General features: G+C 62.5%; 170 protein-coding genes, 1 tRNA gene and 7 pseudogenes (2 of these 178 only partly in view). 88 read left to right on the plus strand and 90 right to left on the minus strand.

Annotation, left to right across the window (positions count from 1 at the left end; all coding sequences use genetic code 11):
- A protein-coding gene (gene zwf / locus J3A98_RS14880) for a glucose-6-phosphate dehydrogenase (protein WP_176682252.1) crosses the window boundary here: on the minus strand, positions 1–1,280 show its 5' portion. The gene continues 226 nt to the left of window position 1, outside the view; 1,280 of the gene's 1,506 nt are visible here — the first part of the coding sequence; it begins with the start codon at positions 1,278–1,280; the stop codon falls past the left edge of the window.
- A complete protein-coding gene (gene gnd / locus J3A98_RS14885; RefSeq protein ID WP_176682251.1) occupies positions 1,277–2,260 on the minus strand; it encodes a phosphogluconate dehydrogenase (NAD(+)-dependent, decarboxylating) in 984 nt (327 codons plus the stop codon). Before gnd ends, zwf begins: the two co-directional genes overlap by 4 nt.
- A 203-nt stretch (positions 2,261–2,463) precedes the next feature.
- On the opposite strand from gnd, the gene J3A98_RS14890 reads away from it, so the two are divergent.
- The 9 genes from J3A98_RS14890 (at position 2,464) to J3A98_RS14930 (ending at position 16,316) form a co-directional block, all read left to right on the plus strand.
- A complete protein-coding gene (locus J3A98_RS14890) occupies positions 2,464–2,631 on the plus strand; it encodes a DUF6026 family protein (RefSeq protein WP_176682250.1) in 168 nt (55 codons plus the stop codon).
- Between the two features lie 651 nt (positions 2,632–3,282).
- The gene (glgA, locus tag J3A98_RS14895) at positions 3,283–4,842 is read left to right on the plus strand and encodes a glycogen synthase GlgA (RefSeq protein WP_209967069.1); all 1,560 of its coding nucleotides are present in this window, start codon (positions 3,283–3,285) and stop codon (positions 4,840–4,842) included.
- Between the two features lie 14 nt (positions 4,843–4,856).
- Positions 4,857–6,599 (plus strand): malto-oligosyltrehalose trehalohydrolase, encoded by a 1,743-nt coding sequence (gene treZ / locus J3A98_RS14900; protein ID WP_209967071.1) that lies wholly within the window; start codon positions 4,857–4,859, stop codon positions 6,597–6,599.
- Positions 6,596–8,665, plus strand: a complete 2,070-nt coding sequence (gene malQ / locus J3A98_RS14905; protein WP_209967072.1) for a 4-alpha-glucanotransferase — start codon at positions 6,596–6,598, stop codon at positions 8,663–8,665. Before treZ ends, malQ begins: the two co-directional genes overlap by 4 nt.
- Complete coding sequence (locus J3A98_RS14910) at positions 8,662–11,436, plus strand: malto-oligosyltrehalose synthase (RefSeq protein WP_209967074.1); 2,775 nt, start codon at positions 8,662–8,664, stop codon at positions 11,434–11,436. The genes malQ and J3A98_RS14910 overlap by 4 nt, the downstream gene beginning before the upstream one ends.
- A 14-nt stretch (positions 11,437–11,450) precedes the next feature.
- On the plus strand, positions 11,451–11,717 hold the full coding sequence (locus J3A98_RS14915) for a DUF2934 domain-containing protein (protein WP_103462310.1): 267 nt from the start codon (positions 11,451–11,453) through the stop codon (positions 11,715–11,717).
- Positions 11,718–11,853: 136 nt separating this feature from the next.
- Positions 11,854–14,007: a glycogen debranching protein GlgX gene (gene glgX, locus J3A98_RS14920; protein ID WP_209967076.1), complete on the plus strand. Its 2,154-nt coding sequence runs from the start codon at positions 11,854–11,856 to the stop codon at positions 14,005–14,007.
- Positions 14,008–14,128: 121 nt separating this feature from the next.
- On the plus strand, positions 14,129–14,923 hold the full coding sequence (locus tag J3A98_RS14925; protein ID WP_176682243.1) for an endonuclease/exonuclease/phosphatase family protein: 795 nt from the start codon (positions 14,129–14,131) through the stop codon (positions 14,921–14,923).
- Between the two features lie 316 nt (positions 14,924–15,239).
- Complete coding sequence (locus J3A98_RS14930; protein WP_209967078.1) at positions 15,240–16,316, plus strand: autotransporter outer membrane beta-barrel domain-containing protein; 1,077 nt, start codon at positions 15,240–15,242, stop codon at positions 16,314–16,316.
- Between the two features lie 211 nt (positions 16,317–16,527).
- Here J3A98_RS14930 and glgB read toward each other — a convergent pair whose 3' ends face one another.
- The 3 genes from glgB to J3A98_RS14945 all read right to left on the minus strand — a co-directional run bounded on the left by glgB (position 16,528) and on the right by J3A98_RS14945 (position 24,171).
- Positions 16,528–18,738 (minus strand): 1,4-alpha-glucan branching protein GlgB, encoded by a 2,211-nt coding sequence (gene glgB / locus J3A98_RS14935; RefSeq protein ID WP_209967082.1) that lies wholly within the window; start codon positions 18,736–18,738, stop codon positions 16,528–16,530.
- Complete coding sequence (treS, locus tag J3A98_RS14940; protein ID WP_209967084.1) at positions 18,735–22,055, minus strand: maltose alpha-D-glucosyltransferase; 3,321 nt, start codon at positions 22,053–22,055, stop codon at positions 18,735–18,737. Before treS ends, glgB begins: the two co-directional genes overlap by 4 nt.
- A 97-nt stretch (positions 22,056–22,152) precedes the next feature.
- A complete protein-coding gene (locus tag J3A98_RS14945) occupies positions 22,153–24,171 on the minus strand; it encodes an alpha-1,4-glucan--maltose-1-phosphate maltosyltransferase (RefSeq protein WP_209967086.1) in 2,019 nt (672 codons plus the stop codon).
- 139 nt (positions 24,172–24,310) lie between these two features.
- Here J3A98_RS14945 and J3A98_RS14950 point away from each other — a divergent pair, with 139 nt between their 5' ends.
- Positions 24,311–24,472 (plus strand): hypothetical protein, encoded by a 162-nt coding sequence (locus J3A98_RS14950; protein WP_015271006.1) that lies wholly within the window; start codon positions 24,311–24,313, stop codon positions 24,470–24,472.
- 216 nt (positions 24,473–24,688) lie between these two features.
- Here J3A98_RS14950 and J3A98_RS14955 read toward each other — a convergent pair whose 3' ends face one another.
- The gene (locus J3A98_RS14955) at positions 24,689–26,371 is read right to left on the minus strand and encodes an AMP-binding protein (RefSeq protein ID WP_209967087.1); all 1,683 of its coding nucleotides are present in this window, start codon (positions 26,369–26,371) and stop codon (positions 24,689–24,691) included.
- 320 nt (positions 26,372–26,691) lie between these two features.
- Here J3A98_RS14955 and J3A98_RS14960 point away from each other — a divergent pair, with 320 nt between their 5' ends.
- Genes J3A98_RS14960 through J3A98_RS14975 form a run of 4 tightly spaced genes read left to right on the plus strand, consistent with a single transcriptional unit; the run spans position 26,692 to position 32,250 of the window.
- Positions 26,692–27,855 (plus strand): isovaleryl-CoA dehydrogenase, encoded by a 1,164-nt coding sequence (locus J3A98_RS14960; protein WP_003251317.1) that lies wholly within the window; start codon positions 26,692–26,694, stop codon positions 27,853–27,855.
- 19 nt (positions 27,856–27,874) lie between these two features.
- Positions 27,875–29,482 (plus strand): carboxyl transferase domain-containing protein, encoded by a 1,608-nt coding sequence (locus J3A98_RS14965; protein ID WP_209967089.1) that lies wholly within the window; start codon positions 27,875–27,877, stop codon positions 29,480–29,482.
- Between the two features lie 3 nt (positions 29,483–29,485).
- Positions 29,486–30,301, plus strand: coding sequence for a gamma-carboxygeranoyl-CoA hydratase (locus J3A98_RS14970; protein WP_209967092.1), 816 nt, complete (start codon positions 29,486–29,488; stop codon positions 30,299–30,301).
- Positions 30,298–32,250, plus strand: coding sequence for an acetyl/propionyl/methylcrotonyl-CoA carboxylase subunit alpha (locus tag J3A98_RS14975; RefSeq protein ID WP_209967094.1), 1,953 nt, complete (start codon positions 30,298–30,300; stop codon positions 32,248–32,250). The genes J3A98_RS14970 and J3A98_RS14975 overlap by 4 nt, the downstream gene beginning before the upstream one ends.
- A gap of 892 nt (positions 32,251–33,142) precedes the next feature.
- On the opposite strand, the gene J3A98_RS14980 is transcribed toward J3A98_RS14975, so the two are convergent.
- Together J3A98_RS14980 and J3A98_RS14985 are read right to left on the minus strand one after the other, a co-directional pair.
- Positions 33,143–33,808: a LexA family transcriptional regulator gene (locus J3A98_RS14980; RefSeq protein WP_014755936.1), complete on the minus strand. Its 666-nt coding sequence runs from the start codon at positions 33,806–33,808 to the stop codon at positions 33,143–33,145.
- Between the two features lie 65 nt (positions 33,809–33,873).
- Positions 33,874–34,527: a S24 family peptidase gene (locus J3A98_RS14985; RefSeq protein WP_003251326.1), complete on the minus strand. Its 654-nt coding sequence runs from the start codon at positions 34,525–34,527 to the stop codon at positions 33,874–33,876.
- A 130-nt stretch (positions 34,528–34,657) separates the two neighbouring features.
- Between J3A98_RS14985 and J3A98_RS14990 the strand changes: the two genes are divergently transcribed.
- Both J3A98_RS14990 and J3A98_RS14995 read left to right on the plus strand, forming a co-directional pair.
- Complete coding sequence (locus J3A98_RS14990; RefSeq protein WP_209967096.1) at positions 34,658–34,957, plus strand: hypothetical protein; 300 nt, start codon at positions 34,658–34,660, stop codon at positions 34,955–34,957.
- A gap of 447 nt (positions 34,958–35,404) precedes the next feature.
- The gene (locus J3A98_RS14995; RefSeq protein WP_209967098.1) at positions 35,405–35,920 is read left to right on the plus strand and encodes a DUF4880 domain-containing protein; all 516 of its coding nucleotides are present in this window, start codon (positions 35,405–35,407) and stop codon (positions 35,918–35,920) included.
- A 133-nt stretch (positions 35,921–36,053) separates the two neighbouring features.
- On the opposite strand, the gene tssM is transcribed toward J3A98_RS14995, so the two are convergent.
- Genes tssM through vasI form a run of 3 tightly spaced genes read right to left on the minus strand, consistent with a single transcriptional unit; the run spans position 36,054 to position 41,763 of the window.
- On the minus strand, positions 36,054–39,680 hold the full coding sequence (gene tssM / locus J3A98_RS15000; protein WP_209967100.1) for a type VI secretion system membrane subunit TssM: 3,627 nt from the start codon (positions 39,678–39,680) through the stop codon (positions 36,054–36,056).
- Positions 39,677–41,143 carry a type VI secretion system protein TssA gene (tssA, locus tag J3A98_RS15005; protein ID WP_209967102.1) on the minus strand — a complete coding sequence of 489 codons (1,467 nt, stop codon included), beginning with the start codon at positions 41,141–41,143 and terminating at the stop codon, positions 39,677–39,679. The genes tssM and tssA overlap by 4 nt, the downstream gene beginning before the upstream one ends.
- Positions 41,131–41,763 carry a type VI secretion system-associated protein VasI gene (vasI, locus tag J3A98_RS15010; protein WP_209967104.1) on the minus strand — a complete coding sequence of 211 codons (633 nt, stop codon included), beginning with the start codon at positions 41,761–41,763 and terminating at the stop codon, positions 41,131–41,133. Before vasI ends, tssA begins: the two co-directional genes overlap by 13 nt.
- 274 nt (positions 41,764–42,037) lie before the next feature.
- Here vasI and tssB point away from each other — a divergent pair, with 274 nt between their 5' ends.
- From tssB to J3A98_RS15100, 17 genes are all read left to right on the plus strand, one after another.
- A complete protein-coding gene (tssB, locus tag J3A98_RS15015) occupies positions 42,038–42,541 on the plus strand; it encodes a type VI secretion system contractile sheath small subunit (RefSeq protein WP_209967107.1) in 504 nt (167 codons plus the stop codon).
- 17 nt (positions 42,542–42,558) lie between these two features.
- Positions 42,559–44,046: a type VI secretion system contractile sheath large subunit gene (gene tssC / locus J3A98_RS15020; protein ID WP_209967110.1), complete on the plus strand. Its 1,488-nt coding sequence runs from the start codon at positions 42,559–42,561 to the stop codon at positions 44,044–44,046.
- Entirely contained in the window at positions 44,043–44,453 is a 411-nt protein-coding gene (gene tssE / locus J3A98_RS15025; RefSeq protein WP_209967112.1) for a type VI secretion system baseplate subunit TssE, read from the plus strand. The genes tssC and tssE overlap by 4 nt, the downstream gene beginning before the upstream one ends.
- A 3-nt stretch (positions 44,454–44,456) precedes the next feature.
- Complete coding sequence (tssF, locus tag J3A98_RS15030) at positions 44,457–46,223, plus strand: type VI secretion system baseplate subunit TssF (protein ID WP_209967115.1); 1,767 nt, start codon at positions 44,457–44,459, stop codon at positions 46,221–46,223.
- Positions 46,187–47,203, plus strand: coding sequence for a type VI secretion system baseplate subunit TssG (tssG, locus tag J3A98_RS15035; protein WP_209967117.1), 1,017 nt, complete (start codon positions 46,187–46,189; stop codon positions 47,201–47,203). The genes tssF and tssG overlap by 37 nt, the downstream gene beginning before the upstream one ends.
- A complete protein-coding gene (locus J3A98_RS15040; protein WP_209967119.1) occupies positions 47,200–47,412 on the plus strand; it encodes a hypothetical protein in 213 nt (70 codons plus the stop codon). Before tssG ends, J3A98_RS15040 begins: the two co-directional genes overlap by 4 nt.
- Positions 47,409–48,206, plus strand: coding sequence for a type VI secretion system lipoprotein TssJ (tssJ, locus tag J3A98_RS15045; RefSeq protein WP_209967121.1), 798 nt, complete (start codon positions 47,409–47,411; stop codon positions 48,204–48,206). Before J3A98_RS15040 ends, tssJ begins: the two co-directional genes overlap by 4 nt.
- Before the next feature lie 49 nt (positions 48,207–48,255).
- Positions 48,256–49,593, plus strand: coding sequence for a type VI secretion system baseplate subunit TssK (gene tssK, locus J3A98_RS15050; protein ID WP_190869567.1), 1,338 nt, complete (start codon positions 48,256–48,258; stop codon positions 49,591–49,593).
- A 1-nt stretch (position 49,594) separates the two neighbouring features.
- The gene (icmH, locus tag J3A98_RS15055) at positions 49,595–50,464 is read left to right on the plus strand and encodes a type IVB secretion system protein IcmH/DotU (RefSeq protein ID WP_108191699.1); all 870 of its coding nucleotides are present in this window, start codon (positions 49,595–49,597) and stop codon (positions 50,462–50,464) included.
- Between the two features lie 133 nt (positions 50,465–50,597).
- Entirely contained in the window at positions 50,598–51,113 is a 516-nt protein-coding gene (locus J3A98_RS15060) for an Hcp family type VI secretion system effector (protein WP_010954872.1), read from the plus strand.
- A gap of 74 nt (positions 51,114–51,187) precedes the next feature.
- Positions 51,188–53,173, plus strand: a complete 1,986-nt coding sequence (gene tssI, locus J3A98_RS15065) for a type VI secretion system tip protein TssI/VgrG (protein ID WP_209967124.1) — start codon at positions 51,188–51,190, stop codon at positions 53,171–53,173.
- A gap of 46 nt (positions 53,174–53,219) precedes the next feature.
- Positions 53,220–53,651, plus strand: a complete 432-nt coding sequence (locus tag J3A98_RS15070) for a DcrB-related protein (RefSeq protein ID WP_209967127.1) — start codon at positions 53,220–53,222, stop codon at positions 53,649–53,651.
- Positions 53,652–53,704: 53 nt separating this feature from the next.
- Positions 53,705–58,327 (plus strand): RHS repeat-associated core domain-containing protein, encoded by a 4,623-nt coding sequence (locus tag J3A98_RS15075; protein ID WP_209967129.1) that lies wholly within the window; start codon positions 53,705–53,707, stop codon positions 58,325–58,327.
- A complete protein-coding gene (locus tag J3A98_RS15080; protein WP_209967132.1) occupies positions 58,318–58,746 on the plus strand; it encodes an Imm30 family immunity protein in 429 nt (142 codons plus the stop codon). Before J3A98_RS15075 ends, J3A98_RS15080 begins: the two co-directional genes overlap by 10 nt.
- Positions 58,747–59,380: 634 nt before the next feature.
- A complete protein-coding gene (locus J3A98_RS15090; protein WP_209967134.1) occupies positions 59,381–59,899 on the plus strand; it encodes a hypothetical protein in 519 nt (172 codons plus the stop codon).
- Between the two features lie 330 nt (positions 59,900–60,229).
- On the plus strand, positions 60,230–60,655 hold the full coding sequence (locus J3A98_RS15095; RefSeq protein ID WP_209967136.1) for an SMI1/KNR4 family protein: 426 nt from the start codon (positions 60,230–60,232) through the stop codon (positions 60,653–60,655).
- A gap of 559 nt (positions 60,656–61,214) precedes the next feature.
- Positions 61,215–61,892, plus strand: a complete 678-nt coding sequence (locus J3A98_RS15100) for a DsbA family protein (RefSeq protein ID WP_209967137.1) — start codon at positions 61,215–61,217, stop codon at positions 61,890–61,892.
- A gap of 158 nt (positions 61,893–62,050) precedes the next feature.
- Here J3A98_RS15100 and J3A98_RS15105 read toward each other — a convergent pair.
- From J3A98_RS15105 to J3A98_RS15135, 7 genes are all read right to left on the minus strand, one after another.
- Positions 62,051–62,126 (minus strand) — tRNA-Gly (locus tag J3A98_RS15105).
- A 63-nt stretch (positions 62,127–62,189) separates the two neighbouring features.
- Positions 62,190–62,750, minus strand: coding sequence for a CDP-diacylglycerol--glycerol-3-phosphate 3-phosphatidyltransferase (pgsA, locus tag J3A98_RS15110; RefSeq protein WP_021783204.1), 561 nt, complete (start codon positions 62,748–62,750; stop codon positions 62,190–62,192).
- A 33-nt stretch (positions 62,751–62,783) separates the two neighbouring features.
- Complete coding sequence (uvrC, locus tag J3A98_RS15115) at positions 62,784–64,607, minus strand: excinuclease ABC subunit UvrC (RefSeq protein WP_064493178.1); 1,824 nt, start codon at positions 64,605–64,607, stop codon at positions 62,784–62,786.
- Positions 64,608–64,613: 6 nt separating this feature from the next.
- A complete protein-coding gene (uvrY, locus tag J3A98_RS15120) occupies positions 64,614–65,252 on the minus strand; it encodes a UvrY/SirA/GacA family response regulator transcription factor (protein ID WP_003251380.1) in 639 nt (212 codons plus the stop codon).
- Between the two features lie 63 nt (positions 65,253–65,315).
- A complete protein-coding gene (locus tag J3A98_RS15125; RefSeq protein WP_209967139.1) occupies positions 65,316–65,705 on the minus strand; it encodes a helix-turn-helix domain-containing protein in 390 nt (129 codons plus the stop codon).
- A gap of 107 nt (positions 65,706–65,812) precedes the next feature.
- Positions 65,813–66,256 carry a GNAT family N-acetyltransferase gene (locus J3A98_RS15130; RefSeq protein WP_176682230.1) on the minus strand — a complete coding sequence of 148 codons (444 nt, stop codon included), beginning with the start codon at positions 66,254–66,256 and terminating at the stop codon, positions 65,813–65,815.
- Between the two features lie 10 nt (positions 66,257–66,266).
- Positions 66,267–66,653 carry a DUF488 family protein gene (locus J3A98_RS15135; protein WP_209967141.1) on the minus strand — a complete coding sequence of 129 codons (387 nt, stop codon included), beginning with the start codon at positions 66,651–66,653 and terminating at the stop codon, positions 66,267–66,269.
- Between the two features lie 128 nt (positions 66,654–66,781).
- On the opposite strand from J3A98_RS15135, the gene J3A98_RS15140 reads away from it, so the two are divergent.
- A complete protein-coding gene (locus J3A98_RS15140) occupies positions 66,782–68,398 on the plus strand; it encodes an inorganic phosphate transporter (RefSeq protein WP_209967143.1) in 1,617 nt (538 codons plus the stop codon).
- Positions 68,399–69,775: 1,377 nt separating this feature from the next.
- On the opposite strand, the gene J3A98_RS15145 is transcribed toward J3A98_RS15140, so the two are convergent.
- From J3A98_RS15145 to J3A98_RS15155, 3 genes are all read right to left on the minus strand, one after another.
- Positions 69,776–70,471: a glutathione S-transferase N-terminal domain-containing protein gene (locus J3A98_RS15145; RefSeq protein WP_209967145.1), complete on the minus strand. Its 696-nt coding sequence runs from the start codon at positions 70,469–70,471 to the stop codon at positions 69,776–69,778.
- A gap of 87 nt (positions 70,472–70,558) precedes the next feature.
- Complete coding sequence (locus J3A98_RS15150) at positions 70,559–71,056, minus strand: PaaI family thioesterase (protein ID WP_003251394.1); 498 nt, start codon at positions 71,054–71,056, stop codon at positions 70,559–70,561.
- A 57-nt stretch (positions 71,057–71,113) separates the two neighbouring features.
- Complete coding sequence (locus J3A98_RS15155; RefSeq protein ID WP_176682226.1) at positions 71,114–72,496, minus strand: amino acid permease; 1,383 nt, start codon at positions 72,494–72,496, stop codon at positions 71,114–71,116.
- Between the two features lie 257 nt (positions 72,497–72,753).
- Between J3A98_RS15155 and gcvA the strand changes: the two genes are divergently transcribed.
- Together gcvA and J3A98_RS15165 are read left to right on the plus strand one after the other, a co-directional pair.
- Positions 72,754–73,650: a transcriptional regulator GcvA gene (gcvA, locus tag J3A98_RS15160; RefSeq protein ID WP_003251398.1), complete on the plus strand. Its 897-nt coding sequence runs from the start codon at positions 72,754–72,756 to the stop codon at positions 73,648–73,650.
- A 179-nt stretch (positions 73,651–73,829) separates the two neighbouring features.
- On the plus strand, positions 73,830–75,080 hold the full coding sequence (locus J3A98_RS15165; protein WP_209967148.1) for an aspartate aminotransferase family protein: 1,251 nt from the start codon (positions 73,830–73,832) through the stop codon (positions 75,078–75,080).
- 3 nt (positions 75,081–75,083) lie between these two features.
- Here J3A98_RS15165 and J3A98_RS15170 read toward each other — a convergent pair whose 3' ends face one another.
- On the minus strand, positions 75,084–75,386 hold the full coding sequence (locus J3A98_RS15170; RefSeq protein WP_209967149.1) for a hypothetical protein: 303 nt from the start codon (positions 75,384–75,386) through the stop codon (positions 75,084–75,086).
- 211 nt (positions 75,387–75,597) lie between these two features.
- Here J3A98_RS15170 and J3A98_RS15175 point away from each other — a divergent pair, with 211 nt between their 5' ends.
- Positions 75,598–76,023 (plus strand): hypothetical protein, encoded by a 426-nt coding sequence (locus J3A98_RS15175; RefSeq protein ID WP_176682223.1) that lies wholly within the window; start codon positions 75,598–75,600, stop codon positions 76,021–76,023.
- Positions 76,024–76,096: 73 nt separating this feature from the next.
- On the plus strand, positions 76,097–78,208 hold the full coding sequence (gene fusA / locus J3A98_RS15180) for an elongation factor G (protein ID WP_209967151.1): 2,112 nt from the start codon (positions 76,097–76,099) through the stop codon (positions 78,206–78,208).
- A gap of 129 nt (positions 78,209–78,337) precedes the next feature.
- Here fusA and J3A98_RS15185 read toward each other — a convergent pair whose 3' ends face one another.
- The 3 genes and pseudogenes from J3A98_RS15185 to J3A98_RS15195 form a co-directional block, all read right to left on the minus strand.
- On the minus strand, positions 78,338–79,780 hold the full coding sequence (locus J3A98_RS15185) for a SulP family inorganic anion transporter (protein WP_021783216.1): 1,443 nt from the start codon (positions 79,778–79,780) through the stop codon (positions 78,338–78,340).
- 82 nt (positions 79,781–79,862) lie between these two features.
- Positions 79,863–80,330 (minus strand): annotated as a pseudogene (locus J3A98_RS15190) (S8 family serine peptidase); the annotation flags it as partial.
- Between the two features lie 132 nt (positions 80,331–80,462).
- Positions 80,463–81,638, minus strand: coding sequence for a hypothetical protein (locus J3A98_RS15195; protein WP_209967153.1), 1,176 nt, complete (start codon positions 81,636–81,638; stop codon positions 80,463–80,465).
- A gap of 125 nt (positions 81,639–81,763) precedes the next feature.
- Here J3A98_RS15195 and J3A98_RS15200 point away from each other — a divergent pair, with 125 nt between their 5' ends.
- The 17 genes and pseudogenes from J3A98_RS15200 to nuoN all read left to right on the plus strand — a co-directional run bounded on the left by J3A98_RS15200 (position 81,764) and on the right by nuoN (position 101,881).
- Complete coding sequence (locus J3A98_RS15200) at positions 81,764–82,528, plus strand: secretin N-terminal domain-containing protein (RefSeq protein ID WP_209967155.1); 765 nt, start codon at positions 81,764–81,766, stop codon at positions 82,526–82,528.
- 490 nt (positions 82,529–83,018) lie between these two features.
- Complete coding sequence (gene aceA, locus J3A98_RS15205; RefSeq protein ID WP_176682218.1) at positions 83,019–84,344, plus strand: isocitrate lyase; 1,326 nt, start codon at positions 83,019–83,021, stop codon at positions 84,342–84,344.
- A 240-nt stretch (positions 84,345–84,584) separates the two neighbouring features.
- Positions 84,585–85,856, plus strand: a complete 1,272-nt coding sequence (locus tag J3A98_RS15210; protein ID WP_209967157.1) for a delta-60 repeat domain-containing protein — start codon at positions 84,585–84,587, stop codon at positions 85,854–85,856.
- A gap of 421 nt (positions 85,857–86,277) precedes the next feature.
- A pseudogene (locus J3A98_RS15215) lies at positions 86,278–86,544 on the plus strand (lysoplasmalogenase family protein); the annotation flags it as partial.
- Between the two features lie 383 nt (positions 86,545–86,927).
- The gene (locus J3A98_RS15220; protein ID WP_003251427.1) at positions 86,928–87,341 is read left to right on the plus strand and encodes an NADH-quinone oxidoreductase subunit A; all 414 of its coding nucleotides are present in this window, start codon (positions 86,928–86,930) and stop codon (positions 87,339–87,341) included.
- Positions 87,342–87,350: 9 nt separating this feature from the next.
- Positions 87,351–88,028, plus strand: a complete 678-nt coding sequence (locus J3A98_RS15225) for an NADH-quinone oxidoreductase subunit B (protein ID WP_176682215.1) — start codon at positions 87,351–87,353, stop codon at positions 88,026–88,028.
- 79 nt (positions 88,029–88,107) lie between these two features.
- Entirely contained in the window at positions 88,108–89,889 is a 1,782-nt protein-coding gene (gene nuoC, locus J3A98_RS15230; protein WP_021783221.1) for an NADH-quinone oxidoreductase subunit C/D, read from the plus strand.
- Between the two features lie 2 nt (positions 89,890–89,891).
- The gene (gene nuoE / locus J3A98_RS15235; protein WP_003251433.1) at positions 89,892–90,389 is read left to right on the plus strand and encodes an NADH-quinone oxidoreductase subunit NuoE; all 498 of its coding nucleotides are present in this window, start codon (positions 89,892–89,894) and stop codon (positions 90,387–90,389) included.
- Positions 90,386–91,747: an NADH-quinone oxidoreductase subunit NuoF gene (gene nuoF / locus J3A98_RS15240; RefSeq protein ID WP_020192000.1), complete on the plus strand. Its 1,362-nt coding sequence runs from the start codon at positions 90,386–90,388 to the stop codon at positions 91,745–91,747. The genes nuoE and nuoF overlap by 4 nt, the downstream gene beginning before the upstream one ends.
- Positions 91,748–91,879: 132 nt before the next feature.
- Positions 91,880–94,594, plus strand: a complete 2,715-nt coding sequence (gene nuoG / locus J3A98_RS15245; RefSeq protein WP_209967160.1) for an NADH-quinone oxidoreductase subunit NuoG — start codon at positions 91,880–91,882, stop codon at positions 94,592–94,594.
- A complete protein-coding gene (gene nuoH, locus J3A98_RS15250; RefSeq protein ID WP_051098956.1) occupies positions 94,591–95,598 on the plus strand; it encodes an NADH-quinone oxidoreductase subunit NuoH in 1,008 nt (335 codons plus the stop codon). Before nuoG ends, nuoH begins: the two co-directional genes overlap by 4 nt.
- 11 nt (positions 95,599–95,609) lie before the next feature.
- On the plus strand, positions 95,610–96,158 hold the full coding sequence (nuoI, locus tag J3A98_RS15255; protein WP_003251442.1) for an NADH-quinone oxidoreductase subunit NuoI: 549 nt from the start codon (positions 95,610–95,612) through the stop codon (positions 96,156–96,158).
- Between the two features lie 10 nt (positions 96,159–96,168).
- Positions 96,169–96,669, plus strand: coding sequence for an NADH-quinone oxidoreductase subunit J (gene nuoJ / locus J3A98_RS15260; RefSeq protein ID WP_176682213.1), 501 nt, complete (start codon positions 96,169–96,171; stop codon positions 96,667–96,669).
- Positions 96,670–96,672: 3 nt separating this feature from the next.
- Positions 96,673–96,981 (plus strand): NADH-quinone oxidoreductase subunit NuoK, encoded by a 309-nt coding sequence (gene nuoK / locus J3A98_RS15265; protein ID WP_003251446.1) that lies wholly within the window; start codon positions 96,673–96,675, stop codon positions 96,979–96,981.
- Positions 96,978–98,831 (plus strand): NADH-quinone oxidoreductase subunit L, encoded by a 1,854-nt coding sequence (gene nuoL / locus J3A98_RS15270; protein ID WP_176682212.1) that lies wholly within the window; start codon positions 96,978–96,980, stop codon positions 98,829–98,831. The genes nuoK and nuoL overlap by 4 nt, the downstream gene beginning before the upstream one ends.
- Before the next feature lie 40 nt (positions 98,832–98,871).
- Positions 98,872–100,404 carry an NADH-quinone oxidoreductase subunit M gene (gene nuoM, locus J3A98_RS15275; RefSeq protein ID WP_176682211.1) on the plus strand — a complete coding sequence of 511 codons (1,533 nt, stop codon included), beginning with the start codon at positions 98,872–98,874 and terminating at the stop codon, positions 100,402–100,404.
- A gap of 7 nt (positions 100,405–100,411) precedes the next feature.
- Positions 100,412–101,881, plus strand: a complete 1,470-nt coding sequence (nuoN, locus tag J3A98_RS15280) for an NADH-quinone oxidoreductase subunit NuoN (RefSeq protein WP_014861246.1) — start codon at positions 100,412–100,414, stop codon at positions 101,879–101,881.
- A gap of 90 nt (positions 101,882–101,971) precedes the next feature.
- On the opposite strand, the gene J3A98_RS15285 is transcribed toward nuoN, so the two are convergent.
- Positions 101,972–102,235, minus strand: a complete 264-nt coding sequence (locus J3A98_RS15285) for an ogr/Delta-like zinc finger family protein (protein WP_010954906.1) — start codon at positions 102,233–102,235, stop codon at positions 101,972–101,974.
- A 179-nt stretch (positions 102,236–102,414) separates the two neighbouring features.
- Between J3A98_RS15285 and J3A98_RS15290 the strand changes: the two genes are divergently transcribed.
- Positions 102,415–102,795 (plus strand): helix-turn-helix domain-containing protein, encoded by a 381-nt coding sequence (locus tag J3A98_RS15290; protein WP_176682209.1) that lies wholly within the window; start codon positions 102,415–102,417, stop codon positions 102,793–102,795.
- Here J3A98_RS15290 and J3A98_RS15295 read toward each other — a convergent pair.
- From J3A98_RS15295 to J3A98_RS15305, 3 genes are read right to left on the minus strand one after another with little or no spacing between them, the layout of a single operon-like run.
- Positions 102,792–103,154 carry a hypothetical protein gene (locus J3A98_RS15295; protein ID WP_010954908.1) on the minus strand — a complete coding sequence of 121 codons (363 nt, stop codon included), beginning with the start codon at positions 103,152–103,154 and terminating at the stop codon, positions 102,792–102,794. The two genes, J3A98_RS15290 and J3A98_RS15295, sit on opposite strands and share 4 nt — an antisense overlap.
- Positions 103,147–103,494 carry a head completion/stabilization protein gene (locus tag J3A98_RS15300; protein WP_060489089.1) on the minus strand — a complete coding sequence of 116 codons (348 nt, stop codon included), beginning with the start codon at positions 103,492–103,494 and terminating at the stop codon, positions 103,147–103,149. Before J3A98_RS15300 ends, J3A98_RS15295 begins: the two co-directional genes overlap by 8 nt.
- 11 nt (positions 103,495–103,505) lie before the next feature.
- On the minus strand, positions 103,506–103,754 hold the full coding sequence (locus J3A98_RS15305; RefSeq protein ID WP_003251454.1) for a helix-turn-helix domain-containing protein: 249 nt from the start codon (positions 103,752–103,754) through the stop codon (positions 103,506–103,508).
- Between the two features lie 220 nt (positions 103,755–103,974).
- On the opposite strand from J3A98_RS15305, the gene J3A98_RS15310 reads away from it, so the two are divergent.
- Complete coding sequence (locus J3A98_RS15310) at positions 103,975–106,047, plus strand: TonB-dependent receptor (protein ID WP_209967162.1); 2,073 nt, start codon at positions 103,975–103,977, stop codon at positions 106,045–106,047.
- Between the two features lie 102 nt (positions 106,048–106,149).
- On the opposite strand, the gene chrR is transcribed toward J3A98_RS15310, so the two are convergent.
- Positions 106,150–106,710 (minus strand): class I chromate reductase ChrR, encoded by a 561-nt coding sequence (gene chrR / locus J3A98_RS15315; protein WP_176682207.1) that lies wholly within the window; start codon positions 106,708–106,710, stop codon positions 106,150–106,152.
- A 156-nt stretch (positions 106,711–106,866) separates the two neighbouring features.
- On the opposite strand from chrR, the gene J3A98_RS15320 reads away from it, so the two are divergent.
- Positions 106,867–107,085: a hypothetical protein gene (locus J3A98_RS15320; protein ID WP_010954911.1), complete on the plus strand. Its 219-nt coding sequence runs from the start codon at positions 106,867–106,869 to the stop codon at positions 107,083–107,085.
- Here J3A98_RS15320 and J3A98_RS15325 read toward each other — a convergent pair.
- The 4 genes from J3A98_RS15325 to J3A98_RS15340 all read right to left on the minus strand — a co-directional run bounded on the left by J3A98_RS15325 (position 107,069) and on the right by J3A98_RS15340 (position 111,626).
- Positions 107,069–109,318 carry an Orn/Lys/Arg decarboxylase N-terminal domain-containing protein gene (locus J3A98_RS15325; RefSeq protein WP_209967164.1) on the minus strand — a complete coding sequence of 750 codons (2,250 nt, stop codon included), beginning with the start codon at positions 109,316–109,318 and terminating at the stop codon, positions 107,069–107,071. The genes J3A98_RS15320 and J3A98_RS15325 overlap by 17 nt on opposite strands.
- Before the next feature lie 265 nt (positions 109,319–109,583).
- The gene (dnaQ, locus tag J3A98_RS15330) at positions 109,584–110,342 is read right to left on the minus strand and encodes a DNA polymerase III subunit epsilon (RefSeq protein WP_209967167.1); all 759 of its coding nucleotides are present in this window, start codon (positions 110,340–110,342) and stop codon (positions 109,584–109,586) included.
- A gap of 50 nt (positions 110,343–110,392) precedes the next feature.
- Complete coding sequence (rnhA, locus tag J3A98_RS15335) at positions 110,393–110,839, minus strand: ribonuclease HI (protein ID WP_176682204.1); 447 nt, start codon at positions 110,837–110,839, stop codon at positions 110,393–110,395.
- 13 nt (positions 110,840–110,852) lie between these two features.
- A complete protein-coding gene (locus tag J3A98_RS15340) occupies positions 110,853–111,626 on the minus strand; it encodes a methyltransferase domain-containing protein (RefSeq protein WP_176682203.1) in 774 nt (257 codons plus the stop codon).
- 85 nt (positions 111,627–111,711) lie between these two features.
- Between J3A98_RS15340 and gloB the strand changes: the two genes are divergently transcribed.
- The 8 genes from gloB to J3A98_RS15380 all read left to right on the plus strand — a co-directional run bounded on the left by gloB (position 111,712) and on the right by J3A98_RS15380 (position 124,947).
- Complete coding sequence (gloB, locus tag J3A98_RS15345) at positions 111,712–112,491, plus strand: hydroxyacylglutathione hydrolase (RefSeq protein WP_176682202.1); 780 nt, start codon at positions 111,712–111,714, stop codon at positions 112,489–112,491.
- Positions 112,492–112,591: 100 nt separating this feature from the next.
- A complete protein-coding gene (locus J3A98_RS15350) occupies positions 112,592–114,022 on the plus strand; it encodes a lytic transglycosylase domain-containing protein (RefSeq protein ID WP_209967169.1) in 1,431 nt (476 codons plus the stop codon).
- Positions 114,023–114,242: 220 nt separating this feature from the next.
- Positions 114,243–116,072 (plus strand): extracellular solute-binding protein, encoded by a 1,830-nt coding sequence (locus J3A98_RS15355; protein ID WP_209967171.1) that lies wholly within the window; start codon positions 114,243–114,245, stop codon positions 116,070–116,072.
- On the plus strand, positions 116,069–117,904 hold the full coding sequence (locus tag J3A98_RS15360) for an extracellular solute-binding protein (RefSeq protein ID WP_209967173.1): 1,836 nt from the start codon (positions 116,069–116,071) through the stop codon (positions 117,902–117,904). Before J3A98_RS15355 ends, J3A98_RS15360 begins: the two co-directional genes overlap by 4 nt.
- 1 nt (position 117,905) lies before the next feature.
- On the plus strand, positions 117,906–118,979 hold the full coding sequence (locus J3A98_RS15365) for a microcin C ABC transporter permease YejB (RefSeq protein WP_021783280.1): 1,074 nt from the start codon (positions 117,906–117,908) through the stop codon (positions 118,977–118,979).
- 1 nt (position 118,980) lies between these two features.
- Entirely contained in the window at positions 118,981–120,000 is a 1,020-nt protein-coding gene (locus tag J3A98_RS15370) for an ABC transporter permease (RefSeq protein WP_021783281.1), read from the plus strand.
- A gap of 1 nt (position 120,001) precedes the next feature.
- Positions 120,002–121,606, plus strand: coding sequence for an ABC transporter ATP-binding protein (locus tag J3A98_RS15375; protein WP_209967175.1), 1,605 nt, complete (start codon positions 120,002–120,004; stop codon positions 121,604–121,606).
- Between the two features lie 410 nt (positions 121,607–122,016).
- Positions 122,017–124,947: an aminotransferase gene (locus tag J3A98_RS15380; RefSeq protein WP_209967177.1), complete on the plus strand. Its 2,931-nt coding sequence runs from the start codon at positions 122,017–122,019 to the stop codon at positions 124,945–124,947.
- A gap of 3 nt (positions 124,948–124,950) precedes the next feature.
- Here J3A98_RS15380 and J3A98_RS15385 read toward each other — a convergent pair whose 3' ends face one another.
- Entirely contained in the window at positions 124,951–126,186 is a 1,236-nt protein-coding gene (locus J3A98_RS15385; protein ID WP_209967179.1) for an NAD(P)/FAD-dependent oxidoreductase, read from the minus strand.
- 78 nt (positions 126,187–126,264) lie between these two features.
- Between J3A98_RS15385 and J3A98_RS15390 the strand changes: the two genes are divergently transcribed.
- Positions 126,265–127,170: a LysR family transcriptional regulator gene (locus tag J3A98_RS15390; protein WP_176682195.1), complete on the plus strand. Its 906-nt coding sequence runs from the start codon at positions 126,265–126,267 to the stop codon at positions 127,168–127,170.
- A gap of 63 nt (positions 127,171–127,233) precedes the next feature.
- Here the strand turns inward: J3A98_RS15390 and J3A98_RS15395 are convergent, their stop codons facing one another.
- From J3A98_RS15395 to J3A98_RS15460, 14 genes are all read right to left on the minus strand, one after another.
- A complete protein-coding gene (locus J3A98_RS15395) occupies positions 127,234–127,929 on the minus strand; it encodes a response regulator (protein ID WP_176682194.1) in 696 nt (231 codons plus the stop codon).
- Entirely contained in the window at positions 127,926–130,580 is a 2,655-nt protein-coding gene (locus J3A98_RS15400) for a sensor histidine kinase KdpD (RefSeq protein ID WP_209967181.1), read from the minus strand. Before J3A98_RS15400 ends, J3A98_RS15395 begins: the two co-directional genes overlap by 4 nt.
- A 147-nt stretch (positions 130,581–130,727) precedes the next feature.
- Complete coding sequence (gene kdpC / locus J3A98_RS15405) at positions 130,728–131,285, minus strand: potassium-transporting ATPase subunit KdpC (RefSeq protein WP_209967183.1); 558 nt, start codon at positions 131,283–131,285, stop codon at positions 130,728–130,730.
- A 10-nt stretch (positions 131,286–131,295) separates the two neighbouring features.
- Entirely contained in the window at positions 131,296–133,350 is a 2,055-nt protein-coding gene (kdpB, locus tag J3A98_RS15410; RefSeq protein WP_209967186.1) for a potassium-transporting ATPase subunit KdpB, read from the minus strand.
- 9 nt (positions 133,351–133,359) lie between these two features.
- Positions 133,360–135,054, minus strand: coding sequence for a potassium-transporting ATPase subunit KdpA (gene kdpA, locus J3A98_RS15415; RefSeq protein ID WP_209967188.1), 1,695 nt, complete (start codon positions 135,052–135,054; stop codon positions 133,360–133,362).
- Positions 135,055–135,063: 9 nt separating this feature from the next.
- A complete protein-coding gene (gene kdpF, locus J3A98_RS15420; protein ID WP_003251485.1) occupies positions 135,064–135,153 on the minus strand; it encodes a K(+)-transporting ATPase subunit F in 90 nt (29 codons plus the stop codon).
- Between the two features lie 238 nt (positions 135,154–135,391).
- Positions 135,392–136,444 (minus strand): AI-2E family transporter, encoded by a 1,053-nt coding sequence (locus J3A98_RS15425; protein WP_209967190.1) that lies wholly within the window; start codon positions 136,442–136,444, stop codon positions 135,392–135,394.
- A 12-nt stretch (positions 136,445–136,456) separates the two neighbouring features.
- Positions 136,457–137,251, minus strand: coding sequence for a DUF4892 domain-containing protein (locus J3A98_RS15430; protein WP_209967192.1), 795 nt, complete (start codon positions 137,249–137,251; stop codon positions 136,457–136,459).
- A gap of 109 nt (positions 137,252–137,360) precedes the next feature.
- The gene (locus J3A98_RS15435; RefSeq protein WP_176682187.1) at positions 137,361–138,215 is read right to left on the minus strand and encodes an alpha/beta hydrolase; all 855 of its coding nucleotides are present in this window, start codon (positions 138,213–138,215) and stop codon (positions 137,361–137,363) included.
- Positions 138,212–139,000, minus strand: coding sequence for an alpha/beta hydrolase (locus J3A98_RS15440; RefSeq protein ID WP_209969870.1), 789 nt, complete (start codon positions 138,998–139,000; stop codon positions 138,212–138,214). The genes J3A98_RS15435 and J3A98_RS15440 overlap by 4 nt, the downstream gene beginning before the upstream one ends.
- A 92-nt stretch (positions 139,001–139,092) precedes the next feature.
- The gene (locus J3A98_RS15445) at positions 139,093–139,467 is read right to left on the minus strand and encodes a hypothetical protein (RefSeq protein WP_176682186.1); all 375 of its coding nucleotides are present in this window, start codon (positions 139,465–139,467) and stop codon (positions 139,093–139,095) included.
- A 162-nt stretch (positions 139,468–139,629) separates the two neighbouring features.
- On the minus strand, positions 139,630–140,088 hold the full coding sequence (gene sixA / locus J3A98_RS15450) for a phosphohistidine phosphatase SixA (protein WP_176682185.1): 459 nt from the start codon (positions 140,086–140,088) through the stop codon (positions 139,630–139,632).
- Positions 140,085–140,432, minus strand: coding sequence for a DUF4389 domain-containing protein (locus J3A98_RS15455; protein WP_176682184.1), 348 nt, complete (start codon positions 140,430–140,432; stop codon positions 140,085–140,087). Before J3A98_RS15455 ends, sixA begins: the two co-directional genes overlap by 4 nt.
- A 36-nt stretch (positions 140,433–140,468) precedes the next feature.
- Positions 140,469–141,494: an NAD(P)H-dependent glycerol-3-phosphate dehydrogenase gene (locus J3A98_RS15460; RefSeq protein WP_176682183.1), complete on the minus strand. Its 1,026-nt coding sequence runs from the start codon at positions 141,492–141,494 to the stop codon at positions 140,469–140,471.
- Positions 141,495–141,770: 276 nt separating this feature from the next.
- Here J3A98_RS15460 and J3A98_RS15465 point away from each other — a divergent pair, with 276 nt between their 5' ends.
- The 5 genes from J3A98_RS15465 to fabB all read left to right on the plus strand — a co-directional run bounded on the left by J3A98_RS15465 (position 141,771) and on the right by fabB (position 148,658).
- The gene (locus tag J3A98_RS15465; protein ID WP_209967194.1) at positions 141,771–143,885 is read left to right on the plus strand and encodes a TonB-dependent receptor; all 2,115 of its coding nucleotides are present in this window, start codon (positions 141,771–141,773) and stop codon (positions 143,883–143,885) included.
- Complete coding sequence (locus J3A98_RS15470) at positions 143,885–144,775, plus strand: ABC transporter substrate-binding protein (RefSeq protein ID WP_209967197.1); 891 nt, start codon at positions 143,885–143,887, stop codon at positions 144,773–144,775. Before J3A98_RS15465 ends, J3A98_RS15470 begins: the two co-directional genes overlap by 1 nt.
- On the plus strand, positions 144,772–146,703 hold the full coding sequence (locus J3A98_RS15475) for an ATP-binding protein (RefSeq protein WP_209967199.1): 1,932 nt from the start codon (positions 144,772–144,774) through the stop codon (positions 146,701–146,703). The genes J3A98_RS15470 and J3A98_RS15475 overlap by 4 nt, the downstream gene beginning before the upstream one ends.
- Positions 146,704–146,910: 207 nt before the next feature.
- Complete coding sequence (fabA, locus tag J3A98_RS15480; RefSeq protein ID WP_003251509.1) at positions 146,911–147,426, plus strand: 3-hydroxyacyl-[acyl-carrier-protein] dehydratase FabA; 516 nt, start codon at positions 146,911–146,913, stop codon at positions 147,424–147,426.
- Between the two features lie 11 nt (positions 147,427–147,437).
- A complete protein-coding gene (gene fabB, locus J3A98_RS15485) occupies positions 147,438–148,658 on the plus strand; it encodes a beta-ketoacyl-ACP synthase I (protein WP_176682179.1) in 1,221 nt (406 codons plus the stop codon).
- A 130-nt stretch (positions 148,659–148,788) separates the two neighbouring features.
- On the opposite strand, the gene J3A98_RS15490 is transcribed toward fabB, so the two are convergent.
- Positions 148,789–149,796, minus strand: a complete 1,008-nt coding sequence (locus J3A98_RS15490; protein ID WP_209967202.1) for an amidohydrolase family protein — start codon at positions 149,794–149,796, stop codon at positions 148,789–148,791.
- Positions 149,797–149,912: 116 nt separating this feature from the next.
- Between J3A98_RS15490 and J3A98_RS15495 the strand changes: the two genes are divergently transcribed.
- The gene (locus J3A98_RS15495; protein WP_209967204.1) at positions 149,913–150,776 is read left to right on the plus strand and encodes a pirin family protein; all 864 of its coding nucleotides are present in this window, start codon (positions 149,913–149,915) and stop codon (positions 150,774–150,776) included.
- A 395-nt stretch (positions 150,777–151,171) separates the two neighbouring features.
- On the opposite strand, the gene J3A98_RS15500 is transcribed toward J3A98_RS15495, so the two are convergent.
- From J3A98_RS15500 to J3A98_RS15515, 4 genes are all read right to left on the minus strand, one after another.
- Positions 151,172–151,897: a dienelactone hydrolase family protein gene (locus tag J3A98_RS15500; RefSeq protein WP_209967206.1), complete on the minus strand. Its 726-nt coding sequence runs from the start codon at positions 151,895–151,897 to the stop codon at positions 151,172–151,174.
- Between the two features lie 77 nt (positions 151,898–151,974).
- Positions 151,975–153,879 carry a molecular chaperone HtpG gene (htpG, locus tag J3A98_RS15505; RefSeq protein WP_176682175.1) on the minus strand — a complete coding sequence of 635 codons (1,905 nt, stop codon included), beginning with the start codon at positions 153,877–153,879 and terminating at the stop codon, positions 151,975–151,977.
- Positions 153,880–153,948: 69 nt separating this feature from the next.
- On the minus strand, positions 153,949–154,431 hold the full coding sequence (locus tag J3A98_RS15510) for a PaaI family thioesterase (protein WP_176682174.1): 483 nt from the start codon (positions 154,429–154,431) through the stop codon (positions 153,949–153,951).
- The gene (locus J3A98_RS15515) at positions 154,428–154,904 is read right to left on the minus strand and encodes a PaaI family thioesterase (RefSeq protein WP_010954945.1); all 477 of its coding nucleotides are present in this window, start codon (positions 154,902–154,904) and stop codon (positions 154,428–154,430) included. Before J3A98_RS15515 ends, J3A98_RS15510 begins: the two co-directional genes overlap by 4 nt.
- A 154-nt stretch (positions 154,905–155,058) precedes the next feature.
- Between J3A98_RS15515 and J3A98_RS15520 the strand changes: the two genes are divergently transcribed.
- Positions 155,059–155,343 (plus strand): hypothetical protein, encoded by a 285-nt coding sequence (locus tag J3A98_RS15520; protein ID WP_176682489.1) that lies wholly within the window; start codon positions 155,059–155,061, stop codon positions 155,341–155,343.
- A gap of 67 nt (positions 155,344–155,410) precedes the next feature.
- Here J3A98_RS15520 and J3A98_RS15525 read toward each other — a convergent pair whose 3' ends face one another.
- The 11 genes from J3A98_RS15525 to sdhC form a co-directional block, all read right to left on the minus strand.
- Positions 155,411–156,160 carry a DUF599 family protein gene (locus J3A98_RS15525; protein WP_209967208.1) on the minus strand — a complete coding sequence of 250 codons (750 nt, stop codon included), beginning with the start codon at positions 156,158–156,160 and terminating at the stop codon, positions 155,411–155,413.
- Positions 156,161–156,395: 235 nt separating this feature from the next.
- Complete coding sequence (gene brnQ / locus J3A98_RS15530) at positions 156,396–157,709, minus strand: branched-chain amino acid transport system II carrier protein (RefSeq protein ID WP_176682172.1); 1,314 nt, start codon at positions 157,707–157,709, stop codon at positions 156,396–156,398.
- Positions 157,710–158,112: 403 nt separating this feature from the next.
- Positions 158,113–158,997, minus strand: coding sequence for a succinate--CoA ligase subunit alpha (gene sucD / locus J3A98_RS15535; RefSeq protein WP_003254203.1), 885 nt, complete (start codon positions 158,995–158,997; stop codon positions 158,113–158,115).
- Positions 158,997–160,163, minus strand: coding sequence for an ADP-forming succinate--CoA ligase subunit beta (gene sucC, locus J3A98_RS15540; protein WP_003254205.1), 1,167 nt, complete (start codon positions 160,161–160,163; stop codon positions 158,997–158,999). The genes sucD and sucC overlap by 1 nt, the downstream gene beginning before the upstream one ends.
- Positions 160,164–160,334: 171 nt before the next feature.
- A complete protein-coding gene (gene lpdA, locus J3A98_RS15545; protein WP_021784850.1) occupies positions 160,335–161,771 on the minus strand; it encodes a dihydrolipoyl dehydrogenase in 1,437 nt (478 codons plus the stop codon).
- A gap of 96 nt (positions 161,772–161,867) precedes the next feature.
- The gene (gene odhB / locus J3A98_RS15550; protein WP_021784849.1) at positions 161,868–163,091 is read right to left on the minus strand and encodes a 2-oxoglutarate dehydrogenase complex dihydrolipoyllysine-residue succinyltransferase; all 1,224 of its coding nucleotides are present in this window, start codon (positions 163,089–163,091) and stop codon (positions 161,868–161,870) included.
- A 42-nt stretch (positions 163,092–163,133) separates the two neighbouring features.
- A complete protein-coding gene (locus J3A98_RS15555; protein WP_021784848.1) occupies positions 163,134–165,965 on the minus strand; it encodes a 2-oxoglutarate dehydrogenase E1 component in 2,832 nt (943 codons plus the stop codon).
- A gap of 246 nt (positions 165,966–166,211) precedes the next feature.
- Entirely contained in the window at positions 166,212–166,916 is a 705-nt protein-coding gene (locus J3A98_RS15560) for a succinate dehydrogenase iron-sulfur subunit (RefSeq protein ID WP_003254212.1), read from the minus strand.
- Between the two features lie 11 nt (positions 166,917–166,927).
- Entirely contained in the window at positions 166,928–168,700 is a 1,773-nt protein-coding gene (sdhA, locus tag J3A98_RS15565) for a succinate dehydrogenase flavoprotein subunit (protein WP_003254213.1), read from the minus strand.
- A 3-nt stretch (positions 168,701–168,703) separates the two neighbouring features.
- On the minus strand, positions 168,704–169,072 hold the full coding sequence (gene sdhD, locus J3A98_RS15570; RefSeq protein ID WP_003254214.1) for a succinate dehydrogenase, hydrophobic membrane anchor protein: 369 nt from the start codon (positions 169,070–169,072) through the stop codon (positions 168,704–168,706).
- The gene (sdhC, locus tag J3A98_RS15575) at positions 169,066–169,452 is read right to left on the minus strand and encodes a succinate dehydrogenase, cytochrome b556 subunit (RefSeq protein WP_008091902.1); all 387 of its coding nucleotides are present in this window, start codon (positions 169,450–169,452) and stop codon (positions 169,066–169,068) included. The genes sdhD and sdhC overlap by 7 nt, the downstream gene beginning before the upstream one ends.
- 352 nt (positions 169,453–169,804) lie before the next feature.
- Between sdhC and gltA the strand changes: the two genes are divergently transcribed.
- A complete protein-coding gene (gene gltA, locus J3A98_RS15580) occupies positions 169,805–171,094 on the plus strand; it encodes a citrate synthase (protein ID WP_021784847.1) in 1,290 nt (429 codons plus the stop codon).
- A 175-nt stretch (positions 171,095–171,269) separates the two neighbouring features.
- Here gltA and J3A98_RS15585 read toward each other — a convergent pair whose 3' ends face one another.
- The 9 genes from J3A98_RS15585 to J3A98_RS15625 all read right to left on the minus strand — a co-directional run bounded on the left by J3A98_RS15585 (position 171,270) and on the right by J3A98_RS15625 (position 178,155).
- Positions 171,270–171,875, minus strand: coding sequence for an START domain-containing protein (locus J3A98_RS15585; RefSeq protein ID WP_043195569.1), 606 nt, complete (start codon positions 171,873–171,875; stop codon positions 171,270–171,272).
- Between the two features lie 33 nt (positions 171,876–171,908).
- Complete coding sequence (locus J3A98_RS15590; RefSeq protein WP_176682171.1) at positions 171,909–172,163, minus strand: YkgJ family cysteine cluster protein; 255 nt, start codon at positions 172,161–172,163, stop codon at positions 171,909–171,911.
- Positions 172,164–172,292: 129 nt separating this feature from the next.
- On the minus strand, positions 172,293–172,727 hold the full coding sequence (locus J3A98_RS15595; protein WP_209967210.1) for a hypothetical protein: 435 nt from the start codon (positions 172,725–172,727) through the stop codon (positions 172,293–172,295).
- A 64-nt stretch (positions 172,728–172,791) separates the two neighbouring features.
- On the minus strand, positions 172,792–174,234 hold the full coding sequence (locus tag J3A98_RS15600) for a PLP-dependent aminotransferase family protein (RefSeq protein ID WP_176682169.1): 1,443 nt from the start codon (positions 174,232–174,234) through the stop codon (positions 172,792–172,794).
- Positions 174,235–174,406: 172 nt separating this feature from the next.
- The gene (locus J3A98_RS15605) at positions 174,407–175,219 is read right to left on the minus strand and encodes an OmpA family protein (RefSeq protein ID WP_176682168.1); all 813 of its coding nucleotides are present in this window, start codon (positions 175,217–175,219) and stop codon (positions 174,407–174,409) included.
- Positions 175,216–175,569 carry a DUF4398 domain-containing protein gene (locus J3A98_RS15610; protein WP_176682167.1) on the minus strand — a complete coding sequence of 118 codons (354 nt, stop codon included), beginning with the start codon at positions 175,567–175,569 and terminating at the stop codon, positions 175,216–175,218. Before J3A98_RS15610 ends, J3A98_RS15605 begins: the two co-directional genes overlap by 4 nt.
- Before the next feature lie 9 nt (positions 175,570–175,578).
- Positions 175,579–176,400 (minus strand): transporter substrate-binding domain-containing protein, encoded by an 822-nt coding sequence (locus J3A98_RS15615; protein ID WP_209967212.1) that lies wholly within the window; start codon positions 176,398–176,400, stop codon positions 175,579–175,581.
- A 75-nt stretch (positions 176,401–176,475) separates the two neighbouring features.
- Positions 176,476–177,405 (minus strand): FAD-binding protein, encoded by a 930-nt coding sequence (locus tag J3A98_RS15620; RefSeq protein WP_021784840.1) that lies wholly within the window; start codon positions 177,403–177,405, stop codon positions 176,476–176,478.
- Positions 177,406–178,155 carry an electron transfer flavoprotein subunit beta/FixA family protein gene (locus tag J3A98_RS15625; protein WP_003254232.1) on the minus strand — a complete coding sequence of 250 codons (750 nt, stop codon included), beginning with the start codon at positions 178,153–178,155 and terminating at the stop codon, positions 177,406–177,408.
- 535 nt (positions 178,156–178,690) lie between these two features.
- Here J3A98_RS15625 and J3A98_RS15630 point away from each other — a divergent pair.
- Positions 178,691–180,373: an electron transfer flavoprotein-ubiquinone oxidoreductase gene (locus J3A98_RS15630; protein ID WP_209967214.1), complete on the plus strand. Its 1,683-nt coding sequence runs from the start codon at positions 178,691–178,693 to the stop codon at positions 180,371–180,373.
- Positions 180,374–180,448: 75 nt separating this feature from the next.
- Here J3A98_RS15630 and J3A98_RS15635 read toward each other — a convergent pair whose 3' ends face one another.
- The 4 genes from J3A98_RS15635 to J3A98_RS15650 all read right to left on the minus strand — a co-directional run bounded on the left by J3A98_RS15635 (position 180,449) and on the right by J3A98_RS15650 (position 183,121).
- A complete protein-coding gene (locus J3A98_RS15635; protein ID WP_003254235.1) occupies positions 180,449–180,850 on the minus strand; it encodes a type II TA system antitoxin MqsA family protein in 402 nt (133 codons plus the stop codon).
- A 2-nt stretch (positions 180,851–180,852) separates the two neighbouring features.
- Complete coding sequence (locus tag J3A98_RS15640; protein ID WP_209967216.1) at positions 180,853–181,149, minus strand: type II toxin-antitoxin system MqsR family toxin; 297 nt, start codon at positions 181,147–181,149, stop codon at positions 180,853–180,855.
- Between the two features lie 94 nt (positions 181,150–181,243).
- On the minus strand, positions 181,244–182,569 hold the full coding sequence (locus tag J3A98_RS15645) for an MFS transporter (protein WP_209967217.1): 1,326 nt from the start codon (positions 182,567–182,569) through the stop codon (positions 181,244–181,246).
- 72 nt (positions 182,570–182,641) lie between these two features.
- Positions 182,642–183,121 (minus strand): histidine kinase, encoded by a 480-nt coding sequence (locus J3A98_RS15650; RefSeq protein WP_209967219.1) that lies wholly within the window; start codon positions 183,119–183,121, stop codon positions 182,642–182,644.
- Positions 183,122–183,420: 299 nt separating this feature from the next.
- On the opposite strand from J3A98_RS15650, the gene azu reads away from it, so the two are divergent.
- Complete coding sequence (azu, locus tag J3A98_RS15655) at positions 183,421–183,882, plus strand: azurin (protein ID WP_209967221.1); 462 nt, start codon at positions 183,421–183,423, stop codon at positions 183,880–183,882.
- A 37-nt stretch (positions 183,883–183,919) separates the two neighbouring features.
- On the opposite strand, the gene J3A98_RS15660 is transcribed toward azu, so the two are convergent.
- A complete protein-coding gene (locus J3A98_RS15660; RefSeq protein ID WP_209967223.1) occupies positions 183,920–184,420 on the minus strand; it encodes a sigma-70 family RNA polymerase sigma factor in 501 nt (166 codons plus the stop codon).
- 230 nt (positions 184,421–184,650) lie between these two features.
- On the opposite strand from J3A98_RS15660, the gene J3A98_RS15665 reads away from it, so the two are divergent.
- Genes J3A98_RS15665 through J3A98_RS15675 form a run of 3 tightly spaced genes read left to right on the plus strand, consistent with a single transcriptional unit; the run spans position 184,651 to position 189,216 of the window.
- The gene (locus tag J3A98_RS15665; RefSeq protein WP_209967225.1) at positions 184,651–185,832 is read left to right on the plus strand and encodes an efflux RND transporter periplasmic adaptor subunit; all 1,182 of its coding nucleotides are present in this window, start codon (positions 184,651–184,653) and stop codon (positions 185,830–185,832) included.
- A gap of 1 nt (position 185,833) precedes the next feature.
- Positions 185,834–187,801 carry a MacB family efflux pump subunit gene (locus tag J3A98_RS15670; RefSeq protein WP_209967227.1) on the plus strand — a complete coding sequence of 656 codons (1,968 nt, stop codon included), beginning with the start codon at positions 185,834–185,836 and terminating at the stop codon, positions 187,799–187,801.
- A complete protein-coding gene (locus J3A98_RS15675) occupies positions 187,798–189,216 on the plus strand; it encodes an efflux transporter outer membrane subunit (RefSeq protein ID WP_209967229.1) in 1,419 nt (472 codons plus the stop codon). The genes J3A98_RS15670 and J3A98_RS15675 overlap by 4 nt, the downstream gene beginning before the upstream one ends.
- A gap of 56 nt (positions 189,217–189,272) precedes the next feature.
- Here the strand turns inward: J3A98_RS15675 and J3A98_RS15680 are convergent, their stop codons facing one another.
- Positions 189,273–190,883 (minus strand): PvdJ/PvdD/PvdP-like protein, encoded by a 1,611-nt coding sequence (locus tag J3A98_RS15680; RefSeq protein ID WP_209967230.1) that lies wholly within the window; start codon positions 190,881–190,883, stop codon positions 189,273–189,275.
- A gap of 146 nt (positions 190,884–191,029) precedes the next feature.
- On the opposite strand from J3A98_RS15680, the gene J3A98_RS15685 reads away from it, so the two are divergent.
- The 4 genes from J3A98_RS15685 (at position 191,030) to J3A98_RS15700 (ending at position 196,338) form a co-directional block, all read left to right on the plus strand.
- The gene (locus J3A98_RS15685; protein WP_209967233.1) at positions 191,030–192,406 is read left to right on the plus strand and encodes a dipeptidase; all 1,377 of its coding nucleotides are present in this window, start codon (positions 191,030–191,032) and stop codon (positions 192,404–192,406) included.
- Positions 192,403–193,278, plus strand: a complete 876-nt coding sequence (locus tag J3A98_RS15690) for a formylglycine-generating enzyme family protein (protein WP_209967235.1) — start codon at positions 192,403–192,405, stop codon at positions 193,276–193,278. Before J3A98_RS15685 ends, J3A98_RS15690 begins: the two co-directional genes overlap by 4 nt.
- Positions 193,279–193,341: 63 nt before the next feature.
- On the plus strand, positions 193,342–194,670 hold the full coding sequence (locus J3A98_RS15695; protein ID WP_209967237.1) for a SidA/IucD/PvdA family monooxygenase: 1,329 nt from the start codon (positions 193,342–193,344) through the stop codon (positions 194,668–194,670).
- A gap of 18 nt (positions 194,671–194,688) precedes the next feature.
- The gene (locus tag J3A98_RS15700) at positions 194,689–196,338 is read left to right on the plus strand and encodes a cyclic peptide export ABC transporter (RefSeq protein WP_209967240.1); all 1,650 of its coding nucleotides are present in this window, start codon (positions 194,689–194,691) and stop codon (positions 196,336–196,338) included.
- Positions 196,339–196,808: 470 nt separating this feature from the next.
- On the opposite strand, the pseudogene J3A98_RS15705 reads toward J3A98_RS15700, so the two are convergent.
- The 5 genes and pseudogenes from J3A98_RS15705 to J3A98_RS15725 form a co-directional block, all read right to left on the minus strand.
- Positions 196,809–197,663 (minus strand): annotated as a pseudogene (locus J3A98_RS15705) (IS110 family transposase).
- A 118-nt stretch (positions 197,664–197,781) separates the two neighbouring features.
- Positions 197,782–200,160 carry a TonB-dependent siderophore receptor gene (locus J3A98_RS15710; protein ID WP_245355033.1) on the minus strand — a complete coding sequence of 793 codons (2,379 nt, stop codon included), beginning with the start codon at positions 200,158–200,160 and terminating at the stop codon, positions 197,782–197,784.
- A 160-nt stretch (positions 200,161–200,320) separates the two neighbouring features.
- A complete protein-coding gene (locus tag J3A98_RS15715) occupies positions 200,321–201,274 on the minus strand; it encodes an alpha/beta hydrolase (RefSeq protein ID WP_209967243.1) in 954 nt (317 codons plus the stop codon).
- Positions 201,275–201,326: 52 nt separating this feature from the next.
- Positions 201,327–216,059 carry a non-ribosomal peptide synthase/polyketide synthase gene (locus J3A98_RS15720; protein ID WP_209967245.1) on the minus strand — a complete coding sequence of 4,911 codons (14,733 nt, stop codon included), beginning with the start codon at positions 216,057–216,059 and terminating at the stop codon, positions 201,327–201,329.
- Between the two features lie 165 nt (positions 216,060–216,224).
- Positions 216,225–222,635: a non-ribosomal peptide synthetase gene (locus J3A98_RS15725; RefSeq protein WP_209967246.1), complete on the minus strand. Its 6,411-nt coding sequence runs from the start codon at positions 222,633–222,635 to the stop codon at positions 216,225–216,227.
- A gap of 175 nt (positions 222,636–222,810) precedes the next feature.
- On the opposite strand from J3A98_RS15725, the gene J3A98_RS15730 reads away from it, so the two are divergent.
- Positions 222,811–223,764: a siderophore-interacting protein gene (locus tag J3A98_RS15730; RefSeq protein ID WP_209967248.1), complete on the plus strand. Its 954-nt coding sequence runs from the start codon at positions 222,811–222,813 to the stop codon at positions 223,762–223,764.
- Between the two features lie 41 nt (positions 223,765–223,805).
- Here the strand turns inward: J3A98_RS15730 and J3A98_RS15735 are convergent, their stop codons facing one another.
- From J3A98_RS15735 to J3A98_RS15745, 3 genes are all read right to left on the minus strand, one after another.
- Positions 223,806–225,197, minus strand: a complete 1,392-nt coding sequence (locus tag J3A98_RS15735; RefSeq protein ID WP_176685671.1) for an aspartate aminotransferase family protein — start codon at positions 225,195–225,197, stop codon at positions 223,806–223,808.
- A 327-nt stretch (positions 225,198–225,524) separates the two neighbouring features.
- Complete coding sequence (locus J3A98_RS15740; protein ID WP_176685672.1) at positions 225,525–226,847, minus strand: ATP-binding protein; 1,323 nt, start codon at positions 226,845–226,847, stop codon at positions 225,525–225,527.
- Positions 226,844–227,527: a response regulator transcription factor gene (locus tag J3A98_RS15745; protein ID WP_004576176.1), complete on the minus strand. Its 684-nt coding sequence runs from the start codon at positions 227,525–227,527 to the stop codon at positions 226,844–226,846. Before J3A98_RS15745 ends, J3A98_RS15740 begins: the two co-directional genes overlap by 4 nt.
- 258 nt (positions 227,528–227,785) lie before the next feature.
- On the opposite strand from J3A98_RS15745, the pseudogene J3A98_RS15750 reads away from it, so the two are divergent.
- Positions 227,786–229,131: pseudogene (locus tag J3A98_RS15750) on the plus strand (DUF6861 domain-containing protein).
- A gap of 19 nt (positions 229,132–229,150) precedes the next feature.
- A complete protein-coding gene (locus J3A98_RS15755; protein WP_209967250.1) occupies positions 229,151–229,768 on the plus strand; it encodes a GAD-like domain-containing protein in 618 nt (205 codons plus the stop codon).
- Positions 229,769–229,895: 127 nt separating this feature from the next.
- Here J3A98_RS15755 and J3A98_RS15760 read toward each other — a convergent pair.
- Positions 229,896–230,348 (minus strand): annotated as a pseudogene (locus tag J3A98_RS15760) (two-component sensor histidine kinase); the annotation flags it as partial.
- A pseudogene (locus J3A98_RS15765) lies at positions 230,347–230,501 on the minus strand (helix-turn-helix domain-containing protein); the annotation flags it as partial. The pseudogenes J3A98_RS15765 and J3A98_RS15760, both read right to left, overlap by 2 nt.
- 119 nt (positions 230,502–230,620) lie before the next feature.
- Between J3A98_RS15765 and J3A98_RS15770 the strand changes: the two are divergent.
- A pseudogene (locus J3A98_RS15770) lies at positions 230,621–230,686 on the plus strand (DUF6861 domain-containing protein); its annotated part runs 469 nt beyond the window's last position; the annotation flags it as partial.

Here is a 230,686-nt window from a genome sequence, read left to right on the forward strand (position 1 = left end):
GTCATCTTGAAGAAGTCCTTGTAGGCAAAGCCCAACTCGACATTCTCCATCACCAGTTCCGGCCCGGGCCGTTTGGCTTGCAGGTCGAACCACATGCCTTCATTGGGCTGGATCTGGATTTTCAGGTAGTTGGGCTTGGGCCGCTCCAGCTCCGACTCGCGAAACTGCGCATACGGCGCGGGCTTGAAGCAGATGGCAATCTCGGTGTCACGCACACTCATGCGCTTGCCGGTGCGCAGGTAGAACGGCACGCCGGCCCAGCGCCAGTTGTCGATCATCACCTTCAGCGCCACGTAGGTCTCGGTCTGGCTATCCGGCGCGACGTTGGCCTCCTGGCGGTAGCCTGGCAACGGCTTGCGCCCCTGCTTGCCGGCACTGTACTGGCCTCGCACGGAGTTTTTCAGGGCCATTTTTGCCGACCATGGGCGGATAGCGCCGACCACCTTGGCCTTTTCACCGCGCACCGCATCGGCGCCGAACGCGGCCGGCGGCTCCATGGCCACCATCGCCAGCAGCTGGAACAGGTGGTTGGGCACCATGTCGCGCAGGGCGCCGGTGCTGTCATAGAAGGCACCACGGGTCTCGACACCGACGGTTTCCGCTGCGGTGATCTGCACGTGATCGATGTAGTGATTGTTCCAGAACGATTCGAACAAGCCGTTGGAAAAGCGGCTGACCAGAATATTCTGCACCGTCTCTTTGCCCAGGTAATGGTCGATGCGGTAGATCTGCCGCTCGCCCATCACCTTCAGCAGGCAGGCGTTGAGCGCCTCGGCGCTGGCCAGGTCAGTGCCGAACGGTTTTTCAACCACCACCCGGCGAAAACCGCCGGCAGACTCGTCCAGCAGGCCGGCCTGCCCCAGGCGCTGCGCCACCTCGGGGAAGAAGCGCGGCGACGTGGCCAGATAGAAAATGGCATTGCCGTGGCTGGTCTTGTCGATGCGCCTGGCCAGGGCCTGGTAGGTGGCCGGATCGAGAAAGTCGCCCGTCTGATAATCCAGGCGCTTGGCCAGGCGGGCCCATAGCTTCTCGTCCAGGCACTTGGCGCTGCCCTCGCTTCCTTTGTCGCGCTCGACCATGAACGCGTGCAGGCGCGCGGCGAATTCTTCGGCGCTGGCCGGGTTATGGTCAACGCCGACGATGCGCAGGTTACGGTCCAGCAAACCGTCACGGCTGAGGTTGTACAGCGCGGGCATCAGCAGGCGCTTGACCAGGTCGCCATTGGCGCCGAACAGGAACAGCGTACAAGGGGGGGCGGACGCGGTGGTCTGTGTAGTCATTCGCCTTTCTTCTCGATGTGGCCACCGAAGCCCAGGCGCATGGCCGAGAGGATCTTGTCACCGTAGGTGCCCTGTTGCTGGCGCGAACGGAAGCGCGCGAACAGTGCGCTGGACAACACCGGCACCGGCACCGCCTGCTCGACGGCGGCGTCGATGGTCCAGCGGCCTTCGCCACTGTCGGACACCGATCCACTGAATTGCGACAGCTGCGGGTCGGCCACCAGCGCATCGGCAGTGAGGTCGAGCAGCCACGAGGTCACCACGCTGCCGCGACGCCACACTTCGGCAATTTCGGCCACGTTCAGGTCGAAGCGCTGGTCTTCCGGCAGCTCATTGCCGCCTTTGCTGCGCAGCAGGTCGAAGCCTTCGGCATAGGCCTGCATCAGGCCGTACTCGATGCCGTTATGCACCATTTTAACGTAGTGCCCGGCGCCGGGTGGGCCGGCGTGGATGTAGCCGTGTTCGGCACGCTGGTGCTCGCCGCTGCGGCCATGGGTACGCGGGATATCGCCCACGCCCGGCGCCAGCGCCTTGAACAGCGGTTCCAGGCGCTCGAACACGTCCTTTTCGCCGCCGATCATCATGCAGTAGCCGCGGTCGAGGCCCCATACACCGCCGGAAGTTCCGACGTCCAGATAATGCAGGCCGCGCTTGGCCAGCTCTGCAGCGCGGCGCATGTCGTCCTTGTAGAAGGTGTTGCCGCCGTCGATGATCGCATCGCCCGGCTCCAGCAATTCGGCCAGTTGGGCGATGGTCTGCTCGGTGGGGTCGCCAGCCGGCAGCATCACCCATACCGCGCGCGGTGCTTTCAGCTTTTGCACCAGTGCACCGAGGTCGTGCGCGCCCTGGGCGCCCTCGCCCTCCAGGCCGGTGATGGCTTCGCGGTTGCGGTCGTGCACCACGGTGCGATGGCCGGCGCGCATCAGGCGCCTTGCGATATTGCCGCCCATACGGCCCAGCCCGACGATTCCCAGTTGCATGAGCCAATACTCCCTTTCGAAATGGATGACGACGTAGTCCAGCTTTTCAGATTAGTCCAGCATGCCGCCCGAGGGTTCAGCGACGAACGGCAAGACCACGATATACAAAAAAGTTCCCAAGGCCTGCGAAAGAATTCAAAATGCGCCCCGCGTGAAGCGTCTACGCTTTGACTTGTCACCAGCCAAAACCGCGAGGTGTGCTCATGGGTACATTGATGCCAGCAACTCCACCCCAGACCCTCTATGTCTCCGTGCGCCGTGATGAGTTGCGTAAACTGAAGGACGAACGTGACCAACTCCGCGAGCAGGTCGCCCAGTTGAACCTGCTGCTGGCGCAACAGCGCGCTGGCGATAAAGCTGTCAGCCTCTGATCGATCCCCTTGCCGCCTGTGGGAGCTGCATGGCTCCCACCCGTCTGCTCCTCAATCCAGTCGCCCTCTTGGAACCCTGCCGGGCAACCGGAGCAGGCTAGTGCCCGAAAGCGCCTGTATTGAAAGCAGCATTTTCCGCCCATCCAACCGCTTCGCAGCATAAAGCTGCCCTCACCCTTACGCCCCAAAAAGGTGCATTGTACGTAGCGAGCCACAATTTGGCGCAGCTCGAAAACCCTTTGCCCCACGCTCGCCCACCCCTTTTCCCACCCCGTCACAAACGCCAACGTTTGCGTCTATTACGCACATAACAATAGTGACCAGTGGGTCACCTTTTTATCACTTTCTCTCCTACACTCGGTTTTCGGCCCGCCATTTGCTCAACGGAAGAGTGACCCCAAAAATGTCGAACTTTCAGGAAACCCGGCAGGTCATGAATATAAGTAGGCCAGGCGCATTGGGCTATTCCCGATCCCCGGCCCACACCCCCCAACCAGTCCAAGCGCCTTCGGCCGGAATGCTGATCGCGTAGTGCCTGCGCGCACGACCCTGGGGCATGGAACGCACTAAGCAGATTCAAACTAGAGAGAACCAGCACGAAACATCGCCACGGGTGCCAGCACCCGACCAAGCATAGGGACGGAGAGAAGTATGATCAGTGCCGCTGTCGAGCCTCACGTAGACGCTTTCAAACCGGATAACCGCGAGCCGCTCACCCCGGATTTCGCCACGACAGGCAAGGCACCGGGCGCCCAGCGCCAGCACAACCCGAACATGCGCAAGATTCTGTTCGTGACTTCGGAAATCGCCGACCTGGTGAAAACCGGCGGCCTGGGTGACGTGTCCGCTGCCCTGCCCCGTGCCCTGGCGCACCTGCACGATGTGCGGGTACTTATCCCCGGCTACCGCCAGGTAATGGAAAGCGACAACCCGATACATATCGTGGGTGAGCTGGGCGGCCATGCGGCCCTGCCGCCATGCAAGATCGGCCGCATGGACATGGCCGACGGCCTGGTCATCTATGTGTTGATCTGCCCCGAACTGTACCAGCGCGACGGCACACCCTATGGTGCCAACAATGGCCGCGACTGGCCCGACAACCACATCCGCTTTGCCCGCCTGGGCCTGGCTGCTGCCGAAATCGCTGCTGGCGAAGGCAAGATCCACTGGACGCCGGAAGTGGTGCACGCGCATGACTGGCCCGCCGGCCTGGCCCCGGCCTACATGCACTGGCGCGGCCTGAATACGCCCACGTTGTTCACCATCCACAACCTGGCGTACCAAGGTGTGTACAGCCGCGGCTGCAGCCCGGAGCTGGCGATACCCGAACATGCCATGCAGCAAGAAGGCATGGAGTTCTACGGCAAGCTGTCGTTCCTCAAGGCCGGGCTGGCCTACTCCAGCCACATCACCACAGTCAGCGCCACCTACGCCCGGGAAATCACCACCCCGGAATTCGGTTGCGGCCTGGACGGCTTCCTCGCCAGCAAGGCCCAGCAAGGCCTGCTCGGTGGCATCCCCAACGGCATCGACGAAAGCTGGGACTCGGCCACCGACAAGCACCTGCAGCACAACTTCAGCATCAACGACTGGGAGGGCAAAGCGCGCAACACCCAGGAGGTACGTGAGCTGTTCGGCCTGGAGGATTCCGAAGGCCCGTTATTCGCCGTGGTGTCGCGGCTGGTCTATCAAAAGGGCCTGGACCTGACCCTGGGCGTGGCCGACTACATCGTCGAGCAGGGCGGGCAGATTGCGATCATCGGCCGCGGCGAACCGGAAGAGGAACAGGCCATGCGCGAGCTGGCGCTGCGTCACCCGGGCCGCATCGGTGTGCGTATCGGCTTCAATGAAACCGATGCCCGGCGCATGTTCGCCGGCAGCGATTTCCTGCTGATGCCGTCGCGCTACGAGCCGTGCGGCCTCAGCCAGATGTACGCGCAACGCTTCGGCTCGCTGCCGGTGGCACGCAATACCGGCGGCCTGGCCGACACCATCGAGTGCGGCGTAACAGGCTTCCTGTTCAACGAGTCTACCGTCGAGAGCTACCGCCAGGCACTCAGCCGCGCCTTTTATGTATATGGCAAGAAGGACCTGCTGAACGCCATGCGCTGCCTGTCGATGACCCAGCCGTTCAACTGGTGCCAGGCGGTTGAACCCTACGCCCGCCTGTACGAGGACCTGGTCAAGCAGGCACAGCTGAGCCACTACTGAGCGGGGGTCAGAAGATGCACAGACATGGCGCACACTTGCTGGACGCCACGTCGGCGCGCTTCGCCCTCTGGGCGCCGGATGCGCGCAGCGTGAGCGTGGAACTGGAGCGGCAGCCGGCCATCGAATTGCTGCCGGATGATGAGGGCTGGTACAGCGGCGTGGCGCCATGCCAGGCCGGTGACCGTTACCACTACCGTATCGACGGTGAGCTGCAGGTGGCCGACCCGGCCTCGCGCTACCAACCCGACGGCGTACACGGGCCGAGCCAGGTCGTGGATGTGGCCGGTTATGCCTGGCAGCACCCGTGGCAAGGCCGGCCTTGGCATGAGGCCGTGATCCAGGAGGTGCATGTTGGCCTGCTCGGGGGTTACGCCGGGGTTGCCAGGCAATTGCCGCGCCTGGCCGAACTGGGCATCAGCGCGATCGAATTGATGCCGCTGGGGCAGTTCCCTGGCGAACGCAACTGGGGCTACGACGGCGTACTGCCTTACGCCCCACAGAACACCTACGGCAGCCCCGAGCAACTGTGCGCACTGGTCGACCAGGCCCACAGCCACGGGCTGATGGTGCTGGTCGATGTGGTGTACAACCACTTCGGCCCCGACGGCAATTACCTGCACCAGTACGCTAGCCCGTTCTTCCGTGAAGACCGGCAGACACCCTGGGGCGCGGCCATCGACTTTCGCCGCCCGCAGGTGCGCGAGTACTTTATCCAGAACGCCCTGATGTGGCTGTGCGACTACCGCTGCGACGGCCTGCGCCTGGATGCCGTGCATGCCATCGACCAGCCCGATTTTTTGATCGAGCTGGCCCAACGGGTGCGCGCCGCCATAGAACCGGGCCGGCACGTGTGGCTGGTGCTGGAGAACGAGCACAACCAGGCGGAGCTGCTGGAACAGGGTTACGACGCCCAGTGGAACGATGACGGCCACAATGCCCTGCACGTGCTGCTGACTGGTGAAACCGAAGGCTACTATGCCGACTACCGGCATCGCCCCATCGACCAACTGGCACGGTGCCTTGGCGAAGGTTTCGTGTTCCAGGGCCAGGCCAACCGGCATGGCAAACCACGCGGTAAACCCAGCGGGCATTTACCGCCCAGCGCCTTCGTGTTGTTCCTGCAGAACCACGACCAGATCGGCAACCGCGCGCTGGGTGAGCGCCTGACCCGCCTGTGCCCCGCGCCAGCCTTGCGTGCAGCCACCGGCCTGTTGCTGCTGGCACCGATGATCCCGCTGTTGTTCATGGGCGACGAAGCCGGCAGTTGCCAGCCGTTCCTGTTTTTTACCGACTTCCATGACGCGCTGGCCGACGCGGTACGCGAAGGCCGTCGTGGCGAATTCGCCCACTTCAGCGCGTTCGCCGACCCCAAGCAGCGTGAGCACATTCCCGACCCCAACGCCGAACAGACGTTCGCCTCTTCACGCCCGCATAACAAGGCGGTGATCGCCGGCTGGCATGGCCTTTACCAGCAACTGCTCGACCTGCGCCGCCGCCATGTCATCCCGCACTTGCCCGGCAGCCGTGCCCTCGGCGCCGAGGTGCACGCTGACAAAGCGCTGACCGCGCGCTGGCGGCTGGGCAATGGCAACACGCTGCGCATCGACCTGAACCTGGCCGGCACCCCGCAGGCGGTCGAACTGCCCGCGCCATCCACTCGGCTGTTCGACAGCAGCGACACCCGCCATCCGGATACCCACCTGGCTGCGTACAGCTGCGTGGTCAGCCTGCTTCCCCCTGCCCAGGAGCGCCCATGAGCGAAACTGCCCTGCATCGTCTGGCAACCAGCGTCGGGCTGAACCGCGACTGGATTGACGCCAATGCCAGGCCCCAGCGTGTCAGCGACGACGTGCTGCGCAACATCCTTGAAGGCCTTGGCCACCCGGCCGGCGACGACGCGGCCGTTGCCGACAGCCTGCGTGCGGTGGAAACCGCCGAAGACAGCGAACACCTGCCGCCCTTGCTGACCGCCGACCTAGGCCAGCCGCTAGCGCTGTCGCGCTACTTCAGTGCCGCCAGCGTGGCCCACTGCACCCTGGAAGATCACACCTCGGTCACCCTCAGCCTCGATGACCAGGCGCGCCTGCCCGGCGAGCTGCCCATCGGCTATCACCAGGTGGAAATCGACAGCCGCCGCTTCACCGTGGCGGTGGCGCCAACACGCTGCCACAGCCTGGAAGACAAGGTGCAACAGCCGCCACCACGCTGCTGGGGCCTGGCAGTGCAGCTGTACAGCCTGCGCCGCCCCGGCGACGGTGGCTTCGGCGACTGCCTGGCGCTGGAGCAGTTGGCCCGCTCGGCCGCCGAGCGCGGCGCCGATGCCTTGGCTATCAGCCCGATTCACGCCCTGTCGGCCATGGACCAGGAACACTACAGCCCCTACTCACCTTCCAGTCGCCTGCTGCTCAACATCCTGTACACCAGCCCCGCGGCCCTGCTGGGTGAACGGGAGGTGCGCATGGCGATCGAAGCGTGCGGGCTGGAGCAACAACTCGAAGAGCTGGAGCAACGCCCTCTGGTCGACTGGCCACGCGCCGCCAGCGCCCGGCTGCGTTTGCTTGAAGCGCTTTACCAGGGTTTCAGCCAAGGCGACCACCCGCTACGCACAGATTTTGACAGCTTCCGCGAAGCCGGCGGCCAGGCGCTGGAGCACCACTGCCGCTTCGAGGTGCTGCAGGCCCAGGCGGTGGAGCACGGCCTCGGTGCCGACTGGCGCAACTGGCCCAAAGCCTGGCACGACCCCTACCACCCGGAAGTGGAGGCTTTAGCCAACGCCTACCCGGCCAAGGTCGAGTTCCACGCCTTCTGCCAGTGGCTGACCGAACGTGGCCTGCAACGTGCCCAGGAAGCGGCCCGCAGCAACGGGATGGCCGTGGGCCTGATCGCCGACCTGGCGGTGGGTGCCGACGGTGCCGGCAGCCAGGCCTGGAGCCGCCAGGACGAACTGCTGGCCGGCCTGAGCGTGGGTGCGCCGCCCGACATCCTCAACCACATCGGGCAGGATTGGGGTATTTGCGCCTTCTCGCCCGAGGGCCTCAAGCGCAATGGCTATCGCGCCTTCATCGAAATGCTGCGGGCCAACCTCGCCCACGCTGGCGGCCTGCGCATCGACCATGTGATGGGCCTGCGCCGGCTATGGCTGATCCCGCAAGGGGCCAAACCCAGCGAAGGCGCCTACCTCGACTACCCGCTAGACGACCTGCTGCGCCTGCTGGCGCTGGAGTCGGTGCGTCACCAGGCGATCATCCTTGGCGAAGACCTGGGCACCGTGCCCGACAGCCTGCGCGAAAAGCTGGCCGAAAAGGCCGTGCTGGGCATGCGCGTGCTGCCGTTCGAGCAAACCCAGCCGGGCCAGTTCAAGCCGATTCTCGACTGGCCCGACAATGCCTTGGCCACAACCGGCACCCACGACCTGGCGCCACTGGCCGGCTGGCTGGCAAACCGCGACATCGACTGGAGACACCGTTTGCAACTGATCGACGCCGCTACCGAACTGCACTGGCGACACGAGCGTCAGAAAGAACGCGACGGCCTGCGCCGCATCCTGGAAGCCAACTACGGCGAACTGAAGGACAACGACGCCCTGATCGATGCGGCCATCCGCTTCGTTGGCCATACCCGTGCACCGCTGGTGCTGGTGCCGTTGGAAGACCTGCTGGGCTGCGACGAGCAACCCAACCTGCCGGGCACCACCAACGGCCATCCCAACTGGCGGCGGCGCTTTGCCCGCCCGGTCCGCGAACTGCTCGACGACGAGGACGCCGCACGGCGCCTGGAACTGCTGGCCCAGGCCCGCGAACAAGCGTGGGAGCGTGACCGATGAAGCCACTGACCGCGACCCTGCGCCTGCAATTTCACAGCGATTTCACCCTCGATCACGCCGTGCCGCTGGTGCCGTATTTCGCCCAGCTGGGCATCAGCCACCTGTATGCCTCGCCCATCCTCAAAGCCCGCGCTGGCTCGCGCCATGGCTACGACGTGGTCGACCCTACCTGCGTCAACCCGGAGCTGGGCGGCGAGGCCGCGCTGGAGCGCCTGGTCGCCGCCCTGCGCCAGCATGGCATGGGGCTGATCCTCGACACGGTGTCCAACCACATGGCCGTGGGCGGTGCCGACAACCCCTGGTGGCAAAGCCTGCTGGCGTGGGGACGGCGCAGCCCGTATGCAGCGTTCTTCGACATCCAGTGGCACTCCAGCGACCCACTGCTGGCCGGGCAGCTGCTGTTGCCGTTCCTCGGCAGCGACTACGGCGTGGCGCTCAGGAATGGCGAGATACCGCTGCAGTTCGACAAACAGCAGGGGCTGCTGCAAGTGGCCCATTACGCGCATCGTTTCCCGATCTGTCCGGTCGATTACGGCTGGATTCTCGCGCTCAGCCCGGAGCCTGCGCTAAAGGTTCTGGCCGAACGCTTCACGGCATTGGGCGACTCAGCCACCCCGCTGGCCGATAGCCTGCCGCTACAAGCCGAACTGGCACGTCTGGTGCGCGATGGCGCCGACCTCGAATCGGCCCTTGTGGCCTTCGACAGCCGCAGCGAGGCCGGCTTCAAGCGCCTGCACCTGTTGCTGGAGCGCCAGACCTACCGCCTGGCCAGCTGGCGCACCGCCGCCGACGACATCAACTGGCGGCGCTTCTTCGACATCAACGAGCTGGGCGGCCTGCGGGTGGAGCGCGCCGTGGTGTTCGAAGCCACCCATGCCAAGCTGTTCGAACTGATCGAACGCGGCCTGGTGGACGGCCTGCGCATCGACCATATCGACGGCCTTGCCGACCCGCGTGGCTACTGCCGCAAACTGCGCCGGCGGGTTGATAGCCTGCTGGCGCGGCGGCCGCTGAATGCAGGGCTGGAGCACTTCCCCCTGTACGTGGAAAAGATCCTGGGTGCCGACGAGCACCTGCACCGCGACTGGCTTACCGACGGCACCACCGGCTACGAGTTCATGAACCAGGTGTCGCTGCTGCAGCATGACCCGGCCGGCCAGGCGCCGCTGAGCGAGCTGTGGAGCAACGTCAGCGAGCGCCCGGACTTCCCCGAAGAAGTGCGCCAGGCCCGTCACCTGGTGCTCAACGCCAGCCTGGCCGGTGACTGCGAATCGGTGGCCCAGGCACTGTTACAGGTCGCGCGCAACGACCTGATGACCCGTGACCTGACCCTCGGCGCAATTCGCCGGGCCTTGCAGGCGTTGGTGGCGCATTACCCGGTGTACCGTACCTACTTCAATGCCTGCGGGCGCCCGGCGCAGGACGAAGGGTTCTTCCAGCAGGCGCTGACCAACGCTCGCCAAGACCTTGCCGAAGCTGACTGGCCGCTACTGGACCAACTTGAGCGGTGGCTGGGCGGGCAAGCCTGGCGGCACCTGCCACCGGGGCGTGCCCGCAAGCAACTGCGCCACGCCTGCGTGCGCTTCCAGCAGTTGACTGCGCCCAGCGCCGCCAAAGCCGTGGAAGACACCGCCTTCTACCGCAGCGCCAGGCTGCTGTCGCGTAACGACGTGGGCTTCGAGGCAGAGCGCTTCAGTGCCCCGCCCATGCATTTCCACAACGAGGCCCAGCGGCGCCTGCGCGATTTCCCCGACAACCTGCTGACCACCGCCACCCACGACCACAAGCGTGGCGAAGACACACGTGCACGCCTGGCCGTACTCAGCGAGCGCGGCACGTGGCTGGCCAGCCGGGTGGAGCATTGGCGGGAGCTGGCCGCCCCCCTGCGCGCGCAGTTGGACGACGGGCTGGCACCCAGCCCCGGCGACGAGTTGATGCTGCTACAAACCCTGCTCGGCAGTTGGCCCTTGGACCTCGACCTGCACGACGACAATGCCCTGCGTCACTACGCCGAGCGTGTTCGCCAGTGGCAGCAGAAGGCCCTGCGCGAGGCCAAGCTGCGCAGTAGCTGGAGCGCGCCGAACGAGGCCTACGAAGGCGCCTGCGCTCATTACCTCCACGGCCTGCTGCTGGACAGCGAGAACCAGCAACTGCGCAAGTCGCTGGCCGACGCGGCGCAGCTGCTGGCCTGCCCCGGCGCTCTCAATGGCTTGGTCCAGGCCCTGTTGCGCATGACCACACCCGGTGTGCCCGACCTGTACCAGGGTAACGAATACTGGGACTTCAGCCTGGTCGACCCGGACAACCGCCGCGCCGTGGACTACGCTTTGAGGCGTCGCACGCTGGACGACGCCACGCCGGCCGCCGAGCTGTTGGCCCACTGGCGCGACGGCCGCGTCAAACAGGCCTTGATCGCGCGGCTGCTGGACTGCCGCCAGGCCCACGCCGAGCTGTTCCGCCGCGGTGCCTACCTGCCACTGACCGTACAGGGCCGCCATGCTGACAAGGTCATTGCCTTTGCTCGCCAAGGGGAAGGCGAGCACGCCATCGTCGTCGCCCCGCGCCTGGCCAGCAGCCTGCTCGGAGGGGCCACTACACCGTTGATTCCGGCGCAGAACTGGGACGACACCCGGCTGGTACTGCCGTTTGCCTTGTCACCTGCCAACTCGACGGGACTTTTCTCCAGTGCGGCGGTCAGCTCTTCAAAGGAGTTGCTGTTGAGCGCCGTGCTGGCGGAGTTTCCGGTCAACGTGTTGATACAACAATCTTGAGCATCAGGAGCGTCATGATGAGTGTCGATGAAAAGCGTATTCGCGAATTTGCCTACCAGATCTGGGAATCCGAAGGTAAGCCTGTAGGGGAGGAAGAACGCCACTGGGAAATGGCCCGCAAGCTGGCCGAGGCCGAAGCGCTGGCGCCCAAGGCAGCCCCGCGCAAGAAAGCAGCAGCCAAGCCAAAGGCGCCTGCAGAACCCAAGGCGGCGGCCCTGCCGGGGGTCAAACCTGCTGCGGCGAAAAAGCCCCGGGCGGCGAAAAAGCCTACTGCCGGTTGAGCCTGTCCCGGCCTCTTCGCGGGTAAACCCGCTCCTACATGCACCTGTGATGGACCTGTAGGAGCGGGTTTACCCGCGAAGAGGCCAATGCAGAACAGCACAATTCCCCTTCCATCACGGCCACTCGAGGATCGTCATGAGCCCCCGCACCCCGAAGAAAACCCGCTCGGTCGCACCATCGCGCATCCGCGAAGGCCTGCCCTTCCCCCTCGGCGCCACCTGGGATGGCCTAGGGGTCAACTTCGCCCTGTTCTCGGCCAACGCCACCAAGGTCGAGCTGTGCCTGTTCGACTCCACAGGCGAGCAGGAAATCGAGCGTATAGAGCTGCCCGAATACACCGATGAGATCTACCACGGTTACCTCCCCGACGCTCACCCCGGCCTGGTCTATGGCTACCGGGTGTACGGCCCCTACGAGCCGGAAAACGGCCACCGCTTCAACCCCAACAAACTGCTGATCGACCCGTATGCCAAGCAACTGGTCGGCAGCCTGAAATGGTCCGAGGCCCTGTTCGGCTACACCATCGGCCACCCCGACGACGATCTGTCGTTCGACGAGCGCGACAGCGCGCCTTTCGTGCCCAAATGCAAGGTCATCGACCCGGCGTTCACCTGGGGCCGCGACCAGCGCGTGCAGATCCCATGGGAGCGCACGATCATCTATGAAGCGCATGCCCGCGGCATCAGCATGCGCCACCCGGCAGTGCCTGAAGAACTGCGTGGCACCTTCGCCGGCTTGGCCAACGACGAGCTGCTCAAGCACATCAAGGAACTTGGCGTGTCGAGTATCGAGCTGCTGCCGATTCACGCCTTCGTCAACGACCAGCACCTGCTGGACAAGGGCCTGAACAACTACTGGGGCTACAACAGCATCGCCTTTTTCGCCCCGCACCCGCGCTACCTGGCCAGCGGCAAGATCGCCGAGTTCAAGGAGATGGTCGCGCACCTGCACGACGCCGGGCTGGAGGTGATCCTGGACGTGGTCTACAACCACACCGCCGAAGGCAACGAGCGCGGCCCGACCCTGTCGATGCGCGGCATCGACAACGCCTCGTACTACCGCCTGATGCCGGACGACAAGCGCTACTACATCAACGACTCGGGCACCGGCAACACCCTGGACCTGAGCCACCCCTGCGTGCTGCAGTTGGTCACCGATTCGCTTCGCTACTGGGCCGGCGAAATGCACGTGGACGGCTTTCGCTTCGACCTGGCGACCATCCTTGGCCGTTACCACGATGGCTACAGCGAGCGTCATGGCTTCCTGGTCGCCTGCCGCCAGGACCCGATGCTGAGCCAGGTCAAGCTGATTGCCGAACCTTGGGATTGCGGCCCCGGCGGCTACCAGGTGGGCAACTTTGCCCCGGGCTGGGCGGAATGGAACGACCGCTTCCGCGATACCGCACGCGCTTTCTGGAAAGGCGACGAAGGCCAGCTGGCCGATTTTGCCGCGCGCTTGACCGCCTCGGGCGACATGTTCAACAACCGCGGGCGCCGCCCCTATTCCTCGGTCAACTTCATCACCGCCCACGATGGTTTCACCCTGCGCGATCTGGTGTCCTACAACCACAAGCACAATGAAGACAACGACGAAAACAACCAGGACGGCACCGACAACAACCTGTCCTGGAACTGCGGCGTCGAAGGGCCGACCGACGACCCGGGGATCAATGCCCTGCGCATGCGCCAGATGCGCAACTACTTTGCCACCCTGCTGTTGGCGCAGGGCACGCCAATGATCGTTGCCGGCGACGAGTTCAGCCGCACCCAGCACGGCAACAACAACGCCTACTGCCAGGACAGCGAGATCGGCTGGGTGAACTGGGACCTGGACCAGGAAGGCGAAGAGCTGCTGGCCTTCGTCAAGCGCCTGACGCGTCTGCGCCTGGCCTACCCGGTGCTGCGCCGCTCACGCTTTCTGGTGGGTGACTACAATGAGGCAATTGGGGTCAAGGACGTGACTTGGCTGGCACCCGATGGCAGCGAGATGAGCGTTGAGCAATGGGAAGACCCGCACGGGCGCTGTCTGGGCATGTTGATAGATGGCCGAGCGCAGGTCAGCGGTATCGCCCGGCCAGGTGCCGAGGCCACCGTGCTGCTGATCGTCAATGCCCACCATGACATCGTGCCATTCAAGCTGCCGGCCGTGCCTGAAGGCGATTACTGGAGCTGCCTGGTCGATACCGACCGGCCAGAGTTGCGCAAGGGGCAGCATTTGCAGTTCGACAGTACCTTCGAGGTGAAGGGTCGGTCGATGCTGCTGATGGTGTTGCAGTACGACGAGGAGTGAACAGTGATAGCCCTGGCAGGTCCTACGTTGTAATCGCCACGCCAAACCCGGTGGGAACGGTGTATTGGCCTCCACAGGGTCTGGCGGCGACAGTGAGGCAGGGTTAACTTCAGGAGGAATTGTGAACCTCGAAGCCGGCAGTAATGGTTTCGCCAGCGTCAGCCAGGCCCCGGCCGTGAAACGCCTGCGGGTACTGACGGTGAACACCCACAAGGGCTTCACCGCCTTCAACCGGCGCTTTATCTTGCCGGAGCTGCGCGAGGCCGTGCGCAGCACACAGGCCGACATTGTCTTCCTTCAGGAAGTGCTCGGCAGCCACGATCGCCACGCGGCGCGCTACCCCGGCTGGCCGCAGACCTCGCAGTACGAATTCCTCGCCGACAGCATGTGGAGCGACTTCGCCTATGGTCGCAACGCGGTCTACCCTGACGGCCACCACGGCAATGCGTTGCTGTCCAAATACCCGATCATCGAGCACCGCAACCTTGACGTGTCGATCACCGGCCCCGAACGCCGCGGCCTGCTGCACTGTGTGCTGGAGGTGCCGGGGCAAGGCCAGGTGCATGCGGTCTGCGTGCACCTGTCGTTGCTGGAAAGCCACCGGCAGAAGCAACTGCAGTTGCTGCGTAAACTGCTGGACTCCCTGCCCGGCAACGCCCCGGTGATCATCGCCGGCGACTTCAACGACTGGAAAAGCCACGGCAACCGCACCCTTGGCCTGCAACGTGACTTGCACGAAGCCTTCGAGCGCCACCATGGCCACCTCGCCCGCACCTACCCTGCCCGCCTGCCATTGCTGCGCCTGGACCGCATTTACCTGCGTAACGCCGAAAGCCATGGGCCACGGATTCTGGGGCACAAACCTTGGTCGCACCTGTCAGATCACCTGCCATTGGCGGTAGAAGTGCGGCTTTAGCAATCATTCTTCATAGCCACGGCACGGCAAATAGCGAACCCCGCTATACCCGGAAACTTTACTCAAAAAAACAATGAGTTAAGCGTCACAACGCAAACTGAACAGATGATTCACGCTTTCTTGACGCAAGCGGTGACCTCTCCTTAGCTGAACAATACCAAGCTGTAAAAATCTTGAGCCGGGCCTCTAGCTCGCGCCTTCGTGCGCGCTTGCGATTACCGGCGTGCTGGTTTGGGTCGCCCACTGTTTTTGCCGTACAGCTCGTGACAACAGGCCAGGTTCTCGGGCTGCACCACAAAAACAAAGGAGATCCGCCATGAAAAGCACCTCGAACCCCTTGCGCTTCGACAGCATTTTCTACGCGGTTTCCACGTCGCTGCTTCTGGCAACCCCGGTGGAAACGATCGCGTACGAACTGCAGGGTGACCCCACCTCCCCCGGCTTTCTGCAGCAACCCGTGGCGATGCAACTGTCGCTCGACCCGGTCAGTGCCAGTGGGTTGAGTCTCGGCACCCTCAATACATTTTCGCAGCAGATGAGCGAACGACACCGGCAGGCGGCACCCGACCTGATCGCCAGTCAGTGGGCGCAATTCTTCCCCACCAGTGCCCGCAGCCGCGCGCTGCCCCCGGCACAGTTGGAGGCGCCCAGCCAGCAACTGACGATCGGCCCGGACCTGTTCGTGCGTGAAACGGCCGCGGGCAATGTGCACCGGGCGGGGATATTCGTGGGGCACAACAACCTGCAAAGCAGCTTCAAGGGCACGCGCCCTCTGCTGGGCGACAAGCAGCGCAAAGCGGTGAACCTGAGCGGGGAAAGCCTGGGGGTGTACTGGAGCATGACCCATGAACAGGGCTGGCACCTGAATGCCGTGGCCATGGGGTCGCGGATCGACGTGATGGGCCGTGGCGAAAACGGCCAGCGCCTGGACGACAGTGGCCACGCAATGACCTTCTCGGTAGAGGGCGGGTACCCGATCCGCCTGAGTGGCAACTGGGTCATCGAGCCCCAGGCACAGTTGATCAACCAGCAGTTCTTCCCTGGCAACCAGGTACAGGAGGAGACCTTGCAAGCCTTCGACAGCCAGCCGAGCTGGAGCGGCCGGGTTGGCGCCAAGCTGTCCGGACGCTACGAAGTGCGCGGTATGCCGATCGAGCCCTATGTGCGGACCAACGTGTGGTATGACTTCAGCAATGCCGATGAGGTGAAGCTGGACCAGGTCGACAAGATTTCCAGCTCGCGCTATTCGACCACGGTGGAGTTGGGCTTGGGGCTGGTGGCGCGGGTGACGCCTTCGGTGGCTTTGTTCGTCAGCGCCGATTACAGCAATGATGTGGACGACAATGACCTGAACGGGCTGATCGGCAGCCTTGGGGTGCGGATGCGGTGGTAGGCAGGCAGGCCCCTTCGCGGGTAACCCGCTCCTACACACTGATCGGGGGTGCACACGCATCGGTGGCTCGGCACAGGCCGTTGTAGGAGCGGGTTCACCCGCGAAAGGGCCGGGCCTGCCGGCCAATTTCCAAAGCCCATTCACGGTTGCCGCCGCTACCGGATTCGCGGGCAAACCCGCTCCAGGCGAAAGGGCCAGTGCGGTCAACCGGTCAGGCGGGCTTCATGATCAACACCCCCAGCGGCGGCAGGTTCAAGGCCAACGACAATGGCTGCCCGTGGCTGGCCACTGCTTCACTGGCCACCGCCCCCAGATTACCCACGTTGGACCCGGCATACAGCTCGGCATCGCTGTTCAGCAGCTCCTGCCAACGCTCGCCGAACGGCACGCCAATGCGGTAACCCTCACGGGGCACCGGGGTGAAGTTGGCCACCACCAGCACCGGTTCGCCGCTGCTGCTCCAGCGCAGCCAGGCGTACACGCTGTTCTGCGCGTCGTCACCGATCAGCCACTGGAAGCCCTGCGGCTGGCAATCCTGCTCGTGCAGCGCCGGCTCTTCGCGGTACAGGCGGTTGAGGTCGCCCACCAGGCGCTGCACACCCTGGTGCTCGGGATACTGCAGCAGGTACCAGTCCAGTTCGCTGTCGTGGTTCCACTCACGCCACTGGCCGAACTCGCAGCCCATGAACAGCAGCTTCTTGCCCGGGTGTGCCCACATGAAGGTGAGGTAGGCACGCAGGTTGGCGAATTTCTGCCAGCGGTCGCCGGGCATCTTGTCGATCAGCGAGTGCTTGCCGTGTACCACTTCATCATGGGAGATGGGCAGGATGAAGTGCTCGGAATAGGCATAGATCAGCCCGAAGCTCATCTCGTTGTGGTGGTAGGTGCGGTGCACCGGGTCGTTCTGGATATAGTGCAGGGTGTCGTGCATCCAGCCCATGTTCCACTTGTAGGCAAAACCCAGGCCGCCCTGTTGGGTAGGCTGGCTGACCCCGGGCCAGGCGGTGGACTCTTCGGCGATGATCAGCGCGCCCGGGGCTTCGTGGGCAGCCACGCCGTTGAGGTGGCGGATGAAGTCGATGGCTTCCAGGTTCTCGCGCCCGCCGTGGCGGTTGGGGACCCATTCGCCGGCCTTGCGCGAGTAGTCGCGGTACAGCATCGAGGCCACCGCATCGACGCGCAGGCCGTCGATGTGGAAATGCTTCAACCAGTGCAGCGCCGAAGCCATCATGAAGCCGCGTACCTCGTTGCGGCCGAGGTTGTAGATCAGCGTGTTCCAGTCCTGGTGGTAGCCCTCCAGGGGGTTGTCGTATTCATACAGCGCTGTGCCGTCAAAGCGAGCCAGACCGTGTTCGTCGGTGGGGAAATGCGCCGGCACCCAGTCCAGCAGCACACCAATGCCTCCCTGGTGGCAGGCGTCGATGAACGCGGCGAAATCCTCAGCACTGCCGTAGCGCGAGGTGGGCGCGAACATCGACAGTGGTTGATAGCCCCAGGAGCCGCCGAACGGGTGTTCCATGATCGGCAGCAGCTCGATGTGGGTAAAGCCCAGTTCCTGCACATAGGGCACCAGCCGCTCGGCCAGTTCGCGCCAATTGTAGAAACGCCCGACTTCGCCCGCTTCGTCCAGCTCGCAGCGCCATGACCCTGGGTGCAGTTCGTAGATCGACAACGGCGCGTTGTAGGCATGGCGCTGGGCGCGTTGCGCCATCCAGTCATGGTCCTGCCAGGCGTGGCTGAGTTCACCGGCAACCTTGGACGCCGTGCTCGGCGGCAGCTCGGTGGCACGGGCCAGCGGGTCGGCCTTCAGCGGCAGTATGCCGTCCTTGCCGAGCACTTCGAACTTGTAGGTTTCGCCCACGCCCAGACGCGGAATGAACAGCTCCCACACCCCGGCGCTGTGGCGCAGGCGCATGGGGTGACGGCGGCCATCCCAGTTGTTGAAATCACCCACCACCGACACCCGCCGGGCATTCGGCGCCCAGACCGAGAAACACACGCCGTCGATGCCATCGACCTGAGTCGGCTGGGCACCGAAGCGCCCGGACAAATCGCGGTGATTGCCTTCAGCGAACAGGTGAAGGTCCATGTCACCCAGTTGCGGGCCGAAGCTGTAGGGGTCTTCGGTAACCTGTTCGCCACCGGCCCAGACGATATGAAGCTGGTAGGGCTGTGCCTCATCGAGGTGCGCGCTGAACAACCCGGGCAGGCTGCCCTGCTCCATTTCGGCAAGGACCCGCCCGTCATCCCGGGCCTGGACGCGCACTTTCAGGGCATTGGGCAAAAAGGCGCGGACCACCTGCCCACCTGCGCCATCGTCGTGGGGGCCGAGTACCGCAAAGGGATCGGCGTGCTCGGCGCGGGCCAGGGCGTCGAGGTCCCGTTGCCGAAGGCCACCGTTTTCACGCGTTGTAACGTTCATTCTGACTCTCCCCAGGTACTGATCAGTCCATGCAGACCATGCAAAGGCACGGCCAGCCAGCTCGGACGGTTTTCGGCTTCGTATGTGATCTCGTAGGCGGCTTTTTCCAGGCAGAACAGCTCCAGTGCCGCGCGCTCGCCCTCGGCGTGCTGCCAGGCGTGAGGCATGGCGGCGGTGGCCAGGCCATAGGCTTCGACAAAGGCATGCCGGGACTGGTGCAGGTACTGCCGGGCAACCCGCTGCCGGGCTTGCCGCGCCGGCTCGGAAAGGTCCACCGCAGACGCGCTGCGCAAGATCATCGCAGCAGCATAGTCGAAGGATCGCAGCACGCCGCTGACATCCTTGTAGGGGCTGTGTTTTGCCCGGCGCTCTTCAAGTGGCCGGGCAGGCTCGCCTTCAAAATCGATGAGGTAGGCATCACCCTGCACCACCAGCACCTGGCCCAGGTGCAGGTCGCCGTGCACACGCATCAGCAGGCCACCCTGGGCCTGCGCGGTCAGCTTGTCGATATGCTGGGCCAGGCCCTCGCGCTGTTGCTGCAGGTCGTCGACCAAGGCCTGGCTGTCGCTGTCCAGCGTGTCACGGTGCTGGGCCAGCAGGTCGAGGGCGTGGATCAGTTCGGTACTGATCTGTGCACGCCAGCGCTCGCTGTCCCGGGCATCGCTGGGGCGCGGCTGGAAGGCCGGGTCTTCGGTGGGTGCAGCCAGCAGCAGGTGCATCTCGCCCAGGCGCTGGCCAAGCAAGGCCGCAAAGCCGCTGAGCTCGGCCAATGCATCAGTGTGCGCTTCGCCGTCGTTGCGGGTAGGCTCCATCTGGTCGCGGATGGCCCGTTCAAGGGTGTTCTGGGTCCAGCCCCAGGCATCGCCCTGGTTACTCAGGTAACCCTGGGCAATCATCAGCAGGTGCGGCGCGTGTTGCTCGTCCACCCGGCTGACCCAGGCCAGCAGCGGCGAGATATTGGCAAAGCCGGCGGCGGTCAGGTAGGCGCTCATTTCCAGCTCTGGATGGATACCCGGGTTGACCCGGCGGATCAGTTTGAGCACCACGCGATCGCCGATGACCACCGAACTGTTGGACTGCTCGGCGCTGAGGTAGCGCACTTCGCTCTCCTCGTCGAGCGCCAGGCCGGCCAGCGGCTCTGTGCATTCGAAGCGCAATTCACCCTCACCGTCGCCACACGGCATACGCAGTCCATCCTGGCAGGCTTGCATCACGGCATGAATGAACGGCTCCAGGACGAAGGCGTCCGTGATCAAGCCAACCTGGTGGGTACGGCGCACCCGCGACAACGCCAGTTGCTGCGGCAGCGCGGTATGGATCTGTTCCTCACGCAGCAGGCCGAACGGCAGCTGGTAGCGGGTGGCGGTGCCGTCGCTGAGTACTTCGATTTCGCTGAGCAACACCGGCGTGGTGGCGGTGCCGAAACGCACGCCGTAACACAGGCGCACGGCGTCGATCGGCCCTTCCTTGCCAGCGAACCAGCGGCGTTTGGGCAGGTACTGCGGCAGGATGGTGCTTTGCAGCGTATCGCTTGCCGGGGCTTGCAGCAGCTCTTCCATGCGCTTGCGCAGTACCAATGTGGTCAATTCGGGTAACCCCTCGGTGGGCTGGATGTGCCAGCTGGGCATGCGATCGCGGCTGGCCAGCAGGAACCAGTAGAAGGCATAAGGTGGCAATGTCAGCAGAAACGGCAGTTGGCCGATTGGCGGGAACGCGCTGCCGCCAAGCATCTCCACCGGTACTTTGTCGGCGTATTGTGACAATTCGAGTTCGGCAGCCTGGGCGGCGCGGGACACGTTGGCCACGCAGAGGATGACCTCGGTATTGCCGTCGGCATCGGTGTACTCGCGGATATAGGCAAGGATGCGCCGGTTGCTGGGCGTGAGGGTGCGCAGGCTGCCGCGGCCAAAGGCCTTCTGCTGCTTGCGCACCGCCAGCATGCGCCGGGTCCAGTTCAGCAGCGAATGCGGATCGTGGCTTTGTGCCTCGACGTTGACGGTCTGGTAACCGTAGAGCGGGTCCATGATCGGCGGCAGCACCAGGCGCTGCGGGTCGGCGCGGGAAAAACCGCCGTTGCGGTCTGGCGACCACTGCATGGGTGTGCGAACGCCATCGCGGTCACCCAGATAGATATTGTCGCCCATACCCAGTTCGTCGCCGTAATACAGGGTTGGCGTGCCGGGCATCGACAATAGCAGGCTGGTCAGCAGCTCTATGCGCCGCCGGTCACGCTGCAGCAGGGGCGCCAGGCGCCGGCGAATGCCCAGGTTGATGCGCGCGCGGCGGTCTTCGGCATAGTAGTTCCACAGGTAGTCGCGCTCGCGGTCTGTGACCATTTCCAGGGTCAGTTCATCATGGTTGCGCAAAAAGATTGCCCACTGGCAGTTGGCCGGAATTTCCGGGGTCTGGCGCAGGATGTCGGTGATCGGAAAGCGGTCTTCCATGGCCAGGGCCATGTACATGCGCGGCATCAACGGAAAGTGGAAGGCCATATGGCATTCGTCGCCGTCGCCTTCGCCGAAGTACGGACGCGTGTCTTCAGGCCACTGGTTGGCTTCGGCCAGCAGCATGCGATCGGGGTAGTTGGCGTCGATCTCGGCGCGGATCGCCTTGAGCACGTCGTGGGTTTCGGCAAGGTTTTCGTTGTTGGTGCCGTCGCGTTCGATCAGGTAAGGGATCGCGTCCAGGCGCAGGCCATCTACACCCAGGTCGAGCCAGAAGCGCATGACGCCGATCACCGACTTGAGTACCTGCGGGTTATCGAAGTTGAGGTCCGGCTGGTGGGAGTAGAACCGGTGCCAGAAGTACTGGCCGGCGACCGGGTCCCAGGTCCAGTTGGACTTTTCGGTATCGAGGAAGATGATGCGCGTGCCGTCGTACTTCTGGTCGTCGTCCGACCACACGTAGAACTCGCGCGCTTTGCTGCCGCGCTTGGCGTGGCGGGCACGCTGGAACCACGGGTGCTGGTCGCTGGTGTGGTTGATGACCAGCTCGGTGATCACCCGCAGGCCGCGCTTGTGGGCCTCGGCGATGAAACGGCGGGCGTCGGCCATGCTGCCGTAGTCAGGGTGCACGGCCTTGTATTCGGCGATGTCGTAGCCGTCGTCACGGCGTGGTGATGGGTAGAACGGCAGCAGCCACAGGGTGTTGACGCCCAGCTCGGCGATGTAGTCGAGCTTGCTGATCAGGCCGGCGAAGTCGCCGATGCCGTCGTTGTTCGAGTCGAAGAACGACTTGATGTGCAGCTGGTAGATGACGGCGTCCTTGTACCACAGCGGGTCGTCGATGAAGGCTGCCGGGCGGGAACGCTTGGCCATGTGCGACTCCTTTCAATTGCATGTTTGCCCCTTCTTGCACCATCGCTGTGGGAGCGGGCGTGCCCGCTCCCACAGGGGAAAAGGCTACAGACCGGTTTTACCCGGCTTTTTCGATGCGCCAGATGCCGAACGGCAGGTGCCAGGGCTCTATGCGCATCCATTGGGTCTTGCCGTACCACGACCAGCGGTGGCCGTTCATCAGGTCTTCACCCTGAGTTTCGGCGTTGTCGTCCAGCCCCAACTCCCACAGTGGCAACTCGAAATGCGCCTCCTGGGCGTTGTGCGGGTCGAGGCTGATGGCCACCAGAATGTAGTTGTCACGCTCAGGCGTACGCTTGGCGAAATACAGAATGTTGTCGTTCCAGCAATTGAAGAAGGCCACGCCCAGGTGGGTTTGCAAGGCGAGGTTCTGCCGGCGGATGCGGTTGAGCTGGGCGATCTCGGCGATGATGTTGCCGGGCTGGGTAAAATCGCGTGGGCGGATTTCGTATTTCTCCGAATCCAGGTACTCCTCCTTGCCCGGCAACGGCGTGCCCTCGCACAGCTCGAAGCCGGAATACATGCCCCACAAGCCTGAGCCCATGGTCGCCAGCGCGGCACGGATAAGGAAACCTGCGCGGCCTGAGGTGTGCAGGAAAAACGGGTTGATATCCGGTGTATTGACGAAGAAGTTGGGCCGGTAGCACTGGCTCCACGGCGGCTGGTTGAGCTGCTCGAAATATTCGCGCAGCTCCTGCTTGTGGTTGCGCCAGGTGAAATAGGTATAGCTCTGTGCGTAACCGACCTTGCCCAGGCGCGCCATCATCGCCGGCTTGGTAAAGGCTTCGGCGAGGAAGATGACGTCGGGGTGCTGGCTGCGCACATTGCCGATCAGCCATTGCCAGAACGGCAGCGGCTTGGTGTGCGGGTTGTCGACGCGGAAGGTCTTCACGCCCTCCTCGACCCAGCCGACCACCACGTCGCGCAGGGCCAGCCACAGCGAGGGCACGGCCTCTGGCGCATAGAAATCGACGTTGACGATGTCCTGGTACTTTTTCGGCGGGTTTTCGGCGTAGCGGATGGTGCCGTCCGGGCGCCAGCTGAACCAGCCCGGGTGCTCCTTGAGCCAAGGGTGGTCCTGGGAGCACTGGATGGCGAAATCGAGGGCGATTTCCAGGCCGTGTTCCGCAGCCGCAGCCACCAGACGGCGGAAGTCATCGCGGCTGCCCAGTTGCGGGTGGATGGCCTCATGGCCGCCCTCCGGGCTGCCGATGGCATACGGGCTACCCGGGTCGCCCGGCTCGGCCTTGAGGGCGTTGTTGCGGCCCTTGCGATGTTGCATGCCGATGGGGTGGATGGGCGGGAAGTACAGTACGTCGAAGCCCATGTCGCGGATCATCGGCAGCCGTTCGTGCACGTCGTTGAAGGTGCCGTGACGCTGCGGGTCGTCGGTAACCGAGCGCGGGAACAGCTCGTACCAGCTGGCGAACAATGCGGCCGGGCGGTCGACATCAAGGGGGAAATCAGGGCTGCGGGTCAGGTAGCTGCGGTGTTCGGCCTCGCCCATCAGGCGGGCGGTGGTCGGGTCGAGAAACAAGGCCACCTGGTCATCGGTGCTGAGCGTGGGCAGGCGCTGCTGCAAGGCCTCTAGCGCCTCGCGCAGGGCACCGCTGCACAGCTCGATGCCTGTGCCGAGCATCAAACGGCCTTCTTCCAATTCCAGTTTTACCTCGACGCCGGCGTGGTACTTCTTCTCCAGGTCGTGGCAATAGGTGGCAAACGGGTCGATCCAGGCCTCGATACTGAACCGGTGCGGGCCCAGCTCGGTGGGGGTGAATTCGGCCTGCCACAGGTCGTTGCCCGCCGACTGCATCGGCACGCAATGCCAGCGCCTGCTGTGCGCCTGGCGCCAGTTGAGCATCACCGCCAGGCGGTCGTGGCCGTCGCTGTAGGCCTTGGTGCTGACAGCCACTGGCTGGCCGCTGACGGCCTTGGCGGCGAAGCTGCCGGCGTCGAGCACGGGTTGGGTGTCTTCGATCACGATACGCGGCGCCAGCAGCGCCTGGGACAGGCTGATGGCCTGGTCCGGGTGATCGTTCGCCATGGGCACGCTTTCAAAGGGCTCGTTTCGTGACATCGACCTTGCTCCCTCAGGCTGGTGGCGGTAAGGGTTCAGAGCCGGGCACAGGCGGGGGGTTCAAAATAATTGAGCGAACGGCAGCTGCCAGCGGTCAGAGCCTACAGCACCTCTTCACCCACCCACGCGAGGTCAGGCCATGAACATTCCCATTCCACCGGAGACACCCGATCCCAATATCGACGACCCGAGCTTGCCGCCACCCGTACCGGAAGAAGAGCCGGACGAGCTGCCGATCAAGCCGACCGTGCCGCCGACAGTGGGCGACCCGCCGAGCCAGGAGCCACCGGTGAAGGCTTAAGGGTAGACCACGGCACCGGCATGAACAGCTGATCTCCGCTGCTCCATTGAAAGGTTGAGGATGACCGGGTACTTGGCAAGGTGAAGATCTTGCATTGATCGGGCCGGCCTCTTCGCGGGTAAACCCGCTCCTACCAGGGACCGTGCCGGCCTTGAATGCGGCGCTGTCCCTGGTAGGAGCGGGTTTACCCGCGAAGAGGCCGGCCGCGCCCGCACATCAACCCGCAGATGCAGCCGCAATCTCCGCCACACTGATCTCACGCATGCGGAACTTTTGCACCTTCCCTGTCACCGTCATCGGGTACTCGTCGACAAAACGGATATACCGCGGCACTTTGAAGTGTGCGATGCGTGCCTTGCACCAGCCCTGCAGCTCCTCGACCGTGGCGCTGTGCCCCGGGTGCAGCTTGATCCAGGCGACGATCTCTTCGCCATAGCGGCTGCACGGAATGCCAATCACCTGCGCATCGGCCACCGCCGGGTGGGTGTAGAAAAACTCTTCCAGCTCACGCGGGTAAATGTTCTCGCCGCCGCGAATGATCATGTCCTTGTTGCGCCCGACGATGCGCACATAGCCCTGCTCGTCCATCACCGCCAGGTCACCCGAATGCATCCAGCCGGCCGGGTCGATGGCATCCGCCGTGGCCTGGGGGTTGTCCCAGTAGCCAAGCATCACGCTGTAACCGCGAGTGCACAGTTCGCCAATCTCTCCGCGCGGGACGATGCAGCCATCGGCGTCCAGCAGTTTGTTCTCCAGCTGCGGCTGGGTGCGGCCGACGGTGGTCACGCGCAGTTCCAGATCGTCGTCCGGGCCGGTCTGCAGCGACACCGGGCTGGTTTCGGTCATGCCGTAGGCGATCTGCACTTCTGCCATGTGCATCTGGTCGATCACCCGGCGCATCACCTCGATCGGGCAGGTGGCGCCGGCCATGATGCCGCTGCGCAGGGTCGACAGGTCCATGTGAGCACGCGACGGGTGGTCGAGCATGGCGATGAACATGGTCGGCACACCATAGAGGATGGTGGCGCGCTCTTCGGCCACGGCGCGCAAGGTCAGTTCGGCGTCAAAAGCGTCGCTGGGGTAGATCATGGTGCTGCCGTGGGTGATGCAGCCGAGGTTGGCCATGACCATGCCGAAGCAATGGTATAGCGGCACCGGGATCACCATACGGTCGCGGGCCGTCAGGCCAAGGCTTTCACCCACCATGAAACCGTTGTTGAGGATGTTGTAGTGACTGAGCGTGGCACCTTTGGGCGCACCGGTGGTGCCGGAGGTGTACTGGATGTTTACCGGCTGGTCGAATTGCAGGCTTTGCTGACGGGCTGTGCAAGCCTCGACAGACGTCTGCCCTGCCCGCTCGGCCAATGCGTGCCAGGGCAGGAAGCCGGCAGGCGGGTTGGCGGCCAGGCTGATGACGCCACGCAACTCGGGCAGGCATTCACTGGCCAGCTCACCAGGCCGGGTGCTGGCCAGTTCAGGCACCAGCTCCTGCAGCATGGCGTGGTAATCAGACGTCTTGAAGGCTTCAGCGCAGACCAGCCAGCGGCAGCCGGACTGGCGCAACACGTATTCCAGCTCACCCACACGGTAGGCCGGGTTGATGTTGACCAGGATGGCGCCGACCTTGGCACTGGCCAGCTGCAAGATGCACCACTGGGCGCAGTTGGGCGACCAGATGCCAACACGATCACCGGTGTTCACGCCCAGAGCAATCAGGGCGCGGGCGTGTATTTCGACCTGTTCGGCCAACTGCCGCCAGCTGTAACGCAGGCCCTGGTGGCGGGACACCAAGGCCTCGCTGTCGGAACAGCGGGCTACGGTGGCATCGAAGGCCTGGCCGATGGTCTGGGTCAGCAAGGGTCGGTCCTGGCGACCGCGGGTATAGCTTGGTTGACTCATGGGTGTCCCTTCTTGTGGTTGTTTTGGGCACGGCTGAAGCAAGCGGGAATACTCTGGCGCAGATTTACGTTTACGTAAAGGTGACGAGTGGATTGACAGTGCCTACTTGCAGGTTTACGTTAACGTAAAGGTGATGAACGACACCCACTTGAGGCGCCACGCCGCCCCCTGTGGGAGCGGGCTTGCCCGCGAATGCGACCGATCAGGTAATGACGGTGACCCTGCTGACGTATTCGCGGGCATGCCCGCTCCCACAGGGGGCGGGGCTGGATCCCAAGCTATGGTGTAACCCAATTTCAAGAACAAGAAGGTGCCCCAGCATGCATTACCCCTCCCTGAACTTCGCCCTGGGCGAAACCATCGACATGCTCCGCGACCAGGTGCGCACCTTCGTCGCCGCCGAACTGGCCCCGCGTGCCGCACAGATCGATCACGACAACCTGTTCCCCGCCGACATGTGGCGCAAGTTCGGTGACATGGGCCTGCTGGGCATCACCGTACCGGAAGAGTACGGCGGCGCTGGCCTGGGCTACCTGGCCCATGTGGTGTCGATGGAAGAAATCAGCCGTGGCTCAGCGTCGGTGGCGCTGTCCTACGGCGCCCACTCCAACCTGTGCGTCAACCAGATCAACCGCAACGGCACCCACGAGCAGAAGCTCAAGTACCTGCCCAAACTGATCAGCGGCGAACACATCGGCGCCTTGGCCATGAGCGAGCCCAATGCCGGCTCCGACGTGGTGTCGATGAAGCTGCGCGCAGAAAAACGCGGCGATCACTACGTGCTCAACGGCAGCAAGACCTGGATCACCAACGGTCCCGACGCCAACACCTACGTGATTTACGCCAAGACCGACCTGGACAAGGGTGCGCACGGCATCACCGCGTTCATCGTCGAGCGAGACTGGAAAGGCTTCAGCCGCAGCAACAAGTTCGACAAGCTGGGCATGCGCGGGTCCAACACCTGCGAGCTGTTCTTCGATGGCGTGGAAGTGCCGGCAGAGAACATTCTGGGCCAGCTCAACGGCGGCGTGCGCGTCCTTATGAGCGGCCTGGACTACGAACGTGTGGTGCTGTCCGGCGGCCCGACCGGCATCATGCAAAGCTGCATGGACCTGGTGGTGCCGTATATCCATGACCGCAAGCAATTCGGCCAGAGCATCGGCGAGTTCCAGCTGATCCAGGGCAAGATTGCCGACATGTACACCCAGCTCAATGCCAGCCGCGCCTACCTGTATGCCGTGGCCCAGGCGTGCGACCGCGGCGAGACCACCCGCAAGGACGCTGCCGGCGTGATCCTGTACACCGCCGAGCGTGCCACGCAAATGGCCCTGGAGGCGATCCAGATTCTTGGCGGCAACGGCTATATCAACGAATTCCCGGCTGGCCGCCTGTTGCGCGACGCCAAGCTGTACGAAATCGGTGCCGGCACCAGCGAAATCCGCCGGATGCTGATCGGCCGCGAACTGTTCAACGAAACCCGCTGAACATAAGGGACGGGCGCACATGGCTACCTTGCACACCCAGCTCAACCCGCGTTCGGCAGAATTTGCCATCAACAGCGCGGCCATGCTCGAACAGGTCCAGGCCCTGCGCGGCCTGCTCGCCCAGGTTGCCCAGGGCGGCGGGCCCAAGGCCCAGGAACGGCATACCTCACGTGGCAAACTGCTGCCACGCGAGCGTATCGACCGCCTGCTGGACCCAGGCTCGCCGTTCCTCGAGATCGGCCAGTTGGCCGCCCATGAGGTGTATGGCGAGGACGTGCCGGCTGCGGGCGTGATTGCCGGCATCGGCCGCGTGGAAGGCGTGGAATGCATGATCGTGGCCAACGACGCCACGGTAAAAGGCGGTTCGTACTACCCGCTGACGGTGAAGAAGCACCTGCGTGCACAAACCATCGCCCTGCAGAACCGCCTGCCGTGCATCTATCTGGTGGACTCCGGCGGTGCCAACTTGCCACGCCAGGACGAAGTGTTCCCCGACCGTGAGCACTTCGGGCGCATCTTCTTCAACCAGGCCAACATGAGTGCGCAAGGCATCCCGCAGATCGCCGTGGTGATGGGCTCGTGCACCGCTGGCGGCGCGTACGTGCCGGCCATGGCCGACGAAGCGATCATGGTGCGCCAGCAGGCGACCATCTTCCTCGCCGGCCCGCCGCTGGTAAAAGCCGCCACCGGTGAAGTGGTCAGCGCCGAAGACCTCGGCGGCGCCGATGTGCACTGCCGCACCAGTGGCGTCGCCGACCATTATGCCGACAACGACGAACACGCCCTGGCCATCGCGCGACGCAGTGTGGCCAACCTCAACTGGCACAAGCTCGGCAAGCTGCAGCGGTTGGCCCCAGTGGCGCCGCTGTATGCCGCCGACGAGCTGTACGGCGTGGTACCGGCGGATGCCAAGCAGCCGTTCGATGTGCGCGAAGTGATCGCCCGCCTGGTCGATGGCTCGGTGTTCGATGAATTCAAGGCGCTGTTCGGCACCACCCTGGTGTGCGGCTTCGCCCATCTGCACGGCTACCCGGTGGCCATCCTGGCCAACAACGGCATCCTGTTCGCCGAAGCCGCGCAAAAAGGTGCGCATTTCATCGAACTGGCCTGCCAGCGCGGCATCCCGCTGCTGTTCCTGCAGAACATCACCGGTTTCATGGTCGGCAAGAAGTACGAAGAAGGCGGCATCGCCAAGCACGGCGCCAAGCTGGTCACCGCCGTGGCCTGCGCCCAGGTGCCGAAGTTCACGGTGATCATCGGCGGCAGCTTTGGTGCCGGCAACTACGGCATGTGCGGCCGCGCCTACGACCCTCGCTTCTTGTGGATGTGGCCCAATGCACGGATCGGCGTGATGGGCGCCGAACAGGCCGCCGGGGTGCTGGCGCAGGTCAAGCGTGAGCAAAACGAGCGCAGCGGCCAGCCCTTCAGTGCCGAGGATGAGGCCAGGCTCAAACAACCGATCCTCGACCAATACGAGCATCAGGGCCACCCCTATTATTCCAGCGCCCGGCTGTGGGACGACGGTGTCATCGACCCGGCACAGACCCGCGACGTCCTCGGCCTGGCGCTGTCTGCCGCGCTGAACGCGCCGATCGAACAGAGCCGCTTCGGCATTTTCCGGATGTGACCCATGAGCGATTTCAGCACCCTCGAAGTGATCCGCGACCCACGCGGCTTCGCCACCCTGTGGCTAAGCCGCGAGGACAAGAACAACGCCTTCAACGCGCAGATGATCCGCGAGCTGATCGTGGCCATCGACCAGTTGGCCGAAGACACCAGCCTGCGTTTTGTGCTGCTGCGCGGCCGTGGCCGGCACTTCAGCGCCGGTGCCGACCTGGCCTGGATGCAGCAGTCGGCGCAACTGGACTTCAACACCAACCTGGATGACGCCCACGAACTGGGTGAGCTGATGTACGCCCTGCACCGCCTCAAGGCCCCGACCCTGGCCGTGGTGCAAGGCGCAGCCTTCGGCGGCGCGCTGGGCCTGATCAGCTGCTGCGACATGGCCATTGGCGCCGAAGACGCGCAGCTGTGTCTGTCGGAAGTGCGCATCGGCCTGGCCCCGGCGGTGATCAGCCCGTTCGTGGTCAAGGCCATTGGCGAGCGAGCCGCGCGCCGCTACGCCCTCACCGCCGAACGCTTCACTGGCGTGCGCGCCCGCGAACTGGGCCTGTTGGCGGAGGTGTACCCAGCCAGCGAACTGGACGACCAGGTCGAAGCCTGGGTAAGCAACCTGCTGCAAAACAGCCCGCAAGCGTTGCGCGCCAGCAAGGACCTGCTGCGCGAAGTGGATGACGGCGAACTCAGCCCGGCCCTGCGCCGTTACTGCGAAAACGCCATCGCCCGCATCCGCGTCAGCGCCGAAGGCCAGGAGGGCCTGCGCGCCTTCCTGGAAAAACGCCGCCCTGCCTGGCAAACCGTTGACAAGAAGGAGCCGCGCCCATGAGCCGCCCCGCTTTGACCACCCTGCTGGTCGCCAACCGCGGCGAAATCGCCTGCCGGGTGATACGCACCGCCAAGGCCATGGGCCTGACCACCGTTGCCGTGCACAGCGCCACCGACCGTGACGCCCGTCATAGCCGCGAAGCCGACATCCGCGTCGACCTGGGCGGCAGCAAGGCTGCCGAAAGCTACCTGCTGGTCGACAAGCTGCTGGCCGCAGCCAAGGCCAGCGGCGCCCAGGCCATCCATCCAGGTTATGGCTTTCTGTCCGAGAACGCAGGTTTCGCCCGCGCCATCGAGCAGGCCGGGCTGATATTCCTCGGCCCACCGGCCAGCGCCATCGACGCCATGGGCAGCAAGTCGGCAGCCAAGGCGCTGATGGAAGCGGCCGGCGTGCCGTTGGTGCCGGGCTACCACGGCGAGGCCCAGGACCTGGACACCTTCCGCGCCGCGGCCGAACGCATCGGCTACCCGGTGCTGCTCAAGGCCAGCGCGGGCGGTGGTGGCAAGGGCATGAAAGTGGTCGAGGAAGAAGGCCAACTGGCCGACGCCCTGGCCTCGGCCCAGCGTGAGGCACAGTCGTCGTTCGGCGATGCGCGCATGCTGGTGGAAAAGTACGTGCTCAAACCACGCCACGTGGAGATTCAGGTGTTCGCCGACCAGCACGGCAACTGCCTGTACCTCAACGAGCGCGACTGCTCGATCCAGCGCCGCCACCAGAAGGTGGTCGAAGAAGCCCCGGCCCCCGGCCTCTCGTCAGCACTGCGCCAGGCCATGGGCGAGGCCGCTGTGCGCGCGGCGAAAGCCATCGGCTATGTGGGTGCCGGCACAGTAGAGTTTCTGCTCGATGCCCGCGGCGAGTTCTTCTTCATGGAGATGAACACTCGTCTACAGGTGGAACACCCGGTCACCGAGGCCATTACCGGCCTGGACCTCGTTGCCTGGCAAATTCGCGTGGCCTGCGGCGAAGCCTTGCCGATCACACAGGAACAGGTTCCGCTGATCGGCCATGCCATCGAGGTACGCCTGTATGCCGAAGACCCGGCCAACGATTTCTTACCCGCGACCGGCAAATTGGCGCTGTACCGTGAATCGGCGCCCGGCGAAGGCCGCCGGGTGGACAGCGGGGTTAGCGAAGGCGATGTGGTGTCGCCGTTCTACGACCCGATGCTGGGCAAGCTGATCGCCTGGGGCGAAGACCGAGAGCAGGCGCGCTTGCGCTTGCTGGCCATGCTCGATGAGTTCGCCATTGGCGGGCTGAAGACCAACATTGCCTTCCTGCGGCGCATTCTCGCCCACCCGGCATTTGCTGCGGCGGAGCTGGATACCGGATTCATTCCGCGTCATCAGGCGGTTCTGCTGCCTGCGCCGCAAGCATTGCCGGAGGCCTTCTGGGAAGCGGCGGCAGAGGCGTGGCTTCAGGGCCAGGGGGCACATCAGCGCGATGACGACCGTCATTCGCCTTGGGGCGGGCGTAACGGCCTGCGCTTGGGCTTGCCGGCACGCAGCAGCTTGCATCTGGTGAGCGCTGGCCAAGACCAGGCAGTGGCCCTGGAACGCTGCGCTGCTTCCACCTGGCAGCTACAAGGTGAGCAGTTGGTGCATGACCAGAACGGCGTGCGTCGCCAGCATCAGGCAATCCGTCGGGGTGGCACGCTGTACCTGCACTGGGATGGCGAAATGCATGCCATCGAAGCCTTCGATCCGATTGCCGAGGCTGAAGCCAGCCACAGCCACCAGGGTGGGCTGGGTGCGCCGATGAACGGCAGTATCGTACGGGTGCTGGTCGAACCTGGCCAGGTGGTGGAAGCCGGTACTGCGCTGGTGGTACTGGAGGCCATGAAGATGGAGCACAGCATTCGTGCGCCGCATGCCGGCACGGTGAAGGCGCTGTTCTGCCTGGAGGGGGATATGGTCAGCGAAGGGACTGTGCTGGTCGAACTGGTGGAATAACGGTGCCCGAGGGCGGCCTTGCGGCTCTAAAGCGACACAAGGCCGCCCCTGGAACAGCCCGTAGGAGCGGGTTTACCCGCGAAAGGGCCGGCCCTGCTGGCCAATTTCCACCAGCCGTTCACGGTTGCCGCCGCTACCGTATTCGCGGGTAAACCCGCTCCTACACCCGATCGGGGGTGGACACACATCGGTGATTGGGCGCAGGCCGCGTGTAGGAGCGGGTTTACCCGCGAAGGGGCCGGCCCTGCTGGCCAATTTCCACCAATCGTTCACCGTTGCCGCCGCTACCGTATTCGCGGGTAAACCCGCTCCTACACCTATCGGGGGTGGACACACATCGGCGATTGGGCACAGGCCGCCTGTAGGAGCGGGTTCACCCGCGAAAGGGCCGGCCCTGCTGGCCAATCTCCACCCGCCGTTCACCGTTGCCGCCGCTACCGTATTCGCGGGTAAACCCGCTCCTATCGGGGGTGGACACACATCGGTGATTGGGCACAGGCCGCGTGTAGGAGCGGGTTCACCCGCGAAAGGGCCGGCCCTGCTGGCCAATTTCCACCCGCCGTTCACCGTTACCGCCGCTAACGTATTCGCGGGTAAACCCGCTCCTACACCTATCGGGGGTGGACACACATCGGCGATTGGGCACAGGCCGCGTGTAGGAGCGGGTTTACCCGCGAAGGGGCCGGCCCTGCTGGCCAATTTCCACCAACCGTTCACCGTTGCCGCCGCTACCGTATTCGCGGGTAAACCCGCTCCTACACCCGATCGGGGGTGGACACACATTGGTGATTGGGCACAGGCCGCGTGTAGGAGCGGGCTCACCCGCGAAAGGGCCGGCCCTGCTGGCCAACTTCCCCCGCCGTTCACCGTTGCCGCCGCTACTCAAACCCTTTCAAAAGGCCCCATGCACCCGCACGACCACCCCAAGAAATTCGCAACCCTCTTCGCACAACAGCGCCGGGTAGTTACTGTTCAATGCCTTCAGATAACGCTGCCCACCTTCCTCGGCCAGCTCGCGGAAAATCGCCGGTTTGCCCGGCTGACGAGCGATAACCAAACGCCCCGCCTCAGCCTCTACACCTGGGTCCACCAGCATCCGCATGCCCTGCGGCACACTGCGGCCACTGACAGCGCTCATGGCGTCGTTTTCCACGGTTAACCAGAACGCCTTGCCCTGTGCCAGGTAGTCAGTCTGCTCGAAAACAGCAGGCTCTACAGCCGTTGCAGCCTCTAACTCACTCCAACCCAGCACCGGGTAACGGAAGCAAACGATGTATCGCATGAGGTCGGGTTCGTCATCATCGTCATCCACCCCAGAAACACAACGTTCGCCATCAGCCTGCCCGTGAATACGCAATTGCAAGCGGACGCAGTAGTGGGGCATGCCAATCTCAACCAAAGTGCGGTTCATCGACTCGAGCTTCGGTTGGCGCCGCTTGTTCACCCAATGTCCTACACTGCCTTGCGACACGCCTACGCGCTCGGCAAGCTGCTCTTGGGTAAGCCCTAATTCCTCCATCCGGTCGCGAACGAGGGCAATCCACTTATCCATGTTCATGGCTGGCATGCCCCTCACGTATAGCGGCCTTGTGGCGTGACACAGCTTCGCAGCAACCCGGCAGCCTAGAAGGCCCCATGTACCCGCACCACCACTCCCAGAAACGCGCAGCCTTCTTCACACAAAACCGTCGGATAGCGCGTATTCAGTGGCCTGAGCATCTTGTCTCCACCCTCTTCGACCAACTGCCGCAATACCGCCGGGCGCCCCGGCTGCCGTGCAATGACCAACCTGCCGGGCTGTGCCTCCAACCCGGTATCCACCAGCACGCGCATGCCCTCGGGTACGCTCTTGCCACTGGCCGCGTTCATCGAGTCGTTTTCCACCACCAGCCAGAACGCATTCCCGGCGGGCATATAGTCCGTCTGCTCATGGGACGTGCTCGTTTCAGGCAATGGCCCCTGCAGGTCAGCCCAACTCAGCACCGGGAAGCGGAAGCTGGCATAGAGCAGCGCCTCGGCTGAAACCGGCTGCTCGGCCGTATAGAGCCCTTGCGCTTCACGCACGATGTCGCGCTCGACCACCATGACCTGGGCTTCCAGAAACACCAGCCCAAGCTTCTCCAGCTTTTCATTGATGGTTTCCAGCGTCGGCCGACGCGTGCCACGCAGCCAATGCCCCACGCCCCCCTGCGTCATGCCCAGGCGCTCGGCCAGTTGGAGCTGACTGAGGTTATGTTCGCGCTTGTAGCGCTTGAGAAATGCGTTCCAGTTTTCCATGAGCGGCAACAATACGGACTGTATTAACCGCTGCAATACACAATCTGAATTATTTATTTGGCACTACATAGTACAGCTTGACCTATTCTGTGATTCCAGTGTGCTTGAAGGGAAATCAGCAGGTATTGCCATGAAACCATCGAAAAACGACGAAACAGATCTCGACAGCGAAGCCGCACGCCGCGCGCTCGACTACTACCTCAACCCCAACCCGCCACGGCCTACCCTGGACAACAAAATCTGGACCCTGCACGAGGGCGTAACCGGCGACCAGGCCCAGGAACACGCCATCGCCCTGCTGCGCTGCGCTGCGGCCACCGCCCAGGAAACCGCTACACACCAGCACGGCAGCCAGCGCGAACTGACCTTCGCGTTGATGCACATGATGGACATGGCTCGCGCACTGCTGGAACACAAACGCACCGAGTGACCGGGTTTACAGACAACAAAGAAGGGAGAGAACGTGATAGCCAGGTAACGGCAAATGCCCCGATTGCCGGGACAAGGGAGCGCATCGGTAAAAATTTTTTACCGAATTAGCGAAAATTCATTTGACTGCCAAATGATAACGATTATTATTGCACTCAGCTGATCGCGAGATCTGCTGGATAACCTGAAAGCTTAGGTCGCTCTCAGATTATCTCCTCATCAGGCTAATCACGGTTTTTGACCCGGCTTTTTGCCGGGTCTTTTTTTTGGCTCTTCAGGCTAATGAAGATCGTGATGGCGCGCATGATAGCAAAGGTGTTTCAGGGCGTGAACGCTCGTTACAAAACTTTGCGGAATCAGCACTTGAGAATCAATCTCGTTTAATCTACGCTGATCACGCATCACGGAAGATGCCCCCTCCTCCCCTTTATAGAGCAAGGAGCTGTCCATGACCCGTCTGCTGTTGCCCCTTGAGCACCCCACTCCTGCTGCCGAGCATGATGCCGACGATGCCCTGCTGCATGCACTGAAGCGGCTACCACGGCGCGTACAGCAAGTATTCCTGCTTAACCGCCTCGATCAGCTGGACTTCGCCAGCATTGCTGTGCGCCTTGACCTGCCACTGGCGAGTATCGAGCGCAACATGGGCCAGGCGCTGAAGGCTGGCCGCTCGCGCCGGGATGTGCTGACGAGCGTGGCCGGGCAATGGTATGTGCGTTTGCAGAGCCCGGAGGTGACGGCGTGCGAGCGTATCGACTTCCGCCGCTGGCTGGATGCCGATACGGCGAACTTGCAGGCGTTTCACGATACGGAACTGCGGTGGCGCAGCCTGCTGGCGCCGGCACGGCAATTGGGCCATGACGGCTGGTATCGGCAAGGCCGGGCGGCGCTGTCGCTGGGCGGCTGCTCGGTTGCGGTCGGGCTGGGTGTGGCGGCGTTGGTACTGGTTGGGTTCTGGGCTTGATCAGCGCTTCAGCATGCCTGTACGTCCCTGCCCCTGAGCATGCACCCTGCCCATGCCTGACTTCAGTTGCTCGATAGCCTGGGTACAGCAATGCAGTGCCAGGGCTCGCTCTTCGTTTTGCACCGCCTCCTGCTTACATGACAGGCACATCCGCCTGTTCGGCCAACGCCACCCTGACTGGCTGTTGCAACAACCCTCGGGGCAACCGAAAACCTTTGAACGGTTGTTGAGTAATTGGGTTGAAGGCCTTTTCCGCGTTCAGCCGGTAGCGCATCACACCATCACCTGTTTTGAAGCTCAGGTCCACGCTGGTTGCCGTACGCCCATTGAGCGCACCGCGGCTCAGCAGGCGAAACATCGACCAAGGCCCCCGATACTCCAGGCTGCTGCTATTGCCATTCTGCCTGAGCAGGGTCAGGTTGCTGCGCACGTGTTGCCCCAAGGTATTGGGCCAGACAATACCGGTGATCTGGCTTGGGCCGTGGGTGTAGGAAATCAGCTGGCCATCCAGATCCAGCAGGCTGGTGCGTTGATTTGCACTAAGCCCCAACGGCTCGATACTGAACTGCACGCTGAGGTTACCGCGCTGATCAAAGAACGTTTCGCGGATGCGATCGGCCCGTTCCAACTGCTCGATCACATCGGTACGGATCAGGGATCGCCCCTGCAAACCATCCTGCAAGGCTTCCAGATTGTCCTTGAGGAAAAGCTTCAGGTATTGATCCTGGAACTGCTGCAGTCGCCCATTCGGCCCGAAGAACGCTTCAAAGTCTTCCAGCGAAGCGTCGGGTGCCCTGACTACGAAAGGGTAGCGTTCTGCCAGGCGCTGCTGGAAGAAGCTGTAGACTTCAGCATCCCACCGTCGCTCCAGCTCGCGCAGCGCTTCAACGTTCAGCACTTGCGCCGTTTGATCTGCCACCTTTCTAACGTGATGATTGATTGGCTCCGGCAAGCCAGTGGCGACGCGTTGCAAGGTACCGATGGGGTCGTGCCCGGTCATTGAAAAGCGCTGATGCACCGCGTGCAGCGCAGCCTTGCCTCGGTCTGGGCTACCCTGTACCGCCTTGGCATAGTCGTGGACGGCGGCTATGGCTGCGTGGGTTTCATCGTAGTAGCTCGGTTTTTCGCCTGCAGCGTGCAACATGGCGCTCAAGCCTGCAAACGCCCGCTGAATGACCAGCGCCTGTTGTTGCTCAGGCTTGCTGTTGACCGAAACAGGCGAAGGGGCCTCATCCGCCACGCCAACATTAACCGGTGATAACAGCGAACTGTTGTCGCGAACCGTCTCCAGCAACCGGTGCAACGGCGCCGCTGGCCCGGTCAACTGTTCAAGGATCGTGACGCCATGATCCAGGTCTCGAAAATCCGCCACGGAGAATGCGTTCAAGGCGCGGCGCCAACTGTCGATGTAGTCGGCGCTGTACAGGTTGCGCAGGCGCTCGTTCAGCGCAGCCTGGTCGGCATCGGAGTAGTCCAGTTGAGCACGTTCCCCCAGTGCCCACTGGTCGATCATGGCCATTTCCGTAAAGCGCTGACTACGCGGTTCAAAGTACTCCTTGAAGCCTTTGGCGGTGAGCATTGGCGCCAGCAAAACACCATTGTCGCCCTGGCTCGAGCCGGAAGACAGCTGGTAAACGACATCGAACGCAGGCCCCACCTGATGACGCAGGTCCAGACCGGTATGCAACTGCTCCTGGGCCTGCTGCTTCAGGCCCGCATACACGCGTTGTGGCAACGGCACCTTACGCAATGTCTGCTGCACGTGGCTGACACGCTGGCGATACTGCGGCAGGTCGGTATCCGCGTAGGCCAGCGCATACTTCAGGTGCCGCATGAGGTCTCGTTGCAGCTGCCCCTGGCCGGGGAAGGCCTGTTGCCATTGTTGCGCCATCCAGTCCTCGACCCATTCCGCTCGGCGGTTCCGGCGATCCTCAAGCATACGGTAAACCCGGAGCGCGGCCATTTGCTGCTCGCTTCCGGGGGGCGCCGCATCCATGGCCTCGATCACGCCGCTGGCCAACGCAGGCAAGAAGCGCCTGGACAACAAGCTGAGGTACGCCTCATCCACGGTCGGCCCGATGGTACGGCCCTGGTACAGCCCCAGATCAGCAACACCCGGCCACGCAGCGCGGTAGTCGCCAAACACTGCTACCGCATCGCGGATCTGGTCCAGCGGCTCCAGCAAGTTGCGCCCGGTCGGGTCCAGACGCTGATCCACTTCGTGATGGCTGTACTCCCGACTCTTGGCCAGCACGCTGGCGGCCTTGACGCCATTGATGTCGAAGTAACGATGCCAGCTGGCGATGGCGACGCAGAAGGCCAGAACGCCTACAGAAGAACCCACCCACAGCAATTGGCGCTTGCGCCGAGCCACCTTCACGTTATCGCCGGCAAGGCCGGCCTCTTTGTAGATGACCCATCCAAAGGCCTGTTGAATGAAGTAGGCCAACGCCTTGCCCTGCGCCTTGCCCTCAACCAAGGGGAGGCTGGTCTTGTAAGGCTGCGCCGCCTCACGGACAAAGGCGTTGCGCACGTCACCGTGCTGGACGACTGACGACCAATACACACCGCGCACCAGCGCAGGGGTGGTGAAACGGTCACTTGCCAAGGTCTCGCGCAGAAAGCCCAACAGGATTGGGCGCAACCCGAGCAACTGCCTATGCAGTGAGTAGAGACGTGAACGCAACGCAGGGCTACCCTGCACGTCCAGCTGATCGATCACCTGCTCGAACAGCTGCTCCAGCAACCGATCGTAATGTTCGCCATACTCGCCTAGCCAAGCGTCGAAGGTGTCGACCGCATCCAGCTTGAACGTGAATCCAAACAGGCTGTTGCGCTTGGCGGCCGAAAGCTTGCTGTAGAATTGGTCGAAGCCGTCCAGCAGATCGAATTTGCTCAACACGACATAAAGCGGCAAGCGCGAGCCCAACTGGCTGCTCACCTCGTAAAGACGTGTGCGCAGCAGGTGGGCAAGTGCCGTGCGTTGCTCGACAGTACCGTGCAGCAGCGCGGGCAGGTCGACAACCAGCACCAGGCCGTTGAGGGCTCTCTGGCTTCGATTGCGCTGCAGCCAATCCAGCAGATGCTGCCACAAGTTGGCTTGGGTTCCAGGCGGTACCGAGGACTCAGCGTCAGTGGAGCCACTGCTCAGCGAATCTACGGGACCGTTCTGGCTGATAAAGGCACCGGGCGGGTCGATGATCACCGCATCATTGCTGATCCACCATCCCACGGGGTAGGCGAGCGCTTTCGCAGGCCGGCCTCGTGCCTGGGCCTTGTCGATGCGGGTCAACGAGAAACTTTGGTCGGTGCAGTCAACAAAGCTGCTCTTGCCGGCCTGCCTGGCGCCCAGCACGAGGTACCACGGCAATCGGTACAGCGCGCGACGCCCACCGGCATTGTCCAGGTAGCGTGCGAGTGCTTGGCTCAACCCCTTCTCTTGTGCGTGAACGAACGGTAGCGCCGGGTCCGCCTCGGCGTCCATTGCCTGCTGACGTTCTGCTTGCAAGCGGCGAAAGCGCGTTCTCAACACGACCAGCCAGCACAACAGCGCCATCAACAAGAGCACCAGGCTGGCCACACTACGATGCACCACACTGGCCAACGGCTGCTGATCGCGCCACGTCCATTGCGGGCCGAGCCACCAGATGGCAACCAGCATCAGCACAGCGCCAAGCCCAAGTAGCAGCGGCATTGCCAGACCGATACGGGTCATCAGCGGCCAGCCCCAACGTTTGAGGTACTTCCAGAGTTGATTCATCGAGGCTCCTGCTCCTTGTTCCGATCGGCCAGCACGTGGGAGGACGCGTATTGTTGAAGCCGCCGGAATACCTCGGGCTCCCAGTCGCTGGCGGTGGTTTGCTGCATCGTTCGCGCGACCCCGGCGCACAGGTCCTGGGCTAACCAGGACACGCCTCGTGCGGCCAACAGATCAGCTGCGATGACGGTGGTATGACAGCGCTCGCGAGGAGCTCGAAAATCTGCCTGCATCCCCTGCAGCCTTAGCAACACCGGTTCTACGCCGCCGCTTTCCAGCTGGCTGACCAGTTCTTCGCGAAGGCTGGCGAACTCTTGGGAGGCTGCCGCTTGCTCGGACTGCCCGTCTGCCCCTTTGAGCCAGGCCAGGCATTGGTCGTCGACAAACACCTGACCGTCGCTGAAGCACAGCTGCTGCAGCGCTGGCATGCGCAGCACGAAACGAGCGGTCGCCGCACGGATGGCCTCAGCCACTTCGCCCATCGCCAGCCGCGACGCGGCGGTTGCGGCAAGAAAGCTGCCGCGAATCCAGAAGGGAGAAGCCGTCACACTTTTTTCAACTCGGTGGAGCAACGCCGCGTCGATTACGGTGCCGGCGATGGCATCCTCGTAGTCACTGGCAATATCCCGTGGTACTGCCATCAACTCTGTACGGCTGCCCTGCCGGGTTTGCGGTGCGGCCTGAATGTGGGCCCACAGGCCGAAGCGACGCAGTTGATAGCCGGTCGGGTCGTACGGGTCCTGCTGGTTGATCAGCTCGGCCATGCTCAACATGGCTCGGCGCGTCTCGCGCTCGTTACCGATCGACATGCGTGGTTTTGGCGTGGCGATGACATCAGCCAGCGGTGCAGGTTGCGGGCTCTCCACCGGGGCCTTGGGCGCATCGCACTCGCCAATACCGTTGGCAAGCGCCGTGTGTTTGCGCAACAGGCGCTCCAGCTCCCCCAGAACAGCCGGGTCAAGCTGGGCAGTTTCCTGCTGATACATCAAACGGGCCAATGCACGCTTCGCCGCTGCGGCGTGAGCCGCGGTGTACGTGAAACGATCAAGGCGCGGCAGCGCATCGATCAAGCGATTGAACACCAGGCCAACGATCTTGCGCTTGGTCAGGAAGCCTTTCGGGCCAGGCGTTGGATGAGCGGTTTCCCAATAGTTGTCGATCATTCCGCCCAGCAACGCCAAGGTAAACCCCCAGCGCTCCCAACAGCCACTGCGCAGCCACGCAACGCTCAAGTGCGCGACGATCCGCAGATGCTTGCACTGTCGCTCCAGGTACTGAGCAGATGCCTCCTCGATGTAGTCCCAGTCGATAGACGCTTCCTGCAGCCCACCCAGCTTGACCATCTCCTGGTCAATGGCCTGGTAGGTTTCGTCTTCCACATCGAACAGTCCCGCCGGCACCTGGGTATCGATGGGTGCGAGCAACCGTGTGACTTCTTGCGCCTCGACCTCAGCTACCAGCGACATGTCTTGCGAGCCTCGTCGATAAGCGGGTCCAGCCCCTGAGCGTCAAAAACGAGTCCATCAACGGCAGGGTTGTCGCTCTCTACGTGAATGCGATGGGCCCCGATCAATTGCCTGATCTGCTCGATACCCGGCAAGCCTCTGCCGGCGTCGAGCACTTGGCCGTTTTCCATCACTTGCCACGGGGTGGGTACAGTAGCGCCCCGCTCCCCTAGCAACCGTACCTGCACTCGGCTGGCATCGACGGGTTGGGCGGTGACCAGTTGCAACCTCGAGATGTTCTGCACGCAGCTGATGATCAGGTAGGGGTGCGGTGCAACTGAAGCAATCGCAGGTGCAGAGATCATGAGCCCGCCTTCTTCAGAGCGGAGGCGAAACCTCAAGTCCTCGGGCGCCCGCCCCGTCTCATGGATCAATACGCGACGCACCGTGGGCGCCTCCAGCTCCTGCGCTGACCACTGTCGGTGCGGCGTGAATCCCGGCGTACCCGCCGCCTGATCGAAACACGCCAGGCGCTCGATATTGGACACGATCCGTGAGCAGTCCTGTGATGCGCGGGTTAAGGCAGGCATGAACAAAAACAGTAATGAAAGTCCGACGCCACCTGCATAACGAATAATCATCTCACCTTAACTCTCCCGCTCAATAACACACATACACCAGCATTAACCCGGCCACCCCAACAGCAAAAAAAGGCTAGTACACAAACTCACAGTTATTCAAGAAATTATTTTGTTACATATTTGAACTCGACGCTCGGCAATTATCAAGCGCATGGTTTTTAAGCAACTCAGAACCCAAATTCCAGGCATCATGTTTATCCCATGTTTAACACGCAAGCCTTACTTGTAGGAAACGTCCTACATATAAAACCCACACTGGAAAATATATATAACCATGACTAAATCCTCAGGCTCCGTTGCACCCAAAGAACGCATCAACATCAAATATGTGCCCGCCACCGGTGACGAGCAGGCCGAGGTAGAGCTGCCGCACAAGATGATGGTGCTGGGCGACTTCGGCCTCGATGACAGCCGCTCCCTCGAAGACCGTCAGGTCATGCGCATCGATAAACACACCTTCAACAGCGTGTTGAATGACGCCGATGTGAGCCTGGCCATGTCGGTGCCCTCCGCGCTTGGCGCTACTCCGGATGCAGAGCTGGCAGTCAACCTGCAATTCAAGTCCATCCAGGACTTCGGCCCAGATCGCATCGCACGCCAGGTGCCCGAGCTGAACAAGCTGCTGCAGCTGCGTGAAGCGCTGGTTGCCCTGAAAGGCCCGCTGGGCAACGTGCCCACCTTCCGCAAACAGCTGCAGCAGCTTCTGAACGACGCGCATGCCCGCAAGCAACTCGCGCAAGAACTCGACCTGGTGCTTGAAGCGCCAAAAGCAGACTGAGACAACGGAGCGTCCCCATGCCAAAGCCAAGCACAACTGTCACTGTTGAAACACAGGCCGAAACACTGAGCAATGCCACCTTGCTCGACCAGATCATGGCAGAGACCAAGTTGGTTCCCACACAAGAGGGTTACCAAGTGGCCAGGCAGGGTGTATCCGCCTTCATTGCCGAAATTCTAAAAAACAATGACCCAGATCAATTGATCAACAAACACCGCGTCGACCAGATGATTGCCGAGCTGGATCGGGTCCTCAGCAAGCAGATGGATGCCATTCTGCATGAACCCGCGTTCCAGCAACTTGAATCCTCGTGGCGCAGCCTCAAACTTCTGGTCGACCGCACGGACTTTCGCGAGAATATCAAGCTCGAAGTCTTGCACGTCAGCAAGGAAGACTTGCTCGATGATTTCGAGAACGCCGCCGACATTACCTGCAGTGGTATTTACAAACACGTCTATACCGCCGGTTACGGCCAGTTCGGTGGCGAGCCGGTCGCGGCAATGGTTGGCAACTACAACTTCGGCCCCTCTTCGCCTGATATCAAGCTGTTGAGCTACATGGCGTCGGTCGGTGCCATGTCGCATGCGCCCTTCATTGCGGCACCCTCCCCAGAGTTCTTCAACCTGAGCAGCTTCGAAGCGCTACCCAATCTGAAGGAAATCAAAGACATCTTCGCCGGCCCAAGGCATGCCAAGTGGCGCGCGTTCCGCGAGAGCGAAGATGCCCGCCACATCGCGCTGACCGGGCCGCGCTTCATGCTGCGCTCCGCCTACCATCACCAGGACCAGCCGATCAGCAGCTTCAATTACGATGAGAACATCAACGGCCAGCACGACAATTACCTGTGGGGCAGCTCAGCCTTCCTGTTGGCCAGCTGCATCAACGACAGCTTTGCCCGATACCGCTGGTGCCCCAACATCATCGGCCCACAATCGGGTGGTGCCGTCGAAGACCTGCCGGTGCATCTTTACCAATCGCTGGGCCAGCTGCAGGCCAAGATCCCTACCGAGGTACTGATTTCCGATCGCAAGGAATTCGAGCTGGCCGAAGAGGGCTTTATCGCCCTGACCATGCGCAAGGACAGCGACAACGCCGCGTTCTTCTCAGCCAACTCGGTGCAGAAGCCGAAAAACTTCCCCAAGACACCCGAAGGCCTGCAGGCACAGACCAACTACAAGCTCGGCACCCAACTGCCCTACCTGTTCATCGTCAATCGCCTGGCCCACTACATCAAGGTGTTGCAGCGCGAGCAGATCGGCAGCTGGAAAGAGCGACGCGACCTTGAGTCCGAACTCAACAAATGGATCAAGCAATACGTCGCCGACCAGGAAAACCCTTCGGCCGATGTGCGCAGCCGTCGGCCGCTGCGTGCTGCCAGGGTCGAGGTCTCGGACGTGGCGGGTGATCCGGGCTGGTACCAGGTCTCGCTCGCTGTGCGCCCGCACTTCAAGTACATGGGCGCGAACTTCGAAATTTCCCTGGTAGGCCGGCTCGACACGCAATGAGTGGTTTCTTCGATCGCTTGATGGCGGACCCGTCCGCCATCCGGGAGCCGTCTCGCCAGGAAAACGCTTCGCACAAGTTCGCGGCCATCAAGCGCCACCTCGAAACGTTGCTGAACGCTCGCCAAGGCTGCTCCCAGAGCAGCCCCGAGCTGGGCCTGCGCGACTTCAATGGGCATGACGTCAGCAGCGGCGACCTGCTGCAGCAAGTGAGCGCCGATATCCGCCGTACCCTCCAGCGCTTTGAACCGCGCATCCACGTGCGCGCGCTCAAAGCGGTACCCGATTGTCACGCCCCGTTGCAACTGCATTTCAGGCTCGACTGCCAGGTGCAGGTCAACAACCAGGCAGAGCAGTTGCAGCTGGAGCTGCTGGTAAACGGACACAACCGCTACACCCGAGTGAGGTGACCCATGTCACTGAAGGACAGATTCAGCGAAGAACTGCGTTACCTGCACGAGTTGGGAAACGACTTCGCCAAGGACAACCCCCAGCTTGCCCGGCTGCTAGGCAAGGCGGGCAGCGACCCCGATGTCGAGCGGTTGATGGAAGCCTTTGCGTTTCTAACGGCCAAACTTCGGCTGAAGCTGGAAGATGACCTGCCAGAACTCACCCACCCCATGCTGCAGATACTGTGGCCCAACTACCTGCGCCCGTTGCCCAGCGCCACGATTATCCGATTCTCGCCACGCAAACAATCGCTCAGCCAATCACAGCACATTCCCAAAGGTGCAAGGTTGTTCTCGAAACCCGTCGACGGCGTGCCCTGCGAGTTTCGTACCTGCACGGGAGTGAGCCTTCATCCATTTGAAATCAGCGCCGTCAGCGCAACCCAGACACTCGACAGTTCTGTGGTTCGCATCGGCCTGCAAACCTTGGTCGAACGGCCACTGAATACGTTGGGCTGCACGCGTCTGGACTTCCACCTGAGCGGCGACAACCGCACCGCTCTGACGCTTTATCTATGGATCTCTCAATACCTCAAACACGTCAGCGTGATCATGAACGGCGAGGTGCGCCGGCTACCGGCCAACAGCATCGCGTTCCCGGGTTTCAGCCCTGAGGAGGCCTTGCTGCCCTACCCGCAAAACGTGTTCGATGGCTACCGGATTCTGCAGGAATACTTCGTGTTCCCGAAGCGCTTCCACTTCTTCAGCATTACCGGCCTGGAAAAGCTATGGCCGGCACAAGCCTGCCAGCAGGTGGGCATCGAGTTGCATTTCACGCGCCAACTGCCAGAACCCCTGCGCGTTGGCTCAGAAGATTTCAGCCTGTTCTGCACCCCGGCGGTCAACCTGTTCAAGCACAGTGCCGAGCCCATCGACCTGGCCAGCGAGGCTGCCCAGGTAGAGCTGAAGCCCAGAAGCGAGGCGCAGTCCGCTTACGAAATCTTCAGTGTCGACGAAGTCATCAGCACCCGAACGACCACTGACGGAAGCACCGGGGAGCACCTGCGGACTTTTCGCCCTTTCGAATCGTTCGCCCACGAAATCGAGCATGCCCAAGGCCGCACGGCGCTCTACTACCGCTACCAACTCGAAGAGTCCCTGCGCGGCGATGGCGTGACCCACCGCATCGCCTTCGTGCGCGCCGATGCCAACAACTATATAGGCGAGCTTGAAACTGCATCCATCGACCTGACCTGCACCAACAGGGACTTGCCGCTGGCGCTGGGCGTGGATGACATCAACGTCCTCACCGAAGTCACGCCGCCCCTGGCGACCTATACCAACATCTGCGCCCCCACCCGCCCCTACCGGCCCGTGCTGGATGGCCAGTTGCAGTGGGCGTTGATCTCCAACATGTCGCTCAACTACCTGTCGCTGCTGTCGGTCGAGCCGCTCAAGGCGGTTATTCGCACCTACGACTTCGCGGCGTTGCACGACATCCAGCAAGCGCGCACTACCCACAAACGCCTCGACGGTATTCGCGAGATCCACACACAGCCCATGGACTGGCTGATCAAGGGGCAACCCATTCGCGGCCTGCACACCCGGCTGAAACTGGACCAGACCGCCTTCCTCTGCGAAGGCGACCTCTACCTGTTCGGCTGCGTGCTCGCGCACTTCTTCGCCCTGTACGCCAGCATCAATTCCTTCCATCAACTGGAAGTGATCAACACCACCAACAACGAGCACTACACATGGCCCATCCAGACCGGCAAGCAACCGCTGATCTAGCCGACAAGCTGCTCGCCAACGCGCACCAGTACAACTTCTTCCAGTTGCTGGAGCGGTTGCATGGCCTGCACGGCGACGACCTGGAACCGCGTTGGGCGGATGAGGCCACCCGGCTGCGCGTACGGCTGGCCTGCGACCCGCGCCTGACCTTTCCCGTCGCTGATGTGTACAAGGCCGAGCGTATGCCTGGGGAGTATGAGCGCTATCGCGTGTGCACCACGTTCATGGGGCTGCACGGTACCGACTCGCCCTTGCCCACCTATTACCTGGAGCAAGTGGCTTATGAACATGCCCAGGGTGTCGGCGTGCGGCCGGCCTTCTTCGACTTCTTCAACCACTACCTGCTCAGCCTGCTGCACCGAATCTGGCGCAAGTACCGCTATTACATCCGTTTTCAACCCGGTGCGCGCGACGGGTTCTCCCAGTACATGTTTGCCCTGCTCGGGCTGAACGACAAACAGCTGCGCGGCGACACGACACTGCCCTGGAGCCGCCTGCTCAGCTTTGCCGGGGTTATCGCCAGCCGCAGCCGCGCACCGGGTACCGTCGCCGGCATCATCGCCCACTGCTTCGATCTGACGCACGTGCAGATCCGCGAATTCGAGACGCGCTCGGTCACCACCAACAGCAAACAGCTTGTAAGCCTCGGGCGCAGCAACGGCGAGCTTGGCAGCACGTTCATGGTCGGCAGCCGCACCCGCACCCGCAGCAGCAAGTTCACCATCGTCATCAGCGAACTCGACCAGGCGCAGCTGCATGACTTGCTGCCCAGCGGCATCAACTTCGGTCGCTTGCGCGCCTTGATTGATTTTCTGCTGCGCGATGGCCTGGCGTATGACCTGGAGCTGCGCCTGAAACAAAACGCACTGTCGCCGTTCTGCCTGCACCGCAGCCAAGGCGCCTACCTGGGCTGGACCAGCTTTGTCGATGACCACGCTGGCCAGATCAGTCCCGTTGTCCGCTTCCGGGGGCGCTCATGAGTACATTGACCTTGTGCATCATCAATCTCGACCAGGTGCAGCACACCGTCACCCTGCGTCATCGGTTCGATCGCACGGGCGGCACCATCGGCAGTGACGGGGCCGATTGGGTGATCAAAGACCCCATGGCGGCGCTCGATGCGCTGGCTGACGCGGCGCCATCAACCGCGGACCCGCTGCAACATCTGGCGGCGGGAGAACGCCCATGAGCCGCCTGGCCTTCTTGATGGCGCCTTTGCTGATCGTGCTGGTCGGGCTGTCAGGTTGCACGTCCTTGAGCAGAGCCACCAAGGTGGTGCTGGACCACTCGTTACCGATCGGGCCGCCCAAGGACGACCCAACCCAAGTCGCGTTCAGCATCAACGTCAGCCCAACGCTCAACGGCAACCCGAACAGTGTCGACGTGGCGGCCATCCCCGAGAGCATCCTGGAACCCAGCCCCTACGCAGTCACCTTGAGCGCCGGCGATCCGCACGCACTGTCCGACAAAGTCGGGGCCCTGTTCGAATACCTGCAAGCGCAATTCCCCGCCATGTCCCCCATGGAAACCGGCGAAGAGGACCAAAGCGAATGGGCTCGCTCCCCGATGGAAGAAAGCTCGCCCGGCAGCTATGACGACCCCACAGTGGTGCTCACGCTGCCGGGCAGCAAGGCCGAAGCCAGCGGGCCTGTCGCCACACCGATTGCCATCAAGATCCTGCAACTGCGCGATGACTCGCTGCTGCGCAACAGCGTGTACCAACTGCTGGACGATGACCCCGCCAAGGCACTGCGCAGTACCTACATCCGCGATGACGATTACCTGCTGAACCCAGGCCAGTTCAAGTTCATACCGTTTCAGCCCATCGAGCCCGAGACCCGCTTCGTCGCGGTGATCGGCGACTACAGAAACCAGGAGAACGCGACCTGGCAGCACGTGTTGCGGATTCCGCCACGCGGCCACCAGATCATTCTCTCAGTGCTGGTCAATGACGCGCAGATTCTGCTCAAGGAGGAGGAATGACAGCGCCTCTGCACCCTATCCCCCTTACTCACGCTGACACGGAGCGCTCATGAGTTCACGTAACCCCGTGCTGTGGCCCGAAGGCCTGTTCGTCAAACCACAACATTTCCAACAAGCTGCGCGGGCCAGTGAAGCGGCCTTGCATCAGCGCCTTGGCAGCCTGAACGCGGCCTTCTACGGCTTCAGCGAACTGCAGCTGAGCACCGAATACCTGAGCCTGGGCAAGGTCGCCATCACCAAGGCGCGCGGCATCATGCCCGATGGCACGGTGTTCGATATTCCCGCCGATCTGCCTCCGCCGCCACCCCTGGAAATCGAGGACGACGGTTCGAAAGACAGCGAGATATTCCTGTGCTTGCCGCTGCGGACCGAGGGCGGCCGTGAAGTGAGCTGGCCCGACAATGCCGCCAACTTCCGCTACAACGCTCAGGCAGAGGAGATCAAGGATACCCACAGCGCCGACGGTGACCTGGTGCAGGTCGACCTGGCCGTGCCCAACCTGCAGCTCAAACGTAAAGCCGATGACAGCAGTGCCTACACCCGCCTGGCCGTGGCTCGTATCCTGGAACGGCGCCCCGACGGTAGCCTGCAGTTGGATGAAACGTTCTACCCCACCAGCGTTTCGGTGCGGGCAGTGCCGGCCCTTCAGCGGTTTCTTGAAGAAATCACCAACACACTGCGCGAGCGTGCGCGCAATCTTGCCGCCCGCATTGGCGCTTCGGGCCAGTCGGGTATCGCCGACATCCGCGACTTCAACCTGCTGCAGGCCATGAACCGCTGGTGGCCGTGCTTCAACCACCTGGCCCGGCAAGGACAAACGCATCCAGAGCAGTTGTACCTGTCCATGAGCCAGGCGTGTGGCGAATTCGTCACTTTCACCGACGAGAACCGGCTGCCGCAGGAATACCCGGCCTACCACCACACCGCACTGCGTACCTCGTTCAAGCCCCTGGAAGACACGCTCCGTCGAGCCCTGAGCACGGTCCTGCAACCCCGCGCCGTGTCACTGCCGCTGGAAACCCTGGACTTTGGCGTGATGACAACCACGCTGGAAGACCGGCGTCTGATCGACGAAGCCGATTTCATCGTCGCCGTGCGCGCCGACCTGCCGCCGCAGACGTTGCGCCAGATGTTCATACAGAAAGCCAAGGTCACCTCACTCGAATCTTTGAATGACCTGGTGCCGTTGCAACTGCCGGGCATCCCGCTGCTGCCCCTGCCGGTTGCACCACGCGACCTGCCCTTCCATGCGGGCTTCAGCTACTTCGAACTGGACCGCCGTGACCCCGCCTGGGCCTGCATGAAGACGGCCAACGGCTTCGGCTTCCACGTTGCAGGTGAGTTCCCAGGGCTTGAACTGCAGTTCTGGGCGATCAGGGGTGAATGATATGGAAAACAGTAACCCTACCCTCAACGACGCGAAGCACGTTGCGGATACGGATTTGCACTCGATGCTTGAGAAGTCGCTGCCCAACGACGCACCCGCACCTGCAGCTTCCACTGCATCTGCACAGGAGCAGAAGCCGGAACCTGCATATCAGGGCTACCCCGCGGATCCGGAGTTTCAGCTCAGGGGTGGCTGCGCCAATCTCATGCTGGATGCCGCGGCCCCCTTGTTCGGGCTGGTCATGCGCCTGCGCACGCTCGATGAACTGCCCAACATCAAAGATGTGCATCAGCAAGTACGTATTCAGATCGACAGCATCCGGGAAGAAATACGTCAGCACGGCTATGAGCCCGCCCAGCTGTTGGCGTACTCCTACGGCCTGTGCCTGTACATCGATGAAGCAGTGATGGATCGGCCCTGGGGCAAAAGCAGCTGCTGGAGCCACGAGCCGCTGCTCAGCATCTTCCACGATGAAACCTGGGGCGGGGAAAAATTCTTCACCGTGCTGTCCCGCCTGATGCAGGAGCCCAAGCGCTATCAGGACGTGCTGGAGTTCATGTACTTCGCCCTGTGCCTGGGCTTGAAGGGCAAATACGCCATCGCCCCCAAGGGCGAAGAGTCACTGAACGCCCTGATCCACCAGCTCCACGGGATCATCCGTGAGTTGCGCGGCCCTACGCCAGAAGAGGTCTGCGACCCCTACACCAACGTCGCCCCAAAAAACTTCCGCATGAGCCGGATATGGCCGTGGTGGAGCCCGTTGGTCATCTCCGCCATCGCCATGGCGGTGGCCTACGGGATCTACAGCTACCGCCTGCACCTGATCACAACCGAGGTGCTGGAGTCGCTGAACGGCATTTTGCAGCAATAGCCAACCGTGACAAAGCACCACTGAATGCAACGAATTAGCGAGGTTTTTGCCTCGCTGACAAGCCCATCGCTCCCGATGGCCACGCCACCCGTGGTGCGCGTGCTTTACCCACATGGACGCAGGAGTAACTGCCATGCCAACACCCGCTTACATCAAGATCGTAGGCCAGACCCAAGGCAACATCACCGCTGGCGCCTTCACCGCTGACTCCGTCGGCAACGTGTTCCAACAAGGCCATGAAGATCAGATTCTGGTTCAGGAAATCAAGCATGAGGTGACTACGCCCACTGACCCCCAGAGCGGTCAACCGAGTGGCCAGCGCGTGCATAAGCCTTTCATATTCACCAGTTCACTGAACAAAGCTACCCCCCTGATGTATCAGGCACTTGCCACCGGCGAAATGCTGCCAACGGTTGAGGTCAGCTGGTATCGCACCTCGTCGGAAGGCAAACAAGAGCATTTTTTCACCACCACGCTCGAAGACGCCACCATCGTCAGCATCAATACCGTGCTTCCCCACGCACTCGACAAAGACAATGAAAACTACACCCAACTGGTTGAAGTATCGCTGGCGTATCGAAAGATCACGTGGGCTCACGATGTAGCCAATACCGAAGGCTCTGACGACTGGCGCGCACCTGCCGCCTGACCTGTGCAAATGCCCCGGGCAGGCCATGCCCGCCCGGGCTTTGTGTTGATTCAGACGGCGGACAAGGATCTTTTATGCCTAGCCAATCTGATTTGCGCTACAGCTTTGAGGCACTCGTTGGCAAAGCTGAATTCGAAGTGGTGTCGTTCGAACTCCGAGAGGGCATCAGCGCACCCTTTGAACTGGAGCTGAAACTGATCAGCTTCGAAAACGATATCGACTTCGGCCATTTGCTCGACAAACCCGTGCTCTTCACCATCCTGGAGGGAGAACGCCCGGTACGGTACGTGCACGGCCTTGTCAGCAGCTTCAGCCAGGGCGAGAGCGGCTTCTACCGCACTTACTATCACGCCTTGGTCGAACCGCAACTGGCCCGCGCAAGGCTGCGCTCGAACTGGCGCATCTTCCAGCACAAGACCGTTCCGCAAATTCTCGAGCTGATGCTCAAGCGCCAGGGCATCGACCAGTACGAACTACGCGCCAGCATGGACCATCAGGTGCGCGAATTCTGCGTTCAGGCCGGTGAGACGGACTTGGCGTTCATCGCCCGCCTGGCGGCTGAAGAAGGCTTTGTCTACCGCTTTGCGCACAGTGAAAAGCTGCACAAGCTGATCATCACCGATCGGCTGCAATCACTCGGGCTGATCAGCCATGGGACCATCAAGGACGAGGCGGACGACGAGGGCTTCTTTGATGCCGACGAGCCCGTAGACCCTAACAGCGTCCTGTACCAAGCGAACAGCGGTGGCGATCAAGCCATACCCTGCCTTCGCCGCTTGCGCTACAGCGAGCAGGTACGCACCGCTCGCCAGGTGCAGCGCGACCACACCTTTACCAACCCGGCCTACCGCCAGGAGCACAGAGCCGCCGGGCCCTTCCTGGAGCACCAGAGCAAAGAGTACGAATACTTCGATTACCCAGGCCGCTACAAACGCGATGCCGTGGGCAAGCCGTTCACTGAAAACCGCATCACAGCGCTGCGCCATGATGTGCGTATTGCCGAGGTCCAGGGCGATGACGTGCGCCTGCAACCGGGGCTCAGTTTCACCCTGACCGGTCACCCACGTGACGACCTCAATGCGCATTGGCGGGTGAACACGGTTACCCATAAAGGCCACCAGTTCACCAGCCTGCAGGAAGAAGCCGCCGACGTCGATGTAAGCACGCGCTACGAGCAGACCGCAGTGCTGGTCCCCGGTCGGATCGAATGGCGCCCTGCGCCATTGGAAAAACCGCGAATCGACGGGCCGCACATGGCAACCGTCGTCGGCCCGCCTGGCGAGGAAATCTACTGCGATGAATGGGGCCGGGTAAAAGTCAGTTTCCCCTGGGACCGCGAAAGCCAGAACAACGAGTTCAGTTCGTGCTGGCTGCGGGTGTCTCAAGGCTGGGCGGGTGGCAGCTGGGGCTCGATGGCCATCCCCCGGATCGGCCAGGACGTGATCATCCATTACGTCAACGGCGACCCCGACCAGCCGATGATCACCGGGCGCACTTACTGCGGTGACCAACTGCCGCCTTACGACCTGCCCGATCACAAAACACGCATGACCATCAAGAGCCAGACCCACAAGGGGGAAGGTTTCAACGAGCTGCGTTTCGAGGATGAACTGGGCAAGGAGGAAGTGTTCATCCATGCCCAGAGAGATCAGAACACTTTGGTCAATCACAACCAGTCCCTCTCTGTGGGCGTCGATCGCACCCAACAGATTGGCCAGGACGAATCGGTCGCCATTGGCCGCAATCGTCTGCGCGTCGTCAAGGCCAACGACACCTTGAAAGTGGGGGGTGGCAAGAACGACCTCATCGCAGGCGACTACGAAGTCGAAGCGGGCAACACGCTACGCCTCAAGTGCGGCAAGACCCTTATCGAAATGCATGCCAATGGCACGCTGAACATCACCTGCGAGACCTTCAACTTCACCGCACAGCAGACCGGGCAGATCAACACCCTGGCGGCAAAGCTCGACCTCAACCCAACGGGTGGTTCGGCGGGTGCGGGCGCGAACGGGCGCGACAGTGACTCACTCAAGGCTGACGTGGATGGGCATTTCGACTAGCGCTCGCACAGCCACCCTGCACTGAACTCGAAAAGGACTACCCGAGATGACCCAATACCTGACGCACGATGTAATTCTCGATCTGGGTGATGAAGCCCCCGAGGACTTGACGCTGAACATGCTGCGCTTCCCCAACAGACAAACCACGTTGGTGATCGCTCGCAGCCCTGTTGCAAACACCAAGACCCTGGATGAGGCCTTGGAGGAGCAACTGAACGTATTACGGAAGAAGTCAAAGGCGCTGACCATTACGCCCGCGAAAGTGACCCGCCTTGGAAGCAATGAGCATCCCGTTGACAGTCGGGAAATGGCCATCCAGTTCATGGTCGGCGACAAGCCCCACTACCAGCTTCAGGCGGCCTGCCTGATACCGGGGCAGCAACGGATGCTGGTGCTCAACTACAGCAAGCCTGGGCCTTTGAGTGACGACGATATCAGCCACTGGCGCGCGCTTAAAGACGAGCTCCGATTTGCCTGAGCCTCTCCACGCCTCAGGACAAGGACTTTCGGATTGCTAGGAGCTTACCGCCAATGGCGCAGACCGTTCACGCCGCCCGAATGGGCGACGCAATTCTTCATCCATCGCTTGCCGCTGAAATGATCAGCGCAGTTGCCGAAGCCGTTATCTATGCAGCGGCCACCGCGGCCGTCGCCGCAGCCATCAGCTTGGCCGTGGTTGGCACCGTAGCCACTGGCGGTGCGGCTGGCGTCGCCATCGCCGCAGTCGCGGGTGTGGCAGTCGGCACAATGAGCACCCTTTCCGTCGGCGAAGACCAGACTGTCGGCGATGCCATCTCCAGCTTTTGCGACAGCCTTGGCAACAGCGTGGTCTCGCCCGATCCCTACGGAAAAATCGAGAGCGGGTCAACCAATGTGCTCATTAACAGTGAGCCCGCTGCGCGCGCGGCCGGCACCACGGGCCCACCTGGAGGCGGCGCAGCCGATACTGAACAAGAGGAACCGTCCATCCTGGAGAACGTTGGTTCCATGGCCATGGCTGCGGTGCCTTATCTCGTCCCGTTCGTGGGGCTGGGGATGGCCATACGTGACATCTTCAACCCGCCCGTGACCACACCGGCCGACCCAGGCTCGGAGCCTGCGAAAGGAGACAAGATCAGCTGTTCGCGCCACCCGCCCCTGCCAGACACCTTCATTGCGCAAGGCTCGGACAAGGTATTCATCAATGGCCAACCCGCAGCGCGTTCAGGTGACAAGACCACCTGCGATGCCACGATTGATGTGAATGAAAACGTATCGCCCAATGTGCGCATCGGTGGCGGTACGGCGACGGTCCGGGACATTCGCAACGGCAAGAGCAAGATTGCGATGTTTACCGGGATTATTGCGGGGATGCTTATCTCCCGAAGGTTTGGCCGCATCAAAGGGTGCACATTAGGCAACCCGGTTGCTGTTGCCACAGGGAGCAAGCTGCAGGAGGGTCCGGAGGACATCGACTTCAATCTCCCAGGCTTGCTGGGCATCCAATGGGCACGGCGCTACGACAGCAGGGACATGCGCAGCGACGGTCTACTGGGGATGGGTTGGAGTGTCCCTTATGAAGTTGAGCTGGCCCGCGTCCCACATCCTCAAGGCGGTACGCTGTGGATCTATATCGACAACGACGGTAACCGACTGGAACTGGGCCGGCTCAGTGCCGGTGATGCCTTCGTCAGTGCCGTGGACGGCTTGGCCTTCTTCCAGCTGGGGGACGGCCAGACCGTTGTCGAAGATATCCATGAAGGGCTTTATCGGGTCTTCAATACCGACCCGTTGAATCCGAAACGCTCACGGCTGATCAGGCTCGGCGACCGCAATCTCAATTGCCTCGACCTGCTGTACGACGAACAAGGGCGCCTGAAAGCCCTCTATGACAAGTACGGCCAAACGGTCGTGCAGCTTCACTATGCCGCCAGGCATCCCCAGCGTGTCAGTGAGGTATCACGGGTGTTCCTGAAAAACGGTGGAACACCGACGGTAGAACACAGCGAACTGCTGGTCAGCTATCGCTACACCGACAACGGGCAACTGCATGAGGTATTGGATGCGACGGGTCAACGAGTCCGCCGCTTCACTTACACCCCCGAGGGCCATCTCAATAGCCATCAACTGGCTAGCGGTGCTGTCCGCGAATACGAATGGGCCCGCTTCGCCATTCCTGAAAAGCGCCCTGCCCCCAAGCGCCTAGACGGTACACCCTACCGCTTGCCTCCACTGCTGGAGCCCCATCCCGATCACGAGTGGCGGGTGATTCGTCACTGGGGCAGCGATGGTGAAGAGTACCGGTTCGAGTACAACCTGGAAGCCGGTGAAACCCTCGTCACGGACAACCTCGGCCGCAGTGATCACTACTACTGGGGGCCACTGTACGAGGTCTATAAACACATCGACCCTCAGGGCAACTGCTGGCAGGCGGAAGTGATTGCCGGACAGCTGATCAAGCGCATCGATCCGCAAGGGGGGGAATGGCGCTACAGCTACGACGATATCGGCCGCCTGATCGAAACCCGCGATCCCCTCGGCCGCAGCGAACACATCAAATACTTGCGACATTGGGCACTGCCCGTCCAGGTCACCGATACAGCCGGACGGACTCGGCAATACGGCTACGACAGCCACGGCAATCTGCTCTGGCAGCAGGACCCGCTGGGGCGCGAGACACAGTACCAATACGACCCGGAAGGCCGTGTTACCCAGGTCACCGATGCCCTCGAAAAGAGCAAGTACCTGAGCTGGAACACGTGCGGTCAGTTGCTCAGCTACCGCGACTGTAGCAATGCCCAGACGCTGTATCACTACGACGCCCATGGCCGCTTGCGCGAAAGCATCAATGCCCGGGGTGAACACACCCACTTCCGCTACGACGCACGTGGCTATCTGGTCGAAAGCGAACGCCCGGACGGCCGCATTGACCGCTATGAGGTCGATGTTGCCGGTCAGCTGACGCGCTATATCGACCCTGCCCAGAAAACCCTGCAATTTCGCTACGACCCCAGCGGCCGGCTGGTCGAACGCACGGACGCCATGGGCTACAGCGTGAAGTTCCGCTACGACGCCTATGGTCGACTACTGCAACTCACCAACGAGAATGACGAGTCATACCGCTTCGGCTGGGACGAACTGGACCGGCTGGTGGCACAAAAAGACCTGGATGGCAGTGGCCGCCTCTATGCCTACAACGTGCTGGATGAGGTCATTCGTCTTACCCATGTGCCCTCGCCTGACGAGCAGCCGCCGCTGTCCGACAACGCCCCGCCGACACGAACGACTGCCATTCGCCATGACTTCGAGCGGGACGCCATCGGCCGGCTTGTCAGCAAGCGCACCGAAGATGGCACCACCGACTACCGCTACGACGCGGCCGACAATCTGCTGTCCATCACCTTCACAGACAACAAAGGAGAAAAACAGCAACTCGACTACACCTACGACGCCAACGGGCAACTGCTCAGCGAAACCAACAGCGCTGGCTTGCTGCAGTACCGCTACGACGAACTGGGCAACCTGCAGACGCTAGTCCTGCCCGACCAACGCGAACTCAACCATCTGTACTACGGCAGCGGGCACCTGCACCAGATCAACCTGAACGGCCGGGTGATCAGCGATTTCGAGCGTGATGCGGTGCACGACGAGGTCCTGCGAACCCAAGGCAAACTGGTCACCCGCACGCGCTACGACACCAGCGGTCGCCTGGCCGGCAAGGCTATTCACTACCGCGATGCCCCTGCTGAAGTGCTGCCACTGCTGGACAAGGCCTATCGCTACGATGCCAGCGACAACCTGGTTGCCGAGGTACTGACCCAGACCCAGCGCCGTGGGATGACCAACGCCGCCAATGACGAAGACGCGCATCTCGAACAGATCATCGGCCGCTTTCATGACCTACCCCACACGGGCAAGACTTATTCGGGACACAACCGTTATGGCTACGACCTAAACGAGCAACTGCAAACCGTCCAGCAGTCACGCCCCAACTGGCAAGCCACGCAGGTCGAGGATTTCAAGTACGACAAAGCCGGCAATCTGTTCGACGGCCCCAAGCTCAATGGCCTGATCAAGCACAACCGGGTGTTGGTGTATCAGGACAAGCGCTACCGCTACGACCGCTTTGGGCGGCTGTGCGAGAAGCGGATCGGTAGCAATTGGGTGCAGTATTTCGAGTATGACGCCGAACAGCGGCTGGTTTGCGTGGAGCAGTACCGCAGTGGCGAGCGTGAGCGGGTGGTGTTTGCCTATGACCCGTTGGGGAGGCGGATTAGCAAGGAGGTTTATCAGAGGGACTATCCAGAGCCGCGTCGGCGGGTGCTGTTTCACTGGCAAGGGTTGCGCTTGCTTCAAGAAGTGCAGAGTGGGTTGGCTAGCTTGTATGTGTATGCCACTGTGGAGAGCTATGACCCGTTGGCGCGGGTTGACGGTAAACCTGGCAGCGAAGCAGTTCACTATTTTCATACCAAACTGGCAGGTCTGCCTGAGCAGTTGAGTAGCTCTGATGGCAAAACAATCTGGCAAAACGATCATCAAGGTTTGGGAAACACACCTTCTGAGTGGCACAGCCCGCAGCAGGCGCGAGAGCAGAATTTGCGGTTTCAGGGTCAGTACCTTGACCGGGAAACGGGGCTGCATTACAACACGCTCAGGTTCTATGATCCGGATATAGGTCGTTTCACGACGAGCGATCCGATTGGCTTAGAAGGGGGGTTAAATCTTTATCGCTTCGCACCAAATACGAATACTTGGTTTGACCCATTGGGCCTTAGCCCATTGTTCCCCGGAGAAGGTGAAGCAGGCGTTTTCGGCAAACTTCCCGGCGCTCCTGGCGATAACCTCACAGGTCATCATATGCCATCAGCTGCTTATATGAAAAGGAACTTTGGAATCAGCCCTCAAAAATCGGTAGCAATGCAGATGGAACATATCTACCCTTCAGGCACAGGGAGGCATTCCTTGACACGCACGTTTAAAAGAGCCCCACTCTTGTCAGAATCACCACGTGACGCCTTAGCGAGAGACATTTGGGATGCCAGAAAAATTTACAGGAAAGAAAATTTGTACAACCTCACGATAAAACAAGGATTACGAAACTCGATACATCTCAACAAATCACTATTCCCTGACATTTTTCAGAAAAATCAAAAAGATAGCCGGCCATGCCCTTAAAAAATCAACTCCATAAATATTCACAACTCGAGTCAAACACCGCCATTGACGAATTTACGGATACACTTAAAAAAATGGCGTTAACGGGGGACAGACAGTACATTCCAGAGATGCTCTCTTACTTGGACGACGAGTCTGAACACGTAGATGTAATGAAAGACATCGTAGGCATGGCTGAGTCTTTTAACGTAGAGGACTACATCAAAGCCGTACTTGACTCAACGATATCCCTAGCAGAAAAATCTCCAGACTGGCTTGATTACATCATATATCGAATCACGAACTCCGAACAATACACCATAGCATACAAAAACACACTACAACTACATTCAAAAAAGAAAGAAATAAGCAATCAACTCAGAATGTTTTTAATTAGAAATCCAGAAAAAATCAAGAGCATTGAATTCATCCTACAATAATTATAATTAGCAAAGATCGCGCAGAATTTGAAGCACTTCTTAAACCACAACAACATCAACTACCAGACCGTTCACAAATCCAATTTGCATCCAGGCGAAAGCGTAATTATAAGATCAAATCGGCGGGGTAGTCCGACCCCGCCAGTTTTAGAGAAAAATATCTATCTAATAGCTTCCTAACCTATTTCGTCGCTACCCCGCGTAAAAAATCGTAAGGCACCACGACTCGCCAGCCCATTCCGGGGCATGTATAAAATGCCCCAGACGAACGACCGCCATCCGCCATGACTTCGAGCGGGACGCAATCGGCCGGCTTGTCAGCAAGCGCACCGAAGATGGCACCACAGACTACCGCTACGACGCGGCCGACAATCTGATGACAAGGCAGCCCTCTACAAAAAGGCAAAAATCAATGAACCAATATCTTCACGATGGATCAGCCACCACATTGAATACCACCCAAAATCCAACGAAATGTCCATGCAACTTGTAAACCCAAAGTACCATAGGCATCCCCACATAGGTGGCGCACATGAATTCAGTTTTATCACTGGCTTTAAATATGGAACGCCCGAAGCTATAGCTGAGGCAACAAAAAGAAACGCCACCTACACCAGACCGAAGGGAGCACAATATGGCACAGCCAAAAATATTTACCATTAACAAACTTACATTCAACGACTCTTACCCAGGACTAGATGCCACCATAATTGAGTCAATGCTACCCTCAAAATTTAAAGACAGGGAGCATTTTATCGACTTCTACTCAAGATACAACAGAGGATACTTTGATGGAGGAGCATTCATATACAGAGATTTATTTTACAAAATAACAACTAAAGACCCCAATCTTTTGGAAATAGAGTCTTTCCATTACATTGAGACACCTGGCATTCTCCAACATCCAAGACTCCTGTCGACAATCGAGGTCATTAACAACAAAAAAATTAGCTACCCAGGAAACCCTGAATTCTTCCAAAACAACATCCCGTTCGCCGGAAATTGCGGGGACAATGACTTCTGGCTTGACACCGTAACCGGCAGTGTGAAATACACCGCGATGGAAGATGATATAGACCCCAACAGTGCAATATTAGTAGCACCAAGCTTTTTAGATTTCTACACTCAAATCCAAGGCAGTCGAAGAAGTTAGCAAATATGCCGCGAGTTAGTCTTCCACCCAGGTCTCCGATGCCCTCGAAAAGAGCAGATACCTGAGCTGGAACACTTGCGGTCAGTTGCTCAGCTACCGCGACTGCAGCAATGCCCAGACGCTGTTACTACGACGCCCATGGCCGCTTGCGCGAAAGCATCAATGCCCGGGGTGAACACAACCACACCCACACAGCGATTAAAAAGGACACGGAATCAGTAATCGAGCAGAATTTAATTTCTGGAAAAGAGCGTTTTGGGCGAATCAAGCCTCTAACTATCTGCAAAATAGAATCGACGCTAAATCATCCTCACCTGCCAGGTGCCCATAATGGACAACATCCTTCAGAAAAGAATTGAAAAATTAGTTGAGAACGATAATGGTCTCCGCGGACGACCGGCGACCGATAACGAAATAAAAGCCGCAGAAATAAATTTAAATATCAAATTTGACACCCAGTACATTGATTTTATAAAAATTTTCGGCGGAGCATTTTGCGGCATTGCAATTCACGCCTTCGATAACGGTGATATGATAGGCAGCGAAACAGTAACTGAGTTAACTCAGCGCTTTCGACAATACACTACCAACCTTTCTAATGAGCTCATGAACTCATATGTAATATCGGACGACGGCGCAGGCAACCCAATACTGATCAGCCGAATCGGCCATATATTAATCTATTTTCACGACAGTGGAGAAACGGAAGTTCTGCATACCACATTCAACGACTTGCTAAACCAAGCATTATCATAGAGATAACGTTACAAGCATGCGGGTCACCGTATTAGGGAAAATCCGTTGATTCGTGCGTCAATCCAGATACGCAAGACAAGGCAACAGGACCAGAGAGTAACGCTTCAGCCGCTTGCCCGATTCGCCTTGGCCTACCTGAGGAATCAAACCGTGAATCCCCTCGCCAGCAAAACCGAAGCTCAGAAAAGCTGGCTGATTGAGCAGGGCTTCCAGATTCAGGCATGCACCTGCGCTGACGCATGATGCCTGCAGGCCATGCGTTTAAGGGGTAGAGGGACATTGTGTGAATTTACTTCCAAACCGCCGCGGCGCCACTTCGATCGAAAGCGTTTAACCCCGCGGCGTCCATCGTTGAAACAAAGGTGGAGCCGTTGTTCCGCACCGTGCCACCCGTTCGTATCTGGCACTGGCGATGACGGAACCTGAAGAGCAAGCCTGCGTCATAGCCTCATGCAGCAACTCGGCATCAGTGGACTCGATGCCGCCCTCCGCATGACTCAGGATGGAAACGGCGTACCGGTTTCGAGCCGTTTGATCTGGAATTGCCAGGAGCAACAACATGCGCAAACGGATGAGTGCAACCAACCTAAAGTGGGCCTGCGGCTGGCTCGCAGCCGCGGTTTTGGCACTGTGCTGGTGGCTGCCGCTACCTTTTCGTTCTACCGCCGATGATGGCCCGCAGCGGATCTACGGCAACCCCGAAGCGCGCTTCACCATCACCCTCTACGCCGACCTCGAATGCCCGCGCTGCCAGGCCTACCTACTGCAACTGCAACGCTGGATCGTCACCAACGATCACGTCAACCTGGCCTGGCGTCACCTGCCTCTCCCCCAGCATGAACCGGCCGCCAGTCGGGAAGCGCGACTGATCGAGTGCCTGGGCCAGCGTGAGAGTCGCGAAGGCGTTTGGGGGGCGGTGCTCCGAGTCTACCTGCATACCCAAGGCAACGGCCGTGGGTTGGCTGCTGGACACGACTATCCGGACATCGGCCCGTCCCTGCAACGCTGCCTGGCTGGCGAACGGGCTGCCCAAGTCGTGGACACGCAAAAAGCGCAAGCCTTGGAGAACGGATTCAACGCTACACCCACGCTGCGCCTGACCGACAATCACACCCAGCACACGCTGATCCTGGAAGACCCAATCGATCCAGATGCCTTGCTGTCCGCAGTGGACCTGTTGAGCGCATCCGAGATTTTTGAAATGCCCGCTGACGTGATCAGCGATATGTCCAGGTAGCACACGACGTCACGGCCTGGGCGCCGCGTTGTGGTGTTTGTACTTGAATTTCGTGGAGGGATGGGGATTGAAGCAGAATGCATTCGAACGAAAAAAGGCCCCTAAGGGCCTTTTTTCAACGACTTACAGACTTCGACTGAAACCTGTAGATCTTTATTTGGAGCGGGAAACGAGACTCGAACTCGCGACCCCGACCTTGGCAAGGTCGTGCTCTACCAACTGAGCTATTCCCGCGTCGTGATGGGTGCCATTCTAGCGATTTCTAAAACAGCGTCAACCCCTTGATTCAAAAAACTTTTATTTTTTTTCCGAACCTTCGCGCAGGTGCGGCCAGGCGGCCAGCAGGTAGTGCACCATCGACCACAGCGTCAACCCCGCCGCCACCAGCAGCAGCCCGTAGCCCAGGATCACCCAGAACGTTACCGCTGGCGGGTTGCCCAGCAGGATCACCAGCGCCAGCATCTGCGCCGCAGTCTTCCACTTACCGAGGTTGGACACCGCCACATGTGCTCGAGCCCCTAGCTCAGCCATCCACTCGCGCAGCGCAGACACCACGATCTCGCGACCGATGATGACCGCCGCCGGCAGGGTCAGCCAGAAGTTGGCGTGGGTCTGCACCAGCAGCACCAGGGCCACTGCCACCATCAGCTTGTCGGCCACCGGGTCGAGGAAGGCGCCGAACGGCGTGCTCTGCTGCAGTCGACGCGCCAGGTAGCCGTCCAGCCAATCGGTGGCGGCGGCAACCGCGAATACGCTGCTGGCAGCCATGTAGCTCCACTCATAGGGCATATAGAAGAGCAGAATGAAGCACGGAATGAGCAGGACGCGTAGAACGGTGAGCAGGTTTGGAATATTCATCGGTACGACTGGCCGCAAGTTGAGCCCGGCATTCTACTCGCTATGCAGGCTGGCATAAATTGATTCGGCAAGCTTTTTACTGATGCCGGGGGCTTTGGCGATTTCATCGATACTGGCGCGGTTGAGCTCCTGTAAGCCGCCAAAATGTTTCAGCAGATCGCGGCGGCGCTTGGGCCCTACCCCAGCCACATCTTCAAGGCTGGAGACTCGACGGGCCTTGCCACGGCGGGCACGGTGGCCGGTGATAGCGAAGCGGTGGGCTTCGTCGCGGATCTGCTGGATCAGGTGCAAGGCCGATGAATCGCCCTTGAGGGTGAATTCGTGATGCACATCGTTCAGGTACAGGGTTTCGAAACCCGCCTTGCGTGTGACGCCCTTGGCCACACCGAGCAGGGTCAGGTCGGTGAAGCCCAGCTCCTGCATCACATCGCGGGCCATGTTCAGCTGACCCTTGCCACCGTCCACCAGCAGCACGTCGGGCAACTTGCCCTCACCGTCCTTGATGCGCCCATAGCGGCGGGTCAGGGCCTGATGCATGGCCGCGTAATCGTCACCTGCGGTGACGCCTTCGATGTTGAAGCGGCGGTAGTCGGACTTGATCGGCCCTTCGGGGCCGAACACCACGCAACTGGCCACGGTAGCTTCACCACTGGAGTGGCTGATGTCGTAGCATTCCAGGCGTTGCGGCACTTCATCCAGGCCCAGCACTTCGGCCAGGGCCTCGAAGCGCGCAGCCATGTGCTGGCGGTTGGCCAGGCGGGCATTCAGCGCCTGCTCGGCATTGGTCACTGCCAGTTGTTGCCAGCGGGCGCGGGTACCACGCACCCGGTGGCTGATGGTCAGTTCGCGGCCACGCAGCGTGTGCAGTGCTTCGGTGATGGCGTTGAAGTCTTCGTGCACAACATTGACGATCAACTCGCCGGGCAACTCGCGCTCTGCGTTGCCCAAGTAGTACTGGGAAAGGAATGCGGCCATGACCTCGGCCACCTCCTCCTCGATGCCTACCTGCGGGAAGAAGTTCTTGCTGCCCAGTACTCGCCCGCCGCGCACGCTGATCAGGTGCACACAGGCGCCACCCGGGTTGACGAAGGCGGCGATGACGTCGACATCACCGCTGCCGCCCTCGATGTACTGCTGGTCCTGCACGCGGCGCAACAGGGCGATCTGGTCGCGCAGCTCGGCGGCTTTTTCGAAATCGAGGGCCATGGCGGCCTTCTCCATCTCGGCGTTCAACTCATTGCCCAGTTGCTGGCTACGCCCTTCCAGAAACATCACCGAATGGCGCACGTCCTCTGCGTATTCCTCGGCAGTCACCAGGTCGGTGCAGGGCCCTTTGCAACGTTTTATCTGGTATTGCAGGCATGGTCGGGTGCGGTTGGCGTAGTAGCTATCTTCGCACTGACGCACTGAAAAAGCCTTTTGCAGCAGGCTGAGGCTTTCGCGAATGGCCCCGGCGCTGGGGTACGGGCCAAAATAACGGCCCTTGGCCTTTTTCGCCCCCCGGTGAATGCCCAGGCGCGGAAACTCGCCATCGGACAGAAACACGTAGGGGTAGGACTTATCGTCGCGCAGCAGGATGTTGTACGGCGGCCGCCATTCCTTGATCAGGTTCTGCTCCAGCAGCAACGCCTCGGTTTCGTTGGCGGTGATGGTGGTTTCAACCTGGGCGATGCGCGCAACCAGCGCGGCGGTCTTGGGCGCAAGGCCAGTCTTGCGAAAATAGCTGGCCAGGCGCTTCTTCAGGTTCTTGGCCTTGCCCACGTAAAGCAGCCGGGCTTCGCCGTCGAACATCCGGTAAACGCCCGGGCGACCACTGCAGGTCGCCAGGAATGCGCTGGCATCAAAGACTTGGGACATGAGGTTTTACAGGCTTGCGTCAACCATACCGTGGCGAACGGCCAGCAAGGTCAATTCGACGTCGCTGGTGACCGAGAGTTTTTCAAAGATCCGATAACGGTAAGTATTGACGGTCTTGGGCGAGAGGCACAACTTGTCGGAGATGATCTGCACTTTCTGGCAGCCGACGATCATCAGGGCAATCTGGATTTCCCGTTCGGACAACGCGTCGAACGGAGAGCCCTGCGGCTGGAACGGTTTCAGCGCCAGCTGCTGGGCGATCTGCGGGCTGATATAGCGCTGGCCGGCAAAGGCCAGACGAATGGCCTGGACCATTTCGTCAAGGCCCGCACCCTTGGTCAGGTAGCCGGCAGCGCCGGCCTGCAACAGGCGTGTGGGGAACGGGTCTTCCTCGCACACCGTCACCGCCACTACCTTGATGTCAGGATGGCTGCGCAGCAGCTTGCGGGTGGCCTCCAAACCGCCGATGCCGGGCATTTTCACATCCATCAGCACAACGTCCGGCTTCAGCTCCCGGGCCAGTTTCAGTGCCGACTCGCCCGAGTCTCCCTCACCCACCACCTGCAGGCCGTCGATGTCGGCCAACATCCGTGTAATACCGGTTCGTACCAGATCGTGATCATCGACCACTAAGACCCTAATCAAGCACACACCTCGTCAGCAGGGCGATTGGATCCCGCCACCTTAACAAAATTTTTCACGGTGGGCCTAACGCATTGCTTCCTTCAGAAACGACTGACGTTCGACGGTGAGAGGCCTCACGATTTGCCGGGGCTTGGCGTCGTTGGCCAATCGCCCCAAAAGGTGCAAGAGCGCCGCCTGATCGTCCAACGGTAACTCCCGAAAAGCCTCCAGCAAACCGGACTCATCCGCGCTCAAACCTTCGAGCGCTGCCGGAGTGCGCAGGCCGCTGAGTACGTACAGCGCATCCACGCCCCTGGCCGCCAATGCCGCCAGGTAATCGACCCGCGGCGTGCGTTCACCGCTTTCGTACTTGCCCTGAGCGTTGGGCTCGACCCCACCGATATCGCCAAATACACGCTGGGTCATACCCAGCCGCTCACGCTCTTCCCGCAGTCGCGGACCGATTCCGTTCATAGGGGCTTCTCCTTTTCCCTTGTATCCTCAAACACGGTCTACCCGCCTGCAGGCAGCCGTAAATGTGTGGATCCACTATGCCCATGCTCTGTGGCTGCGACAAGCCATCATTTAGCTACTACGTTGATATCTCGCTGCATCCGCACAAAGCAATCGTCCTCACCCATCTCGACGAAGCCGTGACGCTGGTACAACAAGCGGGCCGGGTTGCTGCGGAACACCATCAGCCGCAACAGTGGGAGGCGCCGCTGCCTGGCCCACAGCGCCAGTTCTTCCAGCACCCAGCTACCGACGCCCCGCCCACGGTGTTCAGGCAACAGGTGCAACTCGCGGATGAACAGTGCCTGGCGGTCCTGGCTGAGGCTGCAAAAACCCAACAGGGTGTCACCTTCGATCACCAGCCACTGCTCGCGCCAGCCCCAGGCTGCGTCGAAGGCTTCTTCGATCCACAGCAGGTCGTATTCGCGGTAGTAGGGCAACATGGCGCGGCGCGTGAGGTCGCGGGCGAAGGTACAGTGAATGTCTTTGGCGGGAATCAACTGTAAGGGCATCGCATCGCACTCATTGGGCATAACACACCGGCGAACTGCCAGGGCCACACCGGTCCAGTTCGTTTTCCAACCAGTCGGCCAGCACCCGGGCATTGTTGTGCTCGCTGTCCTTGCCGGCATACAGCAATGTCAGCGTCCCCTTCCTGGCCATGTCCAGCAGCGGATACCAGTGCTCGGGGTGGGCCGCCAGTTCCTGCTGGTAACGCTGGGTAAAAACGGCGAAATCCACTTCACCCTGGTGGAATGCCTTACGCAATTCATTCGAAGGTGCCACTTCGCGCAACCACTGCCCATGGAGGTCTTCCTTGCGTTTGTTGCGCGGCCACAGGCGGTCGACCAGTACACGCTGGCCATCTTCATCCTCAACCGCATCATAGACACGCTTGCAGCGGATCATGGGCGTCTCCTGCCATTACCGTCCGTCTTGAGCCTAGATAATTCATTGATCGAGGTCACGGCCGGGTTACGAATTGTTTCTATGCTCAAGGCCTTCGGCATTTTCGCCCAACGCCAACCGGAGCCCCCATGGCAACCCCGTCAGTGGCCAGCACCCCACAACTGGTCCAACGCGACGCGCGCCCGCAGCTCTCCCACAAGCCTGGGCGTGCCACCTTAACGTTGTTCTTCAGCCTGCTGCTGGCTGGTATCGCCTACACCGCCTGGAGCCTCAAGCAGGATGTGACCGCAAGCGGTACGGTCATCACCACGGCCACACCGTTCCTTCTGCTGGGCCTGGCGCTGCTGATTGCCCTGGGCTTCGAGTTCGTCAACGGCTTCCACGACACCGCCAACGCGGTAGCCACAGTGATATACACCCATTCGTTGCCGGCCCCGGTCGCGGTGGTGTGGTCTGGGCTGTGCAACTTCCTGGGCGTGCTTTTCTCCAGTGGCGCGGTGGCGTTCGGCATCATCGCCCTGCTACCGGTAGAGCTGATTCTGCAGGTCGGCTCTTCGGCCGGCTTTGCCATGGTTTTCGCCTTGCTGCTGGCGGCGATCATCTGGAACCTTGGCACCTGGTGGCTGGGCCTGCCGGCATCGTCCTCGCACACCCTGATTGGCTCGATCATCGGCGTGGGCGTGGCCAATGCGCTGATGCATGGGCGTGACGGCACCAGCGGCGTGGATTGGGCCCAAGCCAGCAAGGTGGGTTATGCCCTGCTGTTCTCACCGCTGATCGGTTTTGCTTGCGCAGCCCTGTTGCTGCTGGCCCTGCGTGCGCTGGTCAAACGCAAGGCCCTGTACCAGGCACCGGAAGGCCAGACACCGCCACCGTGGTGGATCCGCAGTCTACTGATTCTGACCTGCACCGGGGTATCGTTTGCCCACGGCTCCAACGACGGCCAGAAAGGCATGGGGCTGATCATGCTGATTCTGGTCGGCACCCTGCCGATGGCTTACGCGCTGAACAAGACCATGCCCAACGAGCAGGCCCTGCAGTTTTCCGCTGTCGCCGAGGTAACGCGCCAGGCACTGGTACGCAGCGACCCGAAAGCGGCCCCGGCTGACCCGCGCCAGGTACTGACCCTATTCATTGCCGAGCCCAAGGCCAGCCCGCACCTGGTACCGGCATTGGCGGCGCTGACCGGGATGATCGGCGAAGAGGTCAAAGGCTATGGCTCGCTCAAGCGCATACCGGCTGAGGCCATGGCCAACGTGCGTAACGACATGTACCTGACCAGTGAAGCCATCCGCCTCATGGAGAAAAACAACCTGGTGACATTCGATGCCGACACCCGCAGCCAAGTGCAGTTGTTCAAGGCCCAGCTGGACGACGCCACCCGGTATATTCCGCTGTGGGTGAAGGTGGCTGTAGCCATCGCGCTAGGGCTGGGGACCATGGTTGGCTGGCGACGTATTGTGGTCACGGTTGGCGAGAAGATCGGCAAGACCCACCTCAGCTATGCCCAAGGCGCATCGGCCGAAGTGGTGGCGATGTGCACCATTGGCGCGGCGGATATGTTCGGGCTGCCGGTGTCGACCACACATGTACTGAGTTCGGGGGTGGCCGGCGCCATGGTCGCCAACGGGTCGGGGATTCAGAAACGCACGTTGTTCAATCTGCTGATGGCCTGGGTGCTGACCTTGCCAGCGGCAATGCTGTTGGCTGGCAGCCTGTACTGGTTGCTGAACCACATCTTCTGAACCCGTACGCCGCCTGTAGGAGCGGGTTTACCCGCGAATACGGTAGCGGCGGCAACGGTGAACGGCGGGTGGGGATTGGCCAGCAGGCCCGGCCCTTTCGCGGGTAAACCCGCTCCTACGAGGGCCTGCGCCCAATCACCGACCTGTGTCCACCACCAATCCGGCGTAGGAGCGGGTTTACCCGCGAATACGGTAGCGGCGACAACGGTGAACAGCGGGTGGGGATTGGCCAGCAGGGCCGGCCCTTTCGCGGGTAAACCCGCTCCTACGAGGGCCTGCGCCCAATCACCGACCTGTGTCCACCACCGATCCGGCGTAGGAGCGGGTTTACCCGCGAATACGGTAGCGGCGACAACGGTGAACAGCGGGTGGGGATTGGCCAGCAGGGCCGGCCCTTTCGCGGGTAAACCCGCTCCTACGAGGGCCTGCGCCCAATCACCGACCTGTGTCCACCACCGATCCGGCGTAGGAGCGGGTTTACCCGCGAATACGGTAGCGGCGACAACGGTGAACAGCGGGTGGGGATTGGCCAGCAGGGCCGGCCCTTTCGCGGGTAAACCCGCTCCTACGAGGGCCTGCGCCCAATCACCGACCTGTGTCCACCACCGATCCGGCGTAGGAGCGGGTTTACCCGCGAATACGGTAGCGGCGACAACGGTGAACAGCGGGTGGGGATTGGCCAGCAGGGCCGGCCCTTTCGCGGGTAAACCCGCTCCTACGACGACCGGCGCCCAATCACCGACCTGTGTCCACCACCGATCCGGCGTAGGAGCGGGTTTACCCGCGAATACGGTAGCGGCGGCAACGGTGAACAGCGGGTGGGGATTGGCCAGCAGGGCCGGCCCTTTCGCGGGTAAACCCGCTCCTACGACGACCGGCGCCCAATCACCGACCTGTGTCCACCACCGATCCGGCGTAGGAGCGGGTTTACCCGCGAATACGGTAGCGGCGACAACGGTGAACAGCGGGTGGGGATTGGCCAGCAGGGCCGGCCCTTTCGCGGGTAAACCCGCTCCTACGACGACCGGCGCCCAATCACCGACCTGTGTCCACCACCGATCCGGCGTAGGAGCGGGTTTACCCGCGAATACGGTAGCGGCGACAACGGTGAACAGCGGGTGGGGATTGGCCAGCAGGGCCGGCCCTTTCGCGGGTAAACCCGCTCCTACGAGGGCCTGCGCCCAATCACCGACCTGTGTCCACCACCGATCCGGCGTAGGAGCGGGTTTACCCGCGAATACGGTAGCGGCGACAACGGTGAACAACGGGTGGGGATTGGCCAGCAGGGCCGGCCCTTTCGCGGGTAAACCCGCGCCTACGGGCGACCGCGCAGGCGTTTCGAAGTTTGCGCAAGGCTGTTGTCCCTGCACGGGTTGATCAACCCGGGATTTTCAGGCCACGCTGCACGGCTGGCCGTTCGAAGAAATTCGCCAGCACGCGCTGCACTTCCTTGAACTGGTCGAAGCCCACCAGGTCACGGGCGTTGTAGCGCTCCACCAGGTTACGCACCCAAGGGAAGATGGCGATGTCGGCGATGCTGTATTCCTCAGCCATCCACTGCCGACCTTTCAAATGCCGATCCAGCACGCCCAGCAGCCGCTTGGACTCGTTGACATAGCGGTCACGCGGGCGCTTGTCTTCATATTCCTTGCCAGCAAAGAAATGGAAGAACCCGACCTGGCCGAACATCGGCCCGATGCCACCCATCTGGAACATCAGCCACTGCAGGGTCTGATAGCGCTGGGCGGGGTCCTGGCTGAGCAGCTGGCCGCTCTTCTCCGCCAGGTACTGCAAGATCGCCCCCGATTCGAACAGCGGCAGCGGCTGACCACCCGGCCCGTTAGGGTCGAGGATGACGGGGATCTTGTTGTTCGCGCTGAGCGAGATGAATTCGGGGCTCAATTGGTCATCATTGTCGAAGCTGACCCTGTGCGCCTCGTAAGCCAAGCCAATCTCTTCGAGCATGATCGACACTTTCACCCCGTTGGGCGTCGGCAGCGAGTACAACTGCAGGCGTTCGGGATGTTTGGCGGGCCATTTGCGAGTAATGGGGAAAGCACTGAGATCGGTCATGATCAACCTTGCCAAGGGAATGAACCTGTCACTCTAGAGACATCCCCAGCCGCTGACCATCACCGACCACTCATCAGCGTTAACAGCTCAGGCCTGGCCGTGGGCCTTGAGCTTGAGCTTTTCGGTATCGACGCGGACAAACACGGAGTCGGCGGTCACAGTCAGTACATCCTCTGCCCAGACTTCGCAGATGACCCGGCTCTTGCGCCCCACTTCACCTTCGACACGCGCCTTGAGCAACAGCTCGACGCCCATCGGCGTAGGTTTCAGGTAGGTCAGGTTGAGCGTGCCGGTAACGCAGTCGATACGCGGCAGGCTGCCCGGCTCGCGGCCTTCGTTACGGTAGTGGTAGGCCATCGCCGTCCAGTTGGAGTGGCAGTCGACCAGCATCGCCAGCAGGCCACCGTAAACCAGGCCAGGCCAGCCGATGAAGGTGCTGTCGGGCGAGTGTCGGCACACCAGATGAACACCGTCGGCGTCCCAGTGGCTTTGCAGGTGCAGGCCGCTGGGGTGGGAACAGCCGCAGCCGTAGCAGGTACCCTCAGGCGCCGCGAGGGCTTGAAGGGAAAGTGTGTGATCAGTCATACGCTTCCTGTGCTTGTTGGAATGGGGGCGCGCAACGCCCCCATTAAAGCAGAAACATCAGGCCGTCTGGGCAACCATCTTGGCACGCCGCTGGGTCAGCGAAACCAGCAGGATGAACGCGGTCACCCCAGCGGTCATCAGCGTTTCGTAGCGGTAGGCATCGCTGAACAGCATGTAGCCCAGCACCATGACGATGGTGCCGATCACCAGCCAGGTCAGCCATGGGAACAGCCACATCTTCAGCTCCAGCGGGCGCCCTTCACGTTCGGCACGGGCACGCATGCGCAGCTGCGACACGGCAATGACCAGGTACACCAGCAAGGCGATGGCGCCAGTGGTCGACAGCAGGAAGCCAAACACCTTGCCCGGGAACACGTAGTTGACGAAGCAGCCTGCAAAACCTGCCAGGGTGGAGAAGATCACCGCTACGGTCGGCACGCCGGAACCGGAGATGCGCTTGGTCACGCTAAGCGCCTGACCACGAGCGCCAAGCGAATAGAGCATGCGCGACGCGGTGTAGAGCCCCGAGTTCATGCAACTTGTCACCGCCACCAGCACCACCAGGTCAACCAGCAGCTTGGCGCCCGGCACGTTCAGCACTTCCAGTACACGCTGGAACGACCCTACCGCTTTCAGCTCGGGGTCGTTCCAGGCCACCAGCGACACCACCAGGAAGATCGACGCCAGATAGAAGATGGCGATGCGGTACACCACCAGGTTGGTGGCGCGGCGAATCTTGTCTTTCGGGTTGGCGGTCTCGTCAGCCGCGATGGTGACAATTTCGGCACCGAAGAACGAGAAGATGGTGATCAGCACGCCCCCAAGCACCGTCCCGAAGCCATTGGGCATGAAACCACCGCTGTCCCACAGCCGGCTGACCCCGGACACCTCCGCCAGCGGCCAGAAGCCGAACACAGCCAAGGTGCAGACCCCGATGAAGCCAATGATTGCGACCACCTTGACCAGCGCGAACCAGTACTCGAAGGCACCGAAGTTCTTCACGCTGACCAGGTTGGTGCAGGACAGCACCAGCATGATCAGGAAAGCGAACAGCCAGGAGGGCACGCCAGGGAAGTAGGCATGCAGGATATCGGCACCGGCAATGGCCTCCACCGGAATGATCAACACCCAGAACCACCAGTACAACCAGCCGATGGTAAAGCCTGCCCAAGGGCCAATGGCTTCCGTGGCGTAGGTGGAAAATGAGCCGCTGTTGGGGTTTGCGATGGCCATTTCACCCAGCATGCGCATCACCAGCAAGACCAGCAGGCCAGTCATGGCGTAGGAGATGAGGATGGCCGGGCCGGCGGTGGCAATGGCGTTGGAGGACCCGATGAACAACCCGGCGCCGATGATGCCGGCAATGGAGATCATGGAAACCTGACGGGAAGTCAGGCCGTGCTGCAGTGAGCGCTGTTTCTTGTTGTCTTGCGAAGCCATGAAGAACCCTCGAATGGGTCGGCCGCAGCAAAGCGGCTGAAGGTCTGAGCAGAATTCTTATAAATTTCTGATGTGTGTTGTTGTTGTTTTTTGCAGATGACCGAAGCGGGTATTGACCTCCTCTTCGCATGACCGGTTGTAATCGTTGATCCAGGTCAGTATTAATCTATAGGCCGGGGTCAACAAACGACCTTTTCGAACCACATAATTCCTTTATGGAATGAACTCCTTCCTTTTTTGCTCGGTATTTGCCCGTCATGTCCAAACGCCTGATGCCTTCGACCACCGCCCTTCAGTGCTTCGAAGCGGCCGCCCGCCACCTCAGTTTCACCCGCGCGGCCCAGGAACTGCACCTGACCCAGAGCGCCGTCAGCAAGCAGGTCGCGCAGCTTGAGGACATGCTCTCGCACTCGCTGTTCCAGCGTATTCGCCGACGCCTGCACCTGACCCCGGCCGGCGCGCTGTACCTCACCGAAGTGAACAAGATCCTCACCCAGATCGACATATCCAGCCGCTACATCCTCAGCTACGGCGACGAAACCGAAGTGCTGCGCATCGCCACCCAGCCGACCTTCGGCGCCCGCTGGCTGGTGCCCAGGCTCAAGGGTTTTGGTGACCGCTACCCACGGATTCACCTGGATGTGCGCAACGAGCTAGAGCCATTCGACCTGGTACAGGCCAAGGCTGACGTCGCCTTTTTCTTCGGCCAGGGCACCTGGCCCGGGGCAACCTGCATCGAGTTGTTCAGCGAAGAAGTGGTGCCCGTGTGCAGCCCGCAACTGCTGGCCAGCCACCGTTTCGACAGCGCCCAGGCGCTGACTGAGCACCGGCTGTTGCAATGCGTGTCGCGGCCGGAGGCCTGGCACGAGTGGTTCCTGGGGCTTGGGCTGCATAGCCAGAACAGCTACCACGGGCCGCGCTTCGACACGTTCTACCTGTGCATCCGCGCCGCCATTTCCGGCTGCGGCATAGCCCTGATTCCCCGCTATCTGGTGGCCGAAGAGCTGAGCGAAGGCAAGCTGGTGGTGGCCTGGGACCACCCTGTGGCAAGCAACGGGAGGCACTTCATTGCGCATGCCGAGCATGCGGCCGAAGTGCCCAAGATCAGAGCCTTTGTGCAGTGGATCCGGGAACGGGTGGCTGAAGGGGATTGATTTGACCTGCCCCGGCCTCTGGTAGGAGCGGGCTTGCCCGCGAAGAGGCCGGCACAGCCAACCAAAAAAACCGGCCAGATCACGAATCCATGGAATGACCGCAATCGAATAATTCGTTTGCGGAATAACCTTCCGACACGCTTGGATAATAAGAAACTCGAACAAGGTCCGCGTGCCCCATGAACCAGGAAAGTATCAGCCAATCCATTGCCATCGTTCACCCGATCACACTTTCCCATGGCCGTAATGCCGAAGTCTGGGACACTGACGGCAAACGTTACATCGACTTCGTCGGCGGTATCGGCGTGCTCAACCTGGGCCATTGCAACCCCGCTGTAGTCGAGGCCATCCAGGCTCAGGCCACCCGCCTGACCCACTATGCCTTCAACGCGGCCCCTCACGGCCCGTATCTGGCACTGATGGAGCAACTGAGCCAGTTCGTCCCGGTCAACTACCCACTGGCCGGCATGCTCACCAACAGCGGCGCGGAAGCGGCGGAGAACGCCCTGAAAGTGGCCCGTGGCGCTACCGGCAAACGTGCCATCATCGCTTTCGACGGCGGCTTCCACGGCCGCACCCTGGCCACCCTGAACCTCAATGGCAAGGTCGCCCCCTACAAGCAGCGGGTCGGCGAGCTGCCCGGGCCGGTGTACCACCTGCCCTACCCCAGCGCGGATACCGGGGTTACCTGCGAGCAGGCGCTCAAGGCCATGGACCGTCTGTTCAGCGTCGAGCTGGCGGTGGAGGACGTCGCAGCGTTCATCTTCGAACCGGTACAGGGCGAAGGCGGCTTCCTTGCCCTTGACCCGGCCTTCGCCCAGGCCCTGCGCCGTTTCTGCGACGAGCGCGGCATCCTGATCATCATCGACGAGATCCAGTCGGGCTTCGGCCGCACCGGCCAGCGCTTCGCGTTTCCGCGCCTGGGCATCGAACCCGACCTGCTGTTGCTGGCCAAGAGCATTGCTGGCGGTATGCCGCTGGGTGCAGTGGTCGGGCGCAAGGAATTGATGGCGGCGCTGCCCAAGGGCGGCCTCGGTGGCACCTATTCAGGCAACCCGATTGCCTGTGCGGCGGCCCTGGCCAGCCTGGCGCAGATGACCGACGAAAACGTTGCAACCTGGGGTGAACGGCAGGAACAGGCCATCGTCAGCCGCCATGAGCGCTGGAAGGCCTCGGGCCTGAGCCCATACATCGGCCGCCTGACCGGCGTGGGCGCCATGCGAGGGATCGAGTTCATCAATGCCGATGGCAGCCCGGCACCGGCACAACTGGCCCAGGTGATGGAAGCGGCCCGAGCCAAGGGCCTGCTGCTGATGCCCAGCGGCAAGGCGCGGCACATCATTCGCCTGCTGGCACCGCTGACCATCGAGGCCGAGGTGCTCGAGGAAGGGCTGGATATCCTCGAGCAGTGCCTGGCAGAACTGAGCTGAGGCTTACAGGCCCAGCTCTTGCGGGGTGAGCATGTCGGACTCGAAGGCGATCCAGCCGCCTTCCAGTTCGGCATGGCCGTTGACGATCGGGCCGTAATAGGTCAGGCCGTTCTCCAGGGTTACGCAAATGTGCGTGGCCGGTTTCTCTGGGGCCGCGAGCGTACCGACGAAATGCACCTTCTTCAGGGTTTCGGTCACCGCTTCCAGGCCCACGCGCATCTTGGGGTTTTCCGAGGCTTCGGTATCTCCGCCACGGTCTTCGGCGCTGATGGTCACGGTGGCGATGTACGGGTACTTGGTGCTCAAACGGGGTTACCTCGGTGGGTGTATAGGCGTAGGGGCGCGTAGAGTACGGCAGGCAGTCTCTGTTGTCTCTACTGGCCTCTTCGCGGGCACGCCCGCTCCCACAGGGATCGCATGTTGCTTGGGGTATGCGGGGCACCTGCAACAGGTGATCTGAATGCCCCGATCTGTTAGGGTGCCCGCCGATGCACGCCACACCACACGAGGATCCCGAGTGAGCGCCGAAGAACCCCTGATCGCCGACCTGTTCGAAGTCGACAAACGCCTGTCCCTCAAGCCCGTCGTGGACTTCAACAGCTACCTGCGCAACGCCTTCGGCGAGGGCCCATGCCACTGCCACCGCTGCGTAGAAGGCGCCGACCAAAGCACCTACAGCCACGCGCACAACTTCACTTTCGAAGGCCGCCAGTGGCACCGCCGGTTCGCCAGCACCGCCGGTAGCGACGTCGCCCAGGTGTTGAAAAAAGCCTGGCTGTCGTACACCAAGGCTGATCTCACCCTGATCGGTGCGCTGGACCTGACCACCCTCAAGACCTTTACCGAGGCCGCCCTGCACGCGCGCCTGCTGGCCTTGCTGCCGGCCAGCGGCCTGGCCCGCGAAGTGGATGGCCAGTGGATGCTGCAAGCCCTGGCCGACTGACAGCCCGGCGGCAGGGCAGGATTCCACCGGTCTGCTAACTTGGTGGAATCCGCCCACCCACAGGTAGTCCGCCATGGCCCGCACAACGCCCATCGAGCTGTACCGCAATATCGGCATCGTCGCCCACGTGGATGCCGGCAAGACCACGACCACCGAGCGGATCCTGTTCTACACCGGGGTCAACCACAAGATGGGCGAAGTGCACGATGGCGCGGCGACCATGGACTGGATGGCCCAGGAGCAGGAACGCGGCATCACCATCACTTCGGCGGCGACTACGGCGTTCTGGCAAGGCTCGACCAAGCAGTTCGCCCACAAGTACCGTTTCAACATCATCGACACCCCAGGCCACGTCGATTTCACCATCGAGGTGGAGCGCTCATTGCGCGTGCTCGATGGCGCGGTCGTGGTATTCAGCGGCGCTGACGGCGTCGAGCCGCAGTCCGAGACCGTCTGGCGCCAGGCCAACAAGTATCACGTGCCACGCCTGGCCTACATCAACAAGATGGACCGCCAGGGTGCCGACTTCCTGCGCGTGGTCAAGCAGATCGATCAACGCCTGGGGCACCACCCGGTGCCCATCCAGCTGGCCATCGGTAGCGAAGAGCACTTCATTGGCCAGATCGACCTGGTGAAGATGAAGGCCATCTACTGGAACGATGCCGACCAGGGTACCAGCTACCGCGAAGAAGATATCCCCGCCGAACTGCAGGCACAGGCCAACGAATGGCGTGCACACATGATCGAAGCCGCAGCCGAGGCGAATGACGAACTGCTGACCAGGTTTCTCGACGGCGAAGAACTGAGCATCGAAGAGATCAAGGCCGGATTGCGCCAGCGCACCATCGCCAACGAAATCGTACCGACGATCCTAGGCTCATCGTTCAAGAACAAAGGCGTGCCGCTGATGCTCGACGCGGTGATCGACTACCTTCCCGCCCCGTCGGAAATCCCGGCAATCAAGGGCACCGACCCCGACGACGACGAAAAGCACCTGGAACGCCACGCCGACGACAATGAACCGTTCTCGGCGCTGGCCTTCAAGATCGCCACCGACCCCTTCGTCGGCACCCTCACCTTCGCCCGGGTGTATTCCGGTGTGCTCAGCTCCGGCAACGCGGTGCTCAACTCGGTCAAGGGCAAAAAAGAGCGCATTGGCCGCATGGTGCAGATGCACGCCAACCAACGCGCAGAAATCAAGGACGTGTGTGCCGGCGACATCGCCGCACTGATCGGCATGAAGGACGTGACCACCGGCGACACCCTGTGCGACATGGACAAGCCGATCATTCTCGAACGCATGGACTTCCCCGACCCGGTGATTTCCGTAGCAGTGGAGCCAAAAACCAAAGCCGACCAGGAAAAAATGGGGATCGCGCTGGGCAAGCTGGCCCAGGAAGACCCCTCATTCCGCGTGCGTACCGATGAAGAGACCGGCCAGACCATCATCTCGGGCATGGGCGAGCTGCACCTGGACATCATCGTCGACCGCATGCGCCGCGAGTTCAACGTCGAGGCCAACATCGGCAAGCCACAGGTGGCCTACCGCGAGAAGATCCGCAACACCTGCGAGATCGAGGGCCGCTTCGTTCGCCAATCCGGCGGCCGCGGCCAGTACGGCCATTGCTGGATCCGTTTCGCCCCCGGTGATGAAGGCAAAGAAGGCCTGGAGTTCATCAACGAGATTGTCGGCGGCGTGGTACCGCGCGAGTACATCCCGGCCATCCAGAAGGGTATCGAGGAGCAAATGAAGAACGGCGTGCTTGCCGGCTACCCACTGATCAACCTCAAGGCCGCCGTGTTCGACGGCTCGTACCACGATGTCGACTCCAACGAGATGGCCTACAAGATCGCCGCATCAATGGCCACCAAGCAGTTGTCGCAGAAAGGTGGCGCAGTGTTGCTGGAGCCGGTGATGAAGGTTGAGGTGGTGACGCCGGAGGAGTACCAGGGCGACATCCTCGGCGACTTGAGCCGACGTCGGGGCATGATCCAGGACGGTGATGAAACGCCGGCTGGCAAGGTGATCCGTGCCGAAGTGCCGCTGGGTGAAATGTTCGGCTACGCCACCTCGATGCGCTCGATGACCCAAGGCCGGGCAAGCTTCTCGATGGAGTTCACCCGCTATGCCGAGGCGCCTGCGAGCATTGCCGACGGCATCGTCAAGAAGAGCCGCGGGGAATGATGCAATCGCCTGTGCCGGCCTCTTCGCGGGCCCGCCCGCTCCCACAGAATGGCCGCAGGCCCAAACATTGTGCCCCCCCTGTGGGAGCGGGCGTGCCCGCGAAGAGGCCGGTACAGGCCACAATCAAGCTCAGTGCTGCTCGCCAGCCCGCTTCAGCAGCTTCTTGCACCGATCCGACAAATGCACCACGCGCAAATGCTTGCCCGCCTTGGCATAGCGCTCGCGCAGGGTTTTCAGCGCCGCAACCGCCGAATAATCGACAAAGCTCAAATGCTGGCAATCCAGCGTGACCTGCGCCGGGTCCCCGGCCGTGTCGAACTGGTTGAGGAACGAGGTGGTCGAGGCGAAGAACAGCGTGCCATGTAACTGATAACGCTTGCCGCCCCCCGCGTCCTCATGGGTGTCGGCATACAGCTCGCGCGCATGCTGCCAGGCAAAGTTGAGCGCCGCGATGATGATACCGAACAGCACCGCCATGGCCAGGTCAGTGAACACCGTGACCACGGTCACCGCAATGATCGCCAGCACATCATTTACCGGCACCTTGTGCAACACTCGCAACGACGCCCAGGCAAAGGTCTGCTGGGCCACCACGAACATCACCCCGACCAGCGCTGCCAGTGGAATACGCTCGATCAGCGGCGACAGGAACAGCACGAACAGCAGAATCATCACACCGGCCACTACGCCCGACAACCGGCCTCGGCCATTGGAGCTGAGGTTGATCACCGTCTGCCCGATCATCGCGCAGCCGCCCATGCCGCCGCACAGGCCCGACACCATGTTCGCAGCGCCCAGTGCCACACACTCGCGGTCCGGGAAGCCACGGCTCTCGGTGATTTCATCGGTCAGGTTGAGGGTGAGCAGGGTTTCCAGCAGGCCGACCATGGCCATCAGCACCGCATAAGGGGCGATGATCTTCAGGGTTTCCAGATTCCAGGGCACATCCGGCAGGGCCAGCCCAGGCAGGCCACCAGCGATGTGCGCCATGTCACCCAGGGTGCGGGTAGGCAGCCCGAGCAAGTACACCAGCAGGCCGACACCGAGGATCGCCACCAGAGCCGGCGGCACCGCGCGGGTCAGTTTCGGCAGCACATAAACCACCGCCATGGTCAGCGCCACCAGGCCGACCATCAGGTACAGCGGCGTGCCAGTGAGCCAGTGTTCGCCGTCCTTGAAATGCTCCAACTGAGCCATGGCGATGACGATGGCCAGACCGTTCACGAAACCGAGCATGACCGGGTATGGCACCAGGCGCACCAGCTTGCCCAAGCGCAGCACGCCGAACAGGATCATGACCACGCCGCCCAGCAGCACCGTCGCCAGCAGATACTGCGCGCCGTGCTGCACCACCAGCGCGACGATCACCACCGCCATCGAGCCGGCAGCGCCGGAGATCATCCCCGGCCGCCCGCCGAACAGCGCCGTCAGGGTACAAATGATGAACGCGCCATACAGGCCCATCAGCGGGTTGAGGTGGGCCACCAGGGCAAAGGCGATGCACTCGGGGACCAAGGCGAACGAGGTGGTGAGGCCGGCGAGCAGGTCGGCGCGTAGTCGGGCGGGCTTCATGGGCTTCCTGTGGTTCAGTCCGGAGGACGATTTAAAAACGAGGGGCGCGATGTTACGGAATTTGTCGGAAAGCGGCCACCGCTCAACGCACACGTTCCAGGCTCTGCACGGCCAGGTCCAGCGCACGCTGCATGTCCAGGCGCGCCGAACGGCCCAGATCCGGGTCGCTCAGGCGGCCGGATCGGCGCCGTCAGGTCTTCGGCATCCATCGCTTCGAAATCCTGTTCGACGCCCAGGGTCAAGGCACTGCGCCGCAACAGCATGCGCACCTGTTCCGGGGTAAGTGCCGGGTTGATCGACAGCATCGTCGCCACAGTGGCAGCCACCAAGGGTGTTGCGTACGACGTGCCGCAATGCGCAGCCTCGGCTGACACTGGGCGTATGCAGGCAGCAGCACTGACATCCACGCGCATGTCGATGTTGGAACTGTGGCGCTTGCGTAGCCGCTCATCGCCAGCCCGGAGCGCACCAGCGAATCGACCTCATCACCCTTCACATTGCGTGCCCCGACCCGGTGAATGCCCCAGCTCCAGTTCAACACCCGCTCACCGCAACGCTGCAGCTGCTTGATGCGCAGCCTGTGCACCAAGACTGCAAAGCCATAACAGCAAGATCAGGACACCGTTCATGCAATCACCCCACGCGCTCCCTGTGAGTGCGACTTACGGGGCACCTCAAAGGTTCACCTGTGGCTGGCAACTGCCTGGTCGCGGGCGAGCCATTCGGCCATGGAAGTATCTTCCAACGCGTACTCGCCACGATTGGCTTTCCATACCAGCTCCTTGTCGCGCAGGGCATCAAGGGCCTTCTGTACGTTTGCCGTGTTGACGTTGGCTACCGCCTGGGCCTGCTCCAGCTTGCGGCTGACCTCTACCAGGGTTTGCTCGGTAAACGGGGAAAACGGCTGCCGGCCCAGCGTGCGCTCGGCCATGACCTCTAGCACTGCCTGCTGCAACGGCGTAAGTTCGTTCCAAGCGCTTTCGTAGTCACTCCACACCCCGGCTTGATGATTCAGCGCCCCATTGCGCAGCAGTTCACCCAGGTTGCCCGCCTCACCCAGGCCGACGCTAACTTCGGCCAACAGTTTGTTGAGCATTTCCGGGCGCCGGCCGACCAGTTCGAACGCGTATGCCAGGTCCTCTACCTTGAACTGGTTACTGTCGGCCAGGCGACGGTTCCACAGGGCGGTGATGAATTCGACATATTCACGCCCCAGCAACGGAAAGGGCGTGATGCTGGCACCAAAGAATGGCTGCTTGCTCTTGAGTACCAGGTTGGCCAGCTTGTCGCGACTAGAGCCCGTGAACACCAGGCGCAAGCCGTCTGGACGGTCGCCACGGTTAAGGTGGTCACGCGCGGCTTTCAGCGCGAACATCGCATTGAGGCCATCTTCACTGTTAAGGGCGTGCTGAGCCTCGTCGATGATCAGCACTACCAGCTGCCCTGACACTTGATGCAACACGGCAAGCGCCTGGGCCAAGGTAGTACCCGCCGGTAGTTGCGGGCGGGTGAAATCCCAGCTCAGGGTGCGCAGCAGGTTGACCTTGTCGATACCGGCCTTTTTCGCAGTCCTGGCCAGCGCACCTTCGAATCTGGCCAGCGCAGTACCGATGGCGCCACTGATGAGCTGCGCAGGGGCGGCGTCGCGATCCGACCACAGGTCGACGTAAACCGGTAGCCAACCGCGCTGTACGCATTCCGGTATGAAGTCGTTGTTGAGGAAGGTGCTCTTGCCCGTACGCCGGGGCGCGGCCAGGAACATGCCCGAGCTGTAATCGACCAACGACTCGCCGGCCAAGTCTTGGGCCAGTGCGTTGGCCAACTGATTACGGCGCAGGAGCGGGCGAACGGGAGACATGCAATTAACCTCAATTATCTTGCCTACTATAATTTATAGCCTACAAGATAAATCAGGATAATACGACCGTCTGCAACCGTGCCGGCGTGATCCGGATCCGGCAAAAAGTCAGCAAATTTGCCATCATGTTGGTTCCACCTGCGGAGATCATGGACATGCCGCTACGCCCCCTTTTCGCCTCCCTGTTGCTGGCCGCCAGCCTCACTGCCCATGCCGCCACCGAGGTGTTGCCACTTCAGCATCGCAGCAGTGCCGAACTGCTGCCCGCCCTGCAGGCATTCATCGGCAAGGACGGCACGGTCAGCGCCTTCGAGAACAAACTGATCGTCAACGCCAGCCCCGAGCGCATCGACGACCTGCGCGCCCTGCTGCAACAGCTGGATACCGCGCCCAAACGCCTGCTGATCAGCGTCGACAACAATGACAGTAACTTCCAGGACAACCGCGGCAACGCACGCGTCATTCACTACGGCACCAGCAACCGCGACGGCGGCATGCAGCAGGTACAAGCCAGCGAAGGGCAACCGGCACTGATCCAGGTGGGCCAGAGCATCCCCATTACCAGCACCAGCACAGACGGCTATGGGCGCATTCAGAGCAACACCGAATACCGCAACGTGACCCAAGGCTTCTACGTAACCCCGAGCCTGAGCGGCGAAACGGTTCGCCTGCAAATAAGCAGCAATAATGACCGCATCAGCCATGAACGTGCAGATGTAGTGAAAGTACAAAGTACCGACACGACAGTCACTGGCAAGCTCGGCGAGTGGATCACCCTGGCGGGGTTCAACCAGCAGAGCCAAGCCGACCGCAGCGCGTCAAGCCATACGTACAGCACCCAACGGGGTGAAAACATGACATTGCGTGTCAAAGTCGACCTTGTCGACTGATCCCAGGCAATTCAAGGCTTCGACCAAGGGCCTTGAAACTGACTGCCAAGTCGCATTAGACCAAAGATGTAGTAAGGACAAAAAAGCACTACAAAACATTTGACAGGGTCTTTTTCCCAAGGGCATGATGGCCTCGCTCCCGCTAATCAGGGGCCCTGGCAAGGGCCTTCGGGGCGCGCTCCTTCCACCCCAGGAGGCGCCTCGTGTCTATACGGCCCACAAGGCGGTTCGACGGGATTGCGACTGCAACGAAGAAGTTGTCCCGAGGGACGGAAGCGCATCACCGCAGTACTGGCAATCGCGTAGCACCGCAGCAAGGCAACCACGAGCCGACCTGCCGGAGCGCACCTTCGCCTGGCCTGCCCAACCTTCCCCTTCGAGCCTTCTCGTTCGCCGCCGCACCCCTGCGAACAGGACAGCCGCCAGGCACCTGATCTGCCCAGAGCATCAGCACAATTAACCCAAGATCGATGCGACGAGGTTTATTTCCATGGCACTGACACGCGAACAGCAAATTGCAGCCCTCGAGAAAGACTGGGCCGAGAACCCGCGCTGGAAAGGCGTGACCCGTACCTACACCGCCGCCGATGTCGTTCGCCTGCGTGGCTCCGTGCAACCTGAGCACACCTTTGCCCGTCAGGGTGCAGAAAAACTGTGGAAGCTGGTCACCGAAGGTGCCCACCCGTCCTTCCGCCCCGACAAAGATTTCGTCAACTGCATGGGCGCCCTGACTGGCGGCCAGGCTGTACAACAGGTCAAGGCCGGCATCCAGGCCATCTACCTGTCCGGCTGGCAGGTTGCCGCCGACAACAACTCGGCCGAGTCCATGTACCCTGACCAGTCGCTGTACCCGGTCGACTCGGTACCGACCGTGGTCAAACGCATCAACAACGCGTTCCGCCGCGCCGACCAGATCCAGTGGAAAGCCGGCAAGAACCCGGGCGACGAAGGCTACATCGACTACTTCGCGCCAATCGTGGCCGACGCCGAAGCCGGTTTCGGCGGCGTACTGAACGCCTACGAGCTGATGAAGAACATGATCGAAGCAGGCGCCGCCGGCGTGCACTTCGAAGACCAACTGGCCTCGGTAAAAAAATGCGGCCACATGGGTGGCAAGGTACTGGTACCCACCCAGGAAGCCGTACAGAAGCTGGTGGCTGCTCGCCTGGCCGCTGACGTATCGGGCGTACCGACCATCATCCTGGCCCGTACCGACGCCAACGCCGCCGACCTGCTGACCAGCGACTGCGACCCGTACGACCAGCCGTTCGTGATTGGCGAGCGCACCCGTGAAGGCTTCTACAAGGTCCGCGCCGGCCTCGACCAGGCAATTGCCCGCGGCCTGGCCTACGCCCCGTACGCCGACCTGATCTGGTGTGAAACCGCCAAGCCGGACCTGGACGAAGCCCGCCGCTTCGCCGAGGCGATCAAGAAGGAGTACCCGGACCAGATCCTGTCCTACAACTGCTCGCCTTCCTTCAACTGGAAGAAAAACCTGGACGACGCCACCATCGCCAAGTTCCAGCGCGAACTGTCGGCCATGGGTTACAAGCATCAGTTCATCACCCTGGCCGGCATCCACAACATGTGGCACGGCATGTTCAACCTGGCGCACGACTACGCCCGCAACGACATGACCGCCTACGTGAAGCTGCAGGAGCAGGAATTCGCTGACGCCAACAAGGGCTACACCTTCGTGGCGCACCAGCAGGAAGTGGGCACTGGCTACTTCGACGACATGACCACTGTGATCCAGGGTGGCGCTTCGTCGGTGACTGCACTGACCGGTTCGACCGAAGAAGAGCAGTTCCACTGATAGTGGGTTGCCTTTGAACAAAGGCCCGGGGCTTGAGAAAGCTCCGGGCTTTTGTTTTGCCAATGCTTGTCGATACAAGCCATAGCGAAATCCATGATCAGGGCCATGCTTTCTCCGCAAAGACCACGGAAAACAGCCAGGGCTAATGGGCTCTTCTCATACAGAGCCTAGTATTATTGCCAGTTTTTCAGTCCCACACCTTCTGAGAGGCTAGCGACTCCCCCAAACAGGAGTCGCATCATGCCAACCATCCTCAACGCTGGCGAGCTGGACCCAGCGTATGCGTCGCAAGGCCGTTTTTCGCACCCAAAGTACGACCATCTCGGCCCGATTGCGATAATCGAATCAACTCAAAAAACACTTATTTCCTCGGCGCCCCGAAACGCGACAGCCCTCAAGCTGCTATGCCTTGAGCCTGACGGTACGCTTGACCCCGAATTCGGTTCGCAAGGTGTCACAACGATCGAATATGAAGGTGCCCTGCGGGTCTTTCTGTCTGAGATCATTACGGATGAAGCTGGGCAAATATTTGTGGTAGGCGACTACAACTACGCCCCGAATTCATATCACCCCATCGTCGTTCGCTTGCACGCCAATGGAAAGCCCGACACCAGTTTTGGCGAGGACGGGAAGCCCTATCGGATTTATCCTTCGGTCAGCTCCACAACCAATGCCTGGCCGACCGATTTGGCATCGCCCACCAAGGACAGCAGTTCGTCTTCCCACGACAACGACGGCGCGGGCATACGGAACGGAGTGCTCTACTTCCGCTCGCGCGACCACGTTGTTGCAATCACGCTGAAAGGGGACCTGGCTACCGACTTCAATGGCACAGGCTACTGGCGCGCTGCGCACGGCAACGACCCAGTACTGCTGGGGGCACTGGCACTGAATGAACATGGTATTTATGCGGCGTACGCGCCCTTACCTACTGAAGACTTCAAGAACCACGTCATCGTGACCCGCCTCGATGAGCACGCCAAGATCGACAGGACATTTGCCGACGGCGGTTATCTGTACCTGCATACGCCAGGCCACACGCTGCTTCCTGTGCTGCTCAAGCAGTCAACCTCCAATCATCACTTCGTGCTGGCGTGCCGCACCGACATCAACACTTACGATGAGGGTACCGCGCTCATGTCGTTTAACAGCGACGGCACGCTGAACAACGGTTTCAATGAAGGGAGGCCCGTCATTGTCGAAAAGACCCCATCGGTAATGGCCTCCGCGTTAGATCTGTCCTTTGACGCAAGATCCGGCAACGCCGAGAAAATTTACCTGACCGTGCTTTATGAAAATGCAGAGTCAGAGGGCCATTTTGTCACTCTGCGCTTCAACAGCGACGGCAAACCTGATCATGATTATGGCGCCAGTGGCTGGGCCTTCGTCGGAGAGCGCGGGATGGCCTCATGGATCCGCTGCCAACGCAATGGTCAACCGCTTGTCGCCTGCAATCTCAAGCTTCCGACAGATACCAAAAACGGCCTCTACGTGGTACGCCTCGGCGCCTGAAACAAAAGCGGGGCCGATCGGCGACAAGGAAGAACAGTTCCACTGCTAGTGGGTTGCTGTAGAACAAAGGCCTGGTGCTTGTGAAAGCACTGGGCCTTTGTTTTTTTGGGGGGCTACCCATTGCCCAATCCCCTGAAATTTCTCGGCTACCTTGCCCGGCCCTTGTCTCACACTAATCAGCTTGACGCTTCAGGTGTTCTGCATCCGAATGCGTCTGGGCGACATGATGCCTGTCGCAAGGTTTGCGGTGCCGCGCGAGCGGCGCTCTCCCGCAGGCGCCGCATACCTGTCGCCAAACCTATGCCCCCCCTACAATCCAAAGGCATGACCAGCAAAACCCAGGATCAGGTCTATGCTTGAGGCAGCGCAGCAGCAAGGACCTCTGCCAAGCGACCTGATGATTCTCGCCCTGGCTGCCGCCGCTCTCTATATATACGCCCCGGCCATCAACACCACGCTCTGGCGCGCCTTGGCCTGCAACGGTTTGGCGGTGCTCGGTGCCGGCCTGCTCGTGAGCTCGGACAGCCTGATCGGCATCGACCGCTTCGTCAGCCCGTTCGCCGCCGCACCGTACCTGATCATCCTCGCCTACTGGCTCGGCCAACGGGCCATCGCTTCATCAGTCGGTCATCGCTCCACCGATAAAGTATTGACCCAGAGCGGTGCGCGCAGTGTCGAGAGCTGCTAGAACAAGCGTTTTTTGCATTTACAAGTAGGGGGAGTCGCCAGATGAACTTTACAAGGCACAGAACAGGCGAATTCAAAGGCAGCAAGGCAAATGATATTAATTATCATTACGCAACTTGCAATTCGTTACCGTCTGCAAGAAACATAATTGACAAAACCGCGCGTAATGCCCGAATTTCAAGGCTCTCAGCCAGTTACGAAGGTTTTTTGTACTTAATCCTACGAATAAATTTGCGACAGAAATTTTACTTGCACCAGGTTTACCCATAAAATCAGCGGGATTGATTCGGCTGCGACATTTGGTCACTGCATGTGCGACGCCAAGTCGCCGCTCTACACTTATTTCAGACTGCAGAGCTGGGTCTCTGTATAAGGATCTCTAGCATGTCCGATTCGGCAGGACTCATCGCCCACAACTGGGGCTTTGCCATCTTCCTCCTGGGTGTCGTCGGCCTGTGCGCCTTCATGCTCGGCCTGTCCAGCCTGCTCGGTAGCAAGGCCTGGGGCCGCGCCAAGAACGAACCCTTCGAATCCGGCATGCTGCCCGTCGGCAGCGCTCGCCTGCGCCTGTCCGCCAAATTCTATCTGGTCGCGATGCTGTTCGTGATCTTCGATATCGAAGCCCTCTTTCTCTTTGCATGGTCTGTGTCCGTCCGCGAAAGCGGCTGGACCGGATTCGTCGAAGCACTCGTTTTCATAGCAATTCTGTTGGCAGGTCTTGTCTACCTATGGCGCGTCGGGGCACTTGATTGGGCTCCCGAAGGTCGCCGCAAGCGGCAAGCGAAGCTGAAACAATGAGGCTTTGGCATGCAATACAATCTCACCAGAATCGATCCGGATGCGCCCAACGAGCAGTACCCGGTCGGTGAACGGGAAACCGTCACCGATCAACTGCTTGAGGACCAGGTCCACAAGAACATCTTCATGGGTAAACTTGAAGATGTGCTGAGTGGTGCGGTCAACTGGGGTCGCAAGAACTCCCTCTGGCCGTACAACTTCGGCCTGTCCTGCTGCTACGTGGAAATGACCACGGCCTTCACGGCACCCCACGACATCGCCCGCTTCGGCGCCGAAGTCATCCGGGCCTCGCCGCGGCAGGCCGACTTCATGGTCATTGCCGGTACCTGTTTCGTGAAAATGGCGCCGATCATCCAGCGCCTGTACGAGCAGATGCTCGAACCGAAATGGGTCATTTCCATGGGTTCGTGCGCCAACTCCGGTGGTATGTACGACATCTACTCGGTCGTTCAGGGGGTCGACAAGTTCCTCCCCGTGGACGTCTATGTGCCTGGCTGCCCGCCACGCCCTGAGGCTTTCCTGCAAGGCTTGATGCTGCTGCAGGAGTCGATCGGCCAAGAACGACGCCCGCTTTCCTGGGTTGTTGGTGATCAAGGTATTTACCGTGCCGAGATGCCAGCCCAGAAAGACCTGCGTCGTGAGCAGCGCATTGCAGTAACCAACCTGCGCAGCCCCGACGAAGTCTGATCCAGCGACCTGCCGCCCGCTCCCGAAGGAGCCGGCGGCCTGGCTTCATTCTTAACGTTGACCCAAAGCGACCGAGACCATGACAGCGGACAACGCTATTTTTATTCCGCCCTACAAGGCTGACGACCAGGATGTGGTCGTCGAACTGAACAACCGTTTTGGCGCCGAAGCATTCGTCGCCCAGGAAACCCGCACCGGTATGCCCGTGTTGTGGGTAAAACGCGCCCAGCTCAAAGAGGTGCTCAGCTTCCTGCGCGGCGTCGCCAAGCCTTACAGCATGCTGTACGACCTGCATGGCGTCGACGAGCGCCTGCGCACCCAGCGCCGTGGCCTGCCAGCCGCCGATTTCAGCGTGTTCTACCACCTGTTGTCGATCGAGCGTAACAGCGACGTGATGATCAAGGTGTCGCTCAGCGAAGGCGACCTGAACCTGCCGACCGTGACGGGCATCTGGCCAAACGCCAACTGGTACGAGCGCGAAGTCTGGGACATGTTCGGCATCGACTTTGCCGGCCACCCGCACCTCAGCCGCATCATGATGCCGCCGACCTGGGAAGGTCACCCGCTGCGCAAGGACTACCCTGCCCGTGCGACCGAGTTCGACCCCTACAGCCTGACCCTGGCCAAGCAGCAGCTTGAAGAGGAGTCGGCACGCTTCAACCCGGAAGCCTGGGGCATGAAGCGTCAGGGTGCCAACGAGGACTACATGTTCCTCAACCTCGGCCCCAACCACCCTTCGGCGCACGGTGCGTTCCGTATCGTCCTGCAGCTGGACGGGGAAGAGATCGTCGACTGCGTACCGGACATCGGCTACCACCACCGTGGCGCCGAGAAAATGGCCGAGCGCCAGTCCTGGCACAGCTTCATCCCCTATACCGACCGTATCGATTACCTCGGCGGGGTGATGAACAACCTGCCGTACGTGCTTGCGGTCGAGAAGCTGGCGGGCATCCAGGTGCCGCAGAAGGTCGACGTGATTCGCATCATGCTGGCCGAGTTCTTCCGCATCACCAGCCACCTGCTGTTCCTGGGCACCTACATCCAGGACGTCGGCGCCATGACACCGGTGTTCTTCACCTTCACCGACCGCCAGCGCGCCTACACCGTGATCGAAGCGATCACCGGTTTCCGCCTGCACCCTGCCTGGTATCGCATCGGTGGCGTCGCTCACGACCTGCCACGCGGCTGGGACAAGCTGGTCAAGGACTTTGTCGAGTGGCTGCCCAAGCGTCTCGACGAATACACCAAGGCCGCCCTGCAAAACAGCATCCTCAAGGGTCGTACCATCGGCGTTGCCGCGTACAACACCAAGGAAGCGCTGGAATGGGGCACCACCGGTGCCGGCCTGCGCGCTACCGGTTGCAACTTCGACCTGCGTAAAGCCCGCCCTTACTCCGGCTACGAGAACTTCGAGTTCGAAGTACCGCTGGCCCACAACGGCGATGCCTACGATCGCTGCATGGTACGTGTCGAGGAGATGCGCCAGAGTATCCGCATCATCGACCAGTGCCTGCGCAACATGCCGGAAGGCCCGTACAAGGCGGATCACCCGCTGACCACGCCGCCGCCGAAAGAGCGCACGCTGCAGCACATCGAGACCCTGATCACGCACTTCCTGCAAGTCTCGTGGGGCCCGGTCATGCCGGCCAACGAGTCGTTCCAGATGATCGAGGCGACCAAGGGCATCAACAGTTACTACCTGACGAGCGATGGCGGCACCATGAGCTACCGCACCCGGATCCGTACCCCGAGCTACCCGCACCTGCAGCAGATCCCTTCGGTGATCAAAGGCAGCATGGTCGCCGACCTCATTGCGTATCTGGGCAGTATCGACTTCGTTATGGCTGACGTGGACCGCTAAGCATGAACAGCACGCTTATCCAGACAGACCGTTTCGCCCTGAGCGAAACCGAGCGCTCGGCCATCGAGCACGAAATGCATCACTACGAGGACCCGCGCGCGGCGTCCATCGAAGCCTTGAAGATCGTCCAGAAGGAGCGTGGCTGGGTGCCGGACGGCGCCATCCACGCCATCGGCGAAGTGCTGGGCATTCCGGCCAGCGACGTCGAGGGTGTCGCCACCTTCTACAGCCAGATCTTCCGCCAACCGGTCGGCCGCCACATCATCCGCGTGTGCGACAGCATGGTCTGCTACATCGGCGGCCATGAGTCGGTGGTCAGCCAGATTCAGAGCGAGCTGGGCATCGGCCTCGGCCAGACCACCGCCGACGGCCGTTTCACCCTGTTGCCTGTGTGCTGCCTGGGCAACTGCGACAAGGCCCCGGCGCTGATGATCGACGACGACACCTTCGGTGACGTGCAGCCGGCTGGCGTTTCCAAACTGCTGGAGGGTTACGTATGACCATTACTTCCTTCGGCCCGGCCAACCGCATCGCGCGCTCGGCCGAAACCCACCCGCTGACCTGGCGCCTGCGTGACGACGGCGAGCCGGTCTGGCTGGCCGAGTACGAATCGAAGAACGGCTACGCCGCAGCCCGCAAGGCGCTGGCACAGATGTCCGCCGACGACATCGTGCAAAGCGTCAAGGACTCCGGCCTCAAGGGCCGTGGCGGTGCAGGCTTCCCCACTGGCGTGAAGTGGGGCCTGATGCCCAAAGACGAATCCATGAACATCCGCTACCTGCTGTGCAACGCGGACGAAATGGAGCCGAACACCTGGAAGGACCGCATGCTGATGGAGCAACAGCCCCATCTGCTGGTCGAGGGCATGCTGATCAGCGCCCGCGCCCTCAAGGCCTACCGCGGCTACATCTTCCTGCGTGGCGAATACACCACCGCAGCGAAGAACCTCAACCGCGCCATCGATGAAGCCAAGGCCGCCGGCCTGCTGGGCAAGAACATCCTGGGCAGCGGTTTCGATTTCGAGCTGTTCGTGCACACCGGTGCCGGCCGCTACATCTGCGGTGAAGAAACCGCGCTGATCAACTCGCTGGAAGGCCGCCGCGCCAACCCGCGCTCCAAGCCGCCCTTCCCTGCCGCCGTTGGCGTGTGGGGCAAGCCGACGTGCGTGAACAACGTCGAAACCCTGTGCAACGTGCCGGCCATCGTCGCCAACGGCAACGACTGGTACAAGTCGCTGGCCCGCGAAGGCAGCGAAGACCATGGCACCAAGCTGATGGGCTTCTCCGGCAAGGTGAAGAACCCAGGCCTGTGGGAACTGCCATTCGGCGTTACCGCGCGCGAATTGTTCGAAGACTACGCCGGCGGCATGCGCGATGGCTTCAAGCTCAAGTGCTGGCAGCCAGGCGGCGCCGGTACCGGCTTCCTGCTGCCCGAGCACCTCGATGCACAAATGTACGCCGGTGGCATCGCCAAGGTCGGCACCCGTATGGGTACTGGCCTGGCCATGGCGGTCGACGACAGCATCAACATGGTGTCACTGCTGCGCAACATGGAAGAGTTCTTCGCCCGCGAATCGTGTGGCTGGTGCACCCCATGCCGTGACGGCCTGCCGTGGAGCGTGAAGATGCTGCGTGCACTGGAAAGAGGCCAGGGCCGCGCCGAAGACATCGAGACCCTGCTGGGGCTGGTCAACTTCCTTGGCCCAGGCCGCACCTTCTGTGCTCACGCACCAGGTGCCGTCGAGCCGCTGGGCAGTGCCATCAAATACTTCCGCTCGGAGTTCGAGGCCGGTGTGGCGCCAGAAAGCGCTGCAACCCTGCGCCCCGACCTGGCGAAGCCGATCGTGGTCGGCGCATAACAAGATGATTAGGCGGGTGGTCCGTGCCACTCGCCAGCTTGCCGGCAGGCCCGAGCAATCGAGGCGTGTCGCAAGCTCACCGATTTCCATTAGCCACGCCCGCTCACGCGGGCCAACGAAGAACTTTGAACAATGGCCACTATCCACGTAGACGGCAAAGCGCTCGAAGTCAACGGTGCAGACAACCTGTTACAGGCATGTCTGTCGCTCGGCCTCGACATCCCTTATTTCTGCTGGCACCCGGCGCTTGGTAGCGTTGGTGCCTGCCGGCAGTGCGCAGTCAAGCAGTACACCGACGAGAACGACACCCGTGGTCGTATCGTCATGTCCTGCATGACCCCTGCTTCCGACGGCACCTGGATCTCCATCGACGACGAAGAGTCGAAGGCGTTCCGCGCCAGCGTCGTCGAATGGCTGATGACCAACCACCCGCACGACTGCCCGGTGTGCGAGGAAGGCGGTCACTGCCACCTGCAGGACATGACGGTAATGACCGGCCACAACGAGCGCCGTTACCGTTTCACCAAGCGTACCCACCAGAACCAGGACCTCGGCCCGTTCATCGCCCATGAGATGAACCGCTGCATCGCCTGCTACCGCTGCGTGCGCTACTACAAGGACTACGCCGGTGGTACCGACCTGGGCGTATACGGCGCCCACGACAACGTGTACTTCGGCCGCGTCGAAGACGGCGTGCTGGAAAGCGAGTTCTCCGGCAACCTGACCGAGGTCTGCCCGACCGGCGTATTCACCGACAAGACCCACTCCGAGCGCTACAACCGCAAGTGGGACATGCAGTTCGCCCCAAGCATCTGCCACGGCTGCTCCAGCGGTTGCAACATCAGCCCGGGTGAGCGCTACGGCGAACTGCGCCGTATCGAAAACCGCTTCAACGGTTCGGTCAACCAGTACTTCCTGTGCGACCGCGGCCGCTTCGGCTACGGCTACGTCAACCGCAAGGACCGCCCACGCCAGCCACAACTGGCCGACGGCACCAAGCTGGGCCTGGACGCCGCCCTGGACAAGGCCGCCGACCTGCTGCGCGGCCGTACCATCGTCGGTATCGGCTCGCCACGCGCCAGCCTCGAAAGCAACTACGGGTTGCGTGAACTGGTCGGCACCGAACACTTCTACTCGGGCATGGAAGCCGGCGAGCTGGCCCGCGTGCGCCTGGCGCTGAACGTGCTTAACAACAGCCCGCTGCCCGTGCCGACCCTGCGCGACATCGAAGACCACGACGCCGTGTTCGTGCTCGGTGAAGACCTGACCCAAACCGCTGCCCGCGTTGCCCTGGCCGTGCGCCAGGCCACCAAAGGCAAGGCCGAGGCCATGGCCGAAGCCATGAAAGTGCAGCCGTGGCTTGACGCTGCCGTTAAGAACATTGGCCAGCACGCGCTGTACCCGCTGTTCATCGCGTCCCTGGCTGAAACCAAGCTGGACGACGTCGCCGAAGAGTGCGTGCACGCCGCCCCGGCCGACCTGGCCCGCATCGGTTTCGCCGTGGCCCACGCCATCGACCCAAGCGCCCCTGCCGTCGAAGGCCTGGACGCCGAAGCCAAGGCCCTGGCCCAGCGTATCGCCGACGCCCTGGTCGCCGCCAAGCGCCCACTGGTCGTAGCCGGTACTTCGCTGGCCGACCCGGCGCTGATCGAAGCCGCTGCCAACATCGCCAAGGCCCTGAAGCTGCGCGAGAAGAACGGCTCGCTGAGCCTGGTGGTGCCTGAGGCCAACAGCCTCGGCCTGGCCATGCTCGGTGGCGAGTCGGTCGATGCCGCCCTGGACGCGGTCATCAGCGGAAAAGCCGATGCCATCGTGGTGCTGGAGAACGACCTGTACGCCCGCGTACCGGCCGCCAAGGTCGATGCAGCTCTGGCTGCAGCCAAGGTGGTGATCGTTGCCGACCACTCCAAAACTGCCACCGTCGACCGCGCCCACCTGGTGCTGCCGGCTGCCTCGTTCGCCGAGGGCGACGGCACCCTGGTCAGCCAGGAAGGCCGTGCCCAGCGCTTCTTCCAGGTGTTCGACCCGCAGTACCTGGACAGCAGCATCCAGATCCACGAAGGCTGGCGCTGGATGCACGCCCTGCGTGCCACCTTGCTGAACAAGCCGGTTGACTGGACCCAGCTGGACCATGTCACCAGCGCCTGCGCCGAAGCCGCCCCGCAACTGGCCGGCATCGTCAACGCCGCGCCAAGCGCCGCGTTCCGCATCAAGGGCATGAAACTGGCACGAGAGCCGCTGCGTTACTCCGGCCGTACTGCCATGCGCGCCAACATCAGTGTGCACGAGCCGCGCACGCCGCAAGACAAGGACACCGCGTTCGCCTTCTCCATGGAAGGCTACTCGGGTTCGGCCGAACCGCGCCAGCAGGTGCCGTTCGCCTGGTCGCCGGGCTGGAACTCCCCACAAGCCTGGAACAAGTTCCAGGACGAGGTCGGTGGCCACCTGCGTGCCGGTGATCCAGGCGTACGCCTGATCGAGTCGCAAGGCGACCGCCTGAACTGGTTCAACACCATTCCGGGGGCCTTCAACCCGGCCCGTGGCACCTGGACTGCCGTGCCGTTCTTCCACCTGTTCGGCAGCGAAGAAAGCTCCTCGCGCGCCGCTCCGGTTCAAGAGCGCATCCCGGCTGCCTACGTGGCCCTGGCCAAGTCCGAAGCCGACCGCCTGGGCGTCAACGAAGGCGCCCTGCTGAGCCTGAACGTTGCCGGTGTGGCCCTGCGCCTGCCGCTGCGTATCAATGAAGAGCTGGGCGCTGGCCTGGTCGCGTTGCCGAAAGGCCTGGCTGGCATTCCGCCTGCCATCTTCGGTGCATCCGTCGAAGGTCTGCAGGAGGCAGCACAATGAGCTGGTTCACCCCCGAAGTGATCGATGTGATCCTGACCGTGCTGCGGGCCATCGTGGTCCTGCTGGCGGTGGTGGTCTGCGGCGCGCTGCTCAGCTTCGTCGAGCGGCGCCTGCTGGGCTGGTGGCAGGACCGTTACGGTCCGAACCGCGTCGGCCCGTTCGGCATGTTCCAGATCGCTGCCGACATGCTGAAGATGTTCTTCAAGGAAGACTGGAACCCGCCCTTCGTCGACCGCATGATCTTCACCCTGGCACCGGTAGTGGCCATGAGCGCCCTGCTGATCGCCTTTGTGGTCATCCCGATCACCCCGACCTGGGGCGTTGCCGACCTGAACATCGGCCTGCTGTTCTTCTTCGCCATGGCCGGTCTGTCGGTCTACGCGGTGTTGTTCGCCGGCTGGTCGTCGAACAACAAGTACGCCCTGCTGGGCAGCTTGCGTGCTTCGGCACAGACCGTGTCGTACGAAGTGTTCCTGGGCCTGGCGCTGATGGGCGTGGTGGTGCAGGTGGGCTCGTTCAACATGCGCGACATCGTTGAGTACCAGGCGCAGAACCTGTGGTTCATCATTCCGCAGTTCTTCGGCTTCTGCACCTTCTTCATCGCTGGCGTCGCCGTGACTCACCGTCACCCGTTCGACCAGCCGGAAGCAGAACAGGAACTGGCCGACGGCTACCACATCGAGTATGCCGGCATGAAGTGGGGCATGTTCTTCGTCGGTGAGTACATCGGCATCATCCTCATCTCGGCGCTGCTGGTAACCCTGTTCTTCGGCGGCTGGCACGGTCCGTTCGGCATCCTGCCGCAACTGTCGTTCCTGTGGTTCGCACTGAAGACCGCGTTCTTCATCATGCTGTTCATCCTGCTGCGCGCCTCGATCCCGCGCCCACGCTATGACCAGGTGATGGACTTCAGCTGGAAGTTCTGCCTGCCGCTGACCCTGATCAATTTGCTGGTGACCGCTGCGATCGTGCTCTACAACACGCCAGCCGTCGCGGCCCAGTGAGGATTTGACCCATGTTCAAGTATATCGGCGACATCGTTAAGGGCACCGGCACCCAGCTGCGCAGCCTGGCAATGGTGTTCTCCCACGGGTTCCGCAAGCGCGACACCCTGCAGTACCCCGAAGAACCCGTGTACCTGCCGCCGCGCTACCGCGGCCGCATCGTCCTCACCCGCGACCCCGATGGCGAGGAGCGCTGCGTAGCGTGCAACCTCTGCGCGGTGGCCTGCCCGGTTGGCTGCATTTCGCTGCAGAAGGCCGAGACAGAGGACGGCCGCTGGTACCCGGAATTCTTCCGCATCAACTTCTCGCGTTGCATTTTCTGCGGCCTGTGTGAAGAAGCGTGCCCGACCACCGCGATCCAGCTGACTCCGGATTTCGAAATGGCCGAGTTCAAGCGTCAGGACCTGGTGTACGAGAAAGAAGATCTGCTGATCTCCGGCCCCGGCAAGAACCCTGACTACAACTTCTACCGTGTTGCGGGTATGGCAATCGCTGGCAAGCCGAAGGGCTCTGCACAGAACGAAGCCGAGCCGATCAACGTGAAGAGCTTGCTCCCATAAGGACAGAAAGATGGAATTCGCTTTCTACTTCGCATCCGGGATCGCCGTGGTCTCCACCCTTCGGGTGGTAACTGGCACCAACCCCGTGCACGCCTTGCTTTATCTGATCATTTCGCTGATTTCCGTGGCCATGATCTTCTTCGCCCTGGGTGCGCCGTTTGCCGGCGCCCTGGAAGTGATCGCCTACGCCGGCGCCATCATGGTGCTGTTCGTGTTCGTGGTGATGATGCTCAACCTCGGGCCGGCTTCGGTCGCCCAGGAACGGGGATGGCTCAAGCCCGGTATCTGGGCAGGGCCTGTGATCCTCGGCACCCTGCTGCTGCTGGAGCTGCTGTACGTCCTGTTCGTCACCCCGAGCGGCGCTGGCATCAGCGGTACCACCGTGGGCCCGAAAGCAGTGGGCATCAGCCTGTTCGGCCCTTACCTGCTGGTGGTCGAACTGGCGTCGATGCTGCTGCTGGCTGCGGCCGTCACCGCCTTCCACCTGGGCCGCAACGAGGCGAAGGAGTAAATCATGGGTGCTATCCCTCTCGAGCATGGTCTGGCGGTCGCCGGCATCCTGTTCTGCTTAGGTCTGGTTGGCCTGATGGTCCGCCGCAACATCCTCTTCGTGCTCATGAGCCTGGAAGTCATGATGAACGCCTCTGCCCTGGCGTTCGTCGTCGCCGGTGCCCGTTGGGTCCAGCCCGACGGCCAGGTGATGTTCATTCTGGTGATCAGCCTGGCAGCCGCCGAGGCCAGCATTGGCCTGGCCATCCTGCTGCAACTGTATCGCCGCTTCCACACTCTCGACATCGATGCTGCCAGTGAGATGCGCGGATGAACCTTCTCTTCCTGACTTTCGTCTTTCCCCTCATCGGCTTCCTGCTGCTGTCGTTCTCGCGCGGACGGTTCTCGGAGAACCTGTCCGCCCTGATCGGCGTCGGCTCGGTAGGCCTGTCGGCCGCCACGGCCGCTTACGTCATCTGGCAGTTCAACGTCGCCCCGCCTGAGGGCGGTGCGTACAGCCAGCTGCTGTGGCAGTGGATGTCGGTGGATGGCTTCGCGCCGAACTTCACCCTGTACCTGGACGGCCTGTCGGTCACCATGCTCGGCGTAGTGACCGGTGTCGGTTTCCTGATCCACCTGTTCGCGTCCTGGTACATGCGTGGCGAAGCCGGCTACTCGCGCTTCTTCTCGTACACCAACCTGTTCATCGCCAGCATGCTGTTCCTGATCCTCGGCGATAACCTGCTGTTCATCTACTTCGGCTGGGAAGGCGTGGGCCTGTGCTCGTACCTGTTGATCGGTTTCTACTACAGCAACCGCAACAACGGTAACGCGGCACTCAAGGCATTCATCGTCACCCGTATCGGCGACGTGTTCATGGCCATCGGCCTGTTCATCCTGTTCGCCCAGCTGGGCACCCTGAACGTGCAGGAACTGCTGGTGCTGGCACCGCAGAAGTTCCAGGCTGGCGACACCTGGATGGTGCTGGCCACGCTGATGCTGCTGGGTGGTGCGGTCGGTAAATCGGCACAGCTGCCATTGCAGACCTGGTTGGCCGACGCCATGGCGGGCCCGACCCCGGTTTCGGCACTGATCCACGCCGCAACCATGGTGACCGCAGGCGTGTACCTGATCGCCCGTACCAACGGCCTGTTCCTGCTGGCGCCGGACATCCTGCACCTGGTAGGTGTGGTCGGTGGCGTGACCCTGGTACTGGCCGGCTTCGCTGCGCTGGTACAGACCGACATCAAGCGTATCCTCGCCTACTCGACCATGAGCCAGATCGGCTACATGTTCCTGGCCCTGGGCGTGGGTGCCTGGGACGCGGCAATCTTCCACCTGATGACCCACGCCTTCTTCAAGGCCCTGCTGTTCCTTGCCTCCGGTGCGGTGATCGTTGCCTGCCACCACGAGCAGAACATCTTCAAGATGGGCGGCCTGTGGAAGAAACTGCCGCTGGCCTATGCCAGCTTCGTGGTCGGTGGCGCTGCCTTGGCGGCCCTGCCGATCGTGACCGTGGGCTTCTACTCCAAGGACGAGATCCTCTGGGAAGCCTTTGCCAGCGGTAACACCGGCCTGCTGTATGCCGGCCTGGTAGGCGCGTTCATGACCTCGCTGTACACCTTCCGCCTGATCTTCATCGCCTTCCATGGCGAAGCCAAGACCGAAGCCCACGCTGGCCACGGCATCAGCCACTGGCTGCCGCTGGGCGTGCTGATCGTGCTGTCGACCTTCGTCGGCGCCTGGATCACCCCGCCGCTGGCGGGCGTGCTGCCGGAAAGCGCCGGCCATGCCGGTGGCGAAGCCAAGCACGCGCTGGAGATCACCTCGGGTGCCATCGCCATCGCCGGTATCCTGCTGGCCGCCCTGCTGTTCCTGGGCAAGCGCCACTTCGTCAGCGCCGTAGCCAACAGTGGCATCGGTCGCGTCCTGTCGGCCTGGTGGTTCGCTGCCTGGGGCTTCGACTGGATCTACGACAAGCTTTTCGTCAAACCGTACCTGCTGATCAGCCACATCCTGCGCAAGGACCCGGTTGACCGCACCATCGGCCTGATTCCTCGGATGGCGCGTGGCGGCCACGTTGCCATGAGCAAGACCGAGACCGGCCAACTGCGCTGGTACACCGCCTCTATCGCCGTGGGTGCCGTGCTGGTGCTCGGTGCTGTGGTAGTGGCTGCGGTATGACTATGAATCTTGCGACTTTGCCAAAGGAAACCAACCCGTCATGATTTTGCCTTGGCTGATCCTGATCCCCTTCATCGGCGGCTTCCTGTGCTGGCTGGGTGAGCGCTTCGGCGCCACCCTGCCGCGCTGGATCGCGCTGCTGACCATGTCCCTGCTGCTTGGCATCGGCCTGTGGCTGTGGGGTACCGGTGACTACACCCTCGCTCCAGCCCCGGGCGCCGAACCGGCCTGGGCCCTGGAATACAAGCTCCAGTGGATCCAGCGCTTCGGCATCAGCATCCACCTGGCCCTTGACGGTCTGTCGCTGCTGATGATCCTGCTCACCGGCCTGCTCGGTGTGCTGTCGGTGCTGTGTTCCTGGAAAGAGATCCAGCGCCACGTCGGCTTCTTCCACCTCAACCTGATGTGGATCCTCGGCGGCGTGGTCGGTGTGTTCCTGGCCCTGGACCTGTTCCTGTTCTTCTTCTTCTGGGAAATGATGCTGGTGCCGATGTACTTCCTCATCGCGCTCTGGGGTCACAGCTCGGCAGATGGCAAGAAGACCCGGATCTACGCGGCGACCAAGTTCTTCATCTTCACCCAGGCCAGCGGCCTGATCATGCTGGTGGCGATCCTGGGCCTGGTGCTGGTCAACTACAACACCACTGGCGTGCTCACCTTCAACTACAGCGACCTGCTCAAGGCCGAGTTGCCAGCCGGTATCGAATACGTGCTGATGCTGGGCTTCTTCATCGCCTTCGCGGTGAAGCTGCCGGTGGTGCCGTTCCACTCCTGGCTGCCTGACGCTCACGCCCAGGCACCGACTGCAGGCTCGGTGGACCTGGCGGGTATCTTGCTGAAGACTGCGGCCTACGGCCTGCTGCGCTTCGCCCTGCCGCTGTTCCCGAACGCCTCGGCCGAGTTCGCGCCGATCGCCATGACCCTGGGCCTGATCGGTATCTTCTACGGTGCCTTCCTGGCCTTCGCACAAACCGACATCAAGCGCCTGATCGCCTTCTCCAGCGTCTCGCACATGGGCTTCGTGCTGATCGGTATCTACTCCGGCAGCCAACAAGCCCTGCAAGGTGCGGTGATCCAGATGCTGGCCCACGGCCTGTCGGCTGCGGCGCTGTTCATCCTGTCCGGCCAACTGTACGAGCGCCTGCACACCCGTGACATGCGTCAGATGGGTGGCCTGTGGCACCGCATCGCCTACCTGCCGGCCATCAGCCTGTTCTTCGCAGCGGCATCGCTGGGCCTGCCAGGCACCGGCAACTTCGTCGGCGAGTTCCTGATCCTGATCGGCAGCTTCGTGCACGTACCGTGGATCACCGTGATCGCCACCACTGGCCTGGTGTTCGGTTCTGTCTACTCGCTGATCATGATCCACCGTGCCTACTTCGGCCCGGCCAAGGCCGACACCGTGCTGGCCGGCATGGACAGTCGCGAACTGATCATGGTTCTGGGTCTGGCGGTATTGCTGATCCTGCTGGGCGTGTATCCGCAGCCGTTCCTCGACACCTCTGCCGCCACCATGAGTGGTGTGCAGCAGTGGCTCGGATCCGCTTTCACTCAACTCGCTTCGGCCCGGTAAGAGCGCTATGGAATTCACCACTCAACACTTCATCGCATTGGCGCCGATGCTGATCACCACCATCACCACGGTGGTGGTGATGCTGGCGATCGCCTGGAAGCGCAACCACTCGCAGACCTTCCTGCTGTCCACCGTGGGCCTGAACCTGGCCCTGCTGTCGCTCCTGCCGGCGCTGAAGGTCGCGCCGCTGGCGGTCACCTCGCTGATCACCATCGACAAGTTCGCCTGCCTGTACATGGCGATCATCCTCATAGCGACGCTGGCCTGCGTCACCCTCGCCCACGCCTACCTCGGCGAGGGTTCCAAGGGTTTCCCGGGCAACCGTGAAGAACTGTACCTGTTGCTGCTGATGTCGGCTCTCGGTGGGCTGGTGCTGGTCAGCGCCAACCACCTGGCCGGCCTGTTCATCGGCCTGGAACTGCTGTCGGTACCGGTCTACGGCCTGGTGGCGTATGCCTTCTTCAACAAGCGATCGCTGGAAGCCGGCATCAAGTACATGGTGCTGTCGGCCGCAGGCTCGGCTTTCCTGCTGTTCGGCATGGCCCTGCTGTACGCCGACGCTGGCAGCCTGAGCTTCGACCAGATCGGCAAGGCCCTGGCTACCACCAGCATGCCAAGCCTGGTGGCCCAACTGGGCCTTGGCATGATGCTGGTCGGCCTGGCCTTCAAGCTGTCGCTGGTACCGTTCCATCTGTGGACCCCGGACGTGTACGAAGGCGCTCCAGCGCCGGTCGCCGCGTTCCTGGCAACCGCCAGCAAGGTGGCAGTATTCGCCGTTGTCGTACGCCTGTTCATGCTCTCACCTGCTGCCAGCAGCGGCGTGCTCAGCACCGTACTGGCGGTGATTGCCGTAGCCTCGATCCTGATTGGTAACCTGCTGGCGCTGACCCAGAGCAACCTCAAGCGTCTGCTGGGTTACTCGTCCATCGCCCACTTCGGTTACCTGGTCATCGCGTTGGTCGCCAGCAAAGGCCTGGCCCTGGAAGCCATGGGCGTATACCTGGTCACCTACGTGATCACCAGCCTGGGCGCCTTCGGCGTCATCACCCTGATGTCCTCGCCATACGGCGGCCGTGACGCCGATGCCCTGTACGAGTACCGCGGCCTGTTCTGGCGCCGCCCCTACCTGACAGCGGTACTGACCGTGATGATGCTGTCGCTGGCGGGTATCCCGCTGACCGCCGGCTTCATCGGCAAGTTCTACATCATCGCCACCGGCGTCGAATCGCACCTGTGGTGGTTGGTCGGTGCGCTGGTGATCGGTAGCGCCATCGGCGTGTACTATTACCTGCGCGTCATGGTTACCCTGTACCTGGTCGAGCCGAACCTGCGTCGTCACGACGCCCCGCTCAAGTGGGAACAGCGCACCGGCGGCGTCATGCTGCTGGCTATCGCCATTCTCGCTTTCGTACTGGGTGTGTACCCGCAGCCCCTGCTGGAAATGGTTCAGCAAGCGGGCCTGCAACTGATCGGTTGATCACCCCGGCAGCCCCGGTAACAGAAAACACCCCGCCTAGGCGGGGTGTTTTTTTATCTGCACGTTTTGCTACCTGCGCCCAATGGTGCCTCACTCACTCGGGCTGCCCTGGCCTGCCCCCGGCAAGGCGGCCTTGCGCAAATCACCATTGGCCGAAGGCAGGTACACTTCCGGGTTGGGCATGCCGCTGGGGGAGAGTTCATGGGTCATTTCGAATTCGGCGCGCACTGACCAGCCACACGCCTCGGTGGTGCATTGCAAATAAGCGATTCGCAGGAAAATATGGCGCCCTTCGCTAGTACGTATGCGCATCCGGCTATGGCAATGCGGGCAAACCAGCTTGTAAGTACTCACGGCAAGTACCTGCTAGCATTGCCCAGGCTAGCCTGTGTGTCAGTATTGGCTGCAACTGTGGGTGTATTCTTCAATTTGATAGTTCTCATTGCAGAAGTGCTCCTTAAAACGCAGGGCTGTATTCATAACGAGTAGTTTAAGCCCATGGAATATCATTAAACCAGTCATGGATATTTGTTATGAGTACTCACGGACTTGCTGCGGTGCTCACGCGCCTTAAACTTCTCACTGGCGCACAAACTGATGCCGAGTTGTCACGCGCGCTGTCGGTCAGCCCGCAAACGCTGAGCAGCTGGAAGGTTCGCGAAAGCATTCCTTACTCACTTTGCATAGACGCTGCCAAAAAGCATGCATGCTCACTGGACTGGCTATTGCTGGGTCAGGCCGGGCACAACGCCGCCGTCCCAGATGATGCGGGCTGGGAGTGCGAAATGCTCGAACGGCTGCGCACGCTCTCGCACAGCGATCGCCAGGCCATCCTGCTGTTCATCAAGGACAAGCAGCGCATCCAGCAGTTGGAACAGCAATTGAGTGAACTCGGCGGCGCAGCCAATGGCTAACCCCGACGGCGCCAGCGCTGGATGAGCTCGCGCGGGTCGAGTGTATCCAGCCAGACCATGACCTTGAGGCTGATGGGGATCACCACCACAGCGGCCACGAATGCCGCCATGCCCCGGGTCAGCAATGGCACCAATGACGAAACCAGTGGCTCGAACAAATGGCCCACGCCCACGGTCACGAATAGCAGCAGCAGTTTCTTGGCCAGCGTCAGGCGCCTGGCCTCACTGGTGATCAATCGATCGCGTGCCGCACTCACCAACAATGCTCCCAGCAGCGCGGCGAACAGGACATCGCCATCCACACCCAGGAACGCCACCAATGCCTGGGCCAGGTTGTCAAAAACTGATAGCTCAGGCATGCACTTGCCCTCCGCGCGGAACAGGCAGACAGGCGGTTGAACCCAGGCTATACATGACCGCCGCTTCGACAAAACGGATGTAGCACACCCGCAAGGCCCGCCCATGATCATGACCGGCCACATCCTCGAGGCGCTTGTAGCCCCGCTCTCGCAGTACTGACCGCCAGCGGGCGAATTCGCGTGCTGCCTCGATGGCAGCGCAACGCGCGGCCACTTCCAATGCAGCTTCACTGACAGATCGCGGCAGTTGCAGGTGCTCCCGCAACCTGCCCAGGTCGACCCGTGGCCAAAACGGATCATGGCAATCGGCAAAGCGCGGTAGCCGTGGATCGTTGCTCATGCGCTACCCCCTTACTGCTCGGCCAGCATGCCGTAGCGAATGGCCTTGATCACAGCGGCCACCCGGGTAGGCACTTCAAATTTGCGCAGGATGTTGGACACGTGAAAATTCACCGTCGACTCCTTGCATTCAAGGATCTGGCCGATCTCCCACGAGCTCTTGCCATAAGCACACCACAACAGCACTTGCTGTTCACGTGGCGTCAGGCGAACCGGGGCGTCCGCCAGGGGTTGCTGCGAGTGTCGAGCGTTGTCAGTCATGTTTGAACTCCACGGGTGATTGAGCGGGGCATTACTGCCTACCTGCAGTCACCTTACGAAGCACAGGCCACCCGCCTCCACCGCCGTGGTTTGTAAAGAACTTTCGTACAAGACCGTATGACGAAGGATGCGCACGATTTGCTGACTTTCTGCGTGCTCCCAGCCGCATTCCGCTCGTCTCAACGCCGTTGTCCATTCGCCTTTCGCCTGGAGTCGTACAATGCGTTCCGATTTACCCCTCTCATCCTGCCTCGGTCTGCTGGCGGCACTGGCTGCCACCCAGCCCGCCCTGGGGGCATCCGCGGTCGAACTGGGCCGGGTGCTGATCACCGATGAGGAGCAGAACGAGCTGACGGCAGCCGGCGAGCGCCTGCGTGAAATACCGGGAGCCAGCAACCTGGTGGACATGCAGCGCGTGGGGCAAGGCCGAGTGGCCAGCAACCAAGACGTGCTGGCCTACCAGCCAGGGGTGTTCGCCCAATCGGCAGGTAACGATGGCATCAAGCTGTCGATACGCGGCTCGGGCCTCAACCGTGCGCCGGGGGCGCATGGTTCCGGTGTCTACACGATGTTCGACGGCCTGCCGCTGACCGGCCCGGGCGGCACACCTTACGAATTGTTCGAACCGCTTTGGCTGAGCCGTGCCGAAGTGCTGCGTGGCGCCAATGGCTTCGACCAAGGCGCCCTGGCCTTGGGCGGTGCCATCAACTATGTCACCCACACCGGCTACGACGCGCCTGCACTGCAAGTGCGCTACGAGGTCGGCAGCCGCGGCTACCAGCACCGGCACATCAGCTCGGGCCAGGTGCTGGGCAATCTCGACTATTACGTGGCCCTGACCGATTCGGAATATGACGGCTACCAGGCGCACAGCACTGGCAGCGCCAAGGGCATTGCCGCCAATGTCGGTTACCGCTTCAACCCCAACCTGGAAACCCGCTTCTACCTGCGCTACCGGGAAACTGAAAACGAACTGCCCGGGCGCCTGACCAAAGACCAGATCAAGCACCACCCGCGTGCAGCCAACCCGACCTATCTGGCCCGCGACGACAGTCGCCCGCAGCCAGGCAGCACCTGGATGGGCAACAAGACCACCTTCTACCTCGACGACGAGGCGCGCCTGGAAGCCGGCCTGGTCTATCACGACTACCCGATGGACCTGCGCGAGGGCCCGATGCGCCTGAAGGTCGCCTACACCGATGTCAGCGGTACGCTGAACTATTTCCGCCGCGACACACTGTTCGGCCACGAGAGCAAGACCACCGTCGGTTGGCGTACCACCAAGCACCTGCCCAACAGCGGCGCTTCGCAATTTACCCGCAATGGCGATGTGTTCGGCGAGCGCACCCGTGACTTCACCTACCAGGGCTCGGACACCGTGCTGCATGTTGGCAACGACCTGGAACTGGTCCCCAACCTGTGGCTGAGCACCGGCCTGGCCATGATCTACACACGCCGCGAAAGTGACGTGACCTACCCCGCTGAAGGCGGCAAGGTGAGCATGCATGACTGGGACTATGCGCCCCGCCTGGGGCTGCGCTACGACATCCGCCCGGACTTGCAGGTGTACGGCAACCTGAGCCGCTCGGTAGAGCCGCCACACCCGTGGTCGTTGATCTGGAGCGCGCCCAGCACAGGCGGCAAGCAGATCCAGCCGATCGAGATGCAGAACCAGACAGCCACCACTCTGGAACTGGGCGCCCGTGGCGACTCGGCGCTCGGCCGCTGGGACCTGGCCTGGTACTACTCGCAAGTGCGCCACGAACTGCTGGCCGTTGAGGTAGTGCCGAATTTCACCTCGGAATTCAACGCCAGCGCTACCGTGCACCAAGGCGTTGAAGCCGGCCTCGACAGCACCCTGTGGGAACGCGCGGGCACTGGCAAGCTGAGCTTGCGCCAGGCCTACACCTTCAGCGACTTCCACTACCGTGATGACGACACATTTGGCGACAACCGTCTGCCCGGCATCCCCATGCACTACTATCAGGCCGAGTTGCGCTATGACTGGCCGAGCGGCTTCTATGCCGGGGTCAACACGCAAATGGCCTCGAAGGTGCAAGTGGACTACGCCAACAGCTACCACGCAGATGAATATGCCTTGCTCGGCGCGCGCGTTGGCTGGGACTCACCGAAGCAGGACTGGCAGACCTGGCTGGACCTGCGCAACCTGACCAACCAGCGCTATGCAGCGACCGTGACGCCGGCCTACAACGACGCCGGCAAGGACAATGCCCGTTCGACACCGGGCGAAGGGTTTGGCGTATATGCGGGGGTTTCGTACAGCTTCCGCTGACGGGTAGGAGCGGGTTTACCCGCGAATGCGTCGGCAAATTCAATGACGCATTCGCGGGTAAACCCGCTCCTACGGGGGGCGCTGCACAGCATGATTCGGGGTTCAGACCGCCCTGTTCAATTTCACCCAGGAAGCAAACCTGTCGACGAACGCCTGCAAGAACGGTCGCGTCTTGTCGTTGAGCTTGCCGGAATCCTCGAACAGGCTCGCCGCCCCGCCAAGGTAAGCCTCGGGCATCTGCATGCAGGGCATGTCGAGAAACACCAGCGACTGGCGCACCGCATGGTTGGCGCCAAAGCCCCCAATAGCCCCCGGCGACACACTCACCACCGCCGTCGGCTTGCCGCTCCAGGCACTTTGCCCGTAAGGCCGCGAGCCCACATCGATGGCATTTTTCAGGCAGCCCGGCACCGAGCGGTTGTATTCCGGGGTGACGAACAGCACCGCATCACTGCGGCGGATCTCATCGCGAAAACGCTTCCAGGTTTCCGGCGGTGCCTCGGCTTCGATATCTTCGTTGTACAGCGGCAGGTCGCCAATCTCGACGATCCTCAGGGCAAGGCTGGACGGCGCCAGCTCCGAAAGTGCGCGGGCGACCTTGCGGTTGTAGGACTCCTTGCGCAAGCTACCGACGACGACTGCTACCGAATACACCTGGCTCATGGCAATTCCAACCTTTGCGGGGTAAAGAGACGTTGTAGTTATAGATGACCGCTCCTCGTTGCTTTGGTTTTTTTTCCGCAAGGCGAAAACTTCCGAGTCTGTTTCACGGTCTATGCCTTCATACATTTCCTACGTAATTCAGAGGTTTCCACCCAAATGGCAGCAGTAATGGTCGGCCAATTCCACGCCCGTGACGCCGAAGGCCGCATCTACCCCGTGCACGAGTTCCAGGAGTCCACCCTGCAACTCGATGGCAGCACGCTGGGCGCCCCCATCACCACCTACCGCCTGGCCATCGGCGACAAGGTCAACCACCTGGGTGAAAACCGTTTCGAGCTGGCACGCTCCGGTGTCGAGATCACACGCATTCCGTGATGCAATCCACGGTGTAGCGGCCCCCTTCGTTCTGCAGGCCGTGCACATCGGCGACGAACCCGGGAAAGCCCTGGTTGAATGCCCGGGCAAATGCCAGGTAGTCCAGGATCGAGCGGGTCGCCTCGGTGAACCGCTCACCCGGCATGATCAACGGGATCCCAGGCGGGTACGGCACCAGCATCACCGCTGCCACACGCCCCAGCAGTGCCTCGATCGGCACCGCCTCTACCTCCCCACGCACCATCTTGTCATAGGCCTGGGCCGGGCTTACGGCCACCTCCGGCAAACGGGTGAACAGCCGCTTCAGCTGCTTGGCCGTGGCATTGGCGCGGTAGCAATCATGTAACTGGTCGCACAGGTCGCGCAGGCCCATGCCCTGGTAGCGCAAGGCGTCGGCAGCCCCCACGCTCGGCAGACAACTGCTGAGCGGGGTGTTGCCGTCATAGTGGCGCTTGAATTCCAGCAGCTCGGTGAGCAGGGTGCTCCACTTGCCCTTGGTGATGCCCATGGAAAACAGTACCAGGAAGCTGTACAGGCCCGTTTTTTCCACCACCAGCCCGCGCTCCCAGAGAAACTTGCTGACTACCGCCGCCGGGATGCCGCGCGCGCCCAGCACACCCTCTGCGCTCAGGCCCGGCATTACCAAGGTCACTTTCAGCGGGTCGAGCAGCACATAATCGGCCACCACTTCAGCAAACCCATGCCATTGCGCCCCTGGCTGCAGCAACCAGTCCTGCGCGACCAGACGGGGGATGCCCTCGGCACTTGGCGGCTGCCAGATGCTGAACCACCAGTCCTCTGCGGCAATGTGCTCCCGCAGGTTGGCAAGGGCACGACGAAAGCTCAACGCTTCGTCGAACATCTCCTGCAGCAGCGAGCGCCCGGCCGGCCCTTCCATCATGGTCGACGCCACATCCAGCGAGGCGAGAATGCTGTATTGCGGCGAGGTAGAGATGTGCATCATGAACGCTTCGTTGAAGCGGTCCCTGTCCAGTTGCCGCCTGGCACCGTCCTGCACATGAATCATCGAGGCCTGGCTGAACGCCGCCAGCAGTTTGTGGGTGGAATGGGTGCTGAACACCAGCGGGCTGTCTGCCGCGCAGGCGGTGCCCATGGCGTAGCGCCCGGTGAAGAAGTCGTGGAACGCCGCATAGGCGAACCAGGCCTCGTCGAAGTGCAGCACCTCGACACTGGTACCCAGGGTCTGCTTGATCAGCCCGGCGTGGTAACACAGCCCATCGTAGGTGGAGTTGGTCACGACCGCCAGCTTGATGCGCCGCCCACGATCACGGGCAAGGGGGTTGGCCTGGATCTTCGCAGCGATCGCCTCGGAGCTGAACTCGCTGAGCGGGATCGGGCCGATGATGCCCAGTTCGTTGCGCTCCGGGCACAGGTACAGCGGGATGGCCCCCGTCATGATGATTGCGTGCACCACCGACTTGTGGCAGTTGCGGTCCACCAGTACCAGGTCGTCACGGCCGACCATGGCGTGCCAGACGATCTTGTTGGCCGTGGAGGTGCCATTGATGACGAAGAAGGTGTGGTCGGCGCCGAAGTTGCGCGCCGCCCTGGCCTCGGCTTCGGCCAGTGGGCCTGTGTGGTCAAGCAGCGAACCCAGCTCCGGTACGGAAACGGACAAGTCCGAGCGCAGGGTGTTTTCCCCGAAGAACTGGTGAAAGGCTTGGCCTACCGGGCTTTTATGATAGGCCACACCGCCACCATGGCCCGGGGTGTGCCAGGAATAGTTGGACTGCGCGGTGTGCTGCACCAGCGCCTTGAAGAACGGCGGCAGCAAGCCATCGAGGTAGGTGTGTGCGGCACGCGCCACCTGGCGGGCGAGAAACGGCACGGTGTCTTCGAACAGGTAAAGGATGCCACGCAGCTGGTTGAGCTCGCTCATGGCTTCGGCGGGGGCATTTTCCAAGGTCACCTGCTCGCCCAGGGCAAAGATCGGCAGGCTGGGTGCACGCAGACGGGCCAGGCGGATCAGCTCGGCCATGTTCTGCAGCAAGTGGGTGTTCTCGCCAGCGCCTTCGGCGGCAATCAGCATGCAGGCCAGGCCATGGTGGGTGGCGGCGACCAGGCGCGCTTCGGCGTGGTCGGCTGCGGCAAGAATGGCAAAGCCATCCTGGCGCAGTTCCTCGGCAATACCCCGCACGCGCTCGCCAGCAACACTGTCGGCCTTGATGGCGCGGTGGACGATGAGGATCGGGAACTTGAGGTCCTTGTACATCAGGCGGCTACCTCAAAAGGACATGGCGTCCATTTCAGGGTAGTTGAGCCTTGTATTGCCTGTACTGGTCCTTTCGCGGGTGAACCCGCCCCTACGTGGACACCGGTCGGTGACTGGACACAGGCGTCGTAGGAGCGGGTTTACCCGCGAAAGGGCCGGGCCTGCTGGCCAATCTGCCCCCCGCCACTCACCGCCGCAGCCACCACCGTATTCGCGGGTAAACCCGCTCCTACAACGATCTCCACTCCTGTTGCAGGGCGAAAGATCAGCCGGCTGGTGTCTCAGTCAGGGTCTGCCACAGCGAAGGCCCACCCGCCGACTTGGCAACGGCCGCCAGACGCTCGGCATGCGCCTCCAGTTCCTCGGCGCTGGCCATGATCACCCGACCCGGCGTACGCCCGACAATCCGGCGGATCTCGCTGCCGCCAGCCCCCTGCCCGTCATCCTCTGCATCTGCACCATGGCCAGCCAGCGACAGGCTGGTCTGGCCACCGGTCATGGCCAGGTAAACGTCAGCCAGCAGTTCCGAGTCGAGCAGTGCGCCGTGCAACTCACGGCCTGAGTTGTCGATGTCGTAGCGTTTGCACAGCGCATCCAGGCTGTTGCGTTGCCCCGGGTGGCGCGAACGTGCCAGCAGCAGGGTGTCCAGAATGGTGCAGTGCCGCGAAATGTCAGCGCGATCCTGCTGGCCCAGCAAGGCGAATTCGTTGTTGATGAAGCCAACGTCGAACGCCGCGTTATGGATGACCAGCGTGGCACCCTGGATGAAGTCGAAGAACTCTTCGGCGACATCGCCAAAGCGTGGTTTGCCGACCAGGAAGGCATCAGTGATGCCGTGAACGTTGATCGCGCCCTCGTCACTCTCGCGGTCTGGCTGCAGGTAGACGTGGAAGTGCCGCCCGGTCAGACGCCGGCCGATGACCTCGACACAGCCGATCTCGATGATCCGGTGGCCTTCGCCAACCGGCATACCCGTGGTTTCGGTATCGAGAATGACGAACCGCTTATCTTGCTGCTGCTCCACGCAGGCGCTCCAACTTGCATCAGTTACAAAGACTGCGATTGTACCCCAGCTCAACGCTGGGCGCGCACCTCATCGACCCCGCGGTTGGCCAGTTGGTCGGCGCGTTCGTTGCCGGGGTGGCCGATATGGCCGCGCACCCACTTCCAGGTCACCTTGTGGCGGTTGACCTGCTCATCGAGCTGCTGCCACAGGTCGGCATTCTTCACCGGTTCCTTGGCCGCGGTCTTCCAGCCGCGCTTCTTCCAGTTGACCATCCATTCGTTGATGCCCTTCATCACGTATTGCGAGTCGGTGGTCAGCACCACTTCGCATTCGCGTTTCAGCGCCATCAGCCCCTGGATAGCAGCCATCAGCTCCATCCGGTTGTTGGTGGTTTCGCGTTCACCACCCCACAGTTCCTTCTCGACGCCCTTGTAGATCATCAGGACGCCCCAGCCACCCGGGCCGGGGTTGCCCTTGCAGGCGCCATCGGTAAACATTTCGATGCTTTCGCTCATGTACCACTCATGTTCAGTGCTTTTCGGTATCAGGGTTGGCCGCCGTTCGGTTGACCTTGGCCAGCGGCAGCGGCAGCAGCTTGCCCATCGGTTCACGGCGCTCCGGGCGCAATGGCCGCAGGCCCACCACCATCTTGCGCGCCACCAGCAGGTACACCCCGCCACCAAAGCCCTGCCAGCCGCAGGCCAGTCGTTCCCAGCCTTCAAGGCGTTGCTGCCAGGCCGGTGAGGCAAGCGGCGGACGATAGCACCCGAAGCGGCGTTTCTCCAGCGCGAAGCCCAGCAGGTTGAGCCAGTCGCCCACCCGTGACGGCGAGATGCAGCGCGCCTTGCGCAGAGCACCGTGACTGAAGAAATGGCGCATACCCCAGCTGCTCCACGGGTTGATCCCCACGATCAGCAGGTGCCCGCCCGGGCGCACGGCACTGGCGGCCTCGCGCAGCAGGCCATGGGGCGACAGGCAGAAGTCCAGGCCATGCTGCAGCACCACCACGTCGGCAGCGTGCTCGCTCAACGGCCAGGCCTGCTCCTCGCAGACAATCTCCACACCCGGCAACGGCGCACCAAGGCGCACGTTACGCTGTACCTGGGGGGCTCTGGGCGGTGGCTCGGCGCAGGGCCCGTAATGGACGAGATAACCGCCAAAGAAGCGCCCGAGCTCTTCTTCCAGCAGTTTGTCCTCCTCCTTGAGCATCAGTTGCCCAAGTGGGCCGTTGAACCACTCACGGGCCAGGCTGATCAGCTCGACCCAGTCCGGGTCGGCCTGGGCAAAGGCTTGGTCGGTCATTGCGCTCTCCCTCGAAGGTTCTCCCACCGCGCCATCGCGGCTAAGATGCCCTCATGTGCCACGCTAGGTGAATCGGATCCGCACCATGATACAGATCGATGCTCTCCCCGCTTTCTCCGACAACTACATCTGGTTGTTACAGGATACTGCCAAACGCCGTTGCGCGGTGGTCGACCCGGGCGATGCCGGCCCGGTGGAGCGCTGGCTGGCTGCCAACCCCGAGTGGGTGCTGAGCGACATCCTCGTCACCCACCACCACAATGACCATGTCGGCGGTGTGGAACGGCTCAGGCAATTGACCGGCGCACGGGTCTGTGGCCCCGCCAACGAACGCATTCCCGGACGCGAACTGGCCCTGGACGAAGGCGACAGGGTGGACGTGCTGGGTGTGACGTTTCAGGTACTCGCGGTACCCGGCCATACCCTGGGGCATATCGCCTTCTTCAGCGACCAGCCAGCGACGCCCATCCTGTTCAGTGGCGATACCCTGTTCGCCGCCGGTTGCGGGCGCATGTTCGAGGGTACACCCGAACAGATGCAGCCCGCCCTCGCCCGCCTGGCGGCCCTGCCAGCGCAGACAGAAGTGTACTGCGCCCATGAATACACCCTCAGCAACCTGCGCTTCGCCAAGGCTGTCGAACCGACCAACCCGCACGTTCAGCAACGGTTCGAGGACGTTACCCGATTGCGCGCCGAAAATCGCATCAGCTTGCCATCGACGATCGGCCTGGAGCGCCTGACCAACCCCTTTCTGCGTACCTCTGAAACATTAGTTAAACAAAAAGCAGACGAGTGGAAGGGACATTCAAACACCTCGCATGTCGCTGTTTTTGCTGCCTTGAGGTCTTGGAAGGACACCTTCTGATAACCGCAAGATATATCGCAAGTGAGGGTCTAAGGTTGACCGGGGCCGGAGCGGTTTCTAGAATCGCCGAAATTTTTCGCCCGGATACCTGTGTCAGCCGATGTCTTCCCGTAGCCGCAGAACCTCTCATTCCGCCGCCCTGACGCGTCTGGCTCAAATCAGCGCGCTGGCCCTGGCAGCCACGCTGGTGGGCTGTCAGAGCACCCGTCAGCTCGACGAATCCGATAGCGTTCGCGCGCACAACTACCAGGCGCGGATCAAGCACAAACCTTCACCGCTGCTGGTCAAGCCGGCCGAGCAGGCGCCGCAGGATGTCTGGGAGCGCATGCGCCAGGGCTTCGCCCTGCAGGACACCATCGACGTCAACCCGCGCATCGAGCAGCAGCGTTTGTGGTTCGCCAGCAACCCGTCCTTCATAGAAAGCGCCGGGGAACGTGGCAGCCTCTACCTGCACTACATCGTCGAGCGCCTTGAAGAACGTGACATGCCGCTGGAGCTGGCCCTGCTGCCCGCCATCGAAAGCGCCTACAACCCCATGGCCTACTCACGCGCCAGCGCTGCCGGCATGTGGCAGTTCATGCCAGCTACCGGTCGTCACTTCAACCTGCGCCAGACCAACTTCTATGACGGCCGCCGCGATGTCACCGCGTCGACCAACGCCGCGCTGGATTACCTGACCCGCCTGCACGACATGTTCAACGGCGACTGGCTGTTGGCCCTGGCGGCCTACAATGCCGGTGAAGGCACTGTCAGCCGAGCCATCGAACGCAACGAAAAGCTCGGCCTGCCGACCGACTACTGGAACCTGCCGCTGCCAAAGGAAACCCGCGACTACGTGCCCAAGTTGCTGGCGCTGTCGCAGGTGGTGTCCACGCCAGAAGCCTATGGTATCAATCTCACCCCGATCGCCAACGAACCGTACTTCGAAGCGGTGGCGATCAAAGACCGCCTGGACCTTACCCGGGTCGCGGCCTTTGCCAACATCGACGAGGATGAGCTGATCCAGCTCAACCCGGCATTCAAGAAGCGCATGACCGTCGATGGCCCGAAACAGCTGCTGGTGCCCACCGCCAAGGCGCAGCTGCTCAGTGCCAGCCTGTCCAACCTCAAGCCGGAGCAACTGGTCAGCCTGCAACCGCCGAAAGCAGCGTTTGCCCGGGCCGTGGCCGAAGCCAAGGCACCGGTGGGGGCACGCAGTTACCGGGTCAAGCGTGGCGATAACCTGAGCGTCATCGCCAAGGCCAACCGTGTGTCGATCAAGGACATCAAGCGCTGGAACCGCTTGTCCAGCAACAGACTGCGCGCTGGCCAGGTTCTGGCCCTGCGCGGTGGCAGTGCACCGAGCGCCGCCGGCAACCGGGTCGCAGCATCCGGAAAGCGCTCCACCAAATACAAGGTGCGCAAGGGCGACTCCCTGTACCTGGTGGCCAAGCGCTTCAATGTGAAAATGAAGCACCTCAAGCGCTGGAACCCACGCAGCGGCCACGCCCTCAAGCCAGGCCAGACCCTGACCGTCTACGTCGGGCATTGAGTCGTTACAGGGGCTGCTTTGCAGCCCATTCGCGGGCACGCCCGCTCCCACAGGTTTTTCACAGCCCTCAAAGCCGGTGCCGTACCTGTGGGAGCGGGCGTGCCCGCGAATGGGCCTGAAAACCCAGCCACTGGAAAACCCCAGCCCCTCTCTTTTTCCAACCCCACCAAGCTGTTACTGTACTCGATCAAAGCCCAACGCCTCTGGATCGGATGCCGACTTGATACGTCCCCTCCTGCTGTCACTCAGCCTGGCCTTGAGCTTTCCCGTAGCCGCGATGGTGAGCGAAAGCCACGGATACGCGCAGTTCGGCACGCTCAAGTACCCAGCCACTTTCACCCACTTCGACTGGGTCAACCCGCAAGCGCCCAAGGGCGGCACATTGCGGGCCATGGCTTTTGGCACCTTCGACACGCTCAACCCCTACACTTTCAAGGGGTCGAGCCCGATTACCACGCCCAATTTCCAGCAGTACGGCATCAGCGAGCTGAACGAGCCACTGATGGTCGGCACTGGCCAGTACGACCCGTCTGGTGACGAGCCGACCTCCAGCTATGGCCTGATCGCCCGCTCGGTGGAATACAGCGAGGACCGCAGCTGGGTGGTGTTCAACCTGCGCCCGGAAGCCCGCTGGCATGACGGCCAGCGGATCACCTCGGCTGACGTGGCCTTCTCCTACCGCACGCTGCTCAAGGATGGCCACCCGATCTACCGCACCAACCTGCAGGAAGTGCAGCGGGTAGACATCCTCGGTCCGCTACGCATCCGCTTCGTGTTCAAACGCGCCGGCAACCCGCTCCTGATCCTGCGTCTGGGCGAAATGCCTGTGCTGCCCAAACACTACTGGCAGAAGCGCGACTTCAAGGCCACCACCTTCGAGCCCCCTTTGGGCAGCGGCCCCTACCGCATCACCCAGGTACAACCCGGGCGACGCCTGGTGTTCGAACGGGTGAAGAACTACTGGGGCAAAGACCTGGCGGTCAACCGTGGCAAGTACAATTTCAATCGGGTGGAATACGAGTTCTATCGCGACGCGACGGTGGCCTTCGAAGCCTTCAAGGCCGGCGAGTTCGACATCTATATCGAGCACCAGGCAAAAAACTGGGCCAACGGTTACAACTTCCCTGCCGTGCGCCGGGGTGAAGTGATCAAGACACAAATCCCGCACAGCATCCCCACGCAAACACAAGGCCTGTTCATGAACAGCCGCCGGGCCGCGTTCAGCGACCCGCGGGTACGCCAGGCACTGGGGCTGATGCTGGACTTCGAGTGGACCAACCGCGCGCTGTTCAGCAGCGCCTACCGCCGCTCGACCAGCTACTACCCCAACAGCGAGTTCGCCGCCAGCGGCCTGCCCACCGGCAAGGAGTGGCTGCTGCTGGCGCCGTTCCGTGACCAGTTGCCCGCCAAGCTGTTCAGCGAGCCGTACAAGGTCAGCCACACTGATGGCCGGGGCATCAGCCGCCAGACCCTTCGCCAGGCCCTGGGCCTGCTCGCCGAGGCCGGCTGGAAGCTGCACGGCCAGCGTCTGGTCAACAGCAAGGGCCAGCAATTACGCATGGAACTGCTGCTGGTAAACCCCAACCTTGAACGCATCCTGCAACCTTATGTCGAAAACCTGTCCAGCATCGGCATCGATGCGCGCTTGCGTACCGTGGACCGCGCCCAGTACAAACAACGCCTGGACCAGTTCGATTTCGACATGATTCTGATGACCCTGAACCAGACCCTGAGCCCCGGCCTCGAACAGTGGCTGTACTTCCATTCCAGCCAGGCCGCGACAAAGGGCAGCAAGAACTATGCTGGGGTCAAGGACCCGGTGATCGACCACCTGCTCGACACCCTGCTCGCCGCCCGCACCCGCGATGACCAGGTCGCCGCCGCCCGCGCCCTGGACCGCGTGCTCTCATGGCACTACTACATGATCCCCAACTGGTACCTCGACAACCATCGCCTGGCCTACCGCAACCGGTTCGCCTTCGTCACCACGCCGCCCTACACCCTTGGGCTGAACAGTTGGTGGATCAAGACTTCGGAGAAAGCCCAATGACGCCAACGCATCGTCTGCGCCAGCTGGCAGGCAGCCTGTTGCTCGCCTGCCTGAGCCTTCCCGCGCTGGCCGCGCCGCAGCACGCGCTCACCCTTTACGATGAGCCACCCAAGTACCCCGCCGACTTCAAGCACTTCGACTACGTCAACCCGGACGCGCCCAAAGGCGGCACCTTCCGCCAGTCCAGCTTCGGCGGCTTCGACAGCCTCAATCCGTTCATCAACAAAGGCGTGGCGGCCGAGAATATCGGCATTATCTACGACACCCTGATGCGCCAGAGCCAGGATGAACCGTTCACCGAATACGGCCTGGTTGCCGGCAAGATCGAAAAGGCCCCGGACAACAGCTGGGTGCGTTTCTACCTGCGCCCCGAAGCGCGCTTCCATGATGGCCATCCGATGCGCGCCGACGACGTGGTGTTCACCTTCAACGCCCTGATCAAGGACGGCGCCCCGCTGTACCGCCAGTACTACGCCGACGTCGCCGAAGTGGTCGCCGAAGACCCGCTGAAGGTGCTGTTCAAGTTCAAGCACACCAACAACCGCGAACTGCCGCTGATTCTCGGCCAGTTGCCGGTATTGCCCAAGCACTGGTACGAAAATCGCGAATTCAACCGCGGCAACCTGGAGATCCCGTTGGGCAGTGGCCCGTACAAGGTCGCCAAGGTCAAGGCCGGGCGCTCGGTGCGCTACGAGCGGGTCAAGGACTACTGGGCCAAGGACCTGCCGATCAACCGCGGCTTCTACAACTTCGATGTCATGACCTTCGACTCCTACCGCGACACCACCGTCGCCCTCCAAGCACTCAAGGCCGGGGCGTTCGACTATGCCCTGGAAGTCAGCGCAAAGAACTGGGCCACCGCCTACGACGTGCCCGCCGTGCGCGAGGGTCGCCTGATCAAGGAGGAGCTTCCCAACGGCAACCCCACCGGCATGCAGGGTTTCATCTTCAACATCCGCCGCCCGGTGTTCCAGGATGTTCGCGTGCGCCAGGCACTGAGCCTGCTGCTGGACTACGAGTGGACCAACAAACAGCTGTTCAACGGCGCTTACACCCGCACCAGCAGCTACTTCGACAACTCGGAAATGGCCGCCCACGGACTGCCCAGCCCCAACGAGCTCAAAATCCTCGAACCACTGCGCGGCAAAGTGCCCGAGCAAGTATTCAGCGAGGTCTTCCACAACCCGGTCAGCGACGGCAGCGGCATGATCCGCGAGCAACAGCGCCAGGCCTACAAGTTGTTGCAGGACGCGGGCTGGAAAATCGTCGACGACAAGATGGTCGACGCCCAAGGCAAGCCGGTAAGCATCGAATTCCTGCTGGCGCAGACCGAGTTCGAGCGCATCCTGCTGCCGTTCAAACGCAACCTCGCCGACCTCGGTATCGAGCTGAACATCCGCCGGGTCGACGTTTCGCAATACATCACCCGCCTGCGTTCTCGGGACTACGACATGATCGTCGGCGGTTATCCGCAGTCCAACTCGCCGGGCAACGAACAGCGCGAGTTCTGGTCCAGTGCCGCCGCCGACAACCCCGGCAGCCGCAACTTCATTGGCCTGCGCGACCCGGCCATCGACCAGTTGGTGGAACAGCTGATCAACGCCGACTCGCGCCAGAACCTGATCGACCACTGCCGCGCGCTCGACCGCGTGTTGCTGTGGGGCTACTACGTGATCCCCAACTGGCACATCAAGACCTGGCGTGTGGCCTACTGGAACCACATCGGCCACCCGAACGTGTCGCCCAAGTACGACATCGGCATCGACACCTGGTGGATCAAGCCCGAGGTAACCCCGGCGGTCAGCGAAGCGCCTGCGGACGAGGCCAACTAAGATGCTGGCCTACATCCTGCGCCGCCTGCTGCTGATCATTCCGACCCTGTTCGGCATCCTCATCATCAACTTCATCATCGTCCAGGCCGCTCCCGGTGGCCCGGTCGAGCAGATGATCGCCAAGCTCGAAGGCTTCGAAGGCGCCACCAGCCGCATTGCAGGTGGCGGCGCCGAGGTTTCCGTTGCCGGCTCCAACTACCGCGGCGCCCAGGGCCTGGACCCGGCGCTGATCGCTGAAATCGAACGCATGTACGGCTTCGACAAGTCGCCGCCCGAGCGCCTGTGGATCATGATCAAGAACTACGCCCGACTGGACTTCGGCGACAGCTTCTTCCGCGATGCCAAGGTGATCGACCTGATCGCCGAGAAGATGCCGGTTTCGATCTCGCTGGGGCTGTGGAGCACGCTGATCATGTACCTGGTGTCGATCCCGCTGGGGATCGCCAAGGCCGTGCGCCACGGCAGCCACTTCGACGTGTGGACAAGCTCGGCAATCATCGTCGGCTACGCCATCCCGGCGTTCCTGTTCGCCATCCTGCTGATCGTGCTGTTCGCCGGTGGCAGCTACTTCGACTGGTTCCCGCTGCGTGGCCTCACCTCCAACAACTTCGACGAACTGAGCACCACCGGCAAGGTGCTGGACTACTTCTGGCACCTGGTACTGCCGATCACCGCGCTGGTCATCGGCAACTTCGCCACCATGACCCTGCTGACCAAGAACAGCTTCCTCGACGAGATCAACAAACAGTACGTGGTCACCGCCAAGGCCAAGGGCCTGAGCCGATCCCGGGTGCTGTACGGCCACGTGTTCCGCAACGCCATGCTGCTGGTGATCGCCGGCTTCCCTTCGGCCTTCATCGGCATCTTCTTCACAGGCTCCTTGCTGATCGAGGTGATCTTCAGCCTCGACGGCCTGGGCCTGATGAGTTTCGAGGCGGCCATCAACCGCGACTACCCGGTGGTCTTCGGTACCCTGTTCATCTTCACCCTGCTAGGGCTGGTGGTGAAACTGATCGGCGACCTGACCTACACCCTGGTCGATCCACGCATCGACTTTGCCAGCCGGGAGCACTGACATGGCCTTGTCCCCCCTCAACCGCCGGCGCTTCGAGCGTTTCAAGGCCAACCGCCGTGGCTGGTGGTCGCTGTGGCTGTTCCTGATTCTGTTCGGGCTGAGCCTGGGTGCCGAGCTGATCGCCAACGACAAACCGATCGCCGTACGTTACGACGGGGAATGGTACTTCCCGGCGTTCAAACGCTACCCGGAAACCACCTTTGGCGGTGAATTCCCACTGGAAGCCAACTACAAAAGCCCCTACATCCGCGAACTGCTGGCGAAGAAAGACAGCTTCGTGCTGTGGGCGCCCATCCCGTTCAGCTACCAGAGCATCAACTATGACCTGCGTGTCCCGGCGCCTGCCCCACCTTCGGCGGACAACTGGCTGGGCACCGACGACCAGGGCCGCGACGTGCTGGCACGGGTAATCTACGGCTTCCGCATTTCGGTACTGTTTGCCCTCACCTTGACCGTAGCCAGCTCCATTATCGGCGTCATCGCCGGCGCCCTGCAGGGGTTCTACGGTGGCTGGGTCGACCTGACCGGGCAACGCTTTCTGGAAATCTGGTCCGGCCTGCCTGTGCTGTACCTGCTGATCATCCTGGCCAGCTTCGTGCAGCCCAACTTCTGGTGGTTGCTGGGCATCATGTTGCTGTTCTCGTGGATGAGCCTGGTGGACGTGGTACGCGCCGAGTTCCTGCGCGGACGCAACCTGGAATACGTGCGCGCCGCCCGCGCGCTGGGCATGCGCAACGGGGCGATCATGTACCGGCACATCCTGCCTAATGCCATGATCTCGACCATGACCTTCATGCCGTTCATTCTCACCGGCGCCATCGGCACCCTCACCGCCCTGGACTTCCTCGGCTTCGGCCTGCCTGCCGGTTCGCCTTCATTGGGCGAGCTGGTGGCGCAGGGCAAGTCCAACCTGCAGGCTCCGTGGCTGGGTATCAGTGCCTTTGCCGTGCTGGCGCTGATGCTGAGCCTGCTGGTGTTCATCGGCGAATCCGCCCGCGATGCCTTCGACCCGAGGAAGTGACATGAGTGAACAGAACCTGATCGAAGTGCGGGACCTGGCCGTGGAGTTCGTGACCGGGGACCAGGTCAACCGGGTGGTGGGCGGCGTCAGCTTCGATATTCGCAAAGGCGAGACACTGGCTCTGGTGGGCGAAAGTGGCTCGGGTAAATCGGTCACCGCACACTCGATTTTGCGCCTGCTGCCCTATCCCCTGGCCCGCCACCCCAGCGGCAGCATCCACTACGAAGGCAAGGACTTGCTGCAGCAGAACGAGAAGACCCTGCAACGCATTCGCGGCAACCGCATTGCGATGATCTTCCAGGAGCCGATGACCTCGCTCAACCCGCTGCATTGCATCGAGAAGCAGATCAACGAAATCCTCCTGCTGCACAAGGGCCTGACCGGCAAGGAAGCGACTGCGCGCACGCTGGAGCTGCTGGATATGGTCGGCATTCCCGAGCCGCACAAGCGCCTCAAGGCCCTGCCCCACGAATTGTCGGGCGGGCAGCGCCAGCGGGTAATGATCGCCATGGCGCTGGCCAATGAGCCCGAACTGCTGATTGCCGACGAGCCGACCACAGCGCTGGATGTGACCGTGCAGCTTAAGATTCTCGAGCTGCTCAAGGAACTGCAGGCGCGTCTGGGCATGGCCCTGTTGCTGATCAGCCATGACCTGAACCTGGTGCGCCGCATCGCCCATCGTGTGTGTGTGATGCAGCACGGGCAGATCGTGGAGCAGGCTGAATGCGCCACACTGTTCAGCGCCCCGCAGCACCACTACACGCAGATGCTCATCAATGCCGAGCCCAGCGGGCTGCCGGCGCACAACCCGGTGGGCGCGCCGTTGCTGGAGGTGGATAACCTGAAGGTCTGGTTCCCCATCAAGAAGGGCTTTCTGCAGCGCACGGTCGACCATGTGAAGGCGGTGGACGGGATCAACTTCAGCTTGCCCCAGGGGCAGACGCTGGGCATTGTTGGCGAATCCGGGTCGGGCAAGTCCACATTGGGCCTGGCGATCCTGCGGCTGATTTCCAGCCAGGGCGGCATTCGCTTTCATGGGCAGAACCTCGAAGGGCTTAACCAGAAAGCCGTGCGCCCCCTGCGGCGGGAAATGCAGGTGGTGTTCCAGGACCCGTTTGGCAGCCTGAGCCCGCGCATGTGCGTGGCGGACATTGTGGGTGAAGGGTTGCGCATTCACGGCATTGGCACCGCGCAGGAACAGGAAGCGGCGATTATCGCGGCCCTGGAGGAAGTAGGCCTGGACCCGCGCACGCGGCATCGCTACCCCCATGAGTTCTCTGGTGGGCAGCGCCAGCGCATTGCCATTGCCCGGGCGCTGGTGTTGAAGCCAGCACTGATTCTGCTGGATGAACCCACGTCCGCACTGGACCGCACCGTACAGCGCCAGGTGGTGGAATTGCTGCGTAACCTGCAGCAAAAGTACAACCTGACCTACCTGTTCATCAGCCATGACCTGGCGGTGGTGAAGGCGTTGAGTCACCAGTTGATGGTGATCAAGCATGGGCAGGTGGTGGAGCAAGGGGATGCGCAGGCGATCTTCCATGCGCCGCAGCATCCGTATACCCGACAGTTGCTGGAGGCGGCGTTTTTAGAGGTTGGGGGTTAGTAGGGAAAGGGTGCGTGTTCGTCTTGATTCTTGCGGCGTGTTTGAGATCGAGCACCGCGAGCGTGGTGCATAAGGCGTTGGAGCTGCAGCCCAAATCATCGCTTCGATCCTGATGATGACCTCGGGACTTCGCATCAAGGTTGATTAATGTACTGTGAGGGCCGACCCTTTCGCGGGCACGCCCGCTCCCACGGGATCACCACAGTCTTCAAGACTTGCAAATACCTGTGGGAGCGGGCGTGCCCGCGAAAGGGCCGGGCCAGGCAGCCGAGAAAATTAGCCCATCTGCTTGCCACGCCAACAGAATCAAGCGGCAGTGATCAATTTTTCTGACAATAATCGTCTTCCATCATCAGCCGAATCGGGCATAAATTCTCCGCCGTCAACTCCCAGTACCCACGGTAGAGCCCATGTCCAGTCCACAACACCAGCCCGCTTCCCCTGCCCTGGCCACCCTGATCCAGCGCTCCGGCCTGCCCAGCCCAACGCTGAGCGAAGCCCAGGCACACGCTGTGCTGCAGGCCCACTACGGCCTTGCCGGTAACCTTTCGGTACTGGGCAGCCAGCAAGACCTGAACTTTCGCGTGGTCACACCGCAGGGTGGCTATGTGCTAAAGGCCTGCCACGGCAGCTACGCCCAGCTGGAGCTTGAAGCCCAGCACGCCGCCCTGGCCTTCCTGCGCAATCAAGGTTTGCCGGTACCCGCCGTGCGCTCAGCCCACAACGGCATGGTGTTGCTGGAACTGGACATCGACGCGCAACCACTGCGCCTGCGCCTGCTCGATTACATCGAAGGCCAACCGCTGACCCGTCTCAAGCACATGGAACCACGCCTGATGGCCGAGCTGGGCGGGCTCTGTGCGAAGCTGGACAAGGCGCTTGCCCATTTCGATCACCCAGGCCTTGCGCGTACCTTGCAATGGGACCCGCAGCATGCCGGGGCACTGATCGATCACCTGCTGCCAGTGCTGAAGGATAACGGGCAGCGCGCCCGCATCGAACACGCCACGCGACAGGCCAACGAGCGCTTGGTGCCGCTGGTCGATCAACTGCCCAGTCAGGCCGTGCATCTGGACATCACCGACGACAACACCGTGTGGGCCCGTGATGCCCAGCGTCAATGGCAACTGCAAGGCGTAATCGATTTCGGCGACCTGCTGCGCACCTGGCGTATCGCCGACCTGTCGGTGACCTGCGCTGCGCTGTTGCACCACGCCGAGGGCGACCCGCTGCGCATCCTGCCTGCCGTGCAGGCCTACCAGGCGCTCAACCCGCTGACCGAGGCCGAACTGCGCGCCCTGTGGCCGCTGGTGCTGAACCGTGCTGCCGTGCTGGTACTGAGCAGCGAACAACAGCTAACCGTCGACCCGGGCAACCAGTACACCCGCGACAACATTGCCCACGAATGGGAAATTTTCGACACGGCCACCGCCGTGCCTTTCGCCCTGATGGAGGCGGCCATTCTGCAGGCTGCGGGCCTGCAACCCGCGGCGCCGGACTTGAACGGCTGCGCCCCCCTGCTCCCCGAGCTGGCCGGGCAGGCTGTCACACGGGTGGACCTGGGGGTACTCAGCGAACACTTCGAGGCCGGCAACTGGGAACAACCCGGTTACGACCAGCAACTGCTGACCTCGCAGGCCGCCCCGGCCTGCAGCCTGCACGGGCAATATCGCCTGTCGCAAACCCATATCGACCGCCCCGAAGAGCCCGCCACCTGTGCCCTTGGCATCGAGCTGCATGTGCCCAACGGCAGCCAGGTGCAAGCGCCGGCAGCCGGCACCTGGCAGCGTCACGGCGATGGCCGGGGCTGCCTGCGCACCGCACACTGGGCTTTGTGGCTACAGGGCCTGGAAGATGCGCCGACAGATGGCCAGGCCGTGGAAAAAGGCCAGTCCCTGGGCAGCAGCGGCAGTAGCCTCAGCGTACAACTGTGCCTGGACAACAGCATCCAGCCCCCCTTCTTCGCCACGCCGTCACAGGCTGCTGCGTGGCTGGCCCTGTGCCCGTCGCCAGCCGCATTATTGGGCTTCGATTGCGATGCCGAGCCGCTACCCGATCCGCAAGCCCTACTGGCCCGCCGCGATGCCAGCTTCGCCCGCTCGCAGAAGCACTACTACGCGCAACCGCCGCACATTGAACGCGGCTGGCGCAACTACCTGATCGACATGCAGGGCCGTTCCTACCTGGACATGCTCAACAACGTCGCGGTGCTGGGCCATGGCCACCCACGCATGGTCGCCGAGTCGGCGCGGCAATGGTCGCTGCTGAACACCAACTCGCGTTTCCATTACGCAGCGATCACCGAATTCTCCGAACGACTGCTGGACTTGGCCCCCGAAGGTTTCGACCGGGTGTTCATGGTCAACAGCGGCACCGAGGCCAACGATCTGGCGATTCGCCTGGCCTGGGCCTACAGCGGCGGGCGCGACCTGCTAAGCGTACTGGAGGCCTACCACGGCTGGTCAGTGGCCACCGATGCCATCTCCACGTCGATCGCCGACAACCCGCAAGCTCTGGAAACCCGCCCGGACTGGGTACACCCGGTCGAAGCACCGAACACCTTCCGCGGTCGTTTCCGCGGGGCCGACAGCGCCGCCGACTACCTGCAAGACGTCGACGCCAAGCTGGCCGACCTCGACGCCCGAGGCCGTCAGCTGGCGGGCATCATCTGCGAACCGGTATACGGCAATGCCGGCGGCATCTCACTGCCTGCAGGCTATCTGCGCGACGCCTATGCCAAGGTCCGCGCCCGCGGCGGGGTGTGCATCGCCGACGAAGTGCAGGTGGGTTATGGCCGCCTGGGCGAGTACTTCTGGGGCTTCGAGGAACAGGGTGTGGTGCCGGACATCATTACCATGGCCAAGGGCATGGGTAACGGCCAACCACTGGGCGTGGTCATCACCCGTCGCGAAATCGCCGAGGCGCTGGAGGCCGAGGGCTACTTCTTCTCCTCGGCCGGTGGCAGCCCGGTCAGCTGCCGCATCGGCATGGCGGTGCTGGATGTCATGCAGGAGGAAGGCCTGTGGGACAACGCCCGCGACACCGGGCGCTACTTCAAGGCACGCCTGCAGGCGCTGGTCGACAAGCACCCGCTGGCCGGCGCGGCACATGGCTCGGGCTTCTACCTGGGGCTGGAACTGGTGCGCGACCGCACCACCCTGGAGCCGGCCACCGAAGAAACCATGGTACTGTGCGATCGCCTGCGTGACCTGGGCATCTTCATGCAGCCGACCGGCGACTACCTGAACATCCTCAAGATCAAGCCACCGATGTGCACCAGCCGTGCGAGCGTGGACTACTTTGTCGACAGCATTGACCGAGTGCTGGGCGAAGGCCTGTAAGTGTCAACGCGTGGGCCCGACGGCTGCGGCCCACGCCTGCAATGCCTCACACGCGGCCATGGCCACCTGCTCATCGGTACGCCCGGTGAACTGCCGTTCGATCGCATCGGCGGCAATCAGCCCGGCAATGGTGGGCTTGCCGACAGCATCGGTCAGGTCCAGCCATTCCCCCCAACTGGCGGGTACGTCGTACCAGCGCAGGTAGCCTGAGGGTGAGCACGGCCACCATCGCTCATCGAACTGCAGAATCACTTTTTCCAGCTTGCCCATCCCTAGATGCGCCAGCGCTTCCTGCTGTGTTTCAGGTAACGCAGGGGCAAAGTGCAACGCTTTCAGCACTCCCACCGGGACTGTGCAAATGCAGAAGTCGCATACCTCGTCATTCACCTTGACGCGCGCGCTCGACCAGTCGATGTGGGTGACAGGACTGTCCAGGCGGATATCCAGGTTCTTCGACAGCAAGTCAACAAGCTCGCTGTAGCCGCCTGGCAGCATACGATCACCATGCCCGACCCCCTCCTCATCCAAGGCACAGATCGACAGTTGCTCGACGGGCAAACACGCTTCCAGTACAAGGTTGGCGTCGATGGCAAACTGCGTGGCACGCGCGAGCGCGGGGTCGAGTGTGGCCATATAGCCATTGATCGCGTCAGACAAAGGCTGTTGCCGATCGAGACGCCTGGTCAAGGCATCCCAGGCGGCGTCGACATCCGGCAACGCCCCGCCCCGTGCTGCTGCAAGCGGACAACTGAAATCGGTCTCGACGCAAGCCAAGCCATGTTGAAGTGCAACAGCGGCCAATGGGTTCTCGGCAAAATGCTGAAGCCATGCCGCACCTGCATCTGCTTTCACGCCGCCCAACTCGACAGTGTGGGCGCGCCCACCCGTTCGCCCACGCGCCTCCAGCACCGTGCAATCGACACCCCTTTCCCGCAAGCGTTGAGCGGCAGCCAGGCCTGCACACCCCGCACCGATCACGATCACCTTGCTCGCCCCGGCACTCACGGCTGCCTCGGCGGCGCGCAGCCCATCATTCCACGCACCATGAGTCATTGCCGGAGCGCTGGCATTACAGGCTTCTCCAGCAATGACCAAGCGCCCATGCAGCACATGGCCAAGGGCGCTTCGATGCTGCGGCAACCCTCCTGGCAGCAAGGAACTGTAGGCCCCGAGGCTGAACGGGTCGGAACTCCAGTGGGTGATATGCCAAGCGGTTGGTCTGTGCACGCTTTTCTCCATTGAGAGGACTGTCCTGCAGGTGCATTAATGTTCATAATTTTTAGCAATAAAAGATGATCATCATCAGGTTTACTGACAATGGCCTTTAGCAGCGACTCCTTGGCAATTTTCCTCGCGGTGCTCGATGCCGGCTCGTTCTCCGCCGCCGCCCGCAAGCTGGGCCGTGTGCCTTCAGCCGTGAGCATGGCGATCGCCCAGCTCGAGGCCGAACTGGACCTGCCGCTGTTCGACCGGGCCACGCGCAAGGCCCTGCCCACCAGCGCGGCCCTGGCCCTTGAACCCCAGGCCAGGCAGGTGATCTGCCAGCTCAACCTGCTCGACGCCCAGGCCCTGCAACTGCACCAAGGCCTGGAAAAACGCTTGACCATCGCCATGGCGCCCGAGTTGCAAACCGGCCGCTGGAGCCAACCACTGGAAATCCTCGCCCAGGCATTTCCCAGCCTGGAAGTCGAGGTACGTTCGGCCACCCAGACCGAGGCCATTCGCCTGCTGCATGACGGCAGTGTGCAGTTGGCACTGGTGTTCGAACGGCCCGGCATCGACGAGCGCGAGTCATTCCTCGAAGCCGGCAGCCAACTGCTGGTGGCCGTAGCGTCACCGCGCCATCCGGCCGGGCAGAACAGCGGTACGCCACTGCCGGAGGAGGCCTTTGCCGAACAACGGCAGATCATCGTGGCCTCGGGCAAGGCCACCGGATCGGACCCGCGCATGGTGCTGTCCCGGCGCATCTGGCTGACCGACAGCTACCTGGCCACGCTGGACCTGGTGCAGTCCGGGCTGGGCTGGGCCTACCTGCCGCAGCCATTGGTCGAACCGCTGATAACCTCGGGTGCACTGGCCGAGGTGCGCTTCGACAACATGGCCAGCCGCCTGCGCTTGTGGGTAGACATCATCTGGATCAAGTCGCGCCCGTTGGGCCTGGGCGCGCGCCGCTACCTGGAAGTCATGCGCCAGGTGTTCGAGAAGGAACCACCCAGGGCCTGATACCCCTTGCGCGAGTCCCTGCCCTGCAGGCGCCCGCCCAGCCCTTTGGGCTGAGGGAGCGGGTTATGCTGTCGGCGCTACCAACCTGTACCCAACCCCCGCCTCGGTAATGATGAACCGCGGCGCCGTGGGGTCATCGCCCAGTTTCTGTCGCAGATGCCCGACCACGATCCGCAGGTAGTGGGTATCCTCCGCATGGGTAGGCCCCCAGATATCCTTGAGCAGCTGCTGCTGGGTAATCACCCGCCCAGGGTGCCCGGCCAACAGCGCCAGCAACGCATACTCCTTGCGTGTCAATGCCACCTCCACACCGTCGAGCGTCACCCGGCGGTAGGCAAAATCCACCGTCAGCGGCCCAAAGCTGGCCGCCACTTCCGAGCCGCCGGCTTGTGGCACCTGGCGCAGCAAAGCCCGCACGCGCGCGAGAAACTCCTGGATACCGAACGGCTTGGTCACATAGTCATTGGCGCCACCATCCAGCGCATCGACCTTCTGCACTTCACTGGCACGCACCGACAACACCATCACCGGCACTGCACTCCATTCGCGCAATTCACGCAGCACCTGCTGGCCGTCCATGTCCGGCAGCCCCAGGTCGAGCACCACCAGGTCCGGCTTGCCCAGTGCCGCCTGGGCCAACCCCTCGGCACCGGTGGCAGCCTCCAGCACCTTGTAGCCTTGCGAGGCCAGACTGATACGCAGGAACTTGCGGATCTGCGGTTCATCATCGATGACCAACAGGGTGGCGGACTGGCTCATGGGGCTTCGCTTTCGGCTTCAGGTTGAGGAGGCAGCGGCAAGCATAGAGTGATGCTGGTGCCTTGGCCATCGATGCCTTCGCCCACCAGAATCTGCCCGCCATGGGCACCGATCATGCCCTGGCAAATTGCCAGGCCCAGGCCGGTACCCTGCCCGCCGCGGTCGCCACGGGCGGCGGTATAGAACATGTCGAAGATTTTCTCACGGTCGGCTTCAGGAATGCCGGGGCCCTGGTCGCTGACGGTCAAGCGCAGCTGGTCGTCATGCACGGCCACCTGCAGCTCAAGCCGACCATTGGCCGGCGAAAAGCGTGCGGCGTTTTCCAGCACGTTGACCAACGCTTGCTCGATCAACGCCGCATGCACGAACAGCAATGGCAACTCGGCCGGCACGTCAGTGTGCACGCGCAGCGGCGCCAGCACCACCCGCAGGCGGTTGAGCGCACTGCCGACGATGTCCGCCGGGGCCACCCAGTCGCGGGCCAGCTTGAGGCCGCCATGGCCCAGGCGGGTCATGTCCAGCAGGTTCTGGATGTAGCGATCGAGGCGTTCGGCCTCGTTGCGGGTGCCCTCCAGCAGCTCGCGGCGGTCTTCAACCGAGATCGCGTCGCCCAACGCCAGCAGGCTGTCGATGCTGCCACGCATGGCGGTCAACGGCGTGCGCAAGTCATGGGATACGGAAGCCAGCAGGGCGCTGCGCAGTTGCTCGGTTTCGCCGTGCAGGCGTGCGGCTTCCAGCTGTTCGGCCAGGCGTGCGCGGGCCAAGGCCTGGGCCAGTGGCTGGCCTAGGGCGGTGAGCAGGCGCCGGCGCGGGTCGCTGAGCGGCTGTCCGGTGCGCGGGCGCACACCCAGCAGCGCCAGAGGCTGATCGTCCACCGCCAACGGCCACCACCACCAGCGGCCATTTGGCAGGGTATCGCTGCCGTGGCCGGCAGCCTGCCCGTGCTGCCAGGCCCAATCGGCAGCAGCCCGTTCGGTGTCGCTGAAGGTGTGGACTTCCCCACTGGCCACTTGCAACTGGCCTTCGGCGTTGCGCTCCAGCAAGCACACCTGGGTGTCCTGCCAGCCGTCCAGGTGCTGGCCGGCAGCCTTGAATATGGCTTGGCGGTCGGTGGCGACCGTCAACCGGCGAGACAGGTCGAGCAACTGGCTGGTCTGCGCCTGGGTCTCGCGCAGCGCCTGCAACTGGCGACGCTGGCGCGCGGCCAGGTTGCCGGTGAGCGCAGCCATCAACAGAAAGAACACCAGGGTCAGCACGTCTTCTTCGCGCTGGATGGTGAACGAGAAGTTGGGCGGTATGAACAGAAAGTCATAGACCAGGAATGACAGTGCGGCGCAAGCCAGCGCAGGTCCCAGGCTACTGCGCACCGCCACCAGCAACACCGCCGCCAGGAACACCAGCGAGATATTGGGCAACGCGAGCACACTGGACACCGCCCAGGCCAGCCCCGCAGCCATCACGGTGGCCAGCAGCGCCAGCAGGTAATGACGCCACACCCACACCCGCCGCACCGCTGAACGCGGCGCTGGCGGCTGCACCTCGCGGTCCAGCACATTGATCTCCAGGCCATGGCTTTCGCGCAGTAGCCGCGCCGCCACACCAGCGCCGAACAAACGCCGACGCAGGCGATTGCGAGACTGCCCGACCAGCACCAGGCTGGCCCGCCGCTCGGCAGCATGCTGGATCAGCGTGCGGGCCACTTCGCCAGCACGCAGCTGCACCACCTCCCCGCCCAGACGCTCGGCCAACTGCTGCGCGGCTTGCAAACGCTGCCGTGCGGTTTCGTCACGCAGGCGGCCGTTGTCCACGTGCACCAAGCTCCAGGGCAGGTGGCGGCGCTGGGCCACGCGACAGGCATGGCGCACCAGGCGTTCGGCCTGGTCGTCACCCTCGATGCCCACCAGCAACCGGCCACGCAAGGCCGGTGCCTCCTGGCCACGCTGACGATAGCCGTGGGCCAGGTCGGCATCGACCTGAGCAGCGGCGGTCTGCATGGCCAGCTCGCGCAGGGCGGTGAGGTTGGTTTGCGAAAAATACGCATCGATGGCCGCCCGAGCCTGCTCGGGCACGTACACCTTGCCTTCGCGCAGGCGTTCGAGCAGCTCTCGCGGAGGCAAGTCGATCAGCACCAGCTCGAACGCTTCCTGCAGCACCCAGTCCGGCAGGGTCTCGCGCACTTGCACGCCGGTAATGTCGCGGACCTTGTCGTTGAGGCTTTCCAGGTGCTGGACGTTGACCGTGGTGTACACGTCGATGCCTGCGGCCAAGAGTTCCTGTACGTCCTGCCAGCGCTTGGCGTGGCGGCTGCCGGGGGCGTTCGTGTGGGCCAGTTCGTCCACCAGGGCCAAGGCCGGCGCGGCACGCAGCAGGCCGTCAAGGTCCATTTCCTCGAGGGTGACGCCACGGTACTGGCTACGCAACAAGGGCTGCTGATGCAGCCCTCCGAGCAACGCTTCGGTTTCGGCGCGGCCATGGGTTTCGACCACCCCGGCCAACACCTGCACGCCCTGGCGTTGCTGGGCGTGTGCGGCCTGGAGCATGGCGAAGGTCTTGCCGACGCCAGGGGCGGCGCCAAGGAACACCTTCAACCGGCCCCGGCCATTTCGCGGAAGGTTGGCCAGCAGCGCATCGGCGCGGGCGGAATCACTCATGCTTCATCCTTTGCTTTTTCCAGCAGTCGGCCAGTTCAGGGAAAGCCCCTTGACTGTAGGAGCGGGTTTACCCGCGAATACGTCAGTGGCACCACCACCGCATTCGCGGGTGAACCCGCTCCTACAGGCTTCCTGCCAGCGCTTCGATTACCTGACAATGGCAAGCTTTTCCAAGGCTTGGTTCAACGCCAGCACGTTGACCACCGGCGGGCCGATCAATGGGTGGAGGGTGGCCTGTTCCAGCAAGGCTTGCAAGCGCTCGACCGGCAGTTGCCGTGCCGCCGCCACCCGCGGGATCTGATAGGCCAATGCCTCCGGTGGCAAGTGCGGATCCAGGCCGCTGCCCGAGGTAGTCAGCAGCGCCTGCGGCACTGGCCCCTGCTGTGCCTGATACAACGCGGCCGCATCGCTCCTTACCCGCTCAGCCAGCGCCGGGTTGCTCGGCGACAGGTTGCTGGCGCCGCTGGCCACGGTCGCGTAGGCACCTGCCGAGGGCCGCGAGTGGAACCAGCCATCGCCCTGGAAGTCCTGGGCGATCAATGCCGAACCCCGCACCTGCCCTTGCGCATCGCGTACCAGGCTACCGTTGGCCTGGTTCGGGAAAGCAACCTGGGCAATACCGGTCACCGCCAGCGGATACAGGGCGCCGGTCACCAGGGTCATCAACAAAGCCAGGCTCAATGCCGGGCGTAGATAAGCAGTCATGGCGGCCTCCTCAGACCAGGTTCAGGGCATTGAGCAGCAGGTCGATCAGCTTGATCCCGGCAAACGGCACCACAATGCCACCCAGCCCGTAGATCAGCAGGTTGCGCCGCAACAGGTGCGCCGCACTCACCGCCTGCACGCGCACGCCACGCAGCGCCAGCGGGATCAGCACGATGATGATCAGCGCGTTGAACACAATGGCCGACAGGATCGCGCTCTGCGGGCTGGCCAGTTGCATCAGGTTGAGCACGCCCAGTTGCGGGTAGATGGCAGCGAACAGCGCCGGCAGGATGGCGAAGTATTTGGCCACGTCGTTGGCAATGGAGAATGTTGTCAGCGCACCGCGGGTGACCAGCAGCTCCTTGCCGACCTGTACTACGTCCAGCAGCTTGGTAGGGTCGCTGTCCAGGTCGACCATGTTGGCTGCCTCCCGCGCAGCCTGAGTGCCATCGTTCATGGCCATGCCTACGTCAGCCTGGGCCAGTGCCGGGGCGTCGTTGGCACCGTCGCCACACATGGCAACCAGGCGCCCGTCATTCTGCTCCTGGCGAATACGCGCCAGCTTCTTCTCGGGCGTGGCTTCGGCCAGCACGTCATCTACCCCCGCTTCGGCGGCGATGGCAGCTGCAGTCAGCGGGTTGTCGCCGGTCACCATCACCGTGCGGATGCCCAGCTTGCGCAGCTCGGCGAAGCGCTCGCGGATGCCGGGCTTGACCACGTCCTTGAGGTGAATCACACCAAGCAAGCGCTTGTCGACGCACACCAGCAACGGTGTGCCGCCACTCTGCGCAATGCGTTCGACTTCGCGGGCCAGCGCGGCCGGCATTTCCAGGCGTTGCATACCGACGAATGCCAGCACCGCATCGACGGCGCCCTTGCGGTAGCGGTGCTGCTGGAAGTCGATGCCCGACAGGCGTGTCTCGGCACTAAAGGCCACCGCTTCGAACTGCCCGGCAGGCGGGTCGACGAAGTCGTGCAACTGGCGCAGGTATTCGACAATCGACTTGCCTTCGGCGGTGTCGTCGGCCAGCGAGGCCAGCAAGGCGCCCTCCCCCAGTTCCTTGGCGGTAATGCCCGGTGCCGCATGCAGTGCGCTGCAGCGGCGGTTGCCGAAGGTGATGGTGCCGGTCTTGTCGAGCATCAACGTATGCACGTCCCCGGCCGCCTCGACCGCGCGGCCGGAGCGGGCAATGACATTCAGCCGTACCAGCCTGTCCATGCCGGCGATGCCGATGGCCGACAGCAGACCGCCGATGGTGGTAGGGATCAGCGTAACCAGCAGCGCGGCCAGGAAGATCAGCGGCAGGCTGCCACCCACGAAGTGGGCGAACGGCTGCAAGGTCACCACCACGATCAGGAAAATCAGGGTCAGGCCGATCAGCAGGATGTCGAGGGCGATTTCGTTCGGGGTCTTCTGCCGTTTGGCACCTTCGACCAGGGCGATCATGCGGTCCAGGGTCGACTCGCCCGGATTGCTGGTGATGCGGATAAGCAGCCAGTCGGAGACCAGCCGCGTATTGCCGGTCACCGCCGAGCGGTCGCCGCCTGATTCGCGTATTACCGGCGCGGACTCACCGGTAACGGCGGCCTCGTTGACGGCCGCAATGCCTTCAAGCACCTCGCCGTCGCCGGGGATAATCTCGCCGGCCACCACGCGTACCACGTCGTCCTTGCGCAGCGCGCTGGCAGCCACCGTCTCGTAGCTGCCATCACGCAGACGACGCTGGGCGGTCAGGCCCTGGCTGCCGGCCTTGAGGCTGTCGGCGCGGGCCTTGCCACGGCCTTCGGCCAACGCCTCGGCGAAGTTGGCGAACAACACGGTGAACCACAGCCACAGGGCAATCTGCACCGCAACACCGGTGCTCACGCCGCCGCCGGGCGCAAAGCACAGCACGGTGGTCAGTACTGCGGTCAGGGCCACCACCAGCATTACCGGTGAACGTTTGAGCTGACGCGGGTCGAGCTTGACGAACGCCTGCACCAGCGCCGGGCGCCACAGCGCGGCGAAGCGGGTCTGGTCCTTGGCACTGTGCCGGCTATTCACTTCAGGAATGGGCATGTTCATGATCGGTCCTCAAAAACCCAGGCTAAGGTGTTCGGCGATTGGCCCAAGGGCCAGCGACGGCAGGAAGGTCAGGCCTCCGACCAGCAGGATGGTCACCAGCAGCAAGCCGGTGAACAGCGGGCCGTGGGTGGGGAAGCTGTTCTGCCCCAGCGGCGCGCTTTTCTTCGCCGCCAGGCTGCCGGCCAACGCCAGTATCGGCAGGATGTAGCCGAAGCGGCCGATGAGCATGGCCAGGCCGATCATCAGGTTGTGATACACGGTGTTGGCGCCAAAGCCGGCAAAGGCCGAGCCGTTGTTGGCCGAACCCGAGGTATAGGCATACAGCAACTGGCTGAATCCATGCGCCCCCGGGTTGGTGACCGCCCCGGCCGGGCCTGGCAAGCTGGCGGCGATGGCGCCAAGTACCAGCACACCAACCGGCATCACCAGCAGGGTTGCCACCAGCAGTTGCACCTCACGGGCCTGCAGTTTCTTGCCCAGGTATTCCGGCGTGCGCCCAATCATCAGTCCGGCCAGGAACACCGCGATCAGCACGAACAGCAACATGCCGTACAGCCCGGCGCCAACACCGCCGAAGATCACCTCGCCGACCATCATGTTGACCATCGCCACCATACCGGTCAGCGGGTTCAGGCTGTCGTGCATGGCGTTGACCGAACCGTTGGAGGCGGCGGTAGTGGTGACCGCCCACAGCACCGAACCGGTGGTGCCGAAGCGGCTTTCCTTGCCCTCCAGTGGGGCGGTCTGCTGCACCTGCGTGCTTTCCAGCGCTGGGTTCGGCTGGTGCTCGGACCACAACGCCGTGCTGCCACCGATCAGGAACAGGGCAAGCATGCAGGCGAGGATGGCGCGGCTCTGGCGCAGGTCCTTCACGTAGTGACCGAAGGTGAACACCAAAGCCACTGGAATGAGGATGATCGACGCCACCTCGAACAGGTTGCTCCAGGCCGTAGGGTTCTCGAACGGGTGCGACGAGTTGACGCCGAAGAAGCCGCCGCCATTGGTACCCAGTTGCTTGATGGCGATCTGGCTGGCGGCCGGCCCCAACGGAATGGTCTGGTCGCCACCCTGCAAGGTCAGCGCGTGGGCGTAATCGGCAAAGGTCTGCGGTACGCCCTGCCAGACCAGCAGCAGCGCCAGTAGCACGCACAGCGGCAACAGGCCATAGAGGGTGGCACGGGTCATGTCGACCCAAAAGTTGCCCAGCGTCGTCGCACTGCGCCGGGCGATACCGCGGCACAGGGCAACCAGCACGGCCAGGCCGGTGGCAGGGCTGACAAAGTTCTGCACGGTCAGGCCAAGCATCTGGCTCAGGTAGCTGACCGACGCCTCACCGCTATAGGCCTGCCAGTTGGTATTGGTAACGAAACTGACGGCGGTGTTGAACGCCAGAGACCATTCCTGGCCAGGCAGGTGCTGTGGGTTGAGTGGCAGGTGGCCCTGCAACAGCAGCACGCTGAACAGCAGCAGGAAGCCGACCAGGTTGAACGCCAGCAGGGCCAAGGCGTATTGCCGCCAGTTCTGCTCCTGGCTGGCGTTCACACCCGCCAGCCGGTAACAGCCCTGCTCGACCGGCCCCAGCACAGGCGTCAGCCAGGTACGCTGGCCCTCCATGACCTTGAAGTAGAACCGCCCGAGCCAGGGTGCCGGTAGCAGCACGATGGCAAAGAATGCCAGGAGCAAGGCGAAATCGTAACTGTGCATGGCCGCTCCCTAGCTGCGATCGGCGCGCAGCAGCGCCACCAGCAGATAAAACGCCAATGCCACTGCCAGCAGCAGTGACAGCCCGTCGAGCATGTTCATGTGTGGTTCTCCCCGTGTTACGGCTTGGGCCGCTTTAGGGAAATTGTCCGAGGGAGGGGCGTAAAGGGGCGAGAGCGGGGTGTGGGGGTGGGTATAAAGAATGCGTAAAAATCAGCGTTGTGGTCTGCCTGTAACGGCCCTTTCGCGGGCACGCCCGCTCCCACAGGTACCACACAGGCCTTGAAGGCTGTGCAGTATCTGTGGGAGCGGGCGTGCCCGCGAAAGGGCCGTTACAGGCTTACTGTTGTGGCGGCTGCTGCGCCGCGTTACGGCTCCAGTCCAGCAGCAGGCTGTAGCCGACCGCCAGCAAGGTCGGCCCGATGAACAGGCCAATGAAGCCAAAGGCAAGCAAGCCACCGAACACGCCCAGCAGCACGATCACCAGCGGCAGGTTGCCGCCACGGCTGATCAGGTACGGTTTGAGCACGTTGTCCACGCCGCTGATGACGAACGTGCCCCAGACTCCCAGGAACACCGCCATGCCGTATTCGCCCTTCCACACCAACCAAGCGGTGGCCGGGATCCATGCCAGTGGCGGCCCCATGGGGATCAGGCTGAGCATGAAGGTCACCACCCCCAGCACGATCGCCCCAGGCACCCCCGCGATCAGGAAGCCGATCAGCGCCAGCAGGGCCTGCGCGGCCGCCGTGCCGATCACCCCGTTGACCACCCGCTGAACGGTAGCGGCTACCAGTTCCAGGTAATATTCGGCACGTTCGCCCACCAGCCGGTGCAGCAAGCGCAGCACGAATGCCGCCAAACGCGGCCCGTCGCGGTAGAAGAAGAACACGAACACCAGGCTCAGGGTCAGTTCCAGCACGCCGCTGCCAATCTGCGCGCTGCGCGCCAGCAACCAGTTGCCCACTTGCCCTAAGTAAGGCTTGATCGAGGCAAGCAAGGCTGCGCCTTGCTGGTCCAGCGATTGCCAACTATTGACCAGACGCTCGCCAACGAAGGGAATGCCACCCAGCCAGGCCGGCGCATCGGGCAGGCCGTCGACCTGCACGTCACGCACAAACGCCGTGGCATCACGAATGTGATCGGCCAGGTTGAACCCCAGCCACACCAGCGGCAGTGCCACGATCAGGATCCAGGCCGTGGTCAGCAGGCCGGCTGCCAGCGTCTCGCGCCCACCCAGCAGGCGCGTGAGGAAGCGCATCAGCGGCCAGCTGGCAAAGGCCAGGATGGCCCCCCACAGCAATGCCGATATGAACGGAGCCATCACCCACAGGCCGGCACCGAGCAACGCCACCAGCAGAATCTGGACCAGCAGGCGATCATTGTTAATCATGATGGTGCTCGTTCAACGGATCAGTTCAAGGTGCAGGCCGTTTGCAGGCGCACTGCCGACTTCAAGGCGGCGGCTGCGCACCCCGGCCTTGACCAGCGCCTCGCGCCAGGCCTCAGCCTGGGCGCCACTGAGGCTGACGCGCAAGCTGCTGTCGAGGTTCAGGCTGCGGGCCAGCAGGTTTACCCAGGTGTCTTGCGGCGCGGCAAGGTCAGGGTAGTCGAGCTTGCCGGTGTCGAGCATTTCGCGCAGCACCGTGGCCGCGGTTGGCAGCAGCTCGCCCAGCGGGCTGCCTGCGATGAACTCTTCCACATGCAGGTAGGCGCGGCGGTTGCCACGGGTAACGCTGTACAGCGCGACCAGGGTGTCGGCCTCTTCTGCCGAGCGGCGTAGCAAAATGAACGCCTGCTGCTCATCGCCACCGTTGAGGCGGGCATTGCCGAATACATCATTGGCCCACAGGCTGGCCTCACCGCAATCACGCCCCTGGCACCAGAACAACGGGTAGCCACCGTCACGTACAAGTGCTTCGCGAGCATTGGTGAAGGCCTCACGGGCAGTACGTTCGACGGGCAATTCGTAGGTCACCGAGCTGACCTGACCACGGCTCTCGACCTTGTCATCGACCCGCAGGCGGCCACTGATCTTGCGCAACGGGCCCATCGGGTAGACCCGCTCCTGCTCGACGGCCGGGCGTTGATCAACCACCTTGGCGTCCTGCGGTACCGGCAGGCTACCGGCCCACAACACGGGGCTGGCGAGCACCAGGCAGGCCGCCAGGGCAGTGCGAATGGAAACAGGCGCGCTCATTGGCGAACCAGGCGGCGCTCAGCGCCGAATTGAAGCTCCAGGATGTCTGGCAGTTGCATGGTTGTCTCCCTGTTCAACCCGCCAAGCCTCGACACTTGTCCGGTGCAAGTCAAGCAAAGCCAAAGAAGCGATTGATACAGTCTGCAACAAGGACCGCGCCCTGCGCATCATTCAGGTGCAGGTGATGGCCGCCGGGCAGCGTCACCTGTTCAAAGGGTAGCTGCTCCAGCAACCCGGTGTGGCGCGCCAGCATGCCGTCGGCAGCCACCACCAACAGCGCCGGGCAACTCACCCGCCGCACATAGGCCATGGCCTGGGCCTCGCTCAGGCGCACCGGTGAGGGCAGGGTCAAGCGGCTGTCGCTGCGCCAGCTGTAGCCACCGGGCACCGGCATAAGGCCACGCTGGGCCAGCAGCTCGGCCGCCTCGCGGCTGACCGCGACCATGCCTTTCATCCGGGCTTGCACACCGGCTTCCAATGTCGCATACACCGACTTGCGTTTGCCATCCAGCCGCAACTGGGCTTGCAGTGCCATCCCTAAGCGCTCGCCGGCATCCTGTTCGGCGCCGGTCGGCGGGATGACGCCGTCGATCAACGCCAGGTGACTGACCCGATCGGGCAATGCCCCGGCCAGTTGCACCGAAATGATCGCGCCCAGCGAATGCCCCAGCAGGGCGAAACGCTGCCAACCCAGTTGCTCAGCCACGCGCAGCACGTCATGGGCATAGTCGGCCAGGGCATAACCGGCACCGAGCGGGCGGTGCTCCGAGTAACCATGGCCGGCCAGGTCCAGGGCGACGATGCGTAGCCCTTTCAGTTGCGGTGCCAGGCGGGCAAAGCTGTTGGCGTTGTCCAGCCAGCCATGCAGGGCAATCACCGGCAGCCCGTCTTCGGGGCCGAACAGGTGTGCAGCCAGCTCGATATGGCCCAGGCTCAGGCGAATTTCCTCTACGTGCGCGCTCATGCCTGGCTCCAGCGGTCGAACAGGCCCTTGATCAGGCTGGCAGTGTCGGCCGGACGCTCAAGCGGGAACATGTGCCCACCCGGTACGCTGTGGTATTCACCTTTGGGCATGCCGCGCACAGCCAAGGTGTGGTGGCGACGAATGACGTTGCTGCGGTTGCCGCGCACCATGGCCAGCGGTACCTGCAACTGGCGCGCAGGGGCGGGGCTGGTATGCGGGATGCTGCGGTAGATGCTGATTTCAGTGGCAGGGTCGAAGCGCAACTGTAGCCCCTGCTCCACCGCCTGCAGGCCGTGTTCTACATAAGCGTCGAGGCAATCGGGATCGAAATGACGGAACAGTGATTTGCCCGCGAAATAGTCCCGGGCGCTGTCGCGGTCGTTGAAGGTTTCGCGACGCCCCAGGGTGCGCCCGGCCGGTGTGATGCGGTCGATGAAACCAAAGCGCTTGGCAGTGCGCAGCAGCCATTGATCAGCGCGGGTGAGCACCGGAGAGTCGAGCATTACCAGCCCCCGGTAGTACTCGGGGCAGCGCAATGCTGCGTGCAGGTGCAACACGCCACCCAGCGAATGACCAACGCCCCAGACTGGCTGGTCCTGCTGCGCCAGGTGATGCAACAATTCATCGACCAGGCTTTGCCAGTTTTCGTCCACGGGAAAGCGCGGGTCATGGGCATGCTGGGCCAGGTGCTGCACCTGATAGTCCGGCGCCAGCGCTGCAAACAGCTTGCCGTAGGTGGCCGATGGGAAACCGTTGGCATGAGCGAAGAAGATCTGCTGCGACATGGCGCCTGGTCCGGAGCGGAATGATGGCCCATTGTCGGCATCGCGCAGCGGTTCGGCAATGTCCATAAAGGTCATCGGCGAGGGGGATCAGGTCATGCCGAACGGTCGAAACTGCTCAACGACCGCCGTAGGCAAGCCTGCATGTAGGCCACTTGGCTCTCCAGCGCCTCGCGGGCCAGACGCTGGTCCTGGCAGTCCAGTTGCAGGCGGCGCAAGGCCAGACAACTGGTTTGCAGCAGGTGCGAGACCCGCAGGCAGGCGTCCTGCAATGTACGCAGGTCCTGCTCGCATTGTTGCCTCGCTGCGGGCTCCAGCCTGGGGTTGTCGTTCACCTTGCGCATCAGGTGGTACAGCTTGGCATCGGCCGATTCGCGCAGCAGGCTGTATTGGGCGAAATCCAGCGAAGTACCTTGGTCAACCTGTTCCAGGGTGGGTTGCAGGTCCAAGCAACGCAACAGTTCCAGCATTTCGCCCCTCATTCGCCATTCCCTGATATTTGCCGTGGGGCAACGCTAGCAAGCGCTGGTGAAGCGCGACAACTGACAAAAATGCCAGTTGCCTTATCGATCATTACCCACGCCAGCATTCAAGTCCGAGCGAAACAGTGGCCTGCACAAGCCATCGCACGTTCAAGCGGGTGAGTGGATGGCCCGAAGGGTCATCAACCCGGCCAGCGGCCACTCACCTTCCAGTTCCGCCAGGCTGGCAGTACTCATGGCTGCCGGCTGTTGCCTGTGGCCGTGCTCCAGCGCCCCGACCAGGTTACCGACCAACGGCTGGTGGCTGACCAGCAACACCTGCTCAAACCCCAGGCGCTCGATTTCGCCGATGACCTGCTGCACATCACCCTCGGGCGTCAGCCAGGGCACTGTGCGCACCGGTTCGGCGAAGCCCAGGGTGTCATGCACCAACGCGGCGGTCTGCTGGGCGCGCACGTAAGGGCTGGCGAAAATCGCCTGCAATGGCTGCCCGATCAGGCGAGCAGCACTGTGCAACACCTGCTCGCGACCATGGGCAGTCAACCGGCGCTCGGCGTCTTTATTGGCCCGCGGCTCGGCTTCACCGTGGCGCAGCACCCACAGCTTCACAGCTTGGGTTCCTCGTCACGCACTGGATGCGCGGCCGGCGCAACGGCGTGCGCGGCTTCACCTTCCGGCGCACGCGGGGCCGGCCAGTCAGCGAACGGCCATGGCTTCTGGTCGCTGTGGAAACTGCCGAAACGGCCGATCTGTGCCAGGTACTGGCTCAGGCTGTCACCGAAGTTCATGAGACTGGCGCTGGGCGCCCCATACACCAGTCGGTAGATCAACTGTACAAGCACCAGGCCACCCAGCAGCACCTCGGCCAGTTGCCAGACCACCAGGAACACCAGCATCCACAGCACCCGCAGGATGATCGACTCGCGCTGGGCGCGTTCGGGCGTATCGTTCATGTGTTGCTCCTTGCTCGTGTCAGAGCCGCCAAGGGCTCAGTTGAAACCGCTGATGGAAATGAAATCGACATCGGTCTTGGGCTCGGCGCGCATCAGGTGCTCGATCACCTGGTTCAGCGTGCGGCCTTCGAACAGGATGGCATGCAGGCCAGCGACCAGCGGCATGTACACCTGCACTTGCTGGGCCTTGGTCTTGAGCACCTTGAGCGTGTTGACACCCTCGGCCACTTCGCCCAGGCGGTTGACCGCCTCTTCCAGGCTTTGGCCCTGACCCAGTGCGTAGCCAACCTGATAGTTGCGGCTCTTGGGCGAGGAGCAGGTGACGATCAGGTCACCGACACCGGCCAGGCCGAGGAAGGTCATGGGGTTGGCGCCCTGGCTGACGGCGAAGCGGGTCATCTCGGCCAAGGCCCGAGTAATCAGCATGCTCTTGGTGTTCTCGCCCATTCCCAAGGCCACAGCCATGCCGGCGATGATCGCGTAGACGTTCTTCAGTGCCCCACCCAGTTCGACGCCGAAACGGTCGGCACTGGCGTAGACGCGGAAGGTGCGCCCGTGCAGCACGGCCTGTACCTGCTGGCACAGTTCTTCGTGCTCACTGGCCACCACTGTGGCAGTCAGTGCATGTTCGGCGATTTCGCGCGCCAGGTTCGGCCCCGACAAAACGCCGATGCGCGCCTCGGGGGCGATTTCCTCGAGGATCTGGCTCATCAGCTTGAAGCTTTGCGCTTCGATGCCCTTGGTCAGGCTGACCAGGCCTTTGCCGCGCAGCAGCTCGGCATGGGGTGCCAGCACACTGCGCAAGGCACTCGATGGCAAGGCAACGAAGATCAGCTCGCTGGCCTGCAGGGTGGCCAGCAGGTCGTTGACCGGCTCAACCCCATCGTGCAAGCGGATACCCTTGAGATAGCGCGGATTCTCGCGATTCACGCGCATGGCCTCGGCCTGCGCCGGGTCGCGCATCCATTGGCGCACCGGCACACCGTTTTCCGCCAGCAGGTTCGCCACGGCGGTGCCGAAGCTGCCGCCGCCCAGCACCGCAACAGGTTGCTGTTCAGTCATATCCAATCCATTAAAGCCAAAAGTTAAGTGGCGACCCCGCTATTATACGGCTCGCCTGCCATGCGCCAAGGCTAGCAACGCAGATGACACGGTCATGGCCACACGTTGCAACAAATGAAGAAGCAAGCTTGCTCGCGATGCACCGCCCGCGCGGCGCTCGATGTCCGCCCCATGAAAGCGTCAAGACAGACACGCTGCAAAACCGCTGCAGATCACTGGAAAATACGCCAAGGTCAGTTACCATGCCTGTTTCAATCCTGAAACAAAGGCCGCCCCGTGTTTCCTGGCACGCCCCCGTACCCGCGCCTGCTGTTATTGACCGCCCTGCTCGGCGGTCAGGCCGTGGCCGACGACTTGTTCATCGACAACACCGATCTGCCGCAGATTCTGACCGCCACACGCCTGAAACAATCCCCCGCCGCTGTACCGGGCAGCATGACCGTACTCGACAGCGAACTGATTCGCGCCAGCGGTGCCCGTGATATCCCCGAACTGCTGCGCCTGGTACCCGGCATGATGATCGGCTACGGTGCCGGTAATCAACCCACGGTCAACTACCACGGCAGCAACGTCAACGATGCACGGCGCATGCAGGTACTGATCGATGGTCGCTCGGTGTACCGCGCAGGCCTGGCCACGGTGGACTGGAGCGACATCCCCTTGGCCATGGAGGATATCGAGCGCATCGAGGTGTTCCGCGGCCCGAACACCGTCAGCTATGGCGCCAACGCGCTGATGGCGGTGGTCAACATCCTCACCCGCAAGCCCGCCGACAGCCATGGCACACGGCTGAAAGTGACGCGCGGCCAGGACGGCATCAACGACTTCTATGCCAGCCACGGCTTCGGTTGGGACGGTGGCGACATGCGCCTGTCGCTGTCGGGCCAACAGGACGATGGCTTCGATGAGAACCAGTTCGGCCAGGACTACCGCGACAGCCGCCGCCTTACCCGCTTCAACCTCAGCGCCAACCACAACCTGGCGGTCGACCAGACCCTGGAGTGGCAACTGGCGGCCAAGGAAGGCAGCAATCAACGGCCCTACACCTACCAGCCGGTGTTCCAGAAGTACGAGTCCGGGAACAATGCCGACGTCAACGCCAAGGACTATGCGGGCTCGTTGCGCTGGACCAAAGACTTCAGCGCTGAGCACAGCCTTTATATCCAGGGCTCAGCCCAGCATTTTGATCGCCAGCAAGTGTGGCGTGCCTGTGATGCCTTGCAGTCGTTCAGCCCCGAACTGACCCAGCTCTGGCAGATGAACCCCGATTTCGCCGAAAGAGTGGCGCGAGGTATTGCGACTGGCGCCCCCCTTTCCACTGACGACCCGGCCCTGAAAGGGCTTCTGCAGAAAGTGCAGCAACAATGGGAGATGGGTGGAAGGGAGCAGGTCTGCGGCGATGTCGACCAGAGCACCCGTGAAACCCGCTATGACCTGGAAATCCAGGACACCCTGAGCCTGACCGACAGCCTGCGCCTGCTCAGTGGCATGAACTACCGCTATGACCTCGCCGACTCGCAGACCTACTTCAACGGCAGCCTCGACGACCAGACCTGGCGCCTGTTCGGCCAGCTGGAATGGCGGGCCGACGAGCACTGGATACTGCAAGGTGGGGCCATGTTCGAAGACTCACGCCTGTCTGGCAGTTCGCTGACCCCGCGCGTCGCGGTCAACTACCTGATCACCCCGCGCCACGGCCTGCGTGCGGTGTACTCCGAAGCGGTGCGCTCGCCCGACATGTTCGAGAACAACGTCAACTGGAGTTACACGGTCAAGAACCTGACCCCCAATGCATTCGGGCTGCAAAACGGTGAGTACTTCGTCAAGACCCGTGGCCCTGGTGACCTTGAACAGGAGCGCATGCGCTCGCGCGAGCTAGGCTACAACGGCTACTTCAGCGACATCGACCTGAGCCTGGATGTGAAGCTGTTCTACGACGAGATCACCGGCATGATCAGCGAGCCTCTGAGGAACAATCAGTACATCGCCAGCAACGCCAACAAGGCCCGTTTCAGCGGCAGCGAGGCGCAAATGGACTGGCGCCCTACCCTGCGCGACCGCCTGCGCCTGACCTATGCCTACGTCGATGCCTGGGCCAGCAACCCCGACGACCGCCGCCTCAGCGCCCGCAACAGCGGCTCGGCAGGGTGGATGCGCGAATGGGGGGCCGGCTGGTCGAGCGCACTGTTCTATTACGGCGACGATGCCCTCAACCAGTATCGCTACGAGCGTCTGGACCTGCGCCTGGCCAAGCGTTTTCGGGTGTATGGCAGCAACCTGGAGCTGGCAGCGCTGTGGCAGCAGCGCCTGGACGATGAACCCACCTCGGCCCTGCAGAACCGCTACGACAGCCGTCACCGCCTGAGCGTGAGCGCGGAGCTGGAGTTCTGATGGCCCTGCTGCTGCGCCTGTTGCTGCTGTGCCTGTGGCCGTTGGGGCCTTTGTCCGCCAGCGAAATCATGCTGGTGGGGGCCGAGGACCAGCCCGGTATACGCAACTTCATCGCCGCACTGGAAAGCCGCCGACCGCACGATCATGTGCAGTTTCGCACCACCGCCAACCTGCCACGCCCAGGCAAGCTCAAAGCCGACCAACGCCTGATCCTGCTCGACAGCGCAGCACTGGAATGGCGCCTGGGGGAAACCGCCGGCCCGCCGGCACTGGTCATGCGGGTCAGCCGGGTACAGGCTGAACAGCGCCTGGGAAAGTCGCGCCCCGCGTTCCTCACACTCTTGTGGAGCGACGCACCGTTGGGAAGGCAACTGCGCCTGGTACGCTACTTGTTGCCGCAGGCCAGGCGCATTGGCGTGCTGTACGGCGAGCACAGCAGTTTCCTGCTGAACGAACTGCGCCATGCCGCACGGCCGCTAGGCCTGGAAATCGTTGCCCAGGACTGGTCCGACCCGCGTGACAACCGCCCCCTGCAGCACCTACTGGGTAACAGCGATGTGCTACTGGGCCTGGACGACCCTGACTTGTACAACTCCAAGACAGCAAAGAACCTGCTGTTGAGCAGTTATGGCCGGCAGATGGCGCTGATCGGCCCGAACGCCGGCTTCGTTCGCGCTGGCGCCCTGGCCAGCACCTACAGCGACCAGGACGACTGGCTGTGGGTGCTCGACCAGTTGCTCGACCAGCCGCCGACGCGCTGGCCGCGCAGCCTGTACCCAGTGCGCTACGGGGTCAGTGGCAACCAGCAGGTGGCCCGTGCCCTGGGTCTTGAACCGATCGATCAGAACGCCGCCGTCAAGGCCCTGGCCGAGGGAGAACCCACCCCATGAGCAAACGCTTGAGCTGGGACATTCATACCCGCACGCAGATCATCAGCCTCGGCCCCGCCCTGCTACTGACCTTGATCTTGATCAGCTTCTTTACCTTCGTGCGCATCCAGGACCTGCGCCAGGAACTCAACCACACCGGGCAACTGATCGCCAACCAGTTGGCACCGGCGTCGGAGTACGGGGTGATTTCGGGCAACAACGAAGTGCTCGAAGGGCTGATGCGCGCCACCCTCAGCATCCCGCACGTGCGCTTTCTGGAAGTGCAGGACAGCCGCAACCACATCTTGGTGTACGTCGAGCAGTCCGACGAAAGCGCCAACCGCGCGCAACAGGTCGAAGTGTTCCAGGCGCCGATTCGCCTGCAACAAATCCGCCTGGACAACGACTTCCTGCAACAGGGCAAAACCACCACCCCGGCCATCGGTGACGACTACCTGGGCCGGGTGATCGTCGGCATGTCCGATGACGCCTTCAGCCAGCGCCAGCAGGAAATCGTGATCAAGGCCGGGATCCTGGCGCTGTTCGCCCTGCTGTTCACCTTTTTGCTGGCTCGCCGCCTGGCCCTGAGCCTGGCCAAGCCGATCAGTGACATGGGGCATGCGGTCAAGGCTATTCAGCAAGGCGAGTACAACACCCCCCTGCCGGTAGTCGACGACAGCGAGCTGGGCCACCTGGCCCGTCACATCAACAACCTGGCCAGCGCCCTGGAGCAGGCCAGTGATGAACAGAAGCAGGCCATTGCCGAACTCATCCAGGCCCGCGAGGAGGCCGAACAGGCCAACCGCGCCAAATCGGATTTCCTGGCGATGATGAGCCATGAGTTGCGCACCCCGATGAATGGCGTGCTGGGCATGCTGCAACTGTTGGAAACTACACCGCTGAGCAGTGAACAGGCCGATTACACGGCAGTGGCCAGCGAGTCCACCGGGCATTTGCTTAAGGTCATCAACGACATCCTCGATTTTTCGCGCATCGAACGCGCCGCGTTGCAACTGGAGCACATCGACTTCAACCTCGGCGAGCTGATTACCAGCAGTGTCCAGTCGTTCCAGCACAGCGCCCAGCAACGCGGCCTGGGCCTGCACCTGCAACTGCCGGCCGGTATCGAGAAGTTGCAGGTGAACGGCGACCCCACACGCATCCGCCAGATCCTGCTGAACCTGGTGGGCAACGCCCTGAAGTTCACCGAACGTGGCCAAGTACAAGTCGACGCACGCTGGCAGGTGCTCGACCGACAGCTGATCTGGCTGACCTGCAGCGTGCGTGACACCGGCATCGGCATCGACAGCGACCGCCTGGAAATGATGTTCGTCGCCTTCCAGCAGGCCGACAGCTCGATTTCCCGTCGTTACGGCGGCACCGGGCTGGGGCTTTCGATCGCTCGTACCTTGGCCGAGCGCATGGGCGGCAAGCTACGCGGTGAAAGCCGTGAGGGCCAGGGTTCGACATTTACCCTGGAGATGCCGCTGGCCCTCGCCAACCCTGCCCCCATCCCGCTGACGCCGCCAACGACTGCACAAACGACGGTGCCGGACAATGATCAGGTACTGCTGGTGGAGGACAATCCGGTCAACCGAAGTGTCGTAGAAGCCATGCTGCGCAGCCTGGGGCTGGCAGTATGCACGGCAGAAGATGGCCTCGAAGCCGTCGAACTGGTCGGCCGCCAGCGCTTTGCTGCCGTGCTGATGGATTGCCGCCTGCCGCACCTGGACGGCTATGAAGCCACCCGACGCATCCGCCAGTTGCCCAACGGCGCTGGGCTACCGATCATCGCCCTGACTGCCAACGCCTTGCAGGGGGACCGTGAACGTTGCATGGCCGCCGGTATGGACGATTACCTCAGCAAACCCTTGCGCCGCACCGAGTTGCAGCAGGTGCTGCAGCGCTGGTTACCCGGTCAGACAACCGCGACTGGCGATAAATGCTAAAGTGCGGCAGTCTTAAACACTGGACAGGACCTTCATCGGACCTGAAAATAGACGTTTCAGTGCACACCTGTACTTCTTTCACCAGGTGCGCTGTGACTTTCACCACAACGCAATAGTCTACCTGTAGGCTGCCGCCTCGAAGCGCTTGGTTTTCGGGCCGGCCGGGAAGATTCATCCCCTGCCGCAGGGGGTTATTGAGGAGCTCGCATGACCAAACAACACGCCTTTACTCGGGAAGACCTGCTGCGCTGCAGTCGCGGTGAGCTGTTCGGCCCAGGTAATGCGCAACTGCCCGCGCCGAACATGCTGATGGTCGATCGCATCACCCATATCAGCGAAGAAGGCGGCAAGTACGGCAAAGGTGAGTTGGTCGCCGAGCTGGATATCAACCCGGACCTGTGGTTCTTCGCCTGCCATTTCGAAGGCGATCCGGTAATGCCGGGCTGCCTGGGCCTCGACGCCATGTGGCAGCTGGTTGGCTTCTTCCTCGGCTGGCAGGGCCTGCCGGGCCGTGGCCGCGCCCTGGGTTCGGGCGAGGTGAAATTCTTTGGCCAGGTACTGCCTGAAGCCAAGAAAGTCACGTACAACATTCACATCAAGCGCGTCCTGAAGGGCAAGCTGAACATGGCCATCGCCGATGGCTCGGTCAGCGTCGACGGCCGCGAGATCTACACTGCCGAAGGCCTGCGGGTCGGCGTGTTCACCTCCACTGACAATTTCTAAGGGTTATTCGCATGCGCCGCGTCGTTATCACTGGTCTGGGCATCGTATCGTGCCTGGGCAATGACAAAGCTACCGTCACCGAAAACCTGCGCAACAGCCGTCCGGGTATCCGTTTCAACCCGGAATACAAGGAAATGGGGCTGCGTAGCCAGGTTTCCGGGTCCATCGACCTCAACCTCGAAGAACTGATCGACCGCAAGGTTTACCGCTTCGTCGGCCACGCGGCTGCCTACGCCTACCTGGCCATGCAGGACGCGATCAAGGACTCCGGCCTGACCGAAGAGCAGGTTTCCAACCCGCGCACCGGCCTGGTGGCTGGCTCCGGCGGCGCCTCGACCCTGAACCAGATGGAAGCGCTGGACACCCTGCGTGAGAAGGGCGTCAAGCGCGTCGGCCCATACCGTGTAACCCGTACCATGGGCAGCACCGTGTCGGCATGCCTGGCCACCCCGTTCAAGATCAAGGGCATCAACTACTCGATCTCGTCGGCCTGCGCCACCTCGGCTCACTGCATCGGTACCGCACTGGAGCAGATCCAGTGGGGCAAGCAGGACATCGTCTTCGCCGGTGGTGGTGAAGAAGAGCACTGGAGCCAGTCGTTCCTGTTCGATGCCATGGGCGCCCTGTCGACCAAGCGCAACGAAACCCCGGAACTGGCCTCGCGCGCCTACGACGCTGACCGTGATGGCTTCGTCATCGCTGGCGGTGGCGGCATGGTCGTGGTCGAGGAACTGGAACACGCCCTGGCACGTGGCGCCAAGATCTACGCCGAAATCGTTGGCTACGGTGCTACTTCCGACGGCTACGACATGGTTGCTCCGAGCGGCGAAGGCGCCATCCGCTGCATGCAGCAGGCGCTGTCCACCGTCGACACCCCGATCGACTACCTGAACACCCACGGTACCTCGACCCCGGTCGGTGACGTGGCCGAGATCAAGGGCGTGCGTGCCGTGTTCGGCGACAAGGCACCGAAGATCAGCTCTACCAAGAGCCTGTCGGGTCACTCGCTGGGCGCCGCCGGCGTGCACGAGGCGATCTACTGCCTGCTGATGATGGAAAACAACTTCATCGCCGGCTCTGCCAACATCGACGAGCTGGACCCGGAAGTCGCCGACTTGCCAGTCCTGCGTAAAACCGAAGAAAACGCCAAGATCGATACGGTCATGAGCAACAGCTTCGGCTTCGGCGGCACCAACGCCACCCTGGTACTCAAGCGCTGGGAAGGCAAGTAAGACGCTGCTGCTGTAAATGAAAACGCCCCGACTGGTTCGGGGCGTTTTTGTTTGGGTTGCCTGTGCTGGCCTCTTCGCGGGTAAACCCGCTCCTACACAGGTCATTTACAGTGCTTATGGCCATTGCAGGCTAATGGCGCGCCTTGGGCAACACCGCCAGAAAGTTCTCCCGGGCCACCTTGTGCGCCACCGCCTCCGGCAAGGCATCCAGAAACGGCTTGAACCCGTGCATCTGTTCCCCCAGGCTGCCAAACCGCCCCACCACATCCGACCCCATCATGAAGCGCTCCGGGTACTTCTCGACCAGCGCCAGCCATTCCTTGCGCGGCACGCCGTGCTTATCCAGCAAATACGGCTGCAGCACACTCCACGACAGATCGACATACAGGTTCGGGTAGTCCTCCAGCAATCGCGTCAGTACCGGCAGTAGAAAGTCCATCTGCGTCTGGTGGCGGTGTATCTCCATGCTGCTGCCGGCATGCGCCCAGATGAATCGCGTATGCGGGTGATTGCGCAGCGGCTCTTCGATCTCCGCCAGGTACAGCGGGTTGCGCTCGCGCTTGGAGGTGATGTTGGAATGCAGGAGCACCGGTAGATCGCGCTCGGCCGCCAGATGATAGATGCGCGTCATGGCCTCGTTGTTGGCGCGCGGCGTGTCCCCACTGGTCAGCGCTGTCAGATCATCGTGACGAGTAAACACCTCGCCGATGCCCTGCCAAAGGCCCGGGTACAAATCGAGCATGCGCTCGATATGGCTGACCGCATTCTTGTCCACCGGGTTGAAACCGCTGAGGAATGGGTGGAAGCGCTTGCGCTGCTCACTTGGCAATTGCTGCAGCGCCGCCGCCACGTAAGTATCGGTGGCGCTGTACCAGTAGGCATCAGCGTCATCACCGGCGTAGTAGCGCGGGCGCTTGGGTTCGTCTTCGTGCCATTTCTTGGCCACCGGTATACCTGAAATCATCGACTGCTCAACCCCTGCGGCATCCATGGCCTTGATCAGCGCCGGCATGCCTTCACTTTCCTGGAAGAAGTCCACGTAGTGCAGGTGGGCATCACTGTAGCGGTAGTCGCGCGCCTGTGCCGCCTGGCTTAGACAGGCAGACAACATCACGCAGGCCAGCGCTCTGGCAATCATGGGCAGGTTCCTTATCCGAGTATGAAAACAGTAGACCGGCCGGCCAACGCGACGGTTCAGCCACAGCAGGCAAACCGTTATGCTTGAAGCACTGTCACCTCGCCTGGAGCCGTCCCATGAGCAGCCCCCTGGTCATTCACCCCCGTGCCGAATCGGTCGAGGGCCAGCCGATCCTGCGCCCGCTGCCGTCAGCCCAGTGCCGCAGCGTCGGCCCGTTCGTGTTTTTCGACCACATGCTCGAAACGGACTATGCCCCGGGGCATGGCATGGACATCCGCCAACATCCGCATATCGGCTTGTCGACCCTGACCTACCTGTTCGAAGGCGCAATCCTGCACAAGGACAGCCTTGGCTCGGCGCAGCGAGTGCTGCCAGGTGATGTCAGCTGGATGACTGCGGGCAGCGGCGTCGCGCATGTCGAGCGCACCCCCGAGGATGCCCTGGCCCATGGCTCGCGCCTGCATGGGCTGCAGGTATGGCTGGCATCGCCGCGCGAGTTTGAGCAAGGCCAGGCAAGCTACAGCCATCACCCCGCCGCGAGCTTGCCCGTCAGTGACAGCTTGGGTGTACGTATCTGCATGATTGCTGGCAGCGGGTTCTGCCTGGTGTCGCCGGTGCCGGTGCTGTCCCCTACCCTTTATGCGCATGTACGGATGCAACCGGCGACCACCTTGCTGGTACCGAATGAGCATGTGCAGCGGGCGCTGTACCTGCTCGATGGTGAGTTGACGATGAACGATGAAGACGTGGAACCGTGCAGCCTGGTAGTACTGCCGGAGGGGGAAGAGGTGACGTTGTATGCGGAGGGTGAATGCCAATTGGTACTGATTGGCGGCGCACCGCTGGATGGGCCGCGGCGGATGAACTGGAATTTCGTGGCCAGCGACCCGGAGCTGATCGAGCGAGCCCGGGCCAGGTGGGCTGCGGGGGATTGGTCGGTGGTGCCGGGGGAACATTCCAGGATCGAGTTACCTCGGTGATCGGGGGTGGACACAGGTCGACGGCTGGGCGCAGCCCGTCGTGTAGGAGCGGGTTTACCCGCGAAGAGGCCGGACCTGCCGGCCAATTTCCACCCGCCGTTCACCGTTGATGCCGCTACCGTATTCGCGGGTAAACCCGCTCCTACACCTGATCAGGGGTGAACGCACATTGGTGATTGGGCGCAGGCCGTCCTGTAGGAGCGGGTTCACCCGCGAAAGGGCCGGCCCTGCTGGCCAATCTCCACCCGCTGTTCACCGTTGCCGCCGCCACCGTATTCGCGGGTAAACCCGCTCCTACACCTGATCGGGGGTGAACGCACATTGGTGATTGGGCGCAGGCCGTCGCGTAGGAGCGGGTTTACCCGCGAAGGGCTGCAAAGCAGCCCCCTGCAATCTCAGCGCTGGAACACTTCACTCAGCAGATTATGCATCGAACGGAACGCTCGCTCGGAAGTGCGCCGGTCGTACTGCATCTTGCCCGGCACGTTGGCATTCGGGTCGGTAAACGAGTGCACCGCACCGCCATAACTGAGCAACTGCCAGTCCACCTTGGCCGCGTTCATCTCGTCCTCGAATGCCGGCAGTTGTTCTCTAGGCACCAATGGGTCGGAGGCACCATGCAACACCAGCACCGAACCCTTGATGCGCTTGGCATCTTCAGGGTTCGGCGTGTCCAGAGTACCGTGGAACGACACTGCCGCGCGCAGGTCGGCGCCGCTACGGGCCAGCTCCAGGGCGCAGCAGCCACCGAAGCAGAAGCCGAAGGCAGCCACCTTGCCAGGCTCCAGCAGCGCCTTCGACTGGCCCAACAATTGCGCCAAGGCTTCCTGCATGCGTTTGCGCAGTTCGTCACGGTCATTCTTCAGCGGCATCATCGCCACGCCTGCCTCATCGGCATTGGACGGGCGCACCGATTGCCCGTAGAGGTCGGCAATCAACACCACATAGCCCTTCTCGGCGACTTCCTTGGCGATACGCTCGGCACCTTCGCCAATGCCCATCCAGTTCGGCGCCATCACCAGGCCCGGACGGCCCAGCGCCCCCGGCTCATAGACCAAACGGCTTTCATAGGCCTTGCCGGACAGGTGATAAACCAGCGACTCGACGATAACTTTGCTCATCTAGCACTCCTTTGGCACTTTTCACAAAAAGGCAGCCATGAAAAAAGCCCGCCGAAGCGGGCTTTCCTATGATCAACTCAAGCAGACAGCTCGACCAGTAGCTTGTTCAGGCGACGAACGTACGCCGCCGGGTCCTTCAAGCTGTCACCGGCCGCCAGGGCCGCCTGATCGAACAGGATGTGCGACAGCTCGGCGAAACGGTCTTCGCTCTGCTCGTGGTCCAACTTCTCGATCAGCGGGTGGCTCGGGTTGAACTCGAAGATCGGCTTGGACTCCGGCACTTTCTGCCCGCTGGCTTCCAGAATCTGGCGCATCTGCAGGCCCAGGTCCTGCTCGCCGATGGCCAGGATCGCCGGCGAGTCGGTCAGGCGGTGCGATACGCGCACTTCGGCCACGGTGTCACCCAGCGCACCTTTCAGTCGCTCGACCAAACCTTCCTTGTCCTTGGCGACTTCTTCCTGGGCTTTCTTGTCTTCTTCCGAATCCAGCTTGCCCAGGTCCAGGTCGCCACGGGCGATATCGACAAAGGCCTTGCCGTCGAATTCGTTGAGGTAGCTCATCAGCCACTCGTCGATGCGGTCAGTCAGCAGCAGCACTTCGATGCCTTTCTTGCGGAAGACTTCCAGGTGCGGGCTGTTCTTGACCTGCGCGTACGACTCGCCGGTGAGGTAATAGATCTTGTCCTGACCTTCCTTGGCACGGGCCAGGTAGTCGGCCAGGGCGACGCTCTGCTCGCCGCTGTCGTCCTGGGTGGACGCAAAGCGCAGCAGGCCGGCGATTTTCTCCTTGTTGGCGAAGTCTTCGGCCGGGCCCTCTTTCAGCACCTGACCGAAGTTTTTCCAGAAGCCCTTGTACTGCTCGGGTTCGTTCTTCGCCAGCTTCTCCAGCATGTCCAGCACGCGCTTGGTCAGCGCGGTTTTCATCGAATCGATGATCGGGTCTTTCTGCAGGATTTCACGCGACACGTTCAGCGACAGGTCGTTGGAATCGACCACACCCTTGATGAAGCGCAGGTACAGCGGCAGGAACGACTCGGCCTGGTCCATGATGAACACACGCTGCACGTACAGCTTCAGGCCGCGCGGCGCTTCGCGCTGGTACAGGTCGAACGGCGCACGGGCCGGCACGTACAGCAGCGAGTTGTATTCGAGCTTGCCTTCGACCTTGTTGTGGCTCCAGGCCAGCGGGTTTTCGAAGTCATGGCCAATGTGCTTGTAGAACTCCTGGTATTCCTCGTCCTTCACCTCGGTGCGCGAACGGGTCCACAGGGCGCTGGCGCGGTTGACGGTTTCCCACTCTTCGGCCGGCTGTTCTTCACCTTCGGCGGCGGCCTGCTCTTTTGGCAGTTGAATCGGCAGGGCAATGTGATCGGAGTACTTCTTGACCACGTTGCGCAGGCGCCAGCCATCGGCGAACTCCTGTTCGTCCTTCTTCAGGTGCAGGACGATACGGGTACCACGCTGTGGTTTGTCGATGGTGGCGACTTCGAATTCGCCCTCGCCTTTCGACGACCAGTGCACACCTTCCGCCGCTGGCTGACCAGCACGGCGGCTGTACACATCGACCTTGTCGGCAACGATGAACGCGGAGTAGAAGCCCACGCCGAACTGACCGATCAGGTGCGAGTCCTTCTTCTGGTCACCGGTGAGGTTCTTCATGAAGTCGGCAGTGCCGGACTTGGCGATGGTGCCCAGGTGGGTAATGACGTCTTCGCGGCTCATGCCGATGCCGTTGTCCTCGAGGGTCACGGTACCAGCGTCCTTGTCGAAGCTCAGGCGAATCTTCAGGTCAGTATCGCCCTCGAACAGCTCTGGCTTGGCCAACGCTTCGAAACGCAGCTTGTCGGCGGCGTCGGAAGCATTGGAAATCAGCTCCCGCAGGAAGATTTCCTTGTTCGAGTACAGCGAGTGAATCATGAGGTGCAGCAGTTGCTTCACCTCGGTCTGGAAGCCCAGCGTTTCCTTTTGTGTTTCCACAGTCATGGTCTTCGAAACTCCGATCTGATGGCGATGGCGCCTGGCGGCCGATTCGGCCAGCGTTAACGGCGGATGTCATGCAGATGGGGGCTGCCCGGATGATTTCAAGGGCTTTTCCGGTTCGATCTTGAAATGCGCACGGGCCGTGGCAATCGGCGACTGCCTGTCGCCCTGCCACGCGGTGATGGCCACGTTGGTCACCCGCCGGCCCTGGCGCCACAGCTGGCACTGGGCGTAGGTATCGCGAAAATGCCCGGCGCGCAGGTAGTCGACAGAAAAGTCGATGATCTTCGGAATGCTTGCGCTCTCGCTGTAGATCAGCAGGTACAGCGCTGCCGACAGCTCCATGAAGCCGGCGATCACGCCGCCATGAATGGCCGGTAACAGCGGGTTGCCGATATTGTCCGGGCTGGCCGGCAGGCGGAACAACAAGTCATCGCCCTGACGCTCGCATTCGATGCCGATCAGCCCGGCATAGGGAATCAGCGCCAGCAATGGTCGATAGTCGCCCACCGCATGGGCGGCGTTGAGCTGCTGGCGCACCGCGCGCGGAATCATGCCTTGCCCTCCTTCAGACTGTCGCCGAAACGGATGCCGCCCTTGATGTCCTGGCCCAGGCGCATGAACGTGCCCACCACCTGGCAGATGGGCTGGTCGGGGTCGTCCTGGTAGGCGGTGCCACGGGTGAAGATCACGTCGCGGGTAACACGGTAGCACTGGGCGTGACCGTAGATGTCCTTGCCGGCCTCAGCAGGGTGCATGTAGTCGATGCGCAGGTCCAACGTCGGGCACACTTCGAAGCGCGGCAACACACACAACGTGGCCATGCCACAGGTGGTGTCCATCAGCGTGGTCAGCGCCCCGCCGTGCACAGCACCAGTTTGCGGGTTGCCGACAATGGCCGGCGACCACGGCAGGACCAGGGTCATGCCATCGCCATCAGCCTGCGCCACCCGCATCTGCAACAACTGACAATGTTTTAAAGCCGAGAGAAAGCGCTCGGCCATTGCCATCAAGGTTGAATCGCTCATTGGCTGTTCCCATTGGCCGCAGGGCGGCTTCATGAATTCGTTGAAAAGTCTATATAGAATGAGGCGTTATATATCTGTAATCTTCGTTGAACTTATTCCGCGTAGTGGCACTCGAAGGAACAAGTCACTTATTCCACCAAGGAGATACACCCCCATGCGTAAACCTTTTGCTTTTGCTCTGATGCTGGCCGCTGCCATGGGCCTGGCTGCTTGCGATAAAGCGAGCGAAGACAAAGCCCAAGACGCACAGCAACACGCCGAGCAAGCCCAGGAAAAAATGGGTGAAGCTCAGGATAAGATGAACGAAGCAGCCGAGGAAAACGCTGAAGCTGCCAAAGATCAGGCCGAAGCCGAGCAGAAGGCTGCCGAAGAAGCCGCTCCGGCTACTCCGGCGCCAGAAGCGGCTCCAGCTACTCCGGCAGAACCCGCCAAGCAATAATTGGCTGAAACAAAAAAACCCGACGACGTCGGGTTTTTTTGTGCCTGCAAAGTTTCGATTAATCGTTTCAGTTAGAGGCTGCGGAGCTTTCCTTGGCAGGCTCCGACAATACACTTTCGGTCGGTGTGAACACCATCACATCGAGTACATCCGAATGGAACTCTCGACGGTACAGAATCAGCACTACTCCCACACTCATCGCCATGAACAACCATGGGCTGATGAACCAGCTCAACATGGCCATTCCGAAGTAATAAGAACGCAGCCCAAGGTTGAACTGGTTAGCCGCCAACGACAATACCCGCGCCGCCCGTGAAGCGAACGCCTTGCGCTCCAGCTCGTTGACCAGCCGTTCGCCGATCATCGGCGCCGAGCCCACCAGCACGGCGGCAAAGTTGTATTGGCGCATGCACCAGCTGAACGTGAAGAAGGCATAGACAAATACCATGGCCAGGCACAGCAGCTTGATCTCCGACATGCCCTGGGATGTCTGCTGAACCAGCGGCAGGTCGGCCAGCAACGACAGTGCCCGGTCGGAGGCACCGAGCACGGTGAGGATGCCAGCCAGAATGATCAGGGTGCTGGAGGCAAAGAACGAGGCGTTGCGCTCCAGGTTACCGATCACGCTGGCATCGGCGATGCGGTTGTCGCGCAGCAACATGCGGCGCATCCAGTCTTCACGGTACAGGTGCAGCACACTGGCCAGGCACGCGGTGTCGCGCCCCTTCCAGATCGCATAGCGGGTATAGCCACCCCAGCAAAGGGCGAACCAGGCGATGGCCAGCAGGTTGTTGAGGTTGCTTTGGATGAAGTTCATGCAGGGTTCCCGAAAGGGCCATGTGCCTAAAGGATAGGGACCGGATTTCGACGCTGGCAAGCGGCAAAAGGCACACCTGCACAGTGAAAAATGCCTGACCTGCTGCGAAGAGACCGCAACAGGCAACCAACGAAAAGCCCCGCATCCTTTCGGATACGGGGCTCTCTTGTTTTCACCCTTGGCGCGCACCCTACGGCTTGTGGCCGGTGCCGCCCTCAGGCTTCGACTTGTACGGTCAGGCCAACGCCTCGCGCGGCTTGCCGAGCATGCGGTCGCAGGCCACGGCACCCACCAGGGTCACCACCGACGGTACCAGCCAAGCCATACCGGCATCACTCAATGGCAGGTGCGCCATGAAGTCTGGCAACATGTGGGCAAGGCTGCTGCCCTTGATCGCATCGACCATGCCGAACAGCAGCGAGACCAGCATCACGGGTGCCAGGATGCGCGTTGGCGAGTTCCACAGGTCTTTGACGAAGCTCAGACCGACCACCACGATGCACGGCGGATAGATGGCGGTGAGCACCGGGATCGAGAACATGATCAACTTGGTCAGGCCAAGGTTGGAGATCAGCAGCGAGAAGCCGGCGAGGATCACCACCAGCGCGCGGTACGACAGCGGCAGGATCTGGCTGAAGTACTCGGCACAGGCACAGGTCAGACCAACCGCAGTCACCAGGCAGGCCAGCGCGATCAGCACGGCCAGGAAGCCGCTGCCCAGCGAACCGAAGGTGTGCTGTACGTAGGCATGCAGCACCGCCGCACCGTTGGTGGCGTCAGCGGCAATGTCGTGGCTGGTGGCACCCAGGCGGAACAGGCTGATGTAGACCAGGGCCAGCCCGACACCGGCGATCAGGCCGGCGATGATGGCGTAGCGGGTGATCAGCCTCGGCGACTCGACACCGCGCGAACGAATGGCATTGACAATGACGATACCGAACACCAGGGCACCCAGGGTATCCATGGTCAGGTAGCCATCGGAGAAGCCTTTGGAGAACGCAGCGGCGGCATAGGCAGGCTGTGCTTCACCAATGGTACCGGCGGGCAACGCGAAGGCAGCGATACCCAGCACCGCCAGGGCAATGATCTTCAACGGCGCCAGGAAGCGGCCCACGGTGTCGAGCAACTTGCCAGGGTACATGGACACGGCCAGCACGACGATGAAGTACACCAGGCTGTAGATGAACAGCGCCAGCGGGCTTTCACCGGTCAGCGGTGCAACGCCTACTTCGAACGACACGGTCGCCGTACGCGGGGTGGCGAACAGCGGGCCGACCGACAGGTAGCACACAGCCGCCAGCAGGCCGCCGAAGAACTTGCCGATCGGGCTGCTCAGTGCATCCATGCCACCACCGACCTTGGCCAAGGCGACAACGGTGATGACCGGCAGGCCCACGGCAGTGACCAGGAAGCCCAAGGCCGCCATCCAGACGTGCGGGCCAGACTGCAGACCGACGATAGGCGGGAAGATGATATTGCCTGCACCCACGAAAAGCGCAAACGTCATAAAGCCAAGCGCCAGGATATCCTGGCCTTTGAGAACTTTCATTTAAGGTAGTACCACACTGCTGAAATCGGGATTCGAGAGGGGATTTCCCTTTGGGTAAGGGGAAATGCTGCCCGGCTTGATAGGCCAGACCCGTTTAGCGTGTCGTTCCCTTTTGGGGTACGGGCACAGAGTGAACGCGTAATGTAACTGGTTTGTCAGTCAAACGCACTGGCACAGTGCTGCTTGTCCGATGTGCGTACATGTTTGTCGTCTGTGTGACCGAGGACGGCAGGTATTATCCTCGGATTGAAACATTCGTCTGCGTGAAAATTCCTATCAAACCTATCGAAGAATCTCTATCGCCAGCACCGGCCTCTTCGCGGGTAAACCCGCTCCTACGAACCCCACATACGACAAAGGCCACCCGAAGGTGGCCTCTGTGCGCGTGGGGGGTGTAGCAGTATTACTTCTTGGCTTCCCAGCCAGTCAGCTCGGCCAGGGCCTTGCCAATGTCAGCCAGGGAACGCACGGTCTTCACACCCGCGTCCTGCAGGGCGGCGAACTTCTCGTCCGCAGTACCCTTGCCGCCGGAGATGATGGCGCCAGCGTGGCCCATGCGCTTGCCCGCAGGTGCAGTAACACCGGCGATGTAGGACACGACAGGCTTGGTGACGTGGGCCTTGATGTAGGCCGCGGCTTCTTCTTCAGCCGAACCGCCGATCTCACCGATCATGACGATCGCTTCGGTCTTCGGGTCTTCCTGGAACAGCTTCAGGATGTCGATGAAGTTGGAGCCCGGGATCGGGTCACCGCCGATGCCGACGCAGGTCGACTGGCCGAAGCCGGCGTCGGTGGTCTGCTTCACAGCTTCGTAGGTCAGGGTGCCGGAACGCGAAACGATACCGACCTTGCCTGGCAAGTGGATGTGGCCTGGCATGATGCCGATCTTGCACTCGCCCGGGGTGATGACACCTGGGCAGTTAGGGCCGATCAGGGTCACGCCCAGTTCGTCGCACTTGACCTTGGCATCCAGCATGTCCAGGGTAGGAATGCCTTCGGTGATGCAGACGATCAGCTTGATGCCGCCAAAGGCAGCTTCCAGGATCGAGTCTTTGCAGAACGGAGCCGGTACGTAGATGACCGAAGCGTCAGCGCCGGTCGCTTCCACGGCTTCCTTGACGGTGTTGAACACCGGCAGGCCCAGGTGGGTGGTGCCACCCTTGCCTGGGGTTACGCCGCCGACCATCTTGGTGCCGTAGGCGATGGCCTGTTCGGAGTGGAAAGTACCCTGCGAGCCGGTGAAGCCCTGGCAGATGACTTTGGTGTCTTTATTGATCAGGACGCTCATTACTTGCCCTCCGCAGCTTTGACAACTTGTTGAGCAGCGTCGGTCAGGCTGGTTGCCGCAATGATGTTCAAACCGCTTTCTGCCAGTACTTTAGCGCCCAGTTCGGCGTTGTTGCCTTCGAGGCGAACGACGACCGGAACTTTGACGCCGACTTCTTTCACTGCACCAATGATGCCTTCGGCAATCATGTCGCAGCGAACGATGCCGCCGAAGATGTTGACCAGAACGGCCGCGACATTGCTGTCGGACAGAATGATCTTGAACGCTTCGGTTACGCGCTCTTTGGTAGCACCACCGCCAACGTCAAGGAAGTTGGCCGGCTTGCCGCCGTGCAGGTTGACGATGTCCATGGTACCCATGGCCAGGCCGGCACCGTTGACCATGCAGCCGATGTTGCCTTCAAGGGCAACGTAGTTCAGTTCGAACTTGGCAGCGTGGGCTTCACGGGCATCGTCCTGCGACGGGTCGTGGAAGGTTTTCAGCTTCGGCTGACGGTACATGGCGTTGGCGTCGATGTTGATCTTGGCATCGAGGCAGTGCAGGTCGCCATCGGCCTTGATCACCAGCGGGTTCACTTCCAGCAGCGCCAGGTCGTGATCCTTGAACAGCTTGGCCAAGCCAACGAAGATCTTGGCGAACTGTTGAACTTGCTTGCCTTCCAGGCCCAGCTGGAATGCCAGCTCGCGACCCTGGAACGGCTGAGCGCCGACCAGTGGGTCGATGGTGGCCTTGAGGATTTTCTCAGGCGTTTCGTGAGCGACTTTCTCGATGTCCACGCCACCTTCGGTGGAAGCCATGAACACGATACGGCGGCTCGAACGATCGACTACAGCGCCCAGGTACAGCTCTTTGGCGATGTCAGTGCAGGATTCGACCAGAATCTTGGAGACGGGTTGACCGTTGGCATCGGTCTGGTAGGTAACCAGATTCTTGCCCAACCACTGTGCAGCAAACGCCTTGGCGTCTTCCTTGCTGCGAACCAGCTTTACGCCGCCCGCTTTACCGCGACCACCCGCGTGAACCTGGGCTTTTACAACCCACTCGTTCCCGCCGATCTTGTCGCAGGCTTCTGCAGCTTGCTCAGGGGTGTCGACTGCGAAACCCTTGGAAACTGGCAGGCCGTATTCAGCGAACAGCTGCTTACCCTGATACTCGTGAAGATTCATGCTTTTTACCGTCTTCGTTAGGTACTGCGCTTCGGCGCTGCGCCATCAGTGGCGCCGCACCACCTGTGACCGTTGACCCCGGGTTTCCCGTGTGATCCGGTCCGGCGGACTTTCCGCGGTGAGTCATGCACGCAAGACTCACGACGGGCAGCCCGCCGTGGTTTCTTATAATTAACGCTTCTTACGGTTGGCCACGTGAATGGCGCCGCCATTCACCGCCAGCGCTGCTTCATGCAACGCTTCGGACAGGGTTGGATGGCTGAAGACCATCATGCCCAGATCCTCGGCACTGGTGCCGAATTCCATTGCGATTGCGCCCTGCTGCACCAGTTCGGCAGCCGATGGGCCAATCACGTGAACACCCAGAACGCGGTCGGTCTTGGCATCGGCGATGACCTTGACGAAACCACCGGTGTCGTTGGCAGCCATCGCACGGCCGCTGGCCGCGAACGGGAAGGTGCCCACGTTAACCTCAACGCCCTCGGCCTTCAAGGCCTGTTCGGTCTTGCCGACCCACGCGATTTCCGGGTGGGTGTAGATGACCGACGGGATCAGGTCGTAGTTCATCTGGGCCTTGTGGCCCTTGATGCGCTCGACGACCATGATGCCCTCTTCCGAAGCCTTGTGGGCCAGCATCATGCCGCGTACCACGTCACCGATGGCGTACACGCCCGGAACGCTGGTGGCGCAGTAATCGTCGACGAAGATGTAACCACGCTCGTCGATGGTCACGCCGCTGTCGGAAGCCAGCAGATCGGTGGTCACCGGGCGACGGCCGACTGCGACAATCAGCTTGTCGAAGGTGATCTTCTGCTCGCCTTCGGCGTTGGTGTAGGTCACTTCGACTTCATTGCCGTTGACTTTCGAGCCGGTGACACGAGCGCCCAGCTTGATGTCCAGGCCTTGCTTGGTCAGGGTCTTCTGGGCTTCTTTCGACACGGCGGTGTCGGCAGCCATCAGGAAGGTGTCCAGGGCTTCCAGCACGGTGACTTCAGCACCCAGGCGAGCCCATACCGAGCCCAGTTCCAGGCCGATCACGCCTGCACCGATAACGCCCAGGCGCTTCGGTACGGCCTGGAATTCCAGGGCGCCGGTGGAGTCGACGATGACGTTCTGGTCGACCGGAGCCGGCGGAATGTCGATCGGGCGCGAGCCGGAAGCCAGGATCACGTTCTCGGCTTCGATGATTTCGGTGGTGCCGTCAGCCTTGGTGACTTCGACCTTCTTGCCAGCCAGCAGCTTGCCGTGGCCCTGGATCGAAGTAACGCCGTTGGCCTTGAACAGGGTGGCAACGCCACCGGTCAGGTTCTTGACGATGCCAGCCTTGCGGCCAACCATCGCGGCGACGTCCATCTTCACTTCGCCAGTGGAGATACCGTGGACGTTGAAGCTCTCTTTGGCTTCCTTGTACTTCCAGGAGCTGTCCAGCAGCGCCTTGGAAGGAATGCAACCTACGTTCAGGCAGGTGCCGCCCAGGGCCAGCTTGCCCTCGGCGTCGGTGTACTTCTCGATACAGGCAGTCTTCAGACCAAGTTGGGCAGCCTTGATGGCAGCTACATAGCCGCCAGGACCTGCACCAATCACCACTACGTCGAATTTCTGGGTCATAAAAGATTCCTTTTTAGCTTCAAGCGGCAAGCTGCAAGCCGCAAGACCAGCAGGCTTCAGCTTGAAGCTTGCGGCTTGCAGCTTACAGCTGCGCGATTAGATGTCCAGCAGCAGGCGGGACGGATCTTCCAGCAGGTTCTTGATAGTGACCAGGAAGGTTACCGCTTCCTTGCCGTCGATCAGGCGGTGATCGTACGACAGCGCCAGGTACATCATCGGGCGAATCACGACCTGGCCGTTGATGGCCATCGGGCGCTGGATGATGTTGTGCATGCCGAGAATGGCGGCCTGCGGCGGGTTGACGATCGGGGTCGACATCATCGAACCGAAGGTACCACCGTTGGTGATGGTGAAGGTGCCACCGGTCATTTCTTCGATGGCCAGTTTGCCGTCACGGGCCTTCTTGCCGAAGGTAGCGATGCCGTTCTCGATTTCAGCCAGGCTCATCGACTCGGCGTTACGCAGCACCGGCACCACCAGGCCACGGTCGCTGGACACGGCAACACCGACGTCGGCGAAACCGTGGTAGACGATGTCGTTGCCGTCGATCGAGGCGTTCACGGCCGGGAAGCGCTTCAGCGCTTCGGTAGCAGCCTTGACGAAGAACGACATGAAGCCCAGGCGCACGCCATTGTGGGTCTTCTCGAACAGGTCCTTGTACTTCGAGCGCAGGGCCATGACTTCGGTCATGTCCACTTCGTTGAAGGTGGTCAGCATCGCCATGTTCGACTGGGCTTCGACCAGACGCTCGGCGATCTTGGCACGCAGGCGGGTCATCGGCACGCGCTTCTCGGTGCGGTCGCCAGCGGCGACGACAACCGGGGCAGCGGCGGCGGCGGCAGGCTTGGCAGCCGGGGCAGCGGCAGGTGCCGACTTCTTGTTGGCAACAGCAGCAACCACGTCTTCCTTGGTGACGCGACCGCCTTTACCGGTACCTGCCACGGTAGCCAGGTCGATGCCGTTTTCTTCAGCCAGCTTGCGCGCGGCCGGGGCAGCGATCGGGTCATCTTCGCCGGCGTCAGCGGCAGCAGCGGCCGGAGCAGCAGCAGGAGCGGCTGCCGCGGCTGGTGCTGCGGCAGCACCGCCTTCAACGATCGAACCCAGCAGTTCGTCGGACAGGACGGTGTCGCCCTCGCCCTTGACGATATCGCCCAGCACGCCATCGGCAGTAGCCAGTACTTCCAGGACAACCTTGTCAGTCTCGATGTCGACGATCAGCTCGTCACGCTTGACGGCTTCGCCCGGCTTCTTGTGCCAGGTGGCAACGGTGCCGTCGGCAACCGATTCCGGGAAGGTTGGGGCTTTGATCTCGATAGCCATTATCTGTGTTTCCTTAAATTCGGTTTCAGGTGCGCGAAGGCGTTAGACAGTGAAGGCGTCTTGCAGCAGTTTTTCCTGCTGTTCGACGTGCTTCGAAGCGTAACCACAGGCTGGCGCGGCAGAAGCGTCGCGACCGGCGTATTCCAGGGTCAGTGCCTTGTTGTGGCGGCCCAGGATACGGCGCATGTGGTGCTGGCTGCTGTACCAGGCGCCCTGGTTCATCGGCTCTTCCTGACACCAGACCGCATGCTTGAGGTTGGTGTAAGGCGCGAGGATTTCGACCAGATCGTCCTCAGGGAACGGATACAGCTGCTCGATACGCAGGATGGCAATGTCTTCGCGGCCTTCGGCACGGCGCTTTTCCAGCAGGTCGTAGTAGACCTTGCCGCTGCACAGCACCAGACGCTCGACCTTGGCCGGATCGATTGCGTCGATTTCCGGGATCACAGTCTGGAACGAGCCTTCTGCCAGGTCTTCCAGAGTCGAGATGGCCAGTTTGTGGCGCAGCAGCGACTTCGGCGTCAGGACTACCAGCGGCTTGCGCAGCGGGCGGATCACCTGGCGACGCAGCAGGTGGTAAATCTGTGCTGGCGTAGTCGGTACGCAGACCTGGATGTTGTGCTCGGCGCACAGCTGAAGGTAACGCTCCAGACGCGCGGAGGAGTGCTCCGGCCCCTGCCCTTCATAGCCGTGTGGCAGCAGCATGGTCAGACCGCACAGGCGACCCCACTTGTGCTCACCGCTGGTGATGAACTGGTCGATCACCACTTGCGCACCGTTGGCGAAGTCGCCGAACTGGGCTTCCCAGATCACCAGCGCGTTCGGCATGGTGGTGGAGTAGCCGTATTCGAAGGCCAGTACCGCCTCCTCGGACAGGAACGAATCGTACAGGTCGAAACGTGGCTGGCCCGGGAACAGGTTCTGCAACGGAATGTAGGTGCTGGCGTCCTTCTGGTTGTGCAGCACCGCGTGACGGTGCGAGAAGGTGCCACGGCCGATGTCCTGGCCGGTCATGCGGATCGGGTGACCTTCGAACTGCAGGGTGGCGTAAGCCATGGTCTCTGCATAACCCCAGTTGATCGGCAAGCCACCGGCCTGCATCTTCTGACGGTCTTCGTAGATCTTCGACACCTGACGCTGGACCACGAAACCTTCCGGCAGCTCGAGCAGCTTGGCCGACAGATCCTGCAGGGTCTTGAGGTCGAAACGGGTGTCGTGACGCGCGGTCCAGGCATGGCCCAGGTACGGACGCCAGTCGACGAACAGCTCGCGGTTCGGCTCCTTGACCAGGCTCTTCACCACGTGCAGGCCATTGTCCAGCGCGTTGCGGTACTCGTCGATTTTGGCCTGAGCGCGCTCGGCGTCGATGCGACCGGCCTGGATCAGTTGCTCGGCATACAGCTCACGGGTAGTGCGCTGCTTGCTGATTTGCTGGTACATCAGCGGCTGGGTGCCGTTAGGCTCGTCAGCCTCGTTGTGGCCACGGCGACGGTAGCAGACCAGGTCGATGACCACGTCACGCTTGAACTGCATGCGGTAGTCGATGGCCAACTGGGTGACGAACAGCACGGCTTCCGGGTCATCGCCGTTCACGTGCAGGATCGGTGCCTGGATCATCTTGGCAACGTCGGTCGCGTACTCGGTGGAGCGCGCATCCAGGGGGTTGCTGATGGTGAAACCAACCTGGTTGTTGATCACGATGTGCACGGTACCGCCGGTCTTGAAACCGCGGGTCTGCGACATCTGGAAGGTTTCCATGACCACACCCTGGCCAGCGAACGCAGCGTCGCCGTGGATCGAGATCGGCAGCACCTTGTCGCCAACGGTGTCGTTGCGGCGGTCCTGACGGGCGCGCACCGAACCCTCGACCACCGGCGAAACGATTTCCAGGTGGGACGGGTTGAACGCCATGGCCAGGTGCACTTCGCCACCCGGGGTCATCACGTTCGAGGAGAAGCCCTGGTGATACTTCACGTCACCGGAGCCCAGCTCGTTCATCTTCTTGCCTTCGAACTCGTCGAACAGCTCGCGCGGGTTCTTGCCGAAGGTGTTCACCAGCACGTTCAGGCGGCCACGGTGGGCCATGCCGATCACGACCTCCTTGGCGCCGTAAGAGCCGGAACGCTGGATCATTTCATCCAGCATCGGAATCAGGCTCTCGCCGCCTTCAAGGCCGAAACGCTTGGTGCCCGGGTACTTGGTGCCCAGGTACTTTTCCAGGCCCTCACCGGCGGTCACGCGCTCAAGCAGGTGGGCCTGCACGTCAGCGGAAAACTCCGGACGGCCGCGCACGCTTTCAAGACGCTGCTGGAACCAGCTGCGCTGCTCGGAATCGACGATGTGGGTGAATTCGGCGCCAATGGTGCGACAATATGTCTTCTGGAGTGCATCGAAGATGTCGCGTAGGCTCGCCTCCTCTTTGCCGATGAACAGGTCGCCGGCACGGAAGGTCGTATCAAGATCGGCATTGGTCAAGCCGTAGTGATTGATCGACAGGTCTACTGGCGCAGGGCGCTGCCACAACCCCAACGGGTCGAGCTTGGCAGCCTGATGGCCGCGCATACGATAGGCCTGGATCAGTCGCAGAACTTCAACCTGCTTCTTCTCGTGTTCACTGCTCACGCTCCCGGCGGAAACCGGTTGGGCGCGGCGCTGGTTCTTTGCCAGCAGTACGAAATGGTCGCGGATTGTCGAGTGCGATACATCAGTAGCGGTGCTGCCGTCGGCTGGCAACTTCTGGAAGTAAGTGCGCCACTCTTCTGGCACAGCGTTAGGGTCGTGCAGGTAGAGCTCGTAGAGCTCTTCCACATATGCAGCGTTACCACCTGAAAGGTGGGCGCTATCCCACATGCGCTGCATCACGCTTTCTTGCATGCTTGGTCACCCTCGATTAGGGGACTGATCGGCGAGAGCCACAGCAAACCTGGAAAAGTCCGAAAACAGCGACTGAACCACGCCACCTGGATCCTGCTGATTTTCCGGGTACCAGCCCGGAAAGCCCCTGCTGGTCTCATATCTTCATAGGTAATGAACGCGGGCTTTGTGGGCCCTTGTTCGGGTTTTACCTCAGTGCGGGCTCACCACCCGCACCTCGGCTTATTGCAGGTACAACACTTTGTATCAGGTGCCGCTTTGCAGCAGCATGTTACGTACGTGACCGATTGCCTTGGTCGGGTTGAGACCTTTCGGGCAAACGTTTACGCAGTTCATGATCCCGCGGCAGCGGAATACGCTGAACGGGTCATCCAGGGACGCCAGGCGCTCCTGAGTCTTGGTATCGCGGCTGTCGGCAAGGAAGCGGTAAGCTTGCAGCAGTGCTGCCGGGCCCAGGAACTTGTCCGGGTTCCACCAGAACGACGGGCAGGAAGTCGAGCAGCAAGCGCACAGGATGCACTCGTACAGGCCGTCCAGCTTGTCACGGTCTTCCGGCGACTGCAGGCGCTCGATGGCCGGTGCCGGAGTGTCGTTCTGCAGGAACGGCTTCACCTTCTCGTACTGCTTGTAGAAGATGCTCATATCGACCACCAGGTCACGAATGACTGGCAGGCCTGGCAGCGGACGCAGAACCAGCTTGCCGCCCTTCACCACCGCCGACAGCGGGGTGATGCAGGCCAGGCCGTTCTTGCCGTTCATGTTCATGCCATCGGAACCGCAGACGCCTTCACGGCAGGAGCGACGATAAGAGAAACCCTCGTCCTTTTCCTTGATCAGTGCCAATACATCCAGCACCATCAGGTCCTTGCCGCCGGTATCGACGTCGAACGACTCCATTTTCGGCGCAGAGTCGGTGTCCGGGTTGTAACGATAAACTTCGACTTTCAACATAGCAGCCACCCTTAGTAAGTCCGGACTTTTGGTTCGAAGGCTGGAACAGTCTTCGGCGCAAAGTTGACGCCGCGCTTGGCAACGCGCTTCTCACCCGGGTAGTACAGGGTGTGGCACAGCCAGTTTTCGTCGTCACGGTCTTCGAAGTCTTCACGGGCGTGAGCACCGCGGGACTCTTTACGGGCTTCGGCCGCGATGGCGGTAGCTTCGGCGACTTCCAGCAGGTTCTGCAGCTCCAGCGCTTCGATACGCGCGGTGTTGAAGGCCTGGGACTTGTCGTTGATCTTGACGTTGGCGATACGGTCACGCAGACCGGCCAGCTGCTCGATACCCTTCTGCATGTATTCGCCAGTACGGAATACACCGAAGTAGTTCTGCATGCAGCTCTGCAGCTCGCGCTTCAGGCTGGCAACGTCTTCACCGCTGGTACGCTCGTTGAGCTTGTTCAGGCGGTTCAGGGCAACATCGACGTCGGTGTCGCTGGCGTCGCGGTATTCCACGCCTTCGCTCAGCGCCTTCTCCAGGTGCAGGCCGGCAGCACGGCCGAACACCACCAGGTCGAGCAGCGAGTTGCCGCCCAGGCGGTTGGCACCGTGAACCGATACGCACGCCACTTCACCTACGGCGAACAGGCCCGGGATGATGTGATCCTGGCCGTCGGCGTCCATGGTAATGGCCTGGCCATGAATGTTGGTGGCAACGCCGCCCATCATGTAGTGGCAGGTCGGCACGACCGGCACCGGCGCGACCACAGGGTCGACGTGGGCGAAGGTCTTGGACAGCTCGCAGATACCTGGCAGGCGGCTGTGCAGCACTTCCTCGCCCAGGTGGTCCAGCTTCAGCAGTACGTGGTCCTTGTTCGGGCCCACGCCGTTGCCGGCGATGATTTCCTTGACCATGGAACGGGCAACCACGTCGCGGCCGGCCAGGTCTTTGGCGTTCGGCGCGTAACGCTCCATGAAGCGCTCGCCGTGGGCGTTGATCAGGTAGCCACCTTCACCGCGGCAACCCTCGGTGACCAGTACACCAGCGCCGGCGATACCGGTCGGGTGGAACTGCCACATTTCGATGTCCTGCACCGGCACGCCTGCACGCAGGGCCATGCCGATACCGTCACCGGTGTTGATCAGGGCGTTGGTGGTGGAAGCGTAGATACGGCCCGCACCGCCAGTGGCCAGCACGGTGGCCTTGGACTTGATGTACAGGGTTTCGCCGGTTTCGATGCAGATGGCGATCACACCAACGAATGCGCCGTCCTGGTTTTTCACCAGGTCAACTGCGTAGTACTCGTTGAGGAACGTGGTGCCAGCTTTCAGGTTGCCCTGGTACAGGGTGTGCAGCAGCGCGTGACCGGTACGGTCCGAAGCGGCACAGGTACGGGCGGCCTGACCACCTTTACCGAAGTCCTTGGACTGACCGCCGAACGGGCGCTGGTAGATGCGACCGGTTTCGGTGCGCGAGAACGGCAGACCCATGTGATCCAGTTCGAAGACCGCAGCCGGGCCTTCCTGACACATGTATTCGATAGCGTCCTGGTCACCGATGTAGTCGGAACCCTTGACGGTATCGTACATGTGCCAGCGCCAGTCGTCGTTCGGGTCGGCCGAAGCGATGGCGCAGGTGATGCCGCCCTGGGCGGATACGGTGTGCGAACGGGTCGGGAAGACCTTGGTGACTACGGCCGTCTTGTGGCCGCCTTGAGCCAGTTGCAGCGCTGCGCGCATGCCGGCGCCGCCGCCACCGATGATGATGGCGTCGAAGGAAATGGTTGGAATGCTAGCCATGGATCAGATACCCCAGAGAATCTGCACACCCCAGACGAAGTAAGCGAACATCGCAACGCCGCATACCGCCTGGAACAGGAAACGAATCGCAGTTGCCGACTTGCCGAACGACATAGGCGTCAGGTAGTCGGTTGCAATGGTCCACATGCCGACCCAGGCGTGAGCGCCCAGGGCAACGAGGGCCAGCAGACTGAAGATCCGCATCGCGTTGTTGGAGAACAGACCATGCCACTGGGTGTAGTCGATGCCTGGGTGGGCGACCACGTAGCCGATCAGGAAGAGGAAGTAAGCCGCGAGAACGACCGCAGAAACGCGCTGCGCCATCCAGTCATAGAGGCCCGAACGCGACAGGTTCGTGACATTGGTTACCATACCCAAACTCCCACCAGAACGATCAGCACCACGGAGATGACGATCACGATTTTCGAGCCCAGCTTGCCGCCTTCCAGCGTCTCACCGATACCCATGTCCATGATCAGGTGTCGAACACCTGCCACGAGGTGATAAAGCAGGGCGGACAGCAGACCCCAGGTCACGAACTTGGCCAGCGGGCTGGTCAGACACGCCTTCACCTCACCGAAGCCTTCCTCGGAACCCAGCGACTTGCCCAGTGCATAAAGCATGATGGCAAGGCCGATGAACAGGATGACGCCGGAGATACGGTGCAGGATGGACGTGTACGCAGTGACGGGGAGCTTGATGGTCCTTAGGTCTAGGTTTACAGGTCGTTGGCTTTTCACGGCTTTTTTCACACTGAAGAGCCCCTAGCGAATCAGGGCAAAGTTGTTGGTAAGTGTACTGGTCAGGTACCCACCACCCAGGGAACGGCGACCCCCAGCAGTTCGGGCTTGCAAGCCCCTGGCGGTCGGGTGCCGAGTATAGACAGTTAGGCTGCTTATGACAACGTGACGGGGTAGCCCAAATAGCGCATTGCCTTTAATGAACAAAAGGCGTAAATGGGCGAGAATTTCGGGAAAAATCAGGCTTGAATGCTTGATTCAACAAGCCTTTAGGCAAATTGACATCTGAATTTATCCCTCTATAGTGGTGCGGGCCCTGCGTGGGGGGTCTGTCTGATGATTTCAAGCATTAATAGGAGGCCACATGGCTGACAAAAAAGCGCAGTTGGTCATCGAGGGCGCTGCCCCCGTCGAGCTGCCCATTTTAACCGGCACCGTTGGTCCTGATGTAATCGACGTCCGCGGGTTAGGGGCCACTGGTCACTTCACCTTCGACCCAGGTTTCATGGCGACTGCCTCGTGCGAGTCGAAGATCACCTATATTGACGGCGACAAAGGTATCCTGCTGCACCGCGGCTACCCGATCGAGCAACTCGCCGAACAGTCCGACTACCTCGAAACCTGCTACCTGCTGCTCAATGGCGAACTGCCGAATGCCGAGCAAAAGGCCCAGTTCGTCAGCACCGTCAAGAACCACACCATGGTTCACGAGCAGCTGAAGACCTTCTTCAACGGCTTCCGCCGCGACGCTCACCCCATGGCAGTGATGTGCGGCGTAGTCGGCGCCCTGTCGGCGTTCTATCACGACTCCCTGGACATCAATAACCCGCAACACCGCGAAATTTCCGCGGTGCGCCTGGTCGCCAAGATGCCGACCCTGGCCGCGATGGTTTACAAGTACTCCATGGGCCAGCCGATGATGTACCCGCGCAACGACCTGTCGTACGCGGAAAACTTCCTGCACATGATGTTCAACACCCCGTGCGAGATCAAACCGATCAGCCCGGTGCTGGCCAAGGCAATGGACCGGATCTTCATCCTCCACGCCGACCACGAGCAGAACGCCTCTACCTCCACCGTGCGCCTGGCCGGCTCGTCGGGTGCCAACCCGTTCGCCTGTATCGCCGCCGGTATCGCTGCACTGTGGGGCCCGGCCCACGGCGGTGCGAACGAAGCCGTACTGACCATGCTCGATGAAATCGGTGATGTTTCGAACATCGACAAATTCATCGCCAAGGCCAAGGACAAGAACGACCCGTTCAAGCTGATGGGCTTCGGTCATCGCGTGTACAAGAACCGCGACCCGCGCGCCACCGTGATGAAGCAGACCTGCGACGAAGTCCTGCGCGAGCTGGGCATCAAGAACGACCCGCAGCTGGAACTGGCCATGCGCCTGGAAGAGATCGCCCTCACCGATCCGTATTTCATCGAGCGCTCGCTGTACCCGAACGTCGACTTCTACTCGGGGATCATCCTCAAGGCAATCGGCATTCCGACCAGCATGTTCACCGTGATCTTCGCCCTGGCACGTACCGTGGGCTGGATCTCGCACTGGAAAGAAATGCTCTCCAGCCCGTACAAGATCGGCCGTCCGCGCCAGCTGTACACCGGCGAGCAAAAGCGCGACCTCGTTGCCCTGAAGGACCGCAAGTAAGCTGCAGTAGCCGAACGCAAGAAGGCTGCCCTCGGGCAGCCTTTTTTATTTGTCCTGTACCGGCCTCTTCGCGGGCTTGCCCGCTCCCACAGGTACTGCACAGATCTCGAGGGCTGCGCTGTACCTGTGGGAGCGGGCAAGCCCGCGAAGAGGCCGGCACAGACACCACAAAACCTCAGTTTTTCTCCGCCCGCTCGCGCAGCCCTTTCAGGGTATTGAACGGCGCATCCACCACGAACTTGTTGGCCACCATCGCCGGCACGCTACCACCTGGCTCGGTGTGCACCTGGTAGGTCACTTCAGTGCTGTCACCCTTGGGCACCAGCTTCCAGAAGCCGTCGACTTTTGCCACCCGAACAAAACCCTTCTCTTCCGGCAGGTAAGTCGGCTCTTCTTTCAGGTTACGGGTCAGGCTGCCATCCGCCTCCTTGACGGTCGTAATGTGCAGCACGGAATCACGCGGCGTCACCGGCCATGGCGTATTGAACTGGGTATAGGTCCAGCTCTGGTCACCTTCGTGCTTGAGCAGCTTCTGCGACTTGCATTCGTGAATCCAGGCACAGGCCCCGGACACGTCCTCCTGCAGCGCCTCGACCTTGGCCAGCGGCGCCTTGATCACGGTCACACCGCGATAGGCCTTGTACTTGGACCCGGCCACCTCACTGAGGGACACCTTGATGCCCTCCTCGTCCTTGGCCACTTGCCAGTTTTCAGCCCAGGCCACAGGCGACAGCAGAACACCCACGCCACACAGCAGTGCAATACGCTTGAACGATCTCATCATGTTTATCCTTGTTGTCGAAGATCCAGCCTGTCACGCCGCCGTCATCTGCTCCCACCAGCCAAGAATCCTGATTGCGTCGTCACGATCACTGCCACACACCTCGACATCTGCCTTGAAACCACCACACACCGCGGGCCGCTCAGGCTTGCCGAACAGGTCGCAAAGGTTGGCCGCAGTCAGGTGCAGGCAGCGCTCTCCTGCCGGCTTGCCATTGGGCATTCGCGGCATCGCGGAAGTGATGGACGGGGCGATGCAGCAGGCACCACAGCCCTCACGGCATTTCATGACTGTTCACCAAAATCAGGACTCCCTGGAACAAAACGGGACGAACGTCCCTGGATAGTAACGGCTCAAACAGACGTTTGAAATTGCTGGCACGATGAAATCTGCTGTGACCCGGCAGTCAGTTCGCGCCTATTGGCGATACTCGAAATCGATGGCTGCTCCTTCCACGTCATGACGGCTGTCATTGCGCAGTTGCAGCTGCATTTCGTTGTTGATCAGCCGACCATTGAGCTGGAACGGGCTGTCATTGGTCTCTGGTCTTTCTGTGAACATGGGCGGCAACAATGGTTTGCGCCGCTGGATTGGCGAAGGCGTGCCCACATTCGGCTCAAGGTTGTTGACCATATCAACTGGCAGGCTGAGGTCCAGCTCCGTCTTGGGTAATGGTTTGGCAACCGCTTTGCTGAGCGGCTTGTGCGCGGGCTTGGCTGTCGCCTTTTTTGGCACCTGCTTACCCTGAGCGGCCTGAGCCTGGCTTGCCGGTTGCGCAGCCAAAGCGGGGGCGACCGGGCAGCAGAACGGCAAAAGGCACACGATCAGAACGAAGCAGCGCGAAGCGTTCATGGCAAATGGACAGACTGGCAGGAAAAGTGCGTATGCTCCCTGTTCCACAGACGGCTTGCAAGCCTTACAAAAGCGTGACCGCAGTCTCCCTGCACAACTGCTGCGCCAGCAAACCGAGCGTAATCACAGCCCGTTCGGCCTCTTTATTCCATGGAATGCCGCAATTGAGTCGTACACAGTGGTTGAACTGCTCTGTGTTACTGAATATTAGTCCTGGTGCAATGCTGATACCCTGCTCCAGCGCGCGCACATGCAGCTCCTGGGTATTGACCCGACCTGGCAGGCTTACCCAGAGGATGAAGCCACCTGTCGGCCGAGTCATCTGGGTGCCCTCGGGGAAGTGTTGCTGCACTGCCAGCTGATAGGCGCTGAGGTTCTTGCGATACTCCTGGCGCATGAAGCGAAGATGCCGGTCGTAGCCGCCATTTTCCAGGTAGGCTGCCACCCCCATCTGCGTCACGCTGCAAGCCGAGTGGGTGGTAAAAGTCTGCAAGCGCTGAATCTCGTCCTGGTAACGCCCCGCGATCATCCAGCCAACGCGCACGCCGGGGGACAACGTCTTGGAGAAGCTCGAACAGTAGATGACCCGGTCCAGCCGGTCGAACGCCTTCAGCGCCTTGGTCTTGCCCTGCTCGAACATCAGTTCACCGTAGATGTCATCCTCGATGATCTGGATATCGAAGTCCGAGGCCAGTCGCAGCAATTGCTTTTGCCGCTCTTCCGGGACGGTGCCGCCCAGCGGGTTGCTCAAGCGCGCAGTCAGCACCAAAGCCTTTATCGACCACTGGTTAGCCGCCAATTGCAAGGCTTCGAGGCTGATACCGGTGGACGGATCGCTGGGAATTTCGATCACTTTCAAACCCAGCAGGTCAGCCAGTTGCAGCAAGCCGTAATAGGTCGGCGACTCGGCGGCGATCAGGTCACCTGGACGGGTCAGCACACGCAGCGACATCTGCAGGGCGTCTACACACCCATGGGTGACGATCACTTCACGCGGGTCGACCAACACGCCGGCATCGCGCATGCGTATGGCGATCTGTCGGCGCAGCGGCTCGAAACCAGGGCTGAACATGTAGCTGAAGGCACGCGGGCTATGGAAGCGCGTCACCTTGGCGATTTGCTGATGCAGGGCGCGCACGGGCAGATAGTCGACATGCGGCACTGCAGCGCCAAACGGGAACACACCATCGCGACGCGCCTCAGTCAGCACCTGCTGAATGATGCTGGCGCGCGTGACCAGGCCGGGGCGCTCCACCCGGGCGATGTCCGGCGTTTGCGCGGTCAAGGCAGGTGTCTGGTGCACGTAGTAGCCAGACTGCGGCCGCGCCCGGATAAGCCCTTGGTCCTCGAGATTGGCATAGGCCTGCAACACCGTGGCATGACTGACATTGAGCTGGGCGCTCATCTTGCGCACGGAGGGTACCCGCTCGCCTGGCTGGTAGACACCGCGACGGATATCATCGGCCAGTTGCTGGGCGATACGCTGGTACAGCAGCAGGTTGGTCATGTCGACATGCTCGTTGTTCTTGTACGGGTCACTGACGGTAAAGGATACCGTAACAGTTGCAAAGTGTACTGGGACAGATTGCAACATAGTCGACAATACAACAGCGTGGCAGCTATCGAAACGATTAAACCGACATAAAACGGGCCGCAAAGCGGCCCCTTTTCCGAAAGACTCAGCGCGCTGGCGCGAGCCGACCCTTGTCATCGGAGAATACGATCTCAACCCGTCGGTTCTGCGCCCTGCCCCGCTCCGAGGCATTGGCCTCAATCGGGTACTGATCGCCATAACCTTCAACCTGCAGGCGCTTTTCGTCGATACCCAGGTCTACAAGCATGTCGGCCACGGACTGCGCCCGATCGCGCGACAGCTTAAGGTTGTCCTCGCCCGCGCCAGTGCTGTCGGTATAGCCCTCGATGCGCACTACCCGGCGCGGGTTGAGCTGCAGGAACTGCACCAGCTTGAGCACAGTCCGGCTGGCCGAGTTCTTCAGGTCGGCACTGCCGGTATCGAACAGCACATCGCCCAACGTCATCACCAAGCCACGGTCGGCCTGTTCCGAAGCCAATGCGGCAATCTGCGATTCGACCCACTGGCCCTGCTGCTGCACGCTGGCCAGCTTGGCCTCACGCAAAGCCAGCTGCAGGCGCTGACGCTCCAGGTCAAGCTTGGCCTGGCGTTCCTGGTTCAGCGCCAGCTTGGCATGCTCGCTGGCAATCTCGCTGTAGCGCTGACTGAGGTAAGCATAATGCCGCACATCAGAACCGGTGCCGATGTAGCTGGACAAGCGCTCGGCGCGGGCCAGCGATTCACCCGCGCGAATCACGTCGCGCGGCGCGCTGCGCAGCACATCGGAATCATCCTTGACCCCCTGGAAGGCGACAGCGGCCTCATCCAGCGCGGCACTGCTGCGCTGGCTGGCGCAACCTTGCAAGCCTGCCGTCAGCGCCAACAATACCAGTGCAGCCAAAGGCGTACGCCGGATCATGGCTGCACCTCCAACTGCTTGCGCAAGCGCTTGATCCGCGACTGCAGTACCTGCAACTGCTCTTCGCTCTTCTGGTTCAGCACCTGGGCCTCGGCCAGGCGTGCATCCAGCTCGGCTTGCTCGGCGCGCATGCGCGCATCGCGGTAGTCTTGGGTAAGCATGTTGGCCTTGGCGCGGGCCAGCTTGTCTTCAGCCAGTTTCAGCGTTTCGACCTGCTCAGTGGCGCCGACGGCCTTGGCTTGGTCCAGTGCCTGTTCGGAAATGCGCATCTGCTCGTCAGGGGCCGGATCATTGGCGCAGCCAGCCAGGCCGAGCACGGCCAGGGCAAGGATTAGTGGTTGGGTTCTCACGCAATCTTCCTAGTGTTTGGGGGCGTCCGCCGGCACCTGCAACTGCGCTTTCCAGCGCTCGAGATTACGTTGCAGTACAGCTTCGGATGCACCAGAGATCGGCAATTCTGTCAGTTTTTTTGCCAATTGCCCACGCAACCAGCTGTCATTGCACGCCGAGTTGTGCGACAGCGCCAGGTACAGGCCCGGCCTGTCCACCGGCAAGCCGCGGGCTATCAGGTCATTGCTCATGCCCAGACTCTGGGCCATGGCCATACCGGAGTAACGGCCAGCCAGCACATAGTCCACCTGGCCGAGTACCAGCTTCTGGAACGCCTGGGTCAGGTTCTGCGCCGGCACCAGCTTGAGTTGGGCCTTGGCGAACGCCGTAAAGGCCGGGGTCAGGCGCGCACGGTCGGACAGACTGCCCTGGTACCTGGCCAGATCGGCCGGGCCATCAAAGATCACCACTGCATCATGGCGGGTCCACACCAGGTACTCATTGAGCTGCAACGGCGGATGGATGTAGTCCAGCGCGGTCAGTTGCTCCACCTGCATAGGGGTGTCGAGCAGCAGGTCCATGCGCCCACTGCGTACCTCTTCCAGCGCCTGATCACGGCGACCAGCACTCAGCACCTCGACCTTCACACCCAGTTCGCCAGCCACCTGGCGCAACAGGTCAACGTTGGCGCCTATCAGGTGCCTGGGGTCTTTCGGATCTTGCCAGGAATAGGGCGGCGCATCAGGACTGCCAGTCGCCACCAGGCGTTCGCACTTGCCTGCTGCCATCGCCAGTGGCGGCAGCAACAGCGCCACGCATGCCAGCACCCTGCCCGTTCCGCGCAACGTCATGCCTTACTCCTCAACCCATAAAAAAACCCGACCCTCAAAATGAGGGCCGGGTTCTTTATAAGTGAAGCAGGCGGATCAGACCAGCTTTTCCAGCTCTGGAACCGCTTCGAACAGGTCAGCGACCAGGCCGTAGTCGGCCACCTGGAAGATCGGCGCTTCTTCGTCCTTGTTGATCGCCACGATCACTTTGGAGTCTTTCATGCCGGCCAGGTGCTGGATCGCGCCAGAGATACCGACGGCGATGTACAGCTGTGGCGCAACGATCTTGCCGGTCTGGCCGACCTGCATATCGTTCGGCACAAAGCCTGCGTCGACTGCGGCGCGCGAAGCACCGACAGCGGCACCGAGCTTGTCGGCCAGGCTGTACAGGTGTTTGAAGTTGTCACCGTTGCCCATGCCACGGCCGCCGGAAACGACGATCTTGGCAGCGGTCAGCTCTGGGCGGTCGGACTTGGCCAGCTCTTCGCCAACGAAAGCCGAAATACCGGCGTTGTGCGCAGCGCCAACAGCTTCGACAGCAGCCGAACCACCTTCGGCGGCCACGGCGTCGAAGCCGGTGGTACGTACGGTGATCACCTTGATGGCCGCGCTCGATTGCACGGTGGCAATGGCGTTACCCGCGTAGATCGGGCGCTTGAAGGTGTCGGCGGACTCGACCGAGATGATCTCGGAGATCTGGTCCACGTCCAGCAGCGCGGCAACGCGCGGCAGGATGTTCTTGCCATTGGTGGTAGCCGGGGCCAGCACATGGCTGTATCCCTTGGCCAGCTCGACGATCAGCGGCGCGACGTTTTCCGGCAGCACGTGGGCATAGGCCGCGTTGTCGGCAACCAGCACCTTGGCCACGCCAGCGATCTTGGCAGCAGATTCGGCAACGCCACCGACGTTCTGGCCGGCGACCAGCACGTGCACATCACCACCGATCTTGGCGGCTGCGGCGACAGTGTTCAGGGTGGCCGGGGCTACGGCACCGTTCTCGTATTCAGCGACAACCAGGATAGTCATTTAGATTACCTTCGCTTCGTTCTTCAGCTTCTCGACCAGTTCGGCCACCGATTTGACCTTGATGCCAGCACTGCGGGCAGCCGGGGCTTCAACCTTCACGGTCTTGTTGGTGGAGGCGAGGGAAACGCCCAGTGCGTCTGGAGTAACAGTCTCCAGCGGCTTCTTCTTGGCCTTCATGATGTTCGGCAGCGACGCGTAGCGTGGCTCGTTCAGGCGCAGGTCGGTGGTGACGATCGCTGGCAGGTTCAGTGCAACGGTCTGCAGGCCGCCATCGATTTCACGGGTGACATTCAGCTTGTCGCCAGCGACTTCGACCTTGGACGCGAAAGTGCCCTGGGCGAAGCCAGTCAGCGCGGCCAGCATCTGGCCGGTCTGGTTGTTGTCACTGTCGATAGCCTGCTTGCCGAGGATGACCAGCTGCGGCTGCTCCTTGTCGACAACGGCCTTCAGCGCCTTGGCCACGGCCAGGGAGTTCAGTTCGTCAGCGGCTTCTACCAGGATGGCACGGTCGGCACCCAGGGCCAGGGCAGTACGCAGTTGCTCCTGGGCAGTGGTCGGGCCGACGGAAACGACGACGATCTCGGTCGCAACGCCTTTTTCCTTGAGGCGTACGGCTTCTTCCACGGCGATTTCGCAGAAGGGGTTCATGGACATCTTGACGTTAGCAAGGTCGACGCCGGAGTTGTCCGCTTTGACGCGAACCTTGACGTTGTAGTCGACCACTCGTTTGACAGCTACAAGAACCTTCATGGATTCCTCGTTACTCTCCGGTGAATAGATAGTCGCCTGGGGCCATGCCCGGCGATGCGCGTGGGTACAAGGGCACCTCTAAAAACGTATCGGGTGGCAGCAACTTCACAGTGACCAAACAGTCTCGTTCGGACTCTTGCGACAAATCCTCACGGGTCATTTCCTGTCGTGGCGTGTAAACTCCACTACAAACCGGCCCAAGCCCGCAAAACCCTGCTCCACACCTGGTCTTTAGAGGTGTACCTGCGCCCGGCTGCAAGCCTACGGCGAACGTAAAACCGCTCGTATCTTGACCGTAACACCCATTCCGGTCAATACGGCAAATCGGTCACCCTCCAGCCGCGTTCCTGTGATTTTACTGGCCTGCGGCAAATTCAAACAAACGTTTGTATTGGACCCGCCAAGTGGTGTAGATATAATGCGCGGCCAAGACAAAACGGTGTAGTCCGTCATTTGCCCAGCTACAGTTCCGCCGTTGCGTAGAACCGCCGCGAATGCCCCGCACCCATAAGACAAAGCAACAGCACGAGCCTTGATGAGTAGGAGAGAACCAGTGGAACGCGAATACATGGAATTCGACGTGGTCATCGTCGGCGCCGGCCCGGCGGGCCTGTCCGCCGCCTGCCGCCTGAAGCAGAAGGCCGCCGAAGCCGGTAGCGAAATCAGCGTCTGCGTGGTGGAGAAAGGCTCTGAAGTCGGCGCCCACATCCTCTCTGGCGCGGTGTTCGAACCCCGCGCCCTGAACGAGCTGTTCCCCGACTGGAAAGCGCTCGGCGCACCGCTGAACACCGAAGTGAAGCGCGATGACATCTACGTGCTCAAGGACGCCGGCAGCGCGACCAAGGTGCCTGACCTGTTCGTGCCCAAGACCATGCACAACCATGGCAACTACATCATCTCGCTGGGCAACCTGTGCCGCTGGCTGGCCCAGCAGGCCGAGAACCTCGGCGTGGAGATCTACCCAGGCTTCGCCGCCCAGGAAGCGCTGTTCGACGACAACGGTGTGGTCCGCGGCATCGTCACCGGCGACCTCGGTGTCGACCGTGAAGGCAACCCCAAGGATGGCCTGTACACCCCAGGCATGGAACTGCGTGCCAAGTACACCCTGTTCGCCGAAGGCTGCCGTGGCCATATCGGCAAACAGCTGATCAAGCGCTTCAACCTCGACAGCGAGTCCGACGTCCAGCACTACGGCATCGGCCTGAAGGAAATCTGGGAAATCGACCCGGCCAAGCACGAACAGGGCCTGGTGGTGCACACCGCCGGCTGGCCGCTGGACGTGGTGGCCAAGGAAAACACCGGTGGCTCGTTCCTTTATCACCTGGAAAACAACCAGGTGGTGGTCGGCCTGATCGTCGACCTGTCCTATGCCAACCCGTACCTGTCGCCGTTCGACGAGTTCCAGCGCCTCAAGCACCACCCGGTGATCAGCCAGTACCTCGAAGGCGGCAAGCGCATCAGCTACGGCGCCCGCGCCCTGGCCAAGGGCGGCATCAACTCGCTGCCGAAAATGGTCTTCAATGGTGGCGCACTGATCGGTTGCGACCTGGGCACCATGAACGTGGCCAAGATCAAGGGCAGCCATACCGCGATGAAGTCCGGCATGCTTGCCGCCGAAGCAGTGGCCGACGCATTGATCGCCGGTAGCGAAGGCGGCGATCAGTTGAACAGCTATGTCAGCGCCTTCAAGGCCAGCTGGCTGCACGAAGAACTGTTCGCCAGCCGCAACTTCGGCCCGGCCATGCACAAGTTCGGCCCGCTGCTGGGCGCGGCGTTCAACTATGTCGACCAGAACTGGTTCGGTGGCAAGCTGCCGTTCACCCTGCATGACACCAAGCCGGACTATGCCTGCCTCAAGCTGGCCGCCGACTCGAAAAAAATCGACTACCCGAAACCGGACGGCAAGCTCAGCTTCGACAAGCTCAGCTCGGTATTCCTCTCCAGCACCAACCACGAAGAGGAGCAACCCTGCCACCTGAAGCTGACCGATCCGAGCGTACCGATCGCCAGCAACCTGCCGCTGTACGACGAGCCTGCCCAGCGCTACTGCCCGGCAGGCGTGTACGAAGTGGTCACCCAGGAAGACGGCAACAAGCGTTTCCAGATCAACGCGCAGAACTGCGTGCACTGCAAGACCTGCGACATCAAGGACCCGGCCCAGAACATCACTTGGGTCACCCCTGAAGGCGCTGGCGGGCCGAACTACCCGAACATGTAAGTAAGGCCCCTGCCCTTGCGGCAACAAAAAGCCCCCGGTTCTCATGAGCCGGGGGCTTTTTGTTGGCTGCCATTATCAGGCAGTACGCACTTCCTCAAAGAGTTCTGGATGGCGATCCAGCAGCTTGAGCAGTTTCACCAACGCCACTGGCGGGGTGGTCTTGCCGTTTTCATACCGGGAGAACGCATTGACCCCACCACCGAAGATTTCCCCCGCTTCACGCTGGTCGAGGTCGAACTTTCTGCGTATGGAGGCAATAAAGGAAGGATCCACAACATTTGCGTTGACCTGGCGCTCGAATGCCGTCATCAAGTGACTGACGCGCATGGCTTCATCATGACTCAGTACGCATTCACCACATGCGGAGCAGTAATCGCCACTTACCTCCGGGATCACTGTCATCTCGCCTTTGTAGCTATAGGGCATGCCCTGAATGTCAGGTGCAAGCTCCGAGCCGCCGCATATTGGACATCTCATGGTTACAACTCCTTGAAAGGCACGATGAGCACGTCGTCTACCACGGACAATTTCAAATAAACGTACCCAATTGCTGTAAGCGGGCGATACACATCCTGCCAAACCCGGTGGTCAATATGGCTGGTCATGCTCTTGTAGAAATCAGTGCGCTTCAAGCTGGTGATCGCCTCAAGCATGCCCGGAAAATCCATTCCCAGCGCCTTGGCGCCTTTCAATGCAGCACCCGTAGGACGGATTCGCCTTGCCGCAGCCAGGGCTTTTACCCGCTCCAGCGGGCAATGAGGCATTCTCTTTTCCATGAGAAATTAACCTTCCAGGTTAAATTTGGCTAATAGGTTATTCCAATAGCCCCCACCTGGAAGTCTGCCCCAATGCCCCGCAGCCGTTACCGGCTCATTTGTCGCCGCACATGACCGGCATCGGCTCAGCCGCAAACACCAATGGCTCACGGCGCCCGAAATACAAGGCTGTCAGCAGCCCCACCGCGCCCATGATCAGACAAAACCCGACACACACCCACGGGCTCCACGGCATCAGCGCAATCAGTGCCAGCGGCGTGGTACTGGCCCACAATGCGTAGGCCACGTTGTAGGTGAAGGAAATGCCCGATACGCGGATCTGCGCCGGGAACAGCCCCACCATCACCGAGGGCACCACCCCCACCACGCCGCAGCTCAACCCCGCCAGCGCATAGGCCAGCCAGGTCATGCCCCACTGCCCCACCAGGCTGGCGTACAACGCGCCGATACCCAGCGGCAGCAACAGGCTATACAACATCAGCGCGCGCCAGGCACCCACACGGTCGACCAGCAGCCCGGCCAGCACGCAGCCAATGTTGAGGAAGACGATGCCCACGCTGCTCAGGGCGAAGGTTTGGCCGGCACTCATGCCGAAACGCTGCTGCATCACCGTCGGGGTGATCACCACCAGCACCACCACCGCCGAGGTCAGCACACAGGTCAGCAACGCGGCAGGGATCAACGCCCGGCGGTGCTCGCCCAGCACTCGCCGCAGCGGAAACGTCACAGGTTGCTCCTGACGCGCGCGCAGGGCGAGGAACACCGGTGTTTCACTGAGCCAGCGGCGCAGCCACACACCAATCACACCGAACACCCCACCCAACAGGAACGGATAGCGCCAGGCGTAATCGAGGATTTCCTGCGGAGTGAACAGTTGCGCCAGCAAGGTTGCGGTCAGCGCCCCCAGCAGGTAGCCGAAGGTCAGCCCGGCCTGCAGAAAGCCCAGGGCATAGCCGCGCCGCCCGTTTGGCGCGTGCTCGGCAACGAACGTCCAGGCGCTTGGGACTTCACCGCCTACGGCAGCACCCTGGAGGATGCGCAAGGCCAACAGGATCAGCGGGGCGGCATAGCCGATGTCGGCATAGGTCGGCATCACCCCGATCAGCAGGCACGGCAGGGCCATCATCAGGATGCTCAGGCTGAAGACCCGCTTGCGCCCCAGATGGTCGGCGAAGTGCGCCATCAGGATGCCGCCCAGCGGCCGCGCCAGGTAGCCGGTGACGAAGATCCCGAAGCTTTGCAGCAGGCGCAGCCATTCGGGCATCTCGGGCGGGAAGAACAGCTGGCTGAGGGTCAGCGCGAAGAACACGAAAATGATGAAGTCGTAGATTTCCAGCGCGCCGCCCAGCGCCGCCAGGCCCAGGGTCCGATGGTCGCCGCGGCTGAACCGGGGCGGGCGAGCGGTATCGATGGCAGTCATGGCAGGGTCCGCAAATCGGCAAAGGGCAAGAGCATAACAAATAGCTGCCCAATTGCCCCGCCGGCAGCACCGCTAGCGGTTGAACACCGTATGCGCGAAGTTGGCTCGCGGCCGTGGCCGCGCTGTACTGGCCGACAGGGTGCCCGGCAGCGGTAGCTTGCCGACCAGCATCGGTGCGTCGATGATTGCCATGAACGTCTCCAGCGCCTCGTTATCGGGCACCTGTGGCAGGCTCAGGCTGACCGCCTGGCGCTCGGTCTGCGGCACTGCTGGCACTTTCAACTGGCTGGAATGGTAAAGCAGGGCGTGCTGGATCTGGGTACTGACGCGACAAAAACGCTCCAGGTCTACCCCGGCATGGCTGGCCAGTTCGATATTGCCCAGCAGCAAGTGAAAAGGCTGCAAGGCGCACTGCACCAAACGCTGCAGCTCCTCGAAGCTGTCAACGGGGGCGATCCGGTAGTAGCCCAGGCCATTGAGCAGCCGCTCCAGCTGCAACCGCTGGCAGGGGTGGGTATCGGCAATGAGAATGCGCAGGGTCTTGTTTGCCATGGTCGGGCCTGGGCAGCTGGGTAATGGGTACATTCCATGACCTTACTGCGCCCGTTAAGGCTACTGCCAAGGCCATGCCTGGCAGCGGTCTACTTTGATAGAAGTCGGGAACGCCGCATAAATCAAGTGATTGACTGACGGAATTTGCATTTGCCTTTAGCCCGGTACTCCGGTTTGCCACTTGCGCTCACCCCGTCAAGCCGTGCAGGTAACCGCGCGCCTAAACCCAGACGCTCGCACTTCGTTTAAAGGAGGCTCATGCCCCAAGGCATCGCCTCTTACATTCGCGGAGACCCCAGATGTTTCGCCCGGCCCTAGCCTTTTTCGCCCTGACCCTGTCCAGCGTCGCATGGTCCGCCGAGCCCTGTTCGGTAGACATTCACAGTACCGACCAGATGACCTACGACCTGAAAACGATCACCGTACCGCAGACCTGCCAACGCTTTACCGTTAACTTGCTGCACACCGGCACACTGCCCAGGAATATCATGGGCCACAACTGGGTGCTGGCCAAAAAGGACGACATCAAAGGCGTGACCACCGATGGCGCTGCGGCAGGTGAGGCCGATAACTACCTCCAGCCGGGCGACAAGCGCGTGCTCGCCCATACCCGACTGATCGGGGGTGGCGAAAAAAATTCGGTCACTTTCGACACCGGCATGCTGCAGGCAGGCCAGGCGTACGCGTTCTTCTGCTCCTACCCTTTCCACTCCACCATGATGAAGGGCACCCTCACATTCGGTACCTCGTCAGGCAGCTGACGCTATCGAAAAGTGGGCCGACAAGCCGAACGTGCGCTCAGGCCTCGGCCCACTCACGCATACGCAGCCGGCAATGCTTCATGGCGTTGACGATGTGCTTCTCCACCATGGCCTTGGACAGGCCCAGACGCGTGGCGATCTCCCCATGTGACAGGCCTTCGAGCTTGCGCAGCAAGAAGCACGCCCGGCAGGTTTCGCTCAGCTCCGCCACTGCACGCTGCAGCAACTCCAAGCGCTCTTCCTGGCGGCAGGCGCCGTGCACGGGGGCGACGAAGAATCGCTCATCGGTTTCCAGAATCTCCAGAGGCTCGGCGCGACGAAGCTGGTTGCGCCGATGTCCATCGGTCACCAGGTTAAGGGCGGTGCGGTAAAGGAAAGCGCGGGGATGGGAGATCTGCGTGTCGTCACACCGCTCGAGCACCCGCAGATACGCCTCCTGCGCGATATCTTCAGCAGCATGGTGGCTACCCAGACGCGAACGAAGGAACCCGACCAGTTCACGGTAGTAATGCTCGAGCAGTACACCCGAAGACGGCATCGAAGCGCTTTCCCTGTTGTCCGAAGATGGTAGAAGACCGCTGCAGGCCAAGTAATGGCACCGCTGGCGCATAAAATATAATAATTATCATCAAGCTTAAAGACGTTGTTACATTTCCACGCCCGCAACGCGCGTTCCCCGCTAAATCCGCCTTGATCGCTTTCGTTTAATCGGCAGCCTCCCTAGCTGATCCTTGGTGACAGCGGCCCTCTCATGGTCGGAAATCCTGCATGATCCCTCAACGCCTTACCCGTCGTGCCGTAACGCTCGCGCTGTGCCTTATTCCGGTGGCCGCATTCGCCACCTGGCAACTGTTGCCCGGCGAGGCCGAGCAGCGGCCGTTCGTCAGCGTCAGCCGTGGCAACATCGAATCCAGTGTCACCGCGCTGGGCACCCTGCAGCCCCGTCAGTACGTCGACGTGGGCGCGCAGGCCTCCGGGCAGATCCGCACGTTGCACGTAGAAGTCGGTGACACCGTCAAGCAGGGGCAACTGCTGGTGGAAATCGACCCTGCCACGCAACAGGCCCAGCTGGATGCCGAGCGCTATGCCATCCAGACCCTGAAAGCGCAGGTCAAGGAGCAGCGTGCCGAGCATCTCCTGGCCGAACAGCAGTTGCGTCGCCAGCAGCGGATGGCCAGCGACGGCGCCACGCGTGAAGAGGATGTGCAGACGGCCCAGGCCAAGGTGCTGACAACCCGGGCGCGCATCGACATGTATGAGGCGCAGATTCTCCAGGCGCAGGCCACGTTGCGCAGCGCGCAAGCTCAGCTCGGCTACACCCGCATCTACGCCCCGATCGGCGGTACCGTGGTAGCTGTCGATGCACGAGAAGGGCAAACCCTGAACGCGCAACAGCGCACCCCGCTGATCCTGCGGATCGCCAAGCTGTCGCCGATGACGGTATGGGCCGAGGTCTCTGAAGCCGACATCGGCCAGGTCAAGACCGGCATGCAAGCCTACTTCACCACCCTGGGCAGCGGCGGCAGGCGCTGGACCAGCACTGTCAGGCAGATTCTACCGATCCCGCCCAAACCGCTGGATCAGCTCAGCCAGGGCGGCGGCAGCCCGGTTGCCGCCGGTACGGCAAGCGGCAGCGGGACCGGCCGCGTGGTGCTCTACACCGTGCTGCTGGATGTCGACAACGATGACAACGCGCTGATGGCCGACATGACTGCCCAAGTGTTCTTCGTCGCCGGATCTGCCAAGGATGTATTGACCGTGCCCATCGCGGCGCTTCAGGGACGCGGCCAGGGCGAGGGGCTGCAGACTGCCCATGTTCTGACCGACAAAGGCGACGTACAGACGCGCCAGGTACGTACCGGGCTCAGCGACCGCCTGCGCGTGCAGATACTCGACGGGCTTGCGGAAGGTGACAAACTGCTGATCGGCCCTGTCGGCGGTGAGGGTTGACATGAGCACTCCGCTGATAGAGCTGGTCGGCATCCGCAAATCCTACGGGGGCGGCGACAGCCCCCAGGTCGATGTGTTGCGCGGCATCGACCTGAAAGTCCATGCCGGAGAGTTCATCGCCATCGTCGGCACCTCGGGCTCTGGCAAGTCGACCCTGATGAACATCCTGGGTTGCCTCGACCGCCCAAGCGCCGGGCAGTATCGCTTTGCCGGCCAGGATGTTGCCGGCCTGAACAATGACGAACTGGCCTGGTTGCGCCGCGAAGCGTTCGGGTTCGTGTTTCAGGGTTATCACCTGATCCCCTCCGCCTCGGCGCAGGAGAACGTGGAGATGCCGGCGATCTACGCCGGAACCACGGCGGCCCCGCGCGCCGAAAGGGCCAAGGCCCTGCTGCAACGCCTGGGCCTGGGCGAGCGCACCGGCAATCGCCCGCGCCAGCTCTCAGGCGGCCAGCAACAACGGGTGTCCATCGCCCGGGCATTGATGAACGGCGGCCACATCATCCTGGCGGACGAGCCCACCGGTGCGCTGGACAGCCACAGTGGCACCGAGGTCATGCGCCTGCTGGATGAACTGGCCGAGCAAGGCCATGTGGTGATCCTGATCACCCACGACCGCGATGTGGCCGCCCGGGCGCAGCGCATCATCGAGATCCGCGACGGCGAAGTGATCAGTGACAGCGGCGCCGACCAGGCGCCGCCACCGCGTCGCCCAGGTGCGCTGCAAGCCGTCGATCTGGCCGGGCGCCTGGTGCGTGCCGACAGCCAGGGCAGCCCCTGGCTGGGCGAAACCCGGGACGCCCTGCAAGCCGCCTGGCAGGTCATGTGGAGCAACCGCACACGCACCGCTCTGACCCTGCTGGGGATCATCATCGGCGTCGCGTCGGTGGTCGTCATGCTGGCGGTGGGTGAAGGCAGCAAGCGCCAGGTCATGGCCCAGATGGGCGCGTTCGGCTCGAACATCATCTTCATGAACGGTGCCCCTCCAACACCGCGCGCTCCGCCCGGCAACGTTCGCCTCAGCGACGTGCAGGCGCTGGCCGAGCTACCTCAAGTGAAGTCCATCATGCCGGCCATGACAGTGGAAGCGCAGGTGCGCTTCGGCAATCGCGACCTGGAGTCGACCATCGGTGGCTATTCGCCTGTGTTCCCGACGCTGATGAGCTGGCCCGTCAGCGAAGGCAGCTTCTTTACCGACAACGACCTGGCCACGGCTGCGACCGTGGCGGTGATCGGCTCGGAGGTGCGCAAGAAGCTGTTCGTTGACGGCCAGGACCCGATCGGCCAGTACATCCTCATCGAGAACGTGCCCTTCCAGGTGATCGGCGTGCTCGCCAGCAAAGGCTCCAGTGGCGCCAACCAGCGAAACGACCTGCGCATCGCCGTGCCGTACTCAGCGGTTTCCATACGTCTTTCCGGCACGCAACACCCGGAATACGTGATCATCGGTGCCGCCGACAGCACCCAGGTGCATGACACCGAACGCGCAATACGCCAACTGATGCTGAGCCTGCACGGTGGCATCGAAGACTTCGAGATCGACAACAGCGCGGCGATGATCCAGGCCGAGGCGGCGACACGCAACGGGTTGTCCCTGATGCTTGGCGCCATTGCCGCCATTTCGCTGCTGGTCGGCGGGATCGGCGTCATGAACGTGATGCTCATGACCGTCCGCGAACGCACCCGCGAAATCGGCATCCGCATTGCTACCGGCGCCCGACAGCGCGACATCCTGCGCCAGTTCCTGACTGAAGCCGTGGTGCTTTCGCTGACCGGCGGCCTGATCGGCGTCTGCCTGGCGTTGCTGATCGGCGTGGTACTCAGCCTGGCTAAGGTGGCCGTCGCGTTCTCTGCCCTGGCGATAGCGGGTGCCTTCGCCTGCTCGGTAGCCACGGGCGTCATCTTCGGCTTCATGCCCGCGCGCAAAGCCGCCGCCCTCGACCCTGTCGCCGCCCTGACCAGTGAATGACCATGACCAGAACCCCGTTTTTACTGCTACCGCTGCTGACCCTGCTGGGTGCTTGCAGCCACACCCCTGCGCCACTGGACAGCGGTATCGCTGCACCTGCCAGCTGGCAAAGTCCGGCTGGCGGCACGGCGGCCTCCGCGCAATGGTGGACGACTTTCAATAGCGCTCAACTGAGCCAACTGATCGAGCAGGCGCGCCAGGGCAGCCATGACCTGCGCGCCGCCATGGCCAGGGTCAGGCAGGCACAGGCCGACCTGCGTATTGCCGGCGGCCCCCTGCTACCGCGCCTCGACGCCAGCGCCGACGCCTATCACCAGCGCTTGCTACGAGGCCAAGGGTACAGCGAGCAGGACACGTCGAACCGCGAGCGGACCTACCGCTACTTCAACACGGCCCTGACGACCAGCTACGAGCTGGACTTCTGGGGTAAAAATGCCGCTGCGCGTGACAGTGCCCGCCTTGGCCTGCAAGCCACTGCACGTGACCGTGACACGCTCGAACTGAGCCTGACGAGCAGCGTTGCCGATACCTACCTGAGTGCCCTCGCCGCTCGCGAGCAGGCACGCATCGCCGCGCTTAACCTGGAAAACGCCGACAAGGTCCTGAGCCTTGTGCGCACGCGATTCCAGGCCGGGTCGTCGACTGCCCTGGAACTGGCCCAGCAAGAGAGCCTTGTGGCCAACCAGCGACAACAGTTGCCGCTCTACCAACAGGAGGCCCGCGATGCGCAGATCACCCTGGCAACCCTGCTTGGCGTGCCGGTCCAGGCGCTAGAACTGGCCGATCAGCCTTTCGATCAACTGAGTGGCCCGAGCATTGCCGCCGGCATTCCCAGCCAACTGCTGACGCGCCGCCCGGATATCGCTGGCGCAGAGGCGCGCCTGGCTGCGGCTCAGGCGGATGTCAGCGTTGCGCGGGCAGCACTGTTCCCCACGGTGAGCTTGACGGCCAGCCTGGCCACAGGCGACAGAAAAGCCATCGACCTGCTGCGCAATCCGGCGCTCAACCTCGGTGCCGGTCTGACGGCGCCCATTTTCAATAATGGCGCCTTGCGCGCCGAGCGTGATCGCGCCATCGCTCGCCAGGACGAGCTGCTCGAGGCCTATCGCAGCGTGCTGATCACCAGTTTCGGCGAAGTCGAGAAGGCCTTGAACAGCGTCGACGGCCTGGACCGCCAGACACACTGGCAGCATGAAGCGCTCACCCAGGCGCAACGCGCCTTCGATCTGGCCGAGAACCGCTACCGGGCCGGGGCCGAAGACCTGCTCAGCGTGCTGGAAGCGCAACGCAGCCTGTTTACAGCACAGGCCGAACGGGTACGGCTGCGCAAAGCGCGTTTGCAGGCCAGTGTTGCGCTTTACAAGGCATTGGGCGGCGGCTGGACGGCGTCGGACACACTGATGACAGCGAGGTAGGCAAGCCCCCTGACGGGAGCCCTACCCGCTGCAACACCGGCCAAAAATCGTCAACGCTACAAACCGTCACGTCGCGGGCCGGGTGCCAGATGGCGGGCATACCAAGGCCGCTGAGGCACCCTGCCGGCCAAGCGATCGCCGTCTTCTTCAGGGCTGAAAATGACTTGCAAGGCCAGCTTCATGGTCTCAATGTCCAGTTTCCCGGTGCCGCCGCCATTGCCCAGCCCCCAGGCACCGCAACCTTCACGCGTAGGCCCCAGCCAAGGCTCGGCCACACGCACCCAGCGCCCTGGCGCAAACCACGGAATGCCATCGATCATCTGCGGCTTCACTTCCCCCGGGTGCGCCTGCTGGTGGGCCAGGTACCAATCGTTCAGGCGGTCGTCGATCCAGCCATGAAAGGCCCAGAACACCGGGTTGACATGGGAGGAAAACGGATCGCCGAGGAAGTCGTTCTCGGCGCGGAACCAGCGTTCGGAAAAATCGTAGTTGCGACGCCCGTAAGGCATCGGGTAATCCGAGTTCGGGTCACGCCCCAGGGATGCCCAACGCATGTGCAGCCAATCATGGATTCCCAATTCGATGCGTGAACCCAACTCTCCCAGACACAGGGTGCTGAGGTATTGCGGATCATGCAACTGGGCTTCCCACAGCTGGAAGTTGGCGTGCAGCCCCTGGCTGCTCTTGACGTAGTACAGCCACTGGCTGAAGGCTTCATCGCCGGCCGCCTGCCAGTTGGGCGGGACGCTGTAGCCGTCGCGGTTGTCGAGGTAATCGAAAAACGCCTGAACGCCCTGCCCGATCGATGGGCGTGCCGCAGGCAGGCTTGCCCAGGAACGCAGGTCCTGGACCTCGCGCACGCCATGCAGCATGTGCCGATGCATGAACAGAAAATCCTCGCCGGAGCCGTTGCGATGGCGATCATGCCCGCGTGCGTTGCGCTCCTTGCCCAACGGGCCGACCTGCCAACCCAGCGCACGCACCATCTGCCGCCGGGATTCATCGATGCGGTGCCAGCGATCGCGACTGGCGTGCCAGAGCTGGTGATAGTAGCGACGCTGCGGTGAAATCAGGTCCTCGTGCAGCGCCGCCACGTACGGCAGCCGCTCACGCGCCAGCACGAACGGTCGGCGGACGGCGACAAAGCTCGCTTGCGCCCCGGAATGCCCCGCCTGCGTCCCTGCCAGGCGTACGTGCCCACTCAGGGTCGCGCTGCCTCCACCCTCGCTCCAGTCGCCCCATATCTCATCCAGCACGGCATCGCAGTCATAGGCCTCGCCAGAACCCGCCATCATCTTCAGTTGCACCTTCGGCAGCCGGTCGGCAGCCAACGGGCCGTATACCTGCAAACCCTGACCGCCATAGGGCGCAGTACCCAGGTAGCCGCGCACGGCACGGGCACCCTGCCCTACGTCGAGCAGCAGCTGCTGCGGTCTGGCCAGCTCGGCCAGCGCCGGGTGATCGCTCGTCATGCGCCAGTCCCAGATCCCGACCAGGCGTTCACCTAACAGCGCATTGGGCAGGTCGTCGACCGGCACCGCAGGCTCGTCACTGCTCAGCTCCGCTTCCTCGGCCCGCTCCCACTTCTGCTGGGCGTAATAGCCGACAGGCAGTGCAACACCGGCGGCCACCAGGCCGGCCAGGATCTTTCGACGTGACACTTTCATCCACTGTACTCATGACGTGACTCCTGCTGCAAAAACGAATGGTTGAGGACGCGATTTAGAGGGTTGCTAAATTCTCTTTGCCTCGGTTCGTTTCACCCAACAAGTTCGAACGGCATGGGGCCGTCGTGCAGGCGACCGAGTACGCAATGAAGAAACAGGCTTTGTTTTCGCGCAGATGGCCATGGGCATTGGCACTTCTGCTTCTGCTCCTGACGGCCGCAGGCGCCTGGGGGTATTGGGCCTACCTTGCCAAGCACCCGTACAGCCGGGAAATCGAAGAGCGAGCCAACGCCCTGCAAGCGCGCATTCCGGCCCTGGATGCGCACCTTGACGTGCCATTGAACTATGGCGCCAGTGGCAGGGAAGCGAATCGTGACGGCCCGACCCAGTTCGACCTGGTGAAAGCTGCCAAGGGCCGCCTGAGTGGCGCCTCGATCGCGATCTGGTCATGGCCGGAGTTCTGGCGCGGGCCCAATTGGCCGCACCGTCCAACCCCCGGGTTCGAGGCTGCGATGGCCAACGAACTGGAAGTGCGCTATCGGATCATCACCAGCATCGCCAAGGATTTCCCGGCACAGGCCGGGATCGCCTACACACCCGCCGACTTCCGCCGACTGGCGAGTGAAGGCAAGTTCGCCATCATCATCAGCCTGCTCAACGCCGCGCCCCTTGGCGATGACATCGACAAGCTCGACCACTGGGCCGCACGCGGCATGCGGGTGTTCGGCCCGGGCTACGTCGGCAACAACAACTGGGCCGACTCGGCACGCCCCTTGCCCTTCCTGGGGGATTCGGTCGACCCGCTGGGCGGGCTCTCCGACATTGGTCGGCGCGCCATCACCCGGCTCAACGACCTCGGCGTGGTCATCGATGTCTCGCAGATGTCCAGCCAGGCCCTGAGCCAGGTCACCGAACTGAGCCGGGCACCGGTGATGGCTTCGCACACCGGCGTGCAAGGCCTGATGGACATCCGCCGCAACCTCAGCGACGCCGACCTGGCACACATCAAGGCTACCGGCGGGCTGGTCAACATCGTGGCCTACTCCCACTACCTCAAGCCGTTCTCGCGCCCGACTATCGAGAAAATGAACGCCTTGCGCGCCAGGTATGGTTTGCCCGACATACAAAGCCAGACCCAGATGGGCACCACCACCGACCCGGTGTTCTCGATCTGGTCGGAGAAAAAGTTCGGTGAATACCTCACGCCCTTCTACGACATCGTCGGCGCCGAGCCCAAGGCAACCCTGGCCGACTATGTCGACTCGATCGATTACGCGGTGAAGAAGATCGGTATCGACCATGTCGGCATCAGTTCGGACTTCAACGACGGCGGCGGTGTGGTCGGCTGGGAAGATGCCAGCCAGAGCCGCAACGTCACCGCCGAACTGATACAGCGTGGCTATTCCGATGAAGACATCGCCAAGCTCTGGGGGGCCAACTTCCTGCGTGTGTGGGAAGCCGCCCAGAAGGCCGCCAGGCCGACCCCTCCTCCCGTTGCCCACAACCTGCAAGGAACCCCATGAAACGGCTGACCTCACTGATTGCCCTCGGTTGCCTCTCGCTGTCGTTCGAAGCCCTCGCTGCCGACCCGGCGGCACCGGGCAAGGTTTTCAAGGACTGCAAGGATTGCCCGGAAATGGTCGTGCTGCCCGCCGGCGACTACGTGATGGGCACCCCCGACGACGAGTTGGGCAAACAGGACGACGAAGGCCCGCTGCACACCGTGACATTCGCCAAGGCCTTCGCCATGAGTCGCTTCCATGTGACCGCAGGGCAATGGCAGGCCTATGCCAGGGAAACCAACACTGTGCTGCCCGACGGCGACAACCGCCCGGGCCGTTTGTGCAAGAACGGCAAGCCCAGCTACCCGCAAGGCCCGACCCAGCCTGCAGTCTGCATGACCTGGGAGGAAGCACGCGGCTACATCGGCTGGCTCGCGAAGAAAACCGGCAAGCCCTACCGCATGGTCAGCGAAGCCGAACGCGAGTACGCCGGTCGCGCTGGCTCCACCGGCCCCTTCCCGTTCCCCTTCGACGAGGAAGGCGAGTATCAGATCAGCAAGCATGCCAACACCTACGGGCCACGGGATGGCTTCACCTATACGGCACCGGTCGGCAGCTTCCCGGCCAATGCGTTCGGCATGTATGACACGCATGGCAATGTCTACGAGTGGGTCGAAGACTGCTGGCATACCGATTATGTCGGCGCGCCCACCGACGGTAGCGCCTGGACCACCGGTGGCACCTGCACGCACCGGCAGATCCGCGGTAACGACTACCTGGAACCCCCGATTTTCTCGCGCTCGGGCAACCGTAACGAGCGCAAGCCTGAAGTGCGCGGTGACTGGCTGGGCTTTCGTGTAGCGCGCGCGCTCGAGGACGGCGAATACAACTGACCCACTGCAGAGAAGGATCTTCACCCACCTCTGCCCCCCCCCCCCGCACAAGGAGTCAACGACATGAGCGCCTCAACTCTCCACGACCTGATCGGCGTAGGCTTCGGCCCGTCCAACCTGGCGTTGTCCATCGCCCTGCAAGAGCTTTCCCAGGGCCATGGCAAGGCCATTGATGCCTTGTTCATGGACAAGCAGGAGCACTATCGCTGGCATGGCGATACCTTGTCCTCGCAGAGCGAACTGCAGATCTCATTCCTCAAGGACCTAGTTTCACTGCGCAACCCCACCAGCCCGTACAGCTTCGTCAACTACCTCAAGCAGCAGGGCCGCCTGGTCGACTTTGTCAACCTGGGCACCTTCTTCCCGTGCCGACTGGAGTACAACGACTACCTGGGTTGGGTCGCCGGGCAGTTCGCCGAGCAAGCACTGTATGGCGAAGAAGTGCTGCGCATCGAGCCCGAACTCGATAACGGGGTCATTCATAACCTCAAGCTGATCTCGCGCAATGCACAAGGCATGCAGCGCACCCGCCGCACGCGTTCGGTGGTGATCAGCACCGGTGGCTCACCGAAGATTCCAGCCATTTTCGCCCCGCTGCGCAACAATGCCCGGGTTTTTCATCATTCCCGCTACCTCACCGGCATGCAGCACCTGGCCTGCTGCGAAGGCAAGCCGATGCGTATCGCGATCATCGGTTCCGGGCAGAGTGCCGCCGAAGCGTTCATCGACCTCAACGACAGCTTTCCTTCGGTGCGGGCTGAAATGATCCTGCGCAGCTCAGCCCTCAAGCCCGCCGACGACTCGCCTTTCGTCAACGAGATTTTCGCCCCTGCGTACACCGACCTGGTTTTCCAGCAAGCACCGGAAGACCGCGAAAAGTTGATCGGCGAATACCATAACACCAACTATTCGGTCGTCGACCTGGGGCTGATCGAGCGCATCTATGCCGTGCTGTACCGGCAGAAGATCACCCGTCAGCCCCGCCACACGGTGCTCTGCCGTCAACACCTGGAAGCGGCGGTCGATGTCGAAGGGGGCATCGAACTGACCCTGCGCGACCTCGCCACCGGGCAACAGCAGCCCCACCGCTACGATGCCGTGATACTGGCCACCGGCTACGAGCGCAAGAGCCATCAGCACCTGCTCGAACCGCTTCTGCCTTACCTGCATGGCTTGGAAGTGGACCGTACCTATCGCGCCCTGGCCACCCCGCAGCTCAAGGCGCCAGTATTCCTGCAAGGCTTCTGCGAGGCCACCCACGGCTTGAGCGACACCTTGCTTTCAGTGCTGCCGATGCGCAGCGAAGAGATCGGGCAAGCGCTCTATGCCGCCCTGAATCTTTCCAGCAGCGCTCACAAGGCGCTGAGCAGATCCCTTGCCAGCGTCGGCTGATCAATTCAGGAGCCCATCATGTCCCAGCCCACCCGCGGCGCCGTGCAGGATCTTTTCGCCCTGCTCAAGCCGTTCAAATATACCGTCGCGCTGTCCGTCATCCTGGGCATGGTCGGCGGCCTCAGCATCACCTTCCTTCTGGCCACCATCAATCGGGCCCTGAACGACGATACCGGCCTGACCCAGGGCGTGGTCTGGGGCTTCGCCGGGCTTTGCCTGGTGGCCCTGGCCAGCTCGGTGTTCTCCGACATCGGTAGCAATCGGGTGGGTCAGAACATCATCGCCGCCTTGCGCAAGGAACTGGGCGAGAAGGTGCTGTCGGCCCCCATCGAACAGATCGAGCGCTATCGCAGCCATCGACTGATCCCGGTGCTGACCCACGACGTGGACACCATCAGCGATTTCGCTTTCGCCTTCGCGCCACTGGCAATTGCCTTGACCGTTACCCTGGGCTGCCTGGGCTATCTGGCAGTGCTGTCCTGGCCGATGTTCCTGCTGATGCTGGCAGCCATCGCACTGGGTACCGCCGTGCAGTACATCGCCCGAGCCAAGGGCATTCGAGGGTTCGTCGCGGCACGGGATGCCGAAGATGAACTGCAACGGCACTACAATGCGATTGCCGGCGGCGCCAAGGAGCTGCGTATCCACCGCGCACGCCGTCAGCGCATGTTCAGCCGCAACATCCAGGGGACGGCCGACCAGATACGCGACACCCAGATCCGCTCCATCAATACCTTCGTCATCGCCAAGACCTTCGGCTCGATGCTGTTCTTCGTGGTCATTGGCCTGGCACTTGCCCTGCAATCCTTGTGGCCTAGCGGCGACAAGGCAGTGATGAGCGGTTTCGTGCTGGTGCTGCTGTACATGAAGGGCCCGCTGGAATACCTGATAGGCACGTTGCCCATCGTCAGCCGGGCTCAGATCGCCTTCCGCCGGATTGCCGAGTTGTCGGAGCAGTTCTCCTCCCCCGAGCCGCACTTGCTGCTCGAGGACAAGGCCAGCCAGTTGCCCGCCTTGCGCACCCTCGAGCTGCATGACGTGCGCTTTGCCTTCCCGCCGGTCGACGGCAATGCACCGTTTACCTTGGGGCCGGTGAACCTGCAGATCCGCCAGGGCGACATCGTCTTCATTGTTGGTGAGAACGGCTGTGGCAAGACCACACTGATCAAATTGCTGCTAGGGCTGTACCCGCCGCAAAAAGGCGAGATACGCATCAACGACCAGGCCATCACCGCGCTGAACCGCGATGATTATCGCCAGCTCTTCACCACCATCTTTTCTGATTACTACCTATTCGACGACCCCTTACTGGGGGCCCAGCAGGTGCCGGAAAGCGCAGAGGTCTATCTCACGCGACTGGAAATCGCACACAAGGTAAGCATTCGCGACGGCAGTTTCACCACCACCGACCTATCGACCGGGCAACGCAAGCGACTGGCGCTGATCAACGCCTGGCTGGAAGAGCGCCCTGTGCTGGTGTTCGATGAATGGGCTGCGGACCAGGACCCGACCTTCCGACGCATTTTCTATACCGAGCTGCTCCCCGAGCTGAAGCGCCTGGGCAAGACAATCATCGTCATCAGCCATGATGACCGCTATTTTGATGTCGCCGACCAGTTGGTGCGCATGGAAGCCGGCAAGGTGGTCGTCGAGGCGTGTGTCGCCTGATTCACTGGAAGCGGGGGACCTGACTGACGTCCCCCTGCATCAAATTTCCCTCCCCCCAGCTTCCCTTTCCCCTTTCCCCTTGCCCCTTGCCCTTTCCCCTTGCCCTTTCCATTCCCCTCCACCTTCACCTTCACCTTTCACCAACCTGACCTCTGGATGTTGTGGCAAGCCCTGCCAGCCCAATCCAGATTTCAAGACATACACCCATAAAAATCTATGGTCACCCCACTTTTTTGCAATACTGATTAACGGATGAAATGGATGGCTTGCTTAAATCTATCCGGCGTCAAATCGGGGCAAGCCCCGCGCCACGATGAGAGCCGCGCCTGACGATCCTTAAAAACCGCTCGGCTTCGAGAGCCGATTTTTATGTCAGGATCCTCGCAAGGCCGGTAGGCCGTTTGTTTCATCTATTGCTCAGCTATCGCAAAACCTGAAAGGTGAATCGTGGTACAGCAACAACCACAGGGTCAGGCGTTCAAGGCGCCTGGCCCTATTTCGTATTTGGTGTGATGAGCAGAAATCGCCCAAGCTATGCGGGCGAATTTATTGGCCAGCGCACAGGCGACCACCTTGAGTGCCGTCGCGTCATAAGCGCTCGCACCCAGTCCGCCAGAGTCCCCTTCTGCCGCGCCAGGTTCTGCATGTAGACCCTGGCGCATTGCACCAAAAGGCGTCGCAGTGGGCCTGCCCCGTGACAGCGGCCGCCAGTGCTGTACTGCCTGAGCACCAAGCCTAGAGAAGCGGCAAAATCGCGACTGCAGCCGTATTGCTGGCCATCGCCCATTTCCACAGCCAGCAGGCTGGCGGTGATCGGCCCGACACAGGGCATGCTCAACAAACGACGCCCTAGATCATCGTCGGCCAGCTGGTCAATCAGCTCTTTATCCAGTGCCTTGACTTGCTCGTCCAGATAGACGAAATGGTCGTGCAGACGTTGCAGCAGCACTGTCAGCCGAACAGGCAGCTCGTGCTCCGCTAGAACAGCAGACAAACGCTTCATGACCGCCAGGCCCTGAGGCAAGCTGATGCCGAACTCAAGCAAGAACCCATGCATCTGGTTGATGGCCTTCGTGCGGTCACGGATCAGTGACTCGCTTAGGCGATGTAACACAGAAAGAGTCTGCTGAGCTTCGGGGAGCGACGAAATGTGCACCGGCGCATGCTCCCATCACCACGGTGCACGCTGGCAGATTGGCGAAGAACCGCATCATTTGCTGTCGTGAGAGCTTCTTGCGAAACAGCTCCCGGCCGGGCTTGTCCTGGCCGTGCAGATGAAAGGTATGCTTGCCGAGGTCGATACCGACCAGTGCCAAATCGCTCATGATGATGGCCTCCGGAATAAAAACACCCTGCGAAAGCGTAGCCCTCGCAGGGTGTCGGGGTGACCATCTCATTAACCCCACCCGACAACGCCGGGCAGGGCTGGTAAAGGCAGTTGACTCAGTACTGATAACGCAAGGTCACCGAGAAGTTGCGCGGGTCGCCGTAGTACAAGCCACCCCAGTTGTTGGAGGTCGGCAACGACTGGTAGTAGACCTTGTCCAGGGCATTGTTCAAGTTGTACTGAACGCTAAACTGGCGGTTGATCTGGTAGTTGGCGTGCAGATTCAGCAAGGCGTAGCCGCCCTGCTTGATATCGTAGCCGGTGGTGTCGGCGGAGGTACGGCTCTGGGCGTAGACATCGCCACCCACATTCCATTGGTCCAACACGCCAGGCAGACGGTAGTCAGTAGAGACTTTCAGCAAACGGCGGGGGATCTTGCTGTAATAGTCGCTACCCTTGCTGCTGCCAGCCACGTACTCCGGGTCGCTGTAGGTGTAGCCGGCACTGACGTTCCAACCTTGTACGGGTTCACCCGAGACCTCCAGTTCGAAACCGCGGTTGCGAACCTTGGCGCCGGTCTTGTAGCACTTGCTGGTACCGGTCACGCCACAAGTCGGCGCAACCGACAATGCCTCAGGCATGTTCTGCAAGTCGGTCTGGAAGATCGCGAAGGAGGTATTGAGAGCACCATCGAAATACTCGCTCTTGATACCGGTCTCGTAGTTCTCGCCTTCGATCGGATCCAGCAGCGTGTTCCCCGCACCGTAGTAGCTCTGAGTCTTGTAGATCTCGGTGTAGCTGGCATACCAGGTATGGTTCTTGTTGAGGTCGTACACCAGGCCGGCATAGGGCACCATACGACCGTTTTCTTTGTATTGGTCATTGGTATACGGGCTGCTGACCTTATAGTCGGACCAACTGAAACGGGTACCCAGAATAAGGCTCAAGTCGTCCGTAACGCTGAAACGCGAGGCAAGGTAGAGCCCACGTTCCTTGCGAATGTAGTTGTAATCGCTCCCGGTGGCAGAAAGGATCGGGTGCGGCAGCGAGCTGTAGTCGAAATCGGTGATGTCGACGACCGGGTTGTTGGTCGCGGTCTTGATGACCGCCTCGAAATCATCCTTGCGGGTATTGGCGCCGAACATCAGTTGGTGCTCGCGGCCAAACAGCTGGAACGGCCCCGTGGCGTACAAATCCACACCAAACTGGGTGTCTTTGTAGTCTGCTTGAGAAACAGTCAACCTGGTGTTGTCACCGGATACCCGGTTCGGGTAGGACGACAGAAAGTCCGCGTTCGACCAGATCGAGTTCATCGCCAGCGTCACCTTCCACTCGTTGTCGAAGTAGTGGGTGATGTCGCTGAACAGGTTGTAGTTGTTGCGGTCCAGATGCGCCCACTTGCCATTGAGGTTGGTGGAACGCGACAACGGGTAGAACGAGCCGTCGGCGCGGGTATTCAAGCCGCCCCAGTCATAGCCATTCTGGTTGTCCTTCTGGATGGTGACGCCCAGGGTGAGTACGGTGGAATCATTCAGGTCTGCTTCGCCGATCAGGTACAGCAGCTGGTTGTCGCGCTGGGCGCCATCACGGTAGCTGTCGGCAGTATTGTAGTAGGCCACCGCACGGCCACGGATGTTGCCCTCATCGGTCAGCGGACCGGATACGTCCACCTGGCTGCGATAGTTGTCCCAGGAGCCAGCCCCCAGTTCCGCGCCCAGACGAAAGTCACGGGTCGGGCGCTTGCGAATCAGGTTGATGGCCGCCGAGGGGTTGCCGGTTCCCTGCATCAGGCCATTGGCGCCGCGCACAACTTCAACCCGGTCATAGATGGCCATGTTCGCCGTGGACATGACGTCCATGGAGTAGTTTTCCGAGATGTTGGTCGGAATGCCGTCGTACTGCAGGTCGTTGATCTCGAAGCCGCGCGCGTAGTAAGTGGAGCGATCGGTGCCGAGCTTGGTCAGGGTGATCCCGGTGACAGTGCGGGCAATATCGTCGAGGTTCTGGACGTTCTGGTCGTCCATTTTCTTGCGGGTCACAACGGTCACCGACTGCGGCGTCTCGCGCAGGCTCATGGCCATTTTGGTGGCGGTGGTGCTGACGCCGGTGGTGTAGGTGCCGGTGCCTTCGGTAGTGGCGCCGAGGGCTACGGCGCTGACGGCTGTGGGGTTCAGTTCCATCACCGAGGCGTCGACCGCGTGGATCATCAGCACCCCGTCCTGCAGGCTGTAGCGCACACCGGTGCCCGCCAACATCTGGGCGATGGCGTCGCGGACTTCCAAGCTACCGCGCACGGCGGTGCTGCGCTTTCCGTCGACGTCGGTGGGGTTGAACAGCACCTGTATATTGGCTTGCTGGCCTAGGGCCTGGATCGCCGAAGAGAGTCTCTGCGACGGAATGTCGAACGCCAGGGCTTGCGCGTAGCTGACGCTGGAAGCCATCAAGCCGAGGGTCAGGGCGCTGAGGTGGAAAGGTGAACGCAGAGCCCGCCGCATGCAGAGCGCCTTGAGCAGGGACCGGTTCTGTTGTTGACTCGGCATGATTTTATAAAGTCCTGAGAGCGAATAGCGGATAACAATGCTTCGTATTTCTAAATAAGACGGACCATTGTGGAAAACCGGATGAACTTTTTGAAAAAAAGTTATCCAGCCACTCTCAATGGCTTCCCAGGGCCTGAGCCAGACGCTCGCCGAGATCGGTCTGGATGGCCACAACGTCTTCGACCACCGCGTCCATGCGCATGAAGTCGTGGGTCATGCCCTCGTAGACCTGAAGCTGCACCGGCGCGCCCGATTCACGCAGGTACGCGGCATAGGCCAGTCCCTCGCCCAGCAGCGGGTCGTGGCCGGCCAGCAGCAGCCAGGTGGGCGCCAGGCCCGCCGGCAGCGCCCCCAGCAGTGGCGACAAGCGCGGGTCGGCGCGGTCTTCGGGGCGACGCTGGTAGTGGCTGTAGAACCACTCCAGGCTCTGCCGTTCGAGCAGGTAGCCGCTGGCATAGCGCTGGTGGGATTCGCGCCAGCAACTGGCATCGGTCACCGGGTACAGCAGCACTTGCAGGCAAGGCCGCACCAGCGCCTGACCAAGGCTGTTGGCCAGGGCTGCGGCCAGGCTGCCGCCGACGCTGTCGCCGCCGACCGCCAGCCGGGCCGGGTCCAGGTTCAGCTCGCGCTGCTCCAGCAGCCAGGCCCAGGCGTCCTCGGCATCTTCGAAGGCGGTGGGGAAGCGCCATTGCGGCGCCAATCGGTACTCCACCGCGATCACCACCTGCCCGGACTGCTGTGCCAGCGTCCGGCACAGGTTGTCATGGGAATCGAGGCTGCCGACCACATAGCCGCCGCCATGGAAATACAGCAAGGCGCCCTGCTCCGTGCTGCCCGGCGCCTGCCGGGCGTACAGCCGGCCTTGCAGCCAGTGGCCGTCACGGGTCTGAAAACGCAGGGGCTGGACGTGCTCGATCTCCACCGGGACCAGGTTCATCAGCAGCGAGGATTCGTCAAACTGGGCGCGCGCCTGTTCCGGGCTCATCTGGTGCATGGCAATGCTTTTGCCAACATCGCGGCCAGCCTCCACCAGCTCCAGGTAGGCGGCGATATCCGGGTTCAAGGTCATGGGAACATCCTGAGAATCAGAGAAAGGCGCCCTTGCGGGCGCCGATAGGGGTTCAAGACAGGCTGGTGACCGGCGCATCCAGCAGTTGCAGCAAGGCGTCCAGTACCTGGCGATGGTGCGGCACCTCATAGTGACCGCAGTCGAGCCAGACACTCGCCGCCGGCCCCTGGCCCAGCTGCTGATACAGCGCCTGGGCCTCGGCCTCTCGGCCATGGACCCACCAACAGTGAGCACGGGCCTGGACCGGTGCACAGGCCGCCAGGGCCGAGGACAATCCACGCAAGTGCCGGCCGGTGGCCAGGCCCAAGGCCAGGTCCTCGGTACTCAGGCCCGCCGGCAATTGCCGCGGCTGTTCCTGCGCCTCGGCTCGGGCAACCGGCTCAGCCCCCGGAACGAACCCGTCGAGCAGCCCCAGAAACGCCACCTGCTGGCCTTGGAGCTCCAGCTCCGCCGCCATCAGCGCCGCCAGGGTCGCACCCAGCGACCAACCGACCAGCCAGTAAGGCCCCTGGGGCTGACGCTCGCGCACATAGCCGACGTAGTCCTGGGCCATGGCCAGCAACGACTCGTCGCTCCAGCCTGGATCCAGCAGCATCCGCGACTGGATCGCCAGCACCTGGCGATGGCCATCCAGGCTACGGGCCAATGGCTCGTAGTCGAACACCGTGCCGTAGCCGGCATGCACGCAGAACAGCGGCGGCTGCCCCGGCGCCGGGCCGTTGAGCGCCAGCACCGCGTTGGCACCGGCCGTGGCAGTCGATTCGCCGCTGAGTTCGGCGATGGTCGGCTTCTGAATCAGGTCTCGCAGCTTCAGGATCAGGCCCAGGGCCTTCAGCGGTCGGCTGCGGGCCACTACTTGCAAGCTGAGGATCGAATCGCCACCCAGCTCGAAGAAGTTGTCGTACAGCCCGACCCGCTCGACCTTGAGCACCTTGGCCCAGATTTCGGCCAGTGCGATCTGCAACTCAGTCCGCGGTACCACGTAGCCACCCGTCGCCTGGGCCAATTGCGGGTCGGGCAAGGCCCGGCGATCAAGCTTGCCGTTGGGGTTCAGCGGCATCGCCGCCAGCACGCTGATCTGCCAAGGCACCATGAACTCCGGCAAGGCCTGCTTGAGGGCCTCGCGCAGGCCCGGGCCGATGGACGGGTCGGCCAGCCACTCGGGCGCACCCACCACATAAGCGAGCAGGCGCTTGCCGCCAGGTATCTCCCGGGCGATCACCGCCGCCTCGCGGACCCCGGGCTGGGCCAGCAGGCGGGCTTCAATCTCGCCCAGCTCGATGCGCAGGCCCCGGATCTTGACCTGGTTATCGACCCGCCCCAAGTAATGGAAGGTGCCATCGGCGTCCTCGCGCACCAGGTCGCCGGTGCGGTACAGCCGTTCGCCATGGCCGTACGGGTCGGCGACGAACCGTTCGGCGCTCCACCCCGGACGGTGCAGGTAGCCGCGAGCGAGGAACTCGCCGCCCAGGTACAGCTCGCCGGCAACACCCGGCGGCAGCGGATTGAGGTCGCTATCCAGCACCAGCGCCCGGCGCGGCCCCACAGGCTCGCCGATCGGTGCATACGCGCTGGTGCAGCGGCGTCGGGCGTCGGCGCGCCAGAGCAGTGGCGTGACCACGGTTTCGGTGGGACCGTAGCCGTTGATCAGGTACTGGGCCCCCAGTACCTCCCTGGCTTGCTCATAAGTGGCCTGGGGCAAGGCGTCGCCACCAAAGCAGTAGACCCGCATGGACGCTGGCGCACCATCGAGGCGGGCCTGCTCGATCAGTTGCTGCAGGTAGGCCGGCGGGAAAGCCGCCACCGTCACTTGATGCTGATCCAGGGCGCGCAAGGTCTGTTCCGGGGTCCAGAGTTGCTCGTCGCGCACGAGCAGGCGGGCCCCGTGGGTCAACGCAGTCAACCAGCGCTCATGGGCGCCGTCGAAGGCGAACGACATGAAATGCAGCTCGCAATCGACCGGGCTCATCTCGTAGCGCAGGCCGATGGCGTGGCAATGCCGGGCCAACGGGCCGTGGCTGACCGCCACGCCCTTGGGCAACCCGGTGGAGCCGGAGGTGTAGATCACATAGGCCAGGTTGTCGGCATGCAAGCTCACGCTCGGGGCCTGTTCCACCTCGGGCATCGATGCCAGCGCCCCCAGCTCCAGGCAGGTCAGCCCGGCCGGAACCGGCAGGCTGGCACGGGCCGCGCTATCGGTAATCAACAATTGCGCGGCGCAGTCCTCGAGCAGGTAGGCCAGGCGCTCGCGGGGGTAGTTCAGGTCCAGCGGCACGTACGCGCCGCCCGCCTTGAGCACCGCCAGCAGGCTGACCAGCAGGCCGGCGCTGCGGGGCAATGCAACCGCCACCCGCACTTCCGGGCCGACGCCGGCGGCCATCAGCCGGTGGGCCAGGGCGTTGCTGCGCCGATCCAGCTCGGCAAAGCTCAGGGATTGCCCGGCGCAGCTCAGGGCCTGGGCCTGAGGCTGCTGGCGGGCCAAGCCTTCGATGCGCTGGTGCACCCACTGCGCCGGGGCCGCTTCGACCGCCAGCGGTTGCGGCGCCGACACCGGCAGGCCAAGCTGGCCCAAGCGCTGGTCGGGGCTGTCGCACAGGCGTTGTAGCAGGCTTTCCATGGCGGCGCGGATGGCCAGCACGGTCTCGTCCTCGAAGCAGCGACGCAAGTACATGTACTCGATCGACAGGCGCCCCTGTTCCACGGTGACCATCAAGTCCATGGGGAAGTCGGTCAGGCCGCTGCCCGTACTCGGGCCAAACTCCAGAGAGGCGTCGCTGAACTGGCGCAAAGCCTCATCCACCGGTTGGTTCTCGAACACGATGATGCTGTCGAACAGCGCCCGCCCGGCCTGCCCGGCCCAGCGCTGGATGTCGGCCAGGGCCACGTACTCGTGATCGCGCATGCCCAGGTTGCAGTCCTGCAGCTCGCGCAGCCAGGCACCGACACAGGCCTCGGGGTGTAGCTCGCGCACCACCGGCAGGGTATTGATGAACAGCCCCATGATCCGTTCGGCGCCGGGCAACGTCGGTGAACGCCCGGCCACAGTGGAGCCAAAGGCCACGCTGCGCTGGCCGCTGAAGCGGCTAAGCAGGATCAGCCAGGCGCCTTGCACCAGCGTGTTGAGGGTCACGTGCTGGGATCGCGCGAAGGCGCTCAGGGGCTCGGTGTCCAGGTGGCTATAAAGGGCTTCGTGGCCCTGGCGCCCGGCTTGCACCGGCACGGTGCTGGCCAGCAGGCAGGGCTCCTCCAGGCTCGCCAGCTGCTCACGCCAGAAGCGCTCGCCAGCGCCGGCATCCTGGCGTTGCAGCCAGGCGATATAGTCCCGGTACGGGGTGGCTGCGGCCAGGTCGCGCCCGGCGTACAGGCCCAGCACCTCGCCGATCAGCTGCGACAGGCTCCAGCCGTCCACAAGAATATGGTGGTAGGTCCAGATCAACTGGTGCTGGTACTCGCCCGTGCGCACCAGCAGCACCCGCTGCAGTGATGGCTGGTCCAGGGCAATACCTTGAGCCCGCTCCTGGGCGGCAAGCTCGGCAACGCCCTGCTCCAGGTCCGTCCATTTGCGGCCATCGACCACCCGCAGCGGGGTGCACACGCTGTCGAGCACGAACTGCAGCGGTTCATTCAGCTCCTGCCAGATAAAGCCAGTACGCAGAATGCTGTGGCGTCGGCACACCTCAGCCAGGGCGGCGCCGAAGCGCTCGCTGTTCAGGCCCTTGACCGAGATGCTGAGCTGGTTGACGTACACGCCGCCGGCCTGTTCGTTCAGGTACTGGAACAGCATGCCCTGCTGCATCGGCGACAGCGGATAGAGGTCGGCCAACTGTGCGTGGGGCACCGGCAGCCGTGCGACCTGCTCATCGTTCAGGCGATGTAGCACAGCCGGTACCTCGATCACCGGTTGCTCCCACGCCTCGCTGGCCTGGGCCGCCAGTTGACGCACGGTGGGGAACTGGAACACCAAGCGGGGGTTGATCTCCAGCCCCGCCTGACGGGCCCGGGCCACCACCTGGATCGACAGGATCGAGTCACCGCCCAGTTCGAAGAAGTTGTCCAGCGCACCGACCTGAGGTACCCGCAACACCTGCGCCCAGATCTCGCCCAACAGGGTTTCCACCGGGCCGCACAGGCCGACGTGCTCGGCGCTGGCCTGGCGCTCAGGCGCCGGCAGGGCCTTGCGGTCGAGCTTGCCATTGGGGCTCAGGGGCATGCGTTCGAGCGCCAGCCAGTACGCCGGCACCATGTACTCGGGCAGTAGCGCCGCCAGGTGCACCTGCAACAGCGCCTTCCAGTCATGCGGCTTTTCGGTCAGCACCAGCCAGGCCACCAATTGGCTGGCATCAAGCACCTGCACGCAGACATCCTGGACCAGCTCATGCTCCAACAGCCGCGCCTGGATTTCCCCCAGTTCGATGCGCAGGCCGCGCAGCTTGACCTGGTGGTCGGTGCGCCCCAGGTACTCGATCACCCCATCGTCCCGGTAGCGGGCCAGATCGCCTGTGCGGTACATGCGTTGACCGGGGTTGAACGGGTCCGCCGGGAAACGCTCGGCGGTCAGGCCCGGGCGGCAGTGATAGCCGCGGGCCAGGCCGATGCCACTGAGGTACAGCTCGCCACGGGCGCCCACCGGTAACGGCTGCAGGCTGTCATCGAGGATGTAGCAGGCCAGGTTGTCGATCGGCTGGCCGATCGGCACGCTGTCACGGCCCTCTTCCCGGCAGGTCCAGTGGGTAACGTCGATGGCCGCCTCGGTGGGGCCATAGAGGTTGTACAGCCCGGTGTCAGGCAGCTTGTCGAAGACCTGGGCCTGGGTGTCGGCCAGCAGCGCTTCGCCGCTGCAGAACAGCCGGCGGATCGAGACGCAACGCTCGACCTGCGGGTCCTGCAGGAACACCTGCAACATCGACGGGACGAAATGCAGGGTGGTGACCTGCTCACGCTCGATCAGCTCGATCAGCCGCGCCGGGTCGCGGTGGTCGCCGGGGGCGGCGAGCACCAAGCGGGCGCCGACCATCAGCGGCCAGAAGAGCTCCCAGACCGACACGTCGAAGCTGAACGGCGTTTTCTGCAGCACCACATCACCGCTGTGCAAGGCGTAGGCCCGCTGCATCCAGCCAATACGGTTGATCAGCGCTCCGTGCCAGTTGCCGGCGCCCTTGGGCCGGCCGGTGGAACCAGAGGTGTAGAGCAGGTACATCAGCCCCTCGCCGTCCAGGCCGGCGATGGCCGGGCGCTGTGGGGTCCGCCCCTGCAAGGCCTCCAGTTGCAAGCGCTTGACTCCATCGAAGGCGCCGAGTCGCTGCAGCACCGACGTCTGCCCCAGCAGCACGCGGATGCCGCTGTCCTCGGCCATGTAGGCCAAGCGCTCGACCGGGTAGTCCGGGTCCAGCGGCACATAGGCGGCGCCGGCCTTGAGTACCGCCAGCAGGCTGACCACCAGTTCCAGGCTGCGCTCGGCGCAAACCCCGACCAGGGTCTGTGTGCCGACGCCGGCTTCGATCAATTGCCAGGCCAGGTGGTTGGCGCGCTCGTCGAGCTGGCGATAACTCAGACGCTGGCCTTCAAAGACCACAGCGATAGTGTCCGGCGTGCGCTCGGCCTGGCACTCAATGATGGCGTGGAGGGGTTGTTGCACGGGGTAGTCATGGCCGGTGCGGTTGAAGTCCGTCAGCACCTGCTGGTGCTGGACCTCTGGCAAAACCCCGAGCTGGCCCAATGGCCGCTGCGGCTGCAGGGCCAGGGCCTCGGCCAGATGCACCCACTGCTCCAGCAGCCCGGCGATGCTGGCCGGAGTGAAGCATGCGCGCTCGTAGCTGGCGTGGATCGTCAAGGTCTGGCCCTGATGGACCAGCAAGGTCAGCGGGTAGCTGGTGCGTTCTTCGTTAATGAGCCCATCGAAAGCCAGGCCGTGCGGGGCCTTCTCCTGCAAAGCCTGGGATACCGGGTAGTTCTCGAACACCAGCAAGGTATCAAACAGCGCCATGCCATTGCTGCCAGCCCAGCGCTGTATATCCGCCAGGCGCGTGTGCTCCTGCTCGCGCAGGGCCAGGTTCAGGGCCTGGACCTGGCGCAACCAGTCGCTGCCAGTCTGCCTCGGGTCCGGGCTGCTGATCACCGGCAGGGTATTGATGAACAGGCCGATCTGCTGTTCGATGCCGTCCAGCTCCGCCGGGCGGCCGGACACGGTGGCGCCGAAGGCCACGCAATCCTGGCCGCTCAAGCGCTGCAACAGCACGGCCCAGGCGCCCTGGAGCAGGCTGTTGAAGGTCACTTTCATGTCCCGGGCAGCCTGGGCCAGCCGGGTACAACGGGCCTCGTCGAGCAGTTCGAAGGCATCGCCATAACCCTCCGCGGCTTCGAGCAGCGGCGGTTGCAACTGGGCCAGCAGGGTCGGTTCGGCCAGTGGTGCCAGCTGGGCTTTCCAGAAGCCCTCGCTGGCCTGCGGATCCTGACGCTTCAGCCAGTCGATGTAGTCGCGGTAGCGCCCGGCACAGGCCGTAAGGGCCTTGCCGCTGTAGCGCTGCAGCACTTCGCCGAGCAGTTGGGAGTTGCTCCAGCCATCCATCAGGATGTGGTGGACGGTGTAGATCAGGTGGTGCCGGCCCGGGGCCGTGGCGACCAGAGTCAGGCGCAGCAGCGGCGGCCGCTGCAGGTCGAAACCTTGAGCCCGTTGGTCCAGGGCCAGCGCCTCCAAGGCGCCTGGCAGGTCCTCGCGACCCTGCCAGTCAAGCACCTGCAACGGCAGCGGCAGCGGCTTGCAGACCAACTGCAGCGGCTCGGCCAGGTCGTTCTGCCAGATGAACCCGGTACGCAGAATGGCATGGCCGTCCAGGGCCGCCTGCCAACTGTCGACGAAACGCTGCAGATCCAGGCCGCTGATATCCATGCGCAACTGGTTGACGTACTGGGCGCGCTGCTGCTCGTACAGCGAGTGGAACAGCATGCCGTGCTGCATCGGTGCCAGCTCGTAGATATCCTCGATGTCCCGCGCCGCGACCGGCAGTTGATCCAGTTGCGCCTGTGTCAGTTGCAGGGCGGAGAAGTCGGAGGGCGTCAACCCTTGGTGTTCGACCTGGCAGCAATGCTGGACGATCTGTTGCAACTGGTCAATGAAGGCGTCGGCCAGGCGGCCGATGGCCTCGGGCTCGAACTGATGCCGGCTGAAGCTCCAGCCAAAGCTGAGCACGCCCTTGAACACTTGGCCGTTGAGGGTCAGCCAGTTGCTCAGGCCGGCTTGCTGGCTCTGGTCGGCGCCACGGGCATGGGCACTGGCGCTGAACAGGTTGTCGCTGGCGTCCAGACTGCTGTCGAACTGGCCCAGGTAGTTGAAGGTGACGCGCGGCAGTGGCCCGGCCAGGCGCTCGCGGGCCTCGTCGCTGCCCAGGTAGCGCAGGGCACCGAAGCCCAGGCCATTGTCCGGCAGGCTGCGCAGCTGTTCCTTGACCTGCTTGATCGACTCCGCAAGGTCTGGGCCGGCGCTCAGGCGCAGCGGATAGACACTGGTGAACCAACCGACCGTGCGGGTCAGGTCGAGGTTGCCACCAAGGTCTTCGCGGCCATGGCCTTCAAGCAGCACCGGCAACGCCGGCAACCCAAGTTCCTGAGCGAACGCCCGGACAAGGGCGGTCAGCAGCAAGTCGTTGATGCGCGTGCGATAGGCCGCAGGCGCCTGTTGCAGCAGGCGCCGGGTGGTCTCGGCGTCCAAGGCAACCCCGAGCTTGCAGGCGTCCTGGTTAAGCCCGATGGCGCCAGTGCGGGCCATCGGCAAGGCCGCGTCGACGTCCTGCAGTTGCGCGTGCCAGAACTCCAGCTGGCTGCTTGCGCGGCCACGAGCATAGTCCTGCAGATGCAGGGCCCAGGCCTGCACCGAGCTGGTTCGCGCCGGCAACGCCGGGGCCTGGCCCTGGCACAGGCGGGTGTAGGTGTTCTGCAGGTCTTCGAGCAGGATACGCCAGGAGACCCCGTCCACCACCAGATGATGGATAACCAGCAACAGGCGCTGGCCGCCATCGGCCCCCTGCCCCAGCAAGGCCCGCAGCAATGGGCCCTGTTCGATGTCGAGGCTGCGCTGGGCCTGCTCGCACAGTTCGAGCCACTGGGCTTCGTCGGCGAAGTCCCGGCACCAGAGCAATGGATTGTCCTCGGCAGCGGCACCCAGGCTGGCGCGCCAGCCGTCAGCAACCTCGAGGAAGCGGCAGCGCAGAGCATCGTGATGAGCCAGCAGGGCTGCCAGGGCCTGGCGCAAGGGTTCGGCCTCGACCCGCTGGGCCGGCTCCAGGACGATGGACTGGTTCCAGTGCTGGCGCTGGCTCATCGGCCGGGCGAAGAACAGTTGCTGGATCGGCAGCAGTTCCACGGCCCCCTCGGGTACTTCGGTGCCGACAGCAAGGTTCTGCTCGCTGAGCTGCGAAACCCGTGCCAGGGCTCGCACCGTCTGGTGCTGGAACAGGTCACGGGCACTGAAGTGCAGGCCGGCCTGACGGGCGCGGCTGACTACCTGGATGGTAACGATCGAGTCGCCGCCGAGTTCGAAGAAGTTGTCCTGTACGCCGACCCGGGGCAACCCCAGCACCGCCGCCCAAATCTGCGCCAACAGTTGTTCGTGGGCGTTGGCCGGGGCTTCGTGGGCCTGCTGGCCAAGGCTGACATCGGCCTTGGGCAACGCCTTGCGGTCGAGCTTGCCGTTGGCGGTCAGGGGCCAGGAACCCAGGAATACGACGAAGACCGGGACCATGTAGTCCGGCAGCTCGGCGCCCAGGGCGGCGCGCAGGGCCTCGCGCAACTCGCTCTGGCGCGCCTCGCTGTCGAGCACCCCTGCATCGGCGGCGATCACGTGGGCCACCAGTTGCTTGCCGCTGGCGCCCTCCTGAACAGAAGCTACCGCGTCGGCTACCCCTTCCAGGCGGTTCAACCGGGCTTCCACCTCGCCCAGCTCGATGCGGAAACCACGGACCTTGACCTGATTGTCGGCACGCCCCAAGTACTCAAGGTTGCCATCATGCTCGCGCACTAGGTCGCCACTGCGGTACATCCGCGCCCCCGGCTCGCCGTAAGGGTCCGGCACAAAGCGCTCGGCGGTCAGGCCCGGGCGGTCCAGATAGCCACGGGCCAGGCCATGGCCGCCCAGATACAGCTCGCCAGCACAGTTGAGCGGCTTGGGCGCCAGGTAGTCGTCCAGCAGCATGGCGCTGCGCTCGCCGACACACTCACCAATCGGCGCGTAGGTCGCATCGCATCGGTCATCGGCACCGGTCTTCCAGATCAACGGGGTGACCACTGCCTCGGTGGGGCCATACCCGTTGATCATGATCTGCGGCGCCAGCACCCGCTGGACCTTGTCGAAACCCGCCTTGGGCATCGCGTCGCCACCGTAGCAGCAGACCCGCAGGGCCGGCCGGTTGCCGTCGCGCTCGACCTGCTCGGCCAGCGCCATAAGGTACACCGGCGGTAGCGCGACCACGCTGACGGCGTGGCGCTGCATCTCTTCGCAAAGCCGCTCTGGGCTCCACACCTCGTCGTCGCGCAGCAACAGGCTGGCGCCGTGGATCAGCGCGGTGAGCCAGCGCTCGTGGGCGCCATCGAAGGCGAACGAGAGGAAATGCAGTTCGCAGTCGCTTGCGCGCATCTCGTAGACCTGACCGGTGGCCAGGCAGTGCATGGCCGCCGGCCCATGGTTGACAGCCACGCCCTTTGGCTGGCCGGTGGAACCGGAGGTGTAGATCACATAGGCGAGGTTATGCACCGACAGCTCCACCACCGGCGCATCGCTGCGCAGAGCCCCCCCATGAGGCTGGTCCAGGTACAGGACCGGCAGCGCGCCGCTGTCGAGCAGCCCGGTCTCGCTCAACACCAGGCTGGCGCGGCTGTCTGCAAGCATGTAGGCCAGGCGCTGGGGCGGGTAGTTCAGGTCCAGCGGCACATAGGCGCCACCGGCCTTGAGCACTGCCAGGTAGGCGACCAGGCTCAGCGAATGACGCGGCAAAGCCACTGCCACCCGGGTCTCGGGGCCGACACCGGCCTCGATCAGGCGCCAGGCCAACTGGTTGGCCTCTACCTCCAGTTCGGCGAACGTCAGCCGCCGGTCACACGCGATCAGCGCGGTGACATCGGGTTGCAGCTCGGCCTGACGGGCAATCAGTTCATGCACCAGGGCCGGTACCGCTAAGCGGCTGGCCAGCGCCCCAGCGGCGCGGGTCGGCTCCAGTGCCAGGGTGCAGAGCCGTGCATCCGGGTGCGCCAGCAGCGCGTCGAGCAGTGCCAGCCAGTGCCCAGCCACGCGCTCTATGGTGGCTGCCTCGAACAGGCTGGTCGCATAGGTGAAGGACGCACGCAGGCCAGCGGCATCCTCGACGGTGTTCAGGGTCAGGTCGAAGTGGGTATTGCCGTTGTCCCAGTCCAGGCTGCGCAATTGCAGGCCGGCCGCGCGCAGGTGCTCGGAGGCCTGTTCGGCAACGCCGGACTGATGATTGAACATTACCTGGAACAGCGGGTTCAGGCTCAGGCTGCGTTCCGGGCGCACAGCATCGACCAGCTGTTCGAACGGCAGGTCCTGACAGCTCTGGGCCTGCACCACCGAATCGCGGACCTGGGCCAGCAGCCCCTGGACGCTGTCGAGGCCATCGAGGTCGGTGCGGATCACCTGGGTGTTGACGAAAAAACCCACCAGGGTTTCGGTTTCCAGGCGGTTGCGGTTGGCTGTGGGAATCCCAACGCGAATGTCCCCTGCCCCGCTGTAGCGGTGCAGCAGCAAGTTGAACGAGGCCAGCAGCAGCATGAACATCGTCACCTTTTCCTGGCGGGCCAGGGCCTGCAGGGCCGCCAGGCGCTCGGCGCCAAGCACCAGCTTGAAGGTCGCCCCCGCAGCATCGCGCACCGCCGGGCGCGGGTAATCCAGGGGCAGCTCCAGGGCTGGCTGTTCACCGCCCAGGCGCTCGCGCCAGTAGGCCAGCTGCCGACGATATTCCTCGGCCTGTTGCGGTTCACGCTGCCACAGTGCGTAGTCGGCGTACTGGATCGGCAGGGCCGGCAGCGCCAGTGGCTGGCCGTTGCGTTGGGCGCTGTAGGCCTGCAACAGCTCACCGACCAGCAGCGGAATCGACCAGCCATCGGCGACGATGTGGTGCAGGGTCAGGGTCAGCACATGCCGCTCGGCGCCACAGTGCAACACCCGTACCCGCAGCAGCGGGCCGCGTTCCAGGTCGAAGGGACGGTGCAGTTCATGCTCCACACGCTGACGGATCCGTGCCTCGCTGGCGCCCGTGCAATCCTCGACCTCCAGGGCCACTGACGCGGGCTCCTCGATCACCTGCAGCAGCGCCTCGTCAGCCTGCTCGAAGCGGGTGCGCAGCACTTCATGGCGCTCGGCCAGGCTGTCGAAGGCCCGCTGCAGGGCCACCAGGTCCAGTTCGCCTGACACCTGGAGCGCCATCGGCAAGTTATACGCCGAACTGTCGGGATCCATCTGCCAGAGGAACCACTGGCGCTGCTGCGCATAGGACAACGGCACCCGCCGCTGACCGGCAGGGCGCGGCGCGATGCGCCCGGCGGTGACCACCTGTTGGCCAGCGGCTGCCACGAAGGCGGCCAGGTCCTGCGTGTCGAACAGGCTGTGTAACCCCAGGTCCAGGCCTAGTTGCTGGCGCAGCCGGGCGATCACCGAGATCGCCAGCAGCGAATGCCCGCCCAGTTCGAAGAAGTTGTCATCGCGCCCGACCCGCTCGACCTTGAGCACCTCGGCCCAGACCTGCGCCACTTGCTGCTCAAGCGGGCCCAGGGGTGCCCTGTAGGCCTTGTGGGTGCCTTGCAGATCCGGTGCCGGCAACGCCTGGCGGTCAAGTTTGCCGTTGCTAGTTAGCGGCAGTTGCGCCAGCCATACCAGCAGCGCCGGCTGCATGTAGTCCGGCAGTTGCCCCGCCAGGCCTTGGCGCAACTGCTCACTCAGGGCCTGAGCACGGACAGGATCATCGAGCAGGCTGTTATCCACCGGCACGCCATAGGCCACCAGTCGCGACCCCGACGGGGTCGGCCAGGCCACTACACAGAGGTCACGAACCTGACCGCTCTGGCGCAGGCGCGCCGCCACTTCTTCGGGTTCCACCCGGAAGCCGCGGATCTTGATCTGCTGGTCGGCGCGGCCAAGGTAGCGCAAGTTGCCATCGGCCTGGCACAGCGCCAGGTCACCGCTGCGGTACATGCGTGCACCCGGTTCCGTGGCGAAGGGGTCGGGCACGAAACGCTCGGCGGTCAGCCCCGGCTGGTTCAGGTAACCCCGGGCCAACCCGCCTCCCCCGATATACAGCTCACCCTGGGAGCCGGCGGGCATCGCCAGCAGCCAGGGCGAAGCCACCTGCACGTGGCTGCCGGCCAGGGCTAGGCCCAGTAGCACCGGCTGGCCTGCCGCCAGTTCGGCGGTGAGCACCCCTACCGTTGTTTCGGTGGGGCCGTAGTGGTTGATCACCGTCAACTGTGGCGCAACCCTGGCCAGCGTGCCGAGCAAGACCTCGGAGGCGCTCTCGCCACCCAGTATCACGCAACGGCGTGGCAGCACCGGCTGCTGGCCCTGGGCATTGACCAGGCTTTCCAGGTGCGACGGGACGATCTTCAGCCCGTCGATTTGCTCGCGTTCCAGATACTCGGCGAAACGCAGGGCGTCCATCGCCGTTTCTGCGGCCACTAGGTGCAGGGCCTTGCCTGCACACAGGGCACCAAAGAACACGGTATGGCCAAGGTCTGCCGCCGGGGTCGAGACCATCGCCAGGCTGGTCATGCCGACCAGCGGCAAGCGTGCCGAAACGCTCTGGACATAGTTGCCCAGCGCGCCATGGGACACCCCCACGCCCTTTGGCAGGCCAGTGGTCCCGGAGGTGTAGATCACGTAGGCCAGTTGTTCGGTCGCCACCCGCACGTGCGGGCGTGTTGCACTCGGCCGCTCGACCTCGCGCAACTCCAGCCCCCCTACCCCGTCAGGCAACGGGCCGTCGAAGCCGGGCTCGACCAGGACCCGGCGCACTCCCGCATCGTTCAAGCGAAACGCCAGGCGCTCGGGGTTTTCCTGCGGGTCCAGCGGCACATAGGCCCCCCCGGCCTTGAGCACTGCCAGCACCCCCACCGCCAGGGCTACCGAACGGCTCGCGATTACCGCTACCCGCTCCTCGGCCTGCAGCCCCTCGACCAGCAGGCGTTGAGCCCAGTGGTTCGCCTGTTGTTCCAACTGGCCGTAGCTCAGGCGCTGGCCCTGGGCGACCAGTGCCAAGGCCTCGGGGTCACGGTCGACCTGCGCTTCGATCAGTCGATGCACCTGCGGCGCGGCCTGCCGGGCTTCCAGCCGTTCTGGCGGCTGCGCAGGCTGCAGTGGCAGCTCGCAGAGGGCGGCTTTAGGGTTGACCCACAGCCCATGCAGCAGGCTCGCCCAATCGCTGGCCAGGCGCTCGATGGTGGCTCGCTGGAACAGGTCTGTGGCGTAGAGCAAGGAGGCACTCAGGCCCTCGGCTTGTTCCTGGGTTTCCAGGGTCAGGTCGAACTTGACGGTCTCGCTGGTCAGTTCCAAGGGCTTCAGGCTCAAGCCGGGCAGCGCCTGCGACGGGCCCTGGCGGCCCTGATGGTTGTAGCTGACCTGGAACAGCGGGCTGTGACCGGCGCTGCGCTGGGGCTGTAAGGCTTCGACCAACTGCTCGAACGGCAGGTCCTGATGGCTCTGAGCTTCAGCCACGCTGGCACGCACCTGCTCGAGCAGCTCGAGGAAGCTCATCTGTGGACTGAGTTGCGCCTGCAGCACCTGAGTGTTGACGAAGAAGCCGATCAGGCCCTGGGTTTCCTGGCGGTGACGGTTGGCGATCGGTACACCGACCCGTACCTGGTCCTGGCCGCTGTAGCGCTGCAACAGGGCCTGGAACGACGCCAGCAGGACCATGAACACGCTCGCCCCTTGCTCACGGGCGAGCTGCTGCAAGCCCTGGCCCAACGCTGCCGGCAGCCGCACCTCGACCCGTTCGCCGCGGTGACTGGCGCGCAGTGGGCGCGGGTGGTCCAAGGGCAGTTGCAGCGGGCCTGGGTCGACACCCAACCGCTTGCGCCAATACTTCAACTGGCGCTCACGCTCGCCGGCCTCCATCCAGCAACGCTGCCAGATCGCGTAGTCGCCGTACTGGATCGGCAGGGCCGCCAGCGCCGGAACCTGGCCAGCAAGGTGCGCGGCGTAGAGGCTCAGCCACTCCTGGACCATCACCTGCATGGAAGCGGCATCGGAAATGATATGGTGCTGCACCAGCACCAGCACATGCTCACGGGCACTGCGGCACAGCAGCAAGCCGCGCAACAGCGGCCCCCGGTCCAGCTCGAAGGGCTGGCGTGCCCACTGGCCGACAAAGGCATCCAGCTCGGTATCCGAACCGTTCCAAGTCTGCTGTTCGATGCTGATCTTCGCCTCTGCGTCGACCTGCGCGAATACTTGGCCGTTGTCCTCGACGAAGCGGGTACGCATGCTCTCGTGGCGCGCCACCAGGGCATCCAGGCTGGCCTGCAGCGCTGCGCTGTCCAGCTCGCCATCAAGGCTCAGGGCAGTACGGATGTGATAGGCCGGGCTCAGCGGGTCCAGACGCCAAAGGAACCACAGGCGTTCCTGGGCATAGGACAGGGGCACGGCCTCGAACGCATGGCGTACCACGGGAATGGGGAACTGCGACAGGTTCATGCCTTTGGCCTGGAGCCTCTCGAAGAACACTCGGCGCTGCTGCATGGGCAGCCGAATGAACCGCTGTACTAGTTCCATATTCTGGTCAGAAAGCATGGAAAAACGCCCCTCCTCAAATCCGTATTGGCGCCGACGCGGCGGGCCTTGCTGGCTGGCGCACGTCAGAATGTACTTGGGAGAACGAGCAAGACCGCCGGGGATTTAGCCAATCCGCCGGCGGCCTTCGAGGGGGTGGGAATTGCGCCCGGAACCCGCCAGGAATCAGCTGGTTTCCAGGTCGCTGAGCAGGTCCTCCAGCTCGTCCAGATCGGCTCGGCTGCCGGGCAGGCAGGCAGCCACCACTTCGGCATAGGCGGCCAGATCCCTGGCCTGGAACAACGCCGAAAGCGGCAGGTCCAGCCCCAGTTGTGCCTGTACCTGGGCACTGACCCGGGTGGCCAGCAAGGAGTGCCCGCCGAGCTCAAAGAAGTTGTCGTCCAGGCCCACCCGCTCCAGCCCCAGTACGTGAGACCAGGCAGTTGCCAGCTGGCACTCCAGCTCGCTGGCCGGCGCCCGGTAGCGGCGCACCCCGGCGTCAAGTTCCGGCGCCGGCAAGGCCTTGCGGTCGAGCTTGCCATTGGGGGTCTGCGGTAGCCTGTCGAGCAGCACCCACTGGCTTGGGAGCATGTACTCGGGCAAGGTCTGCTGCAGGTGCTGGCGTATCTGCTGGAACAACGCCAGACGCTGTTCGCCGGCGGCCTGCAACCAGGCCGGGTCGCGAGGTACCAGGTAGGCCACCAGTTGCTTGCCGGTGGGCGTGTCGACCGCCAGCAGGGTCGACTCGGCCAACACTGGCAGGGCCGCCAGGCGGCTCTCGATCTCCCCCAGCTCTATACGGAAGCCTCGAACCTTCACCTGATGGTCCAGGCGCCCAAGGTACTCCAGCACGCCTTCGGCATTGCGCCGGACCTGATCCCCGGTGCGGTACACGCGCTGCCCGGGTTGAGCCGAGAACGGATCGGGCACGAACTTCTCGGCGGTCAGCGCCGCACGCCCCAGATAGCCCCGGGACAACCCGGCACCGCCCAGGTACAGCTCGCCTGGCCAGCCGGCCTGCACCACCTGGCCGGCCTGGTCGAGGATGTAGCCGACGGCATTGTCGATCGGCGTCCCGATATTGGCTTGGCCCCCGGCCTGGCGCAGGGTGCAGGTGGAATAGGTGGTGTCCTCCGATGGCCCGTACAGGTCGAACACCCGCTCCACCCCGGGCAGCCGGTAGAGGTCCTCCACCAGGCCCTGGGCCAGGGGCTCCCCCGCCAGGTTGATTACCCGCACCGAGGCGGGAATCTGCCCGGCCTCGTACAGGGCGCGGATCGCCGAGGGTACGGTGTTGACCAGCCGCACCCTCTCACGTGCCGGCAGTTGCGGCAGGTGCAGGGCGTTGTCGGCCAGCACCAAGGAGCCGCCCAGGGCCAAGGTCACGAATAGCTCCCAGGCTGACAGGTCGAAACAGATCGAGGTGCTGGCCAGTACCCCTTGCAGGTCGTCGTAGACGCCGGCACTCCAGCCGATCAGGGCACAAAGGTTGCGGTGCTCGATCATCACGCCCTTGGGCCGCCCCGTGGAGCCGGAGGTGTAGATTACATAGGCCAGGCTCTCGGGACCGGCAGCCGCCGGCAGGTTGCCGACATCCAGGTGGCTGACTTCCAGGCGTTCAAGCGCCAGCACCGCCAGGCCCGCTTGCAGCGGCAGGCTATCGACCACGTGCTGACTGGTCAGCAGCGCCGCCGCCTGACTGTCTTCGAGCATGTAGACCAGGCGCTCCCGGGGATAGGCCAAGTCCAGCGGAATATAGGCCGCGCCCAGCTTGAAGATCGCCAGCAGCGCGGCGACCAGGTCCGGGGTGCGCGGTAACGCCACCGCGACCTTGCTGCCGGCCCCCACGCCCCGGGCCTGCAGGCCCCGGGCCAGCTGGTTGGCCCGGGCATTGAGCTGGGCGTAGCTCCAGTGGCGGTCCTGGTGCCACAGGGCCAGGGCCTCGGGGTTGACCGCTGCCCGCTCTTCGATGAGCCCGTGAATGGTCGCCTGCTGACGCCAGCCCGCGGGCTGGGCGCGGTAGACGCTGGCCTCCAGGGCTGGCTCGCCCAACAGCAGCCACTCACCGATGGCCTGGCCTGGGCTGGCGAGCGCCGCGCGCAAGGCATTGAGCCAGTGCTCGGCCAGTTGCTCGATGCGAGTGCGGTCGAACAGGTCGAGGGCGAAGTTGAACGACGCCAGCACCCCATCGCTGCGCTCCAGGGTGTCCAGCGTCAGGTCGAACTGGGTGGTGCGCTCCGGCAGCGGCACTTCTTCGATACGCAGGCCCGTGGCGCTGCCGCCGTCGACCCGGGCGCCAACATCGCGCAGATGGTTGTACATCACCTGGAACAACGGGTTGTGGTCCAGGCCACGCTCGGGCTGCAACTGCTCGACCACCTGATCGAAGGGCACGTCCTTGTTGGCCTGTGCTTGCAGGGCCTGTTCCTTGACCCGCGCCAGCAAGTCGTCGAACGAGCGCGCGTTGTCCAGCTCGATACGGTGCACCACGGAATTGACGAAGAAGCCGATCAGGCCTTCGAGCTCCAAGCGGTTGCGGTTGGTCATCGGTACGCCGATGTTGAGGCGTTCACGCCCGGCGTGGCGGCCGAGGACCACGGCGAAGGCGCCGAGGAACACATGGAAAAGGGTGGCGTTGGCCTGCACCGCGAGCTGGCGCAAGCCCTGCACCAGCTCCGCCGGCACCCGCACCTCGACGCGCTCGCCACGATGGCTCTGGCGCGGCGGCCGCGGCCGGTCGGCAGGCAGGTCGAGCAACGCCAGGTCATCCTGCAGCAGCGCTTTCCAGTAATCCAATTGCTCGCGCAAAGCCGGGCTGGCCAATTGCTCACGCTGCCATGCAGCGTAGTCGGCGTAGTGTACCGCCAACGGCGCCGGCTGCAGCGGCTGGCCGCTGACAACCGCGTTGTAACGCGCCAGGCACTCGCGCACCATCACCCCCATGGACCAGCCATCGGAGACGATATGGTGCAATACCAGCACCATCAGGGCCTGGTCGGCACCCTGACGCAGCAGCGTGGCGCGGATCAGCGGGCCCCGGGCCAGGTCGAACGGTTCACGAACCAGCGTTTCGATCTGCTCGTGCAGGGCGCTCTCGTCGCTGGCCGCGGCCTGCTGCGCCAGCACCAGGTTCACACGGGGAAGCACCCGCTGCATGGGTACGCCGGTCTGCTCCTCGAACAGCGTGCGCAGGGTTTCGTGGCGGTCCACCAGGGCCTGCAAGGATTGCTCCAGGGCAGGCACATCGAGCACGCCGCTCAAGCGCACCAACAAAGGCGTGTGGTAGGCACTGCTCTCGGGTTGCAGCTTCCAGAACAGCCATTGCCGATGCTGGGCGTGAGACAGCGGCAACGCCTGCTCGCGCCCCAGGCGCGGGATATCGGAAGCCGCCCGGCCCTGCCCGGACAGGCCTTGCACTGCCACGCAGAATCCTTCCAGGTCGGGGCTGTCGAACAGGCTGCGCAGGGGGATTTCCAGCCCCAGCGCCCGCCGGGCCCGGGAAATGACCTGGGTGGCCAGCAAGGAATGCCCGCCCAGCTCGAAGAAGCCATCGTCCAGGCCCACCTCAGGGCGTTCCAGCACTTCGGCCCAGATGTGCGCGAGGCATTGCTGCAAGGGCGTTTCAGCGGGCCGATGACGCGCCGCGCAGGCGTCCAGTTCGGGCAGGGGCAAGGCTTTGTTGTCGACCTTGCCATTGGCGGTCAACGGTAGGCAGCCCAGTTCAATCACCTGTTCCGGCACCATGGCCTGAGGTAGGCAAGCGGCCAGGGCCTGGCGCACCCGCGCGGCAAAATCAGGCACTGCCGACGCAGGCACGGCCCAGGCCAGCAGGCGGCCTTCATGAACCCGGACGCAGCCGCTGGCAACCTCCGCAAGAGCGAGCAGGCGACTGTTGACCTCGCCCAGCTCGACCCGGTACCCACGAATCTTCACCTGGCCATCGCCGCGCCCATCGAACCTCAATCCAGCAGCCCGACGGATTCGGTCGCCGCTGCGATAGAGGCGCTCACCCTGGCCCTGAGGATCGGGTACGAAGCGTTCGGCGGTCAGCCCCGCCTGACCCAGATACCCTCGAGCCAGGCAGGCGCCGCCGATGTAGAGTTCGCCATGGCCCTGCTCCGGCACCTGAGCCAGGCCGGCATCAAGCACCCGGGCGCAAGTGCCAGGCAGCGCCTGACCCAGCTCGACCACCGCATCGGCCGCGCTCAGGTCGGCGGTCAGCACCCCGACAGTGGTTTCGGTGGGGCCGTAGTGGTTGATCAATTCAAGGTTCGGCGCCAAGGCCCGGACACTGGCCAGCAGGCCCTGCCCTGGCGCCTCGCCGCCGAGCACCAGGCAGCGGCGTGGCAGCACTTTAGCGCCGCCCTCGGCCCGTAGCATGGCCTGCAGGTGGGACGGCACAATCTTCAGCAGGTCGATGGCCTGCTCGCTCAGGTAGGCAGCCATGGCGTCGACATCTGTGGCCTGCTCCTTGCCCAGCAGGTGCAGGGTCTTGCCCTGGCACAGGGCGCTGAAGAATACCGTATGGCCAAGGTCCGCCGCCGGGGTGGAGACCATCGCCAGTTGCTCGACCTGGGCCAGCGGCAGACGGCCGGCGATGCCCTTCAGGTAATTCACCAATGCGCCATGGGAAACCCCTACCCCCTTGGGCTGCCCGGTGCTGCCTGAGGTGTAGATGACATAGGCCAGTTGCGCCGGCGAACGGGCCGGCAGCGGCTGCAAGCGGGCGGAGGTTTCGCCAAGCGGCTGGTCCAGGGTCACCAGGGTGCAGCCCAGGTCGACATCGGCGTTGGCGATCAGAACCTTGACCCCGGCGCCACGCAGCATCTCAAGCTGACGCTGACGGGGCAGCTCCGGGTCTAGGGGCAGGTAGGCCGCGCCGGCCTTGAGCACGGCCAGGATCGCTGCAACCATCTGCACCGAGCGGTCGGCCAGCACCGCCACTAGGGTTTCCGGACCAACGCCCAGGCCTTGCAGCTCGATGGCCAGGCGCTCGGCACGCTGTGCCAGGGCCGAATAGCTCAGGGATTGCCCGGCGCTCACCACAGCCAGTCGTTGGGGCTGCCGGTGGGCCGCTTGCTCGATGAGCTGGTCGACCATTACCTCGGCAAAGGTGCTCGATACCGTTGGCGTCTCGGCCGTCGCCAATGCCCAGTCACCCACCGGGCCAGGTGTGGCGGCGACCAGCTGCTCCAGCAATTGCCGCCAGTGGCCGGCCATCTGCTCAATGGTGGCAGGTTCGAACAGCTCGGCGGCATAGGTGAAGCGGGCCTGCAACTGGTCGCCGCGCTCATGGCTCTCCAGCATCAGTTCGCAGTGACAAGTACGCCGCTGCGCCGGCAGCGCTTCGAGCACCAGCCCGGTAGCAGTCTGCAGCCGGGTGACGTCGAGCACCTGGGCCTGGTGGTTGAACAGGGCCTGGAAGGGCTCGCCATGGCGCTCATTGCCCATGGCCCGCACCAGGATCTCGAATGGCAGGTCCTGATGGGCCTGGGCCCCCAGAGCGGTGGCCTTGATCCGCGCCAGCAAGGCCCGACGGTCCAGCTCCGGGTCCAGCTCGGTCTGCAGCAGCTGGGTGTTGATGAAACAGCCGATCAGGCCTTCGACCTCGGCGCGGTTGCGGTTGGCCACCGGCACCGCAACACGGATCGAACGCTGGCCACCATAACGCTGCAGCAGCAGTTTGTAGGCGGCCAGCAAGAGCATGAACAAGGTCACCTGCTCCTGTCCGGCCAAGGCCTTCAAGCGTGCCGTCAGCGTCGGATCGAGATCGATATCCAGGCGCGCCGCCCGCAGTTCTTCGCCAGCAGAGCGGGCCCGGCGCAGGGGCAGTCGCAGGGCGCCATCGGTGTCACCCAAGTGTGCCAGCCAATAATCCAGGTCGGCCTGGCGACCACCGGCTTCCAGCCACTGGCGCTGCCACAGGGCAAAGTCCCGGTACTGGATGGGCAAGGCCGCAGGCTCGGCCCGGACCACGCCACAGGCTCGCTCGTACGCACCGATCAGCTCACTGATAAAAAGGTTCATCGACCAGCCGTCGGCGACGATATGGTGCAGCGTCAGCAGCAACACCTGCTCGTCGCTGCCCAAGCGCACCAGCGCAGCCCGCAGCAGCGGCGGTTGCGCCAGGTCGAAGGGGCTGTCGCCCTGCGCCTGGCTCAGGGCCGCCAGACGCGATTCACGCTCGGCGGGCTCTAGGGCGGACAGATCGAATGCCTGCATGCTCAGTTCGGCTTTCGGTAGAACCTGTTGGTACACCCCCTGTTCATCCTCGAAGAAACCCGTGCACAGGCTTTCATGACGCTGCAGCAGTTCATCGAAGGCCCGCTGCAACGCAGCTCGGTCGAGGGGGCCGAGCAGGCGCACGGCCATGGGAATATGGTAGGCGCTGCCGGTCGGCGCCAGTTGCCAAGCGAACCACATGCGCTGCTGGGCGTAGGAAAGCTCGGCACGCCCGGGCTCGCTGGCCCCCGAAGGGATCGGAAACACCGTGAAGTCGATGGCCTCCCGGCGCAGACCGTCAAGGAACATCCTGCGCTTTTCAAGGGGCAACCTGACAAAGCGGCTGGCGAGTTTCATGGCGTGTTCTGGGTTCATCGGCGATTTTCCGTCACGTGGGCGTGGAGCTGGGCTCGGTGGTCTCCAATGAACGGATCGTGGTGGGAGAAAATTAGCGGCTGCCACCAACGAGGCCCCCAAGCTGCGCGATTAAATTGCCGGGTGGGCGACTCGTCTGAAGGTCATACCCATCTTCCAAAAGGCGGCCCTCGCGATGCTCTCCACCCTGGCCAACAACCTGCGCAAGCGGGTCACTCAAGCCCTCCCCGGCAAACACCCCAGCTACCGGATCTTCGATGTGCATCTGAAGCGGCGAGTCGCTCTCAGCCCTTCGCTGACCCGCCTGGTGTTCAGCGGCCCGGATGTTGCTGAAATGACTACCCTAGCGCCGGACCAGCGCGTCAAGCTGCTGTTTCCCGCGCCCGACGGCTCACTGCCAAGCCTGAGCAACGAGCGGCACTGGAAGACCGCACACAGTGCCTTGCCGCCAGACCAGCGCCCGCCAATGCGCACCTATACCATCCGCACCTTGCGTCGCGAGGCGCTGGAGGTAGATATCGACTTCGTGCTGCATGGCGTCAACGGCCCAGCTTCGGCCTGGGCCACCCACGCGCAGGTGGGTGACAGCTTGCAGATAGTGGCGCCCAATCTGGCCTATGACGGGGACAACGGCGGCTATGAATGGAAACCGCCGCAGGGAGTGCGCAACATTCTGCTGGTCGGTGACGAAACCGCGCTGCCGGCCATTGCCGGCATTCTTGAGCAACTGGCCGACGACCAGCCCGGATTGGCGGTGCAGGCGTTCATCGAGGTACCGCTGGAGGCTGACTGCCTGCCTTTGCGCCATGGCAATGCTAGCCACATTCACTGGTTGCCGCGCGAGTTGCTCAATTGCGCACATGGCCAAGCCATGCAGCACGCCGTGCGCGAACTGGCCAGCCTGCCACAGGAGCCTGCCGCACCACGGGCGAAGCTGGAAGAAGTGGACATCGACACACGGATCTTGTGGGAACAGGCCAGTAGCACCAGCAGTGCGTTCCATGCCTGGGTCGCGGGGGAATCGGCGACGGTAATGGATATTCGCCGGTATCTGATCAAGGAGCGCGGGCTGCAACGAGAGTGCCTGACCCTGATGGGTTATTGGCGGGCCGGGCGGACCTTTGATTGACTTGAGATAGCCTGGGGGCGCTTTGCACCCCCGGCAATGGTTCAGACTGCCGCGATCAACGCCTCGGCAAACCGCTGCGCCACCTCGTCGATCTGCTCGCCACTGATAATCAACGGCGGCAGGAAACGCACCACCGCCCCATGTCGCCCACCCAACTCCAGGATCAGGCCGCGCTTGAGGCACTCGCGCTGCACCTTAGGCGCCAGGTCGCGGTTAGCCGGCGGGTGGCCCAGCGCATCAGGCTGGCCTTGTGGGTCGACCAGTTCCACCCCGAGCATCAGCCCACGCCCGCGAATGTCACCCAACTGCGGATAGTCCTGCTGCAACTGCAGCAGGTGCTTGCGCAAGCGCAGCCCCATAGCCTCGGCATGCTCGGCCAGGCGATGCTCGACCAAGTAATTGATCACCGCCGAACCCGCCGCCATGGCCATCTGGTTGCCACGGAAAGTGCCAGCATGTGCGCCCGGCTTCCAGGTATCCAGCCAGTCGCGGTACACCACCACCGCCAGCGGCAGACTGCCGCCGATGGCCTTGGACAAGGTGACCACGTCCGGCACGATGCCGGCATGTTCGAAGGCGAACATGCGTCCGGTGCGGGCAAAGCCGCTCTGGATCTCGTCGATGATCAGCGCCACACCGGCCTGCTCGGTGATACGGCGCACACCCCTGAGCCATTCGATATCGGCCGGGATCACACCACCCTCGCCCTGCACCACCTCAAGGATCACCGCCGCCGGCAGTGGCACGCCGCTTTCCGGGTCGAGCAGCAGGTTTTCCAGGTAATGCAGGTTGGCCTTCACCCCGGCTTCGCCGCCCAAGCCGAACGGGCAGCGGTAGTCGTACGGGTAAGGCATGAACTGCACGCCGTTACCGAGCAAGGCCCCCAGTGGCTGTTTCGGCCCATGGCTGCCCATCAGGCTCAGCGCGCCCTGGCTCATGCCATGGTAGGCGCCCTGGAAGGCCAGCACGGTGCTGCGGCCGGTGGCGCTGCGCACCAGTTTCAGCGCCGCCTCTACCGCATCAGTGCCGGTCGGGCCACAGAACTGCACCTTGGCCTCGCGGCGCAGCGCCTCGGGCAGGATGCCGAACAGGTCCTGGACGAAGCGGTCCTTGACCGGGGTGGTCAGGTCCAAGGTGTGCAGCGGCAACTCGTCAGCCAGCACCCGCTGGATCGCCTCGACCACCACCGGGTGGTTGTGGCCCAGGGCCAGGGTGCCGGCACCGGCCAGGCAGTCGATGAACTGGCGGCCTTCGACATCTTCGACGTGGATGCCACGGGCGCGCCTGAGCGCCAGCGGGATGCGCCGTGGATAGCTGCGGGCGTTGGATTCCTGTTGCTGCTGACGTTGCAGCAAGGGCGAATCGGTGAATTCGTACAAGGGCTGCGGCACGCTGGCCGGTACAACCCGGGCAAGGCTGGAAGCGGTGGGCATGGGTAAATCCTCGCGAGCAAGCGGATGGGCGGTTATCGCTTTGGAAACGCTTGAGTGAGGGGAGGATTTAGCGGTTGTTACGCCATTTTATTTGGGTCTGTGCCGGCCCTTTCGCGGGTAAACCCGCTCCTACAACCACACCGCCCGCGTAGGAGCGGGTTCACCCGCGAAGAGGCCAGCACAGGCAAACCCACCCCCACAGACCGCCACCCGCCCGTAGGAGCGGGTTCACCCGCGAAGAGGCCAGCACAGGCAACCCACCCCCACAGACCGCACCGCCCGTAGGAGCGGGTTCACCCGCGAAGAGGCCAGCACAGGCGATAAACATCAATGTCCAGGACGCGCCGGTACCTGCAACAAGACCCGCAAGCCGTCACTACGGCTGTCAAAGCGCAGGCTACCGGCACACCGCTGCACGATCGCCTGCACAATCGCCAGCCCCAATCCGCAACCACCACTCTGCCCATTGCGCCAGAAGCGCTCGGTCAGGTGCTCCAGGTCCGCTTCGGCAATCCCTGGCCCGTGGTCGCGCACCATGAAACCCACCTGGCCGTCCGCCATCTGCACCTCCAGCTCTACGGCTTCATCGCCGCCATGACGCAAGGCGTTGTCCAGCAGGTTGCGCAGCGCTGCCACCGCCAACGGTGCGGGCATGCCCAAGTAGATTTGCGTGGCCTCTTCAGGCAGGCGCAACACGATACGCCGGTTGTCGCCACCACCGGCATCCTGCACCGCCTGACGGGCCACCTGCTCGGCGCTGCACTGCACGCCATCCTCGAACGACAGGCTGCCTTCCACCCGCGCCAGCATCAGCAACTGCTCCAGCGTGCGGTGCATGCGGTCGGCGCCCTGCTCGGCATGCTCCAGCGCCTGCTCGCGCACTGCACCGTCGGTCATGCGCGCCACCTGCAGATGGGTCTTGATCGCGGTCAGCGGGCTGCGCAGTTCATGCGCGGCATCGTCGGTCAGGCGCCGCTCACGCTCGAGGGTCTGGGCAATGCGCCGGAACAACTGGTTCTGGGTTTCCAGCAACGGCTGCAACTCGCTGGGCATGCCCGCCACCTGCAGCGGCTCGACACTGTCCGCACGCCTGCGGCGCAACGCATCACGCATGCGGTTGAGCGGCTCCAGGCCCTTGCCAAGGCCGATCCACAACAGCCCCAGGCTGCCGAGCAGGGCCATCAGTACCGGCGCCGATGCCGCCAGCAGAATCGACTGGTTCAGCGCCTCGCGCTCCATATGCCGGTCGGCCGTGGTGATGCGCACATCGCCGTGGTTGTAGGTGAAGGTGCGCCAAAGCGCATCGTCGATGGTCTGGTCACGAAACCCACTGCGCTCGTCGTCCATGGCGCCATCGTGCTTGTGGTTGCTGGCAAGGATCTCGCCACGCAACGAGGTGACCTGGCAGGCCATGCCATCCGGTACGCTGAACTGGTCGGCGGAAAAATGCGCCTCCCCGCCCTTGGCGGTCAGCGGCTGCGGCAGTTGGTCGATCAGCCCGGCGACCATACGCGCCGACGCCACCAGCCGCTGGTCGAGGGAGAACATCATTTGCTGGCGCAGGTCTCGCAGCATCCACGCGGCGGCCAGTGCCCAGATGATCACGAAGGCACTGCCGAGGATCAGGCTCAGGCGCACCCGCAGGCTCATGATGCGGCCTCTTGCGGTGCCTGCGCCGGACCCAGCCGGTAGCCCAGGCCACGCACGGTCTCGACAATGCCGTTGCCCAGCTTGCGGCGCAGGTGGTGGATGTGCACGTTGAGGGCGTTGCTCTCGACTTCGTCGCTGAACCCGTACACGCAGTCTTTCAGTTGCTCGCTGGACAGCACGCGCCCGGGGTTCTGCAGCAGCGCCTGAAGCAGGGCCTGTTCGCGGCGGGACAGGTCGACATGCTGGCCGGCCAGGGTCGCCTCGCAGCTACTCGGATCATAGCGCAGCGGGCCGTGCTCGATCACGTTCACCGCCCGCCCGGCCACCCGCCGCAGCAAGGTATGCAGGCGTGCGGCCAGCTCGCGCAGATCGAAGGGCTTGAGCAGGTAATCATCGGCACCGGCCTGCAGGCCATCGACACGATCGGTGACGGCATCGCGGGCGGTGAGCACCAGTACCGGCAGGGTCTCGCCTTTTTCGCGCAGGCGGCGCAGCAGCTTTAGGCCGTCTTCGTCGGGCAGGCCAAGGTCGAGGATCATCACGTCGAACTGCGCGGCCTGCAGCATCGCCCGCGCAGCGGCGGCGTTACCCACCCGGTCCACGGTCAGGCCCTGGGCGGTGAGGCCGGCGCAGATGCCGGCGGCGATCAGGTCGTCGTCCTCGCAGAGCAGAACGTGCATGGTGGGGCTCCCGGAGTGGTGTGGCTGGTATTGCACCTTGGGCGGATTAAGGGGGGATTATGGACCTTTTGGGGAGGGTTGGGGGTAGATCGAGCGCCGCGCGGGGTCGCCGCCCTGCCCATCGCAGCCTCACCCCAATTCCCGAGCTTCTCGAACACAACAGAAACGAAGTCGCCTTTTCCTACAACTGACCCAGAAACCTCTGATCCGAATCCATGATGGGATTTCCCCCTGCACACGTTGTCAGGGAGACACCTCATGTACCTGGATTACCTCGTGCCCTCGTGGCACGAGATCGAGTCACGTGTCATCGCCATGGTGGGCTACCCAAGCGGTGGCCAGTTTCGCACCAGCCTCAATGAAGAGGTCGCCTCACTGGGCCTCAACCTGCGCCGGATCGAAGCTGTCCGCACAGCCTTCTACCACGCCTAATGGCAGGCGGCGCACATGCTGCGCCAGCGCTTCGCCGACCTCGACATCAACAGCATCGTCGACGAACTGCTGAGGGTCGTGAAGCAGATGGCGATGATCGTCGCCGGCAGCACCATTACCGGTGGCCTGCTTGGCGCGGGGGTAGGCGCATTCGCCGGCGGCGCCGGAACCATTCCGTTCGCCGGCGCAGGCGCGGCCATGGGCCTCAAGGTCAGCGGCTGGATCCTCGGTGCGCTGGGGCTGGCTTCCATTGCCGAATTCTTCATCGACGGCTTGCCGCGGATCGGCGAGTACTACGTCGATGGCATCCGCTTCGCCTGGGAAGGCACCTGCGGCAATGAAGGCACCGGCCCGTTCTGCCGGGACGACCCGTATGCGATATCCCGGGCCACGCATCAGATTGCCCAAGGCCATGTGGAAGTCGTGGTGCTGTTGTTGGGGCAATCGTGTCGTACCTCACCCGCGGGCGCGGCGATGCCCGGGTGCTGGCCCAGGAGATGGCGGCCAGCCGCAAAGGCGCGCGGTTGGGGCAATGGATTCTCCAGCATGAAGAGGGGTTGAAGAAACGGCCGGATCTGCAGGTGCCGGAGCGGCGCAAAGGGGCGATGGATGATCCGCAGCCAGTTCAGCCGAATCGGCAGGCGGGAAAAGACAAGGAGCACCCCACAGGGAAGCCCGGTAGCATGCCGTTGCATACGGTGGCGTGTTTCAAGGCGGATAAATTGCCAGCGTCGAAGCATGGCGAGTTTGAGCGGCAGTTAAAGGGACAACAAGATGGACTCAATCGGCTGACGGTTGAAGAGTTCCTGGAAAATATTGCAAATCCCATAAAGCGAGATCCAAAAACTGCGAGAAAAGCAAGACAAAAACTGTATGACGACCTAAGGAAAAGAGCTTATAGAAAACTGCCCAAGGACATGAACCCAATTGAAGCAAGAAAAATTTCAACGATGCAGGCTAAGGAAACGATGTCCTCTCTTGCTGCGCTGCACAATCCAGATCTAATCGCCGGCGGCAAGGATGTCATTTCTGACTTCGGGGATAGGCAAGTAAATTCCACTATAGGTCCCCAATGGAGAAGCAGGGTAGGAGAGCTGACAAGATCAGTCGAAGAACAAGCCAAAGATGGCCGTGCATCAGGCTTTTTAAATGTCAGACTGCACAAATGCTAACAAGATAAGGAGCGCGACAATGGACGAATTTTTCTCCCTCTTCATAGAAGAAATGGGCGAGCCGATTTTCAGGCAGGAGGTGCCACCTTCTAGCATCGAGCGCTACAGCGGTAAATTGCCGAAGAAACTGTTGGAGTACTGGGCCGAGCACGGATGGTGCGGATATGGTGATGGAATATTCTGGACGGTCAATCCGCAAGACTACGAGGGCGTAGCCGCCTCATTCATAGAAGGCACTGCGCTCGAAGGGCGAGATACCTATCATGTCATCGCTCGGGGCGCCTTTGGTGATCTCTATCTGTACGGAGAAAATTCCGGGTTTTCATTAGACATCGTAGCCCACACTTCACAATACTGCGGCAGAGTGAATGAACTTGATGCAGGCAACATGGACAAGGAGGTGCAAGGCTTCTTTCTATTGATCGAACGGGAGTCCAACAACTTTGGCGATTTATTCGAGCCTGCATATAACAAATTAGGCAAACTCGATCATGATGAGATGTATGGTTTCGTTCCAGCCTTGGCATTCGGTGGCCCCTGCGATCTTGCCCACCTAGAAAAAGTCAAAGCTGTCGAGCACTTGATACTACTTGCACAGATCTCCACCCTCGAGCCCTATAGCTTTTCTGACTTCTAAACACAGTATTGGCCGTGAAAAGCGGCGGATGAGATGCACGGCTTCGTCCGGCGTTGATGCTGGACGCGTCTGCCAGCCTGGCCAATCCTGCATGCTCCAGCGCTTGCTCGCGCACCGCACCGTCGGTCAGCCGCCGCTCACGCTCAAGGGTCTGGGCAATGCGCCGGAACAGCTGGCTCTGGGTTTCCAGCAACGTCTGCAACTCGCTGGGCATACCCGCCACCTGCAGCGGTTCGACACTGTCCGCACGCCTGCTGCGCAACGCATCACGCACGCAGTTGAGCGGCTCCAGGCCCTTGCCAAGGCCGATCCACAACAGCCCCAGGCTGCCGAGCAGGGCCATCAGTACCGGCGCCGATGCCGCCAGCAGAATCGACTGGTTCAGCGCCTCGCGCTCCATGTGCCGGTCGGCCGTGGTGATGCGCACATCGCCGTGGTTGTAGGTGAAGGTGCGCCAAAGCGCATCGTCGATGGTCTGGTCACGGAACCCGCTGCGCTCGTCGTCCATGGCACCATCGTGCTTGTGGTTGCTGGCGAGGATCTCGCCACGCAGCGAGCTGACCTGGCAGGCCATGCCATCTGCGGCGCAGGTGGTGGATGTGCACGTTCAGGGCGTTGCTCTCGACTTCGTCGCTGAAACCGTACACGCAGTCTTTCAGTTGCTCGCTGGACAGCACTCGCCCGGGTTCTGCAGCAGCGCCTGGAGCAGGGCATGCTCACGGCGGGACCCAATTCCCGAGCTTCTCGAACACAACAGAAACGAAGTCGCCCTTTCCTACAACTGACCCAGAAACCTCTGATCCGAATCCATGATGGGATTTCCCCCTGCACACGCTGTCAGGGAGACACCTCATGTACCTGGATTACCTCGTGCCCTCATGGCACGAGATCGAGTCACGTGTCATCGCCATGGTGGGG

This window comes from Pseudomonas sp. BP6, from assembly GCF_017875935.1.
Classification (GTDB): Bacteria; Pseudomonadota; Gammaproteobacteria; order Pseudomonadales; family Pseudomonadaceae; genus Aquipseudomonas; species Aquipseudomonas putida_Y.

Coding starts and splice junctions, on each gene's coding strand:
- J3A98_RS15440 (WP_209969870.1), bottom strand. CDS start 139,000: ATGTCGCAGCAGATCTTCTTCGCTCATGCCAACGGTTTCCCATCGGCC.
- glgX (WP_209967076.1), top strand. CDS start 11,854: ATGAGCCCCCGCACCCCGAAGAAAACCCGCTCGGTCGCACCATCGCGC.
- J3A98_RS15515 (WP_010954945.1), bottom strand. CDS start 154,904: ATGAGCGATTCAACCTTGATGGCAATGGCCGAGCGCTTTCTCTCGGCT.
- kdpB (WP_209967186.1), bottom strand. CDS start 133,350: ATGAACATGCCCATTCCTGAAGTGAATAGCCGGCACAGTGCCAAGGAC.
- J3A98_RS14985 (WP_003251326.1), bottom strand. CDS start 34,527: ATGGAAAACTGGAACGCATTTCTCAAGCGCTACAAGCGCGAACATAAC.
- J3A98_RS15140 (WP_209967143.1), top strand. CDS start 66,782: ATGGCAACCCCGTCAGTGGCCAGCACCCCACAACTGGTCCAACGCGAC.
- J3A98_RS15365 (WP_021783280.1), top strand. CDS start 117,906: ATGCTGGCCTACATCCTGCGCCGCCTGCTGCTGATCATTCCGACCCTG.
- J3A98_RS15725 (WP_209967246.1), bottom strand. CDS start 222,635: ATGAACCCAGAACACGCCATGAAACTCGCCAGCCGCTTTGTCAGGTTG.
- J3A98_RS14950 (WP_015271006.1), top strand. CDS start 24,311: ATGAACATTCCCATTCCACCGGAGACACCCGATCCCAATATCGACGAC.
- nuoN (WP_014861246.1), top strand. CDS start 100,412: ATGGAATTCACCACTCAACACTTCATCGCATTGGCGCCGATGCTGATC.
- J3A98_RS15680 (WP_209967230.1), bottom strand. CDS start 190,883: ATGAAAGTGTCACGTCGAAAGATCCTGGCCGGCCTGGTGGCCGCCGGT.
- J3A98_RS14960 (WP_003251317.1), top strand. CDS start 26,692: ATGCATTACCCCTCCCTGAACTTCGCCCTGGGCGAAACCATCGACATG.
- J3A98_RS14945 (WP_209967086.1), bottom strand. CDS start 24,171: ATGTCACGAAACGAGCCCTTTGAAAGCGTGCCCATGGCGAACGATCAC.
- tssI (WP_209967124.1), top strand. CDS start 51,188: ATGCCTAGCCAATCTGATTTGCGCTACAGCTTTGAGGCACTCGTTGGC.
- tssC (WP_209967110.1), top strand. CDS start 42,559: ATGCCAAAGCCAAGCACAACTGTCACTGTTGAAACACAGGCCGAAACA.
- J3A98_RS15685 (WP_209967233.1), top strand. CDS start 191,030: ATGAAGAAACAGGCTTTGTTTTCGCGCAGATGGCCATGGGCATTGGCA.
- nuoK (WP_003251446.1), top strand. CDS start 96,673: ATGGGTGCTATCCCTCTCGAGCATGGTCTGGCGGTCGCCGGCATCCTG.
- J3A98_RS15060 (WP_010954872.1), top strand. CDS start 50,598: ATGCCAACACCCGCTTACATCAAGATCGTAGGCCAGACCCAAGGCAAC.
- J3A98_RS15510 (WP_176682174.1), bottom strand. CDS start 154,431: ATGATTCCGCGCGCGGTGCGCCAGCAGCTCAACGCCGCCCATGCGGTG.
- J3A98_RS15425 (WP_209967190.1), bottom strand. CDS start 136,444: ATGATTAACAATGATCGCCTGCTGGTCCAGATTCTGCTGGTGGCGTTG.
- J3A98_RS15325 (WP_209967164.1), bottom strand. CDS start 109,318: ATGTACAAGGACCTCAAGTTCCCGATCCTCATCGTCCACCGCGCCATC.
- J3A98_RS14995 (WP_209967098.1), top strand. CDS start 35,405: ATGACCCGTCTGCTGTTGCCCCTTGAGCACCCCACTCCTGCTGCCGAG.
- icmH (WP_108191699.1), top strand. CDS start 49,595: ATGGAAAACAGTAACCCTACCCTCAACGACGCGAAGCACGTTGCGGAT.
- J3A98_RS15210 (WP_209967157.1), top strand. CDS start 84,585: ATGCCAACCATCCTCAACGCTGGCGAGCTGGACCCAGCGTATGCGTCG.
- J3A98_RS15225 (WP_176682215.1), top strand. CDS start 87,351: ATGCAATACAATCTCACCAGAATCGATCCGGATGCGCCCAACGAGCAG.
- J3A98_RS15305 (WP_003251454.1), bottom strand. CDS start 103,754: ATGACTGACAACGCTCGACACTCGCAGCAACCCCTGGCGGACGCCCCG.
- nuoE (WP_003251433.1), top strand. CDS start 89,892: ATGAACAGCACGCTTATCCAGACAGACCGTTTCGCCCTGAGCGAAACC.
- J3A98_RS15135 (WP_209967141.1), bottom strand. CDS start 66,653: ATGATCCGCTGCAAGCGTGTCTATGATGCGGTTGAGGATGAAGATGGC.
- azu (WP_209967221.1), top strand. CDS start 183,421: ATGTTTCGCCCGGCCCTAGCCTTTTTCGCCCTGACCCTGTCCAGCGTC.
- J3A98_RS14975 (WP_209967094.1), top strand. CDS start 30,298: ATGAGCCGCCCCGCTTTGACCACCCTGCTGGTCGCCAACCGCGGCGAA.
- J3A98_RS15635 (WP_003254235.1), bottom strand. CDS start 180,850: ATGAGATGTCCAATATGCGGCGGCTCGGAGCTTGCACCTGACATTCAG.
- J3A98_RS15080 (WP_209967132.1), top strand. CDS start 58,318: ATGCCCTTAAAAAATCAACTCCATAAATATTCACAACTCGAGTCAAAC.
- J3A98_RS15695 (WP_209967237.1), top strand. CDS start 193,342: ATGAGCGCCTCAACTCTCCACGACCTGATCGGCGTAGGCTTCGGCCCG.
- J3A98_RS15200 (WP_209967155.1), top strand. CDS start 81,764: ATGTTGGTTCCACCTGCGGAGATCATGGACATGCCGCTACGCCCCCTT.
- J3A98_RS15395 (WP_176682194.1), bottom strand. CDS start 127,929: ATGAGCCAGTCCGCCACCCTGTTGGTCATCGATGATGAACCGCAGATC.
- J3A98_RS15520 (WP_176682489.1), top strand. CDS start 155,059: ATGCGTAAACCTTTTGCTTTTGCTCTGATGCTGGCCGCTGCCATGGGC.
- J3A98_RS15640 (WP_209967216.1), bottom strand. CDS start 181,149: ATGGAAAAGAGAATGCCTCATTGCCCGCTGGAGCGGGTAAAAGCCCTG.
- J3A98_RS15665 (WP_209967225.1), top strand. CDS start 184,651: ATGATCCCTCAACGCCTTACCCGTCGTGCCGTAACGCTCGCGCTGTGC.
- J3A98_RS15070 (WP_209967127.1), top strand. CDS start 53,220: ATGACCCAATACCTGACGCACGATGTAATTCTCGATCTGGGTGATGAA.
- J3A98_RS15445 (WP_176682186.1), bottom strand. CDS start 139,467: ATGCTGGAACTGTTGCGTTGCTTGGACCTGCAACCCACCCTGGAACAG.
- nuoC (WP_021783221.1), top strand. CDS start 88,108: ATGACAGCGGACAACGCTATTTTTATTCCGCCCTACAAGGCTGACGAC.
- J3A98_RS15375 (WP_209967175.1), top strand. CDS start 120,002: ATGAGTGAACAGAACCTGATCGAAGTGCGGGACCTGGCCGTGGAGTTC.
- J3A98_RS15400 (WP_209967181.1), bottom strand. CDS start 130,580: ATGAGTGATTCCGCCCGCGCCGATGCGCTGCTGGCCAACCTTCCGCGA.
- J3A98_RS15630 (WP_209967214.1), top strand. CDS start 178,691: ATGAGTAGGAGAGAACCAGTGGAACGCGAATACATGGAATTCGACGTG.
- fabA (WP_003251509.1), top strand. CDS start 146,911: ATGACCAAACAACACGCCTTTACTCGGGAAGACCTGCTGCGCTGCAGT.
- J3A98_RS15130 (WP_176682230.1), bottom strand. CDS start 66,256: ATGCCCTTACAGTTGATTCCCGCCAAAGACATTCACTGTACCTTCGCC.
- J3A98_RS15185 (WP_021783216.1), bottom strand. CDS start 79,780: ATGAAGCCCGCCCGACTACGCGCCGACCTGCTCGCCGGCCTCACCACC.
- J3A98_RS14990 (WP_209967096.1), top strand. CDS start 34,658: ATGAAACCATCGAAAAACGACGAAACAGATCTCGACAGCGAAGCCGCA.
- J3A98_RS15040 (WP_209967119.1), top strand. CDS start 47,200: ATGAGTACATTGACCTTGTGCATCATCAATCTCGACCAGGTGCAGCAC.
- malQ (WP_209967072.1), top strand. CDS start 6,596: ATGAGCGAAACTGCCCTGCATCGTCTGGCAACCAGCGTCGGGCTGAAC.
- uvrC (WP_064493178.1), bottom strand. CDS start 64,607: ATGTCCCAAGTCTTTGATGCCAGCGCATTCCTGGCGACCTGCAGTGGT.
- htpG (WP_176682175.1), bottom strand. CDS start 153,879: ATGACTGTGGAAACACAAAAGGAAACGCTGGGCTTCCAGACCGAGGTG.
- J3A98_RS14980 (WP_014755936.1), bottom strand. CDS start 33,808: ATGAACATGGATAAGTGGATTGCCCTCGTTCGCGACCGGATGGAGGAA.
- J3A98_RS15585 (WP_043195569.1), bottom strand. CDS start 171,875: ATGAGATCGTTCAAGCGTATTGCACTGCTGTGTGGCGTGGGTGTTCTG.
- J3A98_RS15145 (WP_209967145.1), bottom strand. CDS start 70,471: ATGACCGATCTCAGTGCTTTCCCCATTACTCGCAAATGGCCCGCCAAA.
- J3A98_RS15385 (WP_209967179.1), bottom strand. CDS start 126,186: ATGGAGAAAAGCGTGCACAGACCAACCGCTTGGCATATCACCCACTGG.
- vasI (WP_209967104.1), bottom strand. CDS start 41,763: ATGATTATTCGTTATGCAGGTGGCGTCGGACTTTCATTACTGTTTTTG.
- J3A98_RS15500 (WP_209967206.1), bottom strand. CDS start 151,897: ATGAGCAAAGTTATCGTCGAGTCGCTGGTTTATCACCTGTCCGGCAAG.
- rnhA (WP_176682204.1), bottom strand. CDS start 110,839: ATGAGCGAAAGCATCGAAATGTTTACCGATGGCGCCTGCAAGGGCAAC.
- J3A98_RS15435 (WP_176682187.1), bottom strand. CDS start 138,215: ATGAGCGCGCACGTAGAGGAAATTCGCCTGAGCCTGGGCCATATCGAG.
- sdhA (WP_003254213.1), bottom strand. CDS start 168,700: ATGGCTAGCATTCCAACCATTTCCTTCGACGCCATCATCATCGGTGGC.
- J3A98_RS15735 (WP_176685671.1), bottom strand. CDS start 225,197: ATGCCCACCGCTTCCAGCCTTGCCCGGGTTGTACCGGCCAGCGTGCCG.
- J3A98_RS15525 (WP_209967208.1), bottom strand. CDS start 156,160: ATGAACTTCATCCAAAGCAACCTCAACAACCTGCTGGCCATCGCCTGG.
- J3A98_RS15710 (WP_245355033.1), bottom strand. CDS start 200,160: ATGCGGCGGGCTCTGCGTTCACCTTTCCACCTCAGCGCCCTGACCCTC.
- J3A98_RS15745 (WP_004576176.1), bottom strand. CDS start 227,527: ATGCACGTTCTGCTCTGCGAGGACGACGACCTGATCGCCGCCGGCATC.
- pgsA (WP_021783204.1), bottom strand. CDS start 62,750: ATGAATATTCCAAACCTGCTCACCGTTCTACGCGTCCTGCTCATTCCG.
- J3A98_RS15075 (WP_209967129.1), top strand. CDS start 53,705: ATGGCGCAGACCGTTCACGCCGCCCGAATGGGCGACGCAATTCTTCAT.
- J3A98_RS15700 (WP_209967240.1), top strand. CDS start 194,689: ATGTCCCAGCCCACCCGCGGCGCCGTGCAGGATCTTTTCGCCCTGCTC.
- J3A98_RS15090 (WP_209967134.1), top strand. CDS start 59,381: ATGGCACAGCCAAAAATATTTACCATTAACAAACTTACATTCAACGAC.
- J3A98_RS15590 (WP_176682171.1), bottom strand. CDS start 172,163: ATGAAATGCCGTGAGGGCTGTGGTGCCTGCTGCATCGCCCCGTCCATC.
- J3A98_RS15675 (WP_209967229.1), top strand. CDS start 187,798: ATGACCATGACCAGAACCCCGTTTTTACTGCTACCGCTGCTGACCCTG.
- J3A98_RS14910 (WP_209967074.1), top strand. CDS start 8,662: ATGAAGCCACTGACCGCGACCCTGCGCCTGCAATTTCACAGCGATTTC.
- lpdA (WP_021784850.1), bottom strand. CDS start 161,771: ATGACCCAGAAATTCGACGTAGTGGTGATTGGTGCAGGTCCTGGCGGC.
- J3A98_RS15390 (WP_176682195.1), top strand. CDS start 126,265: ATGGCCTTTAGCAGCGACTCCTTGGCAATTTTCCTCGCGGTGCTCGAT.
- gcvA (WP_003251398.1), top strand. CDS start 72,754: ATGTCCAAACGCCTGATGCCTTCGACCACCGCCCTTCAGTGCTTCGAA.
- odhB (WP_021784849.1), bottom strand. CDS start 163,091: ATGGCTATCGAGATCAAAGCCCCAACCTTCCCGGAATCGGTTGCCGAC.
- J3A98_RS15350 (WP_209967169.1), top strand. CDS start 112,592: ATGTCTTCCCGTAGCCGCAGAACCTCTCATTCCGCCGCCCTGACGCGT.
- aceA (WP_176682218.1), top strand. CDS start 83,019: ATGGCACTGACACGCGAACAGCAAATTGCAGCCCTCGAGAAAGACTGG.
- J3A98_RS15475 (WP_209967199.1), top strand. CDS start 144,772: ATGAGCAAACGCTTGAGCTGGGACATTCATACCCGCACGCAGATCATC.
- tssB (WP_209967107.1), top strand. CDS start 42,038: ATGACTAAATCCTCAGGCTCCGTTGCACCCAAAGAACGCATCAACATC.
- tssA (WP_209967102.1), bottom strand. CDS start 41,143: ATGTCGCTGGTAGCTGAGGTCGAGGCGCAAGAAGTCACACGGTTGCTC.
- tssE (WP_209967112.1), top strand. CDS start 44,043: ATGAGTGGTTTCTTCGATCGCTTGATGGCGGACCCGTCCGCCATCCGG.
- J3A98_RS15660 (WP_209967223.1), bottom strand. CDS start 184,420: ATGCCGTCTTCGGGTGTACTGCTCGAGCATTACTACCGTGAACTGGTC.
- J3A98_RS15730 (WP_209967248.1), top strand. CDS start 222,811: ATGCTCTCCACCCTGGCCAACAACCTGCGCAAGCGGGTCACTCAAGCC.
- kdpC (WP_209967183.1), bottom strand. CDS start 131,285: ATGACTGCTTATCTACGCCCGGCATTGAGCCTGGCTTTGTTGATGACC.
- J3A98_RS15380 (WP_209967177.1), top strand. CDS start 122,017: ATGTCCAGTCCACAACACCAGCCCGCTTCCCCTGCCCTGGCCACCCTG.
- tssF (WP_209967115.1), top strand. CDS start 44,457: ATGTCACTGAAGGACAGATTCAGCGAAGAACTGCGTTACCTGCACGAG.
- tssJ (WP_209967121.1), top strand. CDS start 47,409: ATGAGCCGCCTGGCCTTCTTGATGGCGCCTTTGCTGATCGTGCTGGTC.
- J3A98_RS15220 (WP_003251427.1), top strand. CDS start 86,928: ATGTCCGATTCGGCAGGACTCATCGCCCACAACTGGGGCTTTGCCATC.
- J3A98_RS15690 (WP_209967235.1), top strand. CDS start 192,403: ATGAAACGGCTGACCTCACTGATTGCCCTCGGTTGCCTCTCGCTGTCG.
- gltA (WP_021784847.1), top strand. CDS start 169,805: ATGGCTGACAAAAAAGCGCAGTTGGTCATCGAGGGCGCTGCCCCCGTC.
- J3A98_RS15620 (WP_021784840.1), bottom strand. CDS start 177,405: ATGACTATCCTGGTTGTCGCTGAATACGAGAACGGTGCCGTAGCCCCG.
- J3A98_RS15150 (WP_003251394.1), bottom strand. CDS start 71,056: ATGACTGATCACACACTTTCCCTTCAAGCCCTCGCGGCGCCTGAGGGT.
- J3A98_RS14965 (WP_209967089.1), top strand. CDS start 27,875: ATGGCTACCTTGCACACCCAGCTCAACCCGCGTTCGGCAGAATTTGCC.
- gnd (WP_176682251.1), bottom strand. CDS start 2,260: ATGCAACTGGGAATCGTCGGGCTGGGCCGTATGGGCGGCAATATCGCA.
- J3A98_RS15740 (WP_176685672.1), bottom strand. CDS start 226,847: ATGAGCCTGCGGGTGCGCCTGAGCCTGATCCTCGGCAGTGCCTTCGTG.
- J3A98_RS15555 (WP_021784848.1), bottom strand. CDS start 165,965: ATGCAAGAAAGCGTGATGCAGCGCATGTGGGATAGCGCCCACCTTTCA.
- J3A98_RS15755 (WP_209967250.1), top strand. CDS start 229,151: ATGGACGAATTTTTCTCCCTCTTCATAGAAGAAATGGGCGAGCCGATT.
- J3A98_RS15195 (WP_209967153.1), bottom strand. CDS start 81,638: ATGTCTCCCGTTCGCCCGCTCCTGCGCCGTAATCAGTTGGCCAACGCA.
- J3A98_RS15460 (WP_176682183.1), bottom strand. CDS start 141,494: ATGACTGAACAGCAACCTGTTGCGGTGCTGGGCGGCGGCAGCTTCGGC.
- J3A98_RS15455 (WP_176682184.1), bottom strand. CDS start 140,432: ATGAACGATACGCCCGAACGCGCCCAGCGCGAGTCGATCATCCTGCGG.
- J3A98_RS15320 (WP_010954911.1), top strand. CDS start 106,867: ATGGCAGCAGTAATGGTCGGCCAATTCCACGCCCGTGACGCCGAAGGC.
- J3A98_RS15600 (WP_176682169.1), bottom strand. CDS start 174,234: ATGACCAACCTGCTGCTGTACCAGCGTATCGCCCAGCAACTGGCCGAT.
- J3A98_RS15560 (WP_003254212.1), bottom strand. CDS start 166,916: ATGTTGAAAGTCGAAGTTTATCGTTACAACCCGGACACCGACTCTGCG.
- J3A98_RS15165 (WP_209967148.1), top strand. CDS start 73,830: ATGAACCAGGAAAGTATCAGCCAATCCATTGCCATCGTTCACCCGATC.
- kdpA (WP_209967188.1), bottom strand. CDS start 135,054: ATGCACAGTTACGATTTCGCCTTGCTCCTGGCATTCTTTGCCATCGTG.
- J3A98_RS15360 (WP_209967173.1), top strand. CDS start 116,069: ATGACGCCAACGCATCGTCTGCGCCAGCTGGCAGGCAGCCTGTTGCTC.
- J3A98_RS14970 (WP_209967092.1), top strand. CDS start 29,486: ATGAGCGATTTCAGCACCCTCGAAGTGATCCGCGACCCACGCGGCTTC.
- J3A98_RS15615 (WP_209967212.1), bottom strand. CDS start 176,400: ATGACGTTGCGCGGAACGGGCAGGGTGCTGGCATGCGTGGCGCTGTTG.
- J3A98_RS15155 (WP_176682226.1), bottom strand. CDS start 72,496: ATGGCTTCGCAAGACAACAAGAAACAGCGCTCACTGCAGCACGGCCTG.
- J3A98_RS15100 (WP_209967137.1), top strand. CDS start 61,215: ATGCGCAAACGGATGAGTGCAACCAACCTAAAGTGGGCCTGCGGCTGG.
- J3A98_RS14915 (WP_103462310.1), top strand. CDS start 11,451: ATGATGAGTGTCGATGAAAAGCGTATTCGCGAATTTGCCTACCAGATC.
- J3A98_RS15470 (WP_209967197.1), top strand. CDS start 143,885: ATGGCCCTGCTGCTGCGCCTGTTGCTGCTGTGCCTGTGGCCGTTGGGG.
- J3A98_RS15095 (WP_209967136.1), top strand. CDS start 60,230: ATGGACAACATCCTTCAGAAAAGAATTGAAAAATTAGTTGAGAACGAT.
- glgB (WP_209967082.1), bottom strand. CDS start 18,738: ATGAACGTTACAACGCGTGAAAACGGTGGCCTTCGGCAACGGGACCTC.
- nuoF (WP_020192000.1), top strand. CDS start 90,386: ATGACCATTACTTCCTTCGGCCCGGCCAACCGCATCGCGCGCTCGGCC.
- J3A98_RS15490 (WP_209967202.1), bottom strand. CDS start 149,796: ATGATTGCCAGAGCGCTGGCCTGCGTGATGTTGTCTGCCTGTCTAAGC.
- sucC (WP_003254205.1), bottom strand. CDS start 160,163: ATGAATCTTCACGAGTATCAGGGTAAGCAGCTGTTCGCTGAATACGGC.
- nuoJ (WP_176682213.1), top strand. CDS start 96,169: ATGGAATTCGCTTTCTACTTCGCATCCGGGATCGCCGTGGTCTCCACC.
- gloB (WP_176682202.1), top strand. CDS start 111,712: ATGATACAGATCGATGCTCTCCCCGCTTTCTCCGACAACTACATCTGG.
- J3A98_RS15340 (WP_176682203.1), bottom strand. CDS start 111,626: ATGACCGACCAAGCCTTTGCCCAGGCCGACCCGGACTGGGTCGAGCTG.
- nuoL (WP_176682212.1), top strand. CDS start 96,978: ATGAACCTTCTCTTCCTGACTTTCGTCTTTCCCCTCATCGGCTTCCTG.
- J3A98_RS15300 (WP_060489089.1), bottom strand. CDS start 103,494: ATGAGCAACGATCCACGGCTACCGCGCTTTGCCGATTGCCATGATCCG.
- J3A98_RS15645 (WP_209967217.1), bottom strand. CDS start 182,569: ATGACTGCCATCGATACCGCTCGCCCGCCCCGGTTCAGCCGCGGCGAC.
- nuoH (WP_051098956.1), top strand. CDS start 94,591: ATGAGCTGGTTCACCCCCGAAGTGATCGATGTGATCCTGACCGTGCTG.
- J3A98_RS14890 (WP_176682250.1), top strand. CDS start 2,464: ATGGGTACATTGATGCCAGCAACTCCACCCCAGACCCTCTATGTCTCC.
- J3A98_RS15720 (WP_209967245.1), bottom strand. CDS start 216,059: ATGCTTTCTGACCAGAATATGGAACTAGTACAGCGGTTCATTCGGCTG.
- sdhD (WP_003254214.1), bottom strand. CDS start 169,072: ATGGTAACCAATGTCACGAACCTGTCGCGTTCGGGCCTCTATGACTGG.
- treS (WP_209967084.1), bottom strand. CDS start 22,055: ATGGCCAAGCGTTCCCGCCCGGCAGCCTTCATCGACGACCCGCTGTGG.
- fabB (WP_176682179.1), top strand. CDS start 147,438: ATGCGCCGCGTCGTTATCACTGGTCTGGGCATCGTATCGTGCCTGGGC.
- chrR (WP_176682207.1), bottom strand. CDS start 106,710: ATGAGCCAGGTGTATTCGGTAGCAGTCGTCGTCGGTAGCTTGCGCAAG.
- tssM (WP_209967100.1), bottom strand. CDS start 39,680: ATGAATCAACTCTGGAAGTACCTCAAACGTTGGGGCTGGCCGCTGATG.
- glgA (WP_209967069.1), top strand. CDS start 3,283: ATGATCAGTGCCGCTGTCGAGCCTCACGTAGACGCTTTCAAACCGGAT.
- nuoG (WP_209967160.1), top strand. CDS start 91,880: ATGGCCACTATCCACGTAGACGGCAAAGCGCTCGAAGTCAACGGTGCA.
- J3A98_RS15310 (WP_209967162.1), top strand. CDS start 103,975: ATGCGTTCCGATTTACCCCTCTCATCCTGCCTCGGTCTGCTGGCGGCA.
- tssG (WP_209967117.1), top strand. CDS start 46,187: ATGGCCCATCCAGACCGGCAAGCAACCGCTGATCTAGCCGACAAGCTG.
- nuoI (WP_003251442.1), top strand. CDS start 95,610: ATGTTCAAGTATATCGGCGACATCGTTAAGGGCACCGGCACCCAGCTG.
- J3A98_RS15595 (WP_209967210.1), bottom strand. CDS start 172,727: ATGAACGCTTCGCGCTGCTTCGTTCTGATCGTGTGCCTTTTGCCGTTC.
- sucD (WP_003254203.1), bottom strand. CDS start 158,997: ATGAGCGTCCTGATCAATAAAGACACCAAAGTCATCTGCCAGGGCTTC.
- J3A98_RS15650 (WP_209967219.1), bottom strand. CDS start 183,121: ATGGCAAACAAGACCCTGCGCATTCTCATTGCCGATACCCACCCCTGC.
- fusA (WP_209967151.1), top strand. CDS start 76,097: ATGGCCCGCACAACGCCCATCGAGCTGTACCGCAATATCGGCATCGTC.
- J3A98_RS15125 (WP_209967139.1), bottom strand. CDS start 65,705: ATGAACGGAATCGGTCCGCGACTGCGGGAAGAGCGTGAGCGGCTGGGT.
- J3A98_RS15370 (WP_021783281.1), top strand. CDS start 118,981: ATGGCCTTGTCCCCCCTCAACCGCCGGCGCTTCGAGCGTTTCAAGGCC.
- J3A98_RS15625 (WP_003254232.1), bottom strand. CDS start 178,155: ATGAAGGTTCTTGTAGCTGTCAAACGAGTGGTCGACTACAACGTCAAG.
- brnQ (WP_176682172.1), bottom strand. CDS start 157,709: ATGAAAGTTCTCAAAGGCCAGGATATCCTGGCGCTTGGCTTTATGACG.
- J3A98_RS15290 (WP_176682209.1), top strand. CDS start 102,415: ATGAGTACTCACGGACTTGCTGCGGTGCTCACGCGCCTTAAACTTCTC.
- tssK (WP_190869567.1), top strand. CDS start 48,256: ATGAGTTCACGTAACCCCGTGCTGTGGCCCGAAGGCCTGTTCGTCAAA.
- J3A98_RS15670 (WP_209967227.1), top strand. CDS start 185,834: ATGAGCACTCCGCTGATAGAGCTGGTCGGCATCCGCAAATCCTACGGG.
- J3A98_RS14955 (WP_209967087.1), bottom strand. CDS start 26,371: ATGAGTCAACCAAGCTATACCCGCGGTCGCCAGGACCGACCCTTGCTG.
- J3A98_RS14930 (WP_209967078.1), top strand. CDS start 15,240: ATGAAAAGCACCTCGAACCCCTTGCGCTTCGACAGCATTTTCTACGCG.
- nuoM (WP_176682211.1), top strand. CDS start 98,872: ATGATTTTGCCTTGGCTGATCCTGATCCCCTTCATCGGCGGCTTCCTG.
- J3A98_RS15295 (WP_010954908.1), bottom strand. CDS start 103,154: ATGCCTGAGCTATCAGTTTTTGACAACCTGGCCCAGGCATTGGTGGCG.
- J3A98_RS15605 (WP_176682168.1), bottom strand. CDS start 175,219: ATGATCCGGCGTACGCCTTTGGCTGCACTGGTATTGTTGGCGCTGACG.
- J3A98_RS15715 (WP_209967243.1), bottom strand. CDS start 201,274: ATGACCTTGAACCCGGATATCGCCGCCTACCTGGAGCTGGTGGAGGCT.
- kdpF (WP_003251485.1), bottom strand. CDS start 135,153: ATGAACATGCTCGACGGGCTGTCACTGCTGCTGGCAGTGGCATTGGCG.
- treZ (WP_209967071.1), top strand. CDS start 4,857: ATGCACAGACATGGCGCACACTTGCTGGACGCCACGTCGGCGCGCTTC.
- J3A98_RS15430 (WP_209967192.1), bottom strand. CDS start 137,251: ATGAGCGCGCCTGTTTCCATTCGCACTGCCCTGGCGGCCTGCCTGGTG.
- J3A98_RS15495 (WP_209967204.1), top strand. CDS start 149,913: ATGAGCAGCCCCCTGGTCATTCACCCCCGTGCCGAATCGGTCGAGGGC.